Origin of the sequence: Rhodococcus sp. 66b, assembly GCF_002076325.1 — a bacterium.
Classification (GTDB): domain Bacteria; phylum Actinomycetota; class Actinomycetes; order Mycobacteriales; family Mycobacteriaceae; genus Rhodococcus_F; species Rhodococcus_F erythropolis.
The window spans coordinates 57,672-283,429 of record NZ_MUZB01000006.1 but is presented as its reverse complement, the minus strand read 5'-3'; the positions used below and the strand labels follow the sequence as shown (position 1 = coordinate 283,429).

Below are 225,758 nucleotides of genomic sequence, written 5' to 3'. Positions count from 1 at the left end.
CATGAAACGTCCCACTGAACGTGACGAAAATTCGGATTGGAATAGATTCGCGATCCCACAATTCGTGGAACTTCTGCGGTCCGGTTCAGTTGGGCGCGGCCCGGCAATCGTAGGGATCGACGGGAGGGGTGGTTCCGGCAAGTCGACGCTGGCCGCACTGTTATCGGCAAACTGCACAGGGACGGTCATCGTGCACACAGATGACATCGCGTGCAGTCGAACATTTTTCGGCTGGGATACCTTGCTCGCCAAGGAATTACTGGAACCTATACGGCGAACTGGGCTTCCATTCACCTTCCGGTCGAACCACGACAAGCCTCGCGATATCGCTGTCTCTGACCAGACAACGTTGCTTCTCGTGGAAGGTGCCGGGTCGATCCGCCGTTCATTGCGGATGTTGTACGACGCGACAGTGTGGGTCGACACCGCACCGGAGACAGCGCGACAACGATTGGTCGAGCTCGGCGAGGATCCACAGGGCTATCACGACGACAGGATGATCGAAGAGAATTCGTTGCTGAACGCGGACCGCCCCTGGGCGCACGCAATGTTTCACGTGTCTGGAACCAACTCTGCGACCAACGGCACAGTCCTGGTGCGCCGAACATAACCGCGTCGACCTCGAACAGCATTGGCATCACGAGTCGTCCACGGGGTTGTCTACGACGGGTCGCTGCCCAGTTACGGCATATTCTCCTGTACAGAGCGTCGGTGTCGCCAGCGATCGCGCGGCCCGATTCTGTACGAGTAGCAACCTGGATCAATCCGAGCCGAAACACACTACCGGGCACGGCGACCCGCGACGAAGGGTGAGATCGAGTCTCTCGGCGATATCGTGAGGCGCGAAAAGGGCCGAACCCGAATAGTTCTCGATCTCTTCCAGAGTCCACCATCTGAAACCGTGTAGGTGCTCATCGCGCAATTCTGCGTCGGTCAATGCCCCTCGTGGTTCGAATCCATGAACTCGAACCAGGAAATAGAAGTTGTCGACGCCGCTGAATCCGGGAAAGTGCTCTGGATCGATGATCGTTTGGCGCCAGACGAGCGGCTGCGTCGTGCGTAGTTCGAGCCCTACCTCTTCTCGAAGCTCTCGCTCGAGTGTGCCGCGTGGGGTCTCACGTTCCTCACAACGGCCACCGGGCGTGATCCAATAGGATTCATCGGATCTAGATCGAAAGTTGCACAACAGTATTCGATACGAATGATCCACGATCAGCGCTCGCGCAGAACGTCTGATCGACTCCGAAGGTCCGCCAGTGCTCATCCTGTTTCTTCCTCAAATCCCGAACAGAATTTCCTTCCGTTCGGTGACACCAGTGCGAGTACACCGGATTTCGATGTACTCGCACGTGGGCCACTGCTTGTTCGACCTCAGTGGGAGACCGTGTGATGCTCCGGCTTCAGAGCATTTCCCGTACGTTCAGTTTCCGAGTATCGCGGAACGGTTTTCATCAATACAGGACCGCCGACGGCGATGAGCAGGAGCAAGATTGCCGGCAGCGCCGGCATCCAGCCGATTCCGAATCCGTCGACGATGAGCGTGATCGCAGCCGGCCCGACGAGCATGCCGACGTAGCCGATCGCATTGACAATTCCGATGTTTCTTCCGGCGTTCTCGGGGTCACGACGGCCGGCAGCAGAGAGCATCAGCGGAGCCATGCATGCCAGCCCGAGCCCCAGGAGAACGAATCCCACCAGGGCGAACGGAGCTGACGCACCCCCGATCGCAAGCAAGGCACCGACGAATCCGATCACACCACTGACGGCCACGATGACGCGCGCACCGAAGTACTCGGCGAGCCGGTCACCGAAGAGGCGCCCCACGAATTGTGCACCGGAGTAGAAGGTCACAGCTGTCGCAGCCATACCAGCGCTGGTATCGGCATGGCGCCGGACGAACTCTTGTCCCCAGTCCAGAATTGCGCCTTCGCTGAGCATCGATGCCAGCATCAAGAGGCCGAATCCGGCCATGATCAGCAAAGTCGTCGTCGACGCCGATCTCCCGGTTGTCGATTGCTTCCCGAGAACGGCTGCGGCATCCGGGGGTAGCAGCTCATCGCGAGTCAACAACCAGCGACCGAACACAGCTCCGAGAACCGACATCGTGACACCGATCGAGATGTAGGCCACCGCGGGGCTCTCGACATAGTGACGGGCGATTGCACTGGCCACCAGGCCGATGACGAATCCGCCTGCCGGATAGGCCGCGTGGAACGCAGACATGATGGGCCTGCCGTAGTAACGCTCCACCTGCACACCGTGTGTGTTGAAGGCGGTATCGAAGGCACCTCTCAACAGGCCGATCATCACGCCGAGGAACATTGCGCTGGCAATACCCTGCAAGAACGCGAACGGGATATACATCAACGGGTAGATGATCATCGTCGGCATACAGGTGGCTCGCGGACCGTACCTGTCGACGAACGGCCCGATGAGGAAGCAGCCGACTGCAGCGCCGACGCCGATCGCCAATGCCACCAGCCCGAAATTCGAGTCTCCGCCCTCCCCCGACCACCCCAGGTGAGCACGGAGCGCAGTGGTGTTCGTCGACCACGTGAGCATGACCGCTCCCAATTGCGCGAATCCGAAGAATGTCGCAACCCGGGCAAGCCGAATTCGCTGGAGGCTCAGCGCCGGCCGGTCTTCCGAAATGTTCGTAGTCATTGTGAGTCCTCAATCTGCACACGCGTGCCCCTCAATAGGGTTGCGAGGCACGTCATGTACTGCAATCAGCGTTGTCCAAATCACGTTACGGAGTCGCCATCACAACAACGATGCGCAGTGCGAGAACTAATTCACCATAAATATGCACATATCGCGCACATCCTAGGCCAAACAGTCCCCGCAGCCGCACGCCCGCCAGGTCGACACTGCGCACTGCATCATTGCGCGTAACGACACCGGGGGATAACATTCACCACTCTCGTGCGGTTAAACGTATCACCGCACGTGGAAGAGTCAATACGGCAAGAATCAGCGCACTGGTAATCGATCGACCGAGCCGTATGCCCGAAGGTGAGCCTCGTGCCGGTGTAAAAGTCGCTACAGCGAGCCTGCACTGTTTTGCAACGACGCGTGGACGGTCACCCGCGAGACCGCACTCGCAAGCCTCCTGGCCGGCGCTGACCGCCTACTGATCCCCGGCGGCGATGAAGTCGCCACTGTCGCAAAGTCGTTGGCCGCCGCGGCCGTCCGGAATCCGATAGTTGGAGAACGCCTTCGCAACGCAGCAAACCGTGTCCGCGCGCTGGTCAATGCGACCGACCTATGCGATTTCCCAGGCAAACAAAAGCGAGGTTGAACGCGTCGTGGCCGACACCAAACGCTGGCGACCGCCTACCGCGACACTGCACACAGCAGTTACTCCCCCACCCGCTTCGCCCCCACAGTCACTCCCCCACCCGCTTCGCCCCCACAGTCACTCCCCCACCCGCTTCGCCCCCACCATCCGACGCGCTATCTCCAGATACCTCTCCACCAACTCGTCCGGAGACAACTCACCGTCCGGTCGGTACCACACCGCGACGGCGACGCACATCGTCACGACAGCTCGGCTGGCATCCTCGGGATGGTCGGCATCGAACACGCCCGAAGCAACGCCGTCGAGGACGATCCGGTCCACCTGCTTCTGCTGTTCGTCGCGCTGCGCGATGTAACTAGCCCGACTGTCGGGCTCCATGCTGCGGATCTCGGAGGAAGCGACGAACGACTGCTCGCGTCGAAACATGTGGAACCGCAACAGAGATTCGATCACCGCGTCGAAGCGGTCCGAGGGATCGTCCCCGGCGTCGAGTTCGGCGGCGCGGCTTCGCTCCAACAACTCCGTCATCACCACGGTCGCCAGACCGATCAACAGAGCCTGCTTGGACGGGTAGTGGTGGTAGAGCCCCGGCACCGACAGCCCGGACCGCGACGCGACGTCACGGATCGAAGTCCCGTGATAGCCCTGCTCGACGAACGCCTCCAGCGCCGCAGCGAGCGGTTTCGGTAGTCCCAGGTCTTCGTAATCGCGCCAGGACCCACGTACCGGAAGCTCGTTCGTCATACCGATACCGTAGATCGCCGTTGCGCCGCCGCCGAACGCGTCGGTGCCATTGGTTACAGTCGATGTTCACCGAAAGACAGGGACCAGTCATGATCCATGTTCGCCACTCCGCGGTTGCTGCCGTGCCGGTTGATGTCGCCTTCGACTACATCGACGACTACCGCAACGTCCCGACGTGGATGTTCGGTGTTTCCGAGTTCACACCGTTCGGAGAGTTCGATCAGGGGCTCGGCGCCACGTTCGACGCGGCCATGCAGATCGGGCCAAGCACGTTGCGCTCCAAGCTCGAGGTCACCGAGTGGGAGAAGAATCGGATCATCAAGCTGTCTTCGCTCGGCGGTGTATCCAACTCGTCCACGTGGGAGTTCGCCGCGATCGACGATTCCAAGACCGAGCTTTCCGTCGACTTCGCCTACAAACTCCCCGGCGGCATTGCCGGCAAAGCTCTCGGCCGCTTGATCGGGCCGTTCGTCGAAAACGCTGTCAGGAACAGCGAGGAGACGTTACGCCACAGCCTCGAGCAGCAGTTCGCGGCCCGCGGCGAAGGCTGAAACTACCCGCGGTCGCCTTCGAGGCCCAGAGCGTTGGCCCACACCTGAGTAGCCGTCTTGACGACGTCCTCGAACGGGACGGGTTTGCCGTCGGCGCCAGGTTCCTCGGAGACGAACGAACTGTAGGCAAGACGGCTCACCATCGCCGACAGTGCTCGGGAAGCCAGCAGCGGATCCAGTGAGCCGTCTGCCTTGCCAGCTGCTTGCAGGCGTTCGATGGCTCGGGCATTGCGAGAAATGAAGGTCTCGGCTCGGTCCCGACGCAGTTTCGCGAAGGCCGGATCGATGTGCGATACCTGCTCGAGCAGACCCATCAGTTTGGCGTTGCGGCGAAAAGCCGTCAGGTAGGCACGGTTGCTCGATTCGAGGACCGCATACGGATTGTCGACCTCGCGGACCCGTCCCATGCCGGGGTGCAGCATGTCTTCCTGCGCAACGTCGAGAACTGCGGCGAAGATCTGCTCTTTGTTGTCGAAGTAGGTGTAGAACGTGCCGGTGGAGCAGTTCGCTTCCTTGGTGATGTCCGTCAGACGGGCGTCGAGATACCCTGCGCGCTCGAACACCGTTCGAGCCGCTGCGACCAGAGAAGCCCTGGTCCGGACGCCGCGGGCAGTCACCGGCAGGTCACGCAGAAGCTCCGTCGCAGCCATGGATGGTGGCGGACGGTCTTCCCAGTTCTCCTGAGGTTCGGCGCGAGAGGTCACCAGCTACTTATACGGCAAAGCCGGCGACATCTCGGCATCGGCGTCAGGTGATGGTGATTCCTCCGTCGACGGCGATGGTCTGACCGGTGACGTATCCGCCTGCCTCGGACGCGAGCCACACCATGGTGGCCGCGAGCTCTTCCGGATCGCCCATGCGGCCGAGGATCAGGCGCGGAGCCATCGCGTCCAAGTAACCGTCGTTGTATTGGTCTGTCATTTCCGACTTGAAGAAGCCGGGCGCGATCGCGTTGACGCGAATGCCCTTGCGCGTTCCCCACTGCTGTGCGAGGTCACGGGTCAACCCGACGACGCCTGCCTTGCTCGCCGCATAGGCGGCCTGTGGGAGTCCGGCGGTCGTCAATCCGAGAATGCTCGAGATGTTGACGATGGAGCTGCCCGGGAGCATGACGCGGCCGCAGGCCTGCGCTGCCCAGTAAGACCCATTGAGGTTGATGTCGATGACGGCGCGGAACTGGTCCGGGGTCTCACGGGTCGCCGGAACAGCGGTTCCGACGCCGGCGTTGTTGACCAGTACGTCCACGCGGCCGAACTTCTCCATCGCGGCGTCGACCATGTTCTGAGCCTGAGCCGGATCGACGATGTCGGTGGCCACGCACAACGCTTCGCGGCCTGCGTCACGCACGAGCTTGGCCGTGTCTTCGAGCTTGTCGACGCGGCGAGCAGCGAGGACGACGTCCGCGCCGGCCTCTGCTGCGGCTTTCGCAAACGCCACCCCGAGGCCCGACGACGCACCGGTCACGATGACCACTCGATCGGTCAGAGAGAACTTGTCGAGAACAGACATGCGCGGTGATGCTCCTGTGTCGTCGGGTTCGGGAAGTGACGTATGGACTGCAGTGGCGTATCGACTGCAGTTGCGAAATTACAGGCCGAGATCGCGGCCGATGAGTTCCTTCATGATCTCGTTGGATCCGGCCCAGATCTTGGTGACGCGGGCGTCCATCCACGCGCGAGCGGCGCGGTACTCGGTCATGAAGCCGTAGCCGCCGTGCAACTGAACACAGTGATCGAGGACCTCGTTCTGAACCTGCGCGGTCCACCACTTCGCCTTGGCGGCGTCGATGGCGGTCAGCTCGCCGGCAGCGTGTGCTGCGACGCAGTTGTCGACGTAAGCCTGGGTTACCTCGATGCGGGTCACGAGATCCGCGAGAAGGAATTTGTTCCACTGCAGCGAGCCGATCGGCTGACCGAAAGCCTTGCGGTCCTTGGCATATTGCAGCGTCTCTTCGAGGATCGGAGCGGCGTGCGCGATGTTGGACACCGCAGCGCCGACGCGCTCCTGCGGCAGCATTTCCATCATGTGGATAAACCCGCGGTCGATCTCACCGATGATGTTGGTGGACGGCACGCGAACGTTCTCGAAGAACAGTTCGGCGGTATCGGACTCGTGCTGGCCGACCTTGTCGAGCTTGCGTCCGCGCTCGAAACCTTCCATGCCGGTTTCGACGGCAAAGAGCGTGATGCCCTTGGACTTCTTCTCGGGACTGGTCCGCGCCGCCACGATCACGAGATCAGCGTTGTAGCCGTTGGTGATGAAGGTCTTGGAGCCGTTGATGATCCAGTCGTCGCCGTCCTTGACCGCAGTGGTCTTGAGCGAGGCGAGGTCGGATCCGCCGGAAGGCTCGGTCATGCCGATGGCCGTCAGCATCTCACCGGTGCAGAACTTGGGCAGCCAACGCTGCTTCTGCTCTTCGGTGGTGAGCTGAACGAGGTACGGAGCAACGACGTCGGCGTGAATGCCGAAGCTCGAGGCAACAGCTGCACTGGCACGCGAGAGTTCTTCGGCCAGAACAGCGTTGAAGCGGTAGTCACCGGCTTCGCTTCCGCCGTACGCCTCTGGAACCTCGAGTCCGAGGAAGCCGTTGCGTCCCGCTTCGAGCCAGATTTCACGATCGATGAAGCGCTGGTCGATCAGCTTCTCTGCGACCGGAAGGATGTTCCGGTTGACGAATTCGCGGGCAGATTCGCGAAATGCCTCGTGATCGGGTCCGTACAGAGTGCGACGCATGACGAGTTGCTTCCTTTCGGCGTGGCAATGCCACACGTAACGATGTTCCTAAGCATTCGCTTAGAATCTAAGCATCTGCTTATAGTGAATCGAGAGCGGGATATTGTCAACATCGAAATCCGTCACACCTGGAGGAAACCGTGAGCGATTCACCTGACGTGGTGATCAGCCCCTCCAAAGCTGCGGCCCGTATCCGCGCGGCAGCCGTGGACGCTTTTGCCTCCGCGGGCTACGGCGGCACCACCACGCGTGACATCGCCGCACGACTCGACATGAGTCCCGCCGCCATGTACCCGCACTACCGCTCGAAAGAAGAGCTGCTTTTCGCGATCAGCTTCGAAGGTCACACCGAAGCGTTGAAGGTGGTCGAGGGCGCCGACAGACCGGGTGAAGAGCCGTCCGTTCGCCTCCAGGAACTGGTCAGCACCTTCGCCAGTTGGCAGGCCGGGCACCACTCACTCGCTCGCGTCGTCCAATACGAACTCACTGCACTCACACCAGAGCACTACCGAACCGTCGTCGCGCTTCGCCGCAGCACGACGCGGGTGGTCCGGGAGGTTGTCGACGCCGGCGTCCAGTCGGGCGACTTCACGATCCCCGATGCCGAAGGCGTCACCCTCGCCTTGATGTCCCTGTGCGTCGACGTGTGCCGCTGGTTCCCGGCCGGCAATTACACGAATCCGGAAGACATTGGAAAACTGTACGGAGACCTGGCATTGAGGATGGTGGGCGCCGCCTGAATCAGGTGACACCGACCGCAGAAAGGACTCGGCCAGTGGCCAACCGCACCTATCTCTACTCGACCCCTGTTGCTCCGCATGAGAATCCGGCTGCCGCTCGCGCCCGAGGTCTCACCGGTATCTCCGAGTGGTCGTACGCGATACCGCTGGTCCCGAGGATCCTTGTGTCCGTGAATCCCTTCGCCCACCAGTCGGTCATCTGGGACGACACCCCAGACCTGATCGCGGTCACCGCGCCCTGCGGTCCTGGTATCGCCCGGCTCGAAGACTTCCTCGGCCGAATCGATCACCCCGAACTCGGCACGATGGCCGGCGATGCGCTGCGTTTCCTGCGCAGCCACACCGAGCCCGACCACTACTTTGTCCTCGAGTGTGGCGAGATCTTCGACATGGACGACGAACCGTTCGCCGAACAGGGCGCGGCCCTGATGACCGGTCTGGCAGACATCGACGCCGAGATGGAGGCGGCTCTGGCCACACTCGCACCCGCCAAGCCGCGCTTCTGGGAGCGACTGTTCACGCCGACTCAGGAGAGCGTCGAGGAACCGCTACGCGAACTCGGCCTCGGTTACTGGTCCGAGACCCTGTACTTCGATCTCGACGTCCCGCAATAACCACCGATCAGTCAGAGATCTCACCGAGTCGACGCTCCAAGTAGGCCCGCTCCGGTTCCGTACCAACCAAATTCAGCGCACGTCGGTATGCAGACATTGCCGCGTCGGTGCGCCCCAACCGGGCGAGCAGTTCGGCGCGCGCGAGGTGATACGGGTGGTAGTCGGCAAGTTTGGGCTCCGCTGCCAGTTCTTCCAAAGCTGCCAGCCCAACCTCCTCGCCGTCGCGCATCGCCAGCGCCACTGCCCTGTTGACTGCGACGACAGGCGAAGGCGTCAACGTGAGGAGCACTCCGTAGAGCGCGCAGATCTGCGGCCAGTCGGTGCTCTCCACATCCGCCGCCTCGTCATGCAATGCGGCGATGGCAGCCTGCACCCCGTACGGCCCCGGCGCTCCCCCGGTCAACGCGACCACGACGAGGTCGCTGCCTTCCTCGATCATCGGCTGGTCCCAGCACCCGCGATCCTGATCTTCGAGGAGGACGATCCCGCCACCGGCGTCGGTACGGGCATCCCGACGCGCGTGGACGAGGAGCATCAACGCCAGCAACCCGGCGATCTCGCGCTCATCGGGAAGCAATGCGCGCAAGATCCTCGCCAGCCTGATTGCCTCTACCGCCAAGTCGACGCGTTGCAGATCCGGACCCGAACTGGCGGCATACCCTTCGGTGAACACCGAATAGATCACCTGCAGAACACCGGGCAGACGCTCCGGGAGTTCTTCGGCGCTGGGAGTTCGGAAGGGAATCCGAGCCTGACGTATCTTCTTCTTCGCACGCACGATCCGCTGCGCCATTGTCGCCGAAGGAACGAGGAAGGCCCGAGCAACTTCGGGCGTCGTCAACCCGCCGAGGCAACGCAAGGTGAGTGCGATTCGGTCGTCCTCGGCCAGCGCCGGGTGCGAGCAGGTGAAGAACAGCTGCAACCGCTCGTCGGGAAGTTCTCCGTCGACCGTGGGCGGCGCCGGGTCGGCACGATCGGCGTCCACCTGCATCACCGCCAATCGCGCCGCATAGGCCTGATCACGACGAAGCCTGTCGACGGCTTTGCGACGCGCCGTGGTCAGCAGCCAGGCGCCGGGTTTGGCCGGCACTCCGTCCACCGGCCAGTGCACCAACGCGGCCTCGACGGCTTCGGAGGTGACTTCCTCGGCCAGATCCAGATCACCGAAGCGACGGACGAGCGAGGCCAAGAGTCGTCCACGTTCCTCCCGGAACACTGACTCGATGGAGTTCTCGGCCTGCTCGTCCACGGCGAATCAGCCCCCGAACCCGGCCAGCGGACGCACCTCGACGCTTCCACCGTCGCGCGCGCCGGGGCACCGCGCGGCCCAGGCCAGCGCCGCATCCAGATCGGGAACGTCGATGACGTCGTAGCCGCCGAGGATTTCACGGGTTTCAGCGAAGGGTCCGTCGGTGACGGTCTTTTCTCCGGACTGCGAGACTCGAACCGTTGTCGTGGTGGTCAGGTCGGCGAGGGCATCGCCGGACACCCAGATGCCGGCATCCTTCATTTCCTTGTCGTATTGCTGCCAGTCCTCGAACGTGCACTGGGGTTCGGTGTCTCCGCCGGGCGCGGTGTAGATGAGCAACATGTACTTCATGACTGACTCCTTGGTCTGTTGTTTCTCTTCCGGCTTTCTTGCCTTACAACATGACGACGAACGGTTCTCCCCGGAATCGACAGGCGACTCGAAAAAACTTTCGGCGGGTTCGTCCGAGGTGCTGCCGTTAGGCTGAGTGTATGACCGAACGCGACCGGGACGCCGCTGGAAAGCCCCTCAATTCGCGGCCCCGCGACGGACTCGGCCGTCCACTGCCACGTGACGCAGCGGGCGGCGTCCCGCGCATTCCCGACGATGTGCGCCTCCCGCCGGACGAGTCGATCACCGAGGCTCAGCGTCTTCTCGACCACGGGATGCCTTTTCACGCGCACGAAATTTTCGAAGGAACGTGGAAGGACGCTCCCGCCGAGGAGCGTGACCTGTGGCAGGGACTGGCTCAATTGGCCGTCGGGCTCACCCATCTACTTCGGGGCAACAACACCGGTGCCGTCTCACTCCTCGGCCAGGGTCACGACCGCATCAGGCACTACGAAGTGGAAAGCCCGCACGGCCTCGACATCCCCGGCCTGCTGATGTGGTCCGAGCACTTGCTCGCTGAAATCGATCGCCCCGGCGATTTCCCCGCCCCTCCGATTCCGAGGTTGAGAATCCCCTGATGCCCATCTTCCCCATGTTTCCGCTCGGCTCTGCATTGCTTCCGGGTGAGGTGTTGCCACTGAACATCTTCGAGCCTCGGTACCGCGCACTGGTAGAGAACGTTCTCGAAGCTGCCGACGGCCCACTGTTCGGAGTAGTGCTCATCGCTCGTGGCCACGAGGTCGGTGGCGGCGAATCACGCCACGACGTCGGCACTCTGGCTCGGATCGAGTCTCATGTCGCAATGGGTGCCGGACGGTATCAGTTGTATTGCCGGACCGAAGGCCGCATCCGCGTCAATCGCTGGCTGCCGGACGATCCTTACCCACTCGCCGAAGTCGAATTGTGGCCTGACGAGAACAACGGAACACCTGTCACCGCTTACGAATACGACTCTCTCCTCGAGCGCATCGAGTTCATGTACGGAATGTTGGGAAAGCTCGCACTTCGGGCCGGCGAACAGACTCCGCGAATGCCCGTCCCACCGGATCCCTTGGATCCGCTGGGTTCTCGGCTGTATGCCCTCGCCAGGAGCATTCCGATGGGTGACGCCGATCGCCTGGCGATTTTGACCGCGCCAGGCGCCGACGAACGTATTCGCACGCTCTCGGAGGCGGTCGAGAACACCATCGAGGTGGCGCAGTTCAATCTGCTTTGAGCGCGACTACGCCATCGTCTGACCCATGTCGATGACGATTTTCGTCCCGGTGACCGCGCGGGAGAGGTCCGTCGCAAGGTAGACCACGGCGTTGGAGATGTCCTCGACGGTGGTGCGTGGGACGGACGTGAGCGGCCACTTGTACGAGTTCATGTACTCCGGATGAGTAGTGAGCACCTTACCCACGTTGGGATCGTTACCCATCTCAGTCTCCACCGCGCCAGGGTGGATGCTGTTGACTCGAATGTCGAAGCTTCCCAATTCCGTTGCAGCAGTGCGAGCCAAACCCACGAGGCCGTGCTTGGCCGCCGAGTAGTGCGCACAACCAGGCGCTTCGGCGACGCCGGCAGCACTGCTGACGATCACGATGGAACCACCGTTGCCCGCCTCGATCATCGAGGGAACCGCAGCCGCCATCGTGCGCCACACACCATTGAGATTGATGTCCACCAGCGTCGACCACTGTTCTTCCGGCATCTCCCAGAAACGATTCCACGTAGCGATGCCCGCATTGGCGATCACGACGTCGAGGCGACCGAACTTGTCGACGCCCGACGCCACCGCCGCCCGCAGCGCCTCGAGGTCACGCACATCCGCTACCGCGGTGACGATCTCGCGCCCCTCTGCTCGCACGAGACGGGCCGTTTCTTCGAGGTCGGCTTCAGTTGCGGCCGCGTAACCCACGTCTTCAGACACCGACGCGCACACGTCGACAGCGATGACGTCGGCACCTTCCTGCGCGAGTCGGATCGCGTGATTGCGTCCCTGACCCCGCGCTGCACCGGTGATGAAGACGACCTTGCCTGCCAAGAGTTGTGTCATGGCCGGGACGTTAGACGCTGATGTGGCCCGCTGCCCCTGAGTTCCCGCTCGGCGGGAATCAGCCATCCACGATCACGACGTGCAGATTTCGCGGACCGTGTACACCTTCGACGCGTTCGAGTTCGATGTCGGAGGTTGCCGACGGGCCGCTGATCATGGTGGTGGGACGCTGCGGCGTCAGCCGCGCAATCGCCTCCGGCACTCCCACTTCCACACTGCTGCGATACACGACGCAGATGTGTGTGTCCGGTACCAGAGTCAACGCACGACGTCCCTGCTCCGGACCGGCGTCGAGGAAGATGGTGCCGGTCTCGGCGCACGCTACCTTCGAGCCGGTGACAACGGCGTCGAGGTTCTCGAGTTCAGGAGCCGGTACGTCCGGGCTGTCCACCACCAGCGTTCCGTCGAATCCGGCTACCCATGATCGGTCGAGGCCGGCGGGGATTCCCAGTGTGTGTAGACCGTGCACCCTTAGTATTCCGGTGACGGTCTCGGCGATTTCCATCGCCGCGCACTGGTGGACGTGCGCCTTGTAGTCCTCGAGGCGGTCGACGAACAAATCGATGAGCTCCCCGTCTGGCATGGTTCTGCCAGTCCGGTAGTTTCGCGGTATCTCGCCTTCGCAGGCGGGCGCCAAGGTGATGGCATCACGAATACGTCCGAGCACCAGTTCACGTGAATTCATCTGTCTGCCTTCCCGTCACGACGAGCCTCGTCCAATGCCGCGCGGCCTTCGTCGGAGTCCCACCAGGATCGGAAGGTCTGCTTGGGTGGAGCGGGAATGTCTCTGGCAGCTGTCCAACCGTTCAATGGAGGTGGCAATGTGGAGATCTTCCCCTTCTTGCCGGCCACGACGCGTCCGAGCCCGGCAGCTTTCTGAGCCAGCGTCCACCTGCCCTCGGTCGACATCGCCAGAGATGCGGCTTTCATCGCCAAAGACTCTGCCGTGACACCGGATTGCTCGACCTTCTGGTGCCGCAATTCGACCAGCAGCGACGGGATGTCGATCTTGACCGGGCAGGCGTCGAAGCACGCACCGCACAGACTCGAGGCAAAAGGAAGAGTCGAATTCGGATCGTCTTTGCCATGCATGCCCGCGAGCTGCGGAGTCAGTACCGCGCCGATCGGTCCCGGATAGGTGGATCCGTAGGCGTGACCACCGGTGCGCTCGTAGACCGGGCACACGTTCAGGCACGCCGAGCACCGTATGCAGCTCAGGGCTTCCCGCCCGATCTTGTCGGCAAGCGCGGCGGTCCGGCCGTTGTCGAGGAGGACCAGGTGAAATTCCTGTGGACCGTCGTCAGGCGTCACGCCGGTCCACAGGGAGGTGTACGGGTTCATCCGCTCCCCCGTCGACGACCGCGGCAACAGTTGAAGGAAGACCTCCAGATCCTGATAGGTCGGCAGAATCTTCTCGATGCCCATGACGGTGATCAGTGTTTTCGGCAGCGTCAGGCACATTCGCCCGTTGCCCTCCGACTCCACGACGGTCAGAGTGCCCGTGTCCGCGATGCCGAAATTGGCGCCGGAGACGGCGACGGGCGTCGTCATGAACTTGTGGCGTAAGAACTTTCGTGCAGCTGCGGCAAGTTCGGCCGGGTTCTCCCCGAGGTTCGGATCGACATCTGGCATCTCACGCAGGAATATCTCGCGAATCTCTGACCTGTTGCGATGGATCGCAGGAACCAGGATGTGCGACGGTTTGTCGTGGCCGAGCTGGACGATCAATTCCGCGAGATCGGTCTCGTAGGCGGTGATTCCCTTGGTTTCGAGATGCTCGTTGAGACCGATCTCCTGCGTTGCCATCGACTTGACCTTGATGACCTCGTCGGAGCCGGTGGCTTTGACAAGCTCGGTCACAATGGCGTTGGCCTCGTTGGCATCCGCTGCCCAATGCACCTGCCCACCGCGAGCGATTACTGCAGCTTCGAACTGTTCGAGCAGTTCCGGCAACCGCGCCATGACGTCGGCCTTGATCGCCGAACCCGCATCCCGCAGCTCCTCCCAATCGGGGAGCTCTCCAGTTACGTTGATGCGCTTGGCACGGATGGTATGCGTTGCCTTGCCGATATTGCGTCGCAGTTGCGCGTTGGCCAGCTCGTGATGTGCTGCGACAGGGAACTTCTCAGTACCTCGCAGGAACCCTGCACCTTCGGGTGACCTCGGCGGAAAGCTGGGCAGACCCAGCGTCACAGCGCTCATGCGTGCACCCGGCTTTCCACCGATGCCAAAATCTCCGCGAGGTGAATGGTCTTGGCGCCCATCTGCAGTCGTGACATCCCACCGCCGATGTGCATGAGACAGGACGAATCTCCGGCGCTGCAGAACTCTGCGCCGGTGTCGGCCACATGGCGAATCTTGTCAGCCAACATGGCCGTCGACGTCTCGGCGTTCTTGATGGCAAACGTGCCGCCGAAGCCGCAGCAGGAATCTGCTTCCGGGAGTTCGACCAGATCGATGTCGCGGACGTTGCGCAGCAACTGAAGTGGTTTGTCTCCCACTCTCAACATGCGCAGTGAGTGACAGGTCGGGTGATAGGTGACCCGGTGCGGGAAGTACGCGCCCACATCGGTGACACCGAGAACGTCTACGAGGAATTCCGAAAGCTCGAACGTCTTTGCCTTCACGGTCTGCACCTGCCCACACAGCGACGCGGTGCCGTAGCGCTCGGCGACGATCTCGTGTTGATGACGGATCGAACCGACGCACGATCCCGACGGCGCGACAACCGCGTCGATCGACGGGTCACCGAACGTATCGGCGTAATTCGCGACCAGTGGCAGCGCGCCCGGCTGGTAGCCGGTGTTGACGTGCATCTGCCCACAGCAGGTCTGCCCGGACGGAAACACGACGTCGTGCCCGAGACGGGTGAGCAGGAGGGCGGTGGCCTTGACGGCGTCGGGAAACATCGTGTCCCCGATGCAGGTGGCGAACAGCGCTACTCGCATGTGGTTCCCCGCAATCTGTCGGTGTGGTCTGACCACAGTAATTCATCCCCGGACAGGCCACCCCATAAACGGCGTCCACCCGGTTATGCTCTTGCCTCATGCCGACCGAGCCGAGCCCGCGAGCGTGGGAACAAGTACTGAGCCACCTCGAACGTCGGCTCGTTTCGGGCGAGGTGTCTCCTGGCCAGCGCCTGCCGGGAGAGAGAATTCTGGCAGCAGAGTTGGGCGTCGGACGGTCATCGGTCCGAGAAGCGTTGCGGGTCATGGAAGCACTCGGCCTCCTCAAGGCGCAGACTGGCTCCGGCCCGACGTCCGGCGCGATGATCGTGGCCAAACCGACCGGCGGCATGACCATGCTGATGCGGATGCAGGTTGCAGCACAAGGATTTCCGGTCTCGGATGTGGTGAAGACCCGACTCGTTCTCGAATCCGAGGTGATGCAGTCCCTGGCATCGCGGACCCCGACGCCCGACCTCAGCACGGCCGTCGAACTGCTCGACTCGATGGATGACGTAGATCTCTCGGCCGAGGAATTTCTACTACTCGACGCGCAATTCCACGTAGCGCTCGCCGACGCGGCGGGCAATCAGGTGATCGCAGCCATGATGACCGGCCTACGAGAGTCCATCGAGGCCTACGTTCTCGCGGGCGTGCAGATCGACAGCTGGCCGAGCACCTGCATGCGACTGCGTCACGAACACCGAGGATTGGTCGATGCGGTCAACGCGGGTGACGGCGAACTCGCACGTCAGCGCATAGTCGGACACATCCGCGGTTACTACTCGGAAAGCGCTCACTCCAGCCGGTGACAGGGGGTGGTAATTGCACCTCCAGAAGTCGTGTACTGTTGGTTTCACACCGACGCGGGGTGGAGCAGCTCGGTAGCTCGCTGGGCTCATAACCCAGAGGTCGCAGGTTCAAATCCTGTCCCCGCTACAAAGAAGAGGCCCGTAGGTTGCGAAAGCGACCTACGGGCCTTTTGCTGTGCGCCTTTATTAACCGCCGGGGGTTAATAAAGGCGCACAGCGGTAGCTCACACCGCCACGTTGTGAAAATCGATCTCTGCGGCCAGCATGCCGGAGAACCACCGATCCAGGTCCTCGTCGGTGACGGACTCGGGCATGGCGTCTACCTCGCACGCCAGCACCGCCACCTGAGACACGAACGGCGGAGCGACATGCATGTCTACCCAGTCCTGCAACGCTGGTTCGCGCTGTACGTTCACTGCCGCCGCCTCCCGGCACCACGACAGATACAGGGTTTCCGCGGCGTACATGCCCACCAGGGCCGCCGCCCTGCCCTCTTCGCCAGCGAGGGTCAAGGCATGCGTCGACAGCACAGACGACTCCTCGACCAGAGCCGCTGCGTCCCCCGCGTACGGGAAGCGGGAACGCAACTGCGCGAAATACTCGCGCTGTTCGCCCACCAGGTTCGACATCGACGTCACGTGGTCGAGCGCGTCGTCGAGCGTCGGGGATTCGGCGACCACCAACCCCAACACCTTGACGGCCGTCAGTACGAATGCCTCTTCGATCACGAGGTACCGGCGGAATCCCTCATCACTCAACGTCCCGCCGATGGTGTCCTCGATGAATGGAACCGCCCGCGCGGCAGCGAGATTACTCTGCTGCCGCGCGAGCAGGTCTGAGGAGCGACTCATTCGCCGGCGACCCAACTGATCAAGCCGTCGAACAGGTCGGTGTATCCAGGCCACTGCTCACAGAACTCCGGCGGAGCCCAGTGCGGCGAGCAGTCCGAGGTGAAGACGATCGACCGTCCGGCGCCGTATTCACCGGCAGCGACAAGCGGATCGCCGTTGATGGTGGCGGGAACCACGGCACCGTCCTTCGCGACGACACGGTTGTATCCCAGGAGCGCCGGCCAGGAATCGCCGGCACCACCGAGAGCCGGGTGAGCAGCATCGACGACGGTGGGAACGATCCCGGCCGGTGTCTCGACGCGATCGTCTTCGGCCAGCATCGTCACGGGTAGTACCTCGGCGATCGCGGTCTGGCGGAAAGCTGCTCGCGCCTGGAACCCGGAGAACGAGAGGTAGCCACCGATCATCATCAGTGAGCCGCCGGCGTTCACCCAGTCACGAAGCGCGACAAGGCGATCCTCCCCGGCGCGGAACTGGTCGAAGACACCGGGAGCCAACTGCAGCGAGTTCGCTCCGATGTCGGAGAGAACGACGACGTCGAACTGGGACAACGCTTCTGCGGTACCGGGGAACTGCGTCGGCACCAGGTGTGCGGGCATGTGTGTCACGTCGTGGCCACGTGAGGTGAGCGCATCCCGAAGCGGACCGACTCCCTCGACGTAGGAATGGACACTGAACTCGTCGACGCCCTTGACGTGCGTCGACGTCGTCATCCAGCTCTCGCCGGCGATCAGTACTCGTTTACCCATGACTGCTTCTGTTTCCTTTCGCGGCCTGCTCGAAGAGCGACCTCGGGTTGTCTCGCATCAGTGCGGACACTTGCTGGGGATCTACGCCTGCGCGCACCAACCGGGCGGCGAAGGCGAGTGGTACGTAGGAGAATCCGTTTCCGCCGTGCTTTCTGAGCATTGATTTGAGGAAGAGGTCGTGACTGAGCAGGAGCTGTGATGCGTGACCGGAGGTTACCAATCCGGCTACCGCAGTGGCTGTTTCCGCCGGATGCGGCGAAAGACCCTCGCCGGGGAAATCGAAAGGCATCCCGATCATGTCGAACTCGAGAAAGACACCGCGGTCGGCGAGCGATCGTTGGTAGTCGGCGTCGTGTCCGGACGGGTCCATGTGGCACAGGACCACTGCTTGCGGATCGACGCCCATCTCGTCGACCACGATGTCGACGACGTGATGTCCGACGCGCTGCCATCCCGGAAGGTGGACGAACAGGGGCACGTCCACCTCGCGCTGGGCGATGCATGCCGCCCTCAACGCTTTCGCCTCGTTCTGAGTGAAGAGCGGGGAGACTCCGATCTCCCCGATCACGCCAGGAGCCAATTCCTTTGCCGGATCGAACTCCTCGACGAGCGAACCTGCCAGATCGTCGACACCGAGTTCGTGGACCTCGACCGGATGGGTCGTCTCCAGGTACCACCCTGAACCCATGATCACTCGCACGTCTGACTTTCGCGAGAACTCCGCCAACTTCGCCGGTGCCCGGCCCAGTCCCGGCGGTGTCAGATCGACGATCGTCCGACCACCGAGGCGGGCGAAGTCCGCAAGGTCTTCCACCACGGCCGCTGCGTCGTCGACTCGACAATTGTCGAGACTGTAGTACGGATTGTCGTGAAGAAGCCAGGCATCCTCGGCGCGTACCGGACCGGCCAACCGCTGTGCCACAACCGGATCCGGGGCCTCGGTGTACGCACCGGTGACATCGTTGTGCAGATGTTCGTGTGGGAGAACCAGTCCGAGTTCCGAGCTGTCCACAGTTCCCGTGACAGTACGAACCTTGCTCATGAGCGTGCAGGCCCCGAGGGTGCGGACTGCAGGTGTCGCCACAGCGCGCTCAGGGTGTGTCCCCGCATGTTGATCCAGATGGCCAGTAGCAGAACGACACCGGTGATGATCGGTGTCAAGAACGGGCTCACACCGAGCAGGGTCAGTCCGTTGGCGATGATTCCGGTCAGGACAGCGCCGATGACGGTACCGATCACGGTGCCGCGACCGCCGAAGAGGTTGGTGCCACCGAGAACCACCGCGGTGATCACCGTGAGCTCGAATCCCGTTGCGGAGTTGGCCGAACCCGAGCCCAGTCGAGCCGCGATCAGCAGTCCCGCGATACCGGCAGCCAAGCCGGTGAAGACGAGCGTCATCATGAGCACACGACGCGTGTTGACGCCGGACCGTCGCACGGATTCGACGTTGGATCCGATACCGGTGACGTAGCGCCCGAAGCGCATGCGGTTGAGCGCAATTGCTCCGATGACCACGACTACGAGAGCAATCCAGGCGCTGGCGGAGAACCCGAGGAACTCAGCAGTTCCGAGCTTCGCGAAGTAAGTGTCGGCCGGAACCGGAACGGAGAATCCTTCGGTCCGATACAGCGCGATACCGCGAATGACGGACATCGTCGCCAGAGTCACGATGAACGGCGGAATGCCCTGATAGGCAGCGAGCCATCCGTTGACCAGGCCCCAGGCCGCACCCATCACCGGGGCGGCCACGAAGACCAGGGACGAATCGACGCCGGCCTGGATAAGCTCGGCACTCATCGCCGCGACGAACGCGACGATCGCACCGACGGACAGGTCGATCTGACCTGCCGTGATCACGAAAGTCATCGCCACCGCGATGATCAGAACCGGAGCGATCTGGGTTGCCAGGTTCGACAGGTTCGTGAATGTCAGGAACGACGACGTGGTCGCCGAGAAGACGGCTGCGACAGCAACTGTCACCGCCAGCATCGCGAGGGTGGGCTTGTTGACGCTGTCCCACAAGGAGGGTTTCGCGGCGAGCTTGCGCTCGATCGGCGCCTGGGTCTTCTCGAGAGTGGTCATGCCGTGGCTCCCTGTGTTGCTGCCGATGTCCGTTGCGGCACCGGAGTTCGAGTGATGAGTCCGACGAGGGACTCGATGTTCAGGTCGCCGATCGGAACGTCGTCGACGCTCTGCCCCTCGTACATGACCGTGATTCGGTCACATACGCGGAACAGGTCCTGCAGGCGGTGTGTCACGAGAATGACGCCCACTCCGGCCGCTGCGACGTCCGTGATCAGCTTGAGCACCGACTCGACCTCGGCGACGGCAAGCGCTGCGGTGGGCTCGTCGAGGATCAGTACGTCTGGCCGAAAGGAAACAGCCCGGGCGATCGCGACGGTTTGCCGCTGCCCGCCGGACAGTTGCCCGATCTCCTGGTAGGTCGACTTCACCTTGACATGAAGGTCGGCGAGAATGTGAGCCGCCTTCTCGTGCATGGCATGCCGGTCGAGGAATGGACCTTTTCGCGGTTCTCTTCCGAGGAACAGGTTGCTCGCGACATCGAGCGTGTCGCACAGCGCCAGGTCCTGGTAGACGATGCCGATCTTCTTCTGCTGCGCGTCGAGCGGCGTCGAGAAGCGCACTGGTTCACCGTTGACGCGCATTTCGCCGCCGTCGTGCTGGACGGCGCCCGCGAGGATCTTCATCAGGGTGGACTTGCCGGCGCCGTTGTCGCCGACGACTCCGAGTACTTCACCCTTCGCCAGCCGAAGGTCAACTCCTTGAAGGGACTTCACCGGTCCGTACGACTTGGTGATGCCCGAGAGTTCGATCAGTGGAGGTGCCATGATTACTTCTCCAAGTAGTACATGTAGTCGGCTACGTTCTCCGGGGTCACGATCTGGGTGGGGACGGGGATGTTCGCCGGAGCGCCGCGACCACAAGCCAGGTCGATTGCCGAATTCATTGCCTCGTGGCCGAATTCGAAGGTGTTCTGCTGGACCACGCCTTTAAGCCAACCGGCTTTGAGTCCGCCTACCGCCTGATCCGAAAGATCCCAACCGACTGCTTCGATGCGATCCTGCGCCTTCTGACTGTTGACCGCCGCAACGAGTCCGATCAACGCCGGCTCGCCGGTTGCGTAGACGTACTTCATGTCGCCGCCGCCGGTCAGCAGGTTCTCCGCTGCGGTCTGTGCGTTCTCCTGAATGTTACGTCCGTCCACGACGGTGCCGACGGTCATTCCGCGGCCGGTCACGGTCTCAGTGAAGCCCTTCTGCCGCTCCAACTGGACAGTGCTGTTGAGCGCGCCGACGATACCGACCGTTCCGGTGTTGTTTGCGACGTCGGCCAAGGTGTTTCCGATCTTGGCACCGCCCTCGGCATTGGCCGTACCGACCTGAGTCGACAGCGCTGGATCGTCGATGGTCGCGTCGACCGCGACGACGGGGATGCCCGCGTTCTTGGCCTTGACGACCGACGGCTTGATTCCGTCCGTGTCGATTGCATCGACGATGATCGCGTCGACTCCGGCGGCGATCAGATTGTCGAAGGCGTTGGCCTGCGCCACGGAATCGTCGTTGCCACTGATGATCTGCAGGTCGACACCTGCCTTGTCCGCGACGTTCTTGGCGGCATTGTTGATCTGGTTGAAGTACAGCGCCTGAAGGTTGATGGTCACCAGACCGACCTTGAGCTTGCCGTTCGTCCCGTCACAGCTTTCGGCGACTCGGGTCGGCTGCGGGATGGACGAGCCACCCGATGCGTCCTTCGAGTCACTCGACGAAGCCGAGTCACAAGCGGTGAGCGTGAGCGCGACTGCAGCTCCCAGCGCCAGAGGCAATGCACGTTTCATCATCGAGTCTCCAAAAGGGTGTGAGGGGTCAATGTTGCTGTGAAGCTGTCCAATTCATCTCGGGTGGGGCATCCGCGGGGTCCGGCAGTGGCGCAAGCCAAGGCAGCCGAGGCTCCCGCGAGTCGTGCAGCGTCCACCGGTGAGCGCCCGGCGTCGACAAAAGCGATGTACGTACCGCCGAAGCAATCACCGGCCCCGACGGCATCGACGACGTCGACCACTACTGCCGGTTCGCTCGTCACCTCGCCGTCCGGTGTGGCCAGTGTCCAACCTCGCGAGCCGTCGGTCACCAGCAGGTGTGTGTTGTGCTCGGCGGCCAGTGCCTGCCACTGATCGAAACCGATCCCGAACTCGCCTTCCCACAGGGCACGCCCTACGACGACGTGGTCAGCGAGCGCGAATGCGCGCAGTGCCGCGGCTTTGTTTTCACAACCGTCCAGATCGATTACCAGACTTACGCTTCCCGGCAATCCCTCTGGCAGGAAGCCCGCACGGTATCCGTCGAGGAACAGCCGTCCACCACCGGCAGCAGCCAATCGGGTGATGACAACTCCGATTCGTTCGGCATCGTTCGGGTCGTCTTGACTGATGATGGAGCGATCGCCGTCCTGCGCGATGAGTACAACTGCCGTCGACAGGAACGCATCTCGCGGCGACCAACTGGTGTCGACGCCGTCAGCCTCGAGGGCTTCGAGAAACTCGGTGGATCGCGCGTCCGGGCCCACGGCACCGGCAAAGATCACCTGCGCGCCCATTCGGGCTGCGGATACCGCAGCATTTGCATTCATTCCACCGTCGATCTGACTGATGGCCGTTGCCTGCACGCGCTCTCCGAGCACCGGCACATGTGGAACATGTACCGTCACATCGTTGTTGGCGTATCCACAAAAGACAATCATGGTTACTTTCCTGCGGCCCGGGACACTTCGCGGACCTTCTCGCCTGCGACCCGTCCCCACCAGCGTCCATTGTCCTTGACCGAGGATGCAACTATGGCGCCGTCGCATTCCTTCATCAGCGCTGCGACATTGGCAGCCGTGATGCCGGATCCGATGATCACAGGAAGAACGGTGTTGTCTCGGATCACGGAAACCTCGTCGACCGAAGCGGCGTCACCGGTGCGCGAACCGGTCGCGATCAGGACATCTGCATCGAAGAACTCGGCGTCTTCGGTCTGTTCCGCGACGGTGCGGTCCGCAACAATGGCATGCGCACCATGCTTGACGTGCACGTCAGCGAAGATCCGGACCGGGTCGGCGCCGATGCGATGGCGGAAGCGCGTCGTCTTGGCCGCCTGACCCTCGATGAAGCCCTCATTGGCGATGTAGGCATTGGCCCACTGATTGACGCGCACAAAACTCGCGCCTGCCGCCCACGCCGCGGCCACTCCGCACTCGCCGGCGTTGGACAAGATGCTGACGCCGACGGCCTTGCCGAACTCACCGACCACCGCTGCCGTGATGACTCCCATGCTGGCGGCGGTTTCGTATCCGTGTTCGCCGGGCTTGAGGAACGGTATGTCCCAGTGATTTTCGACGATCACACCGTCGAAACCGTTGTCGACGTACGCGTGCGCTTCCTCCACAGCGAAGCGAGCAATTTCCGAAACCGGCTGCCCGGTGTAGTGCGGGCTGCCCGGCAGAGCAGGGAGGTGGATGGCCCCGATGAGAGAAGGCGTGCCGGTGAACATCTCTGCCAACGCCGAGGGCTTGGGCGGAAAGACTCCGAGCGGTGATGCGGTCACTTCAGCTACCCCATTCCATGCGCAAGATTTGCGCTGTATGTCCATGCACAAGATCTGCACACGATGTAATCGATTGCCTTGATGAATTAGCAGGTTATGCGATCAACACCGGGTTGTGTCAAGGATTTCACAATTCGGATTTGTAAACGATTGCCTCAATCGCGCTACATGCGGGACACTGGACCGTGCGGTTCGATAACCTCGGACCCGAATCGAGCAGAAAACGGGGGACGCATGCGCAAGGCGACCATTCGCGATGTCGCGGAACTGGCCGGGGTCTCGACTGCCACCGTGTCGCGGGCACTGTCCGGATCCCGCCCTGTCTCGGACCAGCTTGCAGCGACGATCAAACGAGCCGCGGATTCTCTCGGATACTCGGGAAACATCATCGCCAGCTCACTGCGTCGTAATCGGACGGACACTGTCGGCATGGTGGTTCCCAGTATCGCGAATCCCTTCTTCACTTCGCTGGTGGTCAACGTCGAACACGTCCTCGCTCAGCGCGGCCTACAACTGTTCCTGTGCGATTCTCGTTCCGATCCCGACGTGGAAGCGCAGCGGCTCAAGTCGCTCGTCTCGCGGCAGGTGGACGGAATCATCATCAGCCCGTGCCACGGCGAATTGAGTGCCGAAGCAGTACGAGCCAGCGCAGCAACGCTTCCGGTCGTTCAACTGGACCGGTTTGCAATGGATACCCAGACGGACTGGGTCGGTGTCGACGACGACGCCGCTCAATCACTCGTGATGGAGCATCTGTCCGAGCGCGGCGCGCGATCGGCTGCCTTCATCAGTTCCGAGCTGACCAATTCGTCGACCGAACTTCGCCGGGCCGGATTCTTCCGCCATGCGGATCGAATGGGAATCGAAACTCGTGACGAGTGGACACAACTCGGCGAGTATTCGATCGAATGGGGACGCACGGCGTCCAACACCATCCTGACCGGCAAGACTCGCCCCGACGCCTTGGTCTGCGCCGACGACCTGATCGCGCTCGGTGTGCTGCAGACCTGCCACGCATTGGGCATCGACGTCCCCGGCGACGTTCTGGTCACCGGTTTCGACAACATCCCCTTCTCCGAACTGTGCAATCCGCCGTTGACCACCGTCGGACAGCCGCAGGAGAGAATCGCGGAAGAAGCTGTGCGACTTCTGGATCAGGCGATGAACAACTCTTCCGAGTCGACAGCCCACATTGCGCTTGCTCCTGAACTGATTGTCCGTCAGTCCACCGTCGGCCAAGCAGCAGCCACCGCACCGTAAGCCGCAATTGCATCGTCCAGTTCCGAGACCTTGACGCTTTCGTTGGCCGCGTGCATCAACGAGGGAGTGCCAGGGCCCCAGATCACGACGGGAGCGCCGGGGGCGGCCGCTGCCAGCACCGAAGCGTCGGTGAAGTACGAAACCGGTTCGGTTGCAACAGGGATCGGCAAGGTAGCCAACCACGGATCCGACGCGTCGGTACGCACACCTCCCAGGTGAATCGACGTCTCCACCGAGTCGACTTCCGGTTGGGCGCGCCACCATGCAAGCAGGTCTGCGCCGTCTCCCACCGTGCGGTGATCGATCACCGCACGTGCATTGTCCGGCACGATGTTCGGAGCCGAACCGCCGCCGACCAAACCGAGGTTCCAGGTTTCGGCGCCCAGAAACGCGTCGGACGACAGCGGAAGCTCACGCCGAGCTCGATCGACGACGTCAAGCAGTTTGAGGACAGCGTTTGTTCCTCGCTGCGGCGTACTCCCGTGCGCGGCTTTTCCTTTGACGGACACTTCGAGCCACAGTGCACCGCGGTGCCCCAGGTTGATGCGATTGCCGGTCGCCTCGGGAACGATGACAGCCCCGACCTCGAGATTCGCCACGGCGTCGGCCGAACGAGCGGCCCCGAGCGATCCGATTTCCTCGTCGCTCGTCAGCAGTAGTGCGACCGGGACTCCACGTTCGAAAGCGTCGACAACCGCGGCAGTAGCGGCAACAAGGCCGGCCTTCATATCCGATGTCCCTCTGCCGAGGAACAATTCGCCGTCGACTTGTGCGGCGTACGGGTCGAACTCCCAGTCGGAGACAGTGCCCACTGGCACCGTGTCCACGTGGCAGGCGAACAGTAGTCTGGCTGCCGAAGGTGCAGCTTCGTTGGTGATCAAGGCCCAGGGATGATTGCCGGTCAGGTCTGACTCCACCTTCGCCTGTGGCGCACGTGAGAGAACCAACGAGACAATCGAATCCATCGCCCGCCGTTGAGGAGCGGCCTCCCCCGAGACCGTGTCGAGAGCTACCAGTTCCGAGAGAAGTCCGAGGGAATCCATGTCCCTATTCTTGCACTGCCACGGATTCAGTGCGCTGCCAGCTGGGCGATGACGACGTAATTGTCGTCGGTCGACTCTCCTTCGACCACATCACAATTGGCGAGGATCAACCGTCCGGGAACTGATTCACGCAACTCGTGAGTTCCCAGCAGCGAACCTTTGTGCAGCGGCCCGACTGTTTCGACGTCGTACTCGAGTGTGCCGTTCGGTGTACCCAGGAGAATTCGATCGCCTGGCTCCACCACCCGGAGTGTCCGGAACGGTGCTTCGCGAGTGGTGTAGTTGTGGCCGACCACGACAACTGTTTGTGTGGTCGACGTTCCCGGCATTCCGCTCTCGCCCCACCACACCGGCAGTTCGTCGACAGGATTCAGTTGGTGCCCACTCTCGCCGCCGCGCATCAGTTTCTCCGAGTGCAACGGACTGCTCAGGTAAGTGACCCCGGACGCAGACCTCAACTCGATCCGCTCGGGTTCTGCCGGATCGACGGTCACCGAAGCCGGTGCAGCCGCGATATGCGACTGCACCGGCGAGCGGTCGGGTAGCGATCCTGCGTTCTCGCCCGAACATCCGGATGCGAGGAGGGCGAGGATCGCTACCGCCGAGAGGCCGGCGCTACGCAGACGTGTTGCCCGGGCCGTCATGACGCTTGCGACGAACAACCACCGTCGTAGCTGCTGCGGCGCCAGCGCCCACGACTCCGACGCCGATCAGTACAGCCGGCAGGTTGGAACTGCTGCTGCCGCTGGTACTGCTGGTTGCAGTGTCACCGAGAGCAAGTTCGACGGGGGGCAGGCTTCCTGCAAGTGCCGGATCGCCGTCGGCGTCGGTGACGTAGTAGTCGACGACGTCGAAGGCTCCCTTGTTGTTGTAGTAGCCGACCAGCTTGACGCCGGTCTTGTTCACTACAGCGGTGGTCTCGTCGACCTTCGTGACTCCGGAGCCGTCGTCGGTGTGCTCACCGATGATCACTTTACCGCCGACGCCTGTTCCGTTGTCGATCTCCTTCTCGCCCTTTGCCTTGAGCTCGTCGACGATCTTCTGCGCTGCATCCGCTTCGGCTTTCGCGGCGGCCGCGGCGGCCTGAGCTTCCTTGGCCTTTGCTGCTGCGGCGTCGGCTGCGGCCTTCGCGTCTTCGGCGGCCAGGTAGAGATCCTGCGCCTTCTTACTCGCTGCTTCGGCAGCTTCGGCCTTCTTGGCGGCTTCGGCAGCCTTTTCGTCGGCGATTGCTCGCTTGTCGGTGGCCGCCTCCCCTGCAGCATCGGCCTCGGCCTGGGCCGTCTCCGCGGCCTTCTGTGCAGCGGCGGCGTCCTTCTGTGCGGAAGCTGCGGTAGCTGCCGCTTCATCAGCAGCCTTACGGGCGGCGGTAGCAGCTTCTACCTCGGTGGCGGCTGCGGACTCGGCTGCCTTGGCCGTAGTTTCGGCGGCGGTGGCCACCTTCTGAGTTTCCTTGACGGTGATCGCGAGCTGCTTGGCATTCCAAGCTGCGGCCAACGCCTGAGCCTTTGCGGCGAGTCCCTTCGCGATGTCCCAGTTCTTGAAGGCTTCGTCGGCTTCCTTGTTCTTGTCCGCAACCAGCTTGGCGTTTGCATCCGCGGCAGCCTTCGCCTCATCGGCTTTGGCCTGCAGAGCATTAGCCTCGGCGCGAGCCTGTGCCGCCTCCTCGGTCTTGGTCCCCGAACCGGCGGCCTTCGCAGCTTCCTCGAGTTCGGCAGCCTTGGCTGCGGCGGCGTCTGCTTCTGCCTGAGCTGTTTTTGCTACCTCTTTCGCATCGGCCGCTGCGGACTCCGCAACCTTGGCTGCCTCTTCGGCTTCCTTGGCGGACTGTTCCGCGGCCCCTGCCTCCGCCTTGGCCTGCGTCGATTCGACCGCCGCCTTGGTTGCCTCGACGCTCGCCTGAGTCATTGCCTCGGTCGCCTTCACCGAAGTGTCTGTCGCTGCGGACGAGTCGACCCCTGCCGTCGAAGCTGCTTCGGCGGCCTTCGCTGCCGCGTCGGCTGCTGCTTTGGCTTTTGCTTCGGCTTCCGCCAGTGCTGCGGCGTCCGTACCTGCGGTTTCGGCACTGCCCGCGCCCGCGACCCCGGCTTCAACCTTCTCGGGTGTGGTCTCGGTGCTCGTCGCCGCGTCGGCGTCGGTGGTGGCAGCTGCCTCTTCCTCGGCGCAGGTCACCAGCGGATCGGCACTCGGGGTACACACGGTTTCGGGCTCTGCCGATGCAATTCCTGTGCCGCCCACCGCCAATCCGAGAGCTAGTACGGCACCGGCGGCCGCAGAGCGGACCCTCCGAGAATGGGCGATGGACTTCTCCGACATAGCGCTCAACCTTTCGGCCTTCTTTACGAAGACGGCAATTCCGGCGTGGACAGCCTTTACTTCGTCGGCTGAGTTCCAGACGTTACGACCGGTCGGTCCGAAAAATTGAAAGCTTATGTTCGAGACGCAGGAATCAGGACCGCGGAACGCGCCCCATCAGGTAGAACTCCGGGTTGGGCAGCATGCCGGAGAAGCTCGCCATGCGATTGCTGAGCCCGAAGAATGCAGTGATCGCGGCGATGTCCCACGCGTCCTCGTCGCCGAAGCCGTGCTCACGGAGGGCGTCGAAGTCGGCGTCGGCGATTTCGTGCGAGGCGGAGTTCACCTTGGTGGCGAAGTCGAGCATCGCGCGCTGACGATCGGAGATCTCTGCGGTGCGATAGTTGACCGCAACCTGGTCGGAAACCAGCGGCTTCTTCTCGTAGATACGCAGAATCGCGCCGTGCGCGACAACGCAGTACGTACATTTGTTGGCCGCAGAGATCGTGGTGACGATCATTTCTCGATCGCCCTTGGTGAGTGCGGAATCTTCCTTGAGCATGATCGCGTCGTGGTATGCGAAGAATGCCCGGAACTCGGCTGGCCGCCGAGCGAACATCAGGAAGACGTTGGGCACGAACCCTGACTTCTCCTGGATCTCGAGAATCTTGGCGGCGATGTCCTCGGGCACCTCGGTCAATTCAGCCTGCGGAAAACGGGTGCTCACTGTGCCTCCTGGTCAACCATCGATGTTCGATTCAAGATAATGATGATTAACTGAGTTGTCCAGATGCATTTCCTGCCCTACTTTTTCGGGCACGGATAGTCGGGTACGGCCCAAGTGATCTGCGTAGCGTGAAACCCGTGAACAGGAAGACACGATGATCGACGGACTGAACCGCGCGCTCGACTACATCGAAAGCAATCTGAGCGGCGAGATCGACACAGCCGAGATGGCAAGGCTGGCAACCACCTCGGAGTATCACTTTCGGAGGATGTTCTCAGCCCTGGCCGGCATTCCCGTATCCGAATACATCCGTCGACGTCGACTCACCCTGGCCGGTGCCGAGTTGTCCGTCAGCAGATCAGGAGTGTTGGAGACCGCCGTGAAGTACGGCTACTCGTCCGCGGAAGCCTTCACACGAGCGTTCACCGCATTTCACGGCGTGAGCCCCGGCGCGGTCAAACGCGCTCCCGCCGTTCTCAAATCACAACCGAAACTTGTCATTCACGTGACACTGGAAGGAGCCACACCGATGGACTACATGCTTGTGGACAAACCTGCCCTGACGGTAGTCGGGTTCAAGACCCGGGTTCCACTGGTTCACGAAGGTCCCAACTCCGCCATCGAAGATTTCACCCGCTCCGTGGACAAGGTTGCGTTGCGCGGGTTGCGCGAGCTGTCCGATCAGGAACCGGCGGGAATCGTCAGTGTCGTCGACAATTTGGCGCATCCCAGAACCGAAGGTACAGAACTGGATTACTACCTGGGAGTGGTCACCGGCAAACCTTCACCCACGGGTTTCGATGTGCTGACGGTCGACGCACACACGTGGGCCGTGTTCACCGCCGACGGGTCGGCAATCGAATCTGTGCAGTACTTGTGGCGCGATATCTACACGGAATGGTTCCCGGCCAACCCTTTTCGCTCCGTACCTGGTCCCGAGATCATGCGTACCGAATACAACGACGATTTCACCGTCGCACGGTTCGAGCTCTGGATTCCGGTCGAGAGCGAGCTGAAGGACGTCGGGGCGTAAAACAGCCGCCGGGTCGGATGGAAGTCACGACCCGGCGGCTGAGCCATCAGATGAAACATACTGTCAAAGAATCAGTTTCGCTCCGGTGGCAGCAACCACGTCCTCGACGCTGATGCCCGGCGCCGTCTCCACCAGGCGGAGACCGTCGTCAGTCACGTCGATCACGGCCATGTCGGTGATGATTCGCTGGACACAGCCCTTACCGGTCAGCGGAAGCGAGCACTCCTCGACGATCTTGTGCTCACCCTTCTTCGAGACGTGCTCCATCATCACGATGACGCGCTTTGCGCCGTGGACCAGATCCATCGCGCCGCCCATGCCTTTGACCATGTGGCCGGGGATCATCCAGTTCGCGAGGTCTCCGGTGGCACTGACCTGCATGGCACCGAGCACGGCAACGTCGACCTGGCCGCCGCGGATCATGCCGAACGACGCTGAGGAGTCGAAGAACGACGCACCGGGGAGAACGGTGATGGTCTCCTTGCCCGCATTGATCAGCTCGGGATCGAGTTCGTCCTCGGTCGGGTACGGACCCACGCCCAGAACGCCGTTCTCCGAATGCAATACAACGGTGATGTCGGTCGGGAGGTAGTTCGGAACCAGCGTCGGCATACCGATGCCGAGGTTCACGTACTGCCCGTCCTCGAGTTCGCGCGCGACGCGGGCCGCCATCTCTTCGCGGGTGAGTTTGGTGGGTAGTACAGAAGTCATGCTCGTACCGTCCGATTCTCGATGCCGACCGTCACGGGGCCGACGTGGACAACACGCTGAACGTGAATGCCCGGCGTGTGGATCTCGGCAGGGTCGAGCTCACCCGGCTCGACGAGGTGCTCGACCTGCGCAATGGTGATGCGCCCCGACGTTGCTGCAGCCGGATTGAAGTTCTGGGTACTCGCGCGGTAGACGAGGTTGCCGTGCCGGTCACCTTTCCAGGCATGGACCAGTGCATAGTCGGCGACGATGCCGCGCTCCATCACGTAGGTGACGCCGTCGAAGTCACGAGTTTCCTTGGGCGGACTGGCAACTGCGATGCCGCCGTTGCCGTCGTAACGCAGTGGCAGGCCACCGTCGGCGACCTGGGTGCCGACGCCGGCCGGGGTGAAGAACGCGGGGATGCCCGCTCCCCCGGCGCGCATGCGCTCGGCGAGCGTGCCCTGCGGCGTGAGTTCGACTTCCAGCTCACCGGAAAGGTACTGACGCGCGAACTCCTTGTTGGAGCCGACGTACGAGCTGACAGTACGACGGATACGCCCCTTCTCCAGAAGCACTCCGAGCCCGAACCCGTCGGTGCCGCAGTTGTTACTCACCGTTTCGAGTGATGTCGCGCCCTGCTCTAGGAGCGCATCGATGAGGATTTCCGGCACTCCGACGAGCCCGAAACCTCCGACAGCGATCGTGACGCCGTCCGGCACGTCGGCGACGGCCTCGGCAGCAGTGGGAATGACTTTGTCCATCATGTCGATCACAGTAGCGCGGTGCGTACGTATTGTGAACCCCCGTGCGCATCACGAACATTTTTCGCCCCCGGCATTGCCTGGGTCACATCTACGAACTATTCTGTTCGCAGAGCGCAACACATGTACACATTGCGAACAACTTCACGTAACCGAACGACGAGGTTCCCTATGCTGCATCTACCGCCGAGGTACCAGCGGCCGACTGGCGTCAACGCCCCGGCCGATTTCGCGGACTACAAGACCACTTCCCTTCGCCACCCGAAGCAACCGCTCAAGCTGCTCCCCCAGCGCCTCACGGAGCTCACCGGGCCGGTATTCGGCGAAGATCGCGTCGGCGCCGGCGAAAACGACCTGACCATTGCCAACGGCGGCGAAGCACAGGGACAGCGCATCGTCGTTCACGGCCGTGTACTCGACGGCGACGGAAAGCCGGTCCCCCACACACTGCTCGAGGTGTGGCAGGCCAACGCCGGTGGACGCTACCGCCACACCGGCGACAACTGGCCCGCGCCGCTGGACCCGTTCTTCAACGGGCTCGGTCGCTGCGTGACCGACGCGAACGGCCACTACAGCTTCACCACGATCAAGCCGGGCGCCTACCCGTGGATGAACCACGACAACGCCTGGCGACCGGCCCACATCCATTTCTCGCTGTTCGGCACGGCATTCACGCAGCGCCTCGTGACGCAGATGTACTTCCCCGAAGATCCGATGTTCTTCCAGGACCCGATCTACAACTCAGTGCCCGAAGAAGCCCGTCACCGCATGGTCAGCGTCTTCGACTACGACGCCACAGTCCCCAACTGGGCTCTCGGGTTCCGCTTCGACATCGTCCTGCGCGGCCGTAATGCCTCCGTATTCGAAAACGAGGAAGACCACGATGACTGATCGCACCGCGAAGCCCGCACCCACTTATCCGGTCGTCCCCGGCGACTTCACCACCGCCCCCTTCGGGGTCACGCCCTCTCAGACCGTCGGACCGTACTGGCACATCGGCCTCCCCTGGACGGACGGCCCCGACGCTGCCCCGACCGACACCCCCGGACGAATCACGCTGGCCATCACGGTGATCGACGGCGCCCGTACACCCGTCGCTGACGCGATGATCGAAACATGGCAGGCCGATACGCTCGGGCGCTTCAACCATCCGGACGATCCCCGCGGTGCAGTGGACCTCACTCCGGCTGGCTTTCGCGGATTCGCCCGCAGCGCAGCAGATTCCACCGGTACCGCACTGGTCCACACCGTCAAGCCCGGAGCGCAGCCCACTGAAACGGATGCGGACGAGGCCCCACACGTGAACGTGTCGGTCTTCGCTCGCGGCATGCTCGACCGCCTGGTCACCCGCTTGTACTTCCCCGAGGACGCCGGCGCACATGCGACAGATCCGGTGCTGTCCTCACTGAGCGAAACCGAACGCGCGAAGTTGGTTGCAACCAAGGTCGACGGTGGGTACTCCTGGACGGTCTATGTTCAGGACGAGGACGCGAACGGCGTCGAGACGCCCTTCTTCGAGCTGTAAGAGGAGTACACATGCCCACTCGCGGCGCACTGTTCGATCCGGTGTTCGGGGCCACCCGAGTATCGGAGCACCTGTCCGACCAGGCGTGGGTCACCGCGCTGCTCGACGTGGAAGCCGCACTGAGTTGTGCGATGGCCACTGTCGGGTTGGCCGACGGGGAACATTGCGCCGCGGTGGCGACCGCCGCAGCTGAACTCTCACAACCGGGCGGCCTGGACATCGTGGCGCTCGGCCGCGCGTCGGCCACCGGCGGAAATCCCGTCATTCCGCTGGTGAAGATGCTGCGCGAAAGGGTGGGACAGGAAGGTGTGCCTGCCTCCGTGGTGCACCCGGGCGCCACCAGTCAGGACATCATGGACTGTGCGCTGATGCTGTTGACGCGACGCGCGGGCACAGTGGTTCTGGCCGACCTGACCCGCGCCGCCGATTCCGCCGCCCACCTCGCCCGCATCCATCGCTCTACTCCGATGGTCGCGAGAACCCTGGGACAACAAGCACTTCCGACCACCTTCGGGCTACTGGCATCGAGTTGGTTCACCGCACTCGACGCCGCAGCGATTCGTCTCGAAATCGTGCTGTCCACGTTGCCGGTTCAATTCGGCGGAGCCGCAGGAACACTCGCTGCGTTGTATCCCGACGGGCTCAGGATCGCGGACGCGCTGGCCGACGAACTCGGTCTGGCCAGGCAGGTCACTCCCTGGCACACCGACCGCGTGACCATCGCAGAACTCGCGACCACACTCGGTATCGTCGCCGGCGCCGTTTCCAAGCCCGCCACCGACATCACCGTCATGGCGTCCACCGAGCTGTCCGAGGTCGCCGAGAGCGCTCCGGGCGGCTCATCGGCCATGCCGCACAAGCAGAATCCGGTTGCCGCGATCACCGCCCGCGCAGCAGCGCGACGTGCTCCCGCACTGGTGGCCACAGCCCTGTCGAACATGGATCACGAATTCGCTCGCGCCGCAGGCCCCTGGCACGCCGAGTGGGAAACCGTCACCGATCTCCTGCGTCTGGCAGGCGGAGCAGCGCACCAGCTTTCCGTGAGCCTCACCGGCCTGCAAGTACACACCGAGTCGATGGCTCGTAATCTCGACATCACCGGTGGCCTGATTCTCGCCGAGCGTGTCACCAAGGCCCTGTCCGCACACACTGATCGAGCACGCGACATCGTCACCGCGGCAGCCACTTCCGGAACCAGGTTGGATCGTGATCCCGCCATCGCAGAGCACCTGAGCGAAACCGAGATCGCCGAACTACTCGACCCCGCACACTATCTGGGCCACGCCACCGATCTGGTCGACCGCGCCCTCGCCGAACGCCCCACAGGAGGATCTCGATGAGCGTCGCGCTCAACTTTCAACAGACCGGCAATCCCGATGCCCCGGCAGTGGTTCTCCTGGGTTCACTCGGATCCGATCTGTCCATGTGGCAGCCGCAGATTCACGCGCTGTCGAATCGCTACCGCGTCATCGCCGTCGACCATCGCGGCCACGGCAAGTCACCGGTGCCTGCGGGCCCCTACTCCATTGCCGATCTCGCCGGCGATGTCATCGCTCTCCTCGATTCGCTCGAACTCGAGTCCGTACATCTCGTTGGGCTCTCCCTCGGCGGCGCTGTCAGCCAATGGATCGCCGCGCACCACCCCACTCGCGTCGAGACGTTGACGTTGATGTGCACGTCCTCGCAGTTCGCCCCGGCTCAGCCGTGGATCGATCGTGCGCAGGCTGTCCGTGCGGACGGCATCGCGTCCATCGCGGCCGCCGTCGTCGGACGCTGGTTCACGCCGGGACTGGCCGAAAACGATCCGGAGCTTGTCGCCCGCCACGTCGCGATGGTCGAAGCCACACCCGACGAGGGTTATGCCGCCTGCTGCGAGGCGCTTTCGGTGTGGGACGGCCGTGCCGACCTGGCCCGCATCGTCGCTCCGACGCTCCTCGTCGCGGGCGAGCAGGATCCGTCGACACCTCCGACGACGTTGAGCGCGATCGCCGACGGTATCGCCGATGCGGTACTGCACGTGGTCGATCCCGGCGCACACCTCGCCAACGTCGAACAGGCCGGGCGCGTCACCAAACTGCTTGCAACGCATATTGCCTCGCACACATCTGCGCTCGCCCAACGTAGCGCCGCGGTGTCGGCTGGCATGACCGTACGACGTCAGGTGCTCGGCGACGCCCACGTCGACCGTTCCATCGCCGGTGCCACCGAGTTCACGGCCCCGTTCCAGGACTTCATCACTCGTACGGCGTGGGGCGACATCTGGTCACGCCCCGGCCTCGATCACCACACCCGTAGGCTCCTCACTCTCGCGATCCTCACTGCCGTCGGCAACGAACACGAACTCGACATGCACATTCGCGCTGCGCTGCGTGCCGGGATCGATCCCGACGAACTCGTGGAAGTATTTCTCCATACCGCGGTTTATGCGGGTGTGCCGAACAGCAACTTGGCTTTTGCGCTGGGAAAGCAAGCACTCGCAGACCTCTCGGCCGAACCTGAGGAGAACGAGACGACATGAGTGAGAACAGCAGCGAGCAAGCGCCGGGCCCGTCACCGGACTACGTGCAGTCGCTGGCACGTGGACTGTCCGTCATCAAGGCTTTCGACGGTGAGCACCCGCGTCGCACCCTCAGCGAGGTTGCCAGGCACACCGATCTCACGCGTGCGACCGCTCGCCGCTTCCTGCTCACGCTCGTCGAACTCGAATACGTACGTACTGACGGTTCGGTGTTCTGGTTGACGCCCCGTGTCCTCGAACTCGGCTACAGCTACCTCTCCAGTCTGTCCCTTCCCGAGATCGCCGGGCCGCATCTGGAAGCCTTGTCCGCCAAGGTCCGTGAATCCACGTCCGTGTCGATCCTCGACGGTGACGACGTCGTGTACGTGGCCCGGGTTCCGGTCAGCCGCATCATGACGGTTTCCATCACCATCGGCACGCGCTTTCCCGCGTACGCCACATCCATGGGTCGAGTTCTGCTCGCCGGCTTGCCGGACGACGCACTGGACGCCTACCTCGCCCGAGTGTCCTTCACCCGCCTGACCGGCAAGACCATCTCCACCGCCGACGGTCTGCGTGCCGAACTCGAGAAGATTCGCGCCGACGGATTCGCGATTGTCGATCAGGAACTCGAAGAGGGTCTGCGCTCGCTCGCCGCACCCATCCGGGACGCAACCGGTGATGTGGTCGCGGCTGTCAACATCTCCACCCAAGCCGCCCGCTACAGCGCCGAAGCTGTTCGCGGTGAACTGGTTCCGGCCGCAGTCGCCACCGCGGACGCCATCTCCGTCGATCTCGGACGTACTCAGTCGTCCAACAACCACTCGGCTGCCACTCGCTGACCGAGCAGACCCAAGGAAGAACCAATGCCTGACGTTGTCATCTGTGAACCGCTCCGCACCCCTGTCGGCCGCTTCGGCGGTGTATTCCGTGACGTAGCCCCGGAAGATCTCGCCTCGACGTTGATCGCCGAACTCGTCACGCGTACCGGCATTTCCGGCGCGGAGATCGACGACGTCATTCTCGGCCAGGCTTCGCCGAACGGTGAAGCTCCGGCGATCGGACGCATCGCGGCGCTCAACGCCGGTCTGGGCGTCGATGTTCCCGGCATGCAGGTGGATCGCCGGTGCGGGTCGGGATTGCAGGCGATCATCCAGGCCGTCATGCAGGTTCAGTCCGGTGGCAGTGATCTGGTCCTCGCGGGTGGTGCCGAGTCGATGAGCCAGGCTGAGTTCTACGCAACCGGAATGCGTTGGGGTGTCAAGGGTGAAGGTGTTGCGCTCAGCGATCGTCTCGCGCGCGCCCGCGTGACAGCCGGCGGACGCGACTTCCCGGTTCCCGGCGGAATGATCGAAACGGCAGAGAACCTGCGCGCCGAGTTCTCCATCAGCCGCGAAGATCAGGACGCACTCGCGGTGCAGTCGCATCAGCGTGCTGTTGCGGCACAGAAGAACGGCGTCTTCGCCGAGGAAATCGTTCCGGTATCCGTTCCGCAGCGCAAGGGTGAGGCCCTGCTCGTCGACACCGACGAGCATCCGCGGGCCGACACTTCGATGGAATCGCTTGCACGCCTTCGTCCCATGCGCGCAAAGATCGACCCGGACTCCACCGTGACGGCAGGTAATGCCAGCGGCCAGAACGACGGCGCAGCGCTGGCGATCGTCACCACCGCAGACAAAGCCCGCGCACTCGGACTGCGACCCCTCGCACGCCTGGCGAGTTGGAGCGTTGCCGGAGTTCCCCCGCGCACCATGGGCATCGGTCCCGTCCCGGCGTCGGAGAAGGCACTCGGCCGCCTCGGATTGACCCTGGCGGACGTGGATGTCATCGAACTCAACGAAGCCTTTGCGGCACAAGCACTTGCAGTCCTGCAGAGTTGGAAGCTCGAAGCCGACGACCCACGCGTCAACCCCAACGGCTCCGGCATCTCCCTCGGCCATCCGGTCGGTGCCACGGGTGGCCGAATCCTGGCCACCCTGTTGCGCGAGATGGACCGTCGCGAAGCGCGTTACGGCCTCGAGACGATGTGCATCGGCGGCGGGCAGGGCCTGGCTGCAGTGTTCGAGCGCCTGTCCTGATCAAGCCCCGACGTGCGCGACGCCAGGGTCACCGAGTTCGCCGCGTAGACCGTCGAGAAAGACACGCAGCAGTTCGGTGAGTTCGGCCTGCTGCTGCTCGGTGAGAATCGACGTCAGTTCGGCTTCACGGCCGAGGACTCGGTCCACCAATCGCTCCACCAGCTCGTGACCGGCGGCAGTGAGGGTCACGAGCACTATTCGTGACCCTTGCGCGGCGGAAGACCTCTCCACCAGACCCGCGTTCTCCGCGCGCGCGAGTCGCTGCGAGATCGCACCGGCCGTGACTCCGGTCTGCTCGGTGATCTGGCGAGTCGTCAACTGATACGGCTCGCCAGATCGCCGCAGGACACTGAGTAGGTCCAGCGTGGCTGTGTCCGCACCGGCCGAGGCGAGTACCCGTCGGCGATCCTCTCCGAGCAGCTTGGCACACATCCACAGCCTGGTCACAATGCCGATACCCTCTACGGGCGTGCCCGGCCTTTCGCGAAGCCAGGCCAACGCAACCGCGTCCACTGCGTCGTCCGGGTTGTAGTCGCCCACCACTGCACACCTCATTTAGCTCTAAATGATACGTTCTTCGTATAGGTCTAAACGTAGCTCACGGAGGTAGGCATGACACGCACAGTTCTGGTAACCGGCGGCGGAACAGGGATCGGGCGCGCAGTTGCAGCGGCGTTCGCCCGAGACGGAGACACAGTTTTTGTCACCGGCCGACGCACGGAACCACTCGAAAAGACCGCAGAGGAGTTGGGTTCCGATGTTCACGCCTTGACGTGTGACAACTCCGACCCGAAAGACCTGAAGCGGCTGCAGGATTCGCTTCCGGGAACCATCGACGTCGTGGTGCACTGCGCCGGTGGCAACACGGACTTCGATCGCGAAGCACCGTCAGATCTGGAATCCCTGGCCGCCGGGTGGCGTGCGAATCTGGACTCCAATCTCATCTCGGCAGTGCTGACTACAGCCGCAGTTCGCGATCGAATCCCCAGCGGCGGTGCCGTCATCACCATCGGATCGATTGCCGCCGACAAGGGCGCGGGCGCGTACGGCGCTGCCAAAGCCGCAGTTGCGACGTGGAATATCGATCTGGCCGCCGAACTGGGCCCCGAAGGCATCACCGCGAACATCGTCTCCCCCGGCTACATCGCCGACACCGAGTTCTTCCGAGACTTTCTGACGGACGAGCGTCGCGCGATGCTGATCGAGTCCACCAGCACCAAGCGCGCCGGAACACCGGACGACATCGCATCAGCCGTCCACTTCTTGGCCTCACCGGGCGCCCGGCAGATCACCGGTCAGGTATTGGCAGTCAACGGCGGTGAGAGAACCAGTCGCTGATCATGCCAGGTGACGCTCGAAGAACGAGTCGATTCGCTTCCAGGCATCCTGCGCTGCAACAGGATCGGGACCGATTCCGAGGATGCGCTCCAACGGACGAAGCACCTTGGGTCCGGCCTCCGCGTCGTTGAGGAACGCGTGGCCGGCGGTGGGGTACTCCTTGACGTCGTTCTCGATACCGGCATTGCTGAGCGCCGTCTCCAGTTTCGCTGCCGCGCCGCGGAGCGAGAAGTCCTTGCCTCCGAAACTCCCGACGATCGGGCACGCATCCACCACTGCCTCATCGAGTTTGCGTGGAAGCTGACCGTAGTTGACCGAGGCAGCGTCGAAATCTCCGGCGCTGACCATCGCGAAGCCGCCGCCCATGCAGAATCCGATGACACCGATCTTTCCGGTGCAGTCCGGGGATTCCACCAGCCAACTGCGAGCGACTTCGATGTCGGTGAACGCCTTGCCGTGTCCTCGAAGCATCGACGTCATGGTGGGCACGAGGCACCGCTTCGCCCCGCCCGCGCTGTAGAGGTCGACAGCAAGCGTCAAGAACCCCGCAGCGGCCAGCCGCTTGGCTTGCCGCTGCATCACCTCCTCGAGCCCGAAGGCCTCGTGAATCATCACTACCCCCGGCCACGGGCCGGGGGTAGTGGGTGTTTCGAGTATCGCTCGCAGCGGTTGTGATCCGCCGACTACTGCGGCGCGGCCCGTCAGATCTATGTCCACCATGTCTCGATGCTAGGCCGACGCTGCGTCCGTAGGCTCGGAAGCGAGGTCAGGGGAGCTGTTTTCCCTGGCCCGCCGCAAGCCCGGTCAAGACCTCGGCGAGCTGCGGCAAGGCGTACGGCGCGCTCAGTGGACCGAAATTGTCGACAAAGGCATTCGAGAGCAGAAGTTCGACCGGCGCATAGGCTCGCGCCTTCACCGCGGGGAGGTTCTGGAAAACTGCGAAGTTCTCCAACCTCGTCGTCGCTTCCTGATCAGAAGCGAGGCTGAGCAAAATGTCTGCGGGTGCGAGTACCTCCGCCTGCTCCATCGACAGCGCAGTCATCTGCTCGGCGTTGTATCCGCGATAGTTGAGTCCGAGTTCGCGCAGCAGAACCCCGGGCGCACTGGCATCCCCCTGCACATACAACTGATCGCCGTACATCGAGCCGATCATGATCGTCTTGCCACCCAAGCCATTCAGCGAAGCGGCGGTGTCGGAGATCAGAGCGTCGGTCCGGGCGATCGCTGCAGCAGCGGCCTCGTCGACAAAAGCGGCCTGCCCGACCGTGGCGACGCCGTCACGCCACGAGGTGGTCCAGTCCAGCGCGATGACCGGCGCGATCTGGCTGAGCCTCTCGGCTGCCGGTTCGAGATAGGTCTTCATTCCGATGATGAGATCCGGTGAGTAGCGCGCGATGATTTCCGGGCTGATTTCGCCTGTGGTGTCGAAGCTTTCGAGATCGGCTATTCCAGCGGTGCTCTGCCAAGGCAGTGCACCGCGGTCCCACGCACCCGTATTGCCGTAGGCGACTGGGTGAACGCCGAGAGAGAGCAGGAATTCGAGATCCGTGAAGTCGCTGGCAACAACGATCCTTTCCGGCTTCCCCGAGATCGTGGTGGTGCCGAGCGCATTGATCACCTCGCGTCGTTCGCCGGCATCAGCGGCATCTGACGTAGTCGAACAACCCGCAAGGATGGCGGCCGCTGCCACAGCGCCGACGCCGAAGAACCCACGGCGACTGAGCTGGTCCACCAGTTCAGACGTCGTGGATTCACAAATCGTTCCGTACATGTATGCACTCTCCTTCTCGGCTGCTGCGCGCGCCGAGGGCACAGCGAATGAGAGGTTAGCCCACCCTCATCTTCCATAGGGTTCCTACGTTTGCGATTCCGAGAGATCGGAGCGACAACTATGGACCGTTCTCGAGCGGACAAGTACATTCCCGCTGATCTATCACCGCAGGCAGTTGGGCGAGCCACCAGTCCCTGCCTTCGGCGATCGGGGCGCTCCAGCGTCGAAAATCAGTCGAAGATCAGTTGCCATTCCCTCCTCGAAAGCTTCCGAATTACCGTCTTTTGCACGTCGCCCACCGTTCGACTTGCGCGGCGTGGGAGGATAGACACATCGAGATCGGGACTTCGATGTGAGGGCCCGGATCGAGTTTGTAGGGAGTATCGGTATGGCACAGGGCATCGTGAAGTGGTTCAACGGCGAAAAGGGCTTTGGTTTCATCGCTCCCGACGACGGAACACCGGACGTGTTCGTTCATTACTCTGAAATCTCGGGCAACGGCTACAAGTCGCTCGACGAGAACCAGCGTGTGGAGTTCGAGGTTGGCCAGGGCCAGAAGGGTCCTCAGGCCACCAATGTGCGCGCTGTCTAATCAGTGACACAAGAAGAGGGCCGCACCCGCAAGGGTGCGGCCCTCTTCTGCATGAGATTCACATATGAATCACTGATCCTGAATGACGGCCAACGCTCCCACGATATTCGACTCCGCAACCGACTTCGAGATTCCGAGATCAGCCAGAACACCTGATCCGTCTTCGAGTTCGAGCAGCGCGAGCAGGATGTGCTCGGTTCCGATGTAGTTGTGGCCCAGGCGAAGAGCCTCACGGAACGTCAGTTCCAGCACCTTGCGCGCGCGAGCGTCGTACGGAATAAGTTCTGGCAGTTCGGAAGTCGGAGCCGGGAGTACACCGGCCACTGCAGCTCGGACGGACCTGAGCTCCACCCCCTGCGCCACTATCGCCTTCGCAGCCAACCCGGCAGGCTCCTCGACAAGCCCCAGGAGCAGGTGCTCCGGCTGGATCTCTGCGTTACCGGCGGCGCGGGCTTCGTTCTGCGAGGCCATGACGACGTTCTTCGCCCGGGGAGTGAACCGGTTGAACCCTTCGTTCGGATCCATCGGCTTCTGATCACTCGGCACCTTGGGAACAAAACGCTTCTGCGCAGCCTGCTTCGACACACCCATGCTCGCACCGATCTCCGTCCACGACGCTCCCGACCTGCGCGCCTGGTCGACGAAGTGGCCGATCAGGTGATCTGCAACTTCACCGAGATGATCAGCTGCGATCACGGCGTCGGAAAGTTGGTCGAGCGCGTCGGTGTGCACCTTCTTGATCGCGTCGATGAGGTCGTCGAGTCGAACCTTGTTGGTCATTTCCACTGGCTTGCTCATGCGTCAACCATAGGTTGACGCAATCGAAAACGTCAACCCTAGGTTGACGATCGTTTTCGCCGCACAGCGATTAGCCGGAAAAGAACTCTCGCAGAGCCGGGACAATAGCGTCGTCGGCAACGCCGTGCCCCTGACCGGGGATCTCCAAAGTCTTTGTCCCCGAGACTTTTGCAGCGATTCTCGTCGCCGAGGCAGGTGCCCATTGACCACTGTCACCGCCGTACATGACCAAGGTGGGGACGGTAATGGAGGCAAGCCAGTCGAGCGACTGACAGCCGTGATCACACACGGCGACGTCGTAAGGCAAGGTGTGCGCGATGGCGCACATGTCGGGCCAATCGGCACTCCGCTTGATCTCGTCGACCATCTCCGGGGATGCACCGGTCAGATCCAGAAAACGCGTCACAGCACCTTCCCTGTCGCCGGCCGCGATCAACCGCTCCAGGTCACTTTGGGCAGTCTCGTCACGCTGGTCGTCGTCCATGTACGGCGCCTCGTAGACGGCGAGCTTACGCATCGGAACGGCCTGCGCAGCGGCTTCCAAAGCCAGCGCAGCACCCGACGACAATCCGTAGACCAGCGGCGTTTCACCGGTGGCAGCGACGACCGCTCGCAAGTCCTCCACCTCGGCGTCGATCGAGAACGCACGACTGTCACCGCTGTCCCCGCGTCCCCGCCTGTCGTACGAGTACACCGTGAAGTCCGCCGCCAACGCAGCAGCGAGAGAATCGAACCATCCTCGATCGCAGAACGCTCCGGCAACCAGAACCACTGCTGGTCCGGCACCGGAGCGTTCGTATGCGATGGTCGTGCCGTCGCGGGATTGCACTACCGCTGGGGATTGCCCTGTTTGCACGTCGATCTCCTCAGGTTTGGTCAATGCCTACCTGATTAGACCGCCCGCGTTACCGAAACTCATCGGTCCGGTCGGCAGAGGCTTCAGCTGATCTTGTTGTACAGGGCATCCCAACCCTGTGCCACGTATGAAATCGTGTAGATCGAACCGTAGAACGTGGAGCCGCCCAGACTGGTGACGTTGCCAGCCTGCACTGCCGGGAGTCGCTGCCACAGCTTGCTCGCCACCAATGCCTGGTACGCGGCACTGTCCTCGTTTTCGGTGATCATGAAGCCGTCGACGCCAGCCAGCACATCGAGGCCTTCGAGGCTGACGCCGCCTTCGGGATCGAGGCCCTCCGAGGTGGCAGTTTTGCCACCGATGTCGCCGAGCGTCATGTCGCTGGGCTTGTCGCCCTTCTCGGACGTACGGATGCTCGTGACGTACAGCGTGTTCGTGTCTGGCATGAACGAGACACTGGCAACGGTTTTGGACGCAATCTTCTCGGCATGACGACTGCGGATGTCGGAAATCAGATTGTCGTAGTCGAGCGTCAATCGATCGAGTGTGGCCGTTCGACCGAGCCAGCCCGACAGCCGCGAGAGGTTTGTACGCCAGTCGTCGGTGAACTCGGTCGTCAGAACCGGCGCGATGGTGGACATCTCGGCTACCGGCCACCACTCGCTCTCGTAGTTGAGGCACACGATCAGGTCGGGCTCGAGTGCCAAGATCTGTTCGCGGTTGGGGATCTCCGACAGGAACGGCACCGACGAATCGATAGGCACCCACGGTGTCGCCTGGGCGTACGTGTAGCCGACGAGCGGAAGTTCCAGCGCTACAGCAGGTTCCAGGTCGAGCCGTGAGTCGATCGCGACAACCCTCTTCGGATTGACGGGAATGTCGTAGGTACCGAGAGGTGTCGTCACAGAACGCATTTCGGTTTCACCCGAACTGCTCCCGCTGTCACCGCAGGCCGCCAGGAACGCGCCCAGTCCGGCGATCCCGGCGCCGAAGCCGAACTGCCGACGTGTGAGGTCCGAAACGAGGCGGTTGTCGGAGTAGCCCTCGGGAAGCAAGAGCGTGGATTGAGCGGGCATGCGTGTCGAACCTCCAGAAGAAATGAATCATCCACTGTTGCGAGCGGATAAGGATGCCCTAACAGCGTACGCAGGGAGGGTCGTCGCGATCGGCCCAGAAATAGTCGAATCAGGCCAATTCGCACCCCTTACTTGTCGAGTTTGCGCATCTCGACGAAGTAGACCGCACTGAACGCGAGGTAGGTGCCGACGATTCCGAGGACCGAGATGATCAGGACGAGAGCGAGAAACATAGCCATGATGGTCTCCACTGACACGGGTTGTTCACGATGTCGATCGAGAGAAAATGGCTTCGAACTGCGGCGCTGCGACTCGAAGCGGGGCCGAAACTTTCGGTTACACACACCACGCTAGCCCCAGGCGTCTCGAGTTTCGATGAACTCGAGGTGAACACTCCTACGGCTACGTCACACTTTTCTGTCGGACGGTCAGTTCGGTCCGAGCACCTGTCCGGACCATTCGACCAAGGGCGTCAGTGCGCGCCACGCTGTGCGAACTTCCTTCAATGTCCTGGCGCTGTCCAGCCACGACGGGCTTGGGTAACTACGACCAGCAGTCAGCGACTTGTGACGCAGCAATTCGATCCGCGGGTGGTCGACCGTGTATCCGCGAGGTGCCGTCTTGAGCTTGTCGCCGCCGATCGTGAATCCGGCCTTCTCGACGGAGGCCAGGATCTTCTCGAGCTCCGGCCCTCGAACGTCGTCGTCGACAGCCGCACGATAACGCGCGATGGTCTCCGAACTGCTGGCGTAGAAACCACCGGCCACCATCAACCCTGCCGCGTCGATCTGCACGTAGTAGCCGCAGCTCTCGGCGAGACCGACGAACGCTCCCTGGTGCGTCTTGTACGGGATCTTGTCCTTCGAGAATCGAACGTCACGATATGGCCGAAAGAGCTTGGCCGTGCCGAATTCGTCCTCCAACGCCGCGGTCAACGACGCCATCGGACGACGAACCACTTCGTCGTACGTCTCCTTGTGCGCTGCCCACCAGGTCTTGCTGTTGTCGGCCTCCAGGTCTTCGTAGAAGTCGAGTGCAGCAACGGGTATGCCAGTGAACGCAGCCATGGCGTAAGCCTAGCTGCCTGTACGGCTTTGGACCGCCTGCCCTGCACCGATGCCCGAATCGGTGGGAATCCGTAGACTGCATGGGGATGATTTCCGAAATACAAGCATGGGAACTGACCGACACCAACCGAGACTGGCTGATACACCGACCCGTCGAGATCGCGATCTACGTGGCGCTCGCAGTCGTTCTGCGCTTCGCACTGCACCGCGGGATCGATCGAATGTCGAAGCCTCGCAAGTCTCCGAACGCCAAGGTGAACGAGCGCCGATCGCAGCGAGCCCGGACCATCGGTTCGGTACTCAAATCGACGGTGTCCATCGTCATCCTCGTCTGGTGTGTGCTGCAGATCCTCGGCATCCTCGGGATCAACGTCGCGCCGTTCATCGCATCCGCCGGCGTCATCGGTCTTGCCATCGGTTTCGGTGCACAAAACCTGGTGCGTGACTTCCTCTCCGGCATCTTCATGTTGCTGGAAGATCAGTACGGTGTCGGCGACGTCGTCGATCTCGGCGACGCGGTCGGCACCGTCGAAACAGTGGGCCTGCGTGTCACCACGATTCGAGATGCCAACGGCACCTTGTGGTACTGCCGCAATGGCGAAATCCTGCGAGTGGGCAACATGAGTCAGGGTTACGCCACTGCAGTTCTCGATCTCCCGATCGCCCACAACGCGAACGTGCACAAAGCGTGCGAGGTGGCGACGCGAGCTGTCCTCGAGGCGGCGGAGTCCGAACCGATCAGGGCGGACATGATCGACAAACCGGAGATGCTGGGAGTCAATTCGGTTACTGCCGAGGCAATTACCATTCGAGTGACGGCGCAGGTCAAGCCTGGGCGCCAGTGGGCAGTCCAGCGCGCATTTGCACGCTCGGCGCTGACTGCGTTCGAAGAGCAGGGAATCGAGGCACCTTACCTGCCTGTTCTGCGCTGACGGTTGAGACGGAATCGTCTGCCCTTTCCATCAATTACGCGAGCCCCCGGCGGGGTCGAAACCACCGGGGGCTCGCTGGTGCCTGAAGCACGATTCAGACGGTGGAGGTCGAGACCTCCCGATCTGCCGAGCTGTTGCCAAACACCCTGTGCAGGAACATCGTCAGAGCAATTGCTGCCACGATTCCGATCAGCGGCGGGATTCCCACCTCGAACTCACCGGAAAGCCAAGCGAGGAACGCTGCGACGGCATAGACGGCGAGGTTTCGCCAGTGGACCGGCTGCGGGGTGTATCCCTCGGGAATGCCGCGCCGCCACCGGCACAGGAAGTCCGCGATGATCACGCCGCCCAATGGCGGGATGAACGTTCCGAGCAGGCTCAGATAGTCGACAAGATGGTTGTGCACACCGGTCAGAGCGAGCGCCGTGCCGATCACACACCCACCGATGACGAAAGGGGTCTTGCGGGGCTTTCTGAACAATTCGGCGCCGGCCACCCCGAAGGCGTAAGCGGTGTCGGCGTTGCTCTTCCAGAGATTCCCGAACAGCAAGACCAAGCCCCAGCCGACAAGCCCGAGGTTGTAGAGAATCAGCACGAAGTCACCTTCGTGGAACGTGATGGCTCCGATGGCACCGAACAGGATCATCAATCCGTTTCCGAGGAGGAACCCGATAACGCAGGCCCACACCGCTTGTGATCCGGAACGGGCAAACCTGGTCCAGTTGGGCGCTTGCGTTCCCGCCGATACAAACGTGCCGACCACAGTGGTGATTGCGAGCGCGATCGTCATGGTCGTCTGCGGTTGAACCGAGACCAGACCGGAGAACCCACCGACTTCCTCGAGGGACCGGAACACGACCCAGCAGGCCAACGCCAGGATCAATGGCGTCGAGACGAGCGAGACCCAATACATTCCGCGGTAGCCGTAGCAGGCGGTGATGCACATCAAGATGCTCGCCGCGATCATCACCGACGCCCGCGCGAGATAGGAATCCCAGCCCAATGCCTGCGCGGTGAGATCGCCGATCGTGCCGATGATGACTCCGTACCAGCCGATCTGGGTACCGCCCAGCAGGATCGAAGCGAGCTTGGACCCGCGAGTGCCGAAACTGTAGCGCGCCATCACAACTGTTGTCAGCCCGGTTCGGGCTCCGACGAACCCCATCATGGCGACGTAGACCCCCAAGATGGCGGATCCGGCGGCGATCACCACCATCAGTTTCCAGAACGAGAACGCGGTACCGAGCGCTGCTCCGGCCAACATCGTCGGCGTGAAGATGGTGAACCCCAGCAACACCACCGCGAGCGAGAAGAACGGCTTTCGTGCATGAAGCGGAACCGGACTAACGGGATAGTCCGGATCGACCGGGGGGCCTGCACTCTCCGAATCGCTTGCGGCCGTGGCAGGTTCGACGGCGCTGCTCATACAACTTCGCCGATGTCTTCGAGCCACAGGCTCGGGCGCTCGGCCAGCATGCGGTCCATCAGTGCCACACACTCCGCGTCATCGACGACGTCGACCTGAATTCCGCTGCTGCGCAACCATTCTTCCGACGCCTCGAAGGAACGATTTTCGCCGACTACGATTCGAGGGATCTCGTACAGGCGCGCCGTTCCGGCGCACATGAAGCACGGTGACAAAGTCGTGTAGAGGACACACTCGCGATACACCGAGGCCGGCAGTCGTCCGGCGCGCTCGATGCAGTCGGTCTCTCCATGACGGATGGCGCTGTTCATCTGGACCCGGCGGTTGCGTCCGACTGCGAGAACCTCGCCGCGGTGAATCAGCGCCGCGCCGATCGGCACGCCGCCCTCCTCCCAACCGATCTTCGCCTGTTCGATCGCAAGTCCGAGAAAATACTCATCGGTGTGTGCCGGGTGGTTCATGTGCGCTCCTGGAGTCTGACCAAAATCGTCGATTGTGGCTCGTGTCACAATCCGACCATGGTGGTAACAGCCCGACAAGGGACAACCTGTCAGTTCGGCAGAACTAGCTCTATGACGAAGTGCCCCCTCGGCGGACGATATAGAAATGCTCCCGACTCTGCGACAAGTTCTTGCGATGCCCTCGTTCAAGGCCGCCGCAATCGAGGTGCTCGCGGGCGACGTCGATACCGCGGTGGTCCGCTGGGTCCATTCGTCCGAGGTGTACGAGATGGGTGGGCTGCTGTCCGGAGGTGAGGTCCTCCTGACCACGGGCCTCGGTCTGCACGGGCGATCTCCCGAGCAGCTCACCGCCTACATCGACCAGTTGGCGGACGCGGGATGCGTCGCGCTCGCGATGGAGGTCGGCCGCTCGTTCCTCACGGCCCCTCCCGAACTCGTCGAAGCATCGCGCCGACGCGGGCTCGCGTTCTTGGCCCTGCACGCAGTAGTGCCCTTCGAGCGGATGGTCGAAGACTTTCACGACCTCATGCTCCGCCGCACTCTCGGTTCGGCACAGGCGGGCGAGCCTGTCTGGCAAGAACTTCTGAGTCTCGTCGTGGCAGGCCAGGGTATGACCGCGCTGCTCGACAAGGTGTCACGACTCGCGGGGTGCGGCGTCGATCTCCTCGACGCGGATGGCAGAACCGTCGAGCGCAGCACAACCGGCGCAGAGCGATCCGAGACCGAACGCACGATCCACGACGTACGCGGTCCGACGAACTCACTCGGTCGACTTGTCCTGTGCGGGCCCGCAACTACACGCCGAACCGCCGTCGCAAACTGCGCCGCCGTCGCGGTGGCTCTGGAACTCGGCCGTCACGGCGATCTCGGCCCAAGACAGTCACTCGCCCAATCGGTGATCACCGACGTGGTGGGCGGTGTGCTCACATCGCACGGCGACTTGTCCGAGCGACTGACAGCGGCCGGGTGGACGCCGTTGTCGGAGGGGCACCACGTCCTCGTCGCCGCTGTCGACATCGATCGGCAAACGCCGGTTCGAGAGCTCGCTGACCAAGTACGCGACGCCGTGCGGGCCGTGCTCGGCTCCTGTGTCGTCGGGACTGCGGCCAATCACGTCATCGTGCTCGCGCATGGGTGGGCGTCCGCATCCCCCGCTCGAGTGCGGACTGCTTTCACCGAAGCCGACGAGCTGCTACGCCGCGGGCCGGGTGGTTCCGCGGTACGCACGCTCGGAGTGGCGACGCCGGTCGAGGATCTGTCGGGCGTCGGGGCGGCGGTCGCGCAAGCTCGCGAAGTCGTCCAGATCGCGCGGCGTTTCGGCACCCGGACCGGAGTGATCCTCGCGAGGGACGTCGGCGTCCAGCGACTGCTCGCCGCCGGCACGACACCCGCTTCCTTGTCCTCGTTCGTCACGGAGCAACTCGGTTCGCTGATCGCTTACGACACAGCACATTCCGCCGACCTCGTCCGGACACTCGACGCGTACCTCGCACATCGGGGCGGCAAGGTGAGAACCGCGGATTTCCTCGGCATTCGGCGCCAGTCGCTCTATGCACGGCTCACTCGTATCGAGAAGCTGATGGGAGTTTCCCTCGACGATCCGGCGCAGGTGGTGTGTCTCGGGCTTGCACTGACCGCATGGCGCATGCGTACCGGCCTTGACCCACAAGCTGCGTTCGAGCGTCTCCCCGGGTGAGCGACAACCTCTGCGATGATGAACGAATGACCGGAGCAGCGGAATTGATGATCGAGATCCCTGCCGGCGAGGTGCATCTCAGAGACGATCGCAAAGGCACTGCGTGGACCTCGAAAGTCGAATCATTCCGCCTCGCTCGCCATCTCACCACCAGGGCACTGCTTCACGGAGATTCGGCGGACGATCCGAGCAAACCCGCGGTCGACCTCTCGTGGAAAGACGTCATCGCAACCTGCAACACACTGTCAGTCGCGGACGGTCTGTCGCCCGCGTATCACGACATCGACACCGAGTCTCCCCGGTGGGACCGGGCGGCAACCGGCTACCGACTCGCCACCGAGGCCGAGTGGCAGTACGCGTGCAAAGCCGGCACCTCCGGCTACCGCTACGGCGAAATCGACGAGATTGCCTGGTACAGCGACAATTCAGAAGGACGAGCACATGACGTCGGGATGAAGGCACCCAACAACTGGGGCCTGTACGACATGATCGGCAATGTCTGGGAATGGTGCTGGGATCTCTACGACCCCGAGGTTTACGGCACGTACCGGATCTTCCGCGGCGGCAGTTGGGCCGAAAGTGAGCGCGGTTGCGGCGCTACCGTACGGAGGCGAAGCCACCCGACGTTTGCTATCGATGACTTGGGATTTCGCCTAGCTCAGACGATCTGAGGGCAGACGGCCGAGGACTTCGAGCACAGCCTCGATCTCTTCTCGACTGCGCAGCCGAACTATCGGCAACGACGGCACATCGACAAGGACCGTGGCCATACGCCCGACGTTGCGTCCGTCGCTTCGCCAGGCCCAGCGCACCACATGATCCGGATCGAACAGAATGGTGTGCAGTGGCGGCTCCATGTTGCGATTCCACAACACCTCTCGCTGCAATCGCCGACGCACGGTTCGTGTGATCACCTGGCGCATCACCGTCCGCCGAGGCAGATCCAACCACAGCATCAGGTCCGCACGCTCGGCCAGAAGCTCACGCACCGCGCCGTACCCAGTCGGGCCCGTGGAACAGCGAGTCCAACTCGGTGTGTTCGATCCCGAGAAGCTGCCTGATTCGACCGGCGAGAGTCGTCTTTCCGGCGCCCGAGGTCCCCGCGACAAGGATCTTCTGCGGACGAGTCGTCAGCGAGGCGGGGTCTACGAAAGGCACCGATACACACTAGGTGCCTTACACTTCGCAGTCCACCCATTCGATGTAACCGGTGCCGTTGATCGACGCACCGTCGAAACTCCCCCGGTAGGTGTACGCGCCGACGTATCCCTTACCGTGGCCATAGCGCCACTCCGAGTCGATCTCGGCCTCGAACTCGACAATCGCCCTGCCGTAATCGCGTACCTGCCAACGCAGTACGCGCGGCACACGCATCTCACGTCCCTGCGGGTCGACATGCAATGTGTCAGCGTACTCGAGTACGTCGAACACCACATCGTCGAAGACTCTTGCGCTGCCGTCCACCGTCCGAATGTAGGCGAGCTTGCACGCCGTAACCCCTGAAGCTCGAACATCGGTGAGCAACAATTGATGCCGGTCGTCGAGCTGAACGATCTGGTAGGTGAAGAAATCGGCCGGGAGCTTCCAGGACTCGGGAAGGGCGCGGCGGGTCAACGATTGCGGTGTCATGCACCGCGCGTATTCGACGGTGCACGGAGCCGAAATGCTCACCGGGCCATCCGGACTCGAGATCGTTCCGGAACACTGCGCCAGCAGACTGACGTGGTCGTAAACGGGATTGCGCACGAACCACGACGCTTGATCTGTTGCCACGATCTCGAGATCGACGTCGAAAGAGTCGTATCGTCCGGTGACATGGAACTTCGGATAGCTGTTGTCGATGATCAGGTTGTCACCGAAGGCGATTCGCGAACCATCTTCTTCGAACGCACACTCATCGGCCGCGTCGTACGCCCGATAGAAGTGATGCCCCGGCGCTGCGGTAGAACTCAGCACGGTTGCGGTGTTTCGCGCGTCGGGTGCAGCGAGATAGTCGTTGTCGAACACCACCGTCCCGGTTGCACCGATCAACGTCATGGTGTTGAGGTAACGGAAAGGCCCTGGCAGTCGGGGAACGAAGATCCCGTAGTGCGTCCACGCGAACTTCCGCGAAGCCAGGTGCGGACGCATCATCTCGGGCCGATCGAACGGGCGTACCGATTCCGCCATTCGCTTGTCGATCAGCGGTAGTGCGCCGTCCAGCAAGGCCCGAACCGCGGGTCGCCACAATCGGCGCGAGCGGGTGGCTGGAACAGGGTCGGAACGATCAACGGTTTGTCCGGTCACGCCCCTAAGTTAATGTAACCAGCCGTAACAAACAAGTGTCGAAGTTTCCTCGACGACCTCACACCCTGAACACCCGCGCCCTGCCCACGGGGCGAATAGCATGTGAGAATCCGCGTACCGGAACCGGTCGCAGAGAGGGCGCAACAATGCAGCACGAAGAGTCGTCGTTCACCGGAGTAGCCGGCACCAAGATCGTCTACGACGTGTGGACACCGGACCGCGAACCCACCGGGGTTCTTGTCCTGTGCCACGGACTCGGCGAACACGCGAGGCGCTACGACCATGTTGCTGCGCGGCTCGGCGAACTCGGGCTCATCGTGTACGCACCCGACCATCGCGGACACGGACGCTCTGGCGGCAAGCGCGTTCACCTGAAGGAATTCTCCGACTTCACCGACGACGTCCACACGTTGTTCTCGATCGTGACGGCGGCACATCCCGGTAAGGACAAGTTCCTGCTCGGCCACAGCATGGGAGGCGCAATCGCACTTTCTTATGCCCTCGACCATCAGGCCGATCTCAAAGCACTCGCCCTGTCCGGACCTGCTGTGATCATCGCAACCGGCACTCCGAAGATCGTGATGCAGCTGGGCAAGATCGTCGGCAAGTACCTCCCCGACGTGCCTGTCGAGAACCTGGAAGCGGCTGCCGTATCGCGTGATCAGAAGGTTGTCGACAAGTACAACGCCGACCCGCTGGTTCACCACGGCAAGGTTCCTGCCGGAATTGCGCGCGGCATGATCACCGCCGCGGAAGGCTTCCCGGCGCGCCTGCCATCGCTCACCATTCCCGTACTGCTTCAACACGGCTCGGACGACCGATTGACGGACCCCGCCGGCAGCAAGCTCGTAGCAGAGTTGGCCGGTTCTTCGGACGTCACCTTGAAGGTGTACGACGGCTTGTATCACGAGATCTTCAATGAGCCTGAGCAGGAAGAGGTTCTGAACGATCTGATCGAGTGGCTGCGCCCGCGGGTCACCGGAGCATAATCATGTCGACGTGCGGGATCCTGCTGGCTGCCGGGGCCGGATCCCGCATGGGCAAACCGAAAGCTCTCGTTACGGGCACGGACGGCCAGCCTTGGCTTCGCCACGGGGTGGCGACGCTGCAGTCCGCCGGACTCTCACCGGTCATCGTGGTTCTCGGCGCACAGGCCGAGGACGCCGTCGAACTGCTGCCCACCACCGATGTCATTGTGGTGAAATCGGATTGGGAACGGGGAATGAGCGCATCACTACGCTGCGGACTCGAGGCAGCCATGCAGATCGAGGGTGCCGAGGCGGCAGCGATCTCCCTGGTCGACGTCCCGGACCTGAACACCGACACCGTGACGCGAATCGCGGGTCAGGGCATCCCATCACGAAACATACTGCGAAGAGCTGTCTTTCACGGAAGGCCCGGCCATCCTGTCCTGATCGGACGCGACCATTGGCCGACGCTTGCAGAGTCACTCACCGGGGACGGCGGCGCCAACACCTATCTACGCGAACACGGCGTGGAGTTGGTGGAGTGCAGTGACCTCAGCAGCGGCGTCGACGTCGACTATCCCGAAGCCTGATCGCACTGTCACAATCCTCCCAGGTGGTGGGTGTCCGAATTCGGTGTAAAGATGATCCGATGAAACGTACCGTCGCCGCCCTGCTCGACATCGAGATCGACGAGGCGACCAACCTGGAGTTCAAGATCGCGGTGACGCGCGCGCCGGGTGTCGAACTGCTGGAAACGATGTCGTTCGTCCATGACGGCAATCCGATCGAACCCCGTGAGGTCATCGCCGAACACGGCACCCGGATTCACCTACTCGACTGCGCCCCAGGCAAACTGATCGTCAGCTACGACGCAACCGTCATCGGCCGCGCAGAACCGGCGTCGGTCGGCGACTACGACGTGTCGAAATATCTGCGCCCCAGTCGCTATGCCGAGGCCGACAAGTTCTTCGGTTTTGTCGCCGGGCAATTCGATCTCGCCACTCCCCCGGCCGAACTCCTCCTCGAAGTCACGCGCTGGGTGAGTACACATTTGAGTTATGTCCCGGGCACCAGCCGTGGCACCGACAGTGCGGTAGACACCTTGCTGGCCGGCGCCGGAGTGTGCCGCGACTACTCGCACCTGACCATCTCGCTGCTACGCGCGGTGGGGATTCCCGCTCGCCTGGTGGCCGTCTACGCGCCGGGCTGCGATCCGATGGATTTTCACGCCGTCGTCGAAGCCAGTATCGACAACGTGTGGCGCGTTGTCGACGCAACGCAATTGGCGCCGCGCAGCAATCTTGTGCGGATCTCGACCGGGCGAGACGCCGCGGATACCGCCTTCCTCGACAACCACGGCGGTTCGATCACGTTGCATGCCTCGGAAGTTCGCGCAGTCGTCGAGGGCGTTCTCGACAACGACGACTACGCAACACTCACGTCGATCGGCTGACAAACACCTCAGGCGCTGATCTGGTTCTGCGAGGCCATCGTTCGCTCGAGGAACTTGACCGTGAGATCAACGATCGCCTTACCCTCCCGAAGAGCTTTGCCGATCACCGGGAAAGCATGGATCTGCCCACTCCAGATGTGCGTTTCGACGGCTTGTCCTGCCTTGATCAGGTTTTCGGTCATGATCTCGACGTCCGGACGCATCAGTTCGTATTCGGCGGCCACCAGGAACGACGGCGGAATCAGACTGGCGTCGGCGTTGATCGGAGACTGCGCACCAGGAATCTCGTCCGGACCCTCCAGCCACCGGTCCTTGAGCTTTTCGACCTGTGACATCGGTAGGTAGGCATCGCGTTTCATGAAATCGGGATCGTGGTCCTCGAGGTTCACGTTGAGAAGAGGGGAATATCCCACCACGGCAGCGGGCCGCGTGATTCCGCGCAGTGCGGCAATTTCGGCGACCTTCATGGCCAGGTAACCGCCCGCCGAATCACCGGCAAGCACAATCTTGTTCGGGTCTTCCGCTGTCTCGAGCAACGCAGTGTACGCGGCCATCGCATCCTTGACGGAGGTGCCGATGGAACCTTCCGGCAGCTGACGGTAGCGCACGGAGATCACCGGCACTCCGGCCTTCGCCGAGAGCAAACCGCACAGTGCTCGGTGCGTTGCCAGACCGCAGAAGACGAATCCCCCGCCGTGGAAGTAGAGGATCGTGGCTCCGGCCAACTCGCCCTGCGCTTTGCGTGGATGCTGCACCTTCTCGCTTGGCACACCACCAAGCGTGAAAGGCTCGATGTCGAGGTTCTTCGGCTTCGGCAGTTTGTCCGCCATCGCGTCGAGTCGCTCGAGTTGGCGGATGCCGCGTTCGGTGGTCGGCCAGAGGGTGAACATCGGCTTCACGAACGTCCTGGTCAGACAGAAGATAACCCGCGCTCGGGGACTCACGTTCCAATGCCATACCGTCGAATCTCGCGTCCGCATAGCGTCCTCCCAGGTCAAGACGTTTTGTGCATGTGAGTTACACATACTTGTCGACTGCTGTTGTGAACGATAACTGACGCTGCGTCAAAACGACACGACGGGTAGGCATGAATTACTCGAGTATGTGCAAGTTCGGCTCGCAATCACGGCCGGGAGAGATACGCGGAGAGTCCGCGGTGCCCGCCACGCATCATCGCTTCATGATTCCACTCGAATACCGGCTTCGCGATCTTCGAGGCCAGACCGAGCGCTCCGAACACCGCTACTTGTTGCCGAAAGTCGGCGACGCAGCCAGATTCAGCGGGGCGTACCACCCAGCTACTCCACCCGGTCATTGCCCCGGAGAGGCGCACTTGCAGACGTCGGGCAACGGGGTCTTCGACCTCGCGTCGCCCGAAGACCAGCAGCGTCAGAGGGACAGCGCTGCGGATGGCCATGGAGCCCGAGTGCTCGTCGGTCGCCCGGACTCGGCGTATCTGAGGCCACCACTGCGAATACCGCTCGGCGTCCGCGAGAACGGCGTAGACGCGGTCGGCAGAGGCCTGGAGCGTCCAGACGCTGTGGAAGTCGAAGTCGGTCACGATCAGGCCGTCTGAGCAGCAGCAGTCACCCATGCACCGTAACCCGAACCTCGGGTGCTTACACGCCTGGCATGCTCAGTACTCGAACGTCTCCACCCGTCGCAGGATCTCCTCCGCGATCTTGGCGGGACTCCCGCCCACGTCGACGACAATGGCTTGCTCGTCCGGGTCGACTGCCTCGAGTGTCGAGATCTGGGAGTCGAGGAGCGAGGCGGGCATGTAGTGATCGAGGCGGGCGGTCAATCGCTGGCCGATCTGATCCCGCGAACCGGCGAGGTGCACGAATACGACGTGCTCACCGCGAAGGACGTCGCGGTAGCTGCGCTTGAGTGCCGAACACGTGACGATGCCCGGCTGACCGGCGTCGGTATGGCTCTTGATCCAGACGGCGATCTTGTCGAGCCAGGGCCAGCGATCGTCGTCGTTCAGCGGATGCCCGGTCGCCATCTTGTCGATGTTCGCCTGCGGGTGCAGATCGTCGCCTTCTTGAAGGTCCCAGCCCATCGCTCCGGCGAGCATGCCCCCGACCGTCGACTTTCCCGAACCCGAGACACCCATCAGGACGAGCACGGGATACTGCTTCTGCTGTGCCGCTTCGCTGTTCATGTGCTCGCCTACCTAGATGAATGCGCTCAAGACGAGCACTCCGGCCAGGCCCGATACCGAGATGATGCATTCCATCACGGTCCAGGTCTTGAGGTTCTGTACCACGCTGACGCCCAGATACTCCTTCACCAACCAGAATCCGGCGTCGTTGACGTGCGAGAGGAAGAGCGAGCCTGCGCCGATCGCCAAGACCATCAGCGAGACATGTGCGGACGAGAGGTCGGCCGCAACCGGAGCGAGGATGCCCGACGCCGTCACCGTTGCCACCGTTGCCGAACCCGTTGCGACGCGGATCAATACCGCTACCAGCCAGGCCAGGAACAGCACGGGAAGGCTGCTGCCCTTGATCGCGTCGGCGATCACTCCGGCGATACCGGTGTCGATCAGGACCTGCTTGAAACCGCCACCGGCGCCGACGATCAACAAGATGCCTGCGATGGGAGGTAGGGAACTCTCGAGTGACTTCGAGATGGCCTTGCGGTCCATTCCGCCGCCGCGACCCAGCAGCACCATTCCAACCAGAACCGCGAGACCCAAAGCCACAACGGGTGTTCCGAGGAAGTCGAGGACGGATTTGGGGAGTGCCTCGGAATCGGGTGCGATCACGTCGGCGAATGCCTTGCCCAGCATGAGAACGACCGGGAGGAGGATCGCTGCGAGAGTCGCCGCGAACGAAGGGCGCTGCTGCTTCTCTTCTTCACCTCGATCTTCGCCTGTGACAAAGAGATCCGGAACCTTCACGTCGACCCACCGCGCTGCGTACTTGCTGAAGACCGGACCGGCGAGAACAACAGTGGGGATCGCGACGAGGACACCGAGCGCGAGCGTGAGGCCGAGGTTTGCGTTCAATGCCGAGACTGCAACCAGCGGCCCTGGGTGCGGGGGAACCAACCCGTGCATGGCCGAGAGGCCGGCGAGGGTGGGGATCGCGATGCGCATCAGGGACAATCCGGATCGCCGCGCGACGAGGATGATGACCGGCATCAACAGAACGAGACCGATCTCGAAGAACATCGGCAGACCGATGACAGCGCCGACCAGAGCCATGGTCCACGGGAGTGCCTTGGTGCTGGAGCGGCCGACCAGTGTGTCGACGATTCGGTCGGCACCACCGGAATCGGCGAGGAGTTTGCCGAACATCGCGCCGAAACCGATCAGGATTCCGACGCTTCCCATGGTCGATCCGAAACCGGTGGCGAATGCTGCAACCGACTCTGCCGAACCGAGGCCGGCCGCCAGACCGACACCTACCGCGCCGATGGACAGCGCGAGGAAGGGATGCAGGTCGAGCCAGGTGATCAGCGCGATGATGACCGCGACGCCGGCGACTGCAGCGATGATCAATCGTGCGTCGCTACCAGCGGGGACGACCTCGGCCGCCAGCAATGCTGTGGTGTTCATAGGGACTCCCAGTCCGATGAGTGATTGAGGTCACTGTTCCTTAATTAACCTACAATTTCAAGAGCAGACACTAATTTGTAGTATTTATTCGCCTTGCACCGGGCTTACTCCATACGCATGGGACGATCTACGTATGCCTTCTGTCCCGTTTCAGCAGTTACACGACTCGATGCTGGAACAGCTCGGCCAAGACATAGTCGGTGGCGTTCTCGCCCCGGGAACCACGATCTCCGCCGACGAGGTGGCAACGCGCTACGACGTGTCGCGAACCGTCATCCGCGAAGTTGTCCGCGTTCTCGAATCTCTCGGATTGGCTTCGGTTCGTCGACGCGTCGGAATCACCATCCTGGGCTCCGAACACTGGAACTCGCTCGACCCCAATGTCATCCGCTGGCAACTGGCCGGTCCTGATCGGTTCGAGCAGCTTTCGATCCTGAGTGAACTCCGTTCCGGTATCGAACCCCTGGCGGCGCGACTGGCCGCAACTCGCGCAACACCCGAGCAGTGCGGCGCTCTGACCGCAGCCGTCATCGGCATGTCAGCTACCTCTCGCGCTGCCGATACCGGTGCCTATCTCGGCCATGACTCCGACTTCCACCGCACCCTGCTCGCCGCCTCCGGTAACCCGATGCTGCGGGCGATGTCGCAGATCGTCGTCGAGATACTCGAAGGCCGCACACGCCACTCCTTGATGCCCCACGAGGCCGACCCCGAAGCGATTCACCTGCACGGAGTGGTCGCATCAGCCATTCAGTCCGGCGACGCCGACGCTGCAGAAACCGCGATGCGCTCGATCGTCGCGGAATCCGCAGAAGCGGTCGAAACAATGCGCGAAAGCCCCGAACCGCCGCCTCATCTGTAAGTCGAGCCACAGACTCGCCGGAATTGGCCCGCAACTGCTCCGCAAGTGGAACGCTTGGCGCCATGACAGCACTCGCTACCCAGAACAGCGCACTCTGATGGCCCGCCCGGTACGCGTCGTCGTCCTCGGTGCCGGATCGTGGGGAACCACGGTGGCCGGCCTCGCTGCCCGCAACACTCCCACACTGCTGTGGGCACGAAATTCCGAAGCGGCCGACGAGATCAATTCGCAACGGACCAACTCCAAATACCTTGGTGAGCGCAAACTTCCCAAGGGACTCAAGGCAACCTCGGATCTGGTCGAAGCCGCTCGTGAAGCGGACGTACTCGTATGTGGGGTGCCTTCGCACGCCGTTCGCGCCACCCTCGCCGAGATCGCCAACGAGGTTCGGGCGTGGGTCCCGGTGTTGTCACTGTCCAAGGGCCTCGAGCCCGGCACCCGGCAGCGCCCCACCGAAGTGATCGCCGAGTGCCTGCCCGGCCATCCCGTCGGACTGCTCGCGGGCCCCAACATCGCCAAGGAGATCGTCGACGGCATGGCCGCGGCATCGGTCGTGGCCACCCAGGACGATCGCGTCGCCGCCGCGCTGCAACCCCTGTTCGCGTCGTCGGTCTTCCGCGTCTACCGCAACACCGACGTGCTCGGCTGTGAACTCGGCGGCATCCTCAAGAACATCGTTGCCATCGCCTCGGGCATGGCCGACGGCCTGGGAGTCGGGGACAACACTCGTGCGATGGTGCTCGCGCGCGGTCTCGCCGAAATGACCCGACTCGGTGAAGCGATGGGCGCCAACCCGCGCACCTTTGCCGGCTTGACGGGCGTCGGCGATTTGATCGCCACCTGCATGGCTCCGACTTCTCGCAACCGTCGCGTCGGCGAAGCTCTGGCGCAGGGATTGACCGTCGAGGAGGCGGTCGCCAAGCTCGGCCAGGTCGCCGAGGGAGTAAAAACTGCCCCTACCGTCATGGATCTGGCTCGCGAATACGGAGTCGACATGCCGATTGCCGCGGAGGTCGAGGCCGTCATCGGTGGTCGCCAAAGTGCCAGCGACGCATATCGCGGACTTCAGAAGGTTGCCCCGGGCGGCGAGCACGAGGTGGCGTGAGGAAGATCTACAGGTATCTAGCGATTTGGCTAGATACCTGTAGATCGCCCGAGATCACGGAATTGGAGCGTCGACGAAGATGTCGATCGCCAACGGTGACTGACCGCCGTACTGCGAGAAGTCCGAAATCCCCGCCTCGCGCAGGACATCGACGTCGAGCACCGTACGACCGGTTTCCGTACCGGCGGGACGTCCGAGAATCTCGATAGCCGCATCAGCCATGATCTCGGGTGAACGCGAGTGATCGATACTGTCGTCTCCCCCGAGCAGGTTTCCGACGGCCGCCGTGGCGATCATGGTCTCCGGCCACAGGCAATTACTCGAAATCGATGCACCTGAATACTCCGCGGCGATGCCCAAGGCCGCCAATGTCATTCCGTATTTGGCCAGCATGTAGCCCGGATGAGCACCCAACCAGTGCGGCGAAAAGTTGAGCGGCGGCGACAGCGTCAATACGTGCGCGTTGGCCGAAACCCGAAGGTACGGAAGGCACGCGCGGGTGAGTGCAAAAGTGCCACGGACGTTGACCTGCTGCATCAGATCGAATCGCTTCATCGCGAGGTCTTCGGTTTTCGAAATGTCGAGGACGCTCGCGTTGTTGACCACGATGTCGATACCACCGAAGTGCTCTACCGCTGCATCGACGGCGTGCGTGATGTCGTCGTCGTTCCTCACGTCACCGACGACGGGAACGGCATGACCCCCAAGCTCGTTCAACTCGTCCACAGCCGTGTGGATTGTTCCGGGCAACCGGCGGTCAGGCGTATCGGTCTTGGCGAGCAACACGATGTTTCCGCCGCGGCGCGCGATCGCACGGGCGATGGCAAGTCCGATGCCACGGCTTCCCCCGGACATGATCGCGGTTCGTCCGCGGAAGTTCTTGTCGTCCAAAACGAATCCTTGTCATCGTCGACGGTCTTCGTCGCTGCGGTTGTGGCCGCGGGAAGTCCCGGCACGACCACTCGTCGACTTCCACGATATGAGCGCCTTCACGCGATGACTACGGCCGCGGAGCATCAATAATCGTTGATCCATTGTCCCGTCAGGACAACTGATCAATGCGGTCAGCCACCCACCGGGCGCAGGATCCACCATCCGCCGAGCACGAGCACCGCGACGTTCACGAGCAGAAACAAACCGACCCAGACGATCGCGGGTATCGGTGAGAGCCTGGCCAATTGGTCGGCGTCCGAGTCCGGTGCCCCGCCTCGTCGCATTCGCTGCCGTTGAAGCTCCACGACTGGGCGTGGTCCGGCGAAAAGCAGGAAGAGCGTCAAGAAGTAGGCAGCAGCCACCTGCTGCTCCTGGGTCCCCCACCAGACGAGTCCGAACAACACGGCTCCCACCACGGCAAGTGAGAAGACTCCGTAGAGGTTTCGGATCAGAACCATCATCACCGCGATCACGAATACGCCGATCCACAACACCGAGACCGCACGCTGCGCGCCCAACAACCCGGCCGCGCCGAGTCCGAGAATCGACGGTCCGACGTACCCCGCGAACGTCATCAGAATGACGCCGAAGCCGGTCGGTTTGCCCGACGAAATCGCGACACCCGACGTATCCGAATGCAGGCGAAGACCTTTCAACCGTCGACCGACCAGGACTGCGACGATCAGATGAGCGCCCTCGTGTGCGATGGTGACGACGTTGCGGGCGATCCGCCACAGGTGTGGTTCGAGAACGATGATCACGGCGATCAACGCGGCCAGTTGAACCACCCACGCCGGCGGATTGGGACTGAGCGCCGCCACCCGATCCCACGCGGTTTCGAGCGCGTTCACTCCGCTTGTCCGCGCAGGTATCGGCCGAAGTGCGGGACCGTGAATCCGATGGACCCACGTTCTGCCGAATAGATCAGTCCCTTCTTGATCAGTCCATCGCGTGCCGGCGACAGGGAAGCCGGCTTGCGCCCCAACTCGACGGCGATCTTCGCGGTTGCGACGGGTCCGTCGTCACCGGCGAGATCGGCCATGGCGCGCATGTACTCACGCTCCGCGGGCGTTGCTCGCTCGTACCGTGATCCGAAGAAGCCGACAGCGAGTTCTTCCTCAGCCGTCGGCGCGCCGACGCGCACGTCTTCCGACGTGATCGGACTCGACGCCGCCACATCCCACGTGGCCTTTCCGTAGGCCTGAACGAAGTACGGGTACCCGTCAGCCGCTTCGTACAGAGCGTCGAGCGCAGATTCGGTGAACTCGACGTCCTCACGCTCAGCAGGCGCAATCAGTGCCTGATCTGCAGCTTCCCGCTCGAGCCGATCGATCCGGTGGTAGCTGAACAGGCGCTCCGAGTAGCTTTTCGACGCCGACAGCACAGCAGGCAGATGCGGAAGCCCCGCCCCGACGACGATCAACGGTGCCGCGTCCTGACTCAACTCGTGGCAGGCCCCGCAGATCGCCGAGACATCCGCGGCACCGAGGTCCTGCATCTCGTCGATGAAGATGGCGATCCCGACGCCGACATCCCTGGCCAGCGACGACGCGTCGAGCAGCAACTCGACGAGGTCGATCTCGATGTCGCCGCTGTCTGCCCGACCCTTGATCGCGGGTGCATCGATGCCTGGCTGCCAGCGCTCGCGCATTCCCTTGTCCGCAGTGGCGCGTAGGGCAAACGATTTGAGGACTCCGAGGAACTGCTCGACTCGCTCCGGATCGCGATGGGAGACCGCGATCTCTCGAACTGCCATGTGGAGCGCTGACGAGAGTGGGCGTCGTAAATCCTGATCGGGGCGCGCCTCGATCTTGCCGGTCCCCCAACTGCGGGAGATCGCGGCCGAGCGCAACTGATTGAGCAGGACGGTCTTGCCGACGCCACGCAAGCCGGTGAGGACAACACTTCGTTCCGGGCGGCCACGCGCAATTCGCTCGAGAACGACGTCGAAGGCGTCGATCTGCTTGTCGCGCCCGGCGAGTTCCGGCGGGCGTTGACCGGCACCGGGGGCATACGGATTGCGCACGGGGTCCATGCCCATCGACGGTACAAGCCGAATAGACGAATATCCCGCTCTCTAGCGCGTGTCCTAGAGAGAACTAGGAACCGCAATATCGGCTCGACCTTGTCGAACCGGGCTCCGGCATCGTCGTCTAACCTTCCAGGCTTGACGCTCGGGCGAAGTCCCCGGCCACGTGGGCCCCAATTGCCCCGGCCAGAATGATTGCCGGATGCGTCGCGGCCAGATAGAGCCCCGACACGCCTTCGGCGAAGCCCAGCAGCGGGCGGCCACCACGCGGGATGGGACGGTCAGCGACTACCGCCTCGATCAGTTCCACTTGGTCACCGTCCTCGAGTTGACTGCGGATCGCGTGCAGCGTCGGCCCCGCAAGCTCACGAGCGTCTCCGGAGAACCCGACCGGAACATCTTCAGCCGCAATCAGTGTCGTGTCGTCCAATTGCCGGATCTCGAAATCCGGAGAGGACAGTATTCCGTGCACCAATGGGTGGGGCGTCGAGAATCTGATGAGGCAACACGGGGAGGCGTCGATCTCGGCGTCGACTCCCGCCGACGCCGCGAGTCCAGGGATCGCGGTACCCGCAGCGAGCACGGTGGCCGATCCGTAGACAGGACCGTCGGCAGTCATTACTCCGCACACTCTCATGCCCTCCGCGAGCACCCCGAGCGCACTGACATCGGAATACACTGTGGCACCGTACTCTTCGGCACCTCGCAGGAGCGATCGAGCGAACGCAACCGGGTCAACTCCACCGTCATCAGGCGAGTACGCTGCCACCACCGGGGCCGTCCGCAATCCCGGCTCACGAGCAAGGATTTCCTCTTTACCGACGAGGTCGACGGGATGGCCGAGTGCTCGATGAGCATCTACGAACGCTCGAGTCTCCGCTTCCGTCTCTTCCCAGGTGATCGCGCCTCTGCGGCGCAAACCGATTGGCTCGACGAGTTCGCGCTCCAGGCGGTCGAATTCGACTGCAGCGCCTCGCCGGAACGGATCTGAGTAAGTTTCTGCGGCACTCTTCGAGAGGCCGACCCAGGCAAAGGAGTTGCCGGTCACCCCTCCTGCCACCGAGCCGTGCTCCAGCACGGTGACTCGGAGACCAATGCGCGCCAGGTGATACGCGATCGACGCGCCGACGACACCGGCACCAATCACCAGGATCGGACTGTCGTTTCGACCATTCGGATGCGTCACCAGTGGACCATATCTGCGAGCCGCAACATGGATCCACTCAATTTGGATGCGAGGACTTCGGCGGTAAACGGAGGACTAAGCCTCGGCGCACATCGGGACCGATACGGTGTGCTCATGCTCTGGCGTTGGTTCGCAGTCGTGATCGTCATCCTCGCTGTTGCCGGCATTTGGCACGTGACCATCCCCGACCGTCCTGTTGCCGCAATAGTCGACGCCGAGACGCTGGGGTGCGCGACCCCGTATCCGATCGGCCCGCTCCAGACGACACCAACTGCGACAGTTCCAGACGATTTCGTACCCGTCGCCGCAGTCACGTGCGACCCGTTTGTCAGCGACAACGTGGCAGCCGACCGAACCGTCAGCTTCTCTGCTCATCGTTGGGAGGGCGATTTCAGTCGGGCGGTGGAAATGCTGAACCGCTCGTCCGCGCACAAGACTTGGTTCCCCGAAGGCTGCGGTGACAACTACAGCCTGGCTGTCCTGGACCAATTCTGGTTGGTCGACGATCGAGGTCGAGCAACTCGGCCGGGGTATCCCTCCGATTCGTGTGGACTGCCGAAACCCGGTGGCCTGGCCGCCATCAAGGAACTGACACCGGTCGGCAGTACCGAACACCGAATAGCGTTGTCCGACGACCAGATCTACGAACTGTCGCATTGCCGGCCGGCCTACCGACCAGCCACAACAGGTACCGCGGCGCTGGCATCGCTGTCGGCGGGCAGCGTTTTCTGCCGATTCTCCGCCACCGAATTCGTAGGCACATCGTCTACGACAGAAACCTTCGACGGACTTCCACCCGCTCCCGACTGTGACGCGGTGGCCACCGAGGTGGCGTCGACGATCTACGTGGACCGTCCTACGAACGAGGAACGATTACTCACCGTCGAACTCGACGGCTGTCGGCGCGTCATCGCCGACGGATACGCACCGATGCAAGCGTCGGACGAGCTGTTGGTGTCTTTCCGGTAGTGCTGCGCCACAATGCAGTTGATCTCCCGCCCGGATGCGTAGGTCCCGATGTGACCAGTAGCAGCCCGCGATCCTGTCAGGCGCCCGGGAACTGAAGGTGCGCTTGGGTCTTTCCCAGAACCGTCTGGCCCTTGTGCATGACGGTGACATCGATACGCACAGTCCGCGTTGTGGAGTCGATCCGCGCGATCTTCGCAGCGATGGAGAGATCAGCACCATCGACGGCATCGACTACGACGGGCCGAGTAAAGCGAGTTTCATACGAGATCACACCGCTCGGGTCACCAACCCAGTCGGCGATGGCCTGCAAAGCAATTCCGGCAGTGAGCATTCCGTGCGCCAGAACTCCCGGTAGCCCAGCCGCAGTAGCGATTGCGTCGTTGAAATGGATCGGGTTCATGTCGCCGGAGGCACCGGCGTAGCGAACTAGGTCATCACGAGTGAGGACCAGATCAACCTTCGCGACGATGTCACCAAGGACGAGGTTTTCGAAAACCGGCACGACGGGTACGGTCATGCGCCTTCTCCTCGCGCCAGCAGGGTCGAGGTGACCGTTGCGACCAAAGCGTCGGTCACGTCGTGGATCTCGGAAACTGTCGACAGGATCGCACTGCCTGCTCGCACTGTCACCCCTGTAATCGTCAGTGTCGTAGACAGGTCATCGCCGGCGACTATCGGACGCTGATGCTCGATCTTCTCGGAAGTATGGACCACACGAGTCGGATCGAGCCCAGTATCCGGCGTGCGCAGCAGTGCCATGATCGCTCGCTGCTGGACAACGGTTGTGAATGTTGTCGGCGCGATGACATCGACGAACCCGGCCTCCCTGGCGACATCGACATCATGGTGCAAGGGATTGCTCGAACGCACCGCCAGAGCGAACTCGCGAATCTTTTCGCGCCCGACAAGGTACGAAGACGAGGGAAACACCCGGCCGGCGAGCGCTGGGTTCACAGGAGACATCCCGGAATACTAACGGCGGCCGACTTCGGGTTGATTCATGGCCTGAGGTCTCGTCGGCCCGAGAATGCGATCGAGGAGACGCTCAACCAACTGGACCGCCAATTCTGCTGTGGCGTAGCCGGGAAGCATCCCCTGGGCGAGCCCGGCGACAGCCGCCAGAATGAGCTCGGCGTCGAGGTCGGGATCCATTGACGGCGCAACCGCGTCCCGATTGGTCACTCGTTGAAGCTGGCCGGAAATGAGCGCTGTCAACTCTCTTGGGGCAGTGAGGGTTTCCTCGGCGGCGATTCCTTGTCCGGTCAGTGCGGCAGCGTGGAAGGCGCCGAGAACAATCGCTTCCTCCCGACGTTGTCGATCGAGTGGGAGCATGCCGACAAGGAACGCTGAAATAACCTCGCGGGGTGTCGCTTCCGCGCCAAGAACAGACAACTCCTGCATCAAGCGAGCACCCGCATCCTGACGCACAGCTTGATGCGTCGCGAGAAGGAATTCCCGCTTCGTGCCGAAGTAGTACTGCACAAGTCGCACCGAAATCCCAGCCTCGGCAGCAACGGACTGAAATGTCACCGCCGCGAGCCCACCGTCGACAATCACTCGCCGCACCGCATCGGTGATCTCCCGTTGCCTCACTTCATGGTCGACCAGTCGCGGCATGAGGCTGTCCTTCCCCTTTCGAATGGATGACTTTGACTCGTTAATGATACGCACGTACCGCATTAGTGATACGATCATACCATCAAAATTGAATGCAGCGAGAGGGAGGCTCATGCCGAAGATCGGACGATTCAAGAACGAAGCATCAAAGCAGGCGTACGAGAGCATCTACCGAGAACTGGAGGGCACCTGGCCGGTTCCGTCGACACAACTCGACGTGCCGACATCGTTCGGAACCACCCATGTCCGTAGGTCGGGGACCGGCACGGAGACGCCGATCGTCCTGCTGCACGCAGTCGGCGCCAATTGTCTGCAATGGCACATCGTCATCGAGGACCTGTGCCGGGACCGAGTCGTTTATGCGCTGGACACGATCGGTACTGCAGGCCGCAGTGTGCAGACCGCTCCATTGACCGGGGAATCCGACTTCGCCACCTGGGTGGGCGAGGTATTGAACGAACTCGGGGTCGATCGCGTCCACCTGGTCGGCTACTCGCATGGTGCGTGGCACGCCGTTCTAGTAGCACTTCACGCCCCTGAACGACTGGCGAGTGTGACCCTAATCGAACCGGGTGGAGTCTTCGACAAGCCCTCGTGGCGTGTGCTGCTGAAGATGATCCGCGCCGGTATGCGCCGCACCGACAAAAATATTCGCAAGCTCAACGATTGGCTGTCCCCCGGGTACGTCATCGGCGATCGCGAGTTCGCTTTGGTTACAGAGGCATTGAACTACCGGCCCGGTGTCGGGTGGGCACGAATGCTCAAAGATGCAGAAGTGCAGTCGATCTCGGTTCCAATGCTCGTAATCTCCGGCGCCGAGACGGTGGTCTCCAACCCCGAGCAGGTGGCCGCGAGGTTAGCTGATCTTGTACCTGAAGCCGAAGTGGAGATTTATGCCGGAACCGGCCACGGAATCCTGGGACACATACCTGATCGGGTAATTCCCCGACTCATGAAGTTCGTCCGCAATCATGACGACGCGAAGCGGACGTGATCTCGCGGACCAGCCGCCGACAAGGTAGTGATGAAGCCGGTCAATCAGCCGGCCAAGGCGGTACAACTGACAGATGAGAACATTCCTCTCCGACCGCCGCGGTCAGGTAATGGTGGCCGTTGCCGCCGCCATTTTGGTCGTAGTGGGAGGTCTGTGGTGGACGAAGACCATCTCCTTCACCGAAACTGCAGTAGTTCAGTTCAGTAGTAAGCGAACCGGACTCTACGACGGGTCCCCGCGCGATGCGTACATCGGCGATCGGGAAGCCTCCAACGGCATGTCTGTTCCTGCTGAAAAACTCGCGCAGATACTCGGTGGCAGCGCTTCCGACTACGAGTCCGATCTCACGATCACAGATGCGGACGTACCTGGGCTCGCGGTGACTGCCCGAGGTCGAACCCCCAGCGCTGCCCGAGCATTGGCGACCGACGCCGCCGAAGCTCTCTGTTCGATGTTCGAAGAAGCCAACGCAATGACTTCCGGAGGGTTCACGTTCACCGTCGTTCCACCGGGGTACTGACGGATCTATGGTCAGTAGCGCGGCCGCACCAGGTTTATGCCTGTTCGCGCTCGGCTGCGAGGGCGACCGCCTGTTCGAAGGTATGGACGAGCACTGCACGTCGAGCGACCTTGTGATCCTCGTCCGGTTCGAGTTCGTCAATGTAGCCATCCCACACGCGCAGATATCGATCGCGCCAGTCGATCAGCACTTGTGTCGATGGAAAGGTCACACCGACTCGTTTCGTCTGGGCAATATCGGTGAGGATCTCGAGCCACGCCGGCACCATCTCCCCGCCCCATTCATCCGGCTCCAGACTCGAATCGTCTTCGAACTCGGCAGTGATGTCGTCCACGATTCGACCGGTCAGGGCCCCCAACCCATCCGCGACGGTGTCACTGTCAAAGTTTCCCGGACCCCAGACTCCCACAAGCCCTCCCATATCGATTGCGGACAAATTCAGGTCGACAGTCGCGTTCCCGTCGCAGCAGGCCGTGAGCGTGCTCGCAGTTTCAGGTCGGCAATTGCAAATTGGAGAATCTGCCGCCCGCTCAGTCAGAGCTTGCGGTCATTGGCGCCCGCCCAAATCGGACTGTCGACTATCTTCCGAAACTTCGGCGACCCGCCGATTGCTGAGATTCTGAGCATCAACCAGTTCCAGATTCTCACAGCCACCTCCACGTCGTGTTTCACCGTCAACACTAACCGACCGGCAGGACTCTTTCGGCTACCGGTACACCACTATGCGTCGACCAGTTAGACCAGGTGTGAACTCGAACTGGCGCAACAGTTCGCCGGGAACTGAAGGAGTGCTTGGGTCTTTCCCAGAACCGTCTGGCCCTTTGTGCGTGACGGCGATTGGTTCTGGGTGCATCGATCCGGTCGGAGGTACTGCGATGTTGTCGGCACATGGAATTGCGCTCGGTGGAGATCGAGGATCCTATCCACGGGTGTCGCAAGCAATTCCTGAAGATTCGTAGGGGAAATAGCTGCGCATCGCCACCCCCAACAGCGATTCCGTCGATTGTGTAACAACCACACGAAGAACAGCCATCGATCTCCGAAAGGAAGACTGATCCGGCGAAACCGCAAGGTAGTGTCGCATCTGCCCAGCAAAACTCGCCACGATCTCGAGAAGACGGTCAGCTTTGCCAACTGCCACTTCTGACGTTACGACGTTGCTGGGCAGGTGTTTACGGAAAAGGGTTTCGCACGCGGGGTACCGATCGCTGATGGGACTGATCACCCCTTCTCCGAAAGATATTGGTAACGAATCGAACCCGGAACATAGAGGTGCAACGATTGGGCGAGTTGATTCAACGCCCCCGGTGTGCGATCTATCTGTTTGCGCCAATCATCCTCGGCAAAGGCTTAATTCGCCAAACGGAGCCGGGTACTGCAATAGCTGGTCGAGTATTCGATCACGCGTCTTACGCTAAGGAAGGACCGAGAACATGACTGAAGTAATTTCGTGGATTGTCCAGAATCCGATTGGTGCGGTCGTCGCGTTTGTTGCCGACATCGTAATATTGACGATGTCGTCTGTCGCGGGATACGCGTAGCCGAATCCGCCCCGTCCTTCACGGTATTCCTAAGTCGAGGAACTACATTCGAAACGCAGAAGGCCGCAACCGCAGCGTACCGTCGGCGCTCGTCACTGACCTTTCGTGGCCTCATATGCCCAACTGCACTGGGTCCGTACTGATGTCCCTCGTGTCGAGTGTCATACCACCAGTTTCAATCAATCACGCCATCACTACTCAGGAGGAATCACAATGGGTTCGATCAACGCATTCAACGAATGGGTCAACCAAGCTACGTATGCGGGCGACCCGTTTGCCACCGCCATAGCGATCGTCCAGTTCTTCGCGGTGAGTCTCGTCAACCTGTTCACCGGCGGCCCCATTCTTTAAAGGAGTCCACTCGGTCCCACTTCAGCGCGGCGTCCATCGCGGCCCGTTCTTCGGCGGCACAGCTCCGCGCGAAGGGTGCCGGGACATCGCTGACGAGCGTGATGTGTAGTTCGGCCTCGCGGATGGTCAGCGCACGCGGTTTTGGACGGTCGATCAGGACGAGTTGACACCGGAGCGAATGAACACCGAAGTGCCCAAGCATGTTCGACGCTTGGGCACTGTCGGGCTTGTTACCCGTCAGTCGGGGTGGGCTCGGGGTTTTCCTGGATGTATCGCAGATTGCGAACCCGTACGCTATCGCAATGGACTTGATGGTCTGGATCGTCACGACGCCATTTCTTGCGGCAGCACTGGCGGGTGTGATGCGACGAACGCTGGGGACGAGAGTCGGATGGCCACGAACACTTCTGGTCGCGGTGATAGCGCTCTCGGTGGGTGTCCCCCTGTCTGGCTACGCCGCGACATTCGCAGGAATTGCCAGCCAGGACGATCAACTTCTGGTGAGCGTGGGAACAGCACTCATATTCTTCGGAGTTGTCGCGCTATGGGTGTTCGCAGCATGCCTGGCCGCATTGGTTTTCCTCGAAGTCGTGGTTCCTACAGGATCCCTACCAGGTCCGTCGGAAGCATTGCGGCGCAGCCGAAAATCGTGGCGCCGAACGAAGCGGTACGTCCAGATCATGGGCATCGTCGTGCGAGCGGGAGGCGGGCCCGCTCTCCGTGCTGGGCCGTCAGCGCCTCAGTTCGGGGACGCACTAGTGGAAGTAATCAACCGGTGCGGTGTCACTTTCGTCAAGTTGGGACAGATCCTCGGCACGCGAGACGACCTCATACCACCCGAGTTGGCTCACACCCTCTCTTCTCTGCAAAGTTCGGCACGCCCGGCTGATCCCGACCGTATCGCGGAGCTACTGGCATCGGAACTCGGCGACGCACCAGAGTCGGTGTTCGCGTCGTTCGATGTGGAGCCGTTCGCCGCCGCCTCTGTCGCACAGGTACATTCCGCGCGCACCGTTGAAGGCGTCGACGTTGTGGTGAAGGTTCAACGTCCCGAGGCGAGCGCACAAGTGAGCGTGGATTGCGATATCTTCCTTCGCGTTTCGGCGCTCGCGGAGACCCGTTTTCCCTGGGCACGCGATATCGGAGTTCATCGACTCGCCGGGGGCCTCGTCACGTCACTACTCGAGGAACTCGACTACCGCACCGAATCAGCGAATACCGGCGCGATTTCTTCCACCATGTCGAACCGCCCGGATATCGTCGTTCCGCACATCTACCCCAACCTCAGTAGTGGACGGGTGCTCGTGATGGAACGGCTTCACGGCACACCGCTCTCCGACGGTGAGGCCGCGCTCACCGGCCTCGACCGCGACACCCGCAGCAGCGTCGCCAACGAACTTCTTGCGTCGTTGCTCGACGGGATCTTTGTCCACGGGGTGTTTCACGCGGACCTGCACCCCGGCAACATCATGATCCTCGATGACGGCCGGGTCGGGCTCCTCGACTTCGGCGCAGTAGGGGTTCTGGACGGCGAGACACGGATCTTGTTCGCAGTGCTCCTCAACGCTGCCCTCGCAGGTGATCCGGTGGCGACAGTCGACGCCATGCTGATGGCATTCGACGTACCGCCCGAAGTGGATCGCGGAGCACTACGTCACCAGGTGGGCCGAGAGATCACCCTGCTCAGTGTCCAACCCAATGTTTCCATGGCATCGTTCGCGAGAATGTTCACCGTGCTTCGAGAACACCGAATCGGAGTGCCGGGAGACGTCGCCGCCGCTTTCCGTTCGCTCGCGTCTTTGGAGCGCGCCCTCCGGCTCCTGGATCCGCAGATCGACCTCGTCGCTGCTGTTCGGGCCGAAGTACCCCGACTGTTGACCCAGGTCGCCAGCCCGACTGCAGCCGCGCAGGCAATCCTGTCGACGACGGCGGTCACAACCGCGGTGGTCAGGCGCCTTCCTGGTCAGCTCGACCAGATCGCGACCTCGATCGCATCGGGAAGCTTCACACTTCGCACTCGCTCGGTCGCACACCCCGACGACAGGCGATGGCTACGACGGTCGGCGAACAACGCCCTGGGTATGGCGGCGGGAGTGACCGCGCTGATTGTCGCGGCGATCCTGCTGTTCGTACCTGGCGGACCACAACTCACACCTCAGCTGTCGGGCTATGCACTCGTGAGTGCGGTACTGGGCTTCGTCGGCGTCGTTCTGTGCATGCGGACCGTGTTCCGTTTGTTCACACTCGACAACAGGTAACCGAGAACCGATTTTCATCGCTTGATCTCGATGTCGTCGAAGTCGAGCGCCAGGAGCGTCGGCCGCGAGAGAACGCGGCCGCCTGGGCCCCTCGGGAGCACCCGTCGCCGAGTGGGAAAGGTGAGACCGTCGAACTCGCGATGCTGGTCGCAGTAGAGAGCAGCTTTCGCCCAGCTGCCTACCGGTTCGGCGACGAAGTCGTGACGGCGGATGAGGCCACCGTTGTCGACATAGAAGGTCTGCTGCCGGCAATGGGTATCGATCGCCGGCGCGAATGTTGCCTGAAGTCGTCGCCATTGCTGCCCGGATTCCTGCCAAGGTTCGGCTTCGGTGACAGTGATGTCGTCGCGGGCGAGCAGCAGCGGTGCCGTCAGATAGTTCCAAAAGGCGTAGCCGGCGAAGTAAGCGGTGTCGAGTGCGTCCCAGTGGAGGTTGCGCCGGACTCCACTCAACCCGAAAAACGCTGAACGTGGGTCGGTTCGACTCCTGAGTTCTTCGCCGTCACGAGTTTCGATCCGCACGACCCCCTTGTCGAACACAGCGCACTCGCCGACACGCGGAAAGTCTTGGAGGACAGTGCGTTGCTCGGCGACTTCAACCTCGACCGTGAACTTCGCCAACTTGTTGCCTGGGAAGCGCTGAGGCAGCAGACCGCCCAAACGTCCCCGTGCCGTGATCGCTGAAACGGACTGCCAATGTTCGACTCCGCCATGTGCGGTGAGGACTTCATCGAGTAGTTCGTTCATATGTCGACGCTCTCCGTCCCCTGACGGAACTGTGGAAATCAGCGATCAGACGGACGCGTAGTTGTAGTTGCGTTCCTCCCGCGGTACCACTGCCACCCCGCGGTGATGATGACAGCGCCGGCAAGGGACCCGAGGATGCCGCTCGGGCGCAACGATAATCCGTCGCCTGCAATCAAACTCACGAGCAATCCGCCGACCAGCGAACCACCGATTCCCGCGATGAACGCGAAGGTCCAGTCCACTCGTGCGGTCGTTTTCCCCAGAATCAGCTGGGCTCCCGCTCCGATGACGATCCCGAACAGGAGTATTCCGATGATGAGCATGAGACAAGGCCCTTTCGTGGAGTGACGACGCAAGGCGCGAACGACTTACTCTGCACCATCTTTCCGGTATGTCTCTTATGTCGTGGTGAAATCCGTGTGAAAGATCGTCGTCGCCCATTCCACGTTGCTAGGTCGATGCCAGTGTCGTCGCCCAGCGGTAGTCCGCCTTACCGGCCGGGGTTCGCTTGACTTCATCGACAAGCACGATCGTGCGCGGCACCTTGTAGCCGGCCAACGTCTTGCGGCAATGTTCCTGTACCGCTTCGAGAGTCAGCTCGTCGGATCCGGGGTAGGTCGCGATCACCGCTGCGACCTGCTGCCCCATGCGCGCATCGGGTGCGGGAACAACGAGCGCGTCGGAGATCGCCGGATGTGCGTGAAGGGCAGCCTCGACCTCCTCGGCGAAGACCTTCTCGCCACCGGTGTTGATGCACTGCGAGCCACGGCCGAGGAAGACAATGGTGCCGTCTGCTTCCACCTTGCCCATGTCGCCGAGCACCGAAAGGCGGGTGCCGTCGGCGCGGGTCGGGAACGTGCGGGCGGTCTTCTCTTCGTCCTTGTAGTACCCGAGCGGGACGTTTCCGATGCGCGCGATGTAGCCCACGTCGTCGGAGCCCGCTGGAATCTCTTCGAGGCGCTCGTCGACCAGAATCATGTTCGGCGAGGGCGGCATTCGCAGATTGCCCGCCTCGTCGATGGAGAAGGCGCCGTCGTTACCGGACTCGGAGGCTCCGAAGTTGTCCCGCAGCAGCAGGTCCGGCTTCACCGCCAGCATACGATCCCGAACACTCGTGGACCAGATCGCGCCACCCGAGGTGATCGAGAACAGGGTGCTGAAATCGACCTCGTCTTTGCGTCGTTCCATCTCGTCGACCAACGGCAGTCCCATGCCGTCGCCGACGATCAAGATCACCTGTACCGAATCCTTCTCGATCGCTTCGACGACCTTCTCCGCGTCGAACTCGCGTCGTAAAACAACTCGCGCACCAAGGGTGAGGAAGGTGAACAGCGAGTACAACGCGGCGCCATGCATCAGCGGGGCTGCAATGAGGAACGAAAGCTCCGGAAATTCCTTTGCAGCACTGGCAATCTCGGCGAGGTCCTGTCGCGCTCCCTCACCGTACGGATTGCCGCCGGAGAGCGGCTTACGGAAGAAGTCGTCATGACGCCACATGACACCCTTCGGGTATCCGGTGGTCCCGCCGGTGTAGAGGAGGTACACGTCGTCGCCAGAACGAGCGTCGAACTCCCCCACCGGCGACTGTTCACGAGCGTCGTCGAACGAAACCACAGAAACTTCATGCGCTTTTGCTGCGGCGACCAGTTCGGCGTCGATCTCGCCGATCACGATCACCGTCTTCACCTTCGGGCATGCACCGAAGAGGGAAGCAAGGACACGCTGATGCTCGGGGAGTTCCACGACCACTGCGACCGAGTCGGAGTTGGTGAAGATGTACTCGAGCTCCGCGGGTGTGTACCGGTAGTTCACGTTGATCGGGACCGCACGGATCTTGATCAACCCGAGGATCGACGTGACATGTTCGACGCTGTTCTTCAGGAACAGGGCTACATGATCACCGCTCGAGATGCCGGCTTTCGCGAACAGGTTGGCCGTTCGGTTAGCCTCCGCGTCCAACTGAGAGTAGGAGAAGTTCTCTCCCTCGTAAGTCAATGCAACGCGATCAGGGACTGAGCCGGCAACGGTCTCGAATATGTCAGCAAGATTGAACTGCATTGTCTTTCCTTTCAGAGTCCGCGCCGCGACATCGAGGCAGATAACCCTGAATCTAGAACACGTTCCATGTCGCCGGAGGTAAAACGGAACGATTAGCTGATCATTACCTGGACCTGACCTTTATCGGTGCGGCGACGGCCGAGGCTGCCCCACCCGACATCCACTCGGCGAGCAAGGTCTGCCACGACCCGCAATGGCAGCGCAGGTAGGTGACCGTCCCCTCGCTGGTTCGGTGCCGGGATTCGACCTCCCAGCGATGGATGCAACCGATCGGCGTGATCTCTGTTTTCTTCATGCAACGAGCATGATGTAATGGCATTGTGCATCTCAACCCTTACGGCGAATATGCGGTGACGCTGGCCGCCGACCTCGCCAATCGAAACCCCGAGACCTTGGCCGAACTCGTCGAACGCTGCGTCGATGCAGGCATCATTCTCGATTTCCCCATCGCCGAGAAGGACCTCGACGAGACCCTCGACCTTCTGATCGAGTGGTCGAAAATCGTCGACATCACGGAGGAGGCAGCCCGCGCCGAACTTGTGAACGTCATGCTCGAGCAAGCGTCGGCGTATCCGCGCATGACCAACCACGCGAACGACGGCTGGCATCTGCACTACCGCGATCCCCAACAGTCGCTCGCCGAGGTCCTCAAGGCACTCTTCTCGGTAGGCACGGCGCTGCACCTCGTCGGCCGCGGCATGCACCGATTAGGTCGATGCACCCTGGACGAGTGCACCAACATCTACGCGGACACCTCCCGCAACGGCAATCAGCGGTACTGCTCCCCCACGTGTGCGAACCGCGACGCGGTGCGGCGTCATCGTGCACGCAAGTGAGTTGCACCTACTACGACGTGGGACCCACTACCTCGAAATCCGAGCCACCTTGGTACTCGAACTGAAAGCTACCGCCGCTGCTTCCCGAGCTGATCCGATTCCACGCGTCGATCAAGTCCTGAACCGTGTTGTATCCCAGATCCTCCAAAGATCCTGAGAGACTTCCGGTTCCCGCGCCCTCGAACCAGCCGCCGACCACAACTGCCTGCGGAATCGCGATAGTGGGGTTGGTCGGATCGAGCAGTCGAACGCATGCTCCCGCAACGGCGTAAACCCCGGCCGGCAGATTACCGACGGTCCGCGTGATCGTCTGCCCAGGCGAAACGGCAAACAGATCGAGGATGTTACTGACGGTCGGGTACACCAACACGCCAGGCTGGAGCAGCTTTGCCGGATCGCGAATCACGTCGGGGACATCCCTGGCATTGAGGATCGCCACCGTGCAGTTGATGAAGCTGAACCGCGGGTTCGGGTTGGTGATGGTGAAGGTGATCGCATTGTCCGCTGCGCTCACCGATACCGGAGGCGGAAGAATCGCTGGTGCTGCCGACGCCGCCGCCGGAGTCATGACAACCAGTCCCACGACGGCGGCGGACGCCGCGACAACGCTTCCGAGAGCGCGTTTGAATCCACGACTTCGCATTTCCGAACCTCCAGGCAAGTCGGTCAGATCACCAGATGCATGAAGAATAGACCGCTCAGTCGGAAAATTGGGGAGACAGGCAGCGAGCTACCCGAAAAGTCCTTCGAGGCTGCCGCTACCGAACAGGTCGCTCAGGCTTCCGGTATTGATGCCGCTGAACGGTCCACCGATGACAACGAGGCTCGGCACGCCAGTAACGGGCTTACCCAACGTCTCGAGATCGAGAAGATCGGAGCAGGCACCGAGCACGGCGTAGGTTCCGTCCGGAACATCGGTCACGGTATCGGTGACCGTCTGCCCCTTGCCCACGTCGAACAGCGAGGCCGGATCGGTGATCTTGGGGTACACCACAAGGTTCGGATCAAGCAGTTTCAGCGGATCATCAAGCACAGCAGCAGAATCCGCGGCATTGACGACAAACGCCTGGCACAACGGGGCAATTCCCGTGTTGTTGTTCGTGATCGTCAGCGCCAGATCGTTTCCGGTCACCTTGTACGAGACGACCGGGGGGACCACCTCGGCCGACGCAGTCGCAGGATTGACCATCGCGACGCCTGCTGCAGTTGCAGCGGCGACTGCCACGGTTCCCACTACGCGACGTACTCCACTCGTGCCCAGCTTCATCGAGGATCCTTTCGTACTGCGCCTTGAGTTCGGCAACAGTGCGCAGCCTAGATCGGATCTAGCGCCCGAAATGGCCCAATTACCCCGCCGGGAGGGCATGCCCGAAAGATCGGGACAAACGTCCCCTTCTCGAAGAGCTAGCTTTTCGACTCAGTTCCCACTGGAGACGAAGGGCGTTCGCACCGGTCCGCCGACCGAACCGTGCGGTGCTACCAATCCACGCTTTTCGAGGATCGGACGCACACCCTCACCGAACTGATACGCCTCTTCGAGATGCGGATAGCCCGACAATACGAAGTGATCCAGTCCGATCGCCGCGTACTCGGCAATCCGATCAGCCACTTCTTGGTGCGAACCGACCAATGCGGTACCTGCTCCCCCTCGCACCAATCCGACGCCGGTCCACAGGTTCGGCGCAATCTCCAGCGACCGCGCTCCGATGCCCTCCTTGTAAGCCGAACCACCGCCGTGCAATTCGAGCATCCGACGCTGACCTTCGGAGCCGGATCGCGCAAGACTCGCCTGAGCCTGCTCGACGGTCGCCGGGTCGAGCGCACTGAGCAGTCGATCCGCTTCTGCCCATGCCTGTTCCGAGGTGTCCCGACTGATGACGTGCAAACGGATTCCGTAGTCGAGGTGACGACCTTGGACTTCCGCGAGGTCGCGGATCCAGGCGATCTTGGCGGCAACAGCGGACGGCGTCTCACCCCAGGTGAGGTAGGTATCCGCGTAGCGCGATGCGACGGTGCCGGCCGCCGGCGAAGATCCGCCGAAGAAGATGGGCGGTACCGGATCCGGAATACGCTGCAGCGTAGCTTTTTCCACGTTGACGTACTCGCCGGAGAAATCAACCGGACCGTTACCGGACCACAACTGGCGGATCACGTCGAGGAACTCGCCGCATCGTGCGTACCGTTGGTTCTTGTCGAGGAAGTCACCGAACGTGCGCTGCTCGTGGTCCTCCCCGCCGGTCACGACGTTGAGCAGCAGACGACCGCCCGACTGCCATTGGAAGGTTGCGGCCATCTGGGCGGCCAGCGTGGGGCTGAGCAATCCCGGTCGCAGAGCAACCAGAAACTTGAGTGTCTCGGTGGTCTCGAGCATCATCGCCGTCGTCAGCCAGGCGTCTTCGCACCACGCGCCGGTGGGCGTGAGGACGGCTTCGAAGCCGTTCGTCTCGGCGGCCGCGCCGATCTGATTGACGTATTTCAGCGTCGCCGGACGATCACCGGACATCGAGCTGCCGTGCCCACCCGCCATCAGATTCCGGGAATCACCGTAAGTAGGCAAGAACCAGTGGAAGCGCAGTGACACGGTGATTCCTTTCGTCGACGAACAGGCAGAACTCTTCTGTCATTACAACCACAGTCCACCTCGAAGAACAGGGTTGAAATCACCCTGATCGCTAGGGGTGCCCACTTTCGGCTCCGGCGATACCTTCGTGAATTTGCACCGCGACCCGGGGGCTCCGATGACCACGTTTGCCGAAGTCGAGCACAATTCACCGTTCTCGAACGAGACCCACGACGAGCGGCGATCCAGATTGAGAACCGTCGTCGCCGCGAGCCTGCTCGGCACGACGGTCGAGTGGTACGACTTCTTCCTCTACGCAACGGCCGCGAGTCTGGTCTTCAACCAACTGTTCTTCCCGAACCAGAGTTCGTTCGTCGGGACCATGCTCTCTTTTGCGACCTTCGCAGTCGGCTTTCTCGTTCGCCCCATCGGTGGAGTGGTGTTCGGTCACATCGGCGATCGCATCGGGCGCAAGAAGACGCTTGCTCTCACGATGTTCATCATGGGTATCGCGACGGCGCTGATGGGCGTTCTTCCGACCGCCGCTCAGATCGGAGTCGTTGCGCCGATTCTGCTTCTGCTGCTTCGCATCCTGCAGGGATTTGCTCTCGGTGGCGAGTGGGCCGGAGCTGTTCTCTTGGCAGTCGAACACAGTCCGGAGAAGAAGCGCGGACTGTTCGGCAGCATTCCGCAGATCGGATTGGCCCTCGGGTTGGCATTGGGCACAGGAATGTTCGCGCTGCTTCAAACAGTCTTCGACGACGACCAGTTTCTCCGTTTCGGCTGGCGCATCGCCTTCGTCCTGAGCCTGGTGCTCGTGATCGTGGGGTTGGTGGTCCGCTTGAAGGTGGACGAGACGCCCGCCTTTCAGGCCGTTCGCGACCTCGAACAGCGCTCGTCCGCCCCGCTCAGGGAAGTCTTTCAAGGAAAAGCCGCGCGAAACACCGTACTGGGCATGTTGTCTCGCTGGGGCGAGGGCGCCGCGTTCAACACCTGGGGCGTCTTCGCAATCACGTATGCAACCAAGACGCTGCATTTCGAAAAGGTTCCCGTACTTCTTGTGGTCACCGTGGCCGCAGTAGTGATGGCGATCTTGCTGCCGTTTTCCGGTTTACTCACCGATCGGTTCGGCCCGCAACGGGTCTACATCGTGGGCATCGCCGCGTACGGCCTCGCGATCTTCCCCGCCTTCGCACTGTTCGGTACCGAGAATCTCCTGCTCTTCGGAGTCGCGATGGTCGTGGTCTTCGGAGTGATTCATGCCTTGTTCTACGGCGCCCAGGGAACGCTGTATGCGAGCCTCTACCCCACAGAAATCCGGTACACCGGGTTGTCGGTCGTCTACCAGTTCTCTGGTATCTACGCCTCCGGCGTCACACCTCTGATTCTGACGGCACTGATCGGCGCCAGTGGCGGTTCACCGTGGCTGGCATGTGGATATCTCGTGGCCACCTCGGCGATCAGCGTCGTCGCCACTGCGGCGATCAGGAAGCGTGATCTGCACTTGTAGCTGTCGTCATACAAATATCTTCCTATCTTGCATATTTGCTAGATATAGATAGAAACACCTGCCAAGAAGATCTAATCGAGATACGTCTTCGCATCGGATACATCGGTGTATCGTTTGGGTTCCACCCCGACGGAGGCGCCGATGACGACTGGAACGGACAACTCGCCGGCCAAGCGTGTCACCAAACGCCGTGGTCAAACCAGGCAGCGCCTGCTCGACGCGGCTGCGGACGCCTTCTCTGAATCGGGGTTCGGGCACGCCACGGTCGAGCAGATCTGCGAACGCGGCGGTTACTCCCGAGGCGCGTTCTACTCCAACTTCGATTCACTCGACGAACTGTTCTTCGCGATGTGGGAGCAACGATCTGCAGCTATGCTCGCCGATCTGCGGTTGGCGACGGAGTCGATAACCGCCGGTAACACCGTCGACATCCATGCCGCTGTCGCCCGGATCGTGGCGGTGGTTCCGGTCGACCCGCAGTGGTACCGGATCAACGCGGAATTCACCGCTCACGCGCTCCGCAACCCGGCACTTCGCAAAGCCCTTGCCGACCGTGAAGACGCGATCCTTCGCACCCTGTTGCCCATTGTGCAGTCCGCACTCAGCGACGTCGGGCGAACAATCGTCGGCGACCCGACTGCGTTGGGACGGGCATTGGTCGCAGTGCACGACGGCACCAGCGTGCAGTGTCTCGTCGACACCGACACCAACGCCGCCTTCGCACTGCGCCGCGATATCTTCACTCGAATCCTGCTGTCCTACAGCGAAATAATCCAGAACAACCAATCGGAAGAGGAGCTGTCGTGAGCGAACAAGCTGACGTCATCGTTGTCGGGGCAGGGCTGGCGGGACTGGTCGCCACCTACGAACTGACACGCGCCGGCCGCAAAGTCCTTGTCGTGGAACAGGAGAACGCAGCCAACCTCGGCGCGCAGGCATTCTGGTCGCTCGGCGGACTCTTCCTCGTGAACAGCCCCGAGCAACGCCGACTCGGCATCAAGGACTCTCTCGAGTTGGCAATGCAGGACTGGATGGGCACTGCCGGATTCGACCGTGAGCGCGAAGATCACTGGCCTCGCCAGTGGGCCAAGGCGTACGTCGAGTTCGCGGCCGGCGACAAGCGTCAGTACCTGCACGACCTGGGGCTTCGTCTGATGCCGAATGTCGGTTGGGCCGAACGCGGCCGCGGAATGGCTCTTGGACACGGCAATTCGGTACCGCGATTCCACCTCACCTGGGGAACCGGCCCCGGCGTGGTCGATGTCTTCCTGACCAAGGTGATCGCCGCCCAGAAGCGCGGACTGGTCACGTTCAAGCATCGCCACCAAGTCGATCAACTCGTCGTCACCGATGGTGCGGTCACCGGTGTACGCGGAACCGTCCTCGAACCTTCCAGTGATCTACGCGGCGTGAAGAGTTCGCGCACCCCCATCGGCGAATTCGAGTTCGCCGCACAGGCAGTCGTGGTCACCTCCGGTGGAATCGGCGGCAACTACGAACTGGTGAAGAAGAACTGGCCCGAGCGACTCGGCAAGGCACCGAAGCACATGCTGACGGGAGTACCTGCACACGTCGACGGACGGATGCTCGAAATCACCGAATCCGCGGGCGGAAACATCGTGAACCGCGACCGCATGTGGCACTACACCGAAGGCATCCAGAACTGGAATCCCATCTGGCCCAACCACGGAATCCGAATCATCCCCGGACCGTCCTCGATGTGGTTCGACGCCACCGGCAAGCGTCTGCCCGTCCCCAACTTCCCCGGCTTCGACACGATGGGAACTTTCAAGTACATCCTCGACAGCGGCCACGAGTACACGTGGTTCATCCTCGACCAGAAGATCATCGAGAAGGAGTTCGCACTCTCGGGATCGGAACAGAACCCGGACTTCACCAACCGCGACTTCAAGCTCCTCCTCGAACGAATCAAGAAGGGCGCGCCGGGACCGGTCGAGGCATTCAAGCAGAAGGGCGCAGACTTCGTGGTGCGCAACAACCTTCGTGATCTGGTCGACGGCATGAACGCCCTCCCCGACGAACCGCTCCTCGACTACGAGGACATCGAGCGCGAGATGATCGCCCGCGACCGCGAAGTCGACAACAAGTACAGCAAGGACTTCCAGGTCACCGCCATCCACGGTGCTCGTAATCTGTTGGCAGACAAGATCGTGCGCGTCGTTGCACCGCACAAGATCCTGGACCCCAAGAACGGCCCACTGATCGCGGTCCGGTTGCACCTGCTCACCCGCAAGACCCTCGGCGGCTTGGAAACCAACCTGGATTCACAGGTCATCAAGGCCGACGGCAGTGTCTTCGACGGCCTGTACGCAGCCGGTGAGGTCGCGGGCTTCGGCGGCGGCGGAGTCCACGGTTACAGCGCGCTCGAAGGGACCTTCCTCGGTGGCTGCATCTTCTCCGGCCGCGCAGCCGGACGAGCACTGGCGCGCGACCTGTAGCCCCGAAATCAGGCGAGCGAATGCGTGACCAGTATGTGGTGGGCGCGCATTCGCCGTGCCTCATGCACGGATTGATGGTGGTGATGGTGCGTCGGCCCGCGCGCGTGGCGGACCAGATCGTGAACAGTACGGATGACGGTCGGCATTGCGACCCTCCCTCAGGAGATTGTGACTGCTGCTCTTGTCAGTGGAATCACTGTCTGGACAACGCCACTCGCGCCACCTCCTCCGGGTCGATCAGGTGGGTATGGTCATCGTCGCCGACGTCGATCTGCACTACCTCGATACGGCCGTTGAATGTGGTTGCGCCACTGTAGTCGACACTGACAGGCATGCCGTAATCGTCACCGATGTCGGTGGTCTCGTCCGCGGAGAAGACCATCGGTTGGGTCTGCTCGACGCGACCCGAGCCCACTTCGCGACCGTCATGATAGATCGTGACAGCGCCGCCCCTCGCGAGACCACCGCCGTCGTAGGCGAACTCAACTCTGATCTGATGTGATCCTGCCGGAATGTCAACGTCGGACCCGACGACGAACTCGGTCATGCCGAGCAGGTTGTAGACGAATTTGGCGCGACCTTCCCGCGCGTAAAGTGCCCAGCCGCCGAACCTGCCTCCCTGCGCGATCATCACACCGTTGGCGTTAATGCCATCCGCGATGTCGACTGCTGCTGTGACACTGAACGATCGGTTCTTGATACTCAGCACGCTGTGCTCGCTCAGCCGTTTCATTCCGGGAAACAGAACCTGTCGGTTCCCGGACACCAACTGCGGACGCCCCGCGATGTGAGGGTTGAACCGCTCGAATCTTCGGTCGTCGATCGGAAGCACGTTGTACTTGACTGCTTCGATCAACCACAAGCGTTGCAGTGCAGCAAGTTTCTCCGGCAACTCGGCCGCCAAATCCTTGGACTGCGTCCAATCCTGCGACCCGTCGTAGAGCTCCCACACGTCGTCGTCGAGAGCGGGGAGTGCCTCCGCGAACAGCCACGGAGTGCTGTGTCTGGTGACCGCACTCCAACCCTTGTAATAGATACCGCGATTGCCGGCCATCTCGAAGTACTGCAGATCGTGACGTTCGGCGGCTTCGGCGTCGTCGAAGGTGTAGACCATGCTGGTCCCCTCGATCGGTGATTGTTGGACGCCGTTGACGAAGGTCGGTTCCGGCAGTTTCGCGACCTCGAGGATCGTCGGTGCGACGTCGATGACGTGGGTGAATTGCGACCGCGTCTCACCCTTGGTCCGAATCCCCGCCGGCCAGTGCACGATCGTTCCGTTGCGAGTGCCACCCCAATGCGAGGCAACCTGTTTCGTCCACTGGTACGGCGTGCACATTGCCCATGCCCACCCCACGGAGTAGTGGTTGTACGCGTCCTTGGTACCGAACTTGTCTTTCACTTCCGCCATGAACTCGGGTGTTTCGATGGCGGCGAGTCCGTTGAAGTTGGCCATCTCGTTGAAGGCTCCGTTGATCGTCCCCTCTGCGGACGCTCCGTTGTCGCCGATGATGTAATACACGAGGGTGTTGTCGAGAGCTCCGAGTTCCTCGATCGCATCGACAAGCCGGCCGACATGGAAATCGGTGTGTTCGAGAAACCCTGCATAGACTTCCATTTGGCGTTCGAGGACAGGCTTCATCTCCTCACTCATGTCCTCCCACGCCGGAATGGCCTCGGGGCGCGGGGTGAGGACCGCATCCGCGGGGACGACTCCCCGCTGCTTCTGCTGCTCGAGAATCGATTCGCGTTGCGCGTCCCAACCTCCTGCGAACCGGCCCTCGTACTTGTCTGCCCACTCCTTCGGAACATGGTGCGGTGCATGTGTGGCGCCGGGTGCAAAGTAGACGAAGAACGGCTTGTCCGGAGCCAATGACTTCTGCATCCGAACCCAGTCGATGGCGTGATCGGCCAGGTCCTCGGTGAGGTGATAACCCTCCTCCGGTGTCTTGTCCGCCTCCACGGGCGCGACACCCTCGTACAGCGCCGGGTAGTACTGGTTGTTCTCCCCGCCGATGAATCCGTAGAAGTGCTCGAATCCGCCTTCTCCCGTCGGCCACGATGTGAACGGCCCCACCGGGGATGTCTGCCACGGCGGTACCTCGTGGCACTTGCCGAACTGCGCCGTCGAGTATCCGTTCAGTTTCAACGTCATCGGCAGTGCGGCTTTGGTATTCGGGCGCAGACCGGAAAGTCCAGGAGCCGAGGTCGCGGTTTCGGTGACCGAGCCCATACCGACCGAATGGTGGTTGCGCCCACTCAGCAGTGCGGCGCGGGTCGGTGCGCACAGCGCAGTCGTGTGAAACCGCGTGTACGTGAGCCCATTACTTTGCAATCGCTCAGCAGTCGGTGTGTCCGCTGGTCCGCCGAAGGCACTGCTCGCGCCATATCCCACGTCGTCCAACAGGACCACCAGAACATTGGGTGCCCCGGCCGGCGGCAGTAGCGGAGTGATCGGCGGAAACTCCGTGTCCGGATCCTTCGCGTCGTACGTCACCAGACCAAGATGTTGTCGATCCGGAATCGGTAGTACAGCGCGGCTCTGGCCTGTCGGATCCGTCATGACGTCTCGCCTTCTGTCTCTCACATGGCTCTTTCAAGCGTTTCAGGATCACGACGGCGTCGACATCATCCGTTTCGGGTGAAGGCGCACCATTGCCGCAGCGTGGAGGCTTGAAGGGTGGATCAGCCCGGACGTTTCGCTCCCACCCCGATCGGGCATGCCTTCCTCGTCCCCCGGCGCCGTGTGCGTGCCGGCCTGACCCAGATCCTGTGCGTCGTCGTAGGACTGGCTGCCGGACTGGCGATGCCATATTTACGTAGCGGCCCAATGATTCCCGCCCGTCAGGTCAGCGAGATGCTCGTTGCACTCGGGCTGGGGTTACTGGGTGTAGTCGCAGTGATCTTCTCGCTACTGTTCCTTGTCGTCCAGTGGGCCGCGACCACCTTCACTCCTCGCTTGTTGTTGTTCCGCGACGACCCCATCGTGTGGCGGACGTTTGCCTTCGCCATAGGCCAGTCGGTTTTCGACATCACGGCAGCGCTCGCCATCAGCAACGAAACGGATGTGTCCGTGGTTGTGCCAAGTCTCGCAGTGCTGGCGCTCTTGGCCACGCTGACGCTGATCAGGCTGCTCCAGCTGCGCGCATTCTCGGCCATCCAGTTGGCTCCTGTACTGACCTCGATCTCGAGTCGTGGCCGAGCAGTCTTCGCCGCCGTGTACCCCACCACCGATCGGGAGTTGCCTCCTCTACCAACACTTCCGGTGATCACGACTATCGAGTGGCATCGACCGCCGGCCGTTCTGCAACAGATCCTCGTCGAAGATCTCCTGCAGAGCACTCGGAACTGCCGATCCATGGTGGTCCTCCGAGTGTCGCCGGGTAGCACGCTGCGAGACGGATTGCCGCTCGCCGACGTCTACGGCGGACCCATGCCCGCCAACACGATCCTTGACGCCTTGGTCAGTGGGAGTGAGCGGACCTTCACCCAGGACCCCCTACTCGCGATTCGGTTGTTGGCTGACATCGCGCTCAGAGCGCTCTCACCCGCTATCAACGATCCTGCGACGGCCGTGCAGGCTCTGGACGAGATCGAAGACCTCCTCTCTCTGGTGGCCTCCGTGCGCGCAGATTCGATCCGGGTCGTCGACGAGCGTGGTGATCTGCGTGTGGTGATTCCGCTACCCGACTTCACGACCTTCGTCAGAACCGGACTGGACGACGTCATAGCCTCGGCATCGAACTCACCACTCGTTCTGGGCCGACTTCGCGACCTACTTTCGCACGTCGCCGCCCAATCGGAGTCTCGGAACCGCGATATTCTCGCCATGCGCGCCCGCTGGATTGATCAGCTGTCACAAGGCTTCCCGCGACTCGAACCGCCGTTGTGAACCCGTACAGATTTGTTGGTGATCGCGTCAAGGCATCGTCAAGATCGGTCTCAGCTCAACGGGAAGTATCGATACTGACTCGGTGAGACATGCAGTGATACTCGGACACCGTGGAGTCATATCGTCGACCACCCGCGCCGGCGGCGAACCTGAGAAGCAAAAGCTCTCCGTCGCAACCGGACTGGCGGGTCTGTCGCTCGACGCGATGGCCTCGGTGTCGTACGGTCCAGAGGCCATCGTGTTGGTGTTGGCCCTCGCCGGCGGCGCGGGGATCGGCTTCACCGTGCCGGTGACGATCGCCATCGCCGTGCTGCTTGTGGTCCTGGTGGCGTCGTATCGCCAGGTGATCGCCGCATTTCCCGAAGGCGGTGGCGCATACGCCGTCGCAAAGAAGCATCTGAGTCCTCGCGCAAGCCTGACTGCCGCCGCATCGTTGATCGTCGACTACACCCTCAACGTCGCGGTGTCGATCGCAGCCGGTGTCGCGGCTCTGACCTCCGCCTTCCCTGCGCTTCTTCCCTATACGGTCTGGATCGCACTGGCGATACTCGGCGGCATCACGGCACTGAATCTGCGGGGCATCGCAGATTCCGCGCGGGTATTCATGTTGCCCACCGTGGTTTTTGTCGTCAGCATCTTCACGGTGATCGGTGCCGGACTGCTTCGGGAAAACCCTGCCGCCGCAACGGCTCCCTTTGTCGTCGACAACGCACACACGATCGGCATTCTCCTTCTGCTCAAAGCCTTTTCGAGTGGTTGCGCCGCATTGACCGGAGTCGAAGCCATCGCCAACGCGGTACCCAGCTTCAAGAAGCCTCGCGTGCGTAGCGCTCAGCGTGCCGAAGTAGCTCTGGGAATCCTGTTGGGCACCATGCTGATCGGCCTTGCCGTGTTGATCGAGAAGTTCTCACTCGCACCGGTCCCTGGAACAACGGTCCTGTCGCAACTCACTTCCGCTGCCCTCGGAAATGGTGTGGGCTACTACGTCGTCCAATTCTCCACCGTGATTCTGTTGGCGTTGGCCGCGAACACCTCGTACGGCGGACTTCCCAACCTGATGCGGATCCTCGCCGACGACAACGTGCTCCCGCACCGCTTCAGCCGGAAGTCGACGCGCGACGTCTTCACGTACGGCGTCTTGTCGCTCGGAGGCATCGGTGCACTCCTGCTCATCGGATCCGGCGGAAACATGAACACCTTGGTGCCGCTGTTCGCCATCGGTGTGTTCATCGGATTCACGCTCGCGCAGTTCGGCATGGTGCGCCACTGGCTCGCCGAACAGACGCCGGGCTGGAAGTGGCGCCTAGCGCTCAACGGTTTCGGGGCTGCGTTGACTTCGATCGCAGCAGTGGTGACTACCGCCATGAAGTTCACCGAGGGCGCCTGGTTGATCGCTCTCGCGCTCCCTGCGCTCGTCCTCGGCATGGAACGCATCCGCGGTGCGTACACACATATCGGTACTCGGTTAACCGTTCAGGGTGAGAACGATTCTCTGTCTATCGGATACAAACCAGCGGTCCTAGTACCCGTGTCCGAAATTACGTCGCTCTCCACCCGCGCGATGGCCGCGGCAACGGCAATGTCTTCGCAGCCCATCGCAATTCGAGTCTGCCTGGCCCACGAATCGACGACGGACTTCACCCGCCGATGGCAAGCCCGACACCCGAATTCGCGTTTGATCGTCATCGAGGACACCGAGAATTCCGTGGGGAACACCCTCGCTCGATACATCCGCACACACTTCCCCCACCGGGAAACCTTTGTTGTCGTCGCCACCATCGACCCGGCGACAAGATGGCATCGGATACTCCCGAGCCAACGGACCGATGAGATCGCTCATGCACTGCGCAAACACACCGAGGCCGTGGTGTGCCAAATTCCGGTCCGGATCGATCCGGCTCACCGCGATCCCGCCCTACGCGCGTGAGCAGACGTTCAGAGCGAGGTCCCGAACAACATGCCGAGCAGATACGTCGCGCCGGCAGCGCCATAGCCGATCGCAAGTTGGCGTAGGGCCCTCTTGAACGGCGGCCCGCCCGACAGCAACCCGACCACAACGCCCGTCGTCAGCAACGCGATCCCCACCAGTACGGACGCGACGATCAGAGCCGTCATGCCTTCCAGGCCGAACAGATACGGCAACACCGGAATGATGGCGCCCGAGGCGAAGAAGCAGAAACTTGCCGCCGCTGCGCCCAATCCGGTTCCGACGGCTTCATGGTCGTCGACAACGTCCGCGGCGCCGAAGGTGCTGTTCGCGAGGACCTCGGCGGCGCGCTGGTCCGCTTCCTCGGCGGACATGCCACGGGCCCGGTAGACCAGCGCCAATTCGTTGGCGTCGACGTCGAGCAGTCCGACGGCTTCGCTGGCCGCGGGACCAGGATTGGACGCTTCCAACAACTCTCGCTGCGAGCGGACGGAAACGTACTCGCCGGCTCCCATCGACAGGGCGCCGGCCAGAAGCCCGGCCATGCCGGTGATCAGAACGATCTGGTTGGAGACGCCGCTACCGCTGATGCCGAGCACGAGAGCGAGATTGCTGACGAGGCCGTCGTTGGCTCCGAAGACGGCGGCACGAAACGTCCCCGAAAGTCTGTTCCGACCCCGAGTGGCCAAGGCCCGCACCACTTCTTCGTGGATCTTCTCGTCCGCGCCCATCGATGCGGTCGCGTCGGCGTCGTTCGGATACGGGGATCGCGTCTCCGCGCGCTGGGCAAGAGCGAGCACGAACACGGAGCCGAAGCGCCTGGCCAGAAAGCCCAGTATCCGAGTGCGGATATCGCCGCGCAGTGGTTTACCGACGTGATCGCCGAGAAGCGCTCGCCAGTGCGCCTCGTGTCGGCCCTCCGCGTCGGCCAGGGCTAGAAGGATTTCGCGCTCCTCGCCGCTGCGCCTACCCGCGAGGTCGCGGTAGACGGCGGCCTCGGCTTGTTCGTCGGCGAGGTATCGTCTCCAGCGCTTGACATCTCGCGGGTCTGGATCGGGTCGTGCGGCCGGAACTGTGGACATCGTGTTCCCCTTCCGGTGAGGCGGTCACGCTTCGAGTACGCGGTCCATCCACGTCGTCAGATCATTGATGACGTCGTCGCGGTTGGTCTCGTTGAAGATCTCGTGCCTGGCGCCCGGATAGGTGTAATAGGTGACGTCTTCGATCCCCGCCGAGTTGTACCGTTCGACTGCGACGTCGGTACGGCTCAGCGCGGCGTTGAGAGGATCCGAGGTGCCGACGAAGACCAGGATCGGAAGGTCTTGTCGCACACCCTCGACGTCGACGAACCTCGGTCCCGCTGCGATAAGTCCGCCCATGCCTGCGTCGTCCAGGCTGAAACCGCACAGCGGATCGTTGATGTACAAATCCACCTGCGCTTCGTCACGACTGAGCCAGTCGTGCGGAGTTCGGGCCGGTTCGAATTCGGCGTTGAACTGGGCGAGGACGTCCGGGCCGTCGTTGACGAGGCTCTCGATCAGTTGATCGACCGCGGTAGTCCCCGACAGTGCGACGGCGTCGATCAGGTGCGAATGATCGAGGATGTACTGCTGCGAAGCGAACGAACCGAGGCTGTGGCTGAGCAGTACGACGGGCAGGCCGGGGTGTTTGTCGCGGATGATGCCCGTGAGGGTCACCATGTCTGCCACCAAGCGGTTCCAGCCGTCGTCGCCGATGTTGCCTGGGCCGGCGTGCATGCTCTCACCGTGGCCGCGGTGGTCCGCCGCGTAGACGTGGAAACCGCGAGCATTCAGGGCTTCGGCAACGTGTGCGTAGCGTTTTGCGTGCTCACCCATACCGTGCGCGAGTTGAACAACCCCTCGAGGTTCCTGCTCGGTGGGCCATTCGTGGACATGAATGACCACTCCGTCGTCGCTGGTGAAGGTGAACATGCGCTACTCCCGGTGGTCGCGATCCGGACAGGTCATTTCTCATGCTAGATCCGCAGCGGCAATCCATCCGGGAAGTAGGTCCTGATCACCGGCGAGCCTGATTCGTTTCTGCACATCCGGCCTCGGATTCGGATATACCGGACACGGATGTTCCGGAGCCAGTTGTCGACCAGCTTGAGGAGTACAGAGCGATGAATTCGAACCGCATGCGCAACGTCGGCTTGTTGGCGGCTCCACTTGCTGCTCTCGCCCTTCTCAGCGGTTGCGGCTCGGACGAAACGGGAACGGCCGAGAGTTCACCGGCACCCGCCTCAACCACGAGCGCCTCGGCGCCGACGACCCAGACCGGTACTGCCGCACCTTCGACGACCCATACCGACCACACCCAAACCACAACCTCGACGGCACCCAATCCCGAAGGCTGCGCGATCGGGGAACTGAACGTCACCCTCGGCGAGTCGAGTGGCGCCGCCGGTTCTGTGGAGCTTCCGGTGGTCTTCACCAACACGGGCGGCCGCACGTGCACGCTCGACGGTTTCCCCGGCGTCTCCTATGTCACGGGAGCGTCCGGAAGCGAAGTGGGTGCTGCCGCCGGCCGCTCCGGATCCGGTTCACTCGTATCCCTTGCCCCTGGCTCTGCCGCAACGTCTTTGGTGCGAGCTACGAACGTCGAGAACTACCCGGCAGATCAGTGCGGCGTGACCGACGTTGCGGGACTGAGGGTTTACCCACCTAACAGCTACGACTCGGTCTTCCTCGCCTACCCCACCAAGGGTTGCTCGATGACCGGCGCAAACATCAACCAGCTGACGGTCGCGCCGGTCGCCCGCTGAGTCACGGCTTGAGGCGTCGTAGACCCCAGAGCGCAGGCAGGAGGAACAGGCCTGAAAGGATCAGGACGAGTGCAGCTTCCGTGAACTGGAAACGCCAGAACCGATCACCTGAGTGGTAGCGAACTTCGTAGTGGTCGACGCCGTGTTCCCGCAAACAGATCTCCATCTCTCTGTTCTGCTGCGCTGAGAGCACATCCATGCGGAGGCTGTACTCGGCGCCGGTCTCCTCCGGGCGCTGGTCGTACGGGTTCTCGTCGCCTGATCCACCCCACGTGCACTCGTCGTATTTGATGTCGACCCAGTTACCTCGGAGGTCGACATATCCCTGCGCGAGTTCCCAATTGACCGCGGGAATACTGGTATCGCTCGAATAGTAGGAACTGAATCCGGCGACGGGTGACGTTCGGACACTCGGCTCGGCGTAATCGGGTCGTGCAACCAACTGAAATGCTGCCAGGATCGCAACAACACCGACCATCGTGATCGCCATTGCGCCGATCGAACTACGCACCAGCAAAGCCAGAGCTGCTCCGAGCATGAGTGCCATGAATGTGTATGCACCCAAGACCAGTCCGCTGGATTGAAAGAGCGGATACGACAGGTTCGATATCTCGACGAAAGTCGAACGCCCGGCAACAAATGCATACCGGGAGTTGTCCGGGAGAGATCGAGCCCATTGCAGTGCAAATCCGAGCAATGCCGAAGCCACAGAAATCGGCAGGAAGACGATCAACACCCGGGTCCAGAACCAACGAGTCCGACTGACCGATTGAGTAAGCCCCAATACGTGCGTTCCCTGTTCGATATCCCGCGAAAACACGGTGACACCGATCAACACGCCGAGGAACACCGGCAGAGCCGTCGCAACCACTGTCGTCAGTGTGAGAGCAGTCTCTGCCGTGCAGATAGCGGTGATGTCATCGAAGCAACTGAGAGGCGATCCGAAGAGTTGGGCTTGTCCGCCGCTCTTGATGATCGCACCACTCGACAAGACAATGACTGCTAATGCCGCGAGGAATCCCAACGACACAACGAGCGATGTCCGGTGGTGCCGCCACGTAACCCAGATCATGCCGCCACCATCGTTTCTGCGCTCAGGTGCCCGAGCACCACGTCATCGAGAGTTGCGTCGTCGATCACCCAGCCGGCCCGAGGGCTCGGACGGACTCCCTCCACCACATGAGAATTCGACCGAATCCCCTTGTCGGTATGAATGACCGCGCCGGCGCCGACCACGTCCGAAGGATCGCCGTCCCCGATCAATACGTAATGGGCAGCGATCAATTCATCCAACGGACCGGACAATCTCGCGTTTCCACCGCCCAGTAGAAGTAGTCGATCCGAGACATCCGCCAATTCGGAGACGATGTGTGAAGACAACAGAACCGTGGTGCCGTACTCGGCAACGTCTTCGAGCAGAGTGGTCGCGACGGACCGCCGCGCCACGGGATCAAGATCCGCCAAGGGTTCGTCGAGTAGAAGCAACTGCGGTCTGCGCCCGAGCGCCAAAGCCAGTGCAACCCTGGTTCGTTGACCTGGTGACAGAGTCTTCGCCTTTGCATCGAGAGCAATCCCAGCGCGCTCCACCAGATCCAGAGCGTACTTCGCATCCCACTCGTCGTTGGTGTATGCGCCGAATCGAAGAAGTTCTGCAACAGTGAATTTGGGATACAGCGGCTTGTGCTGAGCGAGGTACGACAGGCCTGGGCAGATGCCGTCCTGATCCGGCGTGCTGCCCAGGACGGAGATCGAACCGTGGTCAGGCATCGTCAACCCGACCGCCAAGGACATCAGAGTGGACTTGCCCGCTCCGTTCACCCCGACCAGGGCAGTGATGCTTCCCGTTGCGACCTCGAAAGTGCAGGCGTCGAGCACCTTCTTCTTGCCGAAGCGCTTGTCCACGTCCTGCATCGTCAGTGCCGATTCTTGCGCAGTCATGATGTCTCCCCCTGCTTTCCGGACGGATCCGATTCGATGAACGTCTTCTCGAGCTCCAAACTCACCAATGCTTCGATGTCCGTGCGCTCGAGTCCGGCGGCCACGGCATCTGCAACCCAACGCGCCAACTCACGACGTAGCGCAGAGCTTTCCGCCATACCGGGCTTGGCCAGGGACTTCACGACGAACGTGCCCAATCCGGGCCTCGGGGCAACAAGTCCGTCGCGCTCGAGTTCCTTGTAGGCCTTCAGGACTGTGTTCGGGTTGATCGCGAGCGCTCCCACGACGTCCTTGGCTGTGGGCAGCCGATCCCCGACTTGGAGATCACCGAGCCTGAGCGCCTGCTTCACCTGAAGGACCAATTGCACGTAAGTGGGAATGCCGGATCGGCGGTCGATACGGAAGTCGATCATCCGAACCCTTTCACTAGTTCATTAGTGGAATAGATATTTACCCTGCCTTGACCTCCCGGGTCAAGCCAGACGACCCCTGTAAAGTGCAGATGCCCCGGTTCACCGGGGTGCCACGCTGCTCGTGTGAAGTTCGGTGAAACCCCGGCACTGTCGACGCAACTGTGAATTCGCCCGTCACTACTCGAGGCGAACGAGTCAGGTCACCGGCCTCGTGGCGACACGATGGTTCTCGGACGAAGGACCGCTCGTGGCGCTTCGCCTCGCGGCCGCGCTGCTCGCGACCCTTCACCACTAGCGGAGGGGTGGCTGTGAGTACTCGGCCGACACGTAGATTCAGATCTGTACTTGCAGCACTGACGGTGAGCACCGCACTGCTTGCCGGTGCCTGCAGTAGCTCGACGTCCGATGCACCCGCAACCACAGCCGCCTCGGACGGCTCGTTCCCGGTGACTGTTGTTTCCGGTCCCACGGATTCCGGCACGGACATCACCATCGAGTCACGTCCGCAGTCGATCGTGTCACTCAGTCCCAGCGCCACCGAGACCCTGTGGGCCGTCGGCGCGGGCGATCAGGTGAAGGCCGTCGACAATCAGTCCGACTACCCGGCCGGTATCCCGGTCACCGATCTCTCGGGCTTTCAACCGAACGTCGAAGCCATCCTCGGCTACGCACCGGATCTGGTGATCGCATCGGATGACATGAACGATCTTGTCTCCGGGCTGCAAAAGGCGAAGGTGCCGACACTCCTACTACCGGCAGCCACAAGCATCGACGACGTCTACGCCCAGATCGAGCGCGTCGCGAAGGCCACCGGCCACGAGGACAAGGGCACCGAAGTTGTCGACACCATGCGCTCGGACATCGACGCCGCTGTCGCCAGTGTTCCTGCGCGCCAACAGCCGCTGACGTACTTCCACGAACTCGACTCCTCGCTCTACACCGTCACGAGCTCGAGCTTCGTCGGGCAGATCTACTCGCTGTTCGGAATGAAGAGCATCGCCGACGCCGCGGGGCAGGGCGACTATCCGCAGCTGTCCGCCGAATTCGTGGTGCAGGCCAATCCCGATCTCATCTTTCTCGCAGACTCCCAATGCTGTGGAGTGACAGCAGAATCCGTCGCCGCCCGGCCCGGGTGGAGCGGCATGAAAGCGGTTACCGGCAACCAGATCCATGTGCTCGACGAAGACCTTTCCAGCCGCTGGGGACCTCGTGTCGCCGATCAGGTGAAGGCCGTCGCGGCCATCGTTGCCCAAGTTCCCGCGGCCTGAGCACTCGATGATCAAAGCCGGTATCTCCCATCATCGGACGGCCGTTCTGCTCGGCGCCGCGCTGATTCTGTGCGCTGCCTTGCTGATCGGTGTTCTGGTGGGGCCGGCCGGTTTGACGCCTGATCGAACCATTCTCGAACTTCTGGACGGAATACCCGGCATCCACCTCGATTCCGGTCTCACCGCGACACAGCAGGCGATTCTCTGGCAGATCCGGCTTCCGCGAGTAGTCCTGGGCGCGTTGGTCGGAGCAATGTTGGCCGTTGCCGGTGCCGCCTACCAGGGCGTGTTCCGAAATCCCTTGGCAGATCCGTATCTCCTCGGAGTTTCCAGCGGAGCCGGACTGGGCGCAACCCTCGCCATCGTTTCGGGTGGAGCGCTGGGCATGTTCGGAATTCCCATGGCCGCCTTCGTCGGCGGTGTGCTGGCCGTGTTCGCAACTTATTCGCTCGGCCGCAGCATTGGCGGGCCGCAGAACGCGGTAGTCATCATCCTCGCCGGTGTCGCAGTCGCAGCGTTCACGAATGCAGCGCAGACTTTTGTCCAGCAGCGGTTCGACGATTCACTCCGCGAGGTCTATTCCTGGCTGCTCGGCGGATTGTCCACCGACGGTTGGTCGGAAGTTCTGGTTGTCTTGCCGTACGTTGCGCTGGCATCTGCCGTCATCCTGGTACATCGACGCGTACTCGACGTGATGGCCGTAGGTGACGTCGAAGCCGCCAGCCTCGGCGTCGACCCGGCCAGATCACGCCTGGTACTGGTGCTCGCCGCAACTCTGGGAACGGCGGCGGTCGTGAGTGCAAGTGGACTCATCGGCTTTGTCGGAATCGTTGTTCCCCATGCGGTTCGACTGGTCGTCGGCCCGTCGCATCGACTGCTTCTCCCCCTGTCACTCATGCTCGGAGCGGCGTTTCTCGTCCTCACCGACGTTGCCGCGCGCACGGTCATGGCACCGGCCGAACTCCCCATCGGGGTTGTGACCGCCATGATCGGCGCTCCGTTCTTCCTTCTGGTTCTGCGCCGCAGCCGGGTCTCGGCATGACCGACAGCGCAGTGCGGTGCCGCGACCTCCGAGTCAACCTCGGCGGCAAGGACGTCGTCGACGGCATCGATCTCGATGTGACACCAGGCGATTGGGTTGCCGTGGTCGGGCCGAACGGCGCCGGCAAGACAACCTTGATGCATGCCCTCGCCGGATTGATTCCGTCTACCGGTGAGCTCTCGGTCGGGGGACTGAGTCCTCGCAATTCCAGCCGCAAGGCGATGTCCGCCGTCGTCGCGTTGATGCCTCAGCGTCCGGTAGTACCCGAGGGCTCAACGGTTAAGGAACTGGTTGCGCTCGGCCGCACTCCCTATCTACGACGCTTCGGAACCGAAACCGCCACTGACCGTTCGGTGATCTCTTCGGTGATCGAGAGGCTCGACCTCACCGAGTTCGCAGATCGACGAGCCACCGAACTTTCCGGTGGCGAATTGCAACGCGTGGTCCTGGCTCGGGCACTGGCCCAAGAACCGCAGGTACTGCTCCTGGACGAACCCACCAGCGCGCTCGACATCGGTCACCAGCAGCAGGTTCTCGACTTGGTGGAGGAACTGCGTGAGGCCGACAACATCACGGTCATCGCCGCGATGCACGACCTCACTCTCGCGGGTCAGTACGGTCGACGAATCGTGCTGCTGGACAAGGGCAGCGTGGTTGCCGACGGCACACCCTCAGCGGTGCTGGAGGCAGACCTCCTCGGCCGCGTGTACGGCGCTCGGGTCGAAATCCTGGACCGGCCCAGCGGTCCCATAGTTGTTCCGATTCGGCAGGAAGGCACCCGCTGATGGAATTGGTGATGCTCGGCACCGGCGCTGCCGACGGTTGGCCGAACCCGTTCTGTACTTGCCCTTCCTGCCTGTCCGCCCTGTCGAGTGAAACCATTCGCGGGCACACTGCTGCCCTGGTGGACAACAGAATCCTGTTGGATTGTGGTCCCGAAGTACCGCGTGCCGCGTCGCGATTCGGTTGCACGCTGGCACACGTGGAACACATCCTGTTGACGCATTCTCATCCCGATCACCTCGGCCCGATGGCATTGCTGTTCCGGTCCTGGGCCTCGCGCACCGAACCACTACAGGTTCTCGGACCACCCGACGCGCTCGCTCTCTGCCGAGACTGGGTGGGCCCGGATGACCCGGTGACCTTCACACCGCTCGAGACCGGCCAGTCGATCATGTTGGGCACCTATCGTGTTCGCGCACTCGAAGCCGCGCACGAAGTACCCACCCTTCTCTACGACATCACCGACGCATCCGGAACCCGAATCTTCTGGGCCACCGACACCGGGCCTCTGCCCGAATCCACTGTCGACGCACTTGCCGACGCGCGTTTCGACGCCGTCTTTCTCGAAGAGACCTTCGGCCACAAAACTGATCACGGCACCGGGCACCATGATCTGCCGAGTTTCGCGGAGACGGTGACCCGACTACGCAATTGCACCGCGATCGCCGATCGAACCGATGTGGTCGCCGTACACCTCGGGCACCACAACCCAGTCGAAAACGAACTCTCGGAAGCACTTCGCTTGTCCGGGGCGCGAGCGGTTCCGGATGGAGCTGTGCTCGAGATCGGGGTAGGACAGGGCCATCGAACTCTGGTCACCGGTGGCGCCCGCTCGGGCAAGTCCACTTACGCGGAGGGCCTGCTTGCCGGCTACCGGAACGTCACGTACATCGCCACCGGGGATCCGCAGGACGACGATCCCGACTGGATCGAACGAATTGCGTCGCATCGCGCGCGGAGGCCGTCGACGTGGACGACGGTAGAGACCTCCGAAGTGACCGAGATTCTCGCGGCCGCAACAACACCGATCCTGCTCGACTGCCTCGGCACGTGGTTGACCGCACGTCTGGACCGACATCAGGCGTGGGCGACAGAAGATCTCAGCGCCGTCCACGCAGATATCGACCGGTTGGCCGACGCCTGGACCGCCTGTCTGGTTCCGATTGTCGCCGTCACGAACGAAGTGGGAAGCGGCGTCGTCCCGGACACGAAGTCCGGGAGACTGTTCCGCGATCTACTCGGTCTGGTGAACAGCCGCATTGCCAGTGAATCGGAGTCCGTGGTCCTGATGACCGCCGGGCTCCCACTGAGCCTGCGCGTGTGACGTCAGAGCAATCCGGTGAGCTGACGCGCACAATCGAGTAGAAAGCCGACCAACTCTCGATCCTCATCTGTCACTCGCCCGCTCGCTCCCTGAACACATAACCCGCCTGCCACCTGGTCTGCGTGATCTCGAACCGGTACTGCCACTGCGGATCGACCCAGGCGGCATTCCTGGTTCTCGAATGCAAAACCCTGCAGGCGAACAGACCTCAGCTGCTCATACAACGCATCGAAATCATCGAGGGTGAACTCCGTGACCCGACGAAGTTCCAAACCCGAAAGTAACCGCTCGTCGTGCGCCAACAGAACCTTCCCCAGCGCATTCGCGTGAAGGTTCTTCGGCAGCGCCGCTATTCCGATGATCTCGTGATCCGGATCCTTGTCGACGAACCGCAAGCGCCCACCGGCGAATGACGCGACGTGCAATCCGAACCTCGTGTGTGTCCGCATGTCCTCGACGCGCTCGTGCAGCGTCGGCGCCGGACCACTCGACGACGCCGCATGCGAGAGCTCGGCAGTCCGACGCCCCAACGCGAACCCTGACAGGTCCGGCACCCGCACGAGAAAGCCCTCCGCCACCAGCAGATTCAGCATTCGGTACGCCGTGGCCGATGGAACGCCTGCAAAAGTGGCGATCTCCTTCGCGGTTGTTCCCGGTCCCAGATGAGCCACCGCCTCGAGCATCCCCAGCGCCTTCTGAACCGCACGCGGTTGTTGTCCACTGAAGTGGGTCTCTTCGCCGATCTGTTTTCCTGATCGTGGACCAGCGGTTGCACGGTCCGCGGTCACCGCCCATGCTCCGGCGAGTCACCCTCGGAGGTCCCACGATCCGGAACGAGTCGCCTTCGCCCGTCACCGTCGATCAGCAGAGTGCCAGCACCGGGCAACAGGTCCGCCGTCTCGACGCTGTCGAAAGCGCCAACCATCAGAAGGCTTTCAGGTCTGGCTCTACGGAGCAATGCGCTCCACACTGTCCCCGACACAGCAACAGCAAGAGCAGCGATCGGCAGTGCCCACATCCCGTGAACCGCACCATCGAGAACGATGTAGACCAGTAGACCCGCACCGGCGGTACTCACGGACAGGGTGCATATCCGGGTCAGCGACGTATGTTCCCCGATTCGGCGCAAGAACTTCCACGAAGCAAAGGCCACCAGCGTGTAAGCGCAGACCAACGCGGTCTCCACCACGCCGTCGAAGGATCCCGAATCGTCGCGAACCGTATCCGAATAGATGAATACGCCTGCCGCACTTACCGCGACGAACGCAAGTACCGCAACGTACGGGGTGCGGAACCGTCTGTGCACGCGAGCGAGCGGCGCAGGCAGTACCCGTTCGATCCCCATCGAGTACAACAACCGCGAACCCGCCTGCGCACAACCGAGAGTGGATGCGAACCAGGAACACGTCATTCCGATCTTGACTGCCAGAACCACCTCCGCGCTGGCCCCGGATGCCGTTCCCTCGAAGTACGCTCCGACGATCGTCGCGCCGTGGCCGGTCATCGCCGCCCAGGCCGCAAAAACGAAGAGAACCCCGCAGATGATCGGCGAAATGAGAACCGTGCGTGTGACGCTGATGAGTGGTCGCTTCGCTTCCGGGCCGAAGAAGGCCGAACTTTCGAAGCCCGCCATGCTGAGCACCGTCAGCATCGCGAGAAACGGAACTGCACTCAGCGACGGATTCGGCAGGGCAACAGCAGTTGTCGTGTCACTGTGCGTCGCCAGCATGACCACGACGATGAGAATCAACGAGCACGCTTCGACGACCAGGATCGCTCGGGTGGCGAACCGGACGCCGCGCACTGCAATCCACGCGACGGCCAGGGCAATCGCCACCGTCGTGATCACCGTCGCGGCAGTTCCTCGCACGTCGGGGCCGACAATGGCGATGGTATCGAGCAGACTCGGAACTGCCTGCGAGAAAACCGAAACCGAGATTCCGAGATACCCGAGTACCAGTGCGGCTCCCGCCGTCAGTGTCGCCCGGATACCGGAGCCTTGGAAGACGAAGCTGTACAACGATCCTGCTGCGGCCAGTCTCCGCGTGAATTGAGTGATGCAGAACGCAACGAGAAACACCGCCGAAGTTGTCGCAGCAATCGCAGCCAACCCGACGTAGCCGGGACTGTAGGTGATCATCCACAGGGCGATGAACACCATTCCCGTTGCCGGAGCGATCGTGGAGAGTGATTGCCCCAACAGGTCGATCGGGGTCAAACGTCCTCGTCCGAGACCACGGAGCGGGGAGAACACGGGCTCACTGTGTTGATCCGCATTCTGCGCTCGCGTGATCGCCGCACGCAGTGCCGCACTCACGGCCATGTGTCACCGTCCGTCGCGTCCAGGCCCGAACCTACGAGCGAATTGTCAGAATTCGGTCAAGTTAGTCCGCTTATGTTTCCGCGCAGTTTCCACGATGGCGCGCACAGAACTTTCAAGTGAGAATCCGACTCTGTTTCCCACCCAGCGTCATGCCGGATCAAGGGCGGCCGACGGTATCCGGCCCCTCCGGCAGCACCTTGACCTGTGAGTTCTCCGATTCTCACACGACAACTGCTCTCTCAGTTGCACCTCGTCCAGGCGTAGCGCGGTCGACGCGGGTTCGCAGCATCGCCCGTACAGGATGTGTCCCACACACCACCGGCACTACCCGAGAGGAACGGAGGAAGCATGGACTTGGTCAGCGCCACCACTTCGACGATCATCGGATTTGTTCTCCTGCTCGCCGGCATTCCCAAGCTGAACGACCACGACGGGGTCCTTCGTTCGGTGCGCGGATACAAAGTGTTGCCGGTGCGACTCGAAGTACCGATCGCTCGCATCCTTCCCGTCACGGAAACCGTCGTAGGCATCCTTCTGGTTCTCGGCGTGGCCCATCGCCTCGCCGCCTTGGTTGCTGCCGTCATGTTCGCGTCGTTCTTCACGGGCCTCACGATCAACCTCCTGCGTGGGCGACGCGATCTGGACTGCGGATGTTTTGCATTCGGAGTCGGCGAGATTCCGCGTATCGGATGGTTCCACGCCCTTCGCGCCGGAACACTCACGGTGATCGCTGTGGCACTGTCGGTCACCGCCGGACAGGCTGAGATCGGCGTCCAGGTCGTGGCGGCGACCTTCGGGTTCCTCCTCGTTCTGGCTGGAGTTGCGCTCGCACAGATTCGTTCGGTGGTCCACCTCGGACGACGCCCGGTCGACGACTACCTGTCGAGCGCCTCCATCCGCCTCCGAACCGCCGAAACCGCGTCGCGGTACGGCTCGTGACTCACATCCCCACCACTGAAAACTCGAAGGCAGGACTACCACGATGACCACTTTCCTCCTTGTCGCGACAGTGATCCTGGTGATCGCCGTAGCCGTACTGTTCTTGATGGTTCTTGCTCTGGCTCGTGAAATCGGCCGCGTACAAGTACGTCTCGGACCTCTCGGTGCCCGGATGATGGATACCGGCCCCAAGGTCGAACAGGCCGGCCCGTCGTTTGCCGGTCTCATCGATCAGGAAGGACGGACCGTCGGAGTCGGTGGTCACCGCGACAAACCTCAACTCCTGCTGTTCACAGCACCGAGTTGCTCGACGTGCAAGAGCCTTCTTCCCGGCGTAAGGGCAATGGCCCGAGCCGAATCGGATCTCGACGTGATCATCATCTCCGACGGAACACCCGAAGAGCATCGCGAGTTCCTGGCCGGCAGCGGGATCGGTTCCGAGCTCAGTTACATCGACGCTCGAGACGTCGGTATCGCATACCAGGTGGGCACCACTCCGTACGGCGTGATTCTCGACGAGCACGGCAAGATCCGAGGAAAGGGCCTGTGCAATCACATGGCTCAGGTGGAAAGCCTGCTCAATGCGCTCGAATCCGGCACCCCCTCACTCCAGCACCTTCATGCCCAGGCGAAATCCGGCAGCGCGGCCTGATCTTCCTGCACAGTTCGATCCTCTTCACGAATCAGGAGAAAATCGTTGGACGACAATGAATTCCCGCAGCACAACATGACGGAGAATCGATATCCCGTCGACGAGGCGACAGTTCAGGCCCAGGCCGAATGGATGGCGGGCCAGGGCGGTTCGCTCACCAGTCGAACCGGACGTAAACTCTCCGAACGAGTTTCGCGGCGATCCATGATCAGTCGGATCGGCAAGTGGACCATGGGTGTGTCAGGAGTGGCACTGATCAGCACACTTCCTGTGACACGTAGTGCCTTCGCCCAAGAGCCCGAGGTTCCTGCGCCGGCACCTGGCCCCGAACCTCTTGTCCCTGTCTACGACGGTAAAGATCCGGCCGAGTGCGAGTACTGGCGCTGGTGCAACATGGACGGAACGTCCTGTGCCGCATGCAACGGCGGCGGTGTCACCACCTGCGCCCCCGGCAGCAAGCCCGGCGCAGAGTTCTGGGTCGGATGCTGCACCAACCCTGATACCGGCAAGACCTATCTGATCGCCTACTACGACTGCTGCGGTGCACCTTCGTGTTCCAACGCATTCTGCGGCGAACCGGACATGCAGGCCGTGATGTACAACCCGGTCTCCGGAAGCTACGACCAGGAAATCATCTGGTGTGTCTCCGACGAGTCTCAGGCATACACCTGCACGATGGCGCCCATCATCGGTGAGGACTGCCAGACTCGACCGGCCGAGCGCCCCAAGGTCGGTGCCGGATCATGAGCAGTTCGCGAACCCGAAAACTGGCGCGCCCCGCCGTTGCCGTCATCCCACTCACCGTCGTACTCGCGCTGGCCGGTTGCAGTTCGTCCGACAACGACGAACCTTCCAGCGCAGGCGATGTCACCTATCCGACAGTTCCGTTCACTGCTCCGGGCGAGGGAATCTCCCTCGGTCACGACGACCAGGAAATCGGCGATACCATTCCCGAGCCATTGCACGTCGGTTCGATCACCCCGATCGCAGCTGACCGCTTGCTGGGCGTCGAAGGTGGATTCGGCCAACTCGAGCTCAGCGTCAACGTCATCGATCCGAAAACCGGTGTGGCCGAAAGCCGAATCACCGTCGGCCCGGGTATCTGGGATCCGGTCATTCACGGATTCGTCGGGGATTCCGCCGAGGATCCTGCGGTGCTCGCTGCCGAGGTGTGGCGCCCCCGAGGTTCACGCGGCGCAGCAGATTTCACGGTCAGCACCTACTCCGGAAACCTGCTGGAACCAGCCGAGGTCATGCTTCCGGACGTCGCACGCGTACATTCCCGTCCCGGCTCGAACGCCGTGACGTCCGACGGCAAGTTCTTCGTCACGTGGGACGACGGTTTGTACGGCATCAGAGTGGTCGACCTCGAGAAGAAGGAAGCGACCGGTGCACTCCAGATAGTCGGCTGCGGTCCGTTCACGTGGATGGTCGATCACGAGCTGTACAGCGTCTGCGAGGACACCCGGGAACTGCTGCACGTCACGATCGGTGACGACGGTGTTCCGAAGGAAACCGCCCGAAGCAAGGTCCTACCCGAGGATTTTGTCTCCACCCGCAAGGTCACGTGGGCATCGGAAGCACAAAAAGCCTTGCTGGTCAGTGAGAACGGCGATGTGTACGTCTTCGACTTCTCCAACGGACTCCTTCAGGAAGGTGTCAAGCCGATCGGAAACGCCGGGCAGGATTCCGGCCGATTCTCGGAGAACGTCATCAATGCCGACGCAACCCGGCTCGCAATCGCGTACACGGACACGGCTATTCATCCGGACTCTGCTCGGGGAGGCTCACTGGTCAAGATCGACTTGTCCGACGCAACGACCTTCGCCCCGGTGAAGAGCTTGACGCTGGCAGACCTCGGCTTGACGGACATCAAGAGCATGACCTTTTCCGTCGACGGCGCCACGTTCTACGTGCTCGGTACCGGACCTGAGGTCGAAGGCTCCGCTCCGCAGAAGATCGTGGGTTACAACGCGAGCACCGGCGAGCAGGTCAGTTCCGTCGATGTCTCGGGCAACGTCGGTGATGTCAGCGGGTTGATCACACCAGAAGTACTCCGATGAGTCGTCCCGGATCCGGTGTGGTGATGGGCCGGCGCCGCTTCCTGAGTTTGGGAGCACTCGGCGCCGGAGCACTCGGGCTCGGCGCGATGGGGACGATTGCCGGATGCAGTTCCACTGCAGCATCTCCGACGCCCACGACCGATCTCGACTACATTCTGCCCACCGACCCCGAAGTTGCCGCCGCAGAATCGGCGCGAGCCTGGAACGGGACCACCGCTGCGTTTGCCCTTGCCGCCGGATTCTCGACGGTAGATCTTGGCGGACGCCTCGTGGACACGTGGACGTACGGAGGCGCTGCGGTGGCTCCGGAACTTCGACTGAAGTCCGGTGACCGGGTGAACGTCAGCGTCCAGAACGGCCTCGATGCCGAAACAACACTGCACTGGCACGGAATTCGAATCCGCAACGACATGGACGGCGCGGCACCCACCACGCAGGCCCCCATCGGCGCCGGTTCGAGTTTCGAGTACAACTTCATCGCACCGGATCCGGGAACGTACTGGTACCACTCGCACAGCGGATTACAAGCCGATCGGGGGCTCTTCGGCGCCATGATCGTCGAGGATCCGAACGACATCACCGGGGCCGACGCCGATGCCGTTCTGGTGCTCGACGACTGGCTCGACGGATTGGGTACCACACCGGATTCCGTCCTGATGGCCCTGAACCCGGCAATTTCGGGCGGGCACGGCGGACACGGCGGTGGGGCAACGACTCCGGCGGAACACTCGGAAGCCGACATGTCTTTCGCGCAACAGTTGGTGAGCGGTGGACACGGTTCTTCCGAACCACTCGGCGGGATGACTCAACACATCGCGTATCCACTGCACTTGATCAACGGGCGGCCACCCAACGATCCTGCTGTCGTCACTGCAGCGCCCGGTTCGACCCTTCGACTGCGAATCATCAACGCAGCCGCCGAAACTCCGTATCGGTTTGCGGTGGCCGGTCACGAGATGACAATCGTCGCTACCGATGGCTACGACGTGGAACCAACTCCCGCCGACACCATCATCGTCGGAATGGCCCAACGCTACGACGTACTGGTGACGGTGAAGTCGGGAACATGGCCGGTGGTGGCGAAGGTCGAGGGCCGAGATGGTTATGCGTCGACCGTCCTACGCAGCACCGACGCGTTGGCGCTGGCGAATCCGGATGTGGGCGGAAACCTCTCGGAACTGGCCGGCCGACTGGTCACCGAAAGCGAACTCCGGCCCACGGAATCCGCACGGCTCGAGACGAAGTCGCCTGATCGCGACTACCACATCGAATTGATCCAGGCCGGCGATCGGTACGTCTGGGGAATGGCGGGAGCCGATGCGGGCAAGCTCGTCATCAAACAGGGCGAACGGGTCCGGATCACGATGAAGAACACGTCCACGATGTGGCACCCCATGCACACCCACGGCCACACGTTTGCGGTACCGGATTACGGCGGACTTCGCCGCGACACCGTCAACGTCCTACCCGGCACCGAGCTTGCCATCGAGTTCGACGCCGACAATCCCGGCGAGTGGATGTTCCACTGCCACAACGCCTACCACTTCGAGGCCGGCATGACGGCAAATCTGCGTTACGTCCGCTGACAAGTCGAAGAATGGAGAGAACACCTCATGAAGAAACTCGTTCCCGCTTTCCTGGCCGCGTGCGCCGCCCTGAGCCTCACCGCCTGCAGTAGTGATGCCGGTGCGTCGTCGGACGAACCTGCAGTCGTGATCGAGGTGAAGAACATGGCGTACACACCGGCATCGGTCACCATCGAGAAGGGACAGACCGTCGAATGGAAGTTCGACGACAGCGGACTCCCCCACGACGTGGTCGGCAACGGTGATCTCGACGGGAAACTGAAGAGCGAGTTGCTCACCGAGGGAACCTTCTCGTACACGTTCGACGACGCCGGAACCTTCACCTACCACTGCACGCCCCATCCGATGATGGTGGGCACCGTGATCGTTCAATAGTGAGGAGGTGGATCGTCGGCTTCGGCCTCGCTGTCGCGGCGACGTGTGTCCCAGCTTGCGGCACAGAAGATCCCGTCCCCGACGTGGTGGTCGAGATCAGCAATGTTCAGTTCAGCCCGATGGACGTCACCGTGGAACACGGCGGCACCGTCGAGTGGCGCTTCGACGACGGTGGACTCCTGCATCATGTGGAATCACCCGGCCTGTTCGACAGTGGTATCACCGGAGACGGAACGTTCCGGCACACGTTCGAGAGCGTCGGCGTCTACGAGTATTCGTGCTCCGTCCACCCGTACATGATCGGCGTCATCACAGTGCTGTGAACTCTGGCTCATCACTTTTCGCTGCGACTTCGGCTCAACACTTTTCCTGAACCACAAACACTTCGGAGGATCTGATGACTACTGTTCTCTCACACGGCCCACTGCAGACCGATGTCCCTGACATCCGGCCGACCCTTCAAGGCTCGGTCGGCACCGCGACCCGTGTCAGCCTCGTCGCTGCGGGCGCTGCTGCGGGTGCCGGCCTCACACTCGTGGCCACGCCATCTGCGACAACAGCTTTGACCACAGCTGTTATCGGCGCCGGACTGGTTACGTCGCTGGCTGCGAACTGGTCGACCTGCGGAATGTCCGTCGCCGGAGTTGTTGCCGCGCCGAAGCAGGTCGATCGGAAGGGATCCTCGACTCCCGTCCGCCGACTCGGCTGGCACGCTCTGGGTTCGGTCACGACGGGAGCCGCCACCGGGGCATTGATCGGCACTCTCGGTGCGGCGATGTCCGGGTACATCCCGATCAGCTGGGCACTGGGCATCTGGGCCGTCGTCGCGGTTGCGTACGGGCTGCACGAGTTGGGTGCAGTGAGGATGCCGACTCCGATGCGGCGCCAACAGCTTCCGCGCCATCTGCGCCGCACAATGGCGCCCTGGAAAGTCTCGCTGATCTTCGGCGCGATCATCGGTCCGGGATTTCTGATCTTCATCCGCTCGAGTGCGTACTACCTCCTGGCACTCGGCGTCATGGCTTCGGGTTCACCGGCTCTCGGGGCGGCGCTGTTCACGGTCGTATCCCTTGGCCGCTGCATGCCCAGCCTCGCGGCAATCGTGCACACCAAGCGTGGTGGCTCGATGCCGGGATTCCTCTCGATCATGTGCGTCGTGGACCGTCGCGTGCAGAGCGTCACCGGTGCGGCATTGATCGCACTGGGAGCATTCGCCGCCGCAGCACTGATCTGACTGTCGAGCTAGCACCCTTCACCTCGAGTGAACACACGCCCCGACTCTCCGGAGCGTGTGTTCACTCGACAGAAACCGTGCGCACTCACCCCGCGTCAGGGAATCGACAGCGCCACCTGGACCGAGTCCTCCGACGGCGACGTCACCTTTGCGTCCCGACTCCAGAGCATGTCCAGCGCTGCCTTGGGCTTGGCAAGAACCCACTCCCGCGCGGCGTTCTTGATCAGCGTCGGAGTTGCGCACCCGCAATCGCTGTTCACACCGTCTGCGTCGATGCCGACGTCTCGGCACAACGCAACAGCGCGGGGCACGTGATACCCCTGAGTGACGATCAACGCCTTGGTCACCCCATACGTATGTATGGCCCGAAAGCAGGTGTCATAGGTGTCGAGGCCGTACGGATCCCCCACGATGCGACGCTCATCTATTCCCTGCTCCACCAGGTAGTTCGTCATCGCCGCGATCTCGTCACCCGAGCCGCCGTTCGCGTCGCCGGAGACGAGGACCGCTTTAGCCTTTCCCGCTTCCACCAGTTCGACTGCTGCGTCCAGCCGCCCTTTCAGGAAAGCCATCGGCTTACCGTCCTTGATCTGCGCGCCCAGCACGATCACTACCGGAGCGTCGGGAGCATCGGCGGCGTCTGACGTATGTCCGGCCGACGCCACGGAGATCCACACGATCGAGCCCGCGTAGACAACTGCTCCGAGCACCGCAATGCCTGCGACCCAACGAGGCCACCTGCGCTTGCGCGGCGGTTTCACTGGATCTGCAGCGGCTTCGTCCATTCGTCGATCAAACCACACGGTTTGCTCATGGCTCGAGCGCTCGGTCGATCCTCCATCCCTCCGCGCCACTGCGCTCGGCCCACAGATCCGAGTACTTTCCACCTCGCGCGATCAGGTCTTCGTGGGAACCGACCTCCTCCACCCCACCGTCTTCGAGGTAGACGATGCGATCTGCTCCCTGAATAGTCGACAGGCGATGAGCGATGATCACCACCGTTCGACCACGGGCCAATCGGTGAATTGCCTCGGTGATGGCGACTTCGTTCTCTCCGTCGAGGGCGGAAGTCGCTTCATCGAGAAGAACAATCGGAGTGTCCTTGAGGAATGCCCGCGCAATCGAGACCCGCTGACGTTCACCGCCGGACAGCAGTGATCCGCCTTCACCTACCCTGGTCTCCTCACCGCTCGGCAAACGGTCGATCGCTTCGCCTAGCCTGGAATCCACCACTGCTTGACGGACCTCCGACTCGGTGGCATCCGGTCTCGCCAACCGAACGTTCTCCAGGATGGTTCCGTCGAACAGGTAAACCTGCTGTGAGACAGTCGATATCCGAGACATCAATGCTCTCGTTCCGATGTCGCGAACATCGGCTCCCCCGATGGATACCGCACCTTCGTCGACGTCCCAGAATCTGGAGATCAGCCGAACCAGAGTTGTCTTTCCGGAACCGGAAGGACCGACCAGAGCAGTGACCGAGCAGTCCGGGAATTCGAGGCTCACGTTACGAATCACGCGATCCGGGCCGTAGCCGAAGGAGACCGAATCGAACCGAATATCATACGAGGTAGGCTCTTTCGGCACCTCAGGCTCCGCCAGCACCGGTACATCGATCATCTCTCGGACAGATCCGAGCGACACCCGGGCCAGTGAGATACCTTCACCGAATCCTGCGAGCATTTGCATCGGCTCCACGAACCTCACGGCCAACACGAGAACAACGATCACGCTTGCTGTGTCGATGGACCCGGTGGTGACCAGCAGTGCCGCCAGAACCAGGACGGTGAGAAAGGCAACCTGAACGACGATCATGAAGCGCAGCAGATACTTGTCGACCGATCCGATTTCCTGCAGGTGTGCGTCCCGGTTGGACACAAGAGCTTCGTCCAACCGAGTCCAGCCTTCGCCACTCTTACCGGCCGAACGTAGAACTTGCTGCGCCTGTGCATATTCGACGACGCGCGATGCCAACTCGGATTCGCTCTTGCCGATCGCCTCGTATTCGGGAACAACCGCCCGCTGCACGTTGCGGTAGGCCCGAATCCCCAGTGGAACGAAGACGACCATCGCGAGAGACAGTCGCCAGTCCACAAACAAGACAGCGATCGCCACTGTCGCTGGAGTCACCGTGACGGTGACGAGTTGCGCGATGATCATTCCCGGGATGCTCATCAAGATAGCCGTGCCCTCGGTGACCAGGCGAGTGAACGCTCCACGGTTTGCCTTGCTGAACCACCCGAGCGGAACCTGCACCAAGTGCTCACCGAGGCGATGCATGATTCCACCGGCAAAACCCTCGATTCCGATGCGGTACGCCCGATTCTCGGCGATCCACCGTACGGCGCCACAGGCCACCGCCACGAGAGCAGCCGTGACAACCCACGGAACTGCGGCGTCGTAATCGCCGCGAACCACCGCTTTCAGGATCGGAATCATCAGTGCAAAGACGACACCCTCGAGTATCCCGGCGAGCGTGAAACCTGCTATCTGACCTCGCATCCCATTGTCGCGCCCGAGGATTTCGTCCAGGTCTCGAATCATTGCAGCGCCTTTCGCGGAGATATGTCTTCGACGAGAGGGTTCTGGAGCGCCCACATCCGCGCGTAGGTTCCGCCGAGCGCCGACAACTGTTCGTGCGTACCCTTTTCCACGATCCGTCCGGCGTCGAGAACGAGTATCTGATCTGCGTATCGGACGGTGTGCAGTCGATGAGCGATCACCATCAGGGTGCCGCCGTCTGCACTGATCTCGCCCAGTGCGCGTTGAACGGCCGATTCACTGTGGGGATCGGCCTGCGAAGTCGCCTCGTCCAGGATGACGATCGGCGGGTTCTGAAGGATGGCGCGGGCGATGGTCAGGCGTTGCTTCTCCCCACCCGACAACTCACTGCCCGAACCACCACCGATCTCGGTGTCATACCCGTCCGGCAGTCGCATGATCACGTCGTGAATCTGCGCCCGCCTCGCCGCTGTCTCCACTTCCAGATCCGTTGCATCCGGTCGACCGAGCCGAATATTCTCGCGCACGCTGTCCCGCAGGAGCACAACATCTTGGAAGACGATGGCCATCGATCTCAAGACTTCACGACTGGACTGATCTCGTAAATCGCTTCCGCCCAGTCGAATAGACCCGTCCGTCACGTCCCAGAACCGCGGAAGTAGACGCGCCAAAGTGGTCTTTCCGGAGCCGGAGGGGCCAACGATCGCGGTCACGGTGCCCGGTTGCATCTCGAAGGAGATGTTCTCGAGGACGCGCTGCCCAGTGGTGTATTCGAAGCCGACGCTGTCGAATTCGACCAAAGTGCTGCGAGCAGGCACCGCATCCTGAGGTTCGGCCAGCTCTGGTTCGCCGAGGATGCTCTCGACGTGAGTCGCTCCCAGTTGGCCTTCGCGGTAGAGGTTGGCCATCGTTCCCATGTGCAGAACCGACGACGGAACACCGATTCCGACGACCAGAAAGGCAACAAGAGCTACCGGGGTAATCCAACCCCCGGACAACATTGCGGTTCCCGTCGCCGTGATGACCACGATGAGTACCGCCGGTGAGAGGAGGATCGACATCGCGACCACCGGCCTTCCCATCCCCGACATCCATCGCACGCACACCGCAACCATCGAATCGACAGCGCTTGAGTAGCGCGCGAATGCGCGACTCCCACTCCCGTACGTCTTGACGACCTCGATACCGTCGCCCAGTTCTACTGTCGCAGAGGTCAATGTCGACATTGCAAGATTCCAGGAGTCGACATTCGTTCGATAGGCTCTGCGCATCGACGGCGCGGCAAGAGCGAGACACACTCCGATGTAGCCGACCAGGACCAGGCTGAACTTCCAGTCCATCGCCACCAGATAGATCAGGGCCACTATCGGCGACAGGATCGCGGGTACCACGTCGGCGGGAAGGTGAGCGACGAGAAGATGCATCCGCTTCACGTCGTCGGTCATCGCCTGCTTCACTTCACCGGTGCCACCATTTGCAAACCACCCCAGAGGAACTCGGGACAGATGCCGAGCGATACGCGAGCGGATCGAGTATTTGAAATGCGCGTCGGCGGTGTGGCACACGGTCAGCGCTGCGTTGTAGACGACAAATCCGAGAATTGTGCCCGCTGCACCGATTGCGGCCCACAGCCAGACCAGGTTCAACGACGAGTCGGTCAGGAGCACCCGCGCGATCTCGACCACCGAAACGTAGGGCAGGAATCGTAGCGGCACCGACAGCGCCGACAAACCCGCACCCAGGAGCAGGCGATTTCTCACGGGAGCGATCATGCGGCCCAAAGCGTCTCGGTCGACCAGACCAGGCGAGTCTTCGAAGGCCACAGTCTCCTTCACTGTCATCGAGTTCACTGTCATCGAGTTACTCACTCTTCGACGATGATCGTGCCGGTCATGTTCGGATGTGGTGTGCACGTGTAGGTGAACGTTCCGGCTTTGTCGAAGGTCTGACTGTAGGTTCCGCTTCCTTGGAGATCGCTCTTGATCCCCAGCTCGGCGAACACGACATCGTGCGGCATTCCCTGGTCCTCGAAAATCCACGTGACCGTCTGTCCTGTGTGCACAGTGACGGAGTTCGGTGCGTACGCAAGGTTCTTCACCGAGATCTCGACCGGCGCTTGCTCGGTGGAACCCTGTGATTCACCTCCGCACGACGTCAGCGTGAACACCGCTGCAACAGCGATCAATGTGGTCACCCCGGTGCGAACTGACATTCTGCTCTCCTCATCGAACGTAGTGGAGGTCGGCAGTCATCCCGGCCTCGAAGTGGTACGCGTTGTGACAGTGGAACATCCACCGTCCTGGATTGTCGGCGTCGAAGTCGATCGCCAATTGTGCACGCGGAAGTACGATCACGGTGTCTCGGCGAAGCCCGCCGTACGAGGGAACCGAGAAGGTGTGTCCGTGGGTGTGCATCGGATGCCACATATCGGTGTTGTTGTTCATGACGATTCGTATTCGCTCGCCCTGCTTCATGATCAACCGACCCGCATCGGCGCCCGCCATTCCCCAGACGTATCGATCCCCGGCCTGGATGAGATCAACCGAATACTCACGATCCGGCACCCGCTGTTCCCGCGCGCCCGACGGTCGAAGCGTCGGTTCCAGAACGAGTCGACCGCCGGACTCTGACAGCACTGCAGGAGAAGTCAGGTCGACCCTCGCTACCGAATCCGGCGTCCGAAGCAGGCACGCGGCGCCACCTGGCTTCCCTTCCACCTTCGCGGCAATGGGCCACGAACCGGACTGCACCGTCACCAATACGTCGTATCGCTGCGCGGGTGCGATCAGAATCTCGTCTCCGGCTGTGTAGGCGATGTCCTGCCCGTCAGCACTGACAACGGTCAACTCGTGCCCGGCGACAGAGAAACGGTACGGAGTCTCCGCCCCGGCATTGATCACCCGCAATCGAAGCCGTGTTCCGGCCGCTGCACTGACGACGAAGGGATCTTCCACAGGCCGTCCGTTGATCAGGTGCAGTGGATAGGTGATGTGCGTTGCCATTCCACCGAGCGCCTCGGAATTTCCGTGACCGCTGGCGAGAAGTTCTGCGGCAGAATCAATCTCTGCATCATCGACTTCCGGTGGAGCTCCGCCGTGCCCGTGGTGTCCTCCCTGTACGTCCGGTGACAATGCGCGAAGCACTGCATCCGGGGTTGTTCCCAGCCCGTCGAGCCAGTCGTCGATCACGATGACGACGTCCTCGTCGGCTCCGGTCCGGTCGTTCGGGTCCTCGACCACTAGTGCACCGAATAGCCCTCGATCGGCCTGCAATCCTGAATGGGAGTGGTACCAATATGTTCCGTGATCCGGGGCCACGAAGTCGTAGGTGAACTCGGCACCTGGTCGGATTCGTTCCTGGGTGACCGGTGGGACACCGTCCATGTCGTTGCGGATCGCAATGCCGTGCCAGTGCACCGAGGTCTCCGCCGGAAGGTCGTTCTGCAACCGAACGTTGAGCCGGTCTCCCTTGGAGATTCGAATCTCCGGACCCACCGCTTCTGCACCGTACGACCACGTGTCCACCCCTCTGGCGCCCAGACTCACCCGAGCCGGTGCAGCTGTCAGATTCCGTTGGACTGTGTGCCCGCTACGAATTCTCGCCTGTTCGGCAGCACGTACTTCGTCGTCGAACGGTGAAATCTCAGAACTGGTTTCGTTCGCCGAGCCACGGCTGCACGCACTCAGTGCCACAGAACCCAAAGCCGCAGAACCCACAGCCGCAGAGCCGAGAGTCACCGCTCCCCATCGCAGAGCCAGGCGCCGACTCAACGCACTCGAACTCATGCCGTCAGCGCCGTGAATTCCTGATAGCGCGTCGCGGCAACAGCTTCGGTTCCGGTGCCGGTCAGATTGCCGGCAGCCATGGCATCCATGTCCTCGATCATCCAGAAAGTGGCGAAGGGATGAGTGGCGAGCCACATGTCTCCGTTGACCTTGGCCACTCGGTTCTCCTGCACCGCTGAAAGACTCGAGAACCCGGGAACACCGGCAACCTTGCCGAACTCGTACACGCCCTCGTCGAACACGGCTACGATCCGAGCATCCTGCGCCGGGATCGCCTCGTCGGACAGGGGCGCATACGGCAGTCCTCCAGCGGCATTCGCTCGCTGGGATTCCGGACGCCCGAAGCCGCTCTCCGCCAACAGCAACGACGGCGGCGCCTGCTCGGTGGTGGTGGCAAGGATTCCAGAACTGCTCATCAACACCGACACGGTGTTCGCTTCACCACCGGACCGAGCAGAGACGTCAGCGATCTTGCCTTCCAAAGCGACAGTCAACTTGTCGGCGACCGACTGACGATCAAAAGCGCGTCCGAAGAAGGCAAGATTCTCACGCCACGGAGTTGTGACGGCCGGGACCGGCACTGTGGGGACGGTCGACGCGAGGGAGTCGTAGTAGCTCCGATCGCCCATCGACGTGAAGATGACCAGTCCAGGATCCTGGGCGAGGACCTGCTCGATCGGGGGTGCACCGAGCGGCGGCACCGTGACCACCTCGGTACCCGCTGACGCCAAGATGTCCTGGCCGATCTCCGATCCCCACGACGTGAAGACCACGTCAGGGGTGATGCCGACGGCAAGGAGACCGAGTGCGGCGTATTCGTCGAGGGAAACAATTCGCCCGAGGTCGCCTGGAACCGACGTCTCACCGAATTCGTGGGACACAACACGCGTTCCCTCGGCAGGTTCCGTCGTCGGTCCCGCCTCACTCGAGCTACAGGCGGCCGCAGTCAGGGCAACGACACTGACCAGCAGCGAAGCTCCCAGCCTCGATAGGTAACCGGGTCGCGTTTTCAACTTCATAATGTCCTTCAGCTTCGAAAAATCGGGGGTTCGATACAAATCGGAGCACTGCTCGGATTTGGCAAGTAAACCTCACCTAAGTTCATCCGTCAATCGGTTGCGTCGACTACGCGACCCGATCCGACGCCGCTAAGCTCGGTCGGACCATGACTGCGCCATCACCTGACAAGAAGTCCGCCGCGAAATCACAGCGCCGCCGGAGTTACAACACCGGGATCACTGCGGACGCCGTGCTGACCGTGGCGCTCGGGCTCAGTCGCGAGCACGGAGTCGAGGGCTGGTCACTGCGGCAGCTGCTCAGCGAACTCGATACGTCGTTCTCCGTCGTCTATCGACTCGTCGGAGATCGGGACGCACTCTCGGCTGCGGTGGTCGACAGTGCGGTGTCGGCCGTGAACGTGCCATCCGCACAAGAAGATTGGCGTCAATGGCTGACGCATCTGCTCTTGCAGATGCGAGAGGCCTTGATCGAGTGTCCAGGCGCGGCACAGTGGCTGCTGATGAACGGAGTTGCCACCCAGCGCAGCCGGGAACTCATGGAGGCCGGATTGGCTTCACTGACCGCCGCCGGGTTCGGGGAAGAAGCCGCTCAGGCTTACACCGTCGCCTTCACTTCGACAACCACACTGATTGCCATGAACGACGCCAGGCGCATTCCCAGCGGACAGCCTTCACCCGATCACAGCGCGATGCTGGAACGCCTGAGCAACGACGGACCCTCAGATCCCCGTTCATCGATGGAGACACTGATCGGGAAATTTGCCGGTCCACCGGATGCTGCGGAAGCAACACGGGCAGAACACTATCGCTACACACTCGACCGTGTCCTCGACGGTCTAGAGGCGCGACTGGACGCAATCAAAGAGTCACAGAAATGACCGCGGGGTCGCTGTCGCACTTGTGCGACAGCGACCCCGCGGATGATCTGGATTCTCGGTATGCCTAGCGGAACAGGTTCGCGACGAACGGAATCGTGTCGGCCTGCGATTCGACCAAAGCGCCGCTGTGATCGGTGTTGTAGGTCTTGAACGTGACCGGTTCACCGTTGGCGACCAACGCTGCAACCAGCGAAAGTGCAGACGGTGCAGGGACATCCACGTCAAGCAGGCCCTGGCCGATAAAGATAGGGCGGTCGTATCCACTGGTCGGTACACCCATGTAATCGTTCAGCAGACCCTGGAAGTTCGGGATCTGACTGAGCGGGCGGGAGAAGATGTCACCGAGGACCAGATCCTTGGATGCCTCGTCCAGGTCTGCGGCGCAGAGCTTTTCGGCCGAGTCGACCTTTTCCCTTCCCAAGTCGTTCAGGTAGGAATTCAAGTCGATCTCGGGGTGCGCTTCCCGCAAGCCCGCGAGGATGTAGAGCGCGTACGACGTCAACCCGCCGCCGAGGGCGATGGGAGGGAAGCCCGGACCGGCAGGCAGGAGGGTCAACTCGATGTTGGCCGGCACTCCGGTACCCACGCCACCGCGGTAGTCGAGCGAATCCCCTCCGTACTCGGTTGCGTAGCGGGCCGTCGTGATGGCCGCACCGCCGCCCTGCGACTGTCCGACCACTGCCCAACGATTCGAGATGGAGGAGTCGATGACCCGGGCCGCCTTGACCGAGTCGACTACGCTGTGCGCCTCCACCTTTCCGTCGAGGTACGGCATCAGCCCTGGTGTACCCAGACCGACGTAGTCGGTGGCGACGACGGCGTAGCCCTCCGAGAGCCAGCGCCCCAGGTACGGGTAGTCACGTTCGGGCAGGCCGGGACCGACCAGCGAAGGGGCACAGGAATCGTCGAGTCCGGTGGTGCCGTGCGCCCAGGCGATGACGGGCCAACCACCTTCCGGTGCCGGGCCGGCCGGGACGTAGTACGCGCCACTGCTCAGCGCGGGCCCGCCGTTGGAACCGATGGTCCAGTACGTGAATCGCTTGGCGTCGGCGGTACCTGGAATCCACAGATCCTTCGGTAGCGGCTCACTCGACACCACAGTGCCGGTGGCTTGCGACGCGCTCGGCGCCTGCGCGGACGCGATGGGCGCAGCAACGGCGGAGCCGATCGTTGCAGCACAGAGGGCTGCGATGGATATGCGGGCAAACGACTTCGACTGGAATTTCACGTCTGACGACTCCGGTTCGTGCGGTGGGCGACCTCGTTGGACGTTATCGTAGATTTTGTTTAACCGATCGGTCAAGCAAAATCTTGCAGCTTTGCGACACGTACATGTCGAGATCCCGGCCCCGACTCCGACCCAGTATCGAACCGGCACGAAGAAACAGTAGGAGGATGTGTCCATGGCACACGTACAGCGTTTCGACCACATCGGCATCACCGTCGCGGACCTCGAATCAGCGACGGCGTTCTTCGTCGTTCTGGGTCTCGAGGTGGAGGGCACCGGATCCGTGGAGGGCGAGTTCGTGGAAACCGTCTGCGGTATCCCTGGAGCAAAGTGTGAAATCGCCATGCTGCGCCCTCCGGGCGAAGGGTCACGGCTCGAGCTCTCGTCCTTCGTCAGGCCCGACCACGTACCCGGATCGCCTGCTCCGATGGCCAACGAGATCGGTCTGCGCAACGTGTCTTTCGAGGTGGGCGATCTCCAGGCGGCGGTCGACGCGGTGGCTGCGGATGGTTACGGGCTCATCGGCGGGATCGGCGAGTACGAGAACAGCGTGCGCATGGCCTACGTGCGTGGGCCGGAAGGGATCATCGTGTCCCTGTTCGAGCAGATCGCCTGAAGCGTCACGGCAATCGGACCGTCAGATCGCCTTCCACGAGCTGACCAGAGCGCCCATCGCGGCCGCGAATTCGGCAAACGCCGCGTCGATTCTGACGCGATTACCGGTCGTCACGAGATCGAGCGTCAACCCCCGAATCTGCGCCAACACGATCGTCGCGTAGCGGTCAGCGCGATCGGGCGGACATCCATGCGCGAGCGCCGCTTCCGTCAAACCACCCAACCAGTCCCCCACCACATGATCGAGAAACTCGCGATACCGCTCCGGATGCAACAACGCCTGTCCGTAGATCTCGAACATCAAGCGAAAGCTCGGCAACGATTCCGCTGATGTGCGCCTATTCCAGTAACTCGTCAACATCTCGACGATGTCGGTCCCGGAAGAGATGTCGAGAGAAGAGCTGTCTCGCAGGGTTGCGACTACTTCAGTGAGTAGTTGTTCCTTCGAACCGAAATGGTGGATGAGTGTCGCATGGCTGATCCCCAGGTCCTTGGCCAACGGCCGCATGGACAGTTCACCGACGCCGTTCGCCGTGACATACGCGGTTACCTGCGCGAGCAATTCGGCACGGCGATGCTGGTAACGCAGTTTTCGGCCGTCGATCGGCGTGCTGTCCTCCACCTGCAGGAGCCTACGCAGTACCGGAAACACAGCAGTACCGGAAACACAGCAGTACCGGTTACACGGTGACGTGGTGGCGATCCGATCGACTGATCGTGACAGCAGCGACGACGATACCGATCACCACGCCGATGAGAGTGTCTGCGACGCGAGCCACTGCCGCTTCGGTCCCGATCGGGGCACTGAAACCGATGAGAAGCAGTGCCATCGGAGTGACGGCGAGTGACGTCAGCGCGTAGTTCTTGATCACGAGCAGCTCCGCAGCAGTCTGCAGAATCACGATCACGGCAACGGCTTGCCAGTAGCCGAGTGTCAATGCGATGAGCCCAGCGGCCACGACGGCGCCGCCGACATTTCCCACCAACCGCTGAATCCCGCGCTGGACGGTCTGCTTGTAGTTCAGTCCCTGCATCGCGGCGATGGCACCCATCGACGCCCACAGCGGATGCTCCAACCCGGCTCCTGCCGCGAGCCAACCGGCCAGAGCCGAGGCCGCCACGATGCGGAGAGCATTCATCCGCACCGGGCGCGAATACAGTCGGCGCAATCCTTCGAGAAAATAGCCCTCGGGGGCGGCAAGCGTGGGCGCCGGCGCGAGGTCGTGTTCGATCATGCTGGAGCGCTTGAGCTTCCGAAGTTCCTTCTCGTGCTGAGCAATACTCCGGATCAAAGTCGCGTCGCCGTGCAACTGCCATTGCTGTACTGCCGCTTCTGCTTCGTCGAGCACTGCCACCAGTTCGCGTCCGTGATCGACGGTCGACTTGATCCGACCGCTCGACGCAATGACCAAGCGGGCGTTGGCAATCGATCCGAGCGCCGGTTCCACTGCGCCTGTGCCGGACTGTTCGAGACGTCCCACCGCAGAGACTGCACGAGCAACTGCCAGACGGGCAGGTCCCATCGGCAGTACGAGCGCTGGGAGCATCGCGGCCACCCAACCGACCACAACTCCGAGCGCACCGGCAGTCACCAGCCTCGCCAGATCATCGACACTGGAGGCATATCCGGCTGCACCGGTCGCCGCGAAGACGAGGATGACGGGCCCTGGTCCGGTGATCCGGAAGCCCGACATGAAGCAGTACGACGCACCGGCCAGCAACGACAGGATGCCGATCTGCAACCACATCGGAACGCCCACAACACCCATTGCGCTGCCGAAAGCGATGGAAGCCACCAATGCGGCACCGACCATCGCCAGCTTGCCCGCCAACCGGGGATACGGCTCGTACCTACCGAACGCGGCGCACAGCGCGCCCAAGGCCGCGAAGCCGGCCAACTCCCGATGCCCGAGCAGTCCGCCGACCACGAGGACTACGGCGGTGGCGAGCCCGACCCTGATCGCGGGGGCGATTGTCGCGTCGGCGGATCCGACGCGAAAAGCCGCTCGCCACGTCGCCCCGGAGACCGTATGTGCAATGGCCTCACTCGAATGAGTGAGACGGCTGGGCGTCCTGGCTGCGGTTTCGGTTCGGGTCACCGACTCAGCATACATTTATTTCACCAGTAAATTACTTGTGAAGTAATGTGAATTCTGTCGCTAAGATGGGGCCATGGGTGCGACTGACAGATCCGAAGACGACTTCATCGACAAAGTCCGTCGCGAATGGAAGCGCGCCTACCCGGAGTTCGACACCGCTCCCGTCGAAGTGATGGGCCGGATCGCCCGCATCAACGCGCAGTCTCTTCACCAGCTCGACCGCGCCCTGGCGTCCAGCGGGGTCTCTCGCGCCGAATTCGACGTGATGAGTGCACTCGCTCGCAGTGACCGTCCCCTGCGAGCGAGTGAAGTCACCGCCGTCACGATGGTCAGCGGCGCCGCCACCACAAAACACGCAGACCGTCTGGCCAAGCTGGGCTTTGTCGAGCGTCAGCGTTTCGAACACGACGGACGGGTGGTTCTGCTTCAACTCACCGATGCCGGTCGCGCATTGGTCGAGGCAGAGTTTCCCCGACGCGTCGAGCGAGACCGTCAAGTACTGACCGGACTCGACGAGGACGAACGCGCCCAGTTGACGGCACTGCTCAAACGAATCTCACGCAACATCGACTCTGGAATCTGGGACTGACCTACTTCGGCAGCGGTACGTTCTGCAATCGCACCTGACCTCGCGCCACCTCTTTGCCCGATTCCGGATCGGTGATGACCACCGACCACAACTGCTGAACGCGTCCCTGCTGAATCGGCACAGCCACGACGTCCACGCGCCCACCCGTACGCGCCCGCAGGAAATTCGTTCCGTTGTGGACGCCGACGGCGAATTCGCCACGATCCGCCAATGCAGTGCTGGCTCCGATACTCGCGGCCGACTCGACGGCGGTCGTGTAGACACCGCCGTGGACTACACCCCACGGAGTGTGATGCGCCTCGGACAGATCGATGTGCCCGACGACCTTCGTGCCGGACACCTCGTCCAGTTGCAATCCGGCAGCGCTGACAAATCCGCTTGCTGCCTCGAGATTCAATTCCGTCATGACGACCCCTCATCTGCTCCGTTGGATTTCTCGACCTACCTTCCGCCCTCGAATACATACCGTCAAGTGCTAAGTTGGAATTCCCAACTAACTTCTCCAACTAACAGGGGCCCAGAGATGACGGCGACAAAAGGACGCAACTGCTCCATCGCCAACGCCTTGGAGGTCGTCGGCGAGAAGTGGTCACTGTTGGTGCTCCGAGAAATCGTCCTCGGACAACGACGGTTCGACGAGATCGCCGCGGGCACGGGTGCGAGCCGCGACATCCTCGCCGCGCGTCTGCGCACCCTCGTCGAGGCCGACGTCCTCACGAAGCGTCGCTACGAAGACCATCCACCGCGCTACGAATACGTCGCCACCGAATCAGGGAAGGCGCTCTACCCGATCCTGATGGCACTCATGGAATGGGGAGATACCTTTGCGACGACGGGTCCGCCGCCTACCGTCGTCGAGCATCGTTGCGGTGAGATCCTGCACGCCCAAGTTGTGTGCGCACACTGCAAAGAACCGCTGGCCGCCAGAGATGCGCACGTAGTCGAACTCTCGCCACCCGCTCGATAGCGTCAGCGTCCGGGCGGAAACCCGCCTGTTGCGATCGGACCCCAGGAGTCGACGGTGACGCGGATCAGGCTCTTACCCTGCTTGCGCATGGCTTCGCGGTACTCGTCCCAGTCGGGATGATCACCGGCGATGGATCGGTAGTAGTCGACCAACGGTTCCACCGAGTCCGGGAGGTCGATCAACTCCGCGGTTCCGTTCACCTGGACGTACGGACCGTTCCACTCGTCGGAGTGGATACACAGAGACACCGCCGGGGTGCGGCGAACGTTCGCGGCCTTGGCCCGTTCCGGGTACGTGGAGATGACGATCCGGCCCTCGTCGTCGACCCCGCACGTCACCGGAGAGATCTGCAACTCGCCGGATTTCTTCACCGTGACGAACGTGGCCCGATGGCGCGGCCTGATGAACTCGAGGAGTTCGGCAAACGAAACACGATCTGCGCTGGCGATCTTGGACATGACCTCAGCCTAATTCGATTTACGAGCTGACGCTCAGGGCATCTCGATGGTCTGAGCACGTGCGATTTCGTCGATTGCACGAATGACGTACGCGCTCTGAGCTTTCTTCACTCCGGTCGACAAACTCCCGATGACCAGAACCGCCGAACGCAGGTACGCGCCGTGCCCGATGCGGAACGAATCGTCTTCCAGATCCGAAATCCCGAGCGCCCCGGTGTAGACCGCAGCGAGCGCCTGCACGTCCAGATCCGGCAGCCACAGGATTGTGGACTTGGCGCAGGCAGTAAGAGCATCCTGCACGTCCTCGCTGGACAAGCCGTCCGGATGCGTGTCCTCGAGCAATTCGCGCACGATCGCCGCGTGAACCGAGCTGACCTGCTCGAACGAGAGCCCGCGCAGTTCCTCGACAGCCACGAGCAGTCCGTCACGATTTGCCGCCCGCACCGCGGCGAGTGCGTCGGCCGTGGCATCGGCGATGTCACGGGCGACCTTCGGCCAATGCGTCGGCCAGCTCTGTTCTGGCGTCCGCTGGTCTGGCGTCATCGTGGTATCTCCTCGGTCCTCGCGTTCATGCGGAAGCCTTCCACATCCCACCGACAGGCCAGGCGATCCGTCAGCGCAGCCGCTCCAACAAGGACATTGCGTTGTGCGGCGCAAAGCCTTTCATGTCGTTGTCGAAGTAGACGTACACGTCTAGGCCTTCGTCCATCCAATCCCGAAAGCGCTTGGACCACTTGTCCAGAGCTTCGTCGGTGTACCCACTCGCATACAGTTCCTTGTCCCCGTGCATCCGCACGTAGACAAAATCGGTAGTCGGAGTGGTGATGCGGGGATATCTGCCGGCGGTGTCTGCGACGACAAAACCGATGGAGTGCTCGCGCATCAGGTCCACGGCTTCGTCGGTCTCGAAGCTGGCGTGCCGCGCTTCCACCGCGTAGCGAATCGGCACATCCCTCTCGGTCTGGGCGAACACTCGGTCTTCGGTGAGCTTGTCGTCGTGCTGTGCTGCCAGATCGGCTGCAGCCTGGGTGGTGCGGGGAAGACCGTCGAAGAAGTCGGTCAACCGCTGCGGTTCGAACTGCAGCGTCGGAGGTAGTTGCCACAGGATCGGTCCGAGTTTGGGGCCGAGGGCGAGTGTTCCGGCGGCGAAGAAGTTGGCGAGTCCGTCACGGGCGTCGAGCAGTCGTTTCATGTGCGTGATGTACCGGCCGCCCTTGATCGCGAACACAAAATCTTCGGGAGTTTCACTGCGCCATTTGGTGTAGCTTTCCGGCTTCTGCAGGGCATAGAACGAGCCATTGATCTCGATCGACGTCAATCTCTCTGCGGCATAAGATAATTCTTTGCGGTGAGCAAGACCTTTCGGATAGAAATCTCCGCGCCACGCGGGATACGTCCACCCGGAGATACCTACCCGAATATCTGCCATCGATTCAGACTAAGCGGCACTCGAGCGTTTTGACACTCCGTGTTTCACACTCCGGCACTGAGCGCGACGGATACCGGTACGACGGTCAGGCACACCACCGCACCGACGAACAACGCGATCACGAGGCGACGGTCCCACTTTCCGCGTGCACCACTGGCAGCCAGCATGAAGATCACAAAACCTACACACACGGACACGATAGTCACGATCACCGGAGTTCCAACCATGCCGTGATTGTCCCCTACCCATTGCCACCGAGCGCCCTACGGGTACACGATCGAAGTACCCATCCCGAGCAAGGAGTGGAAATGCCGAAATACCTCTGGCAAGTGACGTACTCACCCTCCGGCGCCGCCGGCCTACAGCAGGAGGGAGGCACTGCGCGGCGCGACGCGATAACGCGAATGGTCGAAAGCATCGGTGGCACAGTCGAATCCTGCCACTTCGCGCTGGGCGGTCACGACATGTTCGTCATCGGCAACCTGCCGGACGACGTCGCGGCAGCCGCATTGAGCATTCGCACGGCTGCGGCAGGTGCAGCACGCTCGGAGTCGATCACGCTGCTCACGCCGGAGCAGATCGACGAGGCAGTCAAGCGACCGACCGACTACCGCGCGCCGGGCAAATGACGACGGAAGGAATAGATCCCGGCAGCAGCCGAGTTGCACCCGCTGTGACGGAGACTACGAAAACACCTGACCTGGGCACCTACGGAATCTGGCGAGGAGCGGCTGGTTTGCCGCCCGAACTGGGAACAGCGATCGAGAAACTCGGTTTCGGCACCATCTGGATCGGCGGCTCACCACGCGCCGATCTACGGATCGCCGAGAAACTTCTCGACGCGACCGAGCACATCACCGTGGCGACCGGAATCGTCAACATCTGGTCCTCACCTGCGGCCGAGGTGGCGGAGTCCTATCACCGACTCGAAGCCGCGCATCCGGGGCGATTCCTGCTCGGCGTAGGCGTCGGACATCCGGAGGCGACCGGCGACTACACCAAGCCGTACGCCTCGCTCGTGTCGTACCTCGACGAACTCGACGAGGCCCAGGTCCCGGAATCGCGGCGCGTCCTCGCCGCACTGGGACCGAAGGTGTTGAAACTGTCCGCAGATCGCGCTGCCGGCGCGCATCCGTACCTGACCATCCCCGAACACACCGCCGAAGCTCGTGAAATCCTCGGTCCTTCGAAGATTCTTGCCCCCGAGCACAAGGTTGTTCTGGAAACCGATCCGGAGAAGGCCAGAGCAATCGGTCGCCCCGCCGTCGCCAACCCGTATCTGTATCTGCGCAACTACACGAGCAATCTCGAGCGCCTCGGTTTTGCGCCCGAAGAGTTGGCGAACGAAGGAAACGATCGCGTCATCGACGCTCTGGTTGCGCGCGGTACCGCGAAGTCCATCGCGGATCGACTTCGGGAGCATGTCGCGGCAGGTGCCGATCACGTTGCGATCCAAGCACTTCCCGCCGAGGGTGATCCGCTCGCGACCTACGAAGCACTGGCAGCCGAACTCTTCGGCTGATCAGACAACCCTTGACTTGGATAAGTTGTGTCCGAGTATACTTGGACACGACTTATCCGAGTAAAGGAGAAAATCATGAAGATCGTCATTTTCGGAAGCGGACTGATCGGAAGCCAGGTCGCCGCCAAGCTCGCTCACGCCGGGCACGAGGTGAAGGCACTCGGCCGCGCAGACGGGATCGACATCACCACCGGCGCAGGAATCGCCGAAGCAGTCGATGGTGCCGACGTCGTCGTGGATCTGACCAATTCTCCGTCGTGGTCGGACGAAGACGTCTTGGCCTTCTTCCGTGACGGAACCAGCCATATCCTCGCCGCAGAAGAGAAGGCGGGCGTCGGTCACCACGTCATCCTGTCCATCGTCGGCGCCGATCGACTGCCCGATTCCGGGTACATGCGAGCCAAAGTCGCCCAGGAAGACCTGGTCAAAGCCGGCCCGACCCCATATACGATCGTGCGATCGACCCAGTTCTTCGAGTTCGTCGCCGGAATCGCCGACGCCGGAACCACCGACGGCACGGTCCATGCAACACAGGCACATCTGCAGCCCATCGCATCACGGGACGTCGTTTCTCACGTCGCCGAGGTAGTGACCGGTGCGCCGCGTAACGGCACGGTCGAGATCGCCGGGCCCGAACCGCTGGGTATCGACGAACTGGTCCGGCGTCTGTTCGTCGTCACCGGCGACAAGCGCTCGGTGATTTCCGATCCCGAGGCCGGGTACTTCGGCGCGAAACTCGACAACTCGGCACTCACCCCGACACCCGGCGCCGACGCATGGATTGCGCCGACAACGTACGACGCGTGGCTTGCCGAGAAGGCCTGACGTCGACCACTCGAGCGACGTCCGGCCCGCATCACGTTCCACCGCGTCGATAGAGTTCAACCATGAAGCTTTCCGGAGGCGTGGAGTGGTCACTCCACTGCTGTGTGGTTCTCAGCCAGGCCGAGGGGCCGGTACCCACAGCCAGACTCGCCGAACTTCACGGGGTGTCGAAGACATACCTGGCGAAGCATCTGCGAGCGCTCGCGCACGCCGGTCTGGTCAATCCGACCGAGGGCCGAGACGGTGGGTACGTCCTCACCCGGGCTCCCGAGAAAATCACCGTTCTCGACGTCGTCCAGGCCGTTGACGGCACCGAACCTGCGTTCCGGTGCACGGAGATTCGACAGCAAGGAATCCTCGCCGCTCCACCGGAGCAGTGCCGTTCCGCCTGCGGAATTGCCAAAGTCATGGCCGACGCCGAAAAAGCCTGGCGCGCATCGCTGTCGGGAGTCACGATTGCAGATCTTGCTGCAACCCTGGATCTTCCGGCACTCAGAAAGATCCTGACCACACCGATCGCACCTTAGAGCGGCCCACACCTCACGAGACATCAATCCATCGTTCAACTATCGGGTACCTTGTTCGGGGATCAAATCTTGACGAAGAATCTTCCGGGAATTTTCGCAAGATCTCGGAGGGGGTTTCATGGGAGTCAGTGGCGCTGCGGGGTTGGGGCAGAACATTCGTCAAACAACTGGACTGTTGCGTCGCTGGTGGTCTCTTGCCTACGACGGTGAATGGTTCCCTCGGTTTCTGGCTGCTCGATCGATGTTGGGGACAGCCAGAGTGGTCGTCACCTTTTGGTGCGCCGTGTTCGTGGCACTCGCCGTACTGGCTCAATTCGTGAAGGGTGGCGCAACCGACCTCCCTGAACGGCTCGCGGCGGGCACAGCATGCATGATCGCGCTCTACTGCATGATTCGCTGGTCACTCGGACGGTCCTGGCCGAGCCACCACCAATCCGTTCGTTTCATTTCGCTCACCAATATCTGCTTGTCCTTGATACTTCTCGCCGGAATCCATTCGAGCTTCCTGGCATTGACCGGCGCCGTTCTGTTCGTGGTCGTCGCGAACTATTCGTCGGTATTCCACAGCCCTCGAATAGTCACGGCACAGATCGTCGGCGCGCTGTTCGTCGTTGCCCTACTGACAATTCGCGCTGTAACCGATCCGGATACCGATTCTTCGCTGTCGGTGTCCACTGGATTCGTCATCGGGTGTGTTATCGCGTCCGCCGCGATGACCGTGCATTTCCTCGTCTTGTACTTGACCGACGATGCACGACACTCTTGGCGCGATCCACTCACCGCTGCTCTGAACCGACGTGGGCTGCACAACGTCTGGCAACAGCTGTTCGGTGTCGGCGAACTCCAAGGACACGTTGTCCTCGCGGTGGTGATCGATGTCGATTCGTTCAAGAGCGTCAACGACAAACTGGGTCACGCAGAAGGTGATCGGATGCTGGTGACAGTCGGTCGGCGTCTGAACTCAGCGGTCGGAGAGGTCGGGCTGGTTGCCCGGACAGGCGGCGACGAGTTCGTGATTCTCATGCCCGTGGAGCCACGTCGCATCGAACAAACCGTGGTGGACATTCACAATTCGATATCGCGGCCCGCCGGTCGGCAGTCGATTTCCGTGAGCGTCGGAGCCAGCGTGTGGCTGTCCTCGACAATCCCGGACGCTTCAGGAACCATCGATCGGATACTTGCCGACGCCGACAACGCGATGTATCGAGCCAAACGACGGGGTGGAGACCAGGTGGCCTGGGCGGTAACGCATCTGAGCTGATCGACAGGTCTACTTGCCGACCGAACTCAGAGCGCCGCTTCGCTGTCGTTCGCCGGATCCAACTGATCCTGGGTTGCCGCCCAACTCGCCAAGAGTTTGAGTGCGTCAGCCGTGGGCGTCCCCGGCGCCGCGGTGTAGACCAGCAGCGTCAGCCCGGGATTGGACGGCAGTTCCATCGCCTCGAAGTTCAGCTCCAGGTCGCCGACTACGGGGTGACGAACCTTCTTGAATCCCGTCCGATGAAAGCGCACATTGTGCTTCGCCCACCGGGTGCGGAATACCTCACTGCGAGTGGCAAGTTCACCGATGAGCTCGGTCAGCGCCTTGTCATGGGGATTGCGTCCCGCTTCCGAGCGGAGCATCGCGGCGATGTCGTCAGCCGCGCGCTCCCAATCTACGAAGAAGTCCTGCGACGCCGGGTCCAGGTACACGAAGCGGGCGTTGTTCGCCGGCCTACGCGGATCAGCCAAGACTGGCGAATACAACGCGCGCGCCATGCGATTGGCCGCCAGCATGTCGTGCCTGGCATTGCGTACCCACGCCGGCGCGTCGGTGATGGCGTCGAGTATCTGCTGAATCGCCGGGCTCACGCCCTTGGGGGCGGGCCGCTTTCTACTCGGTGCGCCTGCACTGGCGGCCTTCGCGAGGTCGTACAAATGGGCAGTTTCGGCTTCGTCGAGTTGCAGTGCTCGGGAAAGACTTTCGAGCACCGAGTCCGACGCTCCCGCCAAATTTCCGCGTTCCATGCGCACGTAGTAGTCGATGCTCACACCGGCGAGCAGAGCGACTTCCTCACGGCGCAACCCCTTGACGCGACGGTTTCCGCCGTAAGCCGGGAGCCCTGCCTGCTCGGGTGTGATGCGAGCACGACGGGAGCTGAGGAATTCGCGGATCTCGGCTCGGTTGTCCATGCAGTTCACGTTACTCGAGCGGCGAAGACCGAGGGAGGTACTGCCGTTACCTGGAACAACAGACACTCCCGCGCTCGCGAGGCGCCGCGTTGACTGATTGCAGTCGACCGGTTCACGCAGAAGCGTCGACTTCCAAGCACGCGACACCAGAAGCAAGAGGGGACACCATGCGAGCAACCATCATGTACGGCGCCGGAGACGTTCGGGTCGAGACCGTGCCCGATCCGGTACTGCAGCAGCCGACGGACGCGATCGTGCGGGTCGTCAGGGCCTGCGTTTGCGGCTCTGACCTGCACCCTTACCACAACATGCCGGCAACACCCGGTGGTTCCCCGATGGGCCACGAATTTGTCGGAGTGGTCGAAGAGACCGGTCGCGAGGTGTCCACGTTGAAGAAGAGCGACTTCGTCATCGCCCCCTTCGCCTGGTCCGACGGGACGTGCGACTTCTGCCGCGAAGGCTTGCAGACGTCCTGCCGCCACGGCGGATTCTGGGCCGGAAACGGGATCGGAGGAGGGCAGGCGGAGGCCATCCGAGTGCCGTTGGCAGACGGCACCCTGGTCAAGGCGCCGGTCGGTGAGGACTCCGAACTCCTGCCGTCACTGCTCACGCTCTCCGACGTCTTCGGCACCGGCTATCACGCGGCGGTCAAGGGTGGCGTCAACCAACGCACGACGGTCACGGTCATCGGCGATGGAGCCGTGGGGCTGATGGCAGTGCTCTCCGCCAAACGCCTCGGCGCCGAGCGCATCATCCTCATGGGGCGCCACAAGACCCGCACGGATCTCGGTCTCGAGTTCGGAGCCACCGATGTAGTTGCCGAACGTGGGGACGAGGGCATCGAGAAAGTCCGCGAACTGACCGGAGGCGACGGCACTCATGTCGTCCTCGAAGCGGTAGGTCACATGCCTGCCTACGAGCAGTCACTCGGAGTTGTCCGACCGGGCGGCGTCATCAGCCGAGTCGGAGTACCCCAATACGAAGAAGCTCCAATCGGATTCGGGACGCTCTTCGGACCCAACATCACGCTCACCGGTGGACCGGCTCCGGTGCGCGCGTACATCGAAGAGCTGATGCCGGATGTGCTCGACGGAAAGATCGAGCCGGGCAAGGTCTTCGACCACACCGTCGGGCTCGACGACGTAGCGGAAGGCTATCGAGCCATGGACTCCCGTGAATCGTTGAAGGTCCTCGTCCGCCCGTAATCCACCACTTGCGAACGTCCACCACTTGCGAAGAAGAAGCGCGTGACCCACACTGCCAACCGTCCCGTTGCCGGTCGCATCAATTCCACCGCGATCCTGGCGATCATTCTGATCAGCTATTTCATGATCCTGCTAGACAATTCGATCATCTTCACCGGGCTACCCAGCATCCAAAGCAGCTTGGGTTACTCGGCAACCGGGCTGTCCTGGGTCCAGGACGCCTACACCCTGGTGTTCGGCGGCATTCTCCTGCTGGGCGCTCGTCTCGGGGATATCTTCGGCCGTCGTCGCGTATTCGTCTCCGGTCTCGCGATTTTCGCGATTGCGTCGTTTCTCGTCGGAGTCGCGCCGAACGGTTGGTGGCTCATCGCAGCGCGCGCTCTCCAAGGCGTCGGAGCCGCAGTGGTGGCCCCGGCGTCGCTGTCACTGCTGACTGCCAGCTTCCCGCCCGGCCCGGAGCGAACGCGCGCTGTTGCCTGGTACGGCGCTGCTGCGGGAATAGGCGCCAGCCTCGGGCTCGTGATCGGCGGCGCCCTTGCCGACTGGGTGTCTTGGCGCGCAGGCTTTTTCATCAACGTTCCGATCGGTATCGCGATGATCGCGCTCGCTCCCCGGTTCATTCCGGAAACCGAACCCAACTCCGGACGTTTCGATGTGGCGGGCGCTGTTCTCGCCACACTCGGCATGACCGCACTCGTCTTCGGCACCGTCAACTCGGCCGAAGCGGGGTGGACCTCACCGATCACTGTTGCGACACTGGCGACTGGGGCGATCCTACTGGTCCTGCTCTTCCTCAACGAAGCGAGGGCGGAGCAGCCGATCATGCCACTGAGGTTGTTCCGCAGCCGGGAGCGATCCGGCGCGTACGCCGCCCGAATGCTCTATCTGGGCGCCATGATCGGATTTTTCTACTTCACCACTCAGCTACTTCAAGGCGTCATGGGCTTCAGCGCGTTCCAAGCAGGCATCGCCTTCTTCCCGATGACGATCGTCAATTTTGCTGTGGCGATGCTGATTCCGCGACTGACACCGCGATTCGGAAATTCCGCAATTCTGTCGATTGGCATTGCCGTCACCCTCGCCGGGATGGCGTGGCTCAGTCTGGTCCATCCCGGCAGCACGTATCTCACTGCGATAGCACTTCCGATGATATTGATCGGCGCCGGGCAGGGGTTGGCTTTCGCTCCGCTGACTTCTGCCGGTATCTCCGGGGTAGAGGCCGAGGATGCCGGTGCCGCATCAGGATTGGTCAACACTGCACACCAACTGGGCAGTGCTCTCGGACTCGGCATCCTCGTCGCAGTTTCCGCGGGCGCCGGAGCCTCTGCCGACGACGCTACAACGGCACTCACCGATCACGTATCAACTGCTCTCACTGCAGGCACCGCCCTGCTCGCCACTTGTCTCGTCGTCGTCCTCGCACTGATCGTCCCGGCTACGAGAACGCGAAGTACCACAAAGCAATTCGAACAGGAGAAAGGAAGCCGAGATGTCGCACTCGTGGACCGAGGCTGAACTGACCAAGATCGGTGGTGCCGAGGAATTGCAGATCTCCTCGTACCGCCGCGACGGCACCGCAAGGCCGTACGTCACGATTTGGGTCGTCCGTGCCGACAACCAACTGTACGTGCGCTCGGCATACGGAACCGACAACCCGTGGTTCGTCCGAGCAACGGCAAGTGGAAGGGGCCGAATCCGCGCAGGAGGAATTGAGCGGGACGTGGCGTTCGAGTCCGCCGCACCGGATGCGCACTCGGCGATCGACTCCGCCTACCACACCAAGTACGACCGCTACGGCCCGCAGATCGTCGGCTCCGTCACCGGCCGCGCCGCCGCACCCAACACCATTCGACTTGTTCCGCTGACGCAGAACTGAACCGCCCCTTTCGATTCCGAGGAGACCTCATGGAAATCTTGAAGCCCCAGCCCACCAGCAAAGCACCCAGCGACTGGTTCACCGGCGACGTCTGGTGGGACGTCATCTACGCCGGCCAGGAGCCGTCGAGGATGCGCGCCAACATGGTTCGCTTTGCACCTTGTGCGCGAACCGACTGGCATTCCCATGTCCTCGGGCAGACCCTCCACATCGTCTCCGGGACCGCGCTGGTTCAAGCTCGCGGCGGCGAGATCGTCGAAGTTCACCCGGGCGAGACCATCTATACCCCGGCAGGAGAGGAACACTGGCACGGCGCGGCACCCGACCGTTTCATGACCCACCTTGCGCTGTGGGAAGGACCCGGCGACGGAAGCACCGAAACGACATGGGGCGACAAAGTCACCGATGAGGAATACAACGGTCCCCGCGCCAACCATCGCTGAGACCGGACACCACTCAGATACGTCGCATCACCGAAACAACCTTGCCCAAGATGGCCGCGCGATCGCCGTCGATGACGCTGTATGCGGGATTACGAGGCTCGAGGTACACGTGACCGTCGCGGCGTCGGAGCACCTTCACGGTGGCCTCGCCGTCGATCATCGCGGCGACGATCTCGCCGGAGTGGGCCTCGTCCTGGCGCCGCACCACGACGACGTCGCCATCGCAGATTGCTGCGTCGACCATCGACTCACCGCGCACCCGAAGTCCGAACACCGTGCCGGAGCCCACGAGCTCGCGAGGAAGCGCCAGCACCTCGTCGGCGTGCTCCTCCGCGAGGATCGGCGCGCCGGCCGCGATGTCACCGACGACCGGAACCGTCACCGTATTCGACGACGATTGCTCCTTCGCTCCCACGAGGAACGGCCGCACGTCCAACTGCCGAGCCATGGCCGCTCCCCTACGGAGGAAGCCCTTTTCTTCGAGGCTCTTGAGGTGCTTGGATACCGTCGACGTCGAGCGCAGACCAACCGCGTCTCCGATCTGCCGTGTGCTCGGCGTGCACCCGTTGGCAGCCACGAGATCCCGGATGGTCATCAGAATCTGCTGCTGGCGGAGCGGCAGGGAGGAGGCGTCGAGGCCACCGAACATGTCGAGATCGTCGTAATCGGTCACGACGAGAATCGTAGTGAGGGGTCCCGACATCCAATCCAGGCAGCCGCAGCCTGCCAGAAACGGCACAGGCAGTTTGTTTCCCGAGTGGCGCATGGCACGCTGAGCTCATGGAGCCTCTCGAACCGATGCGCTCGGTGAGCGTTCCCGCCGACACTTATGCGTCGACGCCGATCTGGAAGTCGGCGCCGGTCACCTTGGCAACGGTGGGCGTGTTTGCCTACGCATTGATGTCCACGAGAACCGGCGTCGTCGAAGTTGCACTTGGTGCGGTGATCGCGATCGCCGGCGCCGCCCTCTACTGCATGTCAGTGATGCGCACGATCAGAGAAAACTCGGGCAGCCGCGTACCTCTGCTCGGAACCCCACCCGTCTCGCCCCGTGACGTCGACCTGCTCGCCGCGGCCGGGATGCCCTTGATCATGGGCGGATCGTTGCTGGCCATTCGAGCAGCGGGCTGGACCTGGCCCTATCTCTACCTCGGACTGCTTGCCGTGATCATGGTTGCTGTCTATGTTCTTCCCGTGGTTGTGCACAACCGACGAACGCGGAAGCGAACTCACCGATCACAAACCCCGTGACGCGCTCGGGGACGTCGACGCAACATCACCAGCCCATTCACCGACGTCCCTAGTGGTGCGACCGGTTCACCCCCGGTGGAGTCGACTATGCGCTGGCGACCTTGTTACCAGGTTCGACAGGAATGTCGACCTTGCTGAACTGCAGCACACCGTCTTCGATCTCGGCGTCGTGCATCAGCTTGCGGTCGCGGTAGTAATTGTTGACCACTTTCCACGCGCCGCGGGCACCCTGACGCGGCATTTCTCCGTCGCCGCGCTGGATGTAGCCCGAGGTCAGGGCTCCGCCCATGAGAGATTCTTCGGCGAAGTCCTCGGGTTCTGCGTGAACCTCGAAAGTCGTGTAGCTGCGATCGCGCATGATCTTGAGCACGCGACACAGATAGGACGCGGCCAGGTCAGCCTTGAGCGTCCACGACGCGTTGGTGTAGCCGAGGATCATCAGGAAGTTCGGGATGTCGGAGTAGAGCACGCTCTTGTAGGCCACAGTCTCGTTGAGCTTGACCGGCTCGCCGTCGATGCTCATGGTCGCGCCGCCCAGAATCTGTACGTTCAAGCCGGTCGCCGTGACGATGACGTCGGCCTCGATTTCGCGGCCCGACTCGGTCACGATGCCCTTCTCGGTGAACGTGGCGATACGGTCGGTGACGATGTCGGCCTTGCCGCTCTTGAGCACCTTGAACAGGTCCCCGTTGGGAACCACGCACAGGCGCTGATCCCACGGGTTGTAGCTGGGAGTGAAGTGACGCAGGTCCACGTTCTTGCCGAGCTGCAGGCGGATCTGGGCGAGGAACAGCTTCTTGGCCAGCTTCGGGTTGGTGCGAGAAAGCTGAAAGCTGGCGCGTTGCAGTGCGATATTGCGGGCTCGACCGATCTTGTAAGCAATCTGGTCGGGAACGCGTGCGAGCTTGAGACCCTTGGCAACAGGGTCCTCGGACGGAAGCGCCTGGATCCACGTGGGCGAGCGCTGCAGCATGGTGACGTGACCGGCGGTGGGGGCCATCGACGGGATCAGCGTGATCGCGGTGGCGCCGGAACCGATGACCACTACCTTCTTTCCGGTGTAATCGAGATCCTCCGGCCAGTGCTGCGGGTGCACGATCTGACCGCGGAAGTCGTCCTCACCGGGGAAGGCGGGGCGGTAGCCCTTGTCGTAGTTGTAGTAACCACAGGCGCCGACGAGGACGTTCGCGGTCCACGTCTCGGTCTCCCCCGTCGACTCGACCAGGACGGTCACGGACCACTGCGCGGCGGTACGGTCGAAGTCCATAGACACGACCTTGCGGCCGAAGTTGATGTGGTCGGTGACGCCGTATTCCCTGGCGGTTTCCTCGACGTAGTCACGGATACTGGCGCCGTCTGCGAGCACTTTGGTGCCGATCCAAGGACGGAAACCGAATCCGAAGGTGAGCATGTCGGAGTCCGAACGGATGCCCGGGTACTTGAACAGGTCCCAGGTGCCACCGATGTTCTCGCGGCGCTCGAGGATCGCGTAAGTGCTTCCGGTCTGCTCACGAATGAGGTGGCAAGCCGCGCCGATTCCGGACAAGCCAGCGCCGATGATCAGTACGTCGACATGCTGTGTCATGGAGGAAACTCGTTTCGTAGGTCGTCGCGAAGCTACATCTGGCGTCGGCAGTGGCCGAGAACGATCGGCCGGTTCAGGCCGGGTTCCCTAAGGTCAGCGCCAATGTACAGGGTATGTGCAACTGGCGGTAACAGTCAATGTCTCGACCCGACTGGGCACAGAACATTGAGAGCGGGACGCACCGGCCTCGCGGAAACTCGATCGAGACGCCTGAATGCCTCGAGCCATTGGAGAGTCGTTCACATCGTCGACGGAACGTCCCATGGCTCGTCTACGCGGGATACTCGTCGCCCAAATATTCAGCGCCCTAGCATAATTCGCGGGCACACCATCAGGTGTCGGACGCGCGAGTCTCCATGGGCGGACGGACAACTGCGCTATCGCTGTCACCCTTCGTGCGCATCAGCGGAGAGGTCACTCCGATAACGAGCCCGCTGACGAAACCACGCTGAAACCAACGGTTTTGGATTCGCAACGAGGAAAACGGGCGGACTGGACCTCCACCGGTGATGTAGTCGCTATGACACACTCCAGCACAGTCACGGTGTACACCACTCATAGCGATCGAGGGTTCGCCAATGCAATCGCTGCCGGAATCAGCACCAGGGCCTATTCCGCGCCACAAACCGCAGACATGAGCCTGTTAAGGCACCACACCAGCGATCACGGTAGAGCGCTTGTTCTCCTACCACTCGGGGGCGTCGATTGGCACGAGAAGGAGCTTTCCACACTCGAGGGATCGGTCCTGGTCGGCGATCTCAGTAGCGGCCGCTCCATGATTCGGGGGCTTGCTGCGGGCGCCCACTCCGCGCTCAACTCTCAACTCCCGTTCGCATCGCTGCTCGATGAGCTGCAGGCCGCACTCAACCCCAATTCCACTCAACCTGCACACGAGAAGTCCTCGCTCGTACAACGCATCCGGTTGCGCACCGAAGAATCCGCACGAATCGGCAGTCTCACCGATCGCGAATTCGAGATCGTGGGTCTTCTCTACGGCGGTTCGAATGTCGACTCGATTGCTCGAACCGCCCACATCGCACCGACCACGGTTCGCGCCCACGTCCGAAGCATCCTGCAGAAACTGGGGGTGCACTCCCAACTGGAGGCATGCGCGATGCTCCGCCGCTCTGGTCACGACGCACGCAGACACCCACTGGAACTTCGGATCGGACGCTTCTAGCAGGAAGTGCCCCAGACACACTCGTTGAGATGGGTGCTACCCCTGATCGAACTCGACCTTCGCAAAGATCGTCAATTTTGACGATTCGACGACGTGTCCGGACGTCGAAAATTGGTTCCTACACGACACCGAAGACACGAGCGAACATCGAAAGGTGCATTCAATCAATGGAATACACACGCACAGTGCCGCGGCATCTCGTCCACAGACATGCTGTTGCCGAGGTTTTCTTGACGGACTACCGGATCGAATCGGACTCGGCGTACCAGGTTGCTGTGCAACTCCCGCTCTCGCACCGGATATTCGACGTATCGAGCGAGCAACACGATCCACTCGGGGTGGCAGAAGCATTTCGACAGGCAGTGGTGCTTCTCTGCCACACCCGATACGAGATTCCACTGCACTACAAGTTCCTCATGGAAACATTCAGCTTCGAGATGTTGGATGCGCTCGACGTGCAACCAGTCGCGGAGCCGTTGAGTTTCTCGATGACAGCGGACAACCTCACTCATCGCGACGGAGCGGTCTCGGGGGTCGAAGTGTCGGGGATCCTCAGAGAGGGCAACCGGCACGTCGCCAGATGCAAAGCTGTTGCGCGAGGAGTCAGCCCCGAGGGATACCGTCGAATTCGGCAAGGACGAGAAGACCACCGCCCGAGCCGGCGCATCCTTCCTTCCGGAACCGCGGTGGTCGGATCGGAGCGAGTCGGACGCCTAACCGATGGAGATGTGCTCATCAGCACTGATCCTGCTCGGCACACGATGTTCTGCACTCCCGATCCGCGCAACCACTCCCTTTTCGACCACCCCGTCGACCACATCCCAGGAATGATTCTTTTCGAGGCCGCCCGACAAGCGGTCCGATTCCACATCGGCAACCCAGCAACCAAGATCGCCTCACTCTCGGCGGTCTTTCCGAGGTTCACTGAATGGGAAACGCCGTGCGAGGTGTCAACGACCCTCCTTGACGCGTCAGGCCATGTGCACCGAGTTCGGTTCACTCAAGATCTGGAAACCACCGCGGAACTTGAACTTACAGTTGCGGACCAACTATGAGAGGGAACGAACACGTTCTGCTCGTCGCGTCATCCACGTCAAACGCTCGGTGGTTCCCACTCTCTCGGTGCAAGCGCCGCCAGTTGCATGACGTGCGCCAACTTGTCCTCGCGGACAATCGTTGGCAGCACCAAGTTCCACATCTGACTCAACCGCTCGTACAGATCGGTTCTGCCCGTAAGCATTTCCGAGAGAATCTGCACTCCGGTGAACGACCCCACCACAAATCGAGCCAACGCGTCGATATCGGTGCCCGGGACGATATCGCCGGCTTCGGCCGCTTGCGTTGCCACCTGCTTGATAGCCTCGATCCAATCGAGGTACGGCTGTTCGATGGGACCTTGAATACTGCCGATCTCCATCGTCAACCGCATGCCACCTCGCGCGATGGGCTCGGTCACAAGCTGCCGAGCCATCTCCTGCGAAACGAGCACCAGGGTTTCGACCGCGATGTCGGAATGCGCAGCAACCCGCCGGGTACCCTCCATCGCCATACCGTGCTGCGCTGCGATGACCGCGTGCGCAAGCTCCTCCTTCGACGCGAAATGAAAATACATCGCACCCTTGGACACGCCCCCGTGTTGCAAGATCGTGCCCAGACTGGCGGAGTACCCGAACTTCTCGAAGCTCTTCGCAGCACCCAAAATGACGGCCTGGCGCGTGAGGACCGCACGCTCCTGCATGATCTACCCAGCTCTCGTTGCCGACGGAATGAATCTCAACGATACGTCGAAAGACCCGGCAGCAACGCCCTCGACACGGACACACCGTGACGACTCTGGTACTCGGGGCCACTGGTTTCATCGGCTCAGCAGTGATGAACCAGCTGGTTTCCCGGAACGGAGACGCTGCAATCGGTTTCGTTCGCACGGACAGCGCAGCCAAACAACTCAGCCGCAACGGAATTGCCGCCACTATCGGTGACATCAACGAAAGCGCCTCTCTACGAGTTGCTATGAGCCAGGCGTCCACCGTCATCTGCTGCGTGTCGTACGTGGGCGACGACGAACAACAGTGCGTTCACGTCAACGAACACGGCATACGAAACGTTGCGTCGATCGCCGCCGCCGTCGGCGTCGAACGGCTGCTCTACGTCAGCACCGCCGCGGTGTACGGGCCAGGCCCGTTTCGAGACCTGCCCGTCAACGGCGCACCTCTCAAACCCCTCTCACCTGCCAGCCGCACGCGCGCCCTCGCCGAGGAGTTCGTGCGCGACGCCGGAGGCCTCGTCGTCCGGCCCCATCTCGTGTACGGACCCGGCGACAGATGGTTTCTGCCGACACTGACGCGAATCGTCTCTCGACTCGACTCGATCATCGACAATGGTAGCGCGATCCTGTCAGTAGTCGACGTAAACCTACTCGCCCGATCTATCTACAAACTGTCGACAGAACAGCAATTTCGCTACGGCTCAACACTTCACGTCAACGAACCTGTCCCGCGGACAGTCATCGACCTTCTCGAGCATCATGCGCGCGAGACCAATTGGACTCTGCCCCAAAGCTCTATCCCCCGCGCCGACGCAGTGAAAGTTGCCGCCCAGCTGGGTCTCGACATGCACAAGATAGACATGATCAGTCTCGATCACTGGTTTCGGTCGAGACTGTACTGATGGCACAAAGGTTGCTCTCGCCAAAATAACTGCCTCCCAAACTTTTCAGTTCTCATTCGGGATCATCCTGCGCAATGAGCAGGACCTATTGCGCTGTCACTACAGACGAACAGTGCGAGCTCTGATGGACGAAAACAATGACTGCACAATGACGGCAGTGGTCGCGCCCACCAACAATGGCCGCGTTCACGCGACTGGCAGCAGCCGGGGGTTCCCTTCCGTCCACCTTCGCCGCCGAATGCAGCGTGTGACGATCTACGTCGTGCGCGACGAAACGGCCAGGAACTCTGAAATCACGGGAGAAACCTCTCCATCTCGCCGACCTCGGCTACCGTCATCTGAACCAGAAAACGGGAGAACAGATGCTCACTGCGGATATTTTGCTGTCGGGACCGCGCGGGCGCCGGATGCTGCTCGCGTACGCGATCGACGCCGAACGCGCCCTGCGGCCCGAGCCAGGCGACGGCATGTTCCGCATCAGCGCTCACCGGGCGGCTTATCACCTCGACGTCAGGCAAGGCACCTCCCGAGTGTTGTTCGGCCCGGGCGCCGAAGAGGCCCGGCGGACAATAGTCACCGCCGAGGATGTGGCGCGTAGCCTCTCGGAAATCTCGCTCCCCGACGTCACCGCCGTCGATCTACGCTCCGCCCTCGCAGAAGCCGTCGATGCGGCACGCTACTGGCAGGAACCCGACGGAGAAGACGTCCTCGTCGCCACCGAGGTTATGCAAGATGAGCTTCGACGCGTCGCGGAGCACATTGCCGGCTCCGAATGCGCGCGGTGGTGGTCAACCTCGCTCGCCTCATCCGACCAAGGGTCGATCATGAGCAGAGGTGAGGAATCTCCGGACACAGACGAAGTGCCTGCTGCGCAACAACTCCTCAGCGAGTGGCGCACGAGCACCCTGGAATCGGAAGCGAGAGCTGAACGTGACCGCCCGGTGGATCCCGCGGCGAACTGGTCAGGTTATTGGTGGTCGAATCCACCCACTCAGGGTTCGACGAGGGCGCTGTTCGACGGGACTCCGGCGGGCTTGTGGTTCGTCGAAGACAGCATGGGATGGGAACGGGTCGTCGTGCGAGCATTGCGGCCACCGACTGGCGCACGCATCTACGAGATCGACAGCGCACAAGCCTGGTCGGATCTGTGCAGACGGTTCCCACTCGAGGTCACCGCGGAGAAGCGGCACGATTGGTACCGGACGACCGACCGATCAGGCAGGTGGGTCATCCCGGACTGGGTGCAGGTCGCGGAAAGTTTTGAGGGAGTGCACCTTACCGTGACGGGATACCTGGCGGCGGCAGGAATCGCGATCGAGGTCGATGCCGACACGGCGAGCGTCATCGCGGGCTGGGCACCCGACGAAACATACTGGTTCACCGATGCTGCCACCTACATCTCCGAGCCGTGTGTTTGGGTGCTGCACGACGGCCCGGAAGTGACCGACCAGCCCGCATGGACGCTGGAATCGCAGCAATGACCCACACGTGAGGGTCTGCTAGGCATGAGATTCCGTGAGGAATCGATCGCAGTTGCCCTCCGGGTCGGGTCAACCTCAACGGCCTACCGATTTGCACCCGGCCCATCCCCGACTGGTGGATCGGAGCCGGAAGTCGACAATGAGGGCATGAACGAGACACAACCCCACAACCTCGAACGAGAGCGCTGGCGCACGCTGCCAACTCCACCGTCGACCGAGTTGATCGAGATGGTCGGGGACGGACCTTCGAGCGCAGACTTCGACCCGACTGCACCAGTGGCACAGCAGGGGTGAGACAGTCACGACATTCCGGTATCCCGCAGGGTGATGTTCAGCCGCCCGGACGGCAGACCAATGTCGGGAATTGCACTTCCCGCAATAACTTTCGGCACTCCGTGATACGCGAACCGAGACTCCCCACCGAAGACGAAGAGATCACCCGAATGGAGTTCGACGTCGGTGTACGGCTTGTTCCGGTTCTCGGAATTCCCGAATCGAAAGACACAACTCTGCCCGACGCTCAGTGAGACGACGGGAGCGTCGCAGCGCTCGTCCTTGTCCTGATGCATACCCATCCGAGCGCCCTCGTCATAGAAATTGATCAGCGCAGTGTCCGGCGTGTACCGCTCCCCCACAGTCGGATCATCATAGGCCGCGGCAACTGCGCTACGGCCGAGGCCAACGAGCCAGTCGGGCACAGCGGCAACCGGTTCACCGTTCACGTCGTCGGCGGTGCGCGTGTATTTGTACGGCTGCCAGTGCCAACCGAGACAGACTGTTTGCACCGACATCTTGTGCCCACCAGGGACGACGGCCGAGCGCATCGGCACGGGCGCGGTCGCCCACCGTCGGCACTCGGCCACCAAGGTGCGCTGTTGTTCGATGCTGAGCCAATCCGGAACGAGAATCGCCCCTGGCGCCACTTCCATTCGTGGCCGAGGAATCAGAGCGTTCATGAAATCCACGCTAATCGGTTTCGAAGCATTGACACCCTCCGCCTAGGCTCGTATCGTAATCAACAGATTGGTTGATAAAGGAGATGATTGACAAGTGATCGTGGATCCAGGGGCAGACGAGCGCCTCGACAAAGCGTTCATGGCGCTTGCCGACCCGGTACGACGGCGGATCATCGCCCGCCTGAGCACCGGCCCCCACACGGTCAACGAGTTGGCCGAGCCATTCGAGATCACGAAACAGGCCGTCTCCAAACATATTCAGGTACTCGAAGCCGCGGGTTTGGTCACTCGCAGCCGCGAAGCCCAGAGGCGGCCGGTACATCTCAACGCCGCAACTCTCGAGGCTTTGACCGCCTGGATCGACCGCTATCGACTGATCCACGAACAACAGTTCCGCAAGCTCGATCACCTACTCAGCACCACACAGAAGGAGACTTAGCCATGGCTACCACCAATCCCGTCAGCATCACGGCTCCTGAGGGCGTGCCGTACATCGACATCACCCGCGAATTCGACGCACCCGTCAGTGCCGTCTTCGCAGCTCATTCGAATCCCGAACTGGTCAAGCAGTGGCTCGGCCCCAACGGATACGAGATGGAAATCGACGAATACGAGTTCGTGAGCGGCGGTCGATACAAGTACGTCCATCGCAACCCCGAGGGCGAAGAGTTCCGGTTCAACGGTGTATTTCACGTTGTTCGCGAGAACGACTTTGCCATCCAAACCTTCGAATACGAGGGATTTCCCGACGTCGTCAGCATCGAATCGATCACGTTCGAGGACCTGGGCAACGGACGCACCCGCCTCTCCGGCCATTCCGTATATCCGAGCCTCGAAGCGCGAGACGGAATGATCGAGAGCAATATGGAGCTCGGCGTCACCGAAGGTTACGAACGCCTGGACAAGATCGTCGCGCAACTCTGACCACCTGTTTGCCCGAACCTCTTCAGCGAAAGGCAGTTTCATGGACTGGACCCTCGAAGTAGTCATCGTTCCCGTCAGTGACCTCGACCGCTCCATCGAGTTCTACCGTGACAAGGTCGGTTTCGATCTCGACCACCACACCGTCAACGAACACATGACGGTCGCCCAGCTCACTCCGCGTGGTTCGGGCTGCTCGATCGTCATCGGCAACCTGCCGTCGCAAACCGAGATGGCCCCTGGTTCGTTGAAGGGATTGCAGTTGGTCGTGGCCGACGCTGCAACGGCTCGCCAAGAGCTCATCGACCGCGGCGTCGATGCCAGTGAGGTCACCGTCTTCGACGAGCGCGACGGGGGCACCTTCTTCGGATTCGCCGACCCGGACGGCAATACCTGGGCTGTCCAGCAGCTGAAGGTCCGCGGCGACAAGCCGCTCATTCCGAAGGAGTACCGCGACCGCTTCGGCGCGTAGCAACTGCCTTCCAGGCTGCGTAACCTTCGGGCATGCAGACGGCACAAGGGCGATAGCCGGCCGCAATCGCGGTCGGCTCGTCCGCGAAGAACACCCGACTGGCGACATACCCACCACGCGCGATTGCCTGCGCAGCCCCTCGACAGTCGAGTCGACCGTAGATCTTCGTTTTCCGGTGCCCACCAAGCACACCGGGCGTCGAACTCTCGTAGGGTTTGTTGCGAGCGTCGCGGAGAGTGTACGTTTTACTCGGCATCATGAAGCACCAATCCCAATGTTCGACGCGTGCCGGAGTGCACCACACTGACACCATGTCGCACAGGGGCTCTCGACCACCCCCGCGAACTCTGCACCGGTCGATCCCGCGTGGTGAAGATCAACGCGTGACCTTGCTCGAGAACTGTCACCGTCCCTTTCGACTGGGCACGCGGCCGCTGTTCCACGAGCAAGAACTCGCCGCCGGCGTGGTCGATGCGAGGTCTGTCGAGCCCGATCACGACTTGCAAGGGAAACACCAACTCTCCGTACAAGTCCCGATGCAATGCATTCCAGTCACCAGGTCCGTAGGACAGAAGGATCGGAGTAGGGCGATTCTGACCGGCGTCGTGACACTGATCGATCCATTCTTCGAATGAATCCGGCCACGGTGCACCCTCGCCCAGCTTGAACGCCCACTCCCGCGCCACGGGCAGCAGGTGTCGGTAGAAGGCGGATCGCATAGCCGTGATCGGCTCCGGTACGGGATCGCCGAAGTACCGGTACTCCCCCTGGCCGAAGCGGTATCGAGCCATGTCGGTGGTGCTCCGGAACCGGTCGACGTCCGAGTACCAGGAAGCAATTTCGCGGCACTCCGACTCGTCGAGTATCGGCGCCGTCTGGGCACACCCACTGGAGTTGATTCCCTCGATCAGCGCAGGCCAATCGAGGGAATCAACTCGAGCAGACAGATCGGTGAAGAGGTCCATACGTCGTAGACGACGCGGCGGTCAGGAATGTGAGAATGCCAGCAGCTGGTCAGCCAGATTGTTGTACGTACGGGCGATCCCGGCATAACTGAGCACGGGTTCCGGATTCCAGGTCCCGATCTTCCCCGCCCTTACTGCGGGCAAGTTGGACCACGCGGGATTGGTGCCGAGTGTATCCAGTTGCAAACTGGACGGGCGATCGTCGAGGAAGATCATGTCGGCCGGATAGTGGTCCGCCATCTCCCAAGCCAGTTTCTCGACGTAGACCGACGATCCCTCGGCCGGATCGACGACGGCAAGTCCCAATCCCGCCAGGTCTGCGAGGATCGGGAATCCCGAAAGACTGACACGGATCGTGTCCGGATCTGCGGAGGCGAACAAAACCTGTGAATTATTCAGCGAAGAAGCAACTTCGGAGATCCGCGCACGCGCAGCGTCGTAGTCTTTTCGCTGAGCCTTTATATCCTGGTCCGCTCCGAGTTCCACGGCCAGTTCCACGATCTCTTGTACGGTTCGGTCGATGGTTCCTGCTGCCGTTTCCACGAACAGTACTGTCGACAAGCCTTTCACCGCATCCAAGTTCGCCTCGTCTAGTAGTGCCGAACCACGCAACTGAGGGACGATGACGACGTCCGGCTCCAGCGCAGCGATCTTCTCGAGTTCCACTTGTCCCCAGAGCTGCCCGACCATGTCGGTCTTCGAGAAATCCAAGTTGCCGGAGATGCTGGTGTCCGTTGATCCCGGTGATCGTGTCAGCGCCCCGAAAACACCGACAGGCACCAGTCCGTAATCCCAGAGAGCACCCGCAATACCGGTGTAGGTGACAAATGTCCTTGGCGGTGAATCCAATTCGATCAGGTTGCCGCGATCATCGGTGAAGGACCAGCCTGCATCGCCTTCGCCCCCGGCGTCTGCGTCCGAACGCGAGCAACCGGCCGCTGCCAGCGCAGCAGCCAATCCTGCTGCAGCGCCGAGGAACCTGCGGCGATTCCAGTCCATCTCGAGACGCCGGTGCGGTCGTGGAGTGAACAGCGTGGTCATGTGTGTGCCCTTTCGGCGATTGGTTGAACTGTTGCAGGAGTTGACGAACGAGAAAAGAGAAGGATCGACACCAAACCCGTGAGCATTCCGACGCCGGCACAGAAGACCAACGGCCACAGCAAGGCGAACTCGTCCGGACCGACGAAGAGCGAGCCGCACAACGCAATTCCGACGGCAAGCCCGAATTGACGCGACGAGTTGGCTGTCGCCGAAGCCGTCCCGGCGCGCTCTGCCGGGGCGTCCGACATCGCGGCACCCGGCAGCACCGGCGACACCATCGCGGAACCGACACCGGTCAGAATCAGCCCGGCGATCAGCGCGGGCCAGACCGGCTCGGCGAGGACGTACAGCATGGCCACGCAACCGATTCCGCAGAGAACCGTCCCGAATCCGAGCGACAGTCGAAGGTCGACTCGCTGAAGCCGTGATCCACACAGCGCCGACACGAAGACAAAAGCGAGCGGTTGAATCGAGAGCACGAGTGCGGCCGCCGATGCCGACAGTTCCAGCCCGTTCTGCAGCCACAATGAAAGGACTACGAGCGGGCCGTAGGCCGCGAGGTAGTACCCGAACGCAGCGACGAGGACGCCGTCGAATTTCAGGGATCGGAACAATGCCGGATCGAGCATCGGACTGCTGCCTCGACGCTGCCAGGACACAAACGCCGTCAGCGCACCGATTGCGATCAGGAAGGCAAGAACTGTCGACGACGAAGCCCACCCGATGTCGCCGCCCCACGTCACGCCGAGAACCGCGGCAACGGCAGCGAGGGTGAACAAAACGATTCCGGCCCAGTCGATGTTGTCGTCGCCGCGCTCACTGTCGGCGAAACAGAACACAGCCATTGCGAGCGCTACTGCGGCCACGGGGATTCCGAAATAGAAGACCGCACGCCAGTCGAAGAACTGCGTCAGCAGCCCTCCTGCAACGTTCCCGATTCCCGCCGCCAATCCAGCGACGGCGCCCCACGCAGCAAAGGCGACGTGACGATCGCGGCCCGAATATGCGTCGCCGAGCAGAGGCAGGAGCGTCGCGAACATCGCCGCACCGGCAATTCCTTGCGCGCCGCGAGCAACGACCAGAACCGTGACGTCCGGAGCAATCGCGCACACGGCCGTTGCAACCAGGAACACGACCAGTCCGCAGATGTAGAGGCGTTTACGTCCCCACGCATCGCCGAGTGCGCCCATGCCCACCAGAAGCGCAGCAAGAGCCAGCGTGTAGGCGTCGACGACCCAGGACATCGCGCCCGTACTGCCGTCCAAACCGACTGCGATGGCCGGCACTGCGATTGTCGTGATGGTGGCGTACGTCAGTAACAGGAAAGTTCCGATGCATGCGGCGATGAGCGGCAGCCATCGTCGTGCCGACATGGTCAACCTCCGGATAGGGCGGTAAGTGCGCCCTAACTATGGAGGTTCAAGTCAACTTGAAGTCAAGCGCCGCTTCGACGCGTATGTCGAGCTGCTCGAGCAACCACGGGCACTGCATCGGACGCTCTTGCCGACACGTCAGGTGATGCTCGAGGATCAGTTTCGCTCGCGTAGCAGCGGCGATCTGCGCCTCGAGTGTCGACACTTGATCTGCGAGAACCGTCGAGAACTGGTCGGACGTGGTGTCGGTTTCGATGAAGGACCGCACCTGTTCCAAGGACATTCCCGTCTCGGTGTACATCCGGATCAATGCCAGCCGGCGCAGCTCACGCTGCCCGTACCAGCGTTTGCCGCCAGTTCGCGACCGCGCGGACAGCAGTCCTTCGTCCTCGTAATAGCGCAAGGTCGAAGCCGCAATTCCGAACGATTTTGCAACCTCGCCGATCGGGATCAAGTGCTCACGCATTCACCGATCGTAGGCTGAACGCGTAGGCGGTTCCGGCAGTTATGTGTGACTTGGCATACTGACTAACGGAAGGGGTCGCGTAAGTGATCTCACGGCAAAATGCTGGATGCGCTCGTTGAACGAGGGAGAGCTGTGCTGGATCCAACGCGACCTGTCGGGCCGTACTCGTCAGGAGTGCCCGCCACTGCCCTCGAAGTCCACATGCCGGACCTCGAACGCTTCGGCCTCGCCCAGTTGTGGCGTTCCGCGATCATCGCCGTCGTGTTGTCGACGTCGATCATGCTGGCACTGATCGTGCGGCCTTTCCGCAAGCGTGGACGCACGTGGGCTGACGCTGCCTCTGACGGGATGGTCGACGGCTTCATCGCGCTGGGTCCCACCTTCGTCAAGCTCGGTCAACTGGTCGCGTCGTCGTCCGGCCTGTTCCCGGCCCCCGTCGCCAATGCATGCCTACGTTGCCTCGACGACGTTCCGTCATTTCCTGCCGAGCAGGCCAGAAGCGTCGTGCACGAGGACCTCGGATACTCCGTAGACGACCTGTTCGCGAAATTCGACGACGTACCTCTCGCGGCCGCGTCGGTAGCGCAGGTACACGCGTGCGTTCTGCACGATGGCCGCGAAGCCGTCATCAAGATCCAGCGTCCGGACATCTATGCGCGGATGCTGATCGACCTGCGGGCGGCGTACTGGGGTGCGAACATCCTCGAGAAGTTTGTCGAGTTCCTTCGAATTGCCAATGCCACCGCCATCATTCGCGATCTGCACAATGCAACGATGACGGAGTTGAACAGCGCGGTCGAGGCCGACCGGCAGACCACATTCCGGAACAACATCAGCACATTCGGTGACAACAAAGGAGTCACGACACCGGAGGTGTACTGGGACTACTGTGGTCCCCGCGTCATCTGTATGGAACGCATGCGCGGCGTTCCACTGGATCGGTTCGTCGCCGGTCCGGACGGCATCGACGAAGCCCGCATGCTGATCCGACGCGGAGTGAAGGTCTGGCTCGAATCGGTCATCGTTCACGGTCCGTTCCACGGAGATGTCCACGCGGGAAATTTGTGGGTCCTCGACGACGGCCGGATAGCGATGCTCGACTTCGGCATCGTCGGCGTCCTTCCCGAGACCTGGAGATCCATCCTTTCCGACATGTTCCGAGCCACCCTCATCGACGGTGATTTCGCCCGTGTCGCCCGCGGAATTCGATCCTTGGGATATGCAACTGACTACGAAGTCGACGACGATCAGCTCGGTATGCAGGTCGCAACGGCCCTGGCCCCGATTCTCGGCCGTGACCTCGGTGAACTCAAGCTCAGTGAATTGATCATGGCACTGATTCAATTGGGCAAGCAGTGGGGTGTTGCGAGTCCCGAGGAATTGGTTCTTTTCGGTAAACAACTCGGATACTTCGAGCGATATGCGACGGCGTTGGCACCTGGTTGGGTGATCGGACAAGACCTTTATCTGTTCAAGAACGTTTTTCCAGAGGCAGTCGCCGAAAAGGTGCAGGAACTCGGCATCACCATGCCTGACGAATAAATTTGTCCCCTATTTCCTTATTCTGCATTTCGTCTGTCGGGGTTAGCCTGTAATGACCCACCGGCCGAGGAGCAAATGTGCAGCCACTTTCTGTAGCCCTCCCGCAAGCGTCGACAGGTCCGAGGAATAACGGGCCGAGTGTCGGCACCACCCTCGGCGCCCTCATGCATTCCACGGACAAGTCCGTGATCGAACTTCTGGAAAGCCCGGATGGACTCGATGTCGAAATCCGTTCGATCGCCCTCGTCGAGTCCTCCGATATCGACGGCACCGACAGCCGTGGTGCGATCTCCGACATCTACCTCCCCGTAGGGGTTCCCGAATCGACGTTGACGCAGTGGCTGCGAAAGTTCGAAGGCAGGCCGGCGAGGCGTCGCCCGAAGCTTCTGCTCGTCAAGAATGCGCGCGAGGCGACGACGGTTCTCACCGCCGCACGTAACATCGGGATCGCAGTGGCCGCGGTACATCCGCAGGCTAGTTCCGGGCACGTCTATTCGCTCGTACTACGGCTTCTGACACAGAGCATGTACCGTTCGCGGGCCGTCGCAGGAGCTGTGGCCGGTGGTGATTCGGATCTGTTCGCGCTCTCGGAAACGATCGCCGAATTGACTGGCGGACTCGTGACGATCGACGACACGGCACTCCATGTCATCGCATATTCCTCTGCTCACGAAGGCGAAGACGAACTCCGTCAGCTCTCCATACTCGGCCGGGAGTGGCCGATCGAATACACCGAATGGATAGAGAGCATAGGCGTGTTCGAGCATCTCAGGCGATCGGACGAGGTCATCAGTCTGCCCTCCGAGCCGAGCATCGGCGCCGCGCAGAGGCTGGCTGTGAGCATCACCCGCCCGGACCTGTCAGCGCCGACGGGTTCTGTTGCACACCAACACAATCTCGGCAGCATCTGGGTGCAGCGCACCTCTGAACCTCTTTCCCACGACGCCCAAGCGGTATTGCGGGGTGCAGCGGCGGTCGCCGCACGCATTCTCATGCGTACCTTGGACGCCTCCAGCCGCGAGAATGCCCAAGTGCAAAGGCTGTTCGGTGTTCGCTCCGGTGGGGTCGACATGCACTCGCTGGCCGGTTCTTTCGGCATCAACACCGACGGACCGTCTGCGGTCATCGGATTTGCGACATCACTCTCACCCGGATCGAATCTCGATCGAATCACCAACGCCTTGCGCCTGCGCGCCAGCGCATTCCGCAGCGACGCGGTCACGACGATCATCGACAACCGGATCTACGTATTGTTCCCTCAGGCCGACCACGAGGTCGCTGTCAGCGACTGGGCTTACGACACCGTGCGAGTAGTCGAGGACCGTGCGGGCATCAGCGTGCGCGCCGCAGTCGCGGTCCCGATCGCGCGGTTGCACGGCGTACCCGAGGCGCGTCGAGAGGTGGACCGCGTGCTCGATACCACCGATGATCACGAAACCTCGAAGGTCACCACACTCGCGGCGTCACGCACCGCGGTATTGCTGGGCGAGATACTCGACCTCGTTGCCGATCACGAGCGATTGCGAGACCCTCGTATCGACAGACTCGTCTCCTACGACGACAAGAACACCTCTGACATGCAGTTCACGCTCACGGCCTACCTGACAGCTTTCGGGGATGTGAAGAAGGCCGCCTCGTCTCTGAAAGTACATCCGAACACGCTGCGCTACCGCATTCGGCGCGCTGAACAGATCATGGGCATTTCGTTGGACGAGCCGGACACACGACTGCTCACCGAACTGCAACTCGCCATCTTGGGACGAACCCCGGACGAATCCGAAAAATACGAAACGTCCGATCAGTGAGATGGGCCTCGAGCCCGTCCTGAACTCTCGAGTAGACAACTGAGGTAGCCGAAGAACAACTCTCACCTCAGGAGACAACTTGCGCACTCGTGGAGCCGTCATTCGCCAAGCACCAGGCACATACGAGGTGGTCGACCTCGAACTCGATTCACCCCGCAGCGGCGAACTCACTGTCAAGATGGTCGCCTCCGGCCTGTGCCACTCGGACGATCACATCGCCAGCGGCGACCACGGAGTCGGCCGCTATCCCATCTGCGGCGGACACGAAGGCGCCGGAATCGTCGTCGAGGTCGGGCCGAACACCGAAGGATGGTCCGAGGGCGATCATGTCGTGTTCTCGTTCCTCGCCGCCTGCGGCCGCTGCCGTTGGTGTGCAAGCGGAATCCAGAACCTCTGCGACAACGGTGCTGCCATCATGACCGGCAGCAGGCCCGGCGAAACCTCTAGTTACAGAATGTCTCTCGACGGTCAGCCAGTCGCACAAACCTGCGGCCTGTCCACCTTCAGTGAATACACCACGGTCAGCACTCTCTCGGCCGTGAAAGTCGACAAGCACCTGCCGCTCGACGCTTTGTGTCTGCTCGGCTGCGGCGTCGGAACCGGTTGGGGCGCCGCGGTCAACTCCGCTCAGGTGTACCCCGGGCAGACCGTCATCGTCATGGGAGTCGGCGGAATCGGAATCAACGCGGTACAGGGCGCCTCGCATGCCGGCGCCGCCCACGTGATCGCGGTGGACCCGGTTGCGTTCAAGCGCGACAGTGCATTGAAATTGGGGGCGACCCATGCCGTGGCCACCATGGAGGAAGCCACGGACATCGCGCGCTCGTTCACCAACGGCCAGGGCGCGGATTCCGCCATCGTCACCGTCGGCGTCACCACCGGAGAACATGTCGCGCAGGCGTTCTCGTCAATCCGCAAAGCAGGAACTTGCGTCGTCACCGGTCTCGGGAAGATGACGGACATCGGCATTCCCGTGAGCCTGATGGAACTCACCTTGTACCAGAAGAGAATTCAAGGATCCTTGTTCGGCGCATCCAATCCCACTGCCGACATTCCCTGGATGATCGATCTCTATACCAGCGGCAAGCTCGAACTCGACGGACTCATCACCAACCGGTACAGCCTCGACCAGATCAACGACGGTTTCGCCGACATGCATGCCGGTCGCAACCTGCGCGGAATCATCACCTTCTGAGCGAGTTCTCTCCGGACTTGACGCATACGCCAGTCCGGAGAGATCCTCACATCTGCGTCACCAGGCGTTCATGGTGTCGAGAATTTGTCCTCTGGCCATCCACAATTCAGCAGACCAATACGGCCAGGAGTGAATCCCGGCGGGCGGAAAGCTGTACGTCGCTGGGATTCCCATGGATTTCAGACGAATCTCGAATGCACGCGCATGCACCCACGAGAGCGCCTCCAGCCCCATACCCGTCGCCGTGTGGAAGTAATCGATCGGCGCAGACGGATGATCGTACGGTCCCGGGATGCCGTTGGACGACGAAATGTACATCGACAGTCCGCGAAGCGATTCCGCGTTGACGAACGGGTCGTTGCGAAGCCACCCGGATGACCACGGCGGGCCCCACATCGAATCGACGTTGTACCGGCCGGCGTCGAACATGGCTACGCGGATCGCCTCACGCATACCCGGGCCCGAGATATTGATGTAGCCGGACAGCGAGCCCGCGAACTTGAACTGATCCCGATGATGCCCCGCCAGGTTCAACGCGGCACTGCCGCCCATCGACAACCCGATGATCGCATTGTTGGTTGGTGAAACACCATACCCTGCAAGGAAGTCCGGAAGCTCGCGTGTGAGAAATGTTTCCCACCTGTACGTTATGGGCTGAGCATTGAAATTGGACGGCGCGTACCAGTCCGTGTAGAAACTCGACTCACCGCCGACCGGCATCACCAACGTGATGTTGTCGTTGCGGTACTGATCGAGTGCGTTGGTTTCGAAACTCCAAGCATTCCTGTCGTTTTGCGCGCGAAGACCGTCAAGTAGGTACAACGCGGCGTTGCCGCCCCGCGCGGCCCACTGCACCTGAACCTTGATGTTTCCCATCGAAGACGGGACCCACAACTCGTCGTAACCACCCCATGGCGCCGTGTGCGCCGGAGTAGCGCTCGCGGCGGTCGGACCGAACATGCCGCCGAGGAGGAATATCGACAACAACGCCGCTACGAGCACCCGCGCCCGCCGTGTATTGCGTTCGGGCAACCTGAATCTGATTCTCTGCAAGGTTGTGTCTTTCCCCGAAACTGCGCATCAAGAAACTCGCTTCGGTAAGTGCATCGTCGGTTCCACTGTCGACGTGTTTGTCCCTTTCCGGGGGCTCCGGTGTTACAAAGTCGAGGTCATCGCAACAATCGGACAACTGTCGTGCCGAGCGAATCCAGGTGGCGAAAAGCACAATTCACGAAGCACGCTGAATGCGCTCACTCAGCCGAGTGACGAAGCGATCGCAACACGACCTGCTGCAGCACACGCTTGGTCCTGCATTCCGTCCGGTGCACCACCGACACCGATGCCGGCGATCGACGCGGATCCAGCCTTCACAGTGACTCCACCTGCAAGGAAGAGAGTGCCGGGGAGGTCGGCGATGGTCGATCCCTCGCCTTTGGTACGCTGCGAGAGGTCACTGGTGTCGGCTCCGAAAGCTGCAGAGGTGTAAGCCTTCTCACGTGAGGCCTCCACCGTGTGCTGGGCTGCGTTGTCGCCGCGCACCATGGCGATGACATTTCCCGCACGGTCGACGACGGAGACGGTGACAAATCCGAGCCCGTCCGCCCGGCATTTCGCCAGGGCCGCACCAGCAGCCTTCACTGCTGCGTCGGCGCTGAGTCGATTCTGAGTGACAATCGCCGAATCGCCGGTCGCAGCAGGCTGCTGCGTGGCAGAAATCGACGTCGTGCTCGATGCGTTCGCCACCGGTGTGTCGGTGGTCGAGCACGCGGCGCTGGCAAGGATTGCGACAACCGGAACGGCGACAGCGAGCGTACGGGAAAGTCGTGTGTAAATGCGGTGGTTCATGTCGGGCACACTTTCAGTCGAATGGTTCGAAACCGTCCACTACAGCGTCGCGTCCGAGTGCGGGTGCGCACATCGGGCGCTCGGGTGACGAACCGTGCCCCGTCTGGTTGTGCAGATATCATCCGAATGGTTGATACGACGGCCTGGCACCCTCCGTAATATTCGAGGGATGAGTAACGGAGCCATGAACGCCGACGCCGAACTCGGCCTGCGCGGCCCGTTGGCATATGCGATCCACGCGTCGTTCTTCGTACTGCTGTCCACGTCAGGAGTCCGGTACGTCACAGTCCACGGGACCAGCGGTCGGTTCGGGGTGGTACTCGTCCTGGCCGTGGTCCTCGCCTTGCTCTACGCCGTCATGGCTACGGTGTCTTCGCGAGATGTGGTTCGCCAACGACTGTGGATGTGGCCGGTACTGAGCACCTGGGCAGCGCTGGTCTGGCTTGCGCCGAGTTTCGCGTGGTGTGCGTTCCCCGTTCTCTTCCTCTGTATTCGTCTGTACCCGAGCAAGATCGCCTACCCCCTCGTCGGGATCCTGGGCGTCCTCGCCGGAATCGCGTTCTACCGAGTCACCGGTCGTGCCGAATTGGTGACACTGCTCGGACCTCTGTGCACCGCGGCACTGGTCGCGGCAGCGTACGGGCAGATGGAACGAGATGCCCGAGAACGCCTTCGGCTTCTACGTCAGGTAGCAGAAGCGCAATCTGCATTGGCAGATACCGAACGTGCTGCCGGCGTTGCCGCAGAGCGAGAGCGCCTCGCGCGCGAAATCCACGACACCGTTACTCAGGGACTGGCGAGCGCTCTTCTACGACTCGAGGCAGCCGAACAAACTTGGAATACAACGGGTTCGCCGTCTCGAGCCGATGTCGATGCCGCAGCAGAGAACATCCGAACGAGCTTGATGCAGAGTCGCGACCTCGTCCACGATCTGGCACCGGCCAAGGGCGGTACGGGCGACTTCGACGCCTTGGTCGTGGCCGCCGCCCGCCAGTTCGTCCCGACCGTTCGGATCCGCACCGTCGGTGAAGCCGTCATCTTGCCCTCGGACGTAGCTCATGCCATCGTGCGAGTGGTCTCGAGCGCGTCCTCCAACATCGCCCGCCACGCTCGCGCCGAAACGGCGGGCGTGACGATCACGTATCTCGACGACTCCGTCTCCGTGGACATCTTCGACGACGGCGTCGGCTTCGATCCGGGAAAGCTCGCCGACCATTCTCGGTACGGTGGATACGGCCTACGTGCGATGCGAAGTCGCATCGCACAGCTCGGCGGATCGTTCACCGTGGAAAGTGCACCGGGAGACGGCACCGTCGTCGCGGCCCAGTTCCCTCTCGAACGGAGGATCCGGTGACCACCACCATTCGCGTGTTCCTCGTCGACGATCATCTGGTCGTGCGAGCCGGGCTGAGAGCGCTGCTGAACACTCAGCCGGACGTCGAAGTAGTCGGCGAAGCATCGTCCGGCGAGGAGGCGGCCACGGCGATACCGTCGGCCTCACCGGATCTGGTGATGATGGATCTGGACATGGGCACCGGCATGCACGGTGCAGAAGCGATCAAACACCTGCGAAGCGACGGTGTCGATGTTCCCGTACTGGTTTTCACGACGTACGACACCGACGCCGACGTCGTGCGAGCCGTCGACGCCGGTGCCATCGGCTACCTACTCAAGGACTCAACGCCCGACGAGATCTTCGGCGCGGTGCGCGGCGCGGTAGCCGGGCGCAGCGTTCTCTCTCCCACTGTGGCCTCTCGTCTTGTCCAGCAGATGCAGCGCCCGCAGGAAGCGCTCACCGCCCGTGAGTCCGAACTGCTCAGCCTGCTCGCCGAGGGGATGACCAACCGCGAGCTGGGTAAGGCACTCTTCATCAGCGAAGCGACGGTGAAAACCCATCTTGGGCACATCTACGCCAAGCTCGGCGTCGAAACCCGCTCTGCCGCAGTGTCCGTCGCATTGCGCCGCGACGGAATACGCTGACCCGCCCGCCCGCGCAGGCTCTACTTGATCGAAGATCCGTGCTTCGTCAACGGCATGACCTCGATGGTCATGTACGGGAACAGCGGGAGGTTCCAGAGAATCTCATGGAGTTCGTCAGCCGACTCGACGTCGAAGATGCTGATGTTGCTGAACTGTCCCACAATTCGCCACAGATGCACCCACTTTCCCTGTCGCTGAAGGTCTTGCGAGTACGCCTTCTCCGTTGCGACGGTATCGGCGCGTACTTCCGGATCCAGGTCGCGCGGAATATCGACGTCCATTCGAACGTGAAAGAGTGCCATGTTCTTCTATCCTCTAGTTCCTGGTCCAGGTCTTGACGGCGTCCATGTTCAGTTCGACTCCCAGTCCAGGTCCGGCGGGGAGGTGCAACTGACCCTCGGAATACTTCAGGGGTTCCTGAAGCAACTCTTCGCTGAAGAGCAGCGGGCCGAAAAGCTCTGTTCCGAAGTTGATTCCAGGCTCGGCGCACGCGAAGTGCAACGAAGCGGCGGTGCCGATCGGGCCTTCGATGGACGTCGCACCGTGGCACGCGATACCGGCGGCCTTGGCAATTGCGACGATGTCGCGGCTGCGCTGGAGGCCACCACACTTGGTGGTCTTGAGGGCGATGACATCGGCGGCGCTCCGGCGGGCGATTTCGAGAGCGTCGTGTGGGGTCTGCACACTCTCGTCGGCCATGATCGGAATCGGTAGTAGCCTGCTGAGTTCGGCGAGGACCTCGATTTGGTCTGCCGGAGTGGGCTGTTCGATCAGTTCGACTCCACCGTCTGCGAGTTGTGGCAGGTACCGCAGCGCCGTGAAGCGATCCCACCGCGCGTTGACGTCGACGCGGACGCCGGCGTGGCCGTCGAGCGCCTGCGCGATGCTGACGATGCGCGCGACGTCGACCGCCGGGTCGAGTGCTCCCATTTTGAGTTTGAAGCTGAAATTGAGCCGTGATTCGAGCTTTTCGTGAGCTTCTTCGATGATCTCGTCCGCCGGCGCAGCACCCAGTGCCCACGTGACGTCGACACTCTCGCGGAAAGCCCCGCCGAGGAGCGTGTGCACGGGGACTCCCAGGCTACGAGCCCAGGCGTCGTGCAACGCCACGTCGACGGCGGCCTTCGCGAATCGTGCATTGGCAACAACTTTTTCGATGTCGGCCATGATCGCGGTGATCTGATCCACACGCCTGCCGACCACCACCGGCGCGATGTACTTCTCGATGATGACCTGCATCGTCTCCACCGATTCGCCGCCCCACCACGGACCGCCCGGAACGACACCTTCGCCATATCCGATAACACCGTCGGATGTGCGAATCGCGACCAGCAATAACGGCTGCGCCGTCATCGACGTGGTGGCGAACTTGTGGGGGCGGACCAAAGGAACGTCGAGGATGGTCGTCTCGATGGAGACGATCGACAGGTCTGTCATCAAATCACTTTCTTTCGAACAGTTGTGGATCAGGCCGGGTCGAGCACGAAGTCGTACGTGACCCGGTTGATTCCATCGGCACCCGGCTTCGGATCGAGAATCAGTTCGGGCTTCGTGGCAGTTGCCACGTCGTTCTCGATCCACTCACCGTCCTTGAAATAGAGCTGCGTAGTGATCGTGCGCTTGCCGGGTGCCTTCACCATGAGGTGCAGGTGAGCCGGACGCCACGGGTGCCAGCCGGCCTTCTCGATGAACCAACCGGTGGGGCCGTCGGTCGGGATCTGGTACGGCGCAGGCTGAATCGTGGTGATCTCGAACCGTCCCGCTCCGTCGGTCACGATCGTTCCGCGGAGGTTCCCGTCGGGGATGTGCGGCGCGAAATGGGAGTAGTAGCCCTCGTCGTCCGCATGCCACAGCTCGACGGTGGCCCCATCCAACCCGTTGCCGTCGAGATCGCGAACCTGGCCCTCGAAGACCAGCTTCGATCCAACCTCGTTGTCACGCATCGGAAGTTCACACTTGGATGGCAACGTCTTGGCGTCGGCGACGTAGTAGGGGCCCTCGATGCTTCCCTTGGTGCCGTGCTGGCCGCGGTACGCAACCTCCTCGACGTTGTGCTCGAGGAAGACGTCCAGCCACAGGGGCCACTCGCCGAACTGGCCGATGTCGATGAGCCACTGCTTGAGTACGCGGTACTCGGGGTAGGTGATGCCGTGCTTGTCGATGACGCCGGCAAGTGACTCGAGCACGTCCTTGGCGATGGCCGAGACGCGCTCGGGCGGGGTGTCCGCGCTGACTCGTTCCTGGAGGAACTTGTCGGTGGCGGCCGTGCCCGAACCTACTGCGGTGGGGCTCTCGGAAGTGGTCATGTGGTCCTCCTCGGGGCCGTATGTGGCTGTTACCGGGTGGGTGCCGTACTGCTGGGCTGAGTCGGCTTCCCAAGTCTGGTTGTACGCTGTGCGTACATCTGTTACGCTCTGCGTACGCTTGTACTGTGCGCCCAGTCACAAGGTTTGTCAACCTTCGAGGGCACTGATCAGGCATACCCGCAGATGAAAGGTCATTCCGTGAGCGAGAACGATCGCGATTACATCCAGAGCATCGAGCGTGGATTCGCTGTGCTGATGGCCTTCGACGAGAAGAACCCCAACCCGTCGCTCGCAGATCTTGCCGCCGAAACGGGCCTCTCCCGCCCCGCGGTCCGGCGTATCCTCCTCACCCTGCAGAAACTCGGATACGTCACCGGCAACAACAGTCGGTGGTCGCTCACCCCGCGCGTTCTAAGCATCGGCCAGCACTTCTCGGCATCACATGCCCTGACCGAGGCGGCGCTCCCCCGCCTGCTGGAGATCGCAGAACACACCCACGAGTCGGCGTCGCTCGGGGTCCTCGACGGCGTCGACGTGGTCTACGCCGCGCGAGTACCCGTACGCCGGATCATGAGCATCAACGTCAGCGTCGGTACCAGAGTGCCTGCATATGCGACCTCCATGGGCCGCGCCCTGCTAGCTTGGGCGCCAACCGAAATCGTCGACAAAGTCATCGCGAACTCCACGTTCGACGCCCTCACACCCACCACGATCACCGACGAAGGCGCATTCCACACCGCACTTCGAGTGGTGCGCGAGCAGGGTTATGCACTCACGTCCGAGGAACTGGAAGACGGCCTGATTTCCCTCGCCGCCCCCGTCCGCGACGCCGGCGGAAGCGTCGTCGGTGTGGCAGCGTGTTCTACCTCGGCCGGACGCACAACCCCGGAAGCCTTTCGCGCCGACGTCGCACCGTTCCTCGTCGAGAAGGCGAATCAGCTCAGCGCGGACATGGGATACCGGAGCTAACTTCTCAATACTTCGGAAGGCAACACACCGTACTTACGCCGAAAAGACGACGCGAATCGTCCGGTGTGCGTAAAACCCCATCTCACAGCGACATCGGTGACCGTCGTCGAGTCGTCGGCATCCACCAGATCTGCGTGGACCCGCTCGAGGCGGATGTCGAGCAGGCATTCCGACGGACTCCGGCCCACGTACTGCCGAAATCCCTCCTGCAATCTCCGTACGCTGACGCCCGCCACCTCGGCCATCTCTGCTGCGGTCCACACGCGCGCCGGGTCGTCGTGCATCTCGTCGAGCACCCGCTTGACGATGCGTGGCCTGGCATGTCGCACCGCGTCCTCACTTTCGGGCATTGCAGCGAGGACGAATGCCGTGACCACGGCACCGGAGAGCTGAGCTGCCACCAGTTCGTTGTGCAGCACGCCGACCGGGCCGAGGATCTGATCCGACAGTGAGCGAACAAATTTCAGCCATCTGGCTCCGTCGTCTCCCCGAAGATCCACCTGATCAGGCAAGTGCATTCCGGGCCGGCCGAGTACCTTCTCCATCTCGCGGTCGAGGTACTGACGGTCCATCCGGACTCCGACAATTTCGCAGTCCGCGCTCCACCGCGTGATTCTTGTGGTGATGTCGGGCGGACACACCGTCGCAACGCCCTCCGTCGAGAGCACGTGCGAGCCCGCGAACACCGACTCGAGCTCGCCCGAGAGCGGGATGTTCACCCCGTAGGCACCGGGATGCTCGGATTCGACCGCGACGTCTGCTCCCCATCGAATATGAGCGATCCTCAGCGGTCCCAACTCGGCGGTGCACACCCCGACTCCGCTGGCCGCGTGCCGTGACAACGGCGTGAGCGTGTGCGGAAAATAGGCGTCCGAAACCGCATCACACGCCTCGTCCCAGTCGCGGGGAGCTGTACCGATCTTGGAGTCGACCATCGTCCTTCTTCACCTTCCAAACCCGTGACCAGCCACATTGCCGAGCATGAGCGCTGAACATCATTGAACACTGTGTCCCCGGTCACTTCCAAGAGGAAACGGATACAGGCTTCGATCGGGTGCGCAATCCGGATAGACACCGCGCTGTACGGATCGACCGAACGCCGCGCTCGCCGTACGTTCGTCTTCACTCCCGGCGCGAGTCGTCCAGCACCTCCGCCTCCCGCACTTCGCGGCACCCTCACTCACCAGCCATCCGACAAGGAGGTCCGGTCATGGAACAAAATCAGCTTCGAGGCATCTTCGGCCAATTCGCCAGCGGCGTCACCGTCATCACCTGCACCAACGCCGACGGTCAGCCACACGGAGCCACCGTCACCGCATTCACGGCAATCTCCCTGGAACCACGCCTGTGCCAGATCACGATGACGCGAAAGTCCAAGGCGTGCGGCTACCTCGGCAACGCGCCGTTTGCCGTCAACATCCTTGCCGCCGACCAAGTGGACACGGCCATGCATTTTGCCGGCCGACCGCAGCGCACCGAACCGAAGTGGATCGACGGACCGACCGCCCCCCTGCTCGACGGCGCCGCAGCAACCATCTCGTGCGTCCCGTGGAAGGAGTACGACGGCGGTGACCACATCATCTTCATCGGTGAGATCGTGGATGCGCAGTCGAGTGGCAAGGATCCGCTTCTGTTCTACCGAAGCACTTTTCACGACCTAGGCGCCACCTCGTCGACCACAGTCTGGAACGGCAGTCAGGACGACCCCCACAGCGGATGGTTCGACGCCACCACTTCCTTCACCCCGATTCATCTTCAGCCCGCACCCCAAACGATCTGAAAGGCTTTGCCATGACGACCACCGAAATTCCTCCCACCGGCGTCGACCCCGCAGATTCCGGAGCGCCACAGGTCAATCCGGCCGCCGACAGCGAAGCCAACCGCACGAAGAACTTCGCCACCCGGCCGATGACGGGCGACGAGTACATCTCGAGCCTGCAGGACGGTCGCGAGATCTGGCTTCACGGTGATCGCGTCAAGGACGTCACGACGCACCCCGCCTTCCGGAATCCGATCCGCATGACCGCAAGGCTGTACGACGCTCTGCACACGGGCGAGCACGTAGACGCCTTGACCGTTCCGACGGACACGGGCAACGGCGGTGTCACCATGCCGTTCTTCCGCACTCCGACGTCGTCGGCTGATCTGCTCAAGGAACGCGACGCCATCGCGACGTGGGCACGTATGACCTACGGCTGGATGGGCCGCTCCCCCGACTACAAGGCAAGTTTCCTGGGAACCCTCCACGCCAACAAGGAGTTGTACGCACCGTTCCAGGACAACGCCGAGCGCTGGTACCGCGAATCGCAGGAGAAGGTTCTGTACTGGAACCACGCGATCATCAATCCCCCGGTGGATCGCCAACTTCCACCTGACGAAGTCGGCGACGTCTTCATGAAGGTGGAGAAGGAAACCGACGCCGGTTTGATCGTCAGCGGAGCCAAGGTGGTCGCCACCGGATCGGCGATCACGAACTACAACTTCATCGCTCACTACGGTCTGCCGATCAAGAAGAAGCAGTTCGCCTTGATCTGCACGGTACCGATGGACGCTCCGGGTGTGAAGCTGATCTGCCGCACCTCGTACACCGAACATGCTGCGGTGATGGGCAGTCCGTTCGATTACCCGCTGTCGAGCCGCATGGACGAGAACGACACCATCTTCGTCTTCGACAAGGTGCTGGTTCCATGGGAGAACGTCTTCATGTACGGCGACGTCGACCGGATCAACGCATTCTTCCCTCAATCGGGTTTCCTGCCGCGCTTCACCTTTCAGGGCTGCACTCGCCTGGCCGTAAAGCTCGACTTCATCGCCGGACTGTTGATGAAAGCACTCGAAGCCACCGGCGCTGGCGGCTTCCGCGGAGTTCAGACCCGTGTCGGCGAGGTGATCGGGTGGCGAAACCTCTTCTGGTCGTTGACCGAATCGATGGCACGCGATCCCGAACAGTGGGTCGGCGATTCGGTGATACCGAAGCTCGAGTACGGCCTCACCTATCGAATGTTCATGATCCAGGGGTACCCGCGGATCAAGGAGATCATCGAACAGGACGTGGCGTCGGGCCTGATCTACCTGCCCTCGAGTTCACTCGACTTCAAGAGCCCGGACGTGCGTCCGTACCTTGACAAGTACGTTCGTGGTTCGGACGGCATCACCGCCGTCGACCGGGTGAAAGTCATGAAGGCGCTGTGGGATTCGATCGGCACCGAGTTCGGCGGCCGACACGAACTCTACGAGCGCAACTACTCCGGCAACCACGAAAACGTCAAGGCGGAACTGCTGTTCGCAGCCCAGAATCGTGGACACGCAAGTTCCATGAAGGGACTGGCCGAGCAGTGCCTGAGTGAATACGACCTCGACGGCTGGACGGTCCCTGACCTCATCGGCAACGACGACGTCTCGTTCTTCAAGAACCGGTAACCCCCCTCGGCAGGTAGGGCGGACTCGCGCTGTCGAGTCCGCCCTTGTCGTCGTCTTCAGCAGGCATGGCCCATCTAGCAGAATTCGACGAACACTGCACCCTTGGTCAGGACTAGGCAATTGCCTAGTGTGACCCGAGACACACGATGTCAAGGTGAATTCAGTACCGGACGCAGCCCCGTCCGGAAAGCGGGTCCCACCGATTTTGTCCGACAGCCCTCGGCTTTCTCGGTAGGCGCCCACTCTTATCTGGAGGACACCCATGACGGATATGTTGGATGCTGCCCGCGGCACCGACCAGTTCGCGAACATCCGCGCTGTCCTCGACGACGCGCTCGTCGAGGACCCGGAGACCGGCCGCTACCAGGTGCGGCGCAGCGTCTTCACTGACGAGCAACTGTTCGAACTCGAGATGACGCACATCTTCGAGGGCAATTGGATCTACCTCGCGCACGAGAGCCAGATCCCGAACGTCGGCGACTACTTCACCACCTACATGGGCCGTCAACCCATCGTGATCACCCGCAACAAGGACGGCGAATTGGGTGCGCTGATCAACGCATGCAGCCACCGCGGTGCGATGCTCTGTCGCCGTAAGACCGACAACCGAACCACCTTCACCTGCCCGTTCCACGGCTGGACCTTCAACAACAGCGGAAAACTCCTCAAGGCCAAGGACGCTCGCACCGGCGGCTATCCGGAGCAGTTCAACAAGGACGGCTCACACGACCTGACCAGGGTGGCGCGGTTCGAGAACTATCGCGGCTTCCTCTTCGGTAGCCTCAACCCCGACGTGCTGCCGCTCGAAGAGCACCTCGGTGACACCACGAAGGTCATAGACATGATCGTCGATCAGTCACCTGACGGACTCGAAGTTCTGCGCGGTGCTTCCACCTACACCTACGACGGCAACTGGAAGCTGCAGACCGAGAACGGTGCCGACGGCTACCACGTGTCTTCGACGCATTGGAACTACGCCGCTACCACCGCTCGCCGCACCGCCGGTGAATCGTCGAACGAGACCAAAGCCATGGATGCCGGTACCTGGGGGAAGCAGGGCGGTGGATACTTCTCCTACGACTACGGCCACCTCCTGCTCTGGATGTGGTGGGGCAATCCCGAGGACCGTCCCCTGTTCGAACGCAAGGCGGAGCTGGAAGCTCAGTTCGGTTCCAAGAAGGCCGAATTCATGGTCGGTGCGTCGAGGAACCTCTGCCTGTACCCGAACGTCTACCTCATGGATCAGTTCAGCAGCCAGATCCGGCACTTCCGTCCGATCTCCGTGGACCAGACCGAAGTCACCATCTACTGCATCGCTCCCAAGGGAGAGAGCGCCGAAGCACGCAGCAACCGCATCCGTCAGTACGAGGACTTCTTCAATGCCAGCGGTATGGCCACCCCGGACGATCTCGAAGAGTTCCGTTCCTGCCAGAAGACCTACCAGGCAGCCGGAGCCCCGTGGAACGACCTCAGCCGTGGTGTCACACACCAGATTCCCGGTCCGAACGACGTCGCGAAGGATCTCGGCATGAATCGCGTGCTCTCGAGCGGAGCCAAGACCGAGGACGAAGGCTTGTATCCCATTCAGCACGGGTACTGGCGCGACGCCATGCTTGCGGCCGTAGATGCCGAGCAAGCCGCTTCCAACCGGACCATCTGAGGACGATCACCATGACTGTCACCACCACCAATGCCGTCGCCCTCGAAACAGTGCAGCAGTTTCTCTACCGTGAGTCTCGCTATCTGGACGATCGCGAGTTCGAGAAGTGGATCGAGTGCTACCACCCCGATTCCGAGTACTGGATGCCCGCATGGGCGGACGACGGCGAGCTGACCACGGACCCGGCCGCAGAGATCTCCCTGATCTACTACCCGAATCGCGGCGGTATCGAGGATCGCGTGTTCCGAATCAGGACTGACCGTTCCAGCGCGACAAGCCTTCCCGAGCCCCGCACCGGTCACAACATCACCAACGTGGAAGTGATCGAAGAACGCGGCTTCGTCGTCGACGTCCGCTTCAATTGGTTCACGCTGTACTTTCGCTACAACACGGTCGACACCTACTTCGGCACCTCGCACTACACGATCGACTTCTCGGGCGAGCAGCCGTTGATCATGAAGAAGAAGGTAGTCCTCAAGAACGACTACATCCATCACGTGGTCGACATCTACCACTTCTGACACGACTTCCCTTCGAATCGAGCTGTTTCCATGAGCATTCAAGCCGCGCCGACCTTTCAAGTAGCCCTGAGTTTCGAAGACGGCATCACCCGCTTCGTCGAATGCAACACCGACGAGACCGTCGCGGACGCGTCGTACCGCGCACGAATCAACATTCCGCTCGACTGCCGCGACGGAGCTTGCGGCACCTGCAAATCGCTCTGTGAGTCAGGCACTTTCGACGCCGGCGACTACATCGAGGAGGCCCTGACGGATGACGAAGCCGAGCGGGGATACTGCCTTCCGTGCCAGATGGTGCCGGAATCAGATCTCGTGCTGCAGATTCCCACCACGTCGGCGGTCGCCAAGACCACTGCCGGTTCGTACACGTCCACGATCACCGAGATCATTCGCCATTCGGATTCCACGGTGGGTTTCACCGTCGCAGTCGACAACCGCGCAGATCTGGTCTTCCTCCCCGGTCAGTACGTGAACATCCTCGTTCCCGGAACCGAAGCGACGCGGTCGTACTCGTTCAGCTCCGGCCCTGAGGTCGAGTCGGCGTCGTTCCTGGTCAAGATCACCCCGGGTGGTCTGATGTCCGAGTATCTCAGTCAGCGTGCGCAGGTAGGCGACACTCTCGAATTGACCGGACCGATGGGTAGCTTCTTCCTCCGGTCAGGTCAACGGAGAGCCCTACTGCTTGCCGGCGGAACCGGCTTGGCCCCGCTGCTCTCCATACTGGAGAAGATGCGTGCCGAACGCTCCACTCGGCCAGTTCATCTGGTCTACGGCGTCAGCTCCGACACCGATCTCGTCGAGCTCGACAAACTGCATGGCTACGCGGAGTCTTTACCCCAGTTCACCTTCGACTACTGCGTATCCGATCCCGACAGCACAGCACCGAACAAGGGCTATGTCACGGGTTTGATCGAGCCCGATCACCTCGACGACGGCAACGTAGACGTGTACCTGTGCGGCCCGCCGCCGATGGTCGAAGCCGTACGTCTGCACTTCAATGACGTCTCGATCACACCCACTAACTTCTACTTCGAAAAGTTCAACAACGCGGCAGCACCGGCTGATTCACCGGCCACCTCGGCCGAAGAATCTACAGCCGGCACGTACGAGATCGGTGAAGAACACCTGCCGGTCACGGAGTCGGACGCACAGTTCGACGCTCGGATGGCGCTCGAACTCGGAGCAATGGAACTCACCATCGGCCGCCTCACTCCGGCACAGTTGACGGAGTACCGCATTCTGGCGGAGAACTCGGCCACTTCCATCGACCGCGATCATTTCACGGACGCAGCGGCATTCACCGAAACCAATGCCCTGTTCCACGACTTCCTCTTTCGCTGCACCGGAAACGAAGTGCTGCTGCAGGCATACCACCGTCTCGAGGTCACACAACTGATGAACCGAGTGCTCCGCACCGCCGATTGGGTGGACGAACATGTCGCGGAGGATCACTCACGAATCGTGCGTGCATTCGAGCAGAATGATCGCGCCACGGCCCGTGATCTGATCGTCCGGCACAGCGAACACGCCAAGTCGACGATGCACCGCGCCATCACTGACGCTCGGGAAAGTGTGGCGTCGTGAGCACGAGATTCTTCGCCGGCCGGTTCGACGACCGGGTCGTGGTCGTCACCGGAGCGGCTCAGGGGATCGGGCGCAGCGTTGCCGAAAGAGTTTCCGCAGAAGGCGGTTCCGTCGCGCTTGTGGATCGAGCTGAACTGGTTCACGATATCGCGATACCGTTGATACGATCCCATTCGGTGACGGCGGACCTCGAGACGTTCGAAGGTGCCCAACACGCAATAGATTCCGCGTTGGAGCACTTCGGGCGCATCGACGTCCTGGTCAACAATGTCGGCGGGACCATCTGGGCCAAACCCTACGAGCACTACACGCCGGAGCAGATACAAGCCGAGGTCACACGATCGCTGTTCCCCACGCTGTGGACGTGTCGAGCGGTACTGCCCCATCTGATCAAGCAGGCGAGCGGCACCATCGTCAATGTCTCCTCGGTCGCCACCCGCGGCGTCAACCGTGTTCCGTACGCGGCGGCCAAGGGCGGGGTCAGCGCGATCACCGCGGCCTTGGCAATGGAGGTCGCGCAACACGGAATACGGGTTGTGGCAACCGCTCCCGGCGGAACCGAGGCGCCACCACGCGTCGTGGCACGCGGGCCGGGCGCCGAGACCGACGAGGAGAAGGCCTGGCACCAGCAGATCGTCGACCAGACCGTCGACTCGTCGCTGCTCAAGCGTTACGGCACCCTGGACGAACAGGCTGCCGCCATCACTTTCCTTGCCTCCGAAGAGGCTTCGTATGTCACCGGAACGGTCCTTCCCGTTGCCGGTGGCGACCTCGGCTGAATCCAGCCTCCCCCGATTCCTGATCTCTCGAACGGAGATTCGCCATGTCCTCGATCGAACGTGGTTCCTGGGCCAGTGCCCGCCATCGCTCGTCAGTGTTGTGGGTGGTCACCATCGCCGCCATTGCCATTCTGTTCGACGGATACGACCTGGTCGTGTACGGCACGATCCTGCCGGTACTCATGGACGACCCCAGCCATATCGGCACCTTGACCGCATCTCAGGCCGGCGCTTTGGGTTCGTATGCACTCGTCGGAGTGATGGTCGGCGCACTGACGTGTGGAGCGATCGGCGATCACTTCGGTCGCCGAAAGATGATGCTGGTCAACATCATCTGGTTCTCGGTCGGAATGGCATTGGCAGCGTTCGCCACCAGCATCACCACCTTCGGTCTGCTGCGGTTCTTCACCGGCATCGGTGTCGGTGGGCTTGTCGCCACCGCCGGAGCCATGATTGCCGAGTTCGCGCCGCCGGGACGCCGCAATCTGTTCAACGCCATCGTCTACAGCGGTGTCCCGGCCGGTGGCGTCATGGCTTCCGTCCTGGCAATCGTTCTCCGCGATTCCATCGGATGGCGCGGACTGTTCCTCATCGGCGCGCTGCCATTGGTGTTCCTGTTCCCACTCGCCTGGTTCAAACTGCCCGAGTCTCCCGCGTGGCTGATTGCTCGCGGACGTGTCGAGGAAGCTCGCGCCATTTCCTCGAAAACTGGAATTCCATTGCCTGTCGGTACAGATCGACCCAACGGTGCCGTAGCCGAGAAAGTCGGCTTCCGAGCGTTGGCGAGCAGACAATATGTCTGGGGCACCGCGCTTCTCGGCCTCATGAGCTTCGCCGGCCTACTCCTGACCTACGGACTCAACACCTGGCTGCCCAAGATCATGGAAAACGCGGGATACAACGCGAAGGGTTCGCTCTCGTTCCTGTTGGTACTCAACGGCGGTGCCATCATCGGTGGACTTCTCGCCTCCAAGATCGCAGACGTCACCGGTCCGCAGCGGGTTGTCGCAACCACCTTCGGCCTGGCCGCACTCGCCCTGCTCCTGTTCACATTCGGGTTTCCGCTTCCCGTACTCCTCGCCTCCGTTGCCATCGCGGGTGTCGGAACCATCGGTACTCAGGTTCTGATCTACGGATTCGTGTCCAATTACTATTCGACGGCCGCTCGGGCCGCAGGTGTTGCGTGGTGCGCCGGATTCGGGCGTCTGGGCGGGATATTCGGGCCACTGATCGGAGGAAGTTTGATCAGCGCCGGAATCAGTTCCGAATCGGCATTCTATGTCTTCGCAGGCATCGCGGTGCTGGGCGCCATCGTCACCTTCTTCGTGCCGAAGCAAGCACCCGAACTGGGCACCACCGTACTTCGACCCGATGAAGTCCGTGCCGAAAAGGAAACCCGCGGTGAGCCCGGCGTTACGGTAGTCGGGTGACACTTCGTGACCTGTTGCTCGGCCGAGAACGCGAGCTCGCCGTTCTCGGCCGAGCCCTGGCCGCGGCAGAGACAGGAGTGCCGACTCTCGTGCTGGTCGAGGGCGATGCCGGTAGCGGTAAGTCCACTCTCGTCGACCGGTTCGCCGAAATCTCCTCCGCTCATACGCTCCGCCGCGCTCGTGGGTTGGAGTGGGAATCGAACAATGCCTTCGGGGTGATCGAACAACTACTCGAACGTCCGGTATCCATTTCGGAGCCGTTAGCCGTTGCACACGAGATCGTCGACGCAGCGGAGCACCCGACCCTGATCGTCGTCGATGATGCCCATCACAGCGATGTCAGCTCGCTTCAGGCAATCACCTCCGCCCTTCATCGAGGCCGAACGGCCCCACTGTTGTTCGTCCTCGTCGCCGAGGAAACCCCGTTCCTGCGCGAGGATGTCAGGAAGATTCTCGACCTGCACTGGTCGACGCGTTTGCACATCAGCCCCCTCGACACAGCCGTCATCATCGACATCGCGCGCATGCGAAGCGGAATCGACCTCAGTTCCGGCGTCGCGCTTCAACTTCAGGATTTCACCGCGGGCAACACACTCGACATCGTCTCGCTCCTCGACGAGCTGCCACCGGCCTATTGGACCCAGTGGCACCGAACCTTGCCCGTCCCTCGTCATCGTGCGGTGGCGATCGCCGCCGCCCTCGCTGCGTGTTCGGCGGGAGCACGAACGTTGATCGAAGCCGCAACAGTTCTCGGGCGCAGCACGACGTTGTCGCATCTTGCTCAGCTAGCCGAAATCGACGACGTGGTCGGCGCCTTGGACAGCGCCTTTGCCAGCGGTCTCCTCTCCGTCCACGAGCAGCGCGGCAGCACCGAAGTGTCACTGAGCAGCACGATGGTCGCGGCCGCAGTGCGCGGGGCGTTGGGGCCCGCGCACTTGCATCTGCTGCACACTCGCGCAGCCGAGATCGCTTGGGGAGAAGGTGAGCGGCTTTTCCACCTTGCCGCCGCCAGCACCACCCACGACGAGGACCTCGCCGCCGAACTCGTTGCGTACGCATCACTACGAGCATCCGACGGCGCGTGGTCGGAAGTCGCCGACGCCATGGTCACGGCAAGCCGTCTCACCACTGCCAGAACCGAACACGAGGACCGTCTGCTCCGCGGAGTCGACGCGCTGACCGGATCGGGTGACATCCCCCGCGCCATGGTCTTCGTGCCGGAGATCGAGAGTATTTCGCGCGGGCCTCTCCGCGACGCCGTCCTCGGCTACCTCGCCATTCACCGAGGGCGACCGACCGAGGCCGCCGATCTTCTGACCAGAGCGTGGGACAGCTGCAGCGTGGACCGTGAGCCAGGCACCGCTGCGATGATCGCCCAACGAATGGTCCTTCATTCTCTGGCTCGGCTCGATGGCACAGCCCTCGTCGAGTGGGTTGACCGCGCAGTCGAATTGGTGGGCCCTTCGGATCCCGCAGCAGTGGAGTCCGAAGCGATCAAGGGTCTCGGGCTCGGCGCTACCGGAAGAACCGAGAATGCGCTCGCGGCATACGACGAACTGTCCGATCGCGTCCGCCCCGGAGCACAAGCACAGCGTTTCCAGATGGGACGCGGATGGCTCGAGCTTGCTTTGGATCACCCGGAGTCTGCCAGACGTGACCTCGAAAGTGCGGTGTCCACAGAGTTTTCCAGTGGTTCGGCAAGAATCTCGCTGTGGGCACAGGCCTGGCTCGCCCGCACTCAATTCGCGCTCGGCGCCTGGGACGAAGCGCTCTCGACCGTCGAGGGCGCCGGGGCCGAGGTGGATCGGTTCGAGATCGAGATGATCCGGCCGTTGGTCCACTGGTCGGGAGCACAGATCCACGCTCTGCGCGGCAACTGGGAACTGGCCCGTGACCACGTGCGACGCGCGTACGCCGGCGTCCACGCCTACGAAATCATGTACGTTCCTGCACTTCTCGCCAGAGCGCAGGTTGCCGAGGCCGCCGCCGACTACGCCGAAGTCCTGGTGGCGCTGGCTCCGCTCACCGCGAGCAAGGCGCAACAATGGCTAGACGAGCCAGGGTTCTGGCCGTGGGTCGATCTCTACGCCAATGCACTGGTCATGGTCGGGAGAGCCGATGATGCCGACGCCTTTCTGCAACCACACGAGCAGACGGCACGACATCGTGAGCACCGCTCAGCTGCGGCACGTCTCGGCTACGTTCGCGGCCGGATCCACGGCGCACGGGGCGAACTCGACTCGGCAAGAATAAGTTTCGATGCTGCACTACTCGGCATCGAGACGCTGCCACTCCCCTACGACCGAGCCCGAATCAATTTTGCGTACGGCCAAACTCTCCGCCGGGCGGGAAAACGCGCAGAGGCAGACGTCGTCCTCCGGGCCGCCCGCGAGCTATATCACTCGTTGGGCGCCGCTACTTACGTCGAGCGCTGCGAGCGCGAACTCCGCGCGGGCGGGTTGAACCTCTCGCGGACGGAGAAGGGAATCACCGACCTGACTCCGCAAGAGCGAGCCGTCGCCGACCTTGTCGCGGCGGGCAAGTCCAACAAGGAAGCTGCCGGCGAATTGTTTCTCTCCGTCAAGACCATTCAATATCACCTCACGCGCGCGTACGCGAAGCTCGGACTGCGATCACGGAGCGAACTCGCAGCTTTGTTCCGCGACCGGGGGCTTTCGGATCCACATCAGGAGAACTGAGAACATGTCGGACACTTCGACGACCGCGCCCGTTCGCGTCGTCACCGAGCCACTCCCCCAACCGCTCTACAGCCCGAAGCGCGTCGTGCACGACTTCGGCGGAACGTCCATTGCCAACGGAATCATCGGCATCGTCTTCTCGGCGACCGGGCCGGTAGCAGTCATTCTCGCCGCGGGGTTGGCGGGTGGACTGAGCCAAGCTCAATTGGCCTCTTGGCTTTTCGGTGCCTTCTTCGTCAACGGCATTTTGACCATCACGGCTTCCTGGTTGTACCGGCAGCCGCTGGCCTTCTTCTGGACGATTCCTGGAACCGTTGTCGTCGGAGCGTCGTTGGAGCATCTGCCGTGGGAGCAAGTGCTCGGAGCGTTCTTCGCGACCGGCGCCTTGATCTTGTTGTTGGGATTGACCGGGTGGGTCACACCAATCATGGCCGCATTACCCATGCCCATCGTAATGGCAATGGTGGCGGGTGTTTTCCTTCATTTCGGAACCGATTTGGTCGAAGCGCCCGCTCACGACGCGGTGATCGCCCTGCCGATGATCGCCGCCTTCGTCGCTCTGAGCGTGTTCGCCAAGGTGGGAAGATTCGTTCCGCCCGTTCTCGGCGCTTTGATCGTCGGCGTGGTCGTGATACTCGCGACCGGAAGATTCAACTCCGTCGGCGACGCGCATGGGTGGCTGGCGCATCCGATGCTGACCACGCCAACCTGGTCTTGGCAAGCGATGATCGAACTGGTTGTACCGCTGGCGATCACAGTCGTCGTCGTGCAGAACGGCCAAGGAATCGCAGTCCTCCGAGCAGCCGGTCATCAACCGCCGATCGGGACAGCAACGGTTGCCTGCGGTGTGTTCTCTCTCGTGAACGCGGCGGTGGGGTGCGTGTCGACGTGCCTGACCGGGCCGACGAACGCGTTGCTCACAGCGTCGGGAGAGCGGGCACGCCAATACACCGCCGGAATCTTCTGCGGCCTACTCGCCGTCGTCTTCGGACTGTTCGCCCCGACTTTCGTCGCGATGATGTTGGGAACTCCGATGGCATTCATCGTCACTCTGGGTGGCCTGGCCATGCTCAAGGCCTTACAGGGAGCCTTCGTGACCGCATTCGGCGGGAAATTCGCCTTCGGGGCCTTGATCGCGTTTCTCGTGACGATCTCCGACGTCGAACTACTCAATATCGGAGGCGCTTTCTGGGGACTCGTGTTCGGGGTCATCGCCTCGCGAATCCTCGAGCGTGGTGACTACCCCGACCGGGTCGCGATCTCACGAACGCGTTGAACTCGGCAGACTTTGGGCGATTTGGTCGAGGATATCGGCAACGTCCGCAGGTGCCGCGAGCATGGGGGAATGCCCCGTCGTCAAAGTAAATACCCTCTCACAGGAGCGCCGGGAGACCATCTCACGTTGATGTGCAGGAGTGATGACAAGATCGCGAAGGGTTTCAATGTAGTAGCGAGGCACAGACCCTTCCCGTTCCGGCGTCAGCGACACCGAACCACTGAAAACACTCATCGGTTGCGGGCGAAGGTTTGACATCGATTCTCGCGCCACCTCGTCGGCGCAGTCCCCGAACAAGAGCATCGGGTACAAATTCAAGGCAACCTCAGGGTCGATCCCGAGTTCATCGCAGGCGAAGAACAACCGCGCAGCGCTACTGTCCTCTTGCGAACTACTAAGGCAGGATTCCCCGTCCCCAGGCAGGGTCGCGGCCAGGTAGACGGCAGCAGCAACACGCGTCGGATGCATTTCTGTCAGTTGTGCCGTCAGTGTTCCGCCCATCGAGTGGCAGACAAGTATCACGTCCCCAGGCAGTTGAACCAGCTCAGCCGACAGCTTGGAAAGCGTTGATTCCCAAGTTATTTCTTCAGCTTTCGTCGTGTCTCGACCCAAGCCCGGTTGATCGGTAGCCAGAGCCGTGTGCCCACGTCTCTCCAGCGCCTCGACCACATAGTCCCAGCACCAGGCTCCGTGTCCTGCGCCATGAATCAACATGAACTGCGCCATTGCTCTCCAGCTTTCGATCGACCGATGTGATCTACAGCATGTTCCTGCCGACATCGGTGCACTAATGCCTAGTTGAACTAGCGCTATACCCAAAGTGAACGCACCAGCACCGGATATTCGGCGCACGCCAGGCGATCTCCAGTACATTCCTGATCCCGTGACGACTGCCCTGGCATGCGAACATTCGCATACTCGACTTTGACAATCATTTACATTAAGCAGTAGATCTATACCCATGCACCTCAACACCCGCATGTCGCGGCGCCTCACCCTTGCCACATCAGTTGGCCTCTCACTCGCCCTCGTCACGGGCTGCTCGTCCGACAACAAGGACTCGGCCCCGTCGGAGACCACCACGACAACCGCGTCCGCACCCACCGAACAAGCCTCGGCAACACCGCGTCTCGCAGTCTCCTACGACGGCGGCATCCTGGTGTTGGATGCAACTTCGCTCGACGTGGTCGGCGAGACCAAGATCAACGGCTTCACGCGACTCAACCCGGCCGGCGACGGTCGCCACGTCATGATCTCGTCGGGTGAGGCGTTCAAGGTGCTCGATACCGGCACGTGGTCCTCGGCCCACGGCGACCATTCCCACTACTACACAGCCGATCCCGCGATGTCCGAGGTCGAGTTCGCAGCCAACGAACCCGGACACGTTGTACGCCATGCCGGAAAGACTGTCCTCTTCAACGACGGCTCGGGACTCGTCGAGATCTTCGATCCGGCGCAGTTGGCAAAACGCCAACCTCGCGTCGAGACGTACACCACGCCAGAACCCCATCACGGCGTTGCGGTCGCACTTGCCGACGGCAGCCTGTTGACGACCATCGGAAATTCGGAGTCCCGCAACGGCATTGCCATCCTCGATGCCGACCGCAAGGAAATCCTGCGCAACGAACAGTGCCCCGGTGTCCACGGCGAAGCAGTCGCTGCCGGCGAAGCCATCGTGCTGGGCTGCCAGGACGGGTTGCTCGTGTACAAGAACGGAGCGATCACCAAGGTCCAGAGTCCGGATGCATACGGCCGCATCGGAAATCAAGCAGGCTCGGAGGAGTCGGACATCGTCCTGGGTGACTACAAGACTGACAAGGACGCCGAACTCGAACGTCCGCAACGGGTCTCGCTGACCAACACGACGACGTCCGATCTCAAGCTCGTCGACCTCGGCACCAGCTACACCTTCCGCTCACTCGGCCGCGGACCGCACGGAGAGGCACTGGTGCTCGGCACCGACGGCGCCATCCACGTCATCGACCCGAACACCGGCGTCGTCACCAAGAAGATCGCCGTCATCGACGCATGGACCGAGCCCACCAAGTGGCAAGAGCCCAGGCCGGCACTCTTCGTGGAAGACCACACCGCGTACGTCACCGATCCCACGTCGAAGAAGCTGATCGCCGTCGACCTCGAGGACGGCAGCATCCTGACCGAGACCACCCTCGATCACGCCCCCAACGAATTGACCGGTGTCACCGGCTGATTCAGATCCTCACCTCAGGCCCCCATCTCACACCGAGATGAGGGCCTGAGCCGTTCTCGTGCTTCGCCTACTGACCAGGGAATCTCGACACTTAGGCAGTCCTTGAGGTGCTACGACGCGCACCTCGGACAATCGGAGCTGTTGTCGCCCAGCTCTGCCGGAGCTGAGCGATGAGCAGGACCACAATTGACCGCGGCACAAGTCAGCATGGAATAACTCCGTATGGAGGTTCGTTGTAGATGGTGTCGGTGTTCGGTTCTTTGCCCCGGGTACCATCCCAGAATTGCCACTTCGAGTGGCCACTTGCCGAGAGGCGCAAGACGGGCACCGACGCGCTGGAGCCGCTGGACACCTTTCGGTGCCAGCGGCTTTGTCGTCTGAATGATCAGGCCGGGTTTTCGCCGGCAGCGACGTCGAGGATCCACGTCACCCCGAACGCATCGGTGAGCATGCCGAATCCGGGGCTCCACGCCGCCGCGGCAAGACCCTCGATGATGGATCCACCGACAGAGAGTTTGGCCCAGTAACCCTGCACCTCTTCGAGCGATTCACCGCGAACCGAGACGAAGAACGGTTGGTCGGTGATCGTGGTGCCGTTCTCGCGGTGCGTCGTGCCGGCATTGGCGGTCGAGCCGCCCGACTGTCCGGGGATGTCGTACGCCATCACGCTGAAGCCGTCCGCGGTTTCGACTTGGCCGAACACAATGTTCTCAGCGCCAGGCACATCCTTGGGCATTCCGAAGTCGCCGTAGGTTGCGATCGTGACCTGGCCACCGAAGACGGACTGGTAGAACTCCAGAGCCGCGCGGGCGTCTCCGCGGAAGTTGAGGTGGGTCGTTGTCTTGATGCTCATGTCTGCTCCTAGTACGAACGTCGCCCGGGTTTTCCCTGACAACGTCGACTCTCACAGCCGTATAGGACTGTTTTCGTCCTAGACTCGTCGTAGTCTCACGACATGGCGACCACCACTCGGCTCTTGAATCTGCTGTCCCTCTTGCAGACGAGGCGCGACTGGCCGGGCGCTCTACTCGCCGAGCGGCTCGACATCAGCCACCGCACGGTCCGCCGCGACATCGACCGGCTCCGGGAGATGGGTTACAGCATTGCGGCGACCATGGGCCCGGACGGCGGATACCGACTCGACGCCGGCAGCGAGCTACCACCCCTGCTGTTCGACGACGATCAGGTCATCGCCTTGGCAGTCGCTCTGCAGGCGGCGACGCTGACCGGCGTCGGCATCGAAGAGGACGCAGTGCGTGCGCTGACCACCTTGCGGCAAGTGATGCCGTCGCGTCTGCGCCATCGCCTCGACACACTCACGTTCACCACGATTTCGACCGATTCCAGCGACGCAGACTCGGTGTCCCCTGAGGTGCTCGTAGCGATTTCCGCAGCGGTGCGCGCTCGCGAGGTGCTCCGCTTCGACTACTCGAACGGCCGCTCAACTGACAACATCGAAATAACACCCCCACGCCGCGTGGAGCCACATCATCTGGTGACCTCCAAGCGTCGCTGGTACCTCGTCGCGTGGGATCTCGAGCGAGACGACTGGCGAATCTTCCGCGCCGATCGCATCACTCCACGCACCCCGAACGGCCCGCGGTTCACACCGAAGGGGATCCCCGGCGGTGACGTGAGCGAATACGTGGCCGCGCGCTTCAAGGGATCGGAACATATCAACAAATGGCCGTGCCACGGCAAGGTCGTTCTCCATCGACCAGCCAGTTATGTTCTTCCCTTTGTCGAGGACGGCGCCGTCGAAGATCTTGGCCCCGACCAGTGCAGCCTCGAAGCCGGATCATGGTCCTGGGCGGCGCTGGCAGCCTCCTTCAACCGATTCGACACCGACATCGATGTCGTCGGCCCGGCAGAACTGACCCACGCTTTCGCACAACTCGCCGCCCGCAATGCCGCGACTGCTGCGAGTTAGGCAGTCGTTGTGAATGAGATCCAGGTCTCCAACACAACCGTGCGTCCGTGGGTTCATGTAGGTTTCAAGTCCTCAGAGGACCTGAGGACTTGAAGACCTGAACGAAGGGATGCCCAAGGAGATGAAGAAGGGGCAAGTTGCGTTTCTCACCGGCACACACGTCGTGAACGATCTGTACCAGGGGGCTGTACCTGCACTGTTGCCGTTCATGATGCTGGAACGCGGATATTCCTACTCCGCGGTTGCCGGAATCACGCTCGCCGCGACCGGACTATCCAGTGTCGTGCAACCCGCATTCGGCATGCTGGTCGATCGAAAGAGCCGGAATTGGCTGGTACCCACAGGTTTTGTGACGGCCGCAACGGGAATTGTCGTGGCCGCGATGAGCACCACCTACATCGTTACTTGGCTGGCAATTGCTTTGGCCGGCATCGGCATTGCCGCATACCATCCGCCCGCCACAAATTTGGCACGCGCAGCTGGAGGTCACTCGCAGAAGGCCATGAGCGTGTTCTCCGTGGGCGGCACGTTGGGAGCCTCACTGGCGCCACCGTTCGTCACGCTCGTGGTCGGCTCGCTCGGATTGTCCGGCGGCTACCTGCTCGCAGTTCCTGCAGTGGTAGCGGCTATTTGGTGGATCGTCGCCCAATCACGATCGGCCGGCACGGGCACGGACGCCGAATCAGCCCAGTCGTTGAGTTCGCAGCTAGCAGCGAACGGTCCCGTGTCAGATGATTGGCGCTCGTTCACCCGACTCGTGCTGGTAACGGTGTGTTGGTCAATTCCATATGTGACCACGCTGTCGTTGGTCTCACCGTACGTACTCAACGGACTGAACGGATCATCCTCGAGTGCAGCAATCGTGTTGTCCTCCTTCACCTTGGCGGGAGCGGCCGGCACGCTACTGGGCGGAGTCCTCGCGGACCGTCGAGGTCGACGTGCATCCATCCGACTCGGTTACCTGCTTGCGGTACCTTCACTGGCATTGCTCGCCGCGGCTCCGAACGTGGCAATTGCCGAACTTGGAATCGTGTGTCTCGGATTCGCGATGTTCTTGCCCTTCGCGCCACAGGTGACGTTGGCGCAGGACTACCTACCGAACCGCCCAGGCACGGCAAGTGGGGTGACCCTCGGACTCGCAATGTCAGTGGGAGGCATCGCCTCTCCGCTGTTCGGTTACCTGGCAGATCACTTCGGACCGCGCATGGCGATCGGGGCGACAACTGCAGTGCTGTTGGTCGGAGCCGTCATCGCATTCACCTTGCGCGATCGACGCCTCGACCCGGAAGACGAGACGGAGCGCGAACTGGACGTCATCGCCCTTCGATAACCCGACAGACTGCACCGTAGTCTGAAGATTCATCGGAGGACATGAAGTGTCACTCGGTGGGCCGCTCCACGGCGGTTCACCGAGTCAGTCAGGAGCAGACACATGGCAGTGCGCCAGGTCAAGCAGCAGTCACTGGTACAGAAAGCCGCAGACGAACTTGCGCGCCTCATCGGCGACGGCGAGTGGCCGGTCGGGACGAAAATCCCGAACGAGCAGGATCTGAGCACGCTCCTCGGAGTCGGGCGTTCGACCGGCAGGGAAGCCGTGCGTGCACTGATCGCGTCGGGACAGCTCTACTCTCATCAAGGATCCGGCACCTACGTCATGTCCTCGACTCCGGTCACAGAACTCGAGCGAGAACTCAAACGCTCGGACCGCCGCGAAGTCTACGAAGTGCGCAGACTCCTGGAGGTGGAAGCGGGCCGTCTGGCTGCCATGCGTCGAACTTCCGCCGACGTCAACCTGTTACGGGTGGCACTCGAAGCCCGTGAAAATGCTTCGACACCAACAGAATTTGTCGACGCTGACATGGAACTACATCGCGCCGTGGTGAATGCTGCGCACAACAGCGTGTTGTCGATGGTGTTCGATTCATTCATCGAAACGCTCCGCAACTCGGCCCTGGACGTGATCACCGACGTCACGGCACGAAACCCCCAATCCATCGACGACGAAGCCGCTGCCCACCGAGATCTGGTGGAAGCAATCGTCGCGGGTGATGCCGACGCTGCCAGCGCGGCAACGCGCAGGAACATGGACGGGCTCGACTGACCCTCTCTATCGTTGTCAGGCATGACGTCCACATCGCTCCCTCCACGGGGTCTCCGGATCGGTCTGTCCGCCATCGCGTGGCTCAACCTGCTCTCTGCGCTCGTAGGAATGGCGGGCCTGACGATCGGCGGCGGGATGGGCCTGCCTCCTGAATGGATCGAGGGAACCGTCTTCCCTTCATATTTCTGGCCCGGAATCCTCCTCGGCGTTGTCGTCGGAGGCATCCAAGCCGCCGCGCTCTTCGCTCAGCACAACAGGTTCCGCCTGGCATGGGGCCTGCACGCCGCCGCCGGCCTGACGATGATGATCTGGATCTTCGTCGAAATCGCCATGATCCTCGTCTGGTCGCCGCTGCAAGGCATCTTCTTCACCACTGGATTGGCCCAGACGATCCTCGCCGTTCTCGCACTCGGCGCCTGGCCCCGCCCCTTCCTCCAACGAACCGACAGCCATCACGGTCAGTGACGAATTACATTGGGATAGAAGGTCACTAGGACCGACCTCGATGCTCTCCATCGCCCAATCCAGCTCGACCCCCGACCGTCAACTGAAATCTGTTCAGCCGATGAGGTCTTTCGAGAAGTTCAGCGAGTCGAAAGACCTGTTCGCTACGAGTTCCAATTGCCTCTGTGTTGCACCGTCTCGGGCGCGCTGAGACATGCCTTGGATGACTACACCGATGAACTCGGCAAGGTCCTCGGGATCGCAGTCAGCGGGCATGAGTCCGTTGGCGATATCGGCTGCGATCCTCTGCGACAGCAACACCACGTTGGCATTTCGCATGTCGCGCAATCGGTTTGCTATGTGACTGTTGGCGTCGGTCACGCTGACCGCCGCGCTGATGATCAGACAACCACCCGGACAAGACTCGTCGGTGTAATGGGACGCCGCGTCGTTCAAGAGGCGGCGAATCAATTCGGATGCCTCGCGCTCTTCGGCGAACGCCCGGTCCATGAAGTCGCCGCGAGTCGCGTTGTAGTGATCGACGGCGGCAAAGAACACTCCTTCCTTGCCGCCGAAAGCACTGTAGAGACTCGGTGGATTTATCTGCATCGCAGCAGTCAACATGGCAACGGATGTCCCCTCGTAGCCGTGCTCCCAGAAGGCATACATCGCCTTGTCCAAGGCCGCGTCTACGTCGAACTTCCGCCCTTGTCCCGGCACCCCGGCCATGCAACCTCCCAATTCCGCAGCATCTACCGATCCAAATGTGATCTATTCTACTCTTGTAGCGATCACTATGCGAATGTCCTACTGTTCTCCTCGAAAGTTCATTTCGTTCACTGAAGTACCGCCGTACTGCTGACACAGCTCGCGAACGCTCTTTCACACCGTCTAGGGGGATCGACATGCGTAGTGCCGCTTCATTCAAACTGGGTCTCAGCCACAGCGCGGCCACCGATTCGACATGGAAGGTCGAAGCGGTCAAACAGGTCGAGTATCACGTGATTGCCGCACGAAATCTGTTCGCCAAGGACAGCACTCGACTACTCGACGGGTGCAGCGCAGCGTCGCTACACCGCGGAGACCGACGCTTGATCATCATCGACGCGAACGTCGACCGAATTCACGGGGATAGAATTCGAGGCTACTTCGAACACCACGGAATACGAGCATCCTTCGTACCGATGCGAGCCGACGAGACGGTCAAAGAGTGGGGTTCTGCGGTGCGGGTGGTCGACGCGATGAACGGATTCGGCATCGACCGACGCGGGGAGCCGGTAATCGCGATCGGCGGGGGTGTTCTACTCGACATTGTCGGTTTCGCCGCGAGCGTCTACCGCCGCGGAACGCCGTACATCCGGGTCCCCACCACACTGATCGGCCTCGTCGACGCCGGGGTCGGCGTCAAGACCGGAGTCAACTACGGCATGGGCAAGAATCGACTGGGGACGTATGCACCGGCCCTGGCAACTTTTGTCGACCGAGCATTCCTGCGTACCCTCGACAACCGACACTTGTCCAACGGCCTTGCCGAGATACTCAAGATGGCCTTGATCAAATCCCTCGACCTCTTCGAACTGCTGGAAATCTTCGGGGAACGATTGATCGATGACAGGTTTCAGGGCTCTTCCGACGAACTCGACACAGCAGCAACACAAGTCATCGCCGAGTCGATCCACCTGATGCTCGAGGAACTGCAGCCCAATCTGTGGGAATCCTGCCTCGAACGCTGCGTCGACTACGGCCACACATTCTCGCCCACGCTCGAGATGGAAGCACTACCGGAACTTCTGCACGGTGAAGCCGTAGCTGTCGACATGGCATTGACGTCTGCACTGGGTTATTTGCGGGGAAGTATCAGTGAAGCTGAACTTGATCGCGCCCTGACTGTAATGAGGCGCCTCGGCCTTCCCACCTGGAACGACGTCTTGTCCACACCGGGCGTCCTCGGCGCCGCATTGGCCGACACAGTGCGTCATCGGGACGGGCGGCAACGGCTGCCTTTGCCGGTCGGGATCGGTGGACACCACTTCGTCAATGATGTCACGATCGACGGAATCAACTCTGCCTCCGCCCTTTTGAACAGGAAGAGCGACGAGCTACGCGTCCGTGAGACGTCGGTGACGAAGGTCGCGTCATGAGGTGGGGCGGCCTCTACATCGAAGGCTTCGGCTCATACCTACCGGACAGGCGGGAACAAGCCTCCGACATGGTGACCGAAGGACGGTTCGATCCCGTCGAACAGCAGAAGACCGGACAGACTTCGGTTGCAGTGTCGGACCCTGATATCGGCGAATCCGCGCCGGAGATGGCAGTCTTCGCAGGCAGAGCTGCGTTGGCCGACAGCGGAATCAGCAGCAACGAAATCGACCTACTCGTGCATGCAGTGGTTCTGCACAACGGCCTGGAGGCGTGGAACTGCGGCGCCTACATTCAGAACGAACTTGGCATCGACGACTGCCTGCCGATCGAGATCCGAACAGCCTGCGCCGGAGCAATCGTCGGAATCGAACTGATCGGCCGCTGGTTCGACGGACACGGCAAAGGCCTGGTAACTGCATCCGACGCTTGGCGTCTCCCCCTGTTCGACCGGTGGAATTCCGACAGCGGTCTCGCCTACGGAGACGGCGCGGCCGCTGCTGTCATCGGCCCGGATCCGGGTCCCTTTCGTATTCTTTCGACTTCCGTAGTCACTGATGCACACCTCGAGCAGATGCACCGCGGGCACGAGCGCACAAGCATGCCTGTCTACGGCACCGCCGACCCGATCGATCTCCGAGCACGGGTGGGGGGCTTCACCGAGACTCACTCCATCGACGAGTTCTGGTCACGCAACGCGGCCGCTCTGTCTCGATGCGCTGAAACAGCTTTGGGTGATGCCGCCACTCATCACGGTGACATCGCCACCTGGATCGTACCGAATTTCGGCAACGTCCTACTCCGCAAACAATGTTTCGAGCCGCTGAAGATCCGCGCCGAGCAGACCTTGGTCGAACTCGGCAGAACCATCGGCCACACCGGTGCTGCCGACCCACTACTGGGCCTCGACCTGCTCCGCCGCAGCAAGGCCCTGCACCCCGGAGACCGGATCATGCTCACCGGCATCGGCGTCGGGTTCACATGGGGATGCGCAGTCGTCGAATACACCGGATACGAGAAGGGATAGGCCATGGTGGTCGAAACTCCGCACGAATTGACGACAACGGCTCGCTCTACCAACGCGAATGCCGCAATAATCTGGATGCTCCTGGCAGTGTTCGGCGTCGGCACTGTCGAATACCTTGTGGCCGGCGTACTTCCGGACATCTCCACCGACCTCGGGGTCAGCACCTCCACAGCCGGACTGCTCGTCACCATCTATGCCGTCACAGTGGTCATCGGTGGCCCTCTACTGACGATCGCTACCACCAGGGTGCCGCGGACACCTCTCATCGCGGCTCTGATGGCTCTCTTCGTCATCGGCAACATCGGAACTGCGCTGGCACCGAACTTCGCAACCATGGTGATATTTCGGATCATCACTGCTCTGCCACACGCGACGTTCTTCGCTCTGTGCCTGGTGCTGGCGACGTCGTTGGTGGCGCCTGAATTCCAAGGGCGTGTGATCGCCCGCGTCACCCTCGGACTGAACCTGGCGACGGTCCTCGGCGTCCCCTTGGGAACTCTCATCGGTACACAACTGGGTTGGCGCTGGTCTTTTGCGATCATCGCCGTTTTCCAACTGCTGGTCACCGCTGCGCTGATCGCCTCGACGCGCAACGCCGCTCCCTCGCACCAGACCGGCAACGTCAGCTCAGAGCTACGGGTGTTCACCCGGGGCCCAGTTCTGTGGGCGATCGGGCTGACCGCTCTCAGTCAGGCAGCGCTTTTCGTGGTGTTCACCTACATCTCGCCGTATCTCACCGAGCATGCCGGCATCTCGGTGTCGACGGTGACGGTGGTGTTGTTCGTATTCGGCGTCGGGTCTGTTGTCGGCAATCAACTCGGTGGTTACTACGCAGACAAGGACCTGGACAAAACGCTGTACATCGCGTTGACCGCGCTCGCGTTGGCACTTCTCGCTCTCTTCGTCTTCGGCGGAACGTCTTGGTTTGCCTTCGCCTGGATGTTCGTACTCGGTGCTACCGGTTTTTCCATTATTCCGCCGCTCGCCTCGAAACTCATCGGTGCTGCAAGCGAAGCCCCGCACCTTGCTGCCACGGTCAACATTGCAGGATTCCAACTTGCGAATGCTGCCGGCGCGTGGATCGGCTCGATCGCTCTGTCCGGCGGCAACAGCGTTGCAGTCCTGCCTGCTATCGGGGCAGTCCTCGCGGCGGGCGCAGTACTGCTGCTGTTCGTCAGTCGGCGCACTGCTCGGAGCGTGACGTGAAAGCCATGAGAGCTGCGATGATCGACGCTCCCCGTTCCGTGTCGATCGTGACGATCGACCGTCCCAACTGCGGGCCTGACGATGTCGTCGTCAAGGTTGCCTATGTCGGTCTGTGCGGTACGGATCTGGAGTTGTTGCACGGCACGTCGTCATACCTCACTGATGGCCTTACGTCGTTTCCGCATCACTTCGGGCACGAATGGGTGGGCACCGTAGAGCAGACCGGCCCGAATATTCACGATCTGTCGGCGGGTGACGTAGTCACCGGGAGCACGATGATTTTCTGCCAGGCGTGTTCGGCCTGCGGGGCCGGACGACGCAACCAATGCTCCGATCTGCGTGAGGTCGGGCTATACGAACATCCTGGTGCCGCAGCCGAATTCCTCCGCATGCCGCGGCGCACGGTCGTTTCACTCGGTCGCGTCACAGTCGAACCGGAGCACGTTCTCATCGAGCCGCTCGTGACGGTGCTCGAGGCGCTCGACGCTGCTTCGGTGTCGCCGGGTGATCGGGTTCTCGTCGTCGGCGCGGGCACGATCGGCAGCTTGTCCATCGCCATGCTGAGTCGATACCCGATCACCGTCGACGTTCTCGAACCCCGGTCGATCGAACACCTCGACTCCGGCACCGTCACACACAGTTTCACCGATGCCACACACCTGACCGGGCAGTACGACGTGGTCGTGGAGGCGTCTGGCGGCGCCGGTGCGCTGGGTACCGCCGTAGGCGTTCTCCGTCCGGGAGGCAAGTGCATCCTCGTAGGCGTCGCGGCGCACACGGAATCGATCGATCCCGGAGCGGTTGCGCTGGCCGGCATTTCGATCATCGGAGTACGTCACGGGGTAGATCACTACCGCCGAGCCGCGGAACTGTTCCCGCTGATTCGCCCGGCATTGACCGCATTGATCGACAGTGTGGTTCCTCTGACCGAAGCACAGTCCGCATTCGATCGTCTCGAAGGCCACAGGACACGGCCGAAGGTGGTGATCTCTGTTGAGTGAGCTCGAATACACAGTGATAACCGGAGCGAGTAGTGGTATCGGCCGGGCAATCGCGCTCGCGCTTGCGAAAGAGGGTCACAACCTCGTCCTCGGATACGGCAATGGTCTCGATCGCATCGCACGGTTGGTGAGCGAACTAAATGCGCAGTTCCGCATCGACGTCGTTCCCCTGCAACTGGACCTGCGCAATGCCGAATCGACAGTCGACGCCGTTCTGAGATGCACAGATGAACTGGGTGAGATCCACTGCCTGGTAAACAATGCCGGAATCAACGATCGATCACCCGCAGATGCACTCGCCATCGATCGAATGCGCGAGGTCATGGCCGTCAATTCGATCACCCCACTTGCGTTGGCCTCGTCGGTGGGGCGCCGGATGATCGCGCGAGGTATCGCAGGATCGATCGTCAACATCACATCGATCCATGACACGGTCCCCATCACCGGCGGTGCAATCTACTGCGCCAGCAAGGCCGCATTGGCGGCGTCGAGTCGTGTCCTCGCCCTCGAATTCGCGCCCCACGGAGTGCGCGTCAATTCCGTCGCACCGGGAGAAACCGCCACCGCGATGAACGGCATCGATGACGAATCCTCGTATGCGGACATCGATCGCCCCGCTATCCCGTTGGGGCGTCCGGCCGGTGTGCACGAGGTCGCAGCAGCCGCGGCGTTCCTCGCCGGGTCCGGTTCGAGCTATCTCACGGGGACCACCGTTACCGTCGACGGCGGACTGGTTCTGACTGCAGCCGAAGCGAATGCCCGCTACGCCGTCGATCATTCTCCAACGCAAGGTCTCATGAAAGGAATCGCATGAAAGCCATCGCAATCGAAGCCACCGGCGACCCAAGCGTTCTCACTCTCACCGAGGTTGACGAGCCGACATCCGGCCCCGGAGACGTCACTGTTTCCGTTGCAGCCGCTGCCGTCAACCCTGTCGATCTGAAGACCCGTTCGGGGTTCTTGCCCATCGAGTTGCACTTCCCAGCCGTATTGGGATGGGACGTCTCCGGAACTGTTATCGCAGTCGGATCCGCGGTAACACGCTTCACGCCAGGAGACCGCGTCATCGGAATGATCGCGCAACCGGCACACGGCTACGGAACCTATGCCGAACGCGTCACCGCCGACCAGTCCTTGTTCGCACCCGCTCCGTCGAACGTCACCCTCGAGCACGCTGCTGCGATCCCACTCGCAGCGCTCACCGCTGTGCAATGCCTCGAGAAACTCGACCTTGCACCAGAATCCACGGTGTTGGTGACCGGTGCTGCCGGCGCGGTGGGCCGAATAGCGTCGGCGCTGCTGATCTCGCGGGGACACCGCGTCGAAGCCCTCGCTCGCGAGAGCGACACTGACGAACTCTTGGCCCTCAGCCTCAGCCGGGTCATAGCGAGTCCCGTCGACCTGCCGCAGAAGGAGTACGACGCCATCGTCGACACGGCGGGTATTGCCGAATCCGTCGACAGTGTGCGAGACGACGGCGCCTTCATCTCCATCGACGACAACGAGCAACCCGCACCGCAACGTGGAATCACACCGGCGAAAAGCTATGTCGACGAGGACGGCTCGGGCCTCGAATCATTCGCCGAACTGGTATCGACCGGTTCGGTCACCGTCCCTGTCGCCCGAACATTCCGGTTCGACGAAGCACCCCAAGCCCACGCTCTGCTGGCCGCGGGCGGAACCCGAGGAAAGGTACTGCTGATCCCATGACCGTGACCGCGAATGTCGAAGATGCCTTGTCCACAGTCGGTGTCACCGTTCCCGATGCGGACGCCGCCGCCAACTTCTTCGCTTCACTCCTGGGTGCGAACCGCGTCGTAAGATACCCCGGACGTGTCTCCGTACCGATCGGATTGTCGGGGGTCGTGGATTTCGTATCAGCGGATTGGCCCCATCAACCCCCACCGCGGTTGGTCGACATCGGTACCAACCATCTCTGTTTCACTGTCGGCGATATCGAACTCGCTGTGAGCTACCTTGATTCGCGAAGCGACGTGACAGTCCTCGGCGACGTGATCGAGGTACCCGAGGGTCCGATTGCGGGCAACAAGTGGGTGTACTTCCGGTCGCCGTGGGGCGATCTCTTCGAACTTCAGCAGTGGCCCGAGGAGCCGGGATACTTCCACGAGACCCAGGCCCGACTCCACCACAGACGAGAGGACATCGCGTCAGCCCTTCTCCCGACCTGCCGCGGTTTGGATCACACGGGCTACAGCGTCCCGGACCTCGACGCCGCGATAGCGCGTCTGGTGACCGCCCATTCGGGAACCGAGGTGCTCCGCACCGACATCGCAGCGGATCGCGGGTTCATGACGGCACAGTTCGATCTCGACGTCGAAGGAACGTCCCGGATGGCGATGGTATCCGTCGGCGACTTGAACATCGAGTTGTTCGAGCACCACATCGGCCGGCAGGAGGCCCCTCGCCCTTTGACCGCCAACGGGGGAAACTTCCTGACGTTCCGCCACGGGGGCGCCGCGCGACTGATTCCGAGTTCGCTGTGAAGTACGGAATCAATCTCCCCAACTTCGGGCCGCAGATCGACCCCGAGGGGATTCTCGCGTGGGCCCGGACAGCGGAAGCTGCCGGATTCGACAATGTCCTACTCTCGGATCACGTGGTGTTGACCGACGACGCGAATCGCCGCTCTCCCGCTCCGTTTTACGAGTGCCTGGCCACGCTGTCCTGGCTCGCAGCGGGTACCGAGTCGATTCGCCTGGGCAGCGGCGTGCTGATCGGCAGTCACCGACACCCGGCCCACCTCGCCCACGCGACCGCGACGATTGATCGACTCAGCGGCGGACGGTTGATCGTGGGCATCGGGGTCGGCTGGACTGCACAGGCTTTCGACGTCCTCGGCGTTCCGTTCACACGTCGAGGCCGACTGACGGATACCACTCTCGAAACCCTGATCGCAGCGTGGACGTCGGAGACATACGACGCACCGGGCTCGGCCGGAACACATCGCGTGCACAACGGACCTCTACCGCTGCAGCAACCACACCCTCCGTTGTGGATCGGCGGCAACGGACCCGCTGCGATCGACCGAACCAACAGATTAGGCACTGCATGGCACCCATTGCACCCTACCCGGGGCCTATGCATCGCTGGAGTCGCTTCACTCGCCCCCGGGCGTGAGTTCGTCCCCCGCATCTACTTTCTCCCCACCGAAAGATCTGTCGAATCACCAGACCGTCCACTCGGGTACGGAACCATCAACCAGATACGTGCCGACATCGATTTTCTGTCTGAGATCGGTGCACAGACGATTGTGCTCGATACCGATCCTGGCGACCAGCGACTGCGCCGCTCAACCGACCACGATCTCGATCTGATTCGCATTGCCGGCGAAAGTTTGGGAATGAGTCGGGTGGCCGTCTTATGACTCTGCGGCCCAGCTTGATTCGACAATCCATTTCGACCTCGGCACTGCTGTTCGACATGGACGGAACCCTCGTCGATTCGCAGGCGTCGATCGAGGCTGTCTGGTTCGAATTCGCGGACCGGCACGGCGTTGATCGGGCGGTGGTAGCGCAGGCACTTCCAGGCCGCATCGCTTCCGACATCATCGTTCGGGTTCTCGGTAATCGAGCAAACGTCGAATCCGAACTGAACTGGATCAGGCAAAGCGAAGAGCAGAACTCGCATCCAGTTCGCGCCATCGCCGGCGCCAAGGACTTTCTGGCGTCTGTGCCCCGGGAGCAATGGGCGATTGTCACGTCGGCCCCTCGATCGATGATGGTGCGAAGGCTCACTGAAGCGGGCCTCCCGCTTCCACACGCGTCGGTATGCGCTGAGGACGTGCGCGCCGGCAAGCCAGATCCCGAGGGCTTTCTTGCAGCGGCGGCGCGCTTGAAGGTTTCCGCCGACTCCTGCACCGTATTCGAAGACTCCTCGGCCGGCATGGCTGCTGCGGCCGATTCCGGCGCATCATGCGTTGCAATCGGAGCCGAGCCCGGACGAAACCTTTTGAGAGTGAATAATTTTACTTCACTACGACTCTCCCGAGAGAGATCGGAGCTCGTAATCGACGTGGTACCGGAACTATGACGGATACCGTATCGGTCGATCTGGGAGGTACGTGGCTACGCATCCGCAGCGGTGAGCGAACCGAACGGCTGCCATCGCCCAGCGTGCTCCGACAACCGTCTGCCACTCCCGATCAACTCCTGCGCGAGCTGATCGAGACACTGGATCGATATCTACCGCCGGGTGCCGCAGTGAACATGGCGTGCGGGGCCGCGCTCGACGAACAGAAGGGCGTCGCCCATGGATCCGGCCCATTGTGGGGCGGCACTCCTGCCGGTGAGATTCCGTTGCTGCGCCTCCTCGAATCCCACCGCCCGGACGTTCGATGGACACTCGTGAACGACGTGACGGCAGGGTTGGCGTCATTCGCTCGTGGGTTTACACGTCCCACCGATCGGCGCATCGCCTACCTCACCATCAGCAGCGGGATCGCACTGCGGATAGCTGATGCAAGAGAGGGAGTGATTCCAGTGGACGCATTGGGGTTGCAAGGTGAGGTCGGCCACCTTCGTGCAGTGACGTCGGGGCCGGATACAGTGCGACAGTTGCCCTGCGCATGTGGAGGCATCGGACATGTCGCGGCGATCTCGTCCGGCTCGGCGTTGGCTGCTGTCGCCTCGGCTCTCGAATTGCCCTATGACAGAGATTCGTTCGGTCCAGCACTCGAGTCAGGCGCCCCTGGTGCATCACTTCTGTTGAGCGTGGTCGTCGAGCCGATCGCCGAGCTGGTCAGAACGATGATCGCCCTCGATCCACGACTGGATCGCATCGGGATCGGTGGCGGGCTCGCCGAAGGTCTGTCCGAGATGTACGAGAGGGAACTTTGTTCCCAACTCGCCTCGGTGCGATCGTACGCGGACACGTCACTGACTCCCGAGAGAATCCGTAAGACGATATACCTGTGCCGTCCTCACGACATCGACACCCTGTCCGGTGCCGACGATATTGCCGCCGGTCGCCTCCGCGTAAGCAAGCTGTGAAAGAGGATTCATGACAACGCAACTCACCCATCGCGCAATCGTGAGAAGGGGCAGTCGGTCGAGCGTCGAAAAGCGGCCGACTCCAACTCCCGGACCCGGCGAACTTCTCGTCGCCCCCGAGAAAGTCAGCCTGTGCGGGACTGACATTCAGATTGTGCGCGGAGACAGGGACGACCCCTCGCCCATCGTCGGCCACGAAGGCGCTACCCGCGTCGTCGAAGTGGGCGACGGCGTCACCGGCTTCGAGGTAGGTGATCGAGTCGTGGTCAACCCGACGCATCCGCATGATTCATCGTTTCTTCTCGGCCACAACGTCGAGGGGTTGTTTCAACAACGCGTCATCATCGGCGTGCCCGCGGTGAGTGGAGGGTTGGTCACGCCGTTGCCACTGGAACTTTCCAGCGCACGCGCTACTCTCGTCGAACCGTACGCCGTCGTCAGGTACGCGCTCTCCTGCCTCTCCCGTGAGTCACCGGGGACGCTGCTCATTTTCGGCGACGGTCTCATCGGAAATCTGGCTGCGGCCCTCGCACCCTCCGTTCTCTTCCCAACCGTCCGAGTAGTAATGGTCCACCGCACCGAACTCGGCATGGAGTGGACGACAAATCACTTTCCATCCGTGGTCAACTCGCTCGCTACCGAGAACTGGGTACGCGAAACCACAGGCTCGGTCGCCGTGCTGGTCGCGACTCACCGCGCCGGCACAGTAGCGTCGATCGACACCGCTCTGGAACGCCTCGGCGATCGAGTTGTCTCCGTGCATCCGATTGGTGGAGTGCCGGCCAAGGCCACGTCCGATTTGTTACCCGGGGTGGACATCGCCGGGGTGCGACAAGCCAACACGGGTGGACCGACACCACCCGCGATCACGACGTTCACCAGGGGCTCTCTGCGCGTTGCCTTGACGGGCAACAGAGGAGTCACGAACCACCAACTCGCCTCCGCTGCAGCTGCATTGACGAGCGCCGACGACACGATCGACACGCTACTCACACACCAACTCGGCATCGATGAGGGCACCGCATTGATGAATGTGATCTGCGAGAAACGGACCCGAGAGGTGGACGGCGAGTTGGTGATTCGATTGGTGGTGAATCTTGCGGGTCATTGAAGGTATTTGATCCGACGAACTCGGGGAACAACCAGCCAAGACCTCCCGCCCGAGATCCCCCACGGACTCGCATTGCTAGTGTTGATGACGTGTTTGCCACGGGACCCAACGCGCTGACGGTAAAAGGCCAACCGACGCTTCAACACATAGATTTCACCTTTTTGGATTCTTTTCGATTTCCCGACCGGCAGGGCTTCCCCGATTCATATCGCGCATTCATCCGGCACGCAGGGTGGGCGCGGACCTTCGGACTCTGGCTCATCTATCCGCCCGTCCTTCCCGGATTTGCCGACGGCTGGCAAGGGCGCGCCCGCAACCTCACCGCTCATCTTCATTCGGTCTACACAGAAGGACAGGATGACGAGTTCGATTGGATGATCGAACCCGACGGCGATTGGTCACTCCCCGACTCGCTGCAGGTTTTCGGATGGAGCGAAAACGGTGACGCCCTCCTGTGGGACACAGCATCACGCGACACCGACGGAGAGTTTCCGGTTTGGGAATCGCGATCGTTCAACTCCCTCCACCGCCTCGGCGGGAGCCTCTACGAAGCACTTCCGTCCATTCGCACCCGGACGGCGAGCCTGTTCGGACCCCGCGCCTACGACATCGAGCCACTCCAGCCCACCCAACTCTGACGCGCGACCCAAATTATCGAAAGGCCGCGGGCACAGCCACTAGTACGACACCTACGATGACGACCAGCGACAGATAGCCGAGAACGAGGCCGGCCACTGCCAATCCGCGCCCACTTTCGCCGGAACGGCGAATCTGGTTCAGCGACACATGGCCCACGGGAATAGCAAGAACCCCACCGAAGATTCCAAGTACCAGTGCGACGATGGCCAAGGCATTCGTACCGCCGACCACCCCTGGCGGCGGCGACACCACCTGCCTGACAGGCCCGAATGCCGAACGAAGGCTCCTCCCTAACAGCAGCGCCCCGACCATATACAGCGACAGTCCCGCCACTGATCCGGCTACCCAGGCTCCACGAAACGCCGGCCCGTCGACGTCGAGGATCCTCCCCGCCGCCCTTACCCCGGATCCTGCTGCACCGACCGCGATACTCAAATTCACTGCGCCAGGAAGAACGGCAAGCAAGGCAATAGCACCGATACCAAGCGACAATGCCGGGCCACCTCGGCGCCGCCACGCCAAGGAACTCATCAGCGCTGCAAACAAAGTCACAGCAATGCCTAAAAGCCCAGTCACAAATCCGACAACGACTCCCGTCTCGAAGTCCCCACCTAGATGACGAGCAACCCACTGTGCCCAGGCCCGTGCGAATGGCGGCCCGAGCGTCAGCGAGGCAACGACCGTTGCAACCGCAACACACGCCACGACACTGATGACCCGCAGAATCCACCCCAGATAACCGGAATGCGAATTATTCGGCGCAACAGTAGTTTCCGAGTCGATCACCAGGATTCCTTCGTTCAGAGTGCGACAACAGAACGGCTCTAGCCGTCACTCCACACAGAACCGTGGCCGGACCGGCTCACTCATCTGATCAAGTTCTGGTGCCTGTGTCTGTAGTTCGTTCGCACGACCAAACCGGCGATAGCAACGATTACACATTTATGTTAGCGTTGTTTTCATGAGTTCGAGGGCAAAGATTCTGGCCGCAGCAACCGAGTTGCTCAACACCTCCCCCAACGGTGACATCTCCACCCGTGCCGTGTGCGAGATGGCCGGCGTCGGCGCCCCCGCGCTCTACCGTCAGTTCGGCGACAAGGACGGACTGCTCGCAGCCGTCGTCGAGGCAGGATTCTCCGAATACCTCGAAGGCAAACGCGCTGCGACACCTTCCGATGACCCCGTCGTCGATCTACGGGCCGGCTGGGATGCACATACAGCCTTCGCGCTCGCACATCCCGCTCATTACCGACTGATGCACTCACCTTCCGCCCAGAGTGCCGACACCGCCTTGCAAGCCCAGGCGCTACTTCGATCCGTTCTCGAACGATGCGCTGCGGCAGGCGTTCTGACCGTATCGGTCGACGTGGCTACACAGATGGTGATGTCCGCCAATGCGGGTGTCGCTCTGATGCTCGTCGTAAGGCCGGAACAGTACCCCGATCCGACGCTGTCACAGCGAGTTCGCGACGGAATCTTCGCGTCCATCATCGACGAATCCGGCGCCCACCCGGACGCCTCCCTCAACAGAGTTGCATCCACTCTCGACGCTCAACTCGCCGCCGCAGATTCAACTTCCCTCTCCACCAACGAAGTCGGCCTACTACGGGAGTGGCTCCGCAAGCTGTCCGATGCACCCAAACCAGTTCAGGAGTTACATCATGACTGACACCACCACGACCACCCGCGTCGCCATCGTCACCGGAGCTTCCGGCGGCATCGGGCGAGCGACTGCCGAGAAGCTCGCCGCCGACGGAATGACTGTCGCCGTGCATTATTCAGGAAACCTTCAACGCGCCCAGGAAACAGTTGACACTATCGTCGCAGCGGGCGGTCGCGCCATCGCGGTGCATGCCGACGTCGCCGACGAAGGTGAAGTCGCGGCCCTGTTCGATACGGTCGAGGAGGAGTTCGGGGGCATCGACGTCGTCGTCCATGCAGCCGGAATCATGATTCTCTCCACCGTCGCAGAACTGAACTTCGACGATTTCGATCGGATGCATCGGACCAACGTCCGAGGGACCTTCGTGGTCGACCAGCAGGCAGCCAGACGTGTCCGGCGAGGTGGTGCGATCATCAATTTCTCCACCTCCGTGAAGAAGCTGGCGTTTCCGACTTATGCCGCGTACGCCGCCACCAAAGGTGCTGTCGACGCGATCACTCTGGTTCTCGCGAAAGAGCTACGGGGACGCGATATCACGGTCAACGCCGTAGCCCCAGGCCCCACGGCCACCGATCTGTTCTTGGACGGGAAAGACGAAGCTACAGTGGAGAACCTGTCCAAGCTGGCTCCCCTGGAACGCCTCGGCACACCGGTGGACATCGCGGAGGCCGTCGCGTTTCTCGCCGGCCCAGCTCGCTGGGTCAACGGCCAGGTCATCTACGTCAACGGCGGCGTGATTTAGCAAAACCATCGTCTAAGGACCACACCTTGGCAATTCCGACAAAACAGTCAAACCAGTCGACTTTGGTTGTAATGTGCAAACAATGGAAAACCAGGATCGAGGGTCCGCCCGGACGTCACGACGACAGTTCATCAGCGTTGCAGGGCTGGCGGCAACCGCCGTCATAACCCTCGCGACCTCCTCGACCGCCAGCGCCGCCGGCCCCACGGCACCCAATCCAGGTTCGCGGGTCGGCGATCCTGCGGAAGCCCAAGCGGTACAGCGCGTCGCAGAGACACTGCTGAACAGCGGAGTCCCCGGTCTTGCCTTCGCCATCGTCAAACCGGATGAGAAGAACCGCAAAGCGAGTGTCACCACTACGTACCACTACGGCCAGGCCGACGTCGAAAACGGCGTGAGAGTCACTCCACGAACGCAATTCGAGATCGCCTCGGAGACCAAGACCTTCACCGCTGCACTACTGGCGAAACTGATCGCTCGGGGAGAAGTCGGATTGGACGACCTGGCGAGCAAGTATTCGGACGGCAACCCGCTGCCAAAAGGCAGCGGTGGCGAGGAGATCACGCTTCGCCAACTGGTCACCCACCGTTCCGGTCTGAGCGACGACCCACCCAATCTTTCGGCAGGGTGTGCCGATCCCACACAATCGTGCACGGACGAAAAAGCGAAGTACACGAGAGACATGCTCTGGGAAGGACTCCGGGCTCCCGGGGCCTTGGAGTTCGCCCCCGGTAGCCACTGGCTGTACTCGGACTTCGGGTTCGGACTGCTCGGCACACTCATGGCAGACAAGATCATTCCGGGACAGGAGAAGCCGCCTTTCGCGGCAGCAGTCGCCCGCGAAATCACCGACCCGCTCGGGATGATGGGTACCGTGATCGAGACCAAAGCAACCGACCTGGCCCTTCCGTACTACCTCGACGGCACAAGAGCCCCTCTGTGGAACAACACGGGTGCGATCGCAGGCGGGGGTGGCCTCGTCAGCACCGCCGAGGACATGTCGATCTGGGCCGCAACAACTCTCGGCTATGGCAACAACCCGCTCAAACCGGTCCTGACCTCGATGCTCGAGCAGATCGACACGCAAGCTCCGGAGAATCCTGCATTCGGAATGGGAATGGCGTGGCAGCTCCAACCCCCGACGCCGAACTTCCCACAATCGTTCGCCAAGAAGAACGGAGACAGCTCGGGATCCAACTGCATCACCCTGTTGGTTCCCGACAGCGGCTGGTCGATCACGATTCTGGCGAACGGTGGAAATGCGGCGATGATCGACCCTGCAGCAGTGAACCTGATGCATGATCTGGTTCCGAGACGACCGATATTCGGTAGCTCGACGGGAAGTTCGTCGGGCAGCGACGCCGGTTTCCAGACCGGGTCATTCGGATAGACCCACTTACCCAGGGGCGCTACATCTTCGTCGAGCGTGCCATCACGAAGCAGTAGAGCCCGTAGGTGATGATGCCCAATCCGGCAAGGATCAGCAGGGCCACTCCGTACGGCTGCGCACCCAGCGTCTTGAACGCTCCGTCGAGTCCGGAGGACTTGCCGGGTTCGGAACTGTTGACCGCGAGAAGAACCAGAACGCCGACAGCAGCGATGGCCAAGCCCTTGGCGACGTACCCGACGGTTCCGAGTCGGCGCACGAAGTTGCTGGGTGTGCCTTTCAAATCATCCAGGAAGTTCTGGCTCGCGCCCTTGTACACGTGGTAAACACCAACAGCGATGATCGCGATCCCACCGATCACCAATGCGATAGTCCCCAGCGTGTTCTCCATCAAACGCGCCGTGATTCCCGCACTCTGACCGCTGCTGGACTTCCCGCTTCCGCGGGCGAATCCGAATGCAGTGAAAGCAAAACCGAAATAGACGAGCGAAATGCCCAGAGCCTTTGCACGGTTGAAGAACTCCTTCTTCTTGTCGTCCGAGGACGGCGACGACGAGCTCCCCAACGCAGCTTCGGCCAATCTCCACAACGCCATGGCAAGGAAGGCCACGACGCCGACCCACAGAGCGAAGACACCCCCTGGTTTTCCTGCCAACTCGGCCATCGCACCCGATTGGTCCGCAGACCCGGATCCACCGAGAGCAAGGCGGATCGCGATATATCCGATCAGCAGATGAACCACGCCGCTGACGACAAATCCTGCGCGGGCAAAGCGCTCGAAGACATTGTTCTGTGCGACGTCAGCCGCCGTGGACGTGACACTTTTCTGGTCCTGCGGTGACGATTCTTTGTTCATCATGATCGTCGAACCATATACGGGCAGACGCTTCCCTCGAACGCCTGCATCAAGTGTTTCGAGATCAAGGGTTTCGAGGGTTCTGATCCGGCGTCGACCGCGGTTCTTCGGGGTTTGGAACCTTGGGGTCGATCGTGTCTGCATGATCTCGTTGCTGGTTCAGTTCCTCGCGAGAGCTCGTCGCCTCTTTCCGATGTTGCGCTGCATGATGTTGCAGCGCAGACGCTTCCGCCGCTTTGGCGTCGGCCTCTGCCTGCACCATGCGCGCTTTGGCTGCTGTCTCTTCTGCCCGCGCCTCGCGCTCGCCTACTTGCAGCGACTTGTCTGCGACGTCTTCGCGGATCTGTTCTGCCTCGATGTGACGACGCTCGTCGCGCCTGTTTCGCGCCACCCACAGGAGTGCGGCCACGATCGCTATCACCACGACCACGGCAACAATTATCCAGATAATGCTGCTGGTACTCATACTGCGAGAGGTACCCACCTGGGACTTTCTCACACGCAGGCAAAGAAATACGCGAAAATTACAGGTCGGTCGGATGCGTGTTGGCGCCGCACAAAACGACGCACAATTCACCGTCGGACGGCGGCGTCACCGTTCCGTTCAGAACCGGAACCATTGCTGCCGCGGTTCCCAACTCCACCAGGATCCGGAACTCCCGCCACAGGAACGCCCGCGCCTGCCGGATCGAATCATCGTCGACCACAACGCTGTTAACCGAACTCTCATGCAGCGTCTCCCAGGCGATGGCGCCAATCCGTGTGGCCCCCAATGAGTCCCCGGCGATACTATTCACTTCGATATCGATCGGACGCCCCGCATCGAGCGAGGTGTGCAAGGTGGCAGCCCCGGTCGGCTCGACGGCTACCACTTGATCTTCGGGACGAGCCGCCGCGACGATTCCAGAGACCAACCCGCCGCCGCCGACTGCAACGCAATACGTGATCGGTCCGGATGCGTCGTCCTCGATCTCGAGAGCAATGGTCCCGGCTCCGCTGACGATGTCGGGCAGGTCGTAGGCGTGCAGTTCGAGCGCACCGCTCGAGCGTGCGATGTCCGCCGCAGCGGCAGCGGCGAGTGCATACCGGTCGCCGACCTTGTGAACGGTTGCACCCAGCTCCCCAAGTGCCTTCACCTTTGCTTCGGGCGCTGTCTCCGGCACCACCACTGTGCAGGTGAGCCCTCGGCGCCGCGCGGCCCACGCAGCGCCGATCGCAGCGTTGCCGCCGGACGCGATCACCACGCCTGCGTCAGGCATGGTGCCGTCGGCGACCGCTCGTTCCACGGCATTGAGACTGCCGCGCACCTTGAAGGAGCCGCCGTGTTGGAGGTACTCGAGCTTGAGCAGAACCGGCACCTCACCGTGTGGTGTCGGCACCGCAGTTCGAAAGATGGGAGTACGCCGCGCCAGTCCTGCGATACGAGTCCGCGCAGCTTCGACGTCCGAGCGCTCGATTGCCACTGGACCTGCGTTGTTGTCGGCGGTGAGAGTCATGTACCAACCCTACGGTTCGCAACTTCGACCCGAAGCAGTCGGCCCATCGTCATCAAGATGTCTGTTTTTCACCAATTACTGCCTGCATCTGACCGAGACATCGACCTTCCAGGTGAATAAATTTACTACTACAAGCACAACGACGACAGCAAGGAAAGGCACACGCCATGTCGAAGATCGCAGTATTCGGTGGAAACGGTTTTGCAGGAAGTGCAATCGCGAAGGAAGCCGCTTCACGCGGCCACGAGGTAACCGTCGTCGCTCGCAGCGCGCAGTCCGGAACCGACACGAATGTCGTGCAGGGTTCGGTTCACGACAACACGATCGTGGAGCAGATCACGGCAGACAACGACGTCGTTGTCCTTGCCATCCCCGCTCGCGAGATCGACGGCAAGCGCCTGCTCGACGCCGTCACTCCCCTCGCCGATGCCGCCGCACGCAACGGTGCTCGCATTGCCGTAGTCGGTGGCGCCGGCAGCCTGTTGGTCGCCGAGGGTGGGCCGCGCGTCGTCGACACCCCCGATTTCCCGGACGCATACAAGGGTGAGGCGCTCGCTCACGCCGACGTCCTCGACGCGCTCCGCGCAACTGACAGCAATGTCGACTGGTTCTACGTGAGCCCGGCCGCAGCATTCGGTGCCCATGCCGGCGTCGCCCCGAAGGGATCGTTCCAGTTGGGTGGCGACATTCTCCTGACGGACGCCGAGGGTAACTCCGCCATCGCGGGCGAAGACTACGCCCACGCTTTTGTCGACGAGATCGAGACTCCGGCCCACCGTCGCCAGCGTTTCACCGTCGCACACTGAACATGAGCAACCTTCGTAGGCGCGCAGCCTGGATCACTGTTCCCGCTGCCGCCGCTCTCCTGCTCACCGCGTGCTCCAACGACGCGGAATCCGCAACGCCCAGCAGCTCTGCGACGTCCACGAGCGTTGTTGCCGAACAGGGCGATCAACTCGAATCCAACAAGACCGTCGTCACGGACTTCTACGAACTGGCGTTCAACGGCCGTCAGGTTCAGCAGGCCGCCGACCGGTACATTGGCGACGTCTACATCCAACACAACCCCACCGCCGCCGATGGGGCAGCCGGATTTGTCAGCGGCATAGGCGGTTACGTCGAGGCCACACCCGGATTGCACGCCGAGATCACTCGTGTTTTCGCCGAGGGCGATCTGGTTGCCCTCCAGTCTCACACCACGTCTGCACCTGGCGACCGCGGCCAGGCCGTGTTCGACATCTTCCGCGTCGACAACGGCAAGATCGTCGAACACTGGGATGCCATTCAAGACGTGCCGGAAACGTCCGCAAATCCGAACACGATGTTCGACGGACCCACCTCGTCGCCGTCCAAGTCGTCAGAAGTCTTGGAGCGCAACACGGCCAACGCGTTGACGTTCCTGCAGCTCGCCTTCAACGAAGGCAAAGCCGCCGAGGCTGCCGACCAGCTGGTCGGTCCGACCTACACCCAGCACAACCCCTCGTTCGCTGACGGCAAGGACGCATTTGTCACCGCACTGGCCGGGATCGAACCCGTTACCGGAGACAAGGCCACCAAGTTTCCACGGACGGTAGCCGAGGGCGACTTCGTCTTTGTTCAGACCTTCGCTTCGTCCGGTGAGGGAACGGCCGGCAGCGGCTCGATGGACATCTTCCGATTCGACGAGAACGGCAAAATTGTCGAACACTGGGACGCGGTCCAGGACTACCCTTCGACGACCGCAAGCGGTAACACCGTGTGGGATGACGGTCGCTGAGACGACAACTCCGAACAGTTCAGCGGACGGCTACGTGATCAGCCGACGTTGATTCGTTCTGTGTCGCCGTCGTAGTAGTCCAACAATCTCTGATCCATCACCCGGCGCCACAGTGGTGGAATCCACGCGATCACGATCATCACTGCGTAGCCGGCCGGAAGTTGCGGCGCTTCGGCCGCGCTACGCAGACTTTGGTACCGCAGCTTCGGGTTGGCGTGGTGATCGCTGTGCCGCTGCAGTTGGTAGAGAAACAGATTGCTCACGACGTGATCGCTGTTCCAACTGTCAGCGGGGCTGCAGCGAACGTACGAGCCGTCAGCACGCTTGCCACGCAGCAGACCGTAATGCTCGAGGTAGTTCGCCGCTTCGAGGAAGGTGAATCCGGCAACTGCCTGCAGCAGGAGCCAGGGCGCGACCTCCCAACCGAAGATACCGATCAGCGTCGCGAAGAGGACAACACTCATCGCCCAAGCGTTGAGAATATTGTTCTCGAAGCTCCAGGTTCGTTTGCCTTTCCTCTGGAGTCGCGCGCTCTCGATGCGCCATGCCGAACGCAGCCCGCCGAACACACTTCGTGGCAAGAACCTCCAGAAGCTCTCACCGAACCGTGAGCTGGCCGGGTCCTGCGGAGTAGCTACACGCACATGGTGGCCGAAATTGTGTTCCACGTAGAAGTGCCCGTAGAGAGATTGCGCAAGCGCCACTTTCGCGAGCCACTGTTCGCTCTTCTCGCTCTTGTGGCCGAGCTCGTGGGCCGCGTTGATACCGACGCCGGCGACGACACCCACCGTGAACGACATCGCGATCTTCTCCGCGATTCCCATCGGAGCGTTGATCCAGCACCAGCAGGCGAAGACCAGACCGGCGTATTGCAAGGGGAGGAACGCGTAAGTGCACCAGCGGTAGTAGCGGTCCTTCTGCAGTCGTGGGATCGCATCGTCCGGCGGACTTTCGCCGTCTTCACCAGCCAACATGTCGATGATCGGGATGACGATGACCAGGAGCCACGCGCCGGTCGCCCAGAACAATCCGAGACGAAGGTTGTCGACGAGAAACCAGGAGATGAACGGGCTGAGTGGAATCAGCAATCCGAGCGGCCACAGGTACCTTTTGCGGTCGCGCCAGCGCGGGTTTTCGCCAGACGGCGAGTCGGTGTTCTGGACAGCCTTCGATTCGGTATGCCGTGCGTCGGAAGTCGCTGTCATTCGCCGATCTCGCCTTTCGTCCCCTCGAACGATTCGCCCCACGCACCGTTCACGCTCAGCAAACCACGACTCGCGCGCTGACGGATGTGGCCGTGAACGCACGACGCCCTACTGGAAACCCGACCGGGACACATGTCCGGCACGCGCTCTCCCCCGAGTAGCCACTGTTCACCCCGACAGCTGATTCGGACAAAATACCCCATCGATCTGCGGCAATGGACACCGCATCAACCTTTTGCCGCGCCTCGAAACGTCAAGGGTCTGGCAAGACCAGCCCTGGTCCGGTTCAACGAAGTAACGGTAACCAGCCGTGACAGAAATCATAAGCAGAGGACAGGGTTCTCACCCGGAGCGGCAACCAAAAAGACTGCGCGCCCTCAACTGGTCAGTTGCGGGCGCGCAGTCAAAAGGTGAGCAAGCGTCAGAGCGTTGCAAACACCTTCGTTTTCACTTCGTTCAGCCAACCGTTCGCGGTCACGAAATCTGTGACACTCGACTGCAATCCGAAGACGTGTCCAGCCTGCGCCGCCGGCAGCCTCGTGAAGAAGTTGTCGTCGAGGACCGCTTGAACCGCCGCATTGGTCGATCCGTCCGCATTCAGGGGATACAGCACGACCGTCACACCGTTCATGATGTCGGCCAGCTGCTCCATCGGGTAGGACTCGTATCCGGCATCGGTGTAATTGGTCGGAACACCGGGCCCGTACGCCAATCCGAGTTCGTTGACGACCAAATTGCCGATCGCACCAGTGGGCTGCTGAACCGAGAAAGCGCCGGGTGCGTCTCCGAGCGAAATGTGAATCCACTTGTTGTTCGCGATCACGTCCGCGTACTCGCCACGAACAAGTTCGAGATTCTCTTCGTAAGCAGTGCGCGTCGACTCGAGCACGTCCGTCTTGCCGATCGCCTCGGCGATCTCCGTGGTGATCGTCTTCCAGTCACCTCGACTCTCGCCCTTGACGATGACAGTGGGCGCAATGCCAGACAGACGGTCGAACGCCGCTTGGTCCACTTCGTCGGCGTCGCCGACGATGATGTCGGGATCTGCCGCAGCGATCGCTTCGAAGTTCATTTCCCCGTACGGCCCGATGGTCGGGAGCCCGTCGACGAAGGCCTGCTGCTCGGGCGTGAATTCACTGATCCACTTGCCGTAGTCCTGCACAGCAGCCGGTTTCACTCCGAGGGACATGAGCTGCCAAGGAGTGTCGTACGACGCGGCGACGACGCGCTCCGGCGAGGCAGGAACCTCGATGTCCCCGTATGCCGAGGCAACCGTCCGGACGTCCGTCGGCTCGGAGTCGGCCGATGACGAGGAACAGCCAGTCACCGCCATCGCACCGACAACGGCAACTGCCGCCGCTGCGATGACTCTGGAACCGAAAGAAAATGATCGAATTGCGCGCACGCAGAACTCCTACAGAGGTGATTGTTTAGCCAACCCTAAGTTCATTCTGTGGCACGACACAAGTCCGATCGAGGCGCTTTGAGTCGCTGTTCGGACTAGTCCTGTAGCCAATCGGTCATTGGCGCGCGCGGATGATCGATCAGGCTTGCGAACTCCCCCGGGGTCACACCCATCGTCCGACGAAAAGCCGCACCGAACGCGCTTTCGGAACGGAAACCCGTCTTCCTCGATACAAACGAGATGCTTCGACCGAGTGCCAGAAGTTGCATCGCATGATGAGCCCGCAGTCGCATACGCCATTCCGAGAAGGTCAAGCCGGTTTCGGCCGGAAACCTTCGTGTGAGAGTCCTCGTACTGACCTTCGCGTCGGTGGCCCACTCCTCGACCGATCGGGTGTCGGCCGGGCTGGCAACCAACTGATCTGCGATCTGCCGAAGCCACGGCGTCGTCGGCAGCGGCACATCGAAAATCAGTCGCGGTACGGGTTCGACGAGGTCGATGGCAAACGCCTCGGCTCGTCGACGAGCCGCGTCGGTCAAGTCGTCTCGGGTGAGGTGATCGAGTACTTGTTCGAGCAGCGGAGGGGTGGACAAGGCCACCACACGATCCAACCCGGTCACATCGGATGCCACCAACCACGTGCACGACAATTCTGTGCCGCTACGCGCCGTCACCTCGTGGGGAACATAGGACGGGATCCATAGACTGACCCCACTCGGCACCGTGTACACAGTCTCCGGAGTACGGACCTCGAGAACACCGTCGATCGCCCACAGCAATTCGTGATCGCTGTGGCGGTGCATCTCCCACGTGTAGTCGGAGTCGACTGACAGCCGATTGGTCGCCAAACGCAGATACCCGTCGGCACTGACGCGCAGCGGTCGCACGACGCGTTGCCACTCGGACAGCTCGTCGAGCGGGCTGCTGAGCGGGTAGTCGATCTGCTCGCTCACCGCAGCGTCGACAGTTCGGGATGTCCGAACAGGCCAGGTAACCCCCCGGTGTGCAGGAAGACCGTTTTTGATCCCGCCGTGATGGCTTTGTCCTTCACGAGTTGGATCAATCCCGCAAAGGCTCGGCCGGTGTACGTCGGGTCGAGGAAGATGCCCTCCGTACGAGCCAAACATCGGATCGCGCCGGCTGATGCTTCCGTGAGCGTCGAATATCCTTGTCCAACTTGGTTTCGCAGGATCTGAAGATCCGCGGCTCGCACGATCGGACCAGGCATCTCGTCCAATAACCCAGCGAGGGTCGACACTGGATCGGCAACAGCCCCGACATCGACGCCGACAACTCTGTCGACGCCCAGATGCGCGACAAGTCCAGCCATCGTTCCGCCCGATCCGAGTGCAACCACGACGCGTTCCACTCCGGGGAGTTGCTGCTCTATCTCGCGTGCGCAGTCGACGTAACCCTGCGCGGCCACCGCGCTGGTACCACCGAAGGGAATGACAAAAGGAACTCCGCCCGAGTCAGCGACGGCCTGCACCGCGGCGTCGACCGCGGATGCCCTGTCCCCACCGGCCCAGACGATCTCAGCGCCCGCGAGTGCATCCAGAACGAGATTTCCCTGCGCGGATTCCGGCTCGGCACCACCGAGCACCAGCACACAACGCAATCCCGAACGGGCTGCTGCGGATGCAGTCAACCGAGCGTGATTGCTTTGCGGTGCACCGGTAGTGATCAAAGTCGTCGCGCCGACGGCCAAAGCCTGAGCGCAGGTGTACTGCAGCTTTCGGATCTTGTTGCCGCCACCGCCTAGTCCGGTGACATCGTCACGTTTGATCCACAGGTCTTCCGGCCCCAATCCGAGTGCCTTCGCGCAACGCGCCAAAGGTTCGACGGGCGTCGGCCAACTGCCCAGGCTGATCGGCGGAACGTCGGAACTGAACATTCGACGAGTCTAGTTCGACCGTGCACCCACAGTCCGTACTCGAATACAGTCCGTACTCGCATACAGTCGGGACATGGGAACTTTCACGACGACCACACGTGACGTACCGCTGACCGTCAGCCGACCGGATTCGCCGAGTGAACCGAGACATGCGGTAGTAGTTCTCCAAGAAGCGTGGGGCGTGAACCAACACATCGAGAGCATCCTCGAACGCCTCGCCGACGCCGGCTACCTTGCCGTCGCCCCGCATCTCTACCACCGCGGCGCACAGACCTCCTTCACCGACTTCCCGTCCGCGAAGGATGCGCTCATGGCACTCGACAGCACAAGCATCGGCCACGACGTACGTGCCGCCGTCGACTACAGCCGATCCGAGGGAGCAGACAAAGTCGGCTCCCTCGGATTCTGCATGGGCGGCACCGCGTCACTGTGGTGTGCCGCGGTACCCCTCGTCGATTCCGCTGTCACGTACTACGGCGGCGGTGTCGCCGAGGCCCGATGGGACGGAATCGCGGCAGGCACCGAACTTGCAGCGCAACTGCAGGTCCCGTGGCTCGGTCACTACGGCGACCTCGATCCGAGTATCCCGCCGGAGAGCGTCGAGCAATTGCGCGCAACCGCGTCCGATCTCGCCCGGGTGTACCGCTATGCCGACGCCGGCCACGCGTTCAACAACGACACTTCGACCAGCCACTACGCCCCGGATTCTGCTGCCCTCGCCTGGACCCGCACTATGGAGTTCTTCGCCGAAACCCTTTGATTGCCAATGCGAGTCAGGGAACCCGCTTGACCACCGTGCCGGTGATCTCGTCCTGAACCTGTTCAGCCGTTACCGCTCGACTCTGCGCCCGACGTGATCGGGTGAAGTAGTAGATGCCGATCACGGCAAGAACAAACGGAACTCCGAACACCAGCGTCATCTTGAAATCGTCGACCCACAGCGTGGTGATCAGAATCGCGACCATGAGGACTCCGCCGAGGATTGTTCCCACCGGAAAGAACGGAATCGTGAAGGAAAGTTTGGTTCCGTCCTCCTTCATCCGCTTGCGAAAGAACCAGTGCGTCACGAAGATCAGCAGCCACGTCGCCATCGCTCCGAACATCGACAACGAGATCATCAACGTGAATGCCTGCTCGGGAAAGAGAACGTAGACGATGGTCGCGACGGCGATGCCCGACGTCGACAGCAGCAAGGCGTTGACCGGCGAGCCGTTGGCCCTGACCTTGCCGAGAATGGCCGGCGCGTCACCAGCACGCGAGAGCGAGAACATCATTCGCGAAGACACGTACAACTGACTGTTCATCGCGGACAGCGCGGCAATGATCACCACGAAGTTCAGCACACTGTCTGCGCCCGGAATCTTCACGACCTGCATTACCGTGACGAAAGGGCTTCCGCCGCTCAAGATCTTGTCCATCGGAGCAATTGCCAGAATCAAAGCAAGGGTTGCGATGTAGAAGACGAACAGCCGGACGATCGTCACACGGAACGCCTTCTTCACCGCCACCGCGGGGTTTTCCGCCTCACCGGCCGCAATGGCGATCATCTCGATGCTCAAGTAGCTGAAGATCGATACGATCACGGCAAACCACATGCCGGACAAACCATTCGGAAAGAATCCGCCACCGGCCGTGTAGTTGTGGAATCCATAGTCCGGGTTCCCGCTACCGAACACGACGTACGCTGCCATCACGATGAATGCCACGATCGCGAAGACCTTGATCGTCGAGAACCAGTACTCCATCGTTCCGAAGGCCTTGACGTTGAACATGTTCACGCCGATCAGCACTCCGGAGAACAACACGATCCACAGCCACGACGGTACGTCGGCGAACCAGAACTGCATGTATTCACCGATCGCGGTGACCTCGGTACCGACCGCGAGGACGATGCAAGACCAGTAGAGATAGCGAACGAGGAAGCCGATCAACGGTCCGACGTAGAACTCTGCGTACGCACCGAACGAACCTGATGTCGCATGTGCGACGGTCATTTCGGCGAGGGCACCCATCAGCAGCAGGGCGATCAACCCGCCGATCGCGTAACTGATGATGACGCTCGGGCCGGCAAATCCGATGGCGAACTTACTGCCGAGGAAGAGTCCGGTGCCGATTGCACCGCCGAGCGCGATCATGCTCATCTGCTTGGGGCCGAGTTCGCGTTTGAGACCTGATTCTCGCTGCTGAATGTTTTTGAAATCACTCATGAAAGCTCCTTGCGAAAGGCGGTACCTCCCGGTCCGCGGAAACTTGGAAGAATCAGGTGACTGCGTCGCGCTCGCGGAATTCGGGGCGATCCCAGGACTTGTTCTCGAGGATGTCTCGCAACACGTCGACGGCGTTCCACACGTCGGCGTATCCGAGATAGAGCGGAGTGATACCGAACCTCAGCACTCCTGGTTCGCGGTAGTCGCCGATGACGCCCCGCGCGATGAGAGCCTTCATGATGGAATAGCCCTCGGGATGAACAAAACTCACGTGCGAGCCACGACGCTCGTGCGCGCGCGGCGTGATCAACTCCAAACCGTAGGCAGCGCAACGCTCCTCGACGAGGTTGATGAAGAGATCGGCCAGCGCGAGCGACTTGCTGCGGATGTCGGCCATGTCAGCTTTGAGCATGACGTCGAGACCACACTCGACGAGTGACAACGACGTGATTGGTTGAGTACCACTCAGAAACCGTCGTATTCCTGCGCCCGGTTCGTAGGCCGACTCCATCGCGAACGGTCGCGCGTGCCCCCACCACCCGGACAGCGGCTGGATTCCGGTGTTCTGATGGCGACGGTTGACCCAGATGAATGCAGGTGAACCTGGACCACCATTGAGGTACTTGTACGTACACCCGACCGCGAAGTCGGCGTCGGCGCCGCTCAGATCGACAGTGACGGCGCCGGCCGAGTGTGCGAGATCCCAGATCATGAGGGCGCCACGTTCCTGCACTGCTGCAGTGACTTCCGTCATCGCATACAGGTTTCCGGTGCGGTAGTTGACGTGCGACAACATCACTACGGCGGTGTCTGGTCCTACTGCTTCGGTGAGGTCGCCCGGTTGGTCGATCAGGCGTAGTTCGTATCCCTGATCGAGCAGCGAGATGATGCCCTCCGCAATGTAGAGGTCAGTGGGGAAATTGTCGCGCTCGGAGACGATCACCTTCCGGCTGGGATCCTGAGCAGCCGCGATGGACAGTGCGGAGGCCAATGCCTTGAACAGGTTGATCGACGTCGAATCCGTCACTACCACTTCGCCTTCACCTGCTCCCAGCAACGGGGCGAGTTTGTCACCGAGGCGGACCGGGAGGTCGAACCATCCAGCCTCGTTCCAACTGCGAACCAAGCCGTTGCCCCACTCGTCGCCGATTACTCTCGCGGCGCATTCCTGTGCGGCAATGGGACGCGCGCCGAGCGAGTTTCCGTCGAAGTAGAGAACGCCCTCCGGAATCGCGAACTCGCGGCGGAACTCCCTCAGGGGATCCACTGCGTCGGCCTTGACGCAGTCATCCAACGAAAGGGTGGTTGTCGATGTCATGACGATTCTTCTCCTGCATGTGTCGGCGTTGAAAGTGATGAAGGCAGAGTCCGGAGCACGGCGCGTACCGGGCTGGCATCGAGGTCGAGGAACTTCAGCGGCAGTGCGATCAACTCGTAGTAGCCTTCGTCGACCTCGTCGAGGCACAGTCCTTCGAGGATCGCGACGCCACGATCGCTTGCCGCGTGGTGCCCGTCCATGGTCTTGCTGTCCATCGGATCGAACGAGGCGCCGTCGATTCCGATCAGAACTCCACCGCGGTCGGCGAACCAGTGGGTCAGCTCCGGAGAAACGCCGGCGAAGTCGTTGTCCCACTCGCGCGGGTACTTCGGGTAAGTCCTCAGAATCAGCCGCTGCGGCAGATGGCCGCCGAGTCGCTCCACCGTCTCTTCGACGGGCCTGATGCATGCGGCACCGTCGACGCCCGTCATGTCGACCACCAGTGCTTCGCCGAGATAGGGCTCGAGGGGAACAGAACCGATGGGCGCACCGCCGATGCGGGTGTGCGCCGGCGCATCGGCGTGAGCACCGATATGAGGAGTGGTGGTGATTCGGTTGATCGTGACGGCGTCACTGTCGCCGAGGTCTGACGTAACAGCGCGGGTGAAGGCGGTATCGCCTGGCCACACGGGCGTCGATTCGGAGATCGGCGGGCTGATGTCGATCAACCGCGCCCCCGAATCGCCCGTGTGTCGGCCGATCCTCGGAACCATCCGGACCCCTTCGTCGCAACAGTCGACTGTGTCGATCTCGACCGTTTGATAATTCGATGTGTTTGGCAAAAGCTAGAATCATCGACGGGCGCGGTCAATAGTTGCTGAATATTTTCGCAACGGCAGGGAGAAATCGGATGATTAATGCGATCGAACGGGCGGCAGCCGCGGCTCGGCCGAATCATGTTCGGCTCGACGACGTCGATACGGCGATTCTCCGCGAACTCGTCCGGGATGCACGCATCCCCAACAATGCACTCGCCGAGAAGGTCGGGATAGCGCCGTCGACCGCTCTGGCGCGGATGCGTGCGCTACGCGAATCGGGCGTCATCAAGGGGTTTCACGCAGACATAGACCTCGAGCTACTCGGCCTCGAGATCTCGGCGATGGTGTCGATTCTGATTCACTCCCACGCCAGGAGCCGGATGACGGAAATTGCCGAGCACCTGAGCGGACTGGATTCCGTTCAGCGAGTGTTCCTGATGAGTGGGGACCGTGATCTCCTGGTGCACGTCTCGTGTGAATCTCCCACTCGGCTTCGCGATTTCGTCAGCGCGCACCTCAACGATCCGGCCATCGCCAATACCCAGACCAACTTGATCTTCAGCGAACTGCGGCAGGGTGACTGAACCGCAGGGCACAGCAATCATCGTCGATCGATCGCACCAGTCGTCTGGCTGCCGTTCGATCATGTGAGCACAAGTGAAACGGGGTGGGTGCATTGGATTGCACCCACCCCATCCTTGAACTACCTCGTCAGCCGACAGTCAGACCTCACGTGCGGACTCAAGATGTCGCTCGGTCAAATCAGTCGACGGATTATCTACGAGGCAACGAAATTAAAGTGGTACGCCGAGTTGGAACTGAGCGATCCGTACTGATGCGCTGCAAAAATGATCGTTCCGATGTTCGTAGTCCCGAAAACTGCTGCACTCTTCCACGGATTGTTGGTGATGGTGGTGAACGGTGACGGCGGGGTGCCGGCAGTGAGCTTGACCGTGGCTCCGCCCAGTACATCAGCCTTCATCGTATTCGGAGCCTGGATACAGTAACGCCCCGCTGAATCGGTGGTCGCGGTATACGTCGTGGAGGGTGCCGTGCTAATCACGCCGGAGATTACGACCCCGGAGACACCTTGTGCGGCCGCCGGTGGTGCGGCGTTGTACTCCAACCCCGCACCGCTGTAAACATTGCCACACAGCTGGTAATCAGCGGTAGGTACGGCCTCGACCGCGGGAGCGGCAGAAGCGGTTCCTGCGAACGCGAGGGCAGCGGCGGACGCAAGAACACCCGCACCAATTCCGACTCTCTTAAATCCCATGACTGTGAACACCTTTCGTAGATGAAACGCGAACGAATCGCTATTCGAATCTTCTGTCCACTGTGCGACTCGGAAACCTCCTGTTTGCACGCCATTCAGAGCGCAGGGAAGACACATGGTTCATGCAGCTGTGGCGATGATCTGAGTTTCCCCGTCTTGGGCACTCGGCAGTTCGACGCTCCGGCCGTGAACTGAACTAACCGTCGTGCTACATACACTATATGCACTTTTTGTTACGCTTGTCGGCGATTTAGACATTCTCAAAAATGTTGCACAACATCACTTTTCGAGATCCTTCGTTGCCACTAGGGCGCAGGATGTGGTCCCGCCAGCCACACAGGCAGTCAGATAGCGAAGACGCTCATGCAACACTTCCTCGGCACAATCACCAGTGTTCGATTGCACGAAGAGAGGTGGGCGCACCACGTGCGCCCACCTCATCAATCAACTTCAGAAAACACTTGTGCCGAAACATCTTTCGAGCTACGAGATTGGTGAATTCGTCCACCAATCAAGTGGCGTCACCTGCCGGCGCTGAGCGACTCTGCGCTGGACCAGCCCGCACCTTCGGCGGAAGCAGTGCTGAGGCCGAACAATACAACCCCAACGAAACTCGACATGAGATTGACCATCCCTGCCCAGTAGTCTGACGACATCTTTGTACTCCTTCTCAGGATAGAGAGATCAGAAATGCGGTGAGGTATTCAGAGAGAGCAGGCCACACCATTGCAGCAAGCCCCAAAGAATCACTCATAATTGGCTGAAGCGACATGCCTTACCTTCCCCTCAGAAGCCCATCGAAAGTTCGAGTGGACGTTGAATCAACATGAAAAACAATGTCGGCAGCATCTGGGCAACTGTCTCGCCCAACGATGACGTCGCCTCTGCGACGGATTCCATACCGCTCACCCTTCGTTCGAATAGTCGTTGGTAGACATCGTGTTCAAAATGTCTATTGAGCCCCCAAGAATGGGTGCCACCCCGGTAATCAGGGTCCTCAGTGCAGCCAGAAGGTCAGCTGACATCGTGCGCTCCTACCTCTCGTTCCGCGACACGCGCCATTCGCCGTGTCAGATTCTCAGCTCGCAGCAACATGAGCCTGTGTCGATTGCACCGCACCACGACGCCCGAAGTTCACAGGCTTCATGGAATCAAGACTTCGTCAAAACCTGATTCCACTTTCCGTTCGTCACCGCAGAGCCGCACTAGAACAGATATCAGTTTTTTTGAGGCAGACCGACTACAGTCACAAAAGATCATTCGAAAGTGCCAGCCAAACTAGTGTTAAAGTATGATCTGCCAGGCTCTTTCGTCGAACCCCAAACTTATTCGTTAGCCAGGAATGGCAAAGCACGACACGTTACTCAGATATCCTCCACCGCACTAGAGTCGGACAGCATGTTGCCACTCGGGTTGTCCATGCTCTGGGAGTCGGTGGAGCCGGAAGCCGCTCTGGAGGAGCGATTCGGATTCAACAGCTTTGGCGCAGCCACCCATTGGGTCTCGGCGGTACTCGAGCAGACTTGGGGATTGACGGCCCTCGAGTGCTCGCGAATGGCGATCAGTGACCAGAACGCGATTGTGTGGGTTGCGAGCGACCGAGGTGGGCTGGTGGTGAAGTGGTCGCGCGCCACAGAGCGCTTCGCGAACCTGGAGGCGTCGACGCGCCTGCTGAGCGCACTCGCCGCGCAGGGCGTGCCCGTTCCGTCGCCGATCACATCCCTGAACGGATTGGACCGGGAAATACTGCTGGACCGGGAAACACTGCTGGTCCGGGAAACACTGCTGGTCCGGGAAACACTGGAAGTTCCTTCGTGCGCAGTGTCATTCACCGTACTGCCGGAGTTGGCGGGAGATTGGTTGAACGTACAGGACCACGCGGCGGTCCGTTCGGCAGGAGCATGTCTGGCAGAAATACACCGAACGCTCGGCGCCACCCATGTCGACGGATCGGTTTTCTCGTCGCGCAGCACCGGGTTGAAGGAGCGCATCGGTGGTTGGCTCGAGAATTTCGACCGCGGGTTCGCGTCTGAGGCAACGCGTAGGCTCGTGGGCCTCCTGGCGCGTGCGTCCGAGCTCGATGACCAAACTCAACTGGTACACAACGACTTCCGCGCAGCCAACATCTTGACTCGAAACTCTCGGACCACCGGAGTACTCGACTTCGACGACGTGGTGATCGACCACCGGGTGAGCGACCTGGCCAAGGCAAGCGTCTATCTGGGCACCCTGTTCACCGATTGGCGACCGACACCGATCGCGGTACGGCAGAGCCTGCGCGCCGGCTACGAATCTGTACGTCCCCTCAGCCGATCCGAGACAGAATGGTTCGAGATCCTCGAACTGTGGCACGGCCTGATGGCAATCCCGGGTGAGAACGACACCGCCGGTTGGGCATCAGCGTTGTGACAAAAGTGGGGACGCCGGTACCGGCGTCCCCACTTCACTTCTGATCACATCAGGATCCGGCGCGGATCCATTCTTCGAGATGCGGCGCCTCGGTACCGATCGTCGTGCCGTCGCCGTGACCGGTGTGAACCTTGGTCTCGGCGGGGAGCGCGAACAGCTTGTCGCGAATGGACCCGATGATGGTCGGGAAGTCGGAGTACGACCGCCCGGTAGCACCGGGACCACCGGAGAACAAGGTGTCGCCGCTGAACAGTTCGCCGGCCTCCGGCAGGTAGAGGCACGTCGACCCCGGCGAATGGCCGGGTGTGTGGATGGCCAGAATATCCGTGCCCGCCACAGCAATACGCTGATCATCTTCCAAGCTCAGATGCTTCACCCCGGGGTGAGTCATCTCCCAGAGGACATCGTCGGCCGGGTTCAGGTAGATCGGAGCGTCGAGCTTCTCGGCCAGCTCCGGCGCAACGGTGACGTGATCGTTGTGACCGTGGGTGCAGACGATTCCGATCACCTTGCGTCCGCCGACAGCGTCGATGATCGGCTGCGCGGTGTGAGCTGCGTCGACGATCACCACTTCGTTGTCGTCACCGATCAGCCAGATGTTGTTGTCGACGTCCCACGTTCCGCCGTCGAGGCTGAACGTGCCCGAGGTGACGACACGATCGACTCGCAATGTCACAGGACCACCACCGAACGGAGGACCTCGCCGCGGTGCATCGTCTCGAATGCCTTCTCCACCTCGTCGAGCTTGATGCGCTCACTGACGAACTTCTCGAGCGGCAGACGCCCCTGCTGGTACAGGTCGACCAGAACGGGGAAGTCACGCTCGGGCAGGCAATCGCCGTACCACGACGACTTGAGGGCTCCGCCGCGTGAGAAGAAGTCCACCAGCGGCATTTCCAGCTTCATGTCCGGCGTCGGAACACCCACCAGCACTACAGTTCCCGCGAGGTCGCGGGCGTAGAACGCCTGCTTCCAGGTCTCCGGGCGACCGACTGCGTCGACAACCACGTCGGCACCGAAACCTCCGGTCAGCTCCTGGACTGCCTCGACGACGTCGTCGACCTCGGTGGCATTGATCGTGTGTGTGGCACCAAGTTCCGTGGCCCACTCCAGCTTTCGCGGATCCCGGTCGATGGCGATGATGGTATTGGCACCGGCCAGGCGTGAACCCATGATCGCTGCGTCGCCGACGCCGCCACACCCGATCACGGCCACTGAATCACCGCGTCCGACGTTGCCGGTGTTCATCGCGGCACCCATGCCGGCCATGACACCGCAACCGAGCAGTCCGACGACAGCCGGATCGGCCGAGGCGTCGACCTTGGTGCACTGGCCTTCGTGAACCAGCGTCTTGTCTGCGAATGCGCCGATGCCGAGTGCCGGCGTCAGTTCGGTGCCGTCTTCGAGCGTCATCTTCTGCTCGGCGTTGAACGTGTCGAAGCAGTACTGCGGGCGGCCACGCTTACACGCACGACACTGCCCGCACACGGCACGCCAGTTGAGGACGACGAAGTCGCCCACCTCGACGTGAGTGACACCGGGGCCGACGCTCTCGACGATGCCCGACGCCTCGTGCCCGAGCAGGAACGGGTACTCGTCGTTGATTCCGCCGTCGCGGTAGGTCAGGTCGGTGTGGCACACACCGCACGCTGCAATGGCGACCACTACCTCGTTGGCACCGGGATCGGGAATCGTGATGGGGACGATTTCGACGGGGGCACCCTTGGATCGGGCGATGACGCCGCGTACCTGCTGTGGCATGGCTTTGCTCCTGGCTTCGTGCGATTGAGGACGTGTCGTCACATGGCGCCGTGTTTTCACATTGCGATATGTGCACTCGTTCAAAGGTTAGCCCGAAGCAGGTGCCCGCAACCCTGGTCGAACTGACTGACCGACCTGCCCGAAAGGACTAGGGTGCAGGCTTCACGCCGGCCTCCGCGCCCGCGGCGGCCGCCGCACCCCGACTCTCGACGCCCAATTTCCGCAGGACCCCGGCAACATGAAACTTGACTGTGCTCTCGCTGACGCCGAGGCGCTCCGAGATCGCCTTGTTGCGCCGTCCGGCCACCAGATGCTCGAGTACCTCGAACTCCCGCGGAGCCAGTTCGGTGAGGACGTCGCGGTTCGGTAGGGCGACGGGGGCGTCGAGCGGGATGGTTGCGCTGATCCGGTTCCCCCACCCGGGCGTCGACTCGGATTCGACGGTTCCACCCAAAGTCTCTACCCTCGAACGTAATTGGCGTTCCACGTCAACCACGTCGGCTTCACCACCGCCGTCGTCGCGAATGTCGATCGAGAGTGAAGCCGCGTCGAGCGTCCAGGCCACCCGGATACGCGAGAGCATCTGCTGATCCGACAACGCCAAGACCGCGCCGCGGACGACCGCGCGCGCGCCGTGCGCCACTTCACCGGGTAACCCACGCCCGTCGACGGGTGGCTCCACCAACTCCAACGCGATTTCCCGATGCTTGAGCAGCGAACGCAATTCCCCACGCATCCGCGCAAAAGCCGTGGTGGTCGACTCTTCGGCCAATTCGCGGTGCACGTCGACGGCTGAACGCAGGCCGATCAGAGCCGAGGCCGCAGTCTCCCTGGCCGAGGTTCGCGCACGTGTGTCGTCGAGATCCGCCGAGCGCAGCGTCGCCAGCATCGTCTCGAGGGTGGCCGCATGCACCTCCGTCATCTCCGCCACGGTGCGTGCACGCTCCGACGACGCTGCCCGTGACTCGGCGAGATATGCCGGGCTCGCGTTCCGGACCTGGAGCTGAATTCCGGTTGCAGTCACTGCGAACAGTGCCTGGATCAATTCGAGGGATGCTGTCTTCACCGGTACGGGGTGCGGTGTCAAAACGAGAAGCGTATCGGTTCGATCAAGCATCGCAAGCACTTCACGGTCCCGGCCGGCGACAGCGCATTTTCCCCGAAAGATCTGTCCGACAGTGAGATCCGTACGGATACGGTCGAGTTCGGCGATGGTCACACGATCGACGACGGCTGGATCCCCGGCGACCTTGCGCGGCCTACCGGTGCATTCACGGGTGAAGATCACCAGGGAAGTGTGCGGCGCCATGTCCGCGATCAACGTCGAAAATCGTCGGCCGATTTCGGGTAGTGGTCCCACCAACACGTCTCGAAGGGCGGTGATCAGTAGCGCATTGTCGGTGGTGCTCACCGTTCAACGATAACCATCCGGTTCACTGGTGCAGCGTGGTCTTCATGAGCATCACGTTGTAGTCGGACCAGGTGGTGGCGAGAAAGTAGAGGTCCTGCCCCTGTGACCAGGGGTGCATGTACGCGCCGTAGAGTCCCGGAACCTCGTCGGTGCCGATCACTACGTCGGGCGCACTCCACGGGCCGGTCAGGTCCGACGCCGTCCGCAGCACCAGCGCTCCCCACTCGTTGGAGTACATCGCGACGAACTTGCCGAGATAGTCGTTGTACTGCACCGACAGTTCGCTGACATCCCCGTCGAGAACTACTGCAGCGGCAGCGGGATTGTTGGGGACCCATGCTTTTCCGTCCCAGTATTCGTACGCCGCGACGTCCGCGATGGAGGCTTCCTTGACCCGCGAGAGGCGCCCCTCGCCGAAACGTCCCGCGGGGGTACCGAAGTTGTAGACGTAACCACCGTCTTTGACGAAGGAACCCATCTGGAAGTTGTCGTTACCCGTCAACGGCAGATTGGGCCGGGACGAGGCCGGTTCGACCTGCCAGGTCTCACCGTTGTCGTGCGAGGACGCGATCTGCGAGAAGTTGGTGACCCACTCGCCCGACCCTCCCCACGAACGAATCGACATGTAGTTGACGTACTGAACGCCGCCAACCGAGATACCCGTCGTCGGAATGCTGCTGGTTTCGACGCCGGTGACTTTCAGACTTCCGATGATCTCGCGTGAGTGATTCGGCCGGTCGGTCGGTGAGGAGTCGATGTTCATGCCGTCGGACAGATTTCCGTCCGAGCTACGGAACAGGACGTTGCTGCGCCAGTCACCGACCACCCCGGAGCACAGGGGGTCAGATCCGATTCCGACAGTGTCACCGAAGGCTGTCAGGACCTGACCTGCGCCGTTGTCCCACATGATGCCGAGATCCGTGCCGAGAACATTGAAACGCTCGACGGTTTGGTTGGGGCTGAGCGCGCCGGTGATGTACTCGACCGCCGAGGTGCGGCCCTGCAGTTCCGGAAGTTTCCCGTCCGTTCCGTTGAGCCAGGGAATCGGATTGGTCGGCCCACCTGATTGATCCAAGCTGCCGGTGACGTTGCAATCCCACGGGGATGCATGAGCCTGGGTCGCCCCCAAGACCGCGGTCGACGCGAGTACACACGTCACTGCAGCTGTCGATATCTTCCGTATCCGGCGCATCGCTCCCCTTTCGCGGGGGAGATCCGGACTCTACGAGGTGTCTTGCTCGACCGGATCGGTTCATCCACCCACGACAACACAAGGTAACAGGTAAATCGGTCAATCAGGACAAAACGGCCTTATTCAAGAGAGATCGATTTCAACCACTTCTCCATCACCGCTGCGGCAATCTCGAGCCCCTGAGACTCGGCAGCACCCAACTGCTGCATGAAGACGCGCGGACCGTCCGCTCCCAGCGAAGCATGCAGCGAGTCGCGGTACTCGGCCAGTTCCATCCATTCGCGCGCCACCTCGGAGGACGCTTCGAGGTGAAACTGAACGGCGTAACTCTGCTTGTATCGGAAGAGTTGATTCGGATACTTGGCAGAACCAGCGAGCCGCACCGCGCCGTTCGGAATGTCGAAGGTATCCGAATGCCATTGCATTGCAGGAAATGTGGAGGGCAGATCTCCCCACACGGGATCTTGCCGGCCCTCGACAGTCAAGGTGATCTCCTCAACTCCGACTTCGGGCACAGCGCCCGTGTAGACGCGAGCACCCAGCGCCGCGGCGAGCAACTGCGAACCCAGACACACTCCCCACACCGGGACATCGTTCTCGACCAGATCGCGAATGTATTCGATCTCGGATGCCAACCACTCGACCTCGCCCTGATCGCCGACGCCCATCGGCCCGCCCATCACGATCACGGCGTCGAACCGTCGATGGGCGGGAAGCGGGTCGGTTCCCAGAAGAACGGTCTGCACATCTCCGTAGCTCTCCAGGACAGGCGAATACGCCGCTGGGGGTTCACACTGCGCGTGTCGTAGTTCCAGAAAATGCATTAGGCAATTCCTCTCGAATCCGGTGCCGAAAGCCTATGGTTCTATTCGACATAAGGCACATCGACGGCGTCGGATGTGCTCTGACTCGAATCTCCCCTTTTCATCGCCCCTTTACCGACAAGGAACGTCTGTGCGCGCACCACAACTCTTTTCGACATCGATTCGCCCGTCCTCAACTGCCGTTCGCATCGGACTCAGCGCATTCGCCTTGGCGTCTCTTGCCGCATGCTCAGGGACAAGCACCGACAGCGAGGCCGAATCAACATCCACCGCGACCACCACTGCAACCTCGACAACTCAACCCACGACGACTAAGGCTCCATTTACCACCTCGGTGGCCGGTCCGACGAATACTCCACTGGCCACCACCCCAGTCACCGCAGAAGTGACGCCCGCTGCAACTCCTGCGATCATGCCCAATGTCGTGTGTATGAATCTTCAAGACGCGCAGGACACCATTCAATCGGCCGGAGTCTTCTTCTCCAGAAGTGCTGACGCAACTGGCGCGGGTCGACGCCAACTGGTCGATTCCAACTGGATTGTTGTCGATCAGACACCTTCTGCCGGAAGCCCTTTCGGGGAAATCGAAGCCGTGCTCTCAGCCGTCAAGATCGGCGAACCCAACCCCTGTTGATCGAGCGAGATCTCGAACTTCGCAATTCCGGGAACGCCGCGCCCTACTTGACAACTACCTTCAACCTCCTTCACTGTAGTCAACATTACCAGTATCCAATATATTGGATGCGAAAGGTTGGATTGCAACATGAAGGTGCAACGAATACGGCAGAGCGCCAACTCTCCGGCGGGCATGAGCGAACCCGTCATCGGAATACTCGGAGGCATGGGGCCGGCCGCTACTGCGGACTTCTACTCCAAACTCGTTGCCCTGACGCCAGGTTCGACGGATCAGGAGCACCCCAAAGTTGTCATCTGGGCCGATCCCACGGTTCCCGACCGGACATTGGCACTCACCGAGGACGGCCCGGACCCCACCCCCTGGCTGCTCCGAGGTGCGCGCGTCCTCCGAGAGTCGGGCGCAACGACGCTCGCCATCCCATGCAATACCGCCCACGCCTTCCTGCCCGCCATCTCATCCCAACTGGGACTTCCCGTCGTCCACATGATCGACGAAGTTGCTCGGCACATCCGGACGCTCTCACCCGCCGTCACATCCGTCGGACTGTTGGCCACCACGGGGACGGTTCGCACCGGGTTGTATCAACAATGGCTGTCGGAATACTCGATTGACGTCCTGGTGCCAGGACCTGCGATCCAGGACGAACTGGTGATGCCGGCGATCCGAGCAATCAAGAGTGGCAACGTCGGAGACGAGACCACCGACAAACTCGTCAGGGCCGCCGATCTTCTCGTCGAATCGGGCGCGCAGGTCGTCGTGGCCGGATGCACCGAGATTCCGCTCGGACTGCCCGCCGACGCCACAACCTGTCAGATCATCGATCCGGCAACAATTCTCGCCCGCGCGCTGCTCCTACGCGTTGCGGATGCCCGGAAACACGCGTCGTTGGCCGACCTGGGCTGACCTGCGACAAGCAACGTGCAGAGTACGATATCCAGTATGTTGCGTGGCGGTAAACCGGTTGAGCGAGCACGAATGAGCGACATCGCTCTCGAACGCATTCGCGAAGCGATCGTCACCGGTGAACTGGCGCCGGGCTCGAAGATCAAGGACAGCGAACTCGCCGAGTATCTGGGATTGAGCAGAACTCCGGTCCGCGAAGCGCTCGCAAGGCTGGTCGACACCGGACTCGTGGAAGCGAAGCCCGGTGCGTACACGCGCATCACCACCCTCGACCGCGGCGACGTCGAGGCAACACTCGCAGTCATCGAAGCTCTCGACCAACTGGCCGTCGTCACCGCTGTACCGAACCTCACCGACGAGATGATCGGGGCGATGCGCTCCGCCAACAAAGACTTCGCCGCTGCCGTCAAGCGAAACGACATAGGCCGAGCGCTGACCGCGGACGATCGCCTACACAGCGTCATCATCGACGCTGCGGCAAATCCGCTGTTGAAGAAGCTGATTCACCAGGTTCACCCACAAATTCACCGCATCTACTACCGCAAGTTCTCGAGCCTTCTCGGCAGCCAGGACTCCGTCGACCATCACAACAAGCTGATCGAGCTGTGCGCAGACCACGATGCCGAGGCGGCAGCGACACTGTCGGCCGAACATCGACGCCATCTCGGCGGGCTGATCGGTGAACTCTTCGACGCCGACGAGTTCGCGCTCTCGGACTGACCGACGCCCGAATACAAGTTTCGGCGCTTGCCTATATTGGCCATTGCCGATATAAATGACTGGTGCATGCGTTCGACGTTCTCGGAGACCCAGTTCGGCGAAGAATCATGGAGATCCTGTCCAGCGGCGAGCGCTCGGCGGGTCAGATCGCCGAAGTCGTGGCAGCGGAGTTCGGAATCTCGCAACCGACCGCGTCCGGGCACCTGCGAGTGCTCCGAGAAAACGGATTCGCCACAGTCCGCAGCGAAGGCACCAGGCGTCTCTATGCCGTCGAGCCCGCGCCATTGCAAGAAGTGGACCATTGGCTCGACGGATTCCGGCAGTTCTGGAGCGGTCCTCTCGACGCATTGGCCACAGAACTCGCACGAGGGAAACGACGCGGCTCCGAGCGGAGCAGATCTTCACAATCGAATTCTTCCGACGAAGGAGACTCACAATGACCGAGATCGCGAACCAGGACACCAGCCTCACCGCGGTGGAGCGGAGCATGGGCAACCGCGACATCGCAGAAGGTGCGGCTCGAACTGCCGTACTCAAGCGCCGCTACAACGCGTCGGTCGACGACGTCTGGGACGCCATCACGACCCCTGACCGCATCAACCGTTTCTTCCTTCCGGTGAGCGGAGACTTCCAGGTGGGCGGCTCGTACGCCTTCGAAGGCCAGGCAAGTGGCGAGATCCTGGCCTGCGACGCCCCACGCCTGCTGCGACTGCAGTGGACACCGCCCGGCGATCGCGGATACAGCGATCAGGTCGAGATCAGGCTGACTGCAGACGGCCCCGACGCCACCTGGCTCGAGTTGGAGCACGCCTCCGTCGCCGATGTCTTCCGCAACGACCCTGACACCGGCTGCTACGGCGTCGGAACCGGCTGGGAAGGCCCACTTCACTACCTGGGCGAATACTTGCGCGGCACTCTCCCTGATGCGCCGAGCACCGAGTGGTACACCTTCGACGAAGCAGAGGAGCTTCGTCTGGCCAACTTCCGAGGGTGGGAGTGGGCAAAGATCGAGGCAGAGCACGGCGGCCGATAACGCCCAATTCTTCGAAAACGGTCACAAGATGGCCGTTTGCTTTGTATCGTGACCGAGCTGGACGTATGTCCAGCAGTTTTGGTGGCTTCCTTTCGTGCCACACCTGCTTCGGTCCACGAGAAGAGAGCTCCACATGGCGCCACAACCCGTAGTCGACAACGCGGCCACGACGCGACGCACGCACATCATCCGGACAGTTCTCGCTGTCCTCGTCATCGCACCGCTGTCGATTGCGGCGTTCTACATGTGGGCACTGTGGGATCCGGGCGACACGGTCAACCGCTTGCCCGTCGCCATCGTCAACGCCGATGCCGGCACAGAACTCGACGGAACACGTCTGCAAGCCGGCGATGAAGTTGTTGCCGCGCTCGTCGAGAGCGGAGACGTTGCATGGAAGGTCGTCTCGGAACAGGAAGCCGCCGACGGCGTCAACGACGGCACCTACTACTTCTCGGTCGTCATTCCCAAGACTTTCAGCGCAGACGTGGCCAGTGCCGCATCGGGTTCGGGCCGCAAGGCCGAACTCGACGTCTTGTACAACGATTACAACAGTCTGGTCGCCGGCCCGGTCGGTGAAAGCATCATCGCTCAGGTGCGCTCGGCGGTCTCCGAGTCGATCGGCGAGCAGTCCATCGACCAGGTGCTGGTCGGGTTGGGTGAACTCGGAACAGGATTCGGTGAAGCAGCCGCTGGCGCGCAACAACTCTCCGACGGATCCTCCGAAGCACTCGCCGGAACCAACGAGCTCTACGCCGGAAGCAAGGAACTCGCCACCGGCATGGGTGAAGCGAATCAAGGCGGCAAGGAGCTGGCCGCCGGAGCCGGCGAGCTGGCTGCTGGAGCGAACGAAGCTGCTGCAGGCTCGGGCGAGCTGAGCAGCGGACTCAACCAGTTGGTCGGGGGAACCGACGAACTCGGCGCAGGAGCCCTTCAGATCAGCGAAGTGGTCGACATGGTCACCACCCCGGTACTCGACCTCGCGGGGTCCTCGGACGCCGTCGTCGGTCAGATCGACGCCCTCACGTCGATGCTTCGAAACTCGGCTGATCCGGTCTCCGCCGGACTCGTCGAAGCCCTGGATGGACTGCGGGCTTCCCTGACTGCACAACCGTCGGACGACGACGTGATCGGTCAGCTCGGCCAGCTTCGCGACGGTGCGCGGGAGATCTCGCGCCAACTCACCGATCCGAGCAGCGACTACCGTGGCGGGCTTCTTGCCGCGGCGGCCGGTGCAGGTGAACTCAACACGGGACTAGGCCAACTGTCCGACGGCGCAGGCCAACTCTCTACCGGCGCACTGGAACTCTCCACCGGCCTCGGGCAGTTGGACACCGGAAGTATTGCGCTCCGTGACGGTCTCGGGCAGCTATCGGCCGGCGTCGGCGAGCTCGACGCGGGCAGCGCAGAACTCGCCACCGGTTTGTCCGACGGCGCCGCCCAGGTGCCGCAGTTCTCGGACGACGAACGCGCCACCACAGCCAATCTGCTCTCGTCCCCGGTTGCCGTCGACGCGCGGAACAACTATCCCGCAGCCGGTTTCGGACCGGGAGCCGTCCCTGCCGTAATCTCGGTGGCACTGTTCCTGTGCGGAATTCTCACGTGGTTCGTCGTCCGTCCACGACGCGGACGTTCACTGAACTCGCACACCAGCGTGGTGCGTGAGGGGCTGCGCCGCTACCGCATTCCCGCCCTGGTCACCTTGGTCGCGGCGCTCGTGTTGTCGGTGGTGTCACTGACCGTGGCAAACGTCGAACCACCTAGTGTTCTGGCGATGATCGCAGTGATGATCCTGGTGGGTGCCGCCGCGGTCAGCTCGGGCAGGCTCTTCACCGTTGTGTTCGGAGCCGTCAACGGAACCTTCATCGCTTTGGGCGCCTTGATGATTCAGATCTTCGCCTTCGGCGCGGTGTACCCCATCGAACAGATGCCGACGGTTCTGCAGTGGCTGCACGCCCTGATGCCACTCACGTGGGCGCGCAACGCCATGCGCATGGTCCTTGTCGGATACTACGGCCCGAGATTCTGGGTGGCGGTAATCGCTCTGGCTGCCTTGGTGATCGGAGCCGTCCTGTTCACCATCTGGTGGCGCCGCCGACAAGAACCGCCGACCGACGCCGATGACGACGCGCCGATCACCGAGGAGATCGTGTACCTCCAGCAAACGCAAGCGTGAGCCGGATCAGCGAACGAGCGTCGTACGCATCAACATGACGTTGTAGTCGGCCCACGTGGTGGCAAGGAAGTACAGATCCGAACCACTGGACCACGGGTGGATGTATGCAGCGTAGATACCGGGAACCTCGACCAGATTGACCAATGTTTCCGGTGCCGTCCACGGACCGACCGGACTGGGAGCGGTTCGCATCACGATCGAACTGAACGCGTCGGCGTACATCGCCACGAACTTGCCGAGGAACTCGTTGTACTGAACGGAGATCTCCCCGATGCGGCCGTCCATGACGGGTACGGCCGCAGCGGGATCGGCACGGATCCAGCCGTTTCCGTTCCAGTACTCGTAGGCGGAAAGATCGAGGATCGCCCCCTCGGGCACGCGAGAAAGTCGAACCTCGCCGGATCGTCCCGCGGGGGTTCCGTAGTTGTAGACCAACCCGCCGTCCTTCACCATCGAGCTCATCTGAAAGTTCTCGCTACCGGCGACGGGGGCGACACCCGCGGGAAGAACCCCACCGATATTGGGGCGCAGCGTCTCCGGACGCATGGTCCACGTCTCGCCGTTGTCCGAGGAGGTGGCAATCTGTGAGTAGTTTGTACTCCACTGCCCGGCCTCGCCCCAGTTGCGCACCGACATGTAGCTCAGATACTGCACACCGTTCACTGCTATGCCGCTCGTGGGGATACTGGAAGCCTCGACGCCCGGAATCTTCAGACCGGAGATGATCTCACGCGCCTGACCGGTACCGTCCTTCGGCGCGCTGTCGATGCGCATCCCGTCGGCGAGTACCCGATCCGAGCTGCGGAAGAGCACATTACTTCGCCACTCGCCCACCAAACCGTCGCAGGTGGGGTTACGACTGAGCCCGGTGGTATCGCCGAAAGCGGTCAGAATCTGCCCCGCACCGTTGTCCCACATGATGCCCAGGTCGGTTCCCAGGACATTGAAGCGATCAACCGTCTTGTTGGGACTGTATGTGCCGGTGATCTTTTCGATCGCGGTAGTACGACCGGACAGACCTGGCAACCCTCCGGTGTTGCCGTTGAGCCACGGCGCCGCATTGGCCGGACCTCCACTACTACCGACGCCACTGACTCCGACGCATCCCGGCGCAGCCATCGCCGGCGAAGCCACCGCCGTGACGGCAGCAGCTGCCAGAGCAGCAACTACCCCGAACACCCCCAACGATCTCCCCGCGCGAAACATGACTCCCCCATGGCCGGGATTGTTGGTGTTGTCGTCGTCGTTCCCCCCGAACCTCGGACAATCTAGCAACTGCAGTCACAGATAACCCAATCAGACAAAGACGCGAAAAGGCCTGAAAGTCATAGTAGTTCAGACTTTCAGGCCTTTTCGGACAGAGAAGATCAGTCAGTAGGTCAGCGCGCTCCGCTCGCACCGCCGTCGAGTGGAATCACCGCGCCGGTCAGATAAGCCCCGGCACGTGAAGCCAGGAAAATGGCAAGACCTGCAGCATCCTGGGGAGTTCCGACCCTGCCCAACGGGACCGAGTCCGCCACAGCCTTTGCACTTTGCTCGTCCTCGAGGAGGAATGCCATCATCTTCGACGGGAACGGGCCCGGCGCAATGGCATTGACCGTGATCTGTTCCCCCGCAAGCGTTGCCGCGAGCTTGCGCGTCAACATGTGCACCGCAGCCTTACTGGCTCCGTACGAGAAGTTCTCCGAACCCGACACCACGAGTCCGTCGATCGATCCGATATTGATCACGCGCGCGGGATCTTCCGCAGTGGCTGCAGAACGCAACTGCGGCAACAGCTTCTGCGTCAAGAGGAAGATTGCCTTGACATTGATGTCGAAAATCTTGTCGAAGCCGGCAGCCGGAAAATCGTCGACGGGAGCTCCCCACGTGGCACCGGCGTTGTTGACCAGTACGTCGAGCGTCGGCGAAATCTCGGCGACCTTCGCAGCGAGGCTCTCGATCCCCTCGTCCGTGGACAGATCGGCCGGATGCGAGATGCAGGTGCCGAACTCCGAAAGCTTTCGCGCGGCTTCGTCACAGGCTTCGGCTTTTCGGGCCGAAATGACGACCGTCGCTCCGCCTTCGACAAATCCACGAGCGATCATGTATCCGATGCCGCGTGATCCACCGGTGACCACAACGGTCTTGCCACTGACGTCGAACAGTCCCTCGATCAAGCTCATGCGACCTCGAAAAGCCCGGCAGCACCCATGCCGCCGCCGATGCACATGGTCACCACCACGAGCTTGGCTCCGCGCCGTTTTCCTTCCAGAAGAGCATGGCCGACCAGACGAGCACCCGTCATTCCGTACGGATGGCCGACGGAGATACCGCCGCCGTCGACGTTGTACTTCTCGGGATCGATCCCGAGCTTGTCGCGGCAGTACAGGGCCTGAGAGGCGAAGGCCTCGTTGAGTTCCCAGAGATCGATGTCGTCGACCTTCAGTCCGTGAAGATCCAGCAGACGCGGAATCGCGAACACCGGTCCGATGCCCATCTCGTCGGGAGCACAACCCGCGACAGCCATCCCACGGTAGATACCGAGAGGAGCCAACCCGCGGCGTTCCGCCTCGCCTGCCTCCATTAGCACCGAAGCGGAGGCACCGTCCGAGAGCTGAGACGAGTTGCCCGCAGTGATGGAGGAATGCGCACTGACAGTCCCGTCGGCCAGAACCGGTCGCAAACTCGACAGCCCTTCCAATGTGGTGGAAGCGCGGTTGCCTTCGTCCCGGGTCAGCGTCACGGACTCGCTGCGGATCTCACCCGTCTCTTTGTCCTGCACTTGCTTGATCGAGGGCAGCGGGACGATCTCGAGATCGAACCGACCTGCGTTCTGAGCTGCTGCGGTCCGCTGCTGCGAGACGAGCGCGAACTCGTCCTGCTGCTCGCGGGTCACTCCGTAGCGCTCGGCGACGATCTCGGCCGTGTGCAGCATCGGCATGTAAATCGACGGCTTGTTTTCCTTCAGCCACGGATCAGCCGCGCGGAAGTTGTTCATGTGATCGTTCTGGACCAACGAGATCGATTCGACTCCGCCGCCGACCGCGATCTGCATTCCGTCGTCCACGATCTGCTTTGCTGCGGTCGCGATGGCCATGAGCCCGGACGAGCACTGACGATCGATCGTCATTCCGGAAACCGAGTCCGGAAGCCCGGCCCGCAGCACCGCTTGCCGTGCGACGTTGCCGCCGGAAGATCCCTGCTGCAGCGCAGCGCCGAGGATGACGTCCTCAACCTCGCCGCCCTCGAGGCCCGCGCGCTGAACTGCATTCGAAATGGCATGTGCAGCAAGCTCTTGAGCCTGAGTGTTGTTGAACGCGCCGCGGTACGCCTTACCGATCGGGGTACGGGCGGTGGAAACGATGACAGCTTGCCTCATCGGGGAAACCTTTCGTCGAACACGAAGTGCTGTGCGCCTTTATTAACCGCCGGGGGTTAATAAAGGCGCACAGCAAAGAATCAGGGCTGGAACACGACGCGACCGACAGTGGTGCCGTCGCCGAGGCGACCGATACCGTCGGCAACGTCCGTCAACGACAACCGCTCACTGATCAGTGGTTTGACCAAGCCGGCATCGGCGAGCCTGGTGAGCTCGACGTGGCAGTCGTCGATGGCCTGCTGGTTGTAGGCCTTGTACAGCCCCCAGTGCAGTCCGATGATCGAATAGTTCTTGATGAGAGCGTGATTGAGTGCCGGCTGCGGGATCGTGCCACCAGCGAAGCCGATGATGACGATCCGTCCCTCGAAGGCGATGCACTTGGTGGACTTCGCGTAGGCGTCGCCGCCGACCGGATCGAAGACCACGTCGGCGCCCTTGCCGCCAGTGAACTCCTTGACCGCTGCCACGAAGTCTTCACTGTGACGGTCTACGACGAGGTCTGCGCCGAGCTTGCGCGCGTACTCGGCCTTGTCCGGGCCGCCGACGACGCCGATGACCTTGGCGCCTGCCGCCTTGCCGAGTTGCACTGCCGCACTACCGACACCACCCGCAGCAGCGTGGACCAACAACGTCTCACCCTCGAGCAGTTGGGTGCGGCGATGCAGAGCGAACCACGCTGTCTGATAGCCGATGCTCAGAGCGGATGCTTCCGCGTCGTCGAGAGCCGACGGCGCCGGGAACGTGTTGTTCTGATCCAGTACCGAGTACTCGGCGAATCCGCCGGACGGCAGACTCGGATTACCGATCACCCGGTCCCCCACTGCGAACTTGGTCACCGATTCACCGACCGAGACCACTTCACCACACAGTTCGACACCGGGTGTGAAGGGCAGTGGCGGCTTGATCTGGTACTCACCCCGGCACATGAGGACGTCGGGGAAGTTGGCCGGAGCCGCCATCACCTTGACCAACATCTCCGTCGCATTCGGGGTGGGATCCGCGGTCTCCTCCAACGCGAGTACATCGCGGGGTTGACCGAGTTCGTTGACGCGCCAAGCCTTCACAGCAATTCTCCAGACAGATAGTGGGTGAGTTTCAGGACGAGATCGGGAGGTCGACCAACTCGGCGAGGCGTGCCCGATGCTGATACGCGGTTCCCAGCGACAGCTGATCGCTCTTCGCCCGTTTGAGGTACAGGTGCGCCGGATACTCCCACGTCATTCCGATACCACCATGGAGTTGGACGCATTCCTCCGCAGCATGAACCGCGACGCCGCTGCAGAATGCCTGGGCCACCGTCGCTGCGATCGCCGCATCGGCGTCGCCGCGCGCGTAGGTGTCCGCCGCATATCGTGCTGCCGCTCCCGAAGAGCTGACTTCGAGCCAGAGATCGGCGAGGCGGTGCTTGATCGCCTGGTACGAACCGATCGCCCGGCCGAACTGCTTGCGCTCCTTCACATACGCGAGAGTCGTTTCGAGGCACCACTGAGCTACAGCGAACTGTTCGGACGCCAGAAGTGCGCTTCCGCAGAGCAACGCTTCCTCGACCGCTTGCGCCGCATTGCCGCTGTCGACCCGCACCGACGACGACCCCGAGAACTCGACGTCCGCCAATCGGCGCGTCATGTCCAGGGACAGAACCGGCGTGACGGTAGCGTCGGCGATCCGAACGGTGTGCAGCTCCAGGCCGCTCTCACCGGCAACCGGAACAACAAGAACATCGGACTCGGCGACGCCGGCAACCGTCGTGACGCTGCCGACGAGTCCACTCGCCGTTACCTTGACAGTAGGTGTGAAAGTTCCTGGTGCAGTGGACAACGGGACGACCAGAGCAGCCGTCGAATCCCCCGCTGCCAATTGACCGAGCACCTCGGTCTCGCCGGCCTTCAGCAACGCCGTCGTCGCCAGCACCGCGCTGGTGAAGAACGGAACGGGAGCGACCGCACGTCCGATCTCCTCCATCACGACCGCCGCCTCACGCGTCGACGCACCTGCCCCGCCCAGTTCCTCGGGTACCAGCAGTCCCGCCATACCGAGTTCCGACGCCAGCGACTTCCACAGCCCGGTGAAGTCGGCGGATACGTCGTCGTACGCCGTGACCACGGTGTCGGCGCCGGCCCGCTCGCTCAGCAGTCGTCTGACGCTGGCTCGCAGATCTTGTTCGGTCTCGGAGTACAGCAGATCGGCGCTCATCGGGGTAGGTCCTTCCAGGCGATGTCCTTGTCGACGCGATGCTCGGGCGGCAACCCGAGTACGCGTTCTGCGATGACGTTGCGCAGGATCTCCGACGTTCCGCCCTCGATCGAATTGCCCTTGGCTCGCAGGTACCGGTATCCGGGTTCACGCCCGGTGAAGTCGACGGAATCCGGTCGACGCAGCGTCCAGTCGTCGTAGCGCAGACCGGCTTCGCCGTGCAGCTCGAGGTCGAAACCCGAAATCTGCTGGGCCAAACCGGCAA

General features: G+C 61.9%; 239 protein-coding genes and 1 tRNA gene (1 of these 240 only partly in view). 118 read left to right on the top strand and 122 right to left on the bottom strand.

The window, feature by feature from the left end; genetic code table 11:
* The first annotated feature begins 358 nt into the window (after nt 1–358).
* Nucleotides 359–610 (top strand): hypothetical protein, encoded by a 252-nt coding sequence (locus B0E55_RS31900; protein WP_133727159.1) that lies wholly within the window; start codon nt 359–361, stop codon nt 608–610.
* A gap of 150 nt (nt 611–760) precedes the next feature.
* Here B0E55_RS31900 and B0E55_RS13795 read toward each other — a convergent pair whose 3' ends face one another.
* The 3 genes from B0E55_RS13795 to B0E55_RS13785 all read right to left on the bottom strand — a co-directional run bounded on the left by B0E55_RS13795 (nt 761) and on the right by B0E55_RS13785 (nt 4,045).
* Nucleotides 761–1,264, bottom strand: a complete 504-nt coding sequence (locus B0E55_RS13795; RefSeq protein ID WP_080909894.1) for an NUDIX domain-containing protein — start codon at nt 1,262–1,264, stop codon at nt 761–763.
* 107 nt (nt 1,265–1,371) lie between these two features.
* Nucleotides 1,372–2,664, bottom strand: a complete 1,293-nt coding sequence (locus B0E55_RS13790) for an MFS transporter (RefSeq protein WP_080909893.1) — start codon at nt 2,662–2,664, stop codon at nt 1,372–1,374.
* Between the two features lie 754 nt (nt 2,665–3,418).
* On the bottom strand, nt 3,419–4,045 hold the full coding sequence (locus B0E55_RS13785) for a TetR/AcrR family transcriptional regulator (RefSeq protein WP_070795625.1): 627 nt from the start codon (nt 4,043–4,045) through the stop codon (nt 3,419–3,421).
* 89 nt (nt 4,046–4,134) lie between these two features.
* Here B0E55_RS13785 and B0E55_RS13780 point away from each other — a divergent pair, with 89 nt between their 5' ends.
* Nucleotides 4,135–4,596 carry an SRPBCC family protein gene (locus tag B0E55_RS13780; protein WP_019745480.1) on the top strand — a complete coding sequence of 154 codons (462 nt, stop codon included), beginning with the start codon at nt 4,135–4,137 and terminating at the stop codon, nt 4,594–4,596.
* A 2-nt stretch (nt 4,597–4,598) separates the two neighbouring features.
* Here B0E55_RS13780 and B0E55_RS13775 read toward each other — a convergent pair whose 3' ends face one another.
* The 3 genes from B0E55_RS13775 to B0E55_RS13765 all read right to left on the bottom strand — a co-directional run bounded on the left by B0E55_RS13775 (nt 4,599) and on the right by B0E55_RS13765 (nt 7,329).
* Complete coding sequence (locus B0E55_RS13775; RefSeq protein ID WP_021345651.1) at nt 4,599–5,246, bottom strand: TetR/AcrR family transcriptional regulator; 648 nt, start codon at nt 5,244–5,246, stop codon at nt 4,599–4,601.
* A 97-nt stretch (nt 5,247–5,343) separates the two neighbouring features.
* Nucleotides 5,344–6,105, bottom strand: coding sequence for an SDR family NAD(P)-dependent oxidoreductase (locus tag B0E55_RS13770; RefSeq protein WP_003939707.1), 762 nt, complete (start codon nt 6,103–6,105; stop codon nt 5,344–5,346).
* A 78-nt stretch (nt 6,106–6,183) separates the two neighbouring features.
* Nucleotides 6,184–7,329, bottom strand: coding sequence for an acyl-CoA dehydrogenase family protein (locus B0E55_RS13765; protein WP_007730036.1), 1,146 nt, complete (start codon nt 7,327–7,329; stop codon nt 6,184–6,186).
* Nucleotides 7,330–7,469: 140 nt separating this feature from the next.
* Here B0E55_RS13765 and B0E55_RS13760 point away from each other — a divergent pair, with 140 nt between their 5' ends.
* A complete protein-coding gene (locus B0E55_RS13760) occupies nt 7,470–8,069 on the top strand; it encodes a TetR/AcrR family transcriptional regulator (protein WP_020970923.1) in 600 nt (199 codons plus the stop codon).
* Nucleotides 8,070–8,104: 35 nt separating this feature from the next.
* Nucleotides 8,105–8,683, top strand: a complete 579-nt coding sequence (locus tag B0E55_RS13755) for a DUF7822 domain-containing protein (protein ID WP_080909892.1) — start codon at nt 8,105–8,107, stop codon at nt 8,681–8,683.
* Between the two features lie 7 nt (nt 8,684–8,690).
* On the opposite strand, the gene B0E55_RS13750 is transcribed toward B0E55_RS13755, so the two are convergent.
* Together B0E55_RS13750 and B0E55_RS13745 are read right to left on the bottom strand one after the other, a co-directional pair.
* Complete coding sequence (locus tag B0E55_RS13750) at nt 8,691–9,932, bottom strand: RNA polymerase sigma factor (protein WP_080909891.1); 1,242 nt, start codon at nt 9,930–9,932, stop codon at nt 8,691–8,693.
* Nucleotides 9,933–9,938: 6 nt separating this feature from the next.
* Complete coding sequence (locus tag B0E55_RS13745) at nt 9,939–10,283, bottom strand: YciI family protein (protein WP_080909890.1); 345 nt, start codon at nt 10,281–10,283, stop codon at nt 9,939–9,941.
* A gap of 140 nt (nt 10,284–10,423) precedes the next feature.
* On the opposite strand from B0E55_RS13745, the gene B0E55_RS13740 reads away from it, so the two are divergent.
* Together B0E55_RS13740 and B0E55_RS13735 are read left to right on the top strand one after the other, a co-directional pair.
* Nucleotides 10,424–10,900 carry a DUF309 domain-containing protein gene (locus B0E55_RS13740; protein WP_020970927.1) on the top strand — a complete coding sequence of 159 codons (477 nt, stop codon included), beginning with the start codon at nt 10,424–10,426 and terminating at the stop codon, nt 10,898–10,900.
* Nucleotides 10,900–11,538 carry an LON peptidase substrate-binding domain-containing protein gene (locus tag B0E55_RS13735; protein ID WP_020909266.1) on the top strand — a complete coding sequence of 213 codons (639 nt, stop codon included), beginning with the start codon at nt 10,900–10,902 and terminating at the stop codon, nt 11,536–11,538. Before B0E55_RS13740 ends, B0E55_RS13735 begins: the two co-directional genes overlap by 1 nt.
* A 6-nt stretch (nt 11,539–11,544) precedes the next feature.
* Here B0E55_RS13735 and B0E55_RS13730 read toward each other — a convergent pair whose 3' ends face one another.
* From B0E55_RS13730 to B0E55_RS13715, 4 genes are read right to left on the bottom strand one after another with little or no spacing between them, the layout of a single operon-like run.
* The gene (locus B0E55_RS13730; protein ID WP_019745487.1) at nt 11,545–12,360 is read right to left on the bottom strand and encodes a mycofactocin-coupled SDR family oxidoreductase; all 816 of its coding nucleotides are present in this window, start codon (nt 12,358–12,360) and stop codon (nt 11,545–11,547) included.
* A 58-nt stretch (nt 12,361–12,418) separates the two neighbouring features.
* Nucleotides 12,419–13,045, bottom strand: a complete 627-nt coding sequence (locus tag B0E55_RS13725) for a LutC/YkgG family protein (RefSeq protein ID WP_029256356.1) — start codon at nt 13,043–13,045, stop codon at nt 12,419–12,421.
* Nucleotides 13,042–14,562, bottom strand: coding sequence for a LutB/LldF family L-lactate oxidation iron-sulfur protein (locus tag B0E55_RS13720; RefSeq protein ID WP_080909889.1), 1,521 nt, complete (start codon nt 14,560–14,562; stop codon nt 13,042–13,044). The genes B0E55_RS13725 and B0E55_RS13720 overlap by 4 nt, the downstream gene beginning before the upstream one ends.
* Nucleotides 14,559–15,308, bottom strand: coding sequence for a (Fe-S)-binding protein (locus B0E55_RS13715; protein ID WP_080909888.1), 750 nt, complete (start codon nt 15,306–15,308; stop codon nt 14,559–14,561). Before B0E55_RS13715 ends, B0E55_RS13720 begins: the two co-directional genes overlap by 4 nt.
* A 98-nt stretch (nt 15,309–15,406) precedes the next feature.
* Here B0E55_RS13715 and B0E55_RS13710 point away from each other — a divergent pair, with 98 nt between their 5' ends.
* Nucleotides 15,407–16,117, top strand: a complete 711-nt coding sequence (locus B0E55_RS13710; protein WP_029256358.1) for a FadR/GntR family transcriptional regulator — start codon at nt 15,407–15,409, stop codon at nt 16,115–16,117.
* Between the two features lie 53 nt (nt 16,118–16,170).
* A tRNA-Met gene (locus B0E55_RS13705) sits at nt 16,171–16,244 on the top strand.
* Between the two features lie 97 nt (nt 16,245–16,341).
* Here B0E55_RS13705 and B0E55_RS13700 read toward each other — a convergent pair.
* The 8 genes from B0E55_RS13700 to B0E55_RS13665 are packed head-to-tail and all read right to left on the bottom strand — an operon-like array spanning nt 16,342 to nt 23,317.
* Nucleotides 16,342–16,968: a TenA family protein gene (locus tag B0E55_RS13700; protein WP_029256359.1), complete on the bottom strand. Its 627-nt coding sequence runs from the start codon at nt 16,966–16,968 to the stop codon at nt 16,342–16,344.
* Nucleotides 16,965–17,717 (bottom strand): glutamine amidotransferase, encoded by a 753-nt coding sequence (locus tag B0E55_RS13695; RefSeq protein ID WP_003939869.1) that lies wholly within the window; start codon nt 17,715–17,717, stop codon nt 16,965–16,967. The genes B0E55_RS13700 and B0E55_RS13695 overlap by 4 nt, the downstream gene beginning before the upstream one ends.
* Nucleotides 17,710–18,759, bottom strand: a complete 1,050-nt coding sequence (locus tag B0E55_RS13690; RefSeq protein ID WP_080909887.1) for a phosphotriesterase family protein — start codon at nt 18,757–18,759, stop codon at nt 17,710–17,712. The genes B0E55_RS13695 and B0E55_RS13690 overlap by 8 nt, the downstream gene beginning before the upstream one ends.
* Nucleotides 18,756–19,799: an ABC transporter permease gene (locus tag B0E55_RS13685; protein ID WP_003939698.1), complete on the bottom strand. Its 1,044-nt coding sequence runs from the start codon at nt 19,797–19,799 to the stop codon at nt 18,756–18,758. The genes B0E55_RS13690 and B0E55_RS13685 overlap by 4 nt, the downstream gene beginning before the upstream one ends.
* Nucleotides 19,796–20,566, bottom strand: coding sequence for an ATP-binding cassette domain-containing protein (locus B0E55_RS13680; RefSeq protein WP_003939830.1), 771 nt, complete (start codon nt 20,564–20,566; stop codon nt 19,796–19,798). The genes B0E55_RS13685 and B0E55_RS13680 overlap by 4 nt, the downstream gene beginning before the upstream one ends.
* 2 nt (nt 20,567–20,568) lie before the next feature.
* Nucleotides 20,569–21,576, bottom strand: a complete 1,008-nt coding sequence (locus B0E55_RS13675) for a substrate-binding domain-containing protein (RefSeq protein ID WP_019745494.1) — start codon at nt 21,574–21,576, stop codon at nt 20,569–20,571.
* Entirely contained in the window at nt 21,573–22,472 is a 900-nt protein-coding gene (locus B0E55_RS13670) for a carbohydrate kinase family protein (protein WP_046379367.1), read from the bottom strand. The genes B0E55_RS13675 and B0E55_RS13670 overlap by 4 nt, the downstream gene beginning before the upstream one ends.
* 2 nt (nt 22,473–22,474) lie before the next feature.
* Nucleotides 22,475–23,317: a BtpA/SgcQ family protein gene (locus tag B0E55_RS13665; RefSeq protein ID WP_029256362.1), complete on the bottom strand. Its 843-nt coding sequence runs from the start codon at nt 23,315–23,317 to the stop codon at nt 22,475–22,477.
* A gap of 234 nt (nt 23,318–23,551) precedes the next feature.
* Between B0E55_RS13665 and B0E55_RS13660 the strand changes: the two genes are divergently transcribed.
* On the top strand, nt 23,552–24,577 hold the full coding sequence (locus B0E55_RS13660) for a LacI family DNA-binding transcriptional regulator (protein WP_080909886.1): 1,026 nt from the start codon (nt 23,552–23,554) through the stop codon (nt 24,575–24,577).
* Here B0E55_RS13660 and B0E55_RS13655 read toward each other — a convergent pair.
* The 4 genes from B0E55_RS13655 to B0E55_RS13640 form a co-directional block, all read right to left on the bottom strand.
* Nucleotides 24,538–25,620 (bottom strand): M20/M25/M40 family metallo-hydrolase, encoded by a 1,083-nt coding sequence (locus B0E55_RS13655; protein WP_019745497.1) that lies wholly within the window; start codon nt 25,618–25,620, stop codon nt 24,538–24,540. The genes B0E55_RS13660 and B0E55_RS13655 overlap by 40 nt on opposite strands.
* Nucleotides 25,621–25,646: 26 nt before the next feature.
* Nucleotides 25,647–26,264, bottom strand: a complete 618-nt coding sequence (locus B0E55_RS13650) for a sortase domain-containing protein (protein ID WP_080909885.1) — start codon at nt 26,262–26,264, stop codon at nt 25,647–25,649.
* The gene (locus tag B0E55_RS13645) at nt 26,236–27,933 is read right to left on the bottom strand and encodes a hypothetical protein (protein ID WP_080909884.1); all 1,698 of its coding nucleotides are present in this window, start codon (nt 27,931–27,933) and stop codon (nt 26,236–26,238) included. Before B0E55_RS13645 ends, B0E55_RS13650 begins: the two co-directional genes overlap by 29 nt.
* A gap of 133 nt (nt 27,934–28,066) precedes the next feature.
* The gene (locus B0E55_RS13640) at nt 28,067–28,639 is read right to left on the bottom strand and encodes a peroxidase-related enzyme (protein ID WP_020909277.1); all 573 of its coding nucleotides are present in this window, start codon (nt 28,637–28,639) and stop codon (nt 28,067–28,069) included.
* Nucleotides 28,640–28,793: 154 nt separating this feature from the next.
* Between B0E55_RS13640 and B0E55_RS13635 the strand changes: the two genes are divergently transcribed.
* A complete protein-coding gene (locus B0E55_RS13635) occupies nt 28,794–29,672 on the top strand; it encodes an AraC family transcriptional regulator (protein WP_021331871.1) in 879 nt (292 codons plus the stop codon).
* A 63-nt stretch (nt 29,673–29,735) separates the two neighbouring features.
* On the opposite strand, the gene B0E55_RS13630 is transcribed toward B0E55_RS13635, so the two are convergent.
* A complete protein-coding gene (locus tag B0E55_RS13630; RefSeq protein WP_007730017.1) occupies nt 29,736–30,383 on the bottom strand; it encodes a CoA transferase subunit B in 648 nt (215 codons plus the stop codon).
* A complete protein-coding gene (locus tag B0E55_RS13625; protein WP_007730016.1) occupies nt 30,380–31,126 on the bottom strand; it encodes a CoA transferase subunit A in 747 nt (248 codons plus the stop codon). Before B0E55_RS13625 ends, B0E55_RS13630 begins: the two co-directional genes overlap by 4 nt.
* Before the next feature lie 171 nt (nt 31,127–31,297).
* Between B0E55_RS13625 and pcaH the strand changes: the two genes are divergently transcribed.
* The 6 genes from pcaH to B0E55_RS13595 are packed head-to-tail and all read left to right on the top strand — an operon-like array spanning nt 31,298 to nt 37,226.
* On the top strand, nt 31,298–32,017 hold the full coding sequence (gene pcaH / locus B0E55_RS13620) for a protocatechuate 3,4-dioxygenase subunit beta (protein WP_046379373.1): 720 nt from the start codon (nt 31,298–31,300) through the stop codon (nt 32,015–32,017).
* Nucleotides 32,010–32,651 (top strand): protocatechuate 3,4-dioxygenase subunit alpha, encoded by a 642-nt coding sequence (gene pcaG / locus B0E55_RS13615; protein WP_080909883.1) that lies wholly within the window; start codon nt 32,010–32,012, stop codon nt 32,649–32,651. The genes pcaH and pcaG overlap by 8 nt, the downstream gene beginning before the upstream one ends.
* A gap of 11 nt (nt 32,652–32,662) precedes the next feature.
* Complete coding sequence (pcaB, locus tag B0E55_RS13610; RefSeq protein WP_020970943.1) at nt 32,663–33,991, top strand: 3-carboxy-cis,cis-muconate cycloisomerase; 1,329 nt, start codon at nt 32,663–32,665, stop codon at nt 33,989–33,991.
* A complete protein-coding gene (gene pcaDC / locus B0E55_RS13605; RefSeq protein WP_080909882.1) occupies nt 33,988–35,169 on the top strand; it encodes a bifunctional 3-oxoadipate enol-lactonase/4-carboxymuconolactone decarboxylase PcaDC in 1,182 nt (393 codons plus the stop codon). Before pcaB ends, pcaDC begins: the two co-directional genes overlap by 4 nt.
* Nucleotides 35,166–35,990 carry an IclR family transcriptional regulator domain-containing protein gene (locus tag B0E55_RS13600; protein WP_020909283.1) on the top strand — a complete coding sequence of 275 codons (825 nt, stop codon included), beginning with the start codon at nt 35,166–35,168 and terminating at the stop codon, nt 35,988–35,990. The genes pcaDC and B0E55_RS13600 overlap by 4 nt, the downstream gene beginning before the upstream one ends.
* Before the next feature lie 24 nt (nt 35,991–36,014).
* Complete coding sequence (locus tag B0E55_RS13595; RefSeq protein WP_080909881.1) at nt 36,015–37,226, top strand: acetyl-CoA C-acetyltransferase; 1,212 nt, start codon at nt 36,015–36,017, stop codon at nt 37,224–37,226.
* Here the strand turns inward: B0E55_RS13595 and B0E55_RS13590 are convergent, their stop codons facing one another.
* Entirely contained in the window at nt 37,227–37,766 is a 540-nt protein-coding gene (locus tag B0E55_RS13590; protein ID WP_241896066.1) for a MarR family winged helix-turn-helix transcriptional regulator, read from the bottom strand.
* A gap of 72 nt (nt 37,767–37,838) precedes the next feature.
* Between B0E55_RS13590 and B0E55_RS13585 the strand changes: the two genes are divergently transcribed.
* The gene (locus B0E55_RS13585) at nt 37,839–38,564 is read left to right on the top strand and encodes an SDR family NAD(P)-dependent oxidoreductase (protein WP_020909286.1); all 726 of its coding nucleotides are present in this window, start codon (nt 37,839–37,841) and stop codon (nt 38,562–38,564) included.
* Here B0E55_RS13585 and B0E55_RS13580 read toward each other — a convergent pair whose 3' ends face one another.
* Nucleotides 38,565–39,284 carry a dienelactone hydrolase family protein gene (locus B0E55_RS13580; RefSeq protein ID WP_030536547.1) on the bottom strand — a complete coding sequence of 240 codons (720 nt, stop codon included), beginning with the start codon at nt 39,282–39,284 and terminating at the stop codon, nt 38,565–38,567.
* Between the two features lie 46 nt (nt 39,285–39,330).
* On the bottom strand, nt 39,331–40,335 hold the full coding sequence (locus B0E55_RS13575) for an ABC transporter substrate-binding protein (protein ID WP_020909288.1): 1,005 nt from the start codon (nt 40,333–40,335) through the stop codon (nt 39,331–39,333).
* Nucleotides 40,336–40,723: 388 nt separating this feature from the next.
* On the opposite strand from B0E55_RS13575, the gene B0E55_RS13570 reads away from it, so the two are divergent.
* Entirely contained in the window at nt 40,724–40,927 is a 204-nt protein-coding gene (locus B0E55_RS13570; protein ID WP_003939930.1) for a cold-shock protein, read from the top strand.
* 69 nt (nt 40,928–40,996) lie between these two features.
* Here B0E55_RS13570 and B0E55_RS13565 read toward each other — a convergent pair whose 3' ends face one another.
* From B0E55_RS13565 to B0E55_RS13550, 4 genes are all read right to left on the bottom strand, one after another.
* Entirely contained in the window at nt 40,997–41,725 is a 729-nt protein-coding gene (locus tag B0E55_RS13565) for a Clp protease N-terminal domain-containing protein (RefSeq protein ID WP_020909289.1), read from the bottom strand.
* Nucleotides 41,726–41,795: 70 nt separating this feature from the next.
* Nucleotides 41,796–42,581 carry an alpha/beta fold hydrolase gene (locus B0E55_RS13560; RefSeq protein ID WP_020909290.1) on the bottom strand — a complete coding sequence of 262 codons (786 nt, stop codon included), beginning with the start codon at nt 42,579–42,581 and terminating at the stop codon, nt 41,796–41,798.
* Between the two features lie 83 nt (nt 42,582–42,664).
* Nucleotides 42,665–43,657, bottom strand: coding sequence for an ABC transporter substrate-binding protein (locus B0E55_RS13555; protein WP_007729992.1), 993 nt, complete (start codon nt 43,655–43,657; stop codon nt 42,665–42,667).
* A 428-nt stretch (nt 43,658–44,085) separates the two neighbouring features.
* Complete coding sequence (locus tag B0E55_RS13550; RefSeq protein WP_003939783.1) at nt 44,086–44,724, bottom strand: DUF2461 domain-containing protein; 639 nt, start codon at nt 44,722–44,724, stop codon at nt 44,086–44,088.
* Nucleotides 44,725–44,804: 80 nt separating this feature from the next.
* Between B0E55_RS13550 and B0E55_RS13545 the strand changes: the two genes are divergently transcribed.
* Entirely contained in the window at nt 44,805–45,656 is an 852-nt protein-coding gene (locus B0E55_RS13545; RefSeq protein WP_020970954.1) for a mechanosensitive ion channel family protein, read from the top strand.
* Between the two features lie 94 nt (nt 45,657–45,750).
* Here B0E55_RS13545 and codB read toward each other — a convergent pair whose 3' ends face one another.
* Nucleotides 45,751–47,082, bottom strand: coding sequence for a cytosine permease (codB, locus tag B0E55_RS13540; RefSeq protein ID WP_020909293.1), 1,332 nt, complete (start codon nt 47,080–47,082; stop codon nt 45,751–45,753).
* On the bottom strand, nt 47,079–47,543 hold the full coding sequence (locus B0E55_RS13535) for a nucleoside deaminase (RefSeq protein WP_003940577.1): 465 nt from the start codon (nt 47,541–47,543) through the stop codon (nt 47,079–47,081). Before B0E55_RS13535 ends, codB begins: the two co-directional genes overlap by 4 nt.
* A 175-nt stretch (nt 47,544–47,718) precedes the next feature.
* Here B0E55_RS13535 and B0E55_RS13530 point away from each other — a divergent pair, with 175 nt between their 5' ends.
* On the top strand, nt 47,719–49,239 hold the full coding sequence (locus B0E55_RS13530; protein WP_241896065.1) for a PucR family transcriptional regulator: 1,521 nt from the start codon (nt 47,719–47,721) through the stop codon (nt 49,237–49,239).
* Nucleotides 49,240–49,265: 26 nt separating this feature from the next.
* Nucleotides 49,266–49,910 (top strand): formylglycine-generating enzyme family protein, encoded by a 645-nt coding sequence (locus B0E55_RS13525; protein WP_030243927.1) that lies wholly within the window; start codon nt 49,266–49,268, stop codon nt 49,908–49,910.
* Here B0E55_RS13525 and B0E55_RS13520 read toward each other — a convergent pair.
* The 3 genes from B0E55_RS13520 to B0E55_RS13515 are packed head-to-tail and all read right to left on the bottom strand — an operon-like array spanning nt 49,893 to nt 51,525.
* Nucleotides 49,893–50,228, bottom strand: coding sequence for a hypothetical protein (locus B0E55_RS13520; protein WP_241896064.1), 336 nt, complete (start codon nt 50,226–50,228; stop codon nt 49,893–49,895). The genes B0E55_RS13525 and B0E55_RS13520 overlap by 18 nt on opposite strands.
* Nucleotides 50,221–50,397 (bottom strand): hypothetical protein, encoded by a 177-nt coding sequence (locus B0E55_RS32175; protein WP_241896063.1) that lies wholly within the window; start codon nt 50,395–50,397, stop codon nt 50,221–50,223. Before B0E55_RS32175 ends, B0E55_RS13520 begins: the two co-directional genes overlap by 8 nt.
* Before the next feature lie 18 nt (nt 50,398–50,415).
* Nucleotides 50,416–51,525 carry a DUF6670 family protein gene (locus tag B0E55_RS13515; RefSeq protein WP_080909878.1) on the bottom strand — a complete coding sequence of 370 codons (1,110 nt, stop codon included), beginning with the start codon at nt 51,523–51,525 and terminating at the stop codon, nt 50,416–50,418.
* A 146-nt stretch (nt 51,526–51,671) separates the two neighbouring features.
* Here B0E55_RS13515 and B0E55_RS13510 point away from each other — a divergent pair, with 146 nt between their 5' ends.
* From B0E55_RS13510 to B0E55_RS13500, 3 genes are read left to right on the top strand one after another with little or no spacing between them, the layout of a single operon-like run.
* Nucleotides 51,672–52,514, top strand: coding sequence for an alpha/beta hydrolase (locus B0E55_RS13510; protein ID WP_020970959.1), 843 nt, complete (start codon nt 51,672–51,674; stop codon nt 52,512–52,514).
* Nucleotides 52,515–52,516: 2 nt separating this feature from the next.
* On the top strand, nt 52,517–53,083 hold the full coding sequence (locus B0E55_RS13505; RefSeq protein ID WP_019745523.1) for a nucleotidyltransferase family protein: 567 nt from the start codon (nt 52,517–52,519) through the stop codon (nt 53,081–53,083).
* 59 nt (nt 53,084–53,142) lie between these two features.
* On the top strand, nt 53,143–53,946 hold the full coding sequence (locus B0E55_RS13500) for a transglutaminase-like domain-containing protein (protein ID WP_020970960.1): 804 nt from the start codon (nt 53,143–53,145) through the stop codon (nt 53,944–53,946).
* 8 nt (nt 53,947–53,954) lie between these two features.
* Here B0E55_RS13500 and B0E55_RS13495 read toward each other — a convergent pair whose 3' ends face one another.
* From B0E55_RS13495 to B0E55_RS13480, 4 genes are all read right to left on the bottom strand, one after another.
* Nucleotides 53,955–54,926, bottom strand: a complete 972-nt coding sequence (locus B0E55_RS13495) for an alpha/beta hydrolase (RefSeq protein ID WP_020970961.1) — start codon at nt 54,924–54,926, stop codon at nt 53,955–53,957.
* Nucleotides 54,927–55,069: 143 nt separating this feature from the next.
* Nucleotides 55,070–55,507 carry an SRPBCC family protein gene (locus B0E55_RS13490; RefSeq protein WP_031333817.1) on the bottom strand — a complete coding sequence of 146 codons (438 nt, stop codon included), beginning with the start codon at nt 55,505–55,507 and terminating at the stop codon, nt 55,070–55,072.
* Between the two features lie 75 nt (nt 55,508–55,582).
* Nucleotides 55,583–56,113 (bottom strand): gluconokinase, encoded by a 531-nt coding sequence (locus B0E55_RS13485; RefSeq protein WP_020909302.1) that lies wholly within the window; start codon nt 56,111–56,113, stop codon nt 55,583–55,585.
* A 12-nt stretch (nt 56,114–56,125) separates the two neighbouring features.
* Nucleotides 56,126–57,514, bottom strand: coding sequence for a GntP family permease (locus B0E55_RS13480; protein WP_019745529.1), 1,389 nt, complete (start codon nt 57,512–57,514; stop codon nt 56,126–56,128).
* Between the two features lie 133 nt (nt 57,515–57,647).
* On the opposite strand from B0E55_RS13480, the gene B0E55_RS13475 reads away from it, so the two are divergent.
* Complete coding sequence (locus B0E55_RS13475) at nt 57,648–58,376, top strand: FadR/GntR family transcriptional regulator (protein ID WP_020909304.1); 729 nt, start codon at nt 57,648–57,650, stop codon at nt 58,374–58,376.
* Between the two features lie 97 nt (nt 58,377–58,473).
* Nucleotides 58,474–59,481 (top strand): NAD(P)H-dependent glycerol-3-phosphate dehydrogenase, encoded by a 1,008-nt coding sequence (locus B0E55_RS13470; RefSeq protein ID WP_019745531.1) that lies wholly within the window; start codon nt 58,474–58,476, stop codon nt 59,479–59,481.
* Between the two features lie 54 nt (nt 59,482–59,535).
* On the opposite strand, the gene B0E55_RS13465 is transcribed toward B0E55_RS13470, so the two are convergent.
* The 4 genes from B0E55_RS13465 to B0E55_RS13450 all read right to left on the bottom strand — a co-directional run bounded on the left by B0E55_RS13465 (nt 59,536) and on the right by B0E55_RS13450 (nt 63,629).
* The gene (locus B0E55_RS13465; protein ID WP_080909877.1) at nt 59,536–60,372 is read right to left on the bottom strand and encodes an SDR family oxidoreductase; all 837 of its coding nucleotides are present in this window, start codon (nt 60,370–60,372) and stop codon (nt 59,536–59,538) included.
* Between the two features lie 173 nt (nt 60,373–60,545).
* The gene (locus tag B0E55_RS13460; RefSeq protein ID WP_003940327.1) at nt 60,546–61,265 is read right to left on the bottom strand and encodes a M50 family metallopeptidase; all 720 of its coding nucleotides are present in this window, start codon (nt 61,263–61,265) and stop codon (nt 60,546–60,548) included.
* Nucleotides 61,262–62,449, bottom strand: coding sequence for an ATP-binding protein (locus tag B0E55_RS13455; RefSeq protein ID WP_021331853.1), 1,188 nt, complete (start codon nt 62,447–62,449; stop codon nt 61,262–61,264). The genes B0E55_RS13460 and B0E55_RS13455 overlap by 4 nt, the downstream gene beginning before the upstream one ends.
* 118 nt (nt 62,450–62,567) lie before the next feature.
* On the bottom strand, nt 62,568–63,629 hold the full coding sequence (locus B0E55_RS13450) for an NAD(P)/FAD-dependent oxidoreductase (RefSeq protein ID WP_080909876.1): 1,062 nt from the start codon (nt 63,627–63,629) through the stop codon (nt 62,568–62,570).
* Between the two features lie 114 nt (nt 63,630–63,743).
* Here B0E55_RS13450 and B0E55_RS13445 point away from each other — a divergent pair, with 114 nt between their 5' ends.
* The gene (locus tag B0E55_RS13445; protein WP_080909875.1) at nt 63,744–64,598 is read left to right on the top strand and encodes a hypothetical protein; all 855 of its coding nucleotides are present in this window, start codon (nt 63,744–63,746) and stop codon (nt 64,596–64,598) included.
* Nucleotides 64,599–64,674: 76 nt separating this feature from the next.
* Here B0E55_RS13445 and B0E55_RS13440 read toward each other — a convergent pair whose 3' ends face one another.
* Genes B0E55_RS13440 through B0E55_RS13430 form a run of 3 tightly spaced genes read right to left on the bottom strand, consistent with a single transcriptional unit; the run spans nt 64,675 to nt 66,215 of the window.
* The gene (locus tag B0E55_RS13440) at nt 64,675–65,115 is read right to left on the bottom strand and encodes a MaoC/PaaZ C-terminal domain-containing protein (RefSeq protein ID WP_080909874.1); all 441 of its coding nucleotides are present in this window, start codon (nt 65,113–65,115) and stop codon (nt 64,675–64,677) included.
* Nucleotides 65,112–65,561 carry an FAS1-like dehydratase domain-containing protein gene (locus B0E55_RS13435; RefSeq protein WP_046379385.1) on the bottom strand — a complete coding sequence of 150 codons (450 nt, stop codon included), beginning with the start codon at nt 65,559–65,561 and terminating at the stop codon, nt 65,112–65,114. The genes B0E55_RS13440 and B0E55_RS13435 overlap by 4 nt, the downstream gene beginning before the upstream one ends.
* Nucleotides 65,562–65,570: 9 nt before the next feature.
* The gene (locus tag B0E55_RS13430) at nt 65,571–66,215 is read right to left on the bottom strand and encodes a TetR/AcrR family transcriptional regulator (RefSeq protein WP_070795602.1); all 645 of its coding nucleotides are present in this window, start codon (nt 66,213–66,215) and stop codon (nt 65,571–65,573) included.
* 112 nt (nt 66,216–66,327) lie between these two features.
* On the opposite strand from B0E55_RS13430, the gene B0E55_RS13425 reads away from it, so the two are divergent.
* The gene (locus tag B0E55_RS13425; protein WP_007729964.1) at nt 66,328–67,209 is read left to right on the top strand and encodes an alpha/beta fold hydrolase; all 882 of its coding nucleotides are present in this window, start codon (nt 66,328–66,330) and stop codon (nt 67,207–67,209) included.
* Between the two features lie 73 nt (nt 67,210–67,282).
* On the top strand, nt 67,283–67,729 hold the full coding sequence (locus B0E55_RS32170) for a hypothetical protein (protein ID WP_241896062.1): 447 nt from the start codon (nt 67,283–67,285) through the stop codon (nt 67,727–67,729).
* Nucleotides 67,730–67,763: 34 nt separating this feature from the next.
* On the opposite strand, the gene B0E55_RS13415 is transcribed toward B0E55_RS32170, so the two are convergent.
* Nucleotides 67,764–68,063: a DUF4259 domain-containing protein gene (locus B0E55_RS13415; protein WP_223304584.1), complete on the bottom strand. Its 300-nt coding sequence runs from the start codon at nt 68,061–68,063 to the stop codon at nt 67,764–67,766.
* A 1,420-nt stretch (nt 68,064–69,483) separates the two neighbouring features.
* Between B0E55_RS13415 and B0E55_RS31680 the strand changes: the two genes are divergently transcribed.
* Nucleotides 69,484–69,621, top strand: a complete 138-nt coding sequence (locus B0E55_RS31680; RefSeq protein WP_021345701.1) for a hypothetical protein — start codon at nt 69,484–69,486, stop codon at nt 69,619–69,621.
* A 302-nt stretch (nt 69,622–69,923) separates the two neighbouring features.
* Complete coding sequence (locus tag B0E55_RS13405) at nt 69,924–71,879, top strand: ABC1 kinase family protein (protein ID WP_241896061.1); 1,956 nt, start codon at nt 69,924–69,926, stop codon at nt 71,877–71,879.
* 14 nt (nt 71,880–71,893) lie between these two features.
* Here the strand turns inward: B0E55_RS13405 and B0E55_RS13400 are convergent, their stop codons facing one another.
* From B0E55_RS13400 to B0E55_RS13385, 4 genes are all read right to left on the bottom strand, one after another.
* Nucleotides 71,894–72,625 (bottom strand): hypothetical protein, encoded by a 732-nt coding sequence (locus tag B0E55_RS13400; protein ID WP_080909871.1) that lies wholly within the window; start codon nt 72,623–72,625, stop codon nt 71,894–71,896.
* Nucleotides 72,626–72,663: 38 nt separating this feature from the next.
* Nucleotides 72,664–72,948, bottom strand: coding sequence for a hypothetical protein (locus tag B0E55_RS13395; RefSeq protein WP_003939785.1), 285 nt, complete (start codon nt 72,946–72,948; stop codon nt 72,664–72,666).
* A 127-nt stretch (nt 72,949–73,075) separates the two neighbouring features.
* Nucleotides 73,076–74,683: an AMP-binding protein gene (locus tag B0E55_RS13390; protein ID WP_070795598.1), complete on the bottom strand. Its 1,608-nt coding sequence runs from the start codon at nt 74,681–74,683 to the stop codon at nt 73,076–73,078.
* Between the two features lie 103 nt (nt 74,684–74,786).
* Entirely contained in the window at nt 74,787–74,978 is a 192-nt protein-coding gene (locus B0E55_RS13385; RefSeq protein WP_021331840.1) for a hypothetical protein, read from the bottom strand.
* 25 nt (nt 74,979–75,003) lie between these two features.
* Here B0E55_RS13385 and B0E55_RS13380 point away from each other — a divergent pair, with 25 nt between their 5' ends.
* Nucleotides 75,004–75,519 (top strand): CGNR zinc finger domain-containing protein, encoded by a 516-nt coding sequence (locus B0E55_RS13380; protein ID WP_047889055.1) that lies wholly within the window; start codon nt 75,004–75,006, stop codon nt 75,517–75,519.
* A 10-nt stretch (nt 75,520–75,529) separates the two neighbouring features.
* Here B0E55_RS13380 and B0E55_RS13375 read toward each other — a convergent pair whose 3' ends face one another.
* The 3 genes from B0E55_RS13375 to B0E55_RS13365 all read right to left on the bottom strand — a co-directional run bounded on the left by B0E55_RS13375 (nt 75,530) and on the right by B0E55_RS13365 (nt 78,100).
* Entirely contained in the window at nt 75,530–76,162 is a 633-nt protein-coding gene (locus B0E55_RS13375) for a hypothetical protein (RefSeq protein ID WP_019745551.1), read from the bottom strand.
* 87 nt (nt 76,163–76,249) lie between these two features.
* Nucleotides 76,250–76,786, bottom strand: coding sequence for a hypothetical protein (locus B0E55_RS13370; protein ID WP_037133520.1), 537 nt, complete (start codon nt 76,784–76,786; stop codon nt 76,250–76,252).
* Between the two features lie 150 nt (nt 76,787–76,936).
* Nucleotides 76,937–78,100, bottom strand: coding sequence for an LLM class flavin-dependent oxidoreductase (locus B0E55_RS13365; RefSeq protein WP_080909870.1), 1,164 nt, complete (start codon nt 78,098–78,100; stop codon nt 76,937–76,939).
* 157 nt (nt 78,101–78,257) lie between these two features.
* Between B0E55_RS13365 and B0E55_RS13360 the strand changes: the two genes are divergently transcribed.
* The 3 genes from B0E55_RS13360 to B0E55_RS13350 all read left to right on the top strand — a co-directional run bounded on the left by B0E55_RS13360 (nt 78,258) and on the right by B0E55_RS13350 (nt 82,048).
* A complete protein-coding gene (locus B0E55_RS13360; protein ID WP_080909938.1) occupies nt 78,258–79,589 on the top strand; it encodes an MFS transporter in 1,332 nt (443 codons plus the stop codon).
* 141 nt (nt 79,590–79,730) lie between these two features.
* Nucleotides 79,731–80,396, top strand: coding sequence for a TetR/AcrR family transcriptional regulator (locus B0E55_RS13355; RefSeq protein WP_080909937.1), 666 nt, complete (start codon nt 79,731–79,733; stop codon nt 80,394–80,396).
* Entirely contained in the window at nt 80,393–82,048 is a 1,656-nt protein-coding gene (locus tag B0E55_RS13350; protein ID WP_080909869.1) for an FAD-binding dehydrogenase, read from the top strand. The genes B0E55_RS13355 and B0E55_RS13350 overlap by 4 nt, the downstream gene beginning before the upstream one ends.
* Nucleotides 82,049–82,241: 193 nt before the next feature.
* Here the strand turns inward: B0E55_RS13350 and B0E55_RS13345 are convergent, their stop codons facing one another.
* Nucleotides 82,242–84,608 (bottom strand): arylsulfatase, encoded by a 2,367-nt coding sequence (locus B0E55_RS13345; RefSeq protein ID WP_080909868.1) that lies wholly within the window; start codon nt 84,606–84,608, stop codon nt 82,242–82,244.
* A 117-nt stretch (nt 84,609–84,725) separates the two neighbouring features.
* On the opposite strand from B0E55_RS13345, the gene B0E55_RS13340 reads away from it, so the two are divergent.
* Both B0E55_RS13340 and B0E55_RS13335 read left to right on the top strand, forming a co-directional pair.
* Complete coding sequence (locus tag B0E55_RS13340) at nt 84,726–85,937, top strand: DUF2254 family protein (RefSeq protein WP_019745558.1); 1,212 nt, start codon at nt 84,726–84,728, stop codon at nt 85,935–85,937.
* A gap of 94 nt (nt 85,938–86,031) precedes the next feature.
* Nucleotides 86,032–87,864: an APC family permease gene (locus B0E55_RS13335; RefSeq protein ID WP_080909867.1), complete on the top strand. Its 1,833-nt coding sequence runs from the start codon at nt 86,032–86,034 to the stop codon at nt 87,862–87,864.
* 8 nt (nt 87,865–87,872) lie between these two features.
* Here B0E55_RS13335 and B0E55_RS13330 read toward each other — a convergent pair whose 3' ends face one another.
* A complete protein-coding gene (locus B0E55_RS13330) occupies nt 87,873–88,946 on the bottom strand; it encodes a VIT1/CCC1 transporter family protein (protein ID WP_042924901.1) in 1,074 nt (357 codons plus the stop codon).
* 24 nt (nt 88,947–88,970) lie between these two features.
* The gene (locus tag B0E55_RS13325) at nt 88,971–89,816 is read right to left on the bottom strand and encodes an alpha/beta hydrolase (RefSeq protein WP_003939910.1); all 846 of its coding nucleotides are present in this window, start codon (nt 89,814–89,816) and stop codon (nt 88,971–88,973) included.
* A gap of 191 nt (nt 89,817–90,007) precedes the next feature.
* Between B0E55_RS13325 and B0E55_RS13320 the strand changes: the two genes are divergently transcribed.
* Nucleotides 90,008–90,649 carry a DUF4232 domain-containing protein gene (locus B0E55_RS13320; protein ID WP_029256395.1) on the top strand — a complete coding sequence of 214 codons (642 nt, stop codon included), beginning with the start codon at nt 90,008–90,010 and terminating at the stop codon, nt 90,647–90,649.
* Between the two features lies 1 nt (nt 90,650).
* Here B0E55_RS13320 and B0E55_RS13315 read toward each other — a convergent pair whose 3' ends face one another.
* The 3 genes from B0E55_RS13315 to B0E55_RS13305 are packed head-to-tail and all read right to left on the bottom strand — an operon-like array spanning nt 90,651 to nt 93,000.
* A complete protein-coding gene (locus tag B0E55_RS13315; RefSeq protein ID WP_241896060.1) occupies nt 90,651–91,721 on the bottom strand; it encodes an ABC transporter permease in 1,071 nt (356 codons plus the stop codon).
* The gene (locus B0E55_RS13310) at nt 91,718–92,587 is read right to left on the bottom strand and encodes an ABC transporter ATP-binding protein (protein WP_080909865.1); all 870 of its coding nucleotides are present in this window, start codon (nt 92,585–92,587) and stop codon (nt 91,718–91,720) included. The genes B0E55_RS13315 and B0E55_RS13310 overlap by 4 nt, the downstream gene beginning before the upstream one ends.
* Entirely contained in the window at nt 92,584–93,000 is a 417-nt protein-coding gene (locus B0E55_RS13305) for a GntR family transcriptional regulator (RefSeq protein ID WP_007729675.1), read from the bottom strand. The genes B0E55_RS13310 and B0E55_RS13305 overlap by 4 nt, the downstream gene beginning before the upstream one ends.
* Before the next feature lie 308 nt (nt 93,001–93,308).
* On the opposite strand from B0E55_RS13305, the gene B0E55_RS13300 reads away from it, so the two are divergent.
* Genes B0E55_RS13300 through B0E55_RS13285 form a run of 4 tightly spaced genes read left to right on the top strand, consistent with a single transcriptional unit; the run spans nt 93,309 to nt 97,417 of the window.
* A complete protein-coding gene (locus B0E55_RS13300; protein ID WP_020970983.1) occupies nt 93,309–94,268 on the top strand; it encodes an ABC transporter substrate-binding protein in 960 nt (319 codons plus the stop codon).
* Nucleotides 94,269–94,275: 7 nt separating this feature from the next.
* On the top strand, nt 94,276–95,310 hold the full coding sequence (locus B0E55_RS13295) for a FecCD family ABC transporter permease (protein ID WP_020970984.1): 1,035 nt from the start codon (nt 94,276–94,278) through the stop codon (nt 95,308–95,310).
* A complete protein-coding gene (locus B0E55_RS13290) occupies nt 95,307–96,095 on the top strand; it encodes an ABC transporter ATP-binding protein (RefSeq protein ID WP_020970985.1) in 789 nt (262 codons plus the stop codon). The genes B0E55_RS13295 and B0E55_RS13290 overlap by 4 nt, the downstream gene beginning before the upstream one ends.
* Entirely contained in the window at nt 96,095–97,417 is a 1,323-nt protein-coding gene (locus B0E55_RS13285; protein WP_080909864.1) for a bifunctional adenosylcobinamide kinase/adenosylcobinamide-phosphate guanylyltransferase, read from the top strand. Before B0E55_RS13290 ends, B0E55_RS13285 begins: the two co-directional genes overlap by 1 nt.
* A gap of 2 nt (nt 97,418–97,419) precedes the next feature.
* Here the strand turns inward: B0E55_RS13285 and B0E55_RS13280 are convergent, their stop codons facing one another.
* Together B0E55_RS13280 and B0E55_RS13275 are read right to left on the bottom strand one after the other, a co-directional pair.
* Nucleotides 97,420–98,205: an IclR family transcriptional regulator gene (locus B0E55_RS13280; protein ID WP_021331824.1), complete on the bottom strand. Its 786-nt coding sequence runs from the start codon at nt 98,203–98,205 to the stop codon at nt 97,420–97,422.
* Nucleotides 98,202–99,740, bottom strand: a complete 1,539-nt coding sequence (locus tag B0E55_RS13275; RefSeq protein ID WP_080909863.1) for an APC family permease — start codon at nt 99,738–99,740, stop codon at nt 98,202–98,204. Before B0E55_RS13275 ends, B0E55_RS13280 begins: the two co-directional genes overlap by 4 nt.
* Nucleotides 99,741–100,088: 348 nt before the next feature.
* Here B0E55_RS13275 and B0E55_RS13270 point away from each other — a divergent pair, with 348 nt between their 5' ends.
* From B0E55_RS13270 to B0E55_RS13235, 8 genes are all read left to right on the top strand, one after another.
* Nucleotides 100,089–100,679 carry a MauE/DoxX family redox-associated membrane protein gene (locus tag B0E55_RS13270; RefSeq protein WP_029256401.1) on the top strand — a complete coding sequence of 197 codons (591 nt, stop codon included), beginning with the start codon at nt 100,089–100,091 and terminating at the stop codon, nt 100,677–100,679.
* Between the two features lie 43 nt (nt 100,680–100,722).
* Complete coding sequence (locus tag B0E55_RS13265) at nt 100,723–101,331, top strand: redoxin domain-containing protein (protein ID WP_019745575.1); 609 nt, start codon at nt 100,723–100,725, stop codon at nt 101,329–101,331.
* Between the two features lie 75 nt (nt 101,332–101,406).
* Entirely contained in the window at nt 101,407–102,078 is a 672-nt protein-coding gene (locus tag B0E55_RS13260) for a methylamine dehydrogenase light chain (RefSeq protein WP_029256402.1), read from the top strand.
* Entirely contained in the window at nt 102,075–103,394 is a 1,320-nt protein-coding gene (locus tag B0E55_RS13255; RefSeq protein WP_080909862.1) for a hypothetical protein, read from the top strand. Before B0E55_RS13260 ends, B0E55_RS13255 begins: the two co-directional genes overlap by 4 nt.
* Nucleotides 103,391–104,980, top strand: coding sequence for a multicopper oxidase family protein (locus B0E55_RS13250; RefSeq protein WP_080909861.1), 1,590 nt, complete (start codon nt 103,391–103,393; stop codon nt 104,978–104,980). Before B0E55_RS13255 ends, B0E55_RS13250 begins: the two co-directional genes overlap by 4 nt.
* A 27-nt stretch (nt 104,981–105,007) precedes the next feature.
* Nucleotides 105,008–105,355, top strand: coding sequence for a plastocyanin/azurin family copper-binding protein (locus B0E55_RS13245; protein ID WP_003940240.1), 348 nt, complete (start codon nt 105,008–105,010; stop codon nt 105,353–105,355).
* On the top strand, nt 105,355–105,678 hold the full coding sequence (locus B0E55_RS13240) for a cupredoxin domain-containing protein (protein ID WP_019745578.1): 324 nt from the start codon (nt 105,355–105,357) through the stop codon (nt 105,676–105,678). Before B0E55_RS13245 ends, B0E55_RS13240 begins: the two co-directional genes overlap by 1 nt.
* A 74-nt stretch (nt 105,679–105,752) precedes the next feature.
* Entirely contained in the window at nt 105,753–106,589 is an 837-nt protein-coding gene (locus B0E55_RS13235) for a methylamine utilization protein (RefSeq protein WP_080909860.1), read from the top strand.
* Nucleotides 106,590–106,684: 95 nt separating this feature from the next.
* Here B0E55_RS13235 and B0E55_RS13230 read toward each other — a convergent pair whose 3' ends face one another.
* From B0E55_RS13230 to B0E55_RS13205, 6 genes are read right to left on the bottom strand one after another with little or no spacing between them, the layout of a single operon-like run.
* Nucleotides 106,685–107,374, bottom strand: a complete 690-nt coding sequence (locus B0E55_RS13230; protein WP_019745580.1) for a SanA/YdcF family protein — start codon at nt 107,372–107,374, stop codon at nt 106,685–106,687.
* 25 nt (nt 107,375–107,399) lie between these two features.
* Nucleotides 107,400–109,133, bottom strand: a complete 1,734-nt coding sequence (locus B0E55_RS13225; protein ID WP_080909859.1) for an ABC transporter ATP-binding protein — start codon at nt 109,131–109,133, stop codon at nt 107,400–107,402.
* Entirely contained in the window at nt 109,130–110,932 is a 1,803-nt protein-coding gene (locus tag B0E55_RS13220) for an ABC transporter ATP-binding protein (protein ID WP_241896059.1), read from the bottom strand. The genes B0E55_RS13225 and B0E55_RS13220 overlap by 4 nt, the downstream gene beginning before the upstream one ends.
* A gap of 23 nt (nt 110,933–110,955) precedes the next feature.
* The gene (locus B0E55_RS13215; protein ID WP_080909858.1) at nt 110,956–111,303 is read right to left on the bottom strand and encodes a plastocyanin/azurin family copper-binding protein; all 348 of its coding nucleotides are present in this window, start codon (nt 111,301–111,303) and stop codon (nt 110,956–110,958) included.
* Nucleotides 111,304–111,313: 10 nt separating this feature from the next.
* Entirely contained in the window at nt 111,314–112,876 is a 1,563-nt protein-coding gene (locus B0E55_RS13210; RefSeq protein ID WP_080909857.1) for a multicopper oxidase family protein, read from the bottom strand.
* Nucleotides 112,873–113,757, bottom strand: a complete 885-nt coding sequence (locus tag B0E55_RS13205) for an ABC transporter substrate-binding protein (protein ID WP_225989551.1) — start codon at nt 113,755–113,757, stop codon at nt 112,873–112,875. Before B0E55_RS13205 ends, B0E55_RS13210 begins: the two co-directional genes overlap by 4 nt.
* A gap of 284 nt (nt 113,758–114,041) precedes the next feature.
* On the opposite strand from B0E55_RS13205, the gene B0E55_RS13200 reads away from it, so the two are divergent.
* Nucleotides 114,042–114,773, top strand: coding sequence for a TetR/AcrR family transcriptional regulator (locus B0E55_RS13200; RefSeq protein ID WP_019745586.1), 732 nt, complete (start codon nt 114,042–114,044; stop codon nt 114,771–114,773).
* A 64-nt stretch (nt 114,774–114,837) separates the two neighbouring features.
* Here B0E55_RS13200 and B0E55_RS13195 read toward each other — a convergent pair whose 3' ends face one another.
* Nucleotides 114,838–116,001, bottom strand: a complete 1,164-nt coding sequence (locus B0E55_RS13195) for an alpha/beta hydrolase family protein (protein WP_007729711.1) — start codon at nt 115,999–116,001, stop codon at nt 114,838–114,840.
* A gap of 175 nt (nt 116,002–116,176) precedes the next feature.
* Here B0E55_RS13195 and B0E55_RS13190 point away from each other — a divergent pair, with 175 nt between their 5' ends.
* Nucleotides 116,177–116,617 (top strand): VOC family protein, encoded by a 441-nt coding sequence (locus tag B0E55_RS13190; protein ID WP_020909353.1) that lies wholly within the window; start codon nt 116,177–116,179, stop codon nt 116,615–116,617.
* A 21-nt stretch (nt 116,618–116,638) separates the two neighbouring features.
* Here B0E55_RS13190 and B0E55_RS13185 read toward each other — a convergent pair whose 3' ends face one another.
* A complete protein-coding gene (locus B0E55_RS13185; RefSeq protein ID WP_080909856.1) occupies nt 116,639–117,238 on the bottom strand; it encodes a TetR/AcrR family transcriptional regulator in 600 nt (199 codons plus the stop codon).
* 58 nt (nt 117,239–117,296) lie between these two features.
* Nucleotides 117,297–118,730 (bottom strand): FUSC family protein, encoded by a 1,434-nt coding sequence (locus B0E55_RS13180; protein ID WP_080909855.1) that lies wholly within the window; start codon nt 118,728–118,730, stop codon nt 117,297–117,299.
* 58 nt (nt 118,731–118,788) lie between these two features.
* Between B0E55_RS13180 and B0E55_RS13175 the strand changes: the two genes are divergently transcribed.
* Nucleotides 118,789–119,304: a MarR family winged helix-turn-helix transcriptional regulator gene (locus tag B0E55_RS13175; protein WP_019745590.1), complete on the top strand. Its 516-nt coding sequence runs from the start codon at nt 118,789–118,791 to the stop codon at nt 119,302–119,304.
* Between the two features lies 1 nt (nt 119,305).
* Here B0E55_RS13175 and B0E55_RS13170 read toward each other — a convergent pair whose 3' ends face one another.
* On the bottom strand, nt 119,306–119,710 hold the full coding sequence (locus B0E55_RS13170; protein ID WP_080909854.1) for a PaaI family thioesterase: 405 nt from the start codon (nt 119,708–119,710) through the stop codon (nt 119,306–119,308).
* Nucleotides 119,711–119,827: 117 nt separating this feature from the next.
* Between B0E55_RS13170 and B0E55_RS13165 the strand changes: the two genes are divergently transcribed.
* The gene (locus B0E55_RS13165; protein ID WP_019745592.1) at nt 119,828–120,271 is read left to right on the top strand and encodes a winged helix-turn-helix transcriptional regulator; all 444 of its coding nucleotides are present in this window, start codon (nt 119,828–119,830) and stop codon (nt 120,269–120,271) included.
* Nucleotides 120,272–120,273: 2 nt separating this feature from the next.
* On the opposite strand, the gene B0E55_RS13160 is transcribed toward B0E55_RS13165, so the two are convergent.
* The 4 genes from B0E55_RS13160 to B0E55_RS13145 form a co-directional block, all read right to left on the bottom strand.
* Entirely contained in the window at nt 120,274–120,729 is a 456-nt protein-coding gene (locus B0E55_RS13160) for a PPOX class F420-dependent oxidoreductase (RefSeq protein ID WP_007729721.1), read from the bottom strand.
* A 33-nt stretch (nt 120,730–120,762) separates the two neighbouring features.
* Entirely contained in the window at nt 120,763–121,272 is a 510-nt protein-coding gene (locus B0E55_RS13155; RefSeq protein ID WP_080909853.1) for a hypothetical protein, read from the bottom strand.
* A 70-nt stretch (nt 121,273–121,342) separates the two neighbouring features.
* Entirely contained in the window at nt 121,343–122,158 is an 816-nt protein-coding gene (locus B0E55_RS13150; RefSeq protein ID WP_019745594.1) for a DUF72 domain-containing protein, read from the bottom strand.
* Nucleotides 122,159–122,202: 44 nt separating this feature from the next.
* Entirely contained in the window at nt 122,203–122,385 is a 183-nt protein-coding gene (locus B0E55_RS13145) for a hypothetical protein (protein WP_007729726.1), read from the bottom strand.
* Between the two features lie 81 nt (nt 122,386–122,466).
* Between B0E55_RS13145 and B0E55_RS13140 the strand changes: the two genes are divergently transcribed.
* The 5 genes from B0E55_RS13140 to B0E55_RS13120 all read left to right on the top strand — a co-directional run bounded on the left by B0E55_RS13140 (nt 122,467) and on the right by B0E55_RS13120 (nt 126,293).
* A complete protein-coding gene (locus B0E55_RS13140) occupies nt 122,467–122,787 on the top strand; it encodes a GYD domain-containing protein (RefSeq protein ID WP_007729728.1) in 321 nt (106 codons plus the stop codon).
* A 44-nt stretch (nt 122,788–122,831) separates the two neighbouring features.
* Nucleotides 122,832–123,680, top strand: coding sequence for an LLM class F420-dependent oxidoreductase (locus B0E55_RS13135; RefSeq protein ID WP_024487511.1), 849 nt, complete (start codon nt 122,832–122,834; stop codon nt 123,678–123,680).
* Nucleotides 123,681–123,755: 75 nt separating this feature from the next.
* Nucleotides 123,756–124,505, top strand: a complete 750-nt coding sequence (locus tag B0E55_RS13130; RefSeq protein WP_019745597.1) for an SDR family oxidoreductase — start codon at nt 123,756–123,758, stop codon at nt 124,503–124,505.
* Between the two features lie 62 nt (nt 124,506–124,567).
* Nucleotides 124,568–125,032 (top strand): RrF2 family transcriptional regulator, encoded by a 465-nt coding sequence (locus tag B0E55_RS13125; RefSeq protein WP_020909359.1) that lies wholly within the window; start codon nt 124,568–124,570, stop codon nt 125,030–125,032.
* Nucleotides 125,033–125,150: 118 nt separating this feature from the next.
* Nucleotides 125,151–126,293, top strand: coding sequence for a GGDEF domain-containing protein (locus tag B0E55_RS13120; protein WP_020909360.1), 1,143 nt, complete (start codon nt 125,151–125,153; stop codon nt 126,291–126,293).
* Between the two features lie 26 nt (nt 126,294–126,319).
* Here B0E55_RS13120 and B0E55_RS13115 read toward each other — a convergent pair whose 3' ends face one another.
* The gene (locus B0E55_RS13115) at nt 126,320–127,204 is read right to left on the bottom strand and encodes a helix-turn-helix transcriptional regulator (RefSeq protein ID WP_007729733.1); all 885 of its coding nucleotides are present in this window, start codon (nt 127,202–127,204) and stop codon (nt 126,320–126,322) included.
* Nucleotides 127,205–127,371: 167 nt separating this feature from the next.
* On the opposite strand from B0E55_RS13115, the gene B0E55_RS13110 reads away from it, so the two are divergent.
* The 4 genes from B0E55_RS13110 to B0E55_RS13095 are packed head-to-tail and all read left to right on the top strand — an operon-like array spanning nt 127,372 to nt 130,728.
* Nucleotides 127,372–128,409, top strand: a complete 1,038-nt coding sequence (locus tag B0E55_RS13110) for a zinc-dependent alcohol dehydrogenase family protein (RefSeq protein ID WP_080909852.1) — start codon at nt 127,372–127,374, stop codon at nt 128,407–128,409.
* A 42-nt stretch (nt 128,410–128,451) separates the two neighbouring features.
* Nucleotides 128,452–129,924 (top strand): MFS transporter, encoded by a 1,473-nt coding sequence (locus B0E55_RS13105; protein WP_080909851.1) that lies wholly within the window; start codon nt 128,452–128,454, stop codon nt 129,922–129,924.
* Nucleotides 129,899–130,285, top strand: coding sequence for a DUF2255 family protein (locus tag B0E55_RS13100; RefSeq protein ID WP_021331807.1), 387 nt, complete (start codon nt 129,899–129,901; stop codon nt 130,283–130,285). Before B0E55_RS13105 ends, B0E55_RS13100 begins: the two co-directional genes overlap by 26 nt.
* 29 nt (nt 130,286–130,314) lie before the next feature.
* Nucleotides 130,315–130,728 (top strand): (R)-mandelonitrile lyase, encoded by a 414-nt coding sequence (locus tag B0E55_RS13095; protein ID WP_019745603.1) that lies wholly within the window; start codon nt 130,315–130,317, stop codon nt 130,726–130,728.
* 13 nt (nt 130,729–130,741) lie between these two features.
* On the opposite strand, the gene lexA is transcribed toward B0E55_RS13095, so the two are convergent.
* Nucleotides 130,742–131,431 (bottom strand): transcriptional repressor LexA, encoded by a 690-nt coding sequence (gene lexA / locus B0E55_RS13090; protein ID WP_020909365.1) that lies wholly within the window; start codon nt 131,429–131,431, stop codon nt 130,742–130,744.
* A 77-nt stretch (nt 131,432–131,508) separates the two neighbouring features.
* Between lexA and B0E55_RS13085 the strand changes: the two genes are divergently transcribed.
* Nucleotides 131,509–131,979 carry a hypothetical protein gene (locus B0E55_RS13085; protein WP_070385227.1) on the top strand — a complete coding sequence of 157 codons (471 nt, stop codon included), beginning with the start codon at nt 131,509–131,511 and terminating at the stop codon, nt 131,977–131,979.
* An 85-nt stretch (nt 131,980–132,064) separates the two neighbouring features.
* Here B0E55_RS13085 and B0E55_RS13080 read toward each other — a convergent pair whose 3' ends face one another.
* Nucleotides 132,065–133,564, bottom strand: a complete 1,500-nt coding sequence (locus B0E55_RS13080; RefSeq protein WP_080909850.1) for a flavin-containing monooxygenase — start codon at nt 133,562–133,564, stop codon at nt 132,065–132,067.
* Between the two features lie 520 nt (nt 133,565–134,084).
* Between B0E55_RS13080 and B0E55_RS13075 the strand changes: the two genes are divergently transcribed.
* Complete coding sequence (locus B0E55_RS13075) at nt 134,085–134,744, top strand: helix-turn-helix transcriptional regulator (RefSeq protein ID WP_080909849.1); 660 nt, start codon at nt 134,085–134,087, stop codon at nt 134,742–134,744.
* Nucleotides 134,745–134,911: 167 nt separating this feature from the next.
* The gene (locus B0E55_RS13070) at nt 134,912–135,799 is read left to right on the top strand and encodes a ScbA/BarX family gamma-butyrolactone biosynthesis protein (RefSeq protein WP_080909848.1); all 888 of its coding nucleotides are present in this window, start codon (nt 134,912–134,914) and stop codon (nt 135,797–135,799) included.
* A gap of 38 nt (nt 135,800–135,837) precedes the next feature.
* Here B0E55_RS13070 and B0E55_RS13065 read toward each other — a convergent pair whose 3' ends face one another.
* Complete coding sequence (locus tag B0E55_RS13065; RefSeq protein WP_019745609.1) at nt 135,838–136,482, bottom strand: ScbR family autoregulator-binding transcription factor; 645 nt, start codon at nt 136,480–136,482, stop codon at nt 135,838–135,840.
* 86 nt (nt 136,483–136,568) lie between these two features.
* On the opposite strand from B0E55_RS13065, the gene B0E55_RS13060 reads away from it, so the two are divergent.
* The 3 genes from B0E55_RS13060 (at nt 136,569) to B0E55_RS31895 (ending at nt 139,186) form a co-directional block, all read left to right on the top strand.
* On the top strand, nt 136,569–137,411 hold the full coding sequence (locus B0E55_RS13060) for an NAD-dependent epimerase/dehydratase family protein (RefSeq protein ID WP_080909847.1): 843 nt from the start codon (nt 136,569–136,571) through the stop codon (nt 137,409–137,411).
* Between the two features lie 362 nt (nt 137,412–137,773).
* Nucleotides 137,774–138,892, top strand: a complete 1,119-nt coding sequence (locus B0E55_RS13055) for a hypothetical protein (RefSeq protein WP_080909846.1) — start codon at nt 137,774–137,776, stop codon at nt 138,890–138,892.
* A 147-nt stretch (nt 138,893–139,039) separates the two neighbouring features.
* Nucleotides 139,040–139,186, top strand: coding sequence for a hypothetical protein (locus B0E55_RS31895; RefSeq protein ID WP_189637336.1), 147 nt, complete (start codon nt 139,040–139,042; stop codon nt 139,184–139,186).
* A 5-nt stretch (nt 139,187–139,191) separates the two neighbouring features.
* Here the strand turns inward: B0E55_RS31895 and B0E55_RS13045 are convergent, their stop codons facing one another.
* Nucleotides 139,192–139,848, bottom strand: coding sequence for an alpha-ketoglutarate-dependent dioxygenase AlkB family protein (locus B0E55_RS13045; RefSeq protein ID WP_080909935.1), 657 nt, complete (start codon nt 139,846–139,848; stop codon nt 139,192–139,194).
* A gap of 94 nt (nt 139,849–139,942) precedes the next feature.
* On the opposite strand from B0E55_RS13045, the gene B0E55_RS13040 reads away from it, so the two are divergent.
* Genes B0E55_RS13040 through B0E55_RS13030 form a run of 3 tightly spaced genes read left to right on the top strand, consistent with a single transcriptional unit; the run spans nt 139,943 to nt 141,241 of the window.
* Nucleotides 139,943–140,287, top strand: coding sequence for an ArsR/SmtB family transcription factor (locus tag B0E55_RS13040; protein ID WP_029256427.1), 345 nt, complete (start codon nt 139,943–139,945; stop codon nt 140,285–140,287).
* A 2-nt stretch (nt 140,288–140,289) separates the two neighbouring features.
* The gene (locus B0E55_RS13035) at nt 140,290–140,772 is read left to right on the top strand and encodes an SRPBCC family protein (RefSeq protein WP_029256428.1); all 483 of its coding nucleotides are present in this window, start codon (nt 140,290–140,292) and stop codon (nt 140,770–140,772) included.
* A 40-nt stretch (nt 140,773–140,812) separates the two neighbouring features.
* Complete coding sequence (locus B0E55_RS13030) at nt 140,813–141,241, top strand: VOC family protein (RefSeq protein WP_021345757.1); 429 nt, start codon at nt 140,813–140,815, stop codon at nt 141,239–141,241.
* Here the strand turns inward: B0E55_RS13030 and B0E55_RS13025 are convergent.
* From B0E55_RS13025 to B0E55_RS13005, 5 genes are read right to left on the bottom strand one after another with little or no spacing between them, the layout of a single operon-like run.
* On the bottom strand, nt 141,204–141,497 hold the full coding sequence (locus B0E55_RS13025) for an Ada metal-binding domain-containing protein (RefSeq protein WP_078377346.1): 294 nt from the start codon (nt 141,495–141,497) through the stop codon (nt 141,204–141,206). The two genes, B0E55_RS13030 and B0E55_RS13025, sit on opposite strands and share 38 nt — an antisense overlap.
* Nucleotides 141,487–142,206: a 2OG-Fe(II) oxygenase gene (locus tag B0E55_RS13020; protein ID WP_080909844.1), complete on the bottom strand. Its 720-nt coding sequence runs from the start codon at nt 142,204–142,206 to the stop codon at nt 141,487–141,489. The genes B0E55_RS13025 and B0E55_RS13020 overlap by 11 nt, the downstream gene beginning before the upstream one ends.
* A gap of 21 nt (nt 142,207–142,227) precedes the next feature.
* Nucleotides 142,228–143,247, bottom strand: coding sequence for an ABC transporter substrate-binding protein (locus tag B0E55_RS13015; protein WP_080909843.1), 1,020 nt, complete (start codon nt 143,245–143,247; stop codon nt 142,228–142,230).
* Nucleotides 143,244–144,620: an MFS transporter gene (locus tag B0E55_RS13010; RefSeq protein WP_021331794.1), complete on the bottom strand. Its 1,377-nt coding sequence runs from the start codon at nt 144,618–144,620 to the stop codon at nt 143,244–143,246. The genes B0E55_RS13015 and B0E55_RS13010 overlap by 4 nt, the downstream gene beginning before the upstream one ends.
* A 46-nt stretch (nt 144,621–144,666) precedes the next feature.
* Nucleotides 144,667–145,086, bottom strand: coding sequence for a MerR family transcriptional regulator (locus B0E55_RS13005; RefSeq protein WP_007729752.1), 420 nt, complete (start codon nt 145,084–145,086; stop codon nt 144,667–144,669).
* A gap of 132 nt (nt 145,087–145,218) precedes the next feature.
* Here B0E55_RS13005 and B0E55_RS13000 point away from each other — a divergent pair, with 132 nt between their 5' ends.
* From B0E55_RS13000 to B0E55_RS12990, 3 genes are all read left to right on the top strand, one after another.
* Nucleotides 145,219–146,628, top strand: a complete 1,410-nt coding sequence (locus B0E55_RS13000) for an ABC1 kinase family protein (RefSeq protein WP_080909842.1) — start codon at nt 145,219–145,221, stop codon at nt 146,626–146,628.
* Between the two features lie 77 nt (nt 146,629–146,705).
* A complete protein-coding gene (locus B0E55_RS12995) occupies nt 146,706–148,433 on the top strand; it encodes a PucR family transcriptional regulator (RefSeq protein WP_020971027.1) in 1,728 nt (575 codons plus the stop codon).
* 79 nt (nt 148,434–148,512) lie between these two features.
* Nucleotides 148,513–149,628 (top strand): NDMA-dependent alcohol dehydrogenase, encoded by a 1,116-nt coding sequence (locus tag B0E55_RS12990; RefSeq protein WP_021331791.1) that lies wholly within the window; start codon nt 148,513–148,515, stop codon nt 149,626–149,628.
* Between the two features lie 57 nt (nt 149,629–149,685).
* Here the strand turns inward: B0E55_RS12990 and B0E55_RS12985 are convergent, their stop codons facing one another.
* On the bottom strand, nt 149,686–150,681 hold the full coding sequence (locus B0E55_RS12985; protein ID WP_020971029.1) for an alpha/beta hydrolase: 996 nt from the start codon (nt 150,679–150,681) through the stop codon (nt 149,686–149,688).
* A gap of 201 nt (nt 150,682–150,882) precedes the next feature.
* Nucleotides 150,883–151,473, bottom strand: coding sequence for a GlcG/HbpS family heme-binding protein (locus B0E55_RS12980; RefSeq protein WP_070795569.1), 591 nt, complete (start codon nt 151,471–151,473; stop codon nt 150,883–150,885).
* 184 nt (nt 151,474–151,657) lie between these two features.
* Here B0E55_RS12980 and B0E55_RS12975 point away from each other — a divergent pair, with 184 nt between their 5' ends.
* Together B0E55_RS12975 and B0E55_RS12970 are read left to right on the top strand one after the other, a co-directional pair.
* Complete coding sequence (locus B0E55_RS12975) at nt 151,658–152,827, top strand: sensor histidine kinase (RefSeq protein ID WP_020971031.1); 1,170 nt, start codon at nt 151,658–151,660, stop codon at nt 152,825–152,827.
* Nucleotides 152,824–153,453: a response regulator gene (locus B0E55_RS12970; protein WP_080909841.1), complete on the top strand. Its 630-nt coding sequence runs from the start codon at nt 152,824–152,826 to the stop codon at nt 153,451–153,453. The genes B0E55_RS12975 and B0E55_RS12970 overlap by 4 nt, the downstream gene beginning before the upstream one ends.
* 20 nt (nt 153,454–153,473) lie before the next feature.
* Here B0E55_RS12970 and catC read toward each other — a convergent pair whose 3' ends face one another.
* The 3 genes from catC to catA are packed head-to-tail and all read right to left on the bottom strand — an operon-like array spanning nt 153,474 to nt 155,759.
* The gene (gene catC / locus B0E55_RS12965) at nt 153,474–153,755 is read right to left on the bottom strand and encodes a muconolactone Delta-isomerase (RefSeq protein ID WP_020909384.1); all 282 of its coding nucleotides are present in this window, start codon (nt 153,753–153,755) and stop codon (nt 153,474–153,476) included.
* A gap of 13 nt (nt 153,756–153,768) precedes the next feature.
* Nucleotides 153,769–154,890, bottom strand: a complete 1,122-nt coding sequence (locus tag B0E55_RS12960; RefSeq protein ID WP_019745627.1) for a muconate/chloromuconate family cycloisomerase — start codon at nt 154,888–154,890, stop codon at nt 153,769–153,771.
* A 29-nt stretch (nt 154,891–154,919) separates the two neighbouring features.
* Nucleotides 154,920–155,759, bottom strand: coding sequence for a catechol 1,2-dioxygenase (gene catA, locus B0E55_RS12955; RefSeq protein WP_080909840.1), 840 nt, complete (start codon nt 155,757–155,759; stop codon nt 154,920–154,922).
* A 198-nt stretch (nt 155,760–155,957) separates the two neighbouring features.
* Here catA and B0E55_RS12950 point away from each other — a divergent pair, with 198 nt between their 5' ends.
* The gene (locus tag B0E55_RS12950) at nt 155,958–156,728 is read left to right on the top strand and encodes an IclR family transcriptional regulator (RefSeq protein WP_029537119.1); all 771 of its coding nucleotides are present in this window, start codon (nt 155,958–155,960) and stop codon (nt 156,726–156,728) included.
* Here B0E55_RS12950 and B0E55_RS12945 read toward each other — a convergent pair.
* Entirely contained in the window at nt 156,725–157,663 is a 939-nt protein-coding gene (locus B0E55_RS12945) for an AraC family transcriptional regulator (protein WP_047889028.1), read from the bottom strand. The genes B0E55_RS12950 and B0E55_RS12945 overlap by 4 nt on opposite strands.
* Before the next feature lie 275 nt (nt 157,664–157,938).
* Between B0E55_RS12945 and B0E55_RS12940 the strand changes: the two genes are divergently transcribed.
* The 9 genes from B0E55_RS12940 (at nt 157,939) to B0E55_RS12900 (ending at nt 170,097) form a co-directional block, all read left to right on the top strand.
* Nucleotides 157,939–158,508 (top strand): flavin reductase family protein, encoded by a 570-nt coding sequence (locus B0E55_RS12940; RefSeq protein WP_019745631.1) that lies wholly within the window; start codon nt 157,939–157,941, stop codon nt 158,506–158,508.
* A gap of 11 nt (nt 158,509–158,519) precedes the next feature.
* A complete protein-coding gene (locus B0E55_RS12935) occupies nt 158,520–160,148 on the top strand; it encodes a 4-hydroxyphenylacetate 3-hydroxylase family protein (protein ID WP_020971036.1) in 1,629 nt (542 codons plus the stop codon).
* 262 nt (nt 160,149–160,410) lie between these two features.
* The gene (benA, locus tag B0E55_RS12930) at nt 160,411–161,808 is read left to right on the top strand and encodes a benzoate 1,2-dioxygenase large subunit (RefSeq protein ID WP_003940124.1); all 1,398 of its coding nucleotides are present in this window, start codon (nt 160,411–160,413) and stop codon (nt 161,806–161,808) included.
* Between the two features lie 11 nt (nt 161,809–161,819).
* Entirely contained in the window at nt 161,820–162,329 is a 510-nt protein-coding gene (benB, locus tag B0E55_RS12925) for a benzoate 1,2-dioxygenase small subunit (RefSeq protein WP_080909839.1), read from the top strand.
* 30 nt (nt 162,330–162,359) lie between these two features.
* Nucleotides 162,360–163,913 carry a benzoate 1,2-dioxygenase electron transfer component BenC gene (benC, locus tag B0E55_RS12920; protein WP_080909838.1) on the top strand — a complete coding sequence of 518 codons (1,554 nt, stop codon included), beginning with the start codon at nt 162,360–162,362 and terminating at the stop codon, nt 163,911–163,913.
* The gene (locus B0E55_RS12915) at nt 163,910–164,692 is read left to right on the top strand and encodes a 1,6-dihydroxycyclohexa-2,4-diene-1-carboxylate dehydrogenase (RefSeq protein ID WP_080909837.1); all 783 of its coding nucleotides are present in this window, start codon (nt 163,910–163,912) and stop codon (nt 164,690–164,692) included. Before benC ends, B0E55_RS12915 begins: the two co-directional genes overlap by 4 nt.
* A gap of 44 nt (nt 164,693–164,736) precedes the next feature.
* Nucleotides 164,737–166,122 carry an MFS transporter gene (locus B0E55_RS12910; protein ID WP_080909836.1) on the top strand — a complete coding sequence of 462 codons (1,386 nt, stop codon included), beginning with the start codon at nt 164,737–164,739 and terminating at the stop codon, nt 166,120–166,122.
* Nucleotides 166,119–168,821, top strand: a complete 2,703-nt coding sequence (locus tag B0E55_RS12905) for a helix-turn-helix transcriptional regulator (protein ID WP_080909835.1) — start codon at nt 166,119–166,121, stop codon at nt 168,819–168,821. Before B0E55_RS12910 ends, B0E55_RS12905 begins: the two co-directional genes overlap by 4 nt.
* Nucleotides 168,822–168,825: 4 nt before the next feature.
* Nucleotides 168,826–170,097 carry a benzoate/H(+) symporter BenE family transporter gene (locus B0E55_RS12900; protein WP_080909834.1) on the top strand — a complete coding sequence of 424 codons (1,272 nt, stop codon included), beginning with the start codon at nt 168,826–168,828 and terminating at the stop codon, nt 170,095–170,097.
* Here B0E55_RS12900 and B0E55_RS12895 read toward each other — a convergent pair.
* On the bottom strand, nt 170,083–170,823 hold the full coding sequence (locus B0E55_RS12895) for an alpha/beta fold hydrolase (RefSeq protein WP_157902080.1): 741 nt from the start codon (nt 170,821–170,823) through the stop codon (nt 170,083–170,085). The two genes, B0E55_RS12900 and B0E55_RS12895, sit on opposite strands and share 15 nt — an antisense overlap.
* Nucleotides 170,824–171,058: 235 nt before the next feature.
* On the opposite strand from B0E55_RS12895, the gene aztD reads away from it, so the two are divergent.
* Nucleotides 171,059–172,306: a zinc metallochaperone AztD gene (gene aztD, locus B0E55_RS12890; protein ID WP_080909832.1), complete on the top strand. Its 1,248-nt coding sequence runs from the start codon at nt 171,059–171,061 to the stop codon at nt 172,304–172,306.
* A gap of 385 nt (nt 172,307–172,691) precedes the next feature.
* On the opposite strand, the gene B0E55_RS12885 is transcribed toward aztD, so the two are convergent.
* Entirely contained in the window at nt 172,692–173,159 is a 468-nt protein-coding gene (locus B0E55_RS12885) for a VOC family protein (protein ID WP_019745645.1), read from the bottom strand.
* Between the two features lie 102 nt (nt 173,160–173,261).
* Here B0E55_RS12885 and B0E55_RS12880 point away from each other — a divergent pair, with 102 nt between their 5' ends.
* The 4 genes from B0E55_RS12880 to B0E55_RS12865 all read left to right on the top strand — a co-directional run bounded on the left by B0E55_RS12880 (nt 173,262) and on the right by B0E55_RS12865 (nt 176,802).
* Complete coding sequence (locus B0E55_RS12880) at nt 173,262–174,236, top strand: helix-turn-helix transcriptional regulator (protein ID WP_080909831.1); 975 nt, start codon at nt 173,262–173,264, stop codon at nt 174,234–174,236.
* A gap of 121 nt (nt 174,237–174,357) precedes the next feature.
* Nucleotides 174,358–175,566 carry an MFS transporter gene (locus B0E55_RS12875; protein ID WP_020971048.1) on the top strand — a complete coding sequence of 403 codons (1,209 nt, stop codon included), beginning with the start codon at nt 174,358–174,360 and terminating at the stop codon, nt 175,564–175,566.
* A gap of 102 nt (nt 175,567–175,668) precedes the next feature.
* Nucleotides 175,669–176,337, top strand: coding sequence for a FadR/GntR family transcriptional regulator (locus B0E55_RS12870; protein WP_046379429.1), 669 nt, complete (start codon nt 175,669–175,671; stop codon nt 176,335–176,337).
* 21 nt (nt 176,338–176,358) lie between these two features.
* The gene (locus B0E55_RS12865) at nt 176,359–176,802 is read left to right on the top strand and encodes a hypothetical protein (protein ID WP_020909394.1); all 444 of its coding nucleotides are present in this window, start codon (nt 176,359–176,361) and stop codon (nt 176,800–176,802) included.
* A 93-nt stretch (nt 176,803–176,895) separates the two neighbouring features.
* Here B0E55_RS12865 and B0E55_RS12860 read toward each other — a convergent pair whose 3' ends face one another.
* Complete coding sequence (locus B0E55_RS12860; protein WP_019745650.1) at nt 176,896–177,510, bottom strand: TetR/AcrR family transcriptional regulator; 615 nt, start codon at nt 177,508–177,510, stop codon at nt 176,896–176,898.
* A gap of 176 nt (nt 177,511–177,686) precedes the next feature.
* Between B0E55_RS12860 and B0E55_RS12855 the strand changes: the two genes are divergently transcribed.
* The 12 genes from B0E55_RS12855 to B0E55_RS12800 all read left to right on the top strand — a co-directional run bounded on the left by B0E55_RS12855 (nt 177,687) and on the right by B0E55_RS12800 (nt 188,912).
* Nucleotides 177,687–178,922: a sedoheptulose 7-phosphate cyclase gene (locus B0E55_RS12855; RefSeq protein WP_080909830.1), complete on the top strand. Its 1,236-nt coding sequence runs from the start codon at nt 177,687–177,689 to the stop codon at nt 178,920–178,922.
* Nucleotides 178,919–179,947, top strand: a complete 1,029-nt coding sequence (locus B0E55_RS12850; protein ID WP_020971052.1) for a 3-oxoacyl-ACP synthase III family protein — start codon at nt 178,919–178,921, stop codon at nt 179,945–179,947. Before B0E55_RS12855 ends, B0E55_RS12850 begins: the two co-directional genes overlap by 4 nt.
* Nucleotides 179,948–179,950: 3 nt before the next feature.
* Nucleotides 179,951–181,153, top strand: a complete 1,203-nt coding sequence (locus tag B0E55_RS12845) for an MFS transporter (protein WP_020971053.1) — start codon at nt 179,951–179,953, stop codon at nt 181,151–181,153.
* 5 nt (nt 181,154–181,158) lie between these two features.
* Nucleotides 181,159–182,154, top strand: a complete 996-nt coding sequence (locus B0E55_RS12840; RefSeq protein WP_020909399.1) for a zinc-dependent alcohol dehydrogenase — start codon at nt 181,159–181,161, stop codon at nt 182,152–182,154.
* A complete protein-coding gene (locus B0E55_RS12835; RefSeq protein ID WP_019745655.1) occupies nt 182,147–182,968 on the top strand; it encodes an SDR family oxidoreductase in 822 nt (273 codons plus the stop codon). The genes B0E55_RS12840 and B0E55_RS12835 overlap by 8 nt, the downstream gene beginning before the upstream one ends.
* Nucleotides 182,965–183,864, top strand: coding sequence for an NADP-dependent oxidoreductase (locus tag B0E55_RS12830; protein WP_080909829.1), 900 nt, complete (start codon nt 182,965–182,967; stop codon nt 183,862–183,864). Before B0E55_RS12835 ends, B0E55_RS12830 begins: the two co-directional genes overlap by 4 nt.
* A complete protein-coding gene (locus B0E55_RS12825; protein ID WP_019745657.1) occupies nt 183,861–184,658 on the top strand; it encodes a VOC family protein in 798 nt (265 codons plus the stop codon). Before B0E55_RS12830 ends, B0E55_RS12825 begins: the two co-directional genes overlap by 4 nt.
* Nucleotides 184,655–185,539, top strand: coding sequence for a TIGR03619 family F420-dependent LLM class oxidoreductase (locus B0E55_RS12820; protein ID WP_020971055.1), 885 nt, complete (start codon nt 184,655–184,657; stop codon nt 185,537–185,539). Before B0E55_RS12825 ends, B0E55_RS12820 begins: the two co-directional genes overlap by 4 nt.
* Nucleotides 185,536–186,204, top strand: coding sequence for an HAD-IA family hydrolase (locus tag B0E55_RS12815; protein ID WP_019745659.1), 669 nt, complete (start codon nt 185,536–185,538; stop codon nt 186,202–186,204). The genes B0E55_RS12820 and B0E55_RS12815 overlap by 4 nt, the downstream gene beginning before the upstream one ends.
* On the top strand, nt 186,201–187,163 hold the full coding sequence (locus B0E55_RS12810) for an ROK family protein (RefSeq protein ID WP_019745660.1): 963 nt from the start codon (nt 186,201–186,203) through the stop codon (nt 187,161–187,163). The genes B0E55_RS12815 and B0E55_RS12810 overlap by 4 nt, the downstream gene beginning before the upstream one ends.
* A gap of 10 nt (nt 187,164–187,173) precedes the next feature.
* Complete coding sequence (locus tag B0E55_RS12805) at nt 187,174–188,274, top strand: alcohol dehydrogenase catalytic domain-containing protein (protein ID WP_019745661.1); 1,101 nt, start codon at nt 187,174–187,176, stop codon at nt 188,272–188,274.
* A gap of 161 nt (nt 188,275–188,435) precedes the next feature.
* Nucleotides 188,436–188,912, top strand: a complete 477-nt coding sequence (locus B0E55_RS12800; RefSeq protein WP_024487502.1) for a hypothetical protein — start codon at nt 188,436–188,438, stop codon at nt 188,910–188,912.
* A 13-nt stretch (nt 188,913–188,925) separates the two neighbouring features.
* On the opposite strand, the gene B0E55_RS12795 is transcribed toward B0E55_RS12800, so the two are convergent.
* Nucleotides 188,926–189,699: a DUF4190 domain-containing protein gene (locus B0E55_RS12795; RefSeq protein WP_020971058.1), complete on the bottom strand. Its 774-nt coding sequence runs from the start codon at nt 189,697–189,699 to the stop codon at nt 188,926–188,928.
* A 175-nt stretch (nt 189,700–189,874) separates the two neighbouring features.
* Between B0E55_RS12795 and B0E55_RS12790 the strand changes: the two genes are divergently transcribed.
* The 3 genes from B0E55_RS12790 to B0E55_RS12780 all read left to right on the top strand — a co-directional run bounded on the left by B0E55_RS12790 (nt 189,875) and on the right by B0E55_RS12780 (nt 192,708).
* Nucleotides 189,875–190,582, top strand: a complete 708-nt coding sequence (locus B0E55_RS12790; RefSeq protein WP_108912713.1) for a TetR/AcrR family transcriptional regulator — start codon at nt 189,875–189,877, stop codon at nt 190,580–190,582.
* Nucleotides 190,575–191,318 (top strand): SDR family oxidoreductase, encoded by a 744-nt coding sequence (locus tag B0E55_RS12785; RefSeq protein WP_060937860.1) that lies wholly within the window; start codon nt 190,575–190,577, stop codon nt 191,316–191,318. Before B0E55_RS12790 ends, B0E55_RS12785 begins: the two co-directional genes overlap by 8 nt.
* An 82-nt stretch (nt 191,319–191,400) precedes the next feature.
* A complete protein-coding gene (locus tag B0E55_RS12780) occupies nt 191,401–192,708 on the top strand; it encodes a serine hydrolase domain-containing protein (protein ID WP_080909828.1) in 1,308 nt (435 codons plus the stop codon).
* A 19-nt stretch (nt 192,709–192,727) separates the two neighbouring features.
* On the opposite strand, the gene B0E55_RS12775 is transcribed toward B0E55_RS12780, so the two are convergent.
* The 3 genes from B0E55_RS12775 to B0E55_RS12765 all read right to left on the bottom strand — a co-directional run bounded on the left by B0E55_RS12775 (nt 192,728) and on the right by B0E55_RS12765 (nt 195,057).
* Nucleotides 192,728–193,564 (bottom strand): DUF1206 domain-containing protein, encoded by an 837-nt coding sequence (locus tag B0E55_RS12775; RefSeq protein ID WP_019745667.1) that lies wholly within the window; start codon nt 193,562–193,564, stop codon nt 192,728–192,730.
* Nucleotides 193,565–193,625: 61 nt separating this feature from the next.
* Nucleotides 193,626–194,027, bottom strand: coding sequence for a hypothetical protein (locus tag B0E55_RS12770; protein WP_020971062.1), 402 nt, complete (start codon nt 194,025–194,027; stop codon nt 193,626–193,628).
* Between the two features lie 58 nt (nt 194,028–194,085).
* On the bottom strand, nt 194,086–195,057 hold the full coding sequence (locus tag B0E55_RS12765; RefSeq protein WP_080909827.1) for a serine/threonine dehydratase: 972 nt from the start codon (nt 195,055–195,057) through the stop codon (nt 194,086–194,088).
* 167 nt (nt 195,058–195,224) lie between these two features.
* Between B0E55_RS12765 and B0E55_RS12760 the strand changes: the two genes are divergently transcribed.
* Nucleotides 195,225–195,863, top strand: coding sequence for an NAD(P)-dependent oxidoreductase (locus B0E55_RS12760; RefSeq protein WP_060937857.1), 639 nt, complete (start codon nt 195,225–195,227; stop codon nt 195,861–195,863).
* Nucleotides 195,864–195,865: 2 nt separating this feature from the next.
* A complete protein-coding gene (locus B0E55_RS12755; protein WP_080909826.1) occupies nt 195,866–196,813 on the top strand; it encodes a nuclear transport factor 2 family protein in 948 nt (315 codons plus the stop codon).
* Between the two features lie 38 nt (nt 196,814–196,851).
* Here the strand turns inward: B0E55_RS12755 and B0E55_RS12750 are convergent, their stop codons facing one another.
* From B0E55_RS12750 to B0E55_RS12735, 4 genes are all read right to left on the bottom strand, one after another.
* On the bottom strand, nt 196,852–198,018 hold the full coding sequence (locus B0E55_RS12750; RefSeq protein ID WP_029256457.1) for an alkane 1-monooxygenase: 1,167 nt from the start codon (nt 198,016–198,018) through the stop codon (nt 196,852–196,854).
* 421 nt (nt 198,019–198,439) lie between these two features.
* On the bottom strand, nt 198,440–199,423 hold the full coding sequence (locus B0E55_RS12745; RefSeq protein ID WP_080909825.1) for an ABC transporter substrate-binding protein: 984 nt from the start codon (nt 199,421–199,423) through the stop codon (nt 198,440–198,442).
* 95 nt (nt 199,424–199,518) lie between these two features.
* Nucleotides 199,519–200,376, bottom strand: a complete 858-nt coding sequence (locus tag B0E55_RS12740; RefSeq protein WP_020971067.1) for a helix-turn-helix transcriptional regulator — start codon at nt 200,374–200,376, stop codon at nt 199,519–199,521.
* On the bottom strand, nt 200,373–201,317 hold the full coding sequence (locus B0E55_RS12735; protein ID WP_020971068.1) for a D-cysteine desulfhydrase family protein: 945 nt from the start codon (nt 201,315–201,317) through the stop codon (nt 200,373–200,375). The genes B0E55_RS12740 and B0E55_RS12735 overlap by 4 nt, the downstream gene beginning before the upstream one ends.
* A 73-nt stretch (nt 201,318–201,390) precedes the next feature.
* On the opposite strand from B0E55_RS12735, the gene B0E55_RS12730 reads away from it, so the two are divergent.
* Nucleotides 201,391–202,077 (top strand): dienelactone hydrolase family protein, encoded by a 687-nt coding sequence (locus B0E55_RS12730; RefSeq protein ID WP_019745675.1) that lies wholly within the window; start codon nt 201,391–201,393, stop codon nt 202,075–202,077.
* Nucleotides 202,078–202,090: 13 nt separating this feature from the next.
* Here the strand turns inward: B0E55_RS12730 and B0E55_RS12725 are convergent, their stop codons facing one another.
* Genes B0E55_RS12725 through kynB form a run of 3 tightly spaced genes read right to left on the bottom strand, consistent with a single transcriptional unit; the run spans nt 202,091 to nt 205,555 of the window.
* Nucleotides 202,091–203,524 (bottom strand): amino acid permease, encoded by a 1,434-nt coding sequence (locus tag B0E55_RS12725; protein WP_080909824.1) that lies wholly within the window; start codon nt 203,522–203,524, stop codon nt 202,091–202,093.
* A 52-nt stretch (nt 203,525–203,576) separates the two neighbouring features.
* Entirely contained in the window at nt 203,577–204,842 is a 1,266-nt protein-coding gene (kynU, locus tag B0E55_RS12720) for a kynureninase (RefSeq protein ID WP_020909417.1), read from the bottom strand.
* Nucleotides 204,839–205,555, bottom strand: a complete 717-nt coding sequence (gene kynB, locus B0E55_RS12715) for an arylformamidase (RefSeq protein ID WP_019745678.1) — start codon at nt 205,553–205,555, stop codon at nt 204,839–204,841. The genes kynU and kynB overlap by 4 nt, the downstream gene beginning before the upstream one ends.
* A gap of 137 nt (nt 205,556–205,692) precedes the next feature.
* Here kynB and B0E55_RS12710 point away from each other — a divergent pair, with 137 nt between their 5' ends.
* Nucleotides 205,693–206,184, top strand: coding sequence for an Lrp/AsnC family transcriptional regulator (locus B0E55_RS12710; protein ID WP_019745679.1), 492 nt, complete (start codon nt 205,693–205,695; stop codon nt 206,182–206,184).
* Nucleotides 206,185–206,378: 194 nt separating this feature from the next.
* On the opposite strand, the gene B0E55_RS12705 is transcribed toward B0E55_RS12710, so the two are convergent.
* Nucleotides 206,379–206,876, bottom strand: coding sequence for a hypothetical protein (locus B0E55_RS12705; RefSeq protein ID WP_020971070.1), 498 nt, complete (start codon nt 206,874–206,876; stop codon nt 206,379–206,381).
* A 521-nt stretch (nt 206,877–207,397) separates the two neighbouring features.
* Entirely contained in the window at nt 207,398–207,532 is a 135-nt protein-coding gene (locus B0E55_RS32450; RefSeq protein ID WP_019745682.1) for a hypothetical protein, read from the bottom strand.
* A 742-nt stretch (nt 207,533–208,274) separates the two neighbouring features.
* Here B0E55_RS32450 and B0E55_RS12700 point away from each other — a divergent pair.
* Nucleotides 208,275–209,285: a phosphotransferase enzyme family protein gene (locus B0E55_RS12700; RefSeq protein WP_080909823.1), complete on the top strand. Its 1,011-nt coding sequence runs from the start codon at nt 208,275–208,277 to the stop codon at nt 209,283–209,285.
* Nucleotides 209,286–209,334: 49 nt separating this feature from the next.
* On the opposite strand, the gene B0E55_RS12695 is transcribed toward B0E55_RS12700, so the two are convergent.
* The 5 genes from B0E55_RS12695 to B0E55_RS12675 form a co-directional block, all read right to left on the bottom strand.
* The gene (locus B0E55_RS12695) at nt 209,335–209,961 is read right to left on the bottom strand and encodes an MBL fold metallo-hydrolase (RefSeq protein WP_007730862.1); all 627 of its coding nucleotides are present in this window, start codon (nt 209,959–209,961) and stop codon (nt 209,335–209,337) included.
* The gene (locus B0E55_RS12690) at nt 209,958–211,046 is read right to left on the bottom strand and encodes an S-(hydroxymethyl)mycothiol dehydrogenase (protein ID WP_007730860.1); all 1,089 of its coding nucleotides are present in this window, start codon (nt 211,044–211,046) and stop codon (nt 209,958–209,960) included. The genes B0E55_RS12695 and B0E55_RS12690 overlap by 4 nt, the downstream gene beginning before the upstream one ends.
* A 148-nt stretch (nt 211,047–211,194) precedes the next feature.
* Nucleotides 211,195–212,457 (bottom strand): helix-turn-helix transcriptional regulator, encoded by a 1,263-nt coding sequence (locus tag B0E55_RS12685; RefSeq protein ID WP_019745685.1) that lies wholly within the window; start codon nt 212,455–212,457, stop codon nt 211,195–211,197.
* Between the two features lie 22 nt (nt 212,458–212,479).
* The gene (locus tag B0E55_RS12680) at nt 212,480–213,649 is read right to left on the bottom strand and encodes a DUF4185 domain-containing protein (protein ID WP_019745686.1); all 1,170 of its coding nucleotides are present in this window, start codon (nt 213,647–213,649) and stop codon (nt 212,480–212,482) included.
* Nucleotides 213,650–213,768: 119 nt separating this feature from the next.
* Nucleotides 213,769–214,473, bottom strand: coding sequence for a type 1 glutamine amidotransferase (locus tag B0E55_RS12675; RefSeq protein ID WP_047889009.1), 705 nt, complete (start codon nt 214,471–214,473; stop codon nt 213,769–213,771).
* Nucleotides 214,474–214,603: 130 nt separating this feature from the next.
* Between B0E55_RS12675 and B0E55_RS12670 the strand changes: the two genes are divergently transcribed.
* The 6 genes from B0E55_RS12670 to B0E55_RS12645 all read left to right on the top strand — a co-directional run bounded on the left by B0E55_RS12670 (nt 214,604) and on the right by B0E55_RS12645 (nt 219,939).
* Nucleotides 214,604–215,107: a PASTA domain-containing protein gene (locus B0E55_RS12670; protein WP_080909822.1), complete on the top strand. Its 504-nt coding sequence runs from the start codon at nt 214,604–214,606 to the stop codon at nt 215,105–215,107.
* Between the two features lie 129 nt (nt 215,108–215,236).
* Nucleotides 215,237–216,013, top strand: a complete 777-nt coding sequence (locus tag B0E55_RS12665) for an aspartate/glutamate racemase family protein (protein WP_020971074.1) — start codon at nt 215,237–215,239, stop codon at nt 216,011–216,013.
* A 36-nt stretch (nt 216,014–216,049) separates the two neighbouring features.
* A complete protein-coding gene (locus tag B0E55_RS12660; protein WP_019745689.1) occupies nt 216,050–216,733 on the top strand; it encodes a GntR family transcriptional regulator in 684 nt (227 codons plus the stop codon).
* 62 nt (nt 216,734–216,795) lie between these two features.
* Nucleotides 216,796–217,173, top strand: a complete 378-nt coding sequence (locus B0E55_RS12655) for an ArsR/SmtB family transcription factor (protein ID WP_021345802.1) — start codon at nt 216,796–216,798, stop codon at nt 217,171–217,173.
* The gene (locus B0E55_RS12650) at nt 217,170–217,766 is read left to right on the top strand and encodes an SRPBCC domain-containing protein (protein WP_021345803.1); all 597 of its coding nucleotides are present in this window, start codon (nt 217,170–217,172) and stop codon (nt 217,764–217,766) included. Before B0E55_RS12655 ends, B0E55_RS12650 begins: the two co-directional genes overlap by 4 nt.
* A 133-nt stretch (nt 217,767–217,899) precedes the next feature.
* Complete coding sequence (locus B0E55_RS12645) at nt 217,900–219,939, top strand: YhgE/Pip domain-containing protein (RefSeq protein WP_080909821.1); 2,040 nt, start codon at nt 217,900–217,902, stop codon at nt 219,937–219,939.
* Between the two features lie 6 nt (nt 219,940–219,945).
* Here B0E55_RS12645 and B0E55_RS12640 read toward each other — a convergent pair whose 3' ends face one another.
* From B0E55_RS12640 to B0E55_RS12615, 6 genes are all read right to left on the bottom strand, one after another.
* The gene (locus B0E55_RS12640) at nt 219,946–221,145 is read right to left on the bottom strand and encodes a DUF4185 domain-containing protein (protein ID WP_080909820.1); all 1,200 of its coding nucleotides are present in this window, start codon (nt 221,143–221,145) and stop codon (nt 219,946–219,948) included.
* A gap of 173 nt (nt 221,146–221,318) precedes the next feature.
* Nucleotides 221,319–222,104, bottom strand: coding sequence for a RhlG family 3-oxoacyl-ACP reductase (locus B0E55_RS12635; RefSeq protein ID WP_080909819.1), 786 nt, complete (start codon nt 222,102–222,104; stop codon nt 221,319–221,321).
* Nucleotides 222,101–223,300 (bottom strand): acetyl-CoA C-acyltransferase, encoded by a 1,200-nt coding sequence (locus B0E55_RS12630; protein WP_080909818.1) that lies wholly within the window; start codon nt 223,298–223,300, stop codon nt 222,101–222,103. The genes B0E55_RS12635 and B0E55_RS12630 overlap by 4 nt, the downstream gene beginning before the upstream one ends.
* Nucleotides 223,301–223,380: 80 nt before the next feature.
* Nucleotides 223,381–224,364, bottom strand: coding sequence for an NADPH:quinone oxidoreductase family protein (locus B0E55_RS12625; protein ID WP_080909817.1), 984 nt, complete (start codon nt 224,362–224,364; stop codon nt 223,381–223,383).
* 31 nt (nt 224,365–224,395) lie between these two features.
* A complete protein-coding gene (locus B0E55_RS12620; RefSeq protein ID WP_080909816.1) occupies nt 224,396–225,493 on the bottom strand; it encodes an acyl-CoA dehydrogenase family protein in 1,098 nt (365 codons plus the stop codon).
* Nucleotides 225,490–225,758, bottom strand: the 3' portion of a protein-coding gene (locus B0E55_RS12615) for an acyl-CoA dehydrogenase family protein (RefSeq protein WP_003943047.1). The gene runs 925 nt beyond the window's last position; 269 of the gene's 1,194 nt are visible here — the last part of the coding sequence; the start codon falls outside the window, past its right edge; it ends in the stop codon at nt 225,490–225,492. The genes B0E55_RS12620 and B0E55_RS12615 overlap by 4 nt, the downstream gene beginning before the upstream one ends.

Coding starts and splice junctions, on each gene's coding strand:
- B0E55_RS13795 (WP_080909894.1), bottom strand. CDS start 1,264: ATGAGCACTGGCGGACCTTCGGAGTCGATCAGACGTTCTGCGCGAGCG.
- B0E55_RS13790 (WP_080909893.1), bottom strand. CDS start 2,664: ATGACTACGAACATTTCGGAAGACCGGCCGGCGCTGAGCCTCCAGCGA.
- B0E55_RS13785 (WP_070795625.1), bottom strand. CDS start 4,045: ATGACGAACGAGCTTCCGGTACGTGGGTCCTGGCGCGATTACGAAGAC.
- B0E55_RS13780 (WP_019745480.1), top strand. CDS start 4,135: ATGATCCATGTTCGCCACTCCGCGGTTGCTGCCGTGCCGGTTGATGTC.
- B0E55_RS13775 (WP_021345651.1), bottom strand. CDS start 5,246: ATGGCTGCGACGGAGCTTCTGCGTGACCTGCCGGTGACTGCCCGCGGC.
- B0E55_RS13770 (WP_003939707.1), bottom strand. CDS start 6,105: ATGTCTGTTCTCGACAAGTTCTCTCTGACCGATCGAGTGGTCATCGTG.
- B0E55_RS13765 (WP_007730036.1), bottom strand. CDS start 7,329: ATGCGTCGCACTCTGTACGGACCCGATCACGAGGCATTTCGCGAATCT.
- B0E55_RS13745 (WP_080909890.1), bottom strand. CDS start 10,283: ATGAAGTACATGTTGCTCATCTACACCGCGCCCGGCGGAGACACCGAA.
- B0E55_RS13740 (WP_020970927.1), top strand. CDS start 10,424: ATGACCGAACGCGACCGGGACGCCGCTGGAAAGCCCCTCAATTCGCGG.
- B0E55_RS13735 (WP_020909266.1), top strand. CDS start 10,900: ATGCCCATCTTCCCCATGTTTCCGCTCGGCTCTGCATTGCTTCCGGGT.
- B0E55_RS13730 (WP_019745487.1), bottom strand. CDS start 12,360: ATGACACAACTCTTGGCAGGCAAGGTCGTCTTCATCACCGGTGCAGCG.
- B0E55_RS13725 (WP_029256356.1), bottom strand. CDS start 13,045: ATGAATTCACGTGAACTGGTGCTCGGACGTATTCGTGATGCCATCACC.
- B0E55_RS13720 (WP_080909889.1), bottom strand. CDS start 14,562: ATGAGCGCTGTGACGCTGGGTCTGCCCAGCTTTCCGCCGAGGTCACCC.
- B0E55_RS13715 (WP_080909888.1), bottom strand. CDS start 15,308: ATGCGAGTAGCGCTGTTCGCCACCTGCATCGGGGACACGATGTTTCCC.
- B0E55_RS13710 (WP_029256358.1), top strand. CDS start 15,407: ATGCCGACCGAGCCGAGCCCGCGAGCGTGGGAACAAGTACTGAGCCAC.
- B0E55_RS13700 (WP_029256359.1), bottom strand. CDS start 16,968: ATGAGTCGCTCCTCAGACCTGCTCGCGCGGCAGCAGAGTAATCTCGCT.
- B0E55_RS13695 (WP_003939869.1), bottom strand. CDS start 17,717: ATGGGTAAACGAGTACTGATCGCCGGCGAGAGCTGGATGACGACGTCG.
- B0E55_RS13690 (WP_080909887.1), bottom strand. CDS start 18,759: ATGAGCAAGGTTCGTACTGTCACGGGAACTGTGGACAGCTCGGAACTC.
- B0E55_RS13685 (WP_003939698.1), bottom strand. CDS start 19,799: ATGACCACTCTCGAGAAGACCCAGGCGCCGATCGAGCGCAAGCTCGCC.
- B0E55_RS13680 (WP_003939830.1), bottom strand. CDS start 20,566: ATGGCACCTCCACTGATCGAACTCTCGGGCATCACCAAGTCGTACGGA.
- B0E55_RS13675 (WP_019745494.1), bottom strand. CDS start 21,576: ATGATGAAACGTGCATTGCCTCTGGCGCTGGGAGCTGCAGTCGCGCTC.
- B0E55_RS13670 (WP_046379367.1), bottom strand. CDS start 22,472: ATGATTGTCTTTTGTGGATACGCCAACAACGATGTGACGGTACATGTT.
- B0E55_RS13660 (WP_080909886.1), top strand. CDS start 23,552: ATGCGCAAGGCGACCATTCGCGATGTCGCGGAACTGGCCGGGGTCTCG.
- B0E55_RS13655 (WP_019745497.1), bottom strand. CDS start 25,620: ATGGATTCCCTCGGACTTCTCTCGGAACTGGTAGCTCTCGACACGGTC.
- B0E55_RS13650 (WP_080909885.1), bottom strand. CDS start 26,264: ATGACGGCCCGGGCAACACGTCTGCGTAGCGCCGGCCTCTCGGCGGTA.
- B0E55_RS13645 (WP_080909884.1), bottom strand. CDS start 27,933: ATGTCGGAGAAGTCCATCGCCCATTCTCGGAGGGTCCGCTCTGCGGCC.
- B0E55_RS13635 (WP_021331871.1), top strand. CDS start 28,794: ATGATCGACGGACTGAACCGCGCGCTCGACTACATCGAAAGCAATCTG.
- B0E55_RS13630 (WP_007730017.1), bottom strand. CDS start 30,383: ATGACTTCTGTACTACCCACCAAACTCACCCGCGAAGAGATGGCGGCC.
- B0E55_RS13625 (WP_007730016.1), bottom strand. CDS start 31,126: ATGGACAAAGTCATTCCCACTGCTGCCGAGGCCGTCGCCGACGTGCCG.
- pcaH (WP_046379373.1), top strand. CDS start 31,298: ATGCTGCATCTACCGCCGAGGTACCAGCGGCCGACTGGCGTCAACGCC.
- pcaG (WP_080909883.1), top strand. CDS start 32,010: ATGACTGATCGCACCGCGAAGCCCGCACCCACTTATCCGGTCGTCCCC.
- pcaB (WP_020970943.1), top strand. CDS start 32,663: ATGCCCACTCGCGGCGCACTGTTCGATCCGGTGTTCGGGGCCACCCGA.
- pcaDC (WP_080909882.1), top strand. CDS start 33,988: ATGAGCGTCGCGCTCAACTTTCAACAGACCGGCAATCCCGATGCCCCG.
- B0E55_RS13600 (WP_020909283.1), top strand. CDS start 35,166: ATGAGTGAGAACAGCAGCGAGCAAGCGCCGGGCCCGTCACCGGACTAC.
- B0E55_RS13595 (WP_080909881.1), top strand. CDS start 36,015: ATGCCTGACGTTGTCATCTGTGAACCGCTCCGCACCCCTGTCGGCCGC.
- B0E55_RS13585 (WP_020909286.1), top strand. CDS start 37,839: ATGACACGCACAGTTCTGGTAACCGGCGGCGGAACAGGGATCGGGCGC.
- B0E55_RS13580 (WP_030536547.1), bottom strand. CDS start 39,284: ATGGTGGACATAGATCTGACGGGCCGCGCCGCAGTAGTCGGCGGATCA.
- B0E55_RS13575 (WP_020909288.1), bottom strand. CDS start 40,335: ATGTACGGAACGATTTGTGAATCCACGACGTCTGAACTGGTGGACCAG.
- B0E55_RS13570 (WP_003939930.1), top strand. CDS start 40,724: ATGGCACAGGGCATCGTGAAGTGGTTCAACGGCGAAAAGGGCTTTGGT.
- B0E55_RS13565 (WP_020909289.1), bottom strand. CDS start 41,725: ATGAGCAAGCCAGTGGAAATGACCAACAAGGTTCGACTCGACGACCTC.
- B0E55_RS13555 (WP_007729992.1), bottom strand. CDS start 43,657: ATGCCCGCTCAATCCACGCTCTTGCTTCCCGAGGGCTACTCCGACAAC.
- B0E55_RS13550 (WP_003939783.1), bottom strand. CDS start 44,724: ATGGCTGCGTTCACTGGCATACCCGTTGCTGCACTCGACTTCTACGAA.
- B0E55_RS13545 (WP_020970954.1), top strand. CDS start 44,805: ATGGGGATGATTTCCGAAATACAAGCATGGGAACTGACCGACACCAAC.
- codB (WP_020909293.1), bottom strand. CDS start 47,082: ATGAGCAGCGCCGTCGAACCTGCCACGGCCGCAAGCGATTCGGAGAGT.
- B0E55_RS13535 (WP_003940577.1), bottom strand. CDS start 47,543: ATGAACCACCCGGCACACACCGATGAGTATTTTCTCGGACTTGCGATC.
- B0E55_RS13530 (WP_241896065.1), top strand. CDS start 47,719: ATGCCCTCGTTCAAGGCCGCCGCAATCGAGGTGCTCGCGGGCGACGTC.
- B0E55_RS13525 (WP_030243927.1), top strand. CDS start 49,266: ATGACCGGAGCAGCGGAATTGATGATCGAGATCCCTGCCGGCGAGGTG.
- B0E55_RS13510 (WP_020970959.1), top strand. CDS start 51,672: ATGCAGCACGAAGAGTCGTCGTTCACCGGAGTAGCCGGCACCAAGATC.
- B0E55_RS13505 (WP_019745523.1), top strand. CDS start 52,517: ATGTCGACGTGCGGGATCCTGCTGGCTGCCGGGGCCGGATCCCGCATG.
- B0E55_RS13500 (WP_020970960.1), top strand. CDS start 53,143: ATGAAACGTACCGTCGCCGCCCTGCTCGACATCGAGATCGACGAGGCG.
- B0E55_RS13495 (WP_020970961.1), bottom strand. CDS start 54,926: ATGCGGACGCGAGATTCGACGGTATGGCATTGGAACGTGAGTCCCCGA.
- B0E55_RS13485 (WP_020909302.1), bottom strand. CDS start 56,113: ATGAACAGCGAAGCGGCACAGCAGAAGCAGTATCCCGTGCTCGTCCTG.
- B0E55_RS13480 (WP_019745529.1), bottom strand. CDS start 57,514: ATGAACACCACAGCATTGCTGGCGGCCGAGGTCGTCCCCGCTGGTAGC.
- B0E55_RS13475 (WP_020909304.1), top strand. CDS start 57,648: ATGCCTTCTGTCCCGTTTCAGCAGTTACACGACTCGATGCTGGAACAG.
- B0E55_RS13470 (WP_019745531.1), top strand. CDS start 58,474: ATGGCCCGCCCGGTACGCGTCGTCGTCCTCGGTGCCGGATCGTGGGGA.
- B0E55_RS13455 (WP_021331853.1), bottom strand. CDS start 62,449: ATGGACCCCGTGCGCAATCCGTATGCCCCCGGTGCCGGTCAACGCCCG.
- B0E55_RS13445 (WP_080909875.1), top strand. CDS start 63,744: ATGCTCTGGCGTTGGTTCGCAGTCGTGATCGTCATCCTCGCTGTTGCC.
- B0E55_RS13440 (WP_080909874.1), bottom strand. CDS start 65,115: ATGACCGTACCCGTCGTGCCGGTTTTCGAAAACCTCGTCCTTGGTGAC.
- B0E55_RS13435 (WP_046379385.1), bottom strand. CDS start 65,561: ATGTCTCCTGTGAACCCAGCGCTCGCCGGCCGGGTGTTTCCCTCGTCT.
- B0E55_RS13430 (WP_070795602.1), bottom strand. CDS start 66,215: ATGCCGCGACTGGTCGACCATGAAGTGAGGCAACGGGAGATCACCGAT.
- B0E55_RS13425 (WP_007729964.1), top strand. CDS start 66,328: ATGCCGAAGATCGGACGATTCAAGAACGAAGCATCAAAGCAGGCGTAC.
- B0E55_RS32170 (WP_241896062.1), top strand. CDS start 67,283: ATGAGAACATTCCTCTCCGACCGCCGCGGTCAGGTAATGGTGGCCGTT.
- B0E55_RS31680 (WP_021345701.1), top strand. CDS start 69,484: ATGGGTTCGATCAACGCATTCAACGAATGGGTCAACCAAGCTACGTAT.
- B0E55_RS13405 (WP_241896061.1), top strand. CDS start 69,924: ATGGACTTGATGGTCTGGATCGTCACGACGCCATTTCTTGCGGCAGCA.
- B0E55_RS13400 (WP_080909871.1), bottom strand. CDS start 72,625: ATGAACGAACTACTCGATGAAGTCCTCACCGCACATGGCGGAGTCGAA.
- B0E55_RS13395 (WP_003939785.1), bottom strand. CDS start 72,948: ATGCTCATCATCGGAATACTCCTGTTCGGGATCGTCATCGGAGCGGGA.
- B0E55_RS13390 (WP_070795598.1), bottom strand. CDS start 74,683: ATGCAGTTCAATCTTGCTGACATATTCGAGACCGTTGCCGGCTCAGTC.
- B0E55_RS13385 (WP_021331840.1), bottom strand. CDS start 74,978: ATGAAGAAAACAGAGATCACGCCGATCGGTTGCATCCATCGCTGGGAG.
- B0E55_RS13375 (WP_019745551.1), bottom strand. CDS start 76,162: ATGCGAAGTCGTGGATTCAAACGCGCTCTCGGAAGCGTTGTCGCGGCG.
- B0E55_RS13370 (WP_037133520.1), bottom strand. CDS start 76,786: ATGAAGCTGGGCACGAGTGGAGTACGTCGCGTAGTGGGAACCGTGGCA.
- B0E55_RS13360 (WP_080909938.1), top strand. CDS start 78,258: ATGACCACGTTTGCCGAAGTCGAGCACAATTCACCGTTCTCGAACGAG.
- B0E55_RS13355 (WP_080909937.1), top strand. CDS start 79,731: ATGACGACTGGAACGGACAACTCGCCGGCCAAGCGTGTCACCAAACGC.
- B0E55_RS13345 (WP_080909868.1), bottom strand. CDS start 84,608: ATGACGGATCCGACAGGCCAGAGCCGCGCTGTACTACCGATTCCGGAT.
- B0E55_RS13330 (WP_042924901.1), bottom strand. CDS start 88,946: ATGTCCACAGTTCCGGCCGCACGACCCGATCCAGACCCGCGAGATGTC.
- B0E55_RS13325 (WP_003939910.1), bottom strand. CDS start 89,816: ATGTTCACCTTCACCAGCGACGACGGAGTGGTCATTCATGTCCACGAA.
- B0E55_RS13320 (WP_029256395.1), top strand. CDS start 90,008: ATGAATTCGAACCGCATGCGCAACGTCGGCTTGTTGGCGGCTCCACTT.
- B0E55_RS13315 (WP_241896060.1), bottom strand. CDS start 91,721: ATGATCTGGGTTACGTGGCGGCACCACCGGACATCGCTCGTTGTGTCG.
- B0E55_RS13310 (WP_080909865.1), bottom strand. CDS start 92,587: ATGACTGCGCAAGAATCGGCACTGACGATGCAGGACGTGGACAAGCGC.
- B0E55_RS13305 (WP_007729675.1), bottom strand. CDS start 93,000: ATGATCGACTTCCGTATCGACCGCCGATCCGGCATTCCCACTTACGTG.
- B0E55_RS13295 (WP_020970984.1), top strand. CDS start 94,276: ATGATCAAAGCCGGTATCTCCCATCATCGGACGGCCGTTCTGCTCGGC.
- B0E55_RS13290 (WP_020970985.1), top strand. CDS start 95,307: ATGACCGACAGCGCAGTGCGGTGCCGCGACCTCCGAGTCAACCTCGGC.
- B0E55_RS13285 (WP_080909864.1), top strand. CDS start 96,095: ATGGAATTGGTGATGCTCGGCACCGGCGCTGCCGACGGTTGGCCGAAC.
- B0E55_RS13275 (WP_080909863.1), bottom strand. CDS start 99,740: ATGGCCGTGAGTGCGGCACTGCGTGCGGCGATCACGCGAGCGCAGAAT.
- B0E55_RS13270 (WP_029256401.1), top strand. CDS start 100,089: ATGGACTTGGTCAGCGCCACCACTTCGACGATCATCGGATTTGTTCTC.
- B0E55_RS13265 (WP_019745575.1), top strand. CDS start 100,723: ATGACCACTTTCCTCCTTGTCGCGACAGTGATCCTGGTGATCGCCGTA.
- B0E55_RS13260 (WP_029256402.1), top strand. CDS start 101,407: ATGACGGAGAATCGATATCCCGTCGACGAGGCGACAGTTCAGGCCCAG.
- B0E55_RS13255 (WP_080909862.1), top strand. CDS start 102,075: ATGAGCAGTTCGCGAACCCGAAAACTGGCGCGCCCCGCCGTTGCCGTC.
- B0E55_RS13250 (WP_080909861.1), top strand. CDS start 103,391: ATGAGTCGTCCCGGATCCGGTGTGGTGATGGGCCGGCGCCGCTTCCTG.
- B0E55_RS13245 (WP_003940240.1), top strand. CDS start 105,008: ATGAAGAAACTCGTTCCCGCTTTCCTGGCCGCGTGCGCCGCCCTGAGC.
- B0E55_RS13235 (WP_080909860.1), top strand. CDS start 105,753: ATGACTACTGTTCTCTCACACGGCCCACTGCAGACCGATGTCCCTGAC.
- B0E55_RS13230 (WP_019745580.1), bottom strand. CDS start 107,374: ATGGACGAAGCCGCTGCAGATCCAGTGAAACCGCCGCGCAAGCGCAGG.
- B0E55_RS13225 (WP_080909859.1), bottom strand. CDS start 109,133: ATGATTCGAGACCTGGACGAAATCCTCGGGCGCGACAATGGGATGCGA.
- B0E55_RS13220 (WP_241896059.1), bottom strand. CDS start 110,932: ATGACAGTGAAGGAGACTGTGGCCTTCGAAGACTCGCCTGGTCTGGTC.
- B0E55_RS13215 (WP_080909858.1), bottom strand. CDS start 111,303: ATGTCAGTTCGCACCGGGGTGACCACATTGATCGCTGTTGCAGCGGTG.
- B0E55_RS13210 (WP_080909857.1), bottom strand. CDS start 112,876: ATGAGTTCGAGTGCGTTGAGTCGGCGCCTGGCTCTGCGATGGGGAGCG.
- B0E55_RS13200 (WP_019745586.1), top strand. CDS start 114,042: ATGACTGCGCCATCACCTGACAAGAAGTCCGCCGCGAAATCACAGCGC.
- B0E55_RS13190 (WP_020909353.1), top strand. CDS start 116,177: ATGGCACACGTACAGCGTTTCGACCACATCGGCATCACCGTCGCGGAC.
- B0E55_RS13180 (WP_080909855.1), bottom strand. CDS start 118,730: ATGTATGCTGAGTCGGTGACCCGAACCGAAACCGCAGCCAGGACGCCC.
- B0E55_RS13175 (WP_019745590.1), top strand. CDS start 118,789: ATGGGTGCGACTGACAGATCCGAAGACGACTTCATCGACAAAGTCCGT.
- B0E55_RS13170 (WP_080909854.1), bottom strand. CDS start 119,710: ATGACGGAATTGAATCTCGAGGCAGCAAGCGGATTTGTCAGCGCTGCC.
- B0E55_RS13165 (WP_019745592.1), top strand. CDS start 119,828: ATGACGGCGACAAAAGGACGCAACTGCTCCATCGCCAACGCCTTGGAG.
- B0E55_RS13160 (WP_007729721.1), bottom strand. CDS start 120,729: ATGTCCAAGATCGCCAGCGCAGATCGTGTTTCGTTTGCCGAACTCCTC.
- B0E55_RS13155 (WP_080909853.1), bottom strand. CDS start 121,272: ATGACGCCAGACCAGCGGACGCCAGAACAGAGCTGGCCGACGCATTGG.
- B0E55_RS13150 (WP_019745594.1), bottom strand. CDS start 122,158: ATGGCAGATATTCGGGTAGGTATCTCCGGGTGGACGTATCCCGCGTGG.
- B0E55_RS13145 (WP_007729726.1), bottom strand. CDS start 122,385: ATGGTTGGAACTCCGGTGATCGTGACTATCGTGTCCGTGTGTGTAGGT.
- B0E55_RS13140 (WP_007729728.1), top strand. CDS start 122,467: ATGCCGAAATACCTCTGGCAAGTGACGTACTCACCCTCCGGCGCCGCC.
- B0E55_RS13130 (WP_019745597.1), top strand. CDS start 123,756: ATGAAGATCGTCATTTTCGGAAGCGGACTGATCGGAAGCCAGGTCGCC.
- B0E55_RS13125 (WP_020909359.1), top strand. CDS start 124,568: ATGAAGCTTTCCGGAGGCGTGGAGTGGTCACTCCACTGCTGTGTGGTT.
- B0E55_RS13120 (WP_020909360.1), top strand. CDS start 125,151: ATGGGAGTCAGTGGCGCTGCGGGGTTGGGGCAGAACATTCGTCAAACA.
- B0E55_RS13115 (WP_007729733.1), bottom strand. CDS start 127,204: ATGGACAACCGAGCCGAGATCCGCGAATTCCTCAGCTCCCGTCGTGCT.
- B0E55_RS13110 (WP_080909852.1), top strand. CDS start 127,372: ATGCGAGCAACCATCATGTACGGCGCCGGAGACGTTCGGGTCGAGACC.
- B0E55_RS13100 (WP_021331807.1), top strand. CDS start 129,899: ATGTCGCACTCGTGGACCGAGGCTGAACTGACCAAGATCGGTGGTGCC.
- B0E55_RS13095 (WP_019745603.1), top strand. CDS start 130,315: ATGGAAATCTTGAAGCCCCAGCCCACCAGCAAAGCACCCAGCGACTGG.
- lexA (WP_020909365.1), bottom strand. CDS start 131,431: ATGTCGGGACCCCTCACTACGATTCTCGTCGTGACCGATTACGACGAT.
- B0E55_RS13085 (WP_070385227.1), top strand. CDS start 131,509: ATGGAGCCTCTCGAACCGATGCGCTCGGTGAGCGTTCCCGCCGACACT.
- B0E55_RS13080 (WP_080909850.1), bottom strand. CDS start 133,564: ATGACACAGCATGTCGACGTACTGATCATCGGCGCTGGCTTGTCCGGA.
- B0E55_RS13075 (WP_080909849.1), top strand. CDS start 134,085: ATGACACACTCCAGCACAGTCACGGTGTACACCACTCATAGCGATCGA.
- B0E55_RS13070 (WP_080909848.1), top strand. CDS start 134,912: ATGGAATACACACGCACAGTGCCGCGGCATCTCGTCCACAGACATGCT.
- B0E55_RS13065 (WP_019745609.1), bottom strand. CDS start 136,482: ATGCAGGAGCGTGCGGTCCTCACGCGCCAGGCCGTCATTTTGGGTGCT.
- B0E55_RS13055 (WP_080909846.1), top strand. CDS start 137,774: ATGCTCACTGCGGATATTTTGCTGTCGGGACCGCGCGGGCGCCGGATG.
- B0E55_RS31895 (WP_189637336.1), top strand. CDS start 139,040: ATGAACGAGACACAACCCCACAACCTCGAACGAGAGCGCTGGCGCACG.
- B0E55_RS13045 (WP_080909935.1), bottom strand. CDS start 139,848: ATGAACGCTCTGATTCCTCGGCCACGAATGGAAGTGGCGCCAGGGGCG.
- B0E55_RS13035 (WP_029256428.1), top strand. CDS start 140,290: ATGGCTACCACCAATCCCGTCAGCATCACGGCTCCTGAGGGCGTGCCG.
- B0E55_RS13030 (WP_021345757.1), top strand. CDS start 140,813: ATGGACTGGACCCTCGAAGTAGTCATCGTTCCCGTCAGTGACCTCGAC.
- B0E55_RS13025 (WP_078377346.1), bottom strand. CDS start 141,497: ATGCCGAGTAAAACGTACACTCTCCGCGACGCTCGCAACAAACCCTAC.
- B0E55_RS13020 (WP_080909844.1), bottom strand. CDS start 142,206: ATGGACCTCTTCACCGATCTGTCTGCTCGAGTTGATTCCCTCGATTGG.
- B0E55_RS13015 (WP_080909843.1), bottom strand. CDS start 143,247: ATGACCACGCTGTTCACTCCACGACCGCACCGGCGTCTCGAGATGGAC.
- B0E55_RS13010 (WP_021331794.1), bottom strand. CDS start 144,620: ATGTCGGCACGACGATGGCTGCCGCTCATCGCCGCATGCATCGGAACT.
- B0E55_RS13005 (WP_007729752.1), bottom strand. CDS start 145,086: ATGCGTGAGCACTTGATCCCGATCGGCGAGGTTGCAAAATCGTTCGGA.
- B0E55_RS12980 (WP_070795569.1), bottom strand. CDS start 151,473: ATGAACCACCGCATTTACACACGACTTTCCCGTACGCTCGCTGTCGCC.
- B0E55_RS12975 (WP_020971031.1), top strand. CDS start 151,658: ATGAACGCCGACGCCGAACTCGGCCTGCGCGGCCCGTTGGCATATGCG.
- catC (WP_020909384.1), bottom strand. CDS start 153,755: ATGGCACTCTTTCACGTTCGAATGGACGTCGATATTCCGCGCGACCTG.
- B0E55_RS12960 (WP_019745627.1), bottom strand. CDS start 154,890: ATGACAGACCTGTCGATCGTCTCCATCGAGACGACCATCCTCGACGTT.
- catA (WP_080909840.1), bottom strand. CDS start 155,759: ATGACCACTTCCGAGAGCCCCACCGCAGTAGGTTCGGGCACGGCCGCC.
- B0E55_RS12945 (WP_047889028.1), bottom strand. CDS start 157,663: ATGGTCGACTCCAAGATCGGTACAGCTCCCCGCGACTGGGACGAGGCG.
- B0E55_RS12940 (WP_019745631.1), top strand. CDS start 157,939: ATGGAACAAAATCAGCTTCGAGGCATCTTCGGCCAATTCGCCAGCGGC.
- B0E55_RS12935 (WP_020971036.1), top strand. CDS start 158,520: ATGACGACCACCGAAATTCCTCCCACCGGCGTCGACCCCGCAGATTCC.
- benA (WP_003940124.1), top strand. CDS start 160,411: ATGACGGATATGTTGGATGCTGCCCGCGGCACCGACCAGTTCGCGAAC.
- benB (WP_080909839.1), top strand. CDS start 161,820: ATGACTGTCACCACCACCAATGCCGTCGCCCTCGAAACAGTGCAGCAG.
- benC (WP_080909838.1), top strand. CDS start 162,360: ATGAGCATTCAAGCCGCGCCGACCTTTCAAGTAGCCCTGAGTTTCGAA.
- B0E55_RS12910 (WP_080909836.1), top strand. CDS start 164,737: ATGTCCTCGATCGAACGTGGTTCCTGGGCCAGTGCCCGCCATCGCTCG.
- B0E55_RS12900 (WP_080909834.1), top strand. CDS start 168,826: ATGTCGGACACTTCGACGACCGCGCCCGTTCGCGTCGTCACCGAGCCA.
- B0E55_RS12895 (WP_157902080.1), bottom strand. CDS start 170,823: ATGGCGCAGTTCATGTTGATTCATGGCGCAGGACACGGAGCCTGGTGC.
- aztD (WP_080909832.1), top strand. CDS start 171,059: ATGCACCTCAACACCCGCATGTCGCGGCGCCTCACCCTTGCCACATCA.
- B0E55_RS12885 (WP_019745645.1), bottom strand. CDS start 173,159: ATGAGCATCAAGACAACGACCCACCTCAACTTCCGCGGAGACGCCCGC.
- B0E55_RS12880 (WP_080909831.1), top strand. CDS start 173,262: ATGGCGACCACCACTCGGCTCTTGAATCTGCTGTCCCTCTTGCAGACG.
- B0E55_RS12875 (WP_020971048.1), top strand. CDS start 174,358: ATGAAGAAGGGGCAAGTTGCGTTTCTCACCGGCACACACGTCGTGAAC.
- B0E55_RS12870 (WP_046379429.1), top strand. CDS start 175,669: ATGGCAGTGCGCCAGGTCAAGCAGCAGTCACTGGTACAGAAAGCCGCA.
- B0E55_RS12865 (WP_020909394.1), top strand. CDS start 176,359: ATGACGTCCACATCGCTCCCTCCACGGGGTCTCCGGATCGGTCTGTCC.
- B0E55_RS12860 (WP_019745650.1), bottom strand. CDS start 177,510: ATGGCCGGGGTGCCGGGACAAGGGCGGAAGTTCGACGTAGACGCGGCC.
- B0E55_RS12855 (WP_080909830.1), top strand. CDS start 177,687: ATGCGTAGTGCCGCTTCATTCAAACTGGGTCTCAGCCACAGCGCGGCC.
- B0E55_RS12850 (WP_020971052.1), top strand. CDS start 178,919: ATGAGGTGGGGCGGCCTCTACATCGAAGGCTTCGGCTCATACCTACCG.
- B0E55_RS12845 (WP_020971053.1), top strand. CDS start 179,951: ATGGTGGTCGAAACTCCGCACGAATTGACGACAACGGCTCGCTCTACC.
- B0E55_RS12840 (WP_020909399.1), top strand. CDS start 181,159: ATGAGAGCTGCGATGATCGACGCTCCCCGTTCCGTGTCGATCGTGACG.
- B0E55_RS12830 (WP_080909829.1), top strand. CDS start 182,965: ATGAAAGCCATCGCAATCGAAGCCACCGGCGACCCAAGCGTTCTCACT.
- B0E55_RS12825 (WP_019745657.1), top strand. CDS start 183,861: ATGACCGTGACCGCGAATGTCGAAGATGCCTTGTCCACAGTCGGTGTC.
- B0E55_RS12815 (WP_019745659.1), top strand. CDS start 185,536: ATGACTCTGCGGCCCAGCTTGATTCGACAATCCATTTCGACCTCGGCA.
- B0E55_RS12810 (WP_019745660.1), top strand. CDS start 186,201: ATGACGGATACCGTATCGGTCGATCTGGGAGGTACGTGGCTACGCATC.
- B0E55_RS12805 (WP_019745661.1), top strand. CDS start 187,174: ATGACAACGCAACTCACCCATCGCGCAATCGTGAGAAGGGGCAGTCGG.
- B0E55_RS12790 (WP_108912713.1), top strand. CDS start 189,875: ATGAGTTCGAGGGCAAAGATTCTGGCCGCAGCAACCGAGTTGCTCAAC.
- B0E55_RS12785 (WP_060937860.1), top strand. CDS start 190,575: ATGACTGACACCACCACGACCACCCGCGTCGCCATCGTCACCGGAGCT.
- B0E55_RS12780 (WP_080909828.1), top strand. CDS start 191,401: ATGGAAAACCAGGATCGAGGGTCCGCCCGGACGTCACGACGACAGTTC.
- B0E55_RS12775 (WP_019745667.1), bottom strand. CDS start 193,564: ATGATGAACAAAGAATCGTCACCGCAGGACCAGAAAAGTGTCACGTCC.
- B0E55_RS12770 (WP_020971062.1), bottom strand. CDS start 194,027: ATGAGTACCAGCAGCATTATCTGGATAATTGTTGCCGTGGTCGTGGTG.
- B0E55_RS12765 (WP_080909827.1), bottom strand. CDS start 195,057: ATGACTCTCACCGCCGACAACAACGCAGGTCCAGTGGCAATCGAGCGC.
- B0E55_RS12760 (WP_060937857.1), top strand. CDS start 195,225: ATGTCGAAGATCGCAGTATTCGGTGGAAACGGTTTTGCAGGAAGTGCA.
- B0E55_RS12755 (WP_080909826.1), top strand. CDS start 195,866: ATGAGCAACCTTCGTAGGCGCGCAGCCTGGATCACTGTTCCCGCTGCC.
- B0E55_RS12750 (WP_029256457.1), bottom strand. CDS start 198,018: ATGACAGCGACTTCCGACGCACGGCATACCGAATCGAAGGCTGTCCAG.
- B0E55_RS12735 (WP_020971068.1), bottom strand. CDS start 201,317: ATGTTCAGTTCCGACGTTCCGCCGATCAGCCTGGGCAGTTGGCCGACG.
- B0E55_RS12730 (WP_019745675.1), top strand. CDS start 201,391: ATGGGAACTTTCACGACGACCACACGTGACGTACCGCTGACCGTCAGC.
- B0E55_RS12725 (WP_080909824.1), bottom strand. CDS start 203,524: ATGAGTGATTTCAAAAACATTCAGCAGCGAGAATCAGGTCTCAAACGC.
- kynU (WP_020909417.1), bottom strand. CDS start 204,842: ATGACATCGACAACCACCCTTTCGTTGGATGACTGCGTCAAGGCCGAC.
- kynB (WP_019745678.1), bottom strand. CDS start 205,555: ATGGTTCCGAGGATCGGCCGACACACGGGCGATTCGGGGGCGCGGTTG.
- B0E55_RS12710 (WP_019745679.1), top strand. CDS start 205,693: ATGATTAATGCGATCGAACGGGCGGCAGCCGCGGCTCGGCCGAATCAT.
- B0E55_RS12705 (WP_020971070.1), bottom strand. CDS start 206,876: ATGGGATTTAAGAGAGTCGGAATTGGTGCGGGTGTTCTTGCGTCCGCC.
- B0E55_RS32450 (WP_019745682.1), bottom strand. CDS start 207,532: ATGTCGTCAGACTACTGGGCAGGGATGGTCAATCTCATGTCGAGTTTC.
- B0E55_RS12700 (WP_080909823.1), top strand. CDS start 208,275: ATGTTGCCACTCGGGTTGTCCATGCTCTGGGAGTCGGTGGAGCCGGAA.
- B0E55_RS12690 (WP_007730860.1), bottom strand. CDS start 211,046: ATGCCACAGCAGGTACGCGGCGTCATCGCCCGATCCAAGGGTGCCCCC.
- B0E55_RS12680 (WP_019745686.1), bottom strand. CDS start 213,649: ATGCGCCGGATACGGAAGATATCGACAGCTGCAGTGACGTGTGTACTC.
- B0E55_RS12675 (WP_047889009.1), bottom strand. CDS start 214,473: ATGCATTTTCTGGAACTACGACACGCGCAGTGTGAACCCCCAGCGGCG.
- B0E55_RS12665 (WP_020971074.1), top strand. CDS start 215,237: ATGAAGGTGCAACGAATACGGCAGAGCGCCAACTCTCCGGCGGGCATG.
- B0E55_RS12660 (WP_019745689.1), top strand. CDS start 216,050: ATGTTGCGTGGCGGTAAACCGGTTGAGCGAGCACGAATGAGCGACATC.
- B0E55_RS12650 (WP_021345803.1), top strand. CDS start 217,170: ATGACCGAGATCGCGAACCAGGACACCAGCCTCACCGCGGTGGAGCGG.
- B0E55_RS12645 (WP_080909821.1), top strand. CDS start 217,900: ATGGCGCCACAACCCGTAGTCGACAACGCGGCCACGACGCGACGCACG.
- B0E55_RS12640 (WP_080909820.1), bottom strand. CDS start 221,145: ATGTTTCGCGCGGGGAGATCGTTGGGGGTGTTCGGGGTAGTTGCTGCT.
- B0E55_RS12635 (WP_080909819.1), bottom strand. CDS start 222,104: ATGAGCTTGATCGAGGGACTGTTCGACGTCAGTGGCAAGACCGTTGTG.
- B0E55_RS12630 (WP_080909818.1), bottom strand. CDS start 223,300: ATGAGGCAAGCTGTCATCGTTTCCACCGCCCGTACCCCGATCGGTAAG.
- B0E55_RS12620 (WP_080909816.1), bottom strand. CDS start 225,493: ATGAGCGCCGATCTGCTGTACTCCGAGACCGAACAAGATCTGCGAGCC.